General features: G+C 64.4%; 188 protein-coding genes, 2 pseudogenes and 2 riboswitches (1 of these 192 cut by a window edge). Of the genes and pseudogenes, 89 read left to right on the forward strand and 101 right to left on the reverse strand.

The genetic code is table 11. The features are described from left to right. Both K9B33_RS03525 and K9B33_RS03530 read right to left on the reverse strand, forming a co-directional pair. Positions 1-542, reverse strand: a 542-nt coding sequence (locus tag K9B33_RS03525) for a transposase (RefSeq protein WP_224546739.1), incomplete at its 3' end; no start/stop codon positions are given. A 224-nt stretch (positions 543-766) separates the two neighbouring features. Further along, positions 767-2,977, reverse strand: a complete 2,211-nt coding sequence (locus K9B33_RS03530; protein ID WP_224546741.1) for a TonB-dependent receptor — start codon at positions 2,975-2,977, stop codon at positions 767-769. Positions 2,978-3,341: 364 nt separating this feature from the next. On the opposite strand from K9B33_RS03530, the gene K9B33_RS03535 reads away from it, so the two are divergent. The 8 genes and pseudogenes from K9B33_RS03535 to K9B33_RS03570 all read left to right on the forward strand — a co-directional run bounded on the left by K9B33_RS03535 (position 3,342) and on the right by K9B33_RS03570 (position 10,534). Next, a complete protein-coding gene (locus K9B33_RS03535; RefSeq protein ID WP_224546743.1) occupies positions 3,342-4,487 on the forward strand; it encodes a sulfotransferase family protein in 1,146 nt (381 codons plus the stop codon). Between the two features lie 58 nt (positions 4,488-4,545). Beyond that, the gene (locus tag K9B33_RS03540; RefSeq protein WP_224546745.1) at positions 4,546-5,472 is read left to right on the forward strand and encodes a DUF6473 family protein; all 927 of its coding nucleotides are present in this window, start codon (positions 4,546-4,548) and stop codon (positions 5,470-5,472) included. Positions 5,473-5,509: 37 nt separating this feature from the next. Then, entirely contained in the window at positions 5,510-5,899 is a 390-nt protein-coding gene (locus tag K9B33_RS03545) for an EthD domain-containing protein (protein ID WP_224546747.1), read from the forward strand. Positions 5,900-5,951: 52 nt separating this feature from the next. Then, a complete protein-coding gene (locus K9B33_RS03550; RefSeq protein ID WP_411973983.1) occupies positions 5,952-6,548 on the forward strand; it encodes an IS66 family transposase in 597 nt (198 codons plus the stop codon). A gap of 340 nt (positions 6,549-6,888) precedes the next feature. Further along, a complete protein-coding gene (locus tag K9B33_RS03555; protein ID WP_224546749.1) occupies positions 6,889-7,035 on the forward strand; it encodes a hypothetical protein in 147 nt (48 codons plus the stop codon). Positions 7,036-7,059: 24 nt separating this feature from the next. Beyond that, positions 7,060-7,236 (forward strand): annotated as a pseudogene (locus K9B33_RS03560) (transposase); the annotation flags it as partial. Between the two features lie 78 nt (positions 7,237-7,314). Continuing rightward, a complete protein-coding gene (locus tag K9B33_RS03565) occupies positions 7,315-8,388 on the forward strand; it encodes an IS5 family transposase (RefSeq protein ID WP_224546751.1) in 1,074 nt (357 codons plus the stop codon). A gap of 262 nt (positions 8,389-8,650) precedes the next feature. Continuing rightward, positions 8,651-10,534, forward strand: a complete 1,884-nt coding sequence (locus tag K9B33_RS03570) for an ISL3 family transposase (RefSeq protein WP_224546753.1) — start codon at positions 8,651-8,653, stop codon at positions 10,532-10,534. 9 nt (positions 10,535-10,543) lie between these two features. Here K9B33_RS03570 and K9B33_RS03575 read toward each other — a convergent pair whose 3' ends face one another. The 3 genes from K9B33_RS03575 to K9B33_RS03585 all read right to left on the reverse strand — a co-directional run bounded on the left by K9B33_RS03575 (position 10,544) and on the right by K9B33_RS03585 (position 14,809). After that, entirely contained in the window at positions 10,544-11,419 is an 876-nt protein-coding gene (locus K9B33_RS03575) for an alpha/beta hydrolase (protein ID WP_224546755.1), read from the reverse strand. A 350-nt stretch (positions 11,420-11,769) separates the two neighbouring features. Continuing rightward, positions 11,770-13,221 carry an NAD(P)(+) transhydrogenase (Re/Si-specific) subunit beta gene (locus K9B33_RS03580; RefSeq protein WP_224546756.1) on the reverse strand — a complete coding sequence of 484 codons (1,452 nt, stop codon included), beginning with the start codon at positions 13,219-13,221 and terminating at the stop codon, positions 11,770-11,772. Between the two features lie 13 nt (positions 13,222-13,234). Beyond that, positions 13,235-14,809, reverse strand: coding sequence for a Re/Si-specific NAD(P)(+) transhydrogenase subunit alpha (locus K9B33_RS03585; protein ID WP_224546758.1), 1,575 nt, complete (start codon positions 14,807-14,809; stop codon positions 13,235-13,237). 367 nt (positions 14,810-15,176) lie between these two features. On the opposite strand from K9B33_RS03585, the gene K9B33_RS03590 reads away from it, so the two are divergent. The 5 genes from K9B33_RS03590 to K9B33_RS03610 all read left to right on the forward strand — a co-directional run bounded on the left by K9B33_RS03590 (position 15,177) and on the right by K9B33_RS03610 (position 19,374). Continuing rightward, positions 15,177-15,827: a hypothetical protein gene (locus tag K9B33_RS03590; protein WP_224547097.1), complete on the forward strand. Its 651-nt coding sequence runs from the start codon at positions 15,177-15,179 to the stop codon at positions 15,825-15,827. After that, a complete protein-coding gene (locus K9B33_RS03595; RefSeq protein ID WP_224547082.1) occupies positions 15,710-16,087 on the forward strand; it encodes a helix-turn-helix domain-containing protein in 378 nt (125 codons plus the stop codon). The genes K9B33_RS03590 and K9B33_RS03595 overlap by 118 nt, the downstream gene beginning before the upstream one ends. Positions 16,088-16,208: 121 nt before the next feature. Then, positions 16,209-17,354 (forward strand): sulfotransferase family protein, encoded by a 1,146-nt coding sequence (locus K9B33_RS03600; RefSeq protein WP_224546760.1) that lies wholly within the window; start codon positions 16,209-16,211, stop codon positions 17,352-17,354. Next, on the forward strand, positions 17,341-18,519 hold the full coding sequence (locus K9B33_RS03605; protein ID WP_224546762.1) for a hypothetical protein: 1,179 nt from the start codon (positions 17,341-17,343) through the stop codon (positions 18,517-18,519). Before K9B33_RS03600 ends, K9B33_RS03605 begins: the two co-directional genes overlap by 14 nt. Before the next feature lie 105 nt (positions 18,520-18,624). After that, positions 18,625-19,374 carry an SDR family NAD(P)-dependent oxidoreductase gene (locus tag K9B33_RS03610; RefSeq protein ID WP_224546764.1) on the forward strand — a complete coding sequence of 250 codons (750 nt, stop codon included), beginning with the start codon at positions 18,625-18,627 and terminating at the stop codon, positions 19,372-19,374. Between the two features lie 9 nt (positions 19,375-19,383). Here K9B33_RS03610 and K9B33_RS03615 read toward each other — a convergent pair whose 3' ends face one another. The 4 genes and pseudogenes from K9B33_RS03615 to K9B33_RS03630 all read right to left on the reverse strand — a co-directional run bounded on the left by K9B33_RS03615 (position 19,384) and on the right by K9B33_RS03630 (position 23,234). After that, the gene (locus K9B33_RS03615; protein ID WP_224546766.1) at positions 19,384-20,874 is read right to left on the reverse strand and encodes an aldehyde dehydrogenase family protein; all 1,491 of its coding nucleotides are present in this window, start codon (positions 20,872-20,874) and stop codon (positions 19,384-19,386) included. Further along, positions 20,871-22,190: a GMC family oxidoreductase gene (locus tag K9B33_RS03620; protein ID WP_224546767.1), complete on the reverse strand. Its 1,320-nt coding sequence runs from the start codon at positions 22,188-22,190 to the stop codon at positions 20,871-20,873. Before K9B33_RS03620 ends, K9B33_RS03615 begins: the two co-directional genes overlap by 4 nt. Before the next feature lie 64 nt (positions 22,191-22,254). Next, a pseudogene (locus K9B33_RS03625) lies at positions 22,255-22,665 on the reverse strand (cytochrome-c peroxidase); the annotation flags it as partial. Between the two features lie 125 nt (positions 22,666-22,790). After that, the gene (locus K9B33_RS03630; protein ID WP_224546768.1) at positions 22,791-23,234 is read right to left on the reverse strand and encodes a hypothetical protein; all 444 of its coding nucleotides are present in this window, start codon (positions 23,232-23,234) and stop codon (positions 22,791-22,793) included. Between the two features lie 163 nt (positions 23,235-23,397). On the opposite strand from K9B33_RS03630, the gene K9B33_RS03635 reads away from it, so the two are divergent. Beyond that, positions 23,398-25,554, forward strand: coding sequence for a TonB-dependent receptor plug domain-containing protein (locus tag K9B33_RS03635; protein WP_224546769.1), 2,157 nt, complete (start codon positions 23,398-23,400; stop codon positions 25,552-25,554). Between the two features lie 329 nt (positions 25,555-25,883). On the opposite strand, the gene K9B33_RS03640 is transcribed toward K9B33_RS03635, so the two are convergent. Further along, positions 25,884-26,969 (reverse strand): helix-turn-helix transcriptional regulator, encoded by a 1,086-nt coding sequence (locus K9B33_RS03640; protein WP_224546770.1) that lies wholly within the window; start codon positions 26,967-26,969, stop codon positions 25,884-25,886. 85 nt (positions 26,970-27,054) lie between these two features. Between K9B33_RS03640 and cysD the strand changes: the two genes are divergently transcribed. From cysD to K9B33_RS03655, 3 genes are all read left to right on the forward strand, one after another. Next, complete coding sequence (gene cysD / locus K9B33_RS03645) at positions 27,055-27,966, forward strand: sulfate adenylyltransferase subunit CysD (RefSeq protein ID WP_224546771.1); 912 nt, start codon at positions 27,055-27,057, stop codon at positions 27,964-27,966. A 121-nt stretch (positions 27,967-28,087) separates the two neighbouring features. Beyond that, a complete protein-coding gene (gene cysN / locus K9B33_RS03650; protein WP_224546772.1) occupies positions 28,088-30,001 on the forward strand; it encodes a sulfate adenylyltransferase subunit CysN in 1,914 nt (637 codons plus the stop codon). Next, positions 29,998-30,780, forward strand: coding sequence for a 3'(2'),5'-bisphosphate nucleotidase CysQ (locus K9B33_RS03655; RefSeq protein ID WP_224546773.1), 783 nt, complete (start codon positions 29,998-30,000; stop codon positions 30,778-30,780). The genes cysN and K9B33_RS03655 overlap by 4 nt, the downstream gene beginning before the upstream one ends. A 27-nt stretch (positions 30,781-30,807) precedes the next feature. On the opposite strand, the gene K9B33_RS03660 is transcribed toward K9B33_RS03655, so the two are convergent. Beyond that, complete coding sequence (locus tag K9B33_RS03660) at positions 30,808-31,692, reverse strand: LysR family transcriptional regulator (protein ID WP_224546774.1); 885 nt, start codon at positions 31,690-31,692, stop codon at positions 30,808-30,810. A gap of 100 nt (positions 31,693-31,792) precedes the next feature. Here K9B33_RS03660 and K9B33_RS03665 point away from each other — a divergent pair, with 100 nt between their 5' ends. Further along, positions 31,793-33,292 (forward strand): CoA-acylating methylmalonate-semialdehyde dehydrogenase, encoded by a 1,500-nt coding sequence (locus K9B33_RS03665; RefSeq protein WP_224546777.1) that lies wholly within the window; start codon positions 31,793-31,795, stop codon positions 33,290-33,292. A gap of 80 nt (positions 33,293-33,372) precedes the next feature. On the opposite strand, the gene K9B33_RS03670 is transcribed toward K9B33_RS03665, so the two are convergent. Then, positions 33,373-34,248 (reverse strand): alpha/beta fold hydrolase, encoded by an 876-nt coding sequence (locus K9B33_RS03670; protein WP_224546779.1) that lies wholly within the window; start codon positions 34,246-34,248, stop codon positions 33,373-33,375. 140 nt (positions 34,249-34,388) lie between these two features. Here K9B33_RS03670 and K9B33_RS03675 point away from each other — a divergent pair, with 140 nt between their 5' ends. Then, the gene (locus K9B33_RS03675; RefSeq protein WP_224546781.1) at positions 34,389-36,041 is read left to right on the forward strand and encodes a M28 family peptidase; all 1,653 of its coding nucleotides are present in this window, start codon (positions 34,389-34,391) and stop codon (positions 36,039-36,041) included. 94 nt (positions 36,042-36,135) lie between these two features. Further along, complete coding sequence (locus K9B33_RS03680) at positions 36,136-38,034, forward strand: bifunctional sugar phosphate isomerase/epimerase/4-hydroxyphenylpyruvate dioxygenase family protein (RefSeq protein ID WP_224546782.1); 1,899 nt, start codon at positions 36,136-36,138, stop codon at positions 38,032-38,034. A gap of 182 nt (positions 38,035-38,216) precedes the next feature. Here the strand turns inward: K9B33_RS03680 and K9B33_RS03685 are convergent, their stop codons facing one another. The 10 genes from K9B33_RS03685 to K9B33_RS03730 form a co-directional block, all read right to left on the reverse strand. Continuing rightward, the gene (locus K9B33_RS03685) at positions 38,217-39,521 is read right to left on the reverse strand and encodes a carbohydrate porin (RefSeq protein WP_224546784.1); all 1,305 of its coding nucleotides are present in this window, start codon (positions 39,519-39,521) and stop codon (positions 38,217-38,219) included. Then, on the reverse strand, positions 39,518-40,411 hold the full coding sequence (locus K9B33_RS03690; RefSeq protein ID WP_224546787.1) for a shikimate dehydrogenase: 894 nt from the start codon (positions 40,409-40,411) through the stop codon (positions 39,518-39,520). The genes K9B33_RS03685 and K9B33_RS03690 overlap by 4 nt, the downstream gene beginning before the upstream one ends. Positions 40,412-40,435: 24 nt before the next feature. Next, a complete protein-coding gene (locus tag K9B33_RS03695) occupies positions 40,436-41,800 on the reverse strand; it encodes an MFS transporter (protein ID WP_224546789.1) in 1,365 nt (454 codons plus the stop codon). Between the two features lie 156 nt (positions 41,801-41,956). Beyond that, positions 41,957-42,877 carry a LysR substrate-binding domain-containing protein gene (locus tag K9B33_RS03700; protein WP_224546791.1) on the reverse strand — a complete coding sequence of 307 codons (921 nt, stop codon included), beginning with the start codon at positions 42,875-42,877 and terminating at the stop codon, positions 41,957-41,959. A gap of 1 nt (position 42,878) precedes the next feature. Then, positions 42,879-43,940: a PepSY-associated TM helix domain-containing protein gene (locus tag K9B33_RS03705; RefSeq protein ID WP_224546793.1), complete on the reverse strand. Its 1,062-nt coding sequence runs from the start codon at positions 43,938-43,940 to the stop codon at positions 42,879-42,881. Further along, positions 43,940-46,111, reverse strand: coding sequence for a TonB-dependent receptor (locus tag K9B33_RS03710; protein ID WP_411973984.1), 2,172 nt, complete (start codon positions 46,109-46,111; stop codon positions 43,940-43,942). The genes K9B33_RS03705 and K9B33_RS03710 overlap by 1 nt, the downstream gene beginning before the upstream one ends. Positions 46,112-46,312: 201 nt before the next feature. Further along, the gene (locus K9B33_RS03715; protein WP_224546795.1) at positions 46,313-47,464 is read right to left on the reverse strand and encodes a hybrid sensor histidine kinase/response regulator; all 1,152 of its coding nucleotides are present in this window, start codon (positions 47,462-47,464) and stop codon (positions 46,313-46,315) included. Further along, positions 47,461-48,036: a chemotaxis protein CheB gene (locus K9B33_RS03720; protein ID WP_224546796.1), complete on the reverse strand. Its 576-nt coding sequence runs from the start codon at positions 48,034-48,036 to the stop codon at positions 47,461-47,463. The genes K9B33_RS03715 and K9B33_RS03720 overlap by 4 nt, the downstream gene beginning before the upstream one ends. After that, on the reverse strand, positions 48,033-48,884 hold the full coding sequence (locus K9B33_RS03725; RefSeq protein ID WP_411973985.1) for a CheR family methyltransferase: 852 nt from the start codon (positions 48,882-48,884) through the stop codon (positions 48,033-48,035). Before K9B33_RS03725 ends, K9B33_RS03720 begins: the two co-directional genes overlap by 4 nt. Beyond that, entirely contained in the window at positions 48,869-52,312 is a 3,444-nt protein-coding gene (locus tag K9B33_RS03730; protein ID WP_224546797.1) for a response regulator, read from the reverse strand. The genes K9B33_RS03725 and K9B33_RS03730 overlap by 16 nt, the downstream gene beginning before the upstream one ends. 212 nt (positions 52,313-52,524) lie before the next feature. Between K9B33_RS03730 and K9B33_RS03735 the strand changes: the two genes are divergently transcribed. Together K9B33_RS03735 and K9B33_RS03740 are read left to right on the forward strand one after the other, a co-directional pair. Then, positions 52,525-53,094 carry a GAF domain-containing protein gene (locus K9B33_RS03735; protein ID WP_224546798.1) on the forward strand — a complete coding sequence of 190 codons (570 nt, stop codon included), beginning with the start codon at positions 52,525-52,527 and terminating at the stop codon, positions 53,092-53,094. Next, the gene (locus tag K9B33_RS03740; protein ID WP_224546799.1) at positions 53,022-53,333 is read left to right on the forward strand and encodes a response regulator; all 312 of its coding nucleotides are present in this window, start codon (positions 53,022-53,024) and stop codon (positions 53,331-53,333) included. The genes K9B33_RS03735 and K9B33_RS03740 overlap by 73 nt, the downstream gene beginning before the upstream one ends. A 9-nt stretch (positions 53,334-53,342) precedes the next feature. On the opposite strand, the gene K9B33_RS03745 is transcribed toward K9B33_RS03740, so the two are convergent. From K9B33_RS03745 to K9B33_RS03755, 3 genes are read right to left on the reverse strand one after another with little or no spacing between them, the layout of a single operon-like run. After that, positions 53,343-54,110 (reverse strand): SDR family NAD(P)-dependent oxidoreductase, encoded by a 768-nt coding sequence (locus K9B33_RS03745; RefSeq protein ID WP_224546800.1) that lies wholly within the window; start codon positions 54,108-54,110, stop codon positions 53,343-53,345. Between the two features lie 2 nt (positions 54,111-54,112). Then, on the reverse strand, positions 54,113-55,444 hold the full coding sequence (gene hisD, locus K9B33_RS03750; protein ID WP_224546801.1) for a histidinol dehydrogenase: 1,332 nt from the start codon (positions 55,442-55,444) through the stop codon (positions 54,113-54,115). Between the two features lie 15 nt (positions 55,445-55,459). Further along, entirely contained in the window at positions 55,460-55,759 is a 300-nt protein-coding gene (locus K9B33_RS03755; RefSeq protein WP_224546802.1) for a putative quinol monooxygenase, read from the reverse strand. Between the two features lie 174 nt (positions 55,760-55,933). Here K9B33_RS03755 and K9B33_RS03760 point away from each other — a divergent pair, with 174 nt between their 5' ends. Then, on the forward strand, positions 55,934-56,953 hold the full coding sequence (locus tag K9B33_RS03760; protein WP_224546803.1) for a LacI family DNA-binding transcriptional regulator: 1,020 nt from the start codon (positions 55,934-55,936) through the stop codon (positions 56,951-56,953). Between the two features lie 56 nt (positions 56,954-57,009). Here the strand turns inward: K9B33_RS03760 and hutU are convergent, their stop codons facing one another. Genes hutU through hutI form a run of 4 tightly spaced genes read right to left on the reverse strand, consistent with a single transcriptional unit; the run spans position 57,010 to position 62,218 of the window. Continuing rightward, positions 57,010-58,677, reverse strand: a complete 1,668-nt coding sequence (gene hutU / locus K9B33_RS03765; RefSeq protein ID WP_224546804.1) for a urocanate hydratase — start codon at positions 58,675-58,677, stop codon at positions 57,010-57,012. 12 nt (positions 58,678-58,689) lie between these two features. Then, the gene (gene hutG, locus K9B33_RS03770) at positions 58,690-59,496 is read right to left on the reverse strand and encodes an N-formylglutamate deformylase (protein WP_224546805.1); all 807 of its coding nucleotides are present in this window, start codon (positions 59,494-59,496) and stop codon (positions 58,690-58,692) included. Then, positions 59,493-61,022 carry a histidine ammonia-lyase gene (hutH, locus tag K9B33_RS03775; protein WP_224546806.1) on the reverse strand — a complete coding sequence of 510 codons (1,530 nt, stop codon included), beginning with the start codon at positions 61,020-61,022 and terminating at the stop codon, positions 59,493-59,495. Before hutH ends, hutG begins: the two co-directional genes overlap by 4 nt. Further along, positions 61,019-62,218, reverse strand: a complete 1,200-nt coding sequence (gene hutI, locus K9B33_RS03780; protein ID WP_224546807.1) for an imidazolonepropionase — start codon at positions 62,216-62,218, stop codon at positions 61,019-61,021. Before hutI ends, hutH begins: the two co-directional genes overlap by 4 nt. A 73-nt stretch (positions 62,219-62,291) precedes the next feature. On the opposite strand from hutI, the gene K9B33_RS03785 reads away from it, so the two are divergent. The 5 genes from K9B33_RS03785 to K9B33_RS03805 all read left to right on the forward strand — a co-directional run bounded on the left by K9B33_RS03785 (position 62,292) and on the right by K9B33_RS03805 (position 65,337). Then, on the forward strand, positions 62,292-63,656 hold the full coding sequence (locus tag K9B33_RS03785) for a formimidoylglutamate deiminase (RefSeq protein WP_224546808.1): 1,365 nt from the start codon (positions 62,292-62,294) through the stop codon (positions 63,654-63,656). Next, positions 63,653-64,351 (forward strand): histidine utilization repressor, encoded by a 699-nt coding sequence (gene hutC, locus K9B33_RS03790; protein ID WP_224546809.1) that lies wholly within the window; start codon positions 63,653-63,655, stop codon positions 64,349-64,351. Before K9B33_RS03785 ends, hutC begins: the two co-directional genes overlap by 4 nt. 103 nt (positions 64,352-64,454) lie before the next feature. After that, positions 64,455-64,691, forward strand: a complete 237-nt coding sequence (locus K9B33_RS03795; RefSeq protein WP_224546810.1) for a hypothetical protein — start codon at positions 64,455-64,457, stop codon at positions 64,689-64,691. Beyond that, positions 64,691-64,969, forward strand: coding sequence for a hypothetical protein (locus K9B33_RS03800; protein WP_224546811.1), 279 nt, complete (start codon positions 64,691-64,693; stop codon positions 64,967-64,969). The genes K9B33_RS03795 and K9B33_RS03800 overlap by 1 nt, the downstream gene beginning before the upstream one ends. After that, entirely contained in the window at positions 64,966-65,337 is a 372-nt protein-coding gene (locus K9B33_RS03805) for a PilZ domain-containing protein (RefSeq protein WP_224546812.1), read from the forward strand. The genes K9B33_RS03800 and K9B33_RS03805 overlap by 4 nt, the downstream gene beginning before the upstream one ends. 58 nt (positions 65,338-65,395) lie before the next feature. Here the strand turns inward: K9B33_RS03805 and K9B33_RS03810 are convergent, their stop codons facing one another. Continuing rightward, positions 65,396-66,232, reverse strand: a complete 837-nt coding sequence (locus K9B33_RS03810) for a p-hydroxycinnamoyl CoA hydratase/lyase (protein ID WP_224546814.1) — start codon at positions 66,230-66,232, stop codon at positions 65,396-65,398. An 84-nt stretch (positions 66,233-66,316) separates the two neighbouring features. Here K9B33_RS03810 and K9B33_RS03815 point away from each other — a divergent pair, with 84 nt between their 5' ends. The 6 genes from K9B33_RS03815 to K9B33_RS03840 all read left to right on the forward strand — a co-directional run bounded on the left by K9B33_RS03815 (position 66,317) and on the right by K9B33_RS03840 (position 68,956). Continuing rightward, complete coding sequence (locus tag K9B33_RS03815) at positions 66,317-66,736, forward strand: MarR family winged helix-turn-helix transcriptional regulator (protein WP_224546816.1); 420 nt, start codon at positions 66,317-66,319, stop codon at positions 66,734-66,736. Positions 66,737-67,061: 325 nt separating this feature from the next. Beyond that, the gene (locus tag K9B33_RS03820; RefSeq protein ID WP_129927484.1) at positions 67,062-67,268 is read left to right on the forward strand and encodes a cold-shock protein; all 207 of its coding nucleotides are present in this window, start codon (positions 67,062-67,064) and stop codon (positions 67,266-67,268) included. Positions 67,269-67,355: 87 nt separating this feature from the next. Then, positions 67,356-67,685, forward strand: coding sequence for a DUF6481 family protein (locus tag K9B33_RS03825; protein WP_224546818.1), 330 nt, complete (start codon positions 67,356-67,358; stop codon positions 67,683-67,685). 134 nt (positions 67,686-67,819) lie between these two features. Further along, a complete protein-coding gene (locus K9B33_RS03830; protein WP_224546820.1) occupies positions 67,820-67,960 on the forward strand; it encodes a hypothetical protein in 141 nt (46 codons plus the stop codon). A 59-nt stretch (positions 67,961-68,019) separates the two neighbouring features. Further along, positions 68,020-68,229 (forward strand): hypothetical protein, encoded by a 210-nt coding sequence (locus K9B33_RS03835; RefSeq protein WP_082679199.1) that lies wholly within the window; start codon positions 68,020-68,022, stop codon positions 68,227-68,229. 31 nt (positions 68,230-68,260) lie between these two features. Continuing rightward, positions 68,261-68,956, forward strand: coding sequence for a spermidine synthase (locus K9B33_RS03840; protein WP_224546821.1), 696 nt, complete (start codon positions 68,261-68,263; stop codon positions 68,954-68,956). Positions 68,957-69,305: 349 nt separating this feature from the next. Here the strand turns inward: K9B33_RS03840 and K9B33_RS03845 are convergent, their stop codons facing one another. From K9B33_RS03845 to K9B33_RS03895, 11 genes are all read right to left on the reverse strand, one after another. Continuing rightward, positions 69,306-70,412, reverse strand: coding sequence for an NAD(P)-dependent alcohol dehydrogenase (locus tag K9B33_RS03845; protein ID WP_263499469.1), 1,107 nt, complete (start codon positions 70,410-70,412; stop codon positions 69,306-69,308). A 33-nt stretch (positions 70,413-70,445) separates the two neighbouring features. Continuing rightward, entirely contained in the window at positions 70,446-71,249 is an 804-nt protein-coding gene (locus K9B33_RS03850) for an SDR family NAD(P)-dependent oxidoreductase (RefSeq protein WP_224546825.1), read from the reverse strand. Beyond that, positions 71,246-71,668 (reverse strand): GFA family protein, encoded by a 423-nt coding sequence (locus K9B33_RS03855; RefSeq protein WP_224546827.1) that lies wholly within the window; start codon positions 71,666-71,668, stop codon positions 71,246-71,248. Before K9B33_RS03855 ends, K9B33_RS03850 begins: the two co-directional genes overlap by 4 nt. Continuing rightward, on the reverse strand, positions 71,665-73,146 hold the full coding sequence (locus K9B33_RS03860) for an aldehyde dehydrogenase family protein (RefSeq protein ID WP_224546829.1): 1,482 nt from the start codon (positions 73,144-73,146) through the stop codon (positions 71,665-71,667). The genes K9B33_RS03855 and K9B33_RS03860 overlap by 4 nt, the downstream gene beginning before the upstream one ends. Further along, positions 73,143-73,721, reverse strand: a complete 579-nt coding sequence (locus K9B33_RS23130; RefSeq protein ID WP_224546830.1) for a helix-turn-helix transcriptional regulator — start codon at positions 73,719-73,721, stop codon at positions 73,143-73,145. Before K9B33_RS23130 ends, K9B33_RS03860 begins: the two co-directional genes overlap by 4 nt. Then, the gene (locus tag K9B33_RS03870; protein ID WP_224546831.1) at positions 73,718-74,038 is read right to left on the reverse strand and encodes a hypothetical protein; all 321 of its coding nucleotides are present in this window, start codon (positions 74,036-74,038) and stop codon (positions 73,718-73,720) included. Before K9B33_RS03870 ends, K9B33_RS23130 begins: the two co-directional genes overlap by 4 nt. Continuing rightward, positions 74,035-75,264, reverse strand: coding sequence for a cytochrome P450 (locus K9B33_RS03875; protein WP_224546832.1), 1,230 nt, complete (start codon positions 75,262-75,264; stop codon positions 74,035-74,037). Before K9B33_RS03875 ends, K9B33_RS03870 begins: the two co-directional genes overlap by 4 nt. Positions 75,265-75,280: 16 nt before the next feature. Then, positions 75,281-77,539, reverse strand: coding sequence for a TonB-dependent receptor (locus tag K9B33_RS03880; RefSeq protein WP_224546833.1), 2,259 nt, complete (start codon positions 77,537-77,539; stop codon positions 75,281-75,283). 176 nt (positions 77,540-77,715) lie between these two features. Further along, positions 77,716-78,585 carry a helix-turn-helix transcriptional regulator gene (locus K9B33_RS03885; RefSeq protein WP_224546834.1) on the reverse strand — a complete coding sequence of 290 codons (870 nt, stop codon included), beginning with the start codon at positions 78,583-78,585 and terminating at the stop codon, positions 77,716-77,718. Positions 78,586-78,782: 197 nt separating this feature from the next. Then, on the reverse strand, positions 78,783-79,562 hold the full coding sequence (locus K9B33_RS03890) for an enoyl-CoA hydratase-related protein (protein ID WP_224546835.1): 780 nt from the start codon (positions 79,560-79,562) through the stop codon (positions 78,783-78,785). Continuing rightward, complete coding sequence (locus tag K9B33_RS03895) at positions 79,559-80,320, reverse strand: SDR family NAD(P)-dependent oxidoreductase (protein WP_224546836.1); 762 nt, start codon at positions 80,318-80,320, stop codon at positions 79,559-79,561. Before K9B33_RS03895 ends, K9B33_RS03890 begins: the two co-directional genes overlap by 4 nt. A 346-nt stretch (positions 80,321-80,666) precedes the next feature. Here K9B33_RS03895 and K9B33_RS03900 point away from each other — a divergent pair, with 346 nt between their 5' ends. After that, on the forward strand, positions 80,667-82,205 hold the full coding sequence (locus K9B33_RS03900) for an acyl-CoA synthetase (protein ID WP_224546837.1): 1,539 nt from the start codon (positions 80,667-80,669) through the stop codon (positions 82,203-82,205). Here K9B33_RS03900 and K9B33_RS03905 read toward each other — a convergent pair. Beyond that, a complete protein-coding gene (locus K9B33_RS03905; RefSeq protein ID WP_411973986.1) occupies positions 82,197-83,147 on the reverse strand; it encodes a FecCD family ABC transporter permease in 951 nt (316 codons plus the stop codon). The genes K9B33_RS03900 and K9B33_RS03905 overlap by 9 nt on opposite strands. Before the next feature lie 131 nt (positions 83,148-83,278). Between K9B33_RS03905 and K9B33_RS03910 the strand changes: the two genes are divergently transcribed. Next, on the forward strand, positions 83,279-84,142 hold the full coding sequence (locus tag K9B33_RS03910) for an ABC transporter substrate-binding protein (protein WP_224546839.1): 864 nt from the start codon (positions 83,279-83,281) through the stop codon (positions 84,140-84,142). On the opposite strand, the gene cobO is transcribed toward K9B33_RS03910, so the two are convergent. The 4 genes from cobO to K9B33_RS03930 form a co-directional block, all read right to left on the reverse strand. Next, entirely contained in the window at positions 84,139-84,747 is a 609-nt protein-coding gene (cobO, locus tag K9B33_RS03915) for a cob(I)yrinic acid a,c-diamide adenosyltransferase (RefSeq protein ID WP_224546840.1), read from the reverse strand. The genes K9B33_RS03910 and cobO overlap by 4 nt on opposite strands. 2 nt (positions 84,748-84,749) lie before the next feature. Then, on the reverse strand, positions 84,750-88,469 hold the full coding sequence (cobN, locus tag K9B33_RS03920) for a cobaltochelatase subunit CobN (protein WP_224546841.1): 3,720 nt from the start codon (positions 88,467-88,469) through the stop codon (positions 84,750-84,752). After that, positions 88,469-89,503: a cobalamin biosynthesis protein CobW gene (gene cobW / locus K9B33_RS03925; protein ID WP_224546842.1), complete on the reverse strand. Its 1,035-nt coding sequence runs from the start codon at positions 89,501-89,503 to the stop codon at positions 88,469-88,471. The genes cobN and cobW overlap by 1 nt, the downstream gene beginning before the upstream one ends. Positions 89,504-89,762: 259 nt before the next feature. Beyond that, a riboswitch (cobalamin riboswitch) is annotated at positions 89,763-90,016 on the reverse strand. A gap of 63 nt (positions 90,017-90,079) precedes the next feature. After that, a complete protein-coding gene (locus tag K9B33_RS03930; protein WP_224546843.1) occupies positions 90,080-90,676 on the reverse strand; it encodes a histidine phosphatase family protein in 597 nt (198 codons plus the stop codon). A gap of 2 nt (positions 90,677-90,678) precedes the next feature. Further along, a riboswitch (cobalamin riboswitch) is annotated at positions 90,679-90,793 on the forward strand. A gap of 40 nt (positions 90,794-90,833) precedes the next feature. On the opposite strand from K9B33_RS03930, the gene K9B33_RS03935 reads away from it, so the two are divergent. Together K9B33_RS03935 and K9B33_RS03940 are read left to right on the forward strand one after the other, a co-directional pair. Next, on the forward strand, positions 90,834-91,061 hold the full coding sequence (locus K9B33_RS03935) for a CbtB domain-containing protein (RefSeq protein ID WP_224546844.1): 228 nt from the start codon (positions 90,834-90,836) through the stop codon (positions 91,059-91,061). Between the two features lie 9 nt (positions 91,062-91,070). Further along, positions 91,071-91,793 carry a CbtA family protein gene (locus tag K9B33_RS03940; protein WP_224546845.1) on the forward strand — a complete coding sequence of 241 codons (723 nt, stop codon included), beginning with the start codon at positions 91,071-91,073 and terminating at the stop codon, positions 91,791-91,793. On the opposite strand, the gene K9B33_RS03945 is transcribed toward K9B33_RS03940, so the two are convergent. The 7 genes from K9B33_RS03945 to K9B33_RS03975 all read right to left on the reverse strand — a co-directional run bounded on the left by K9B33_RS03945 (position 91,794) and on the right by K9B33_RS03975 (position 100,733). Further along, positions 91,794-92,495 carry a FadR/GntR family transcriptional regulator gene (locus K9B33_RS03945; RefSeq protein WP_224546847.1) on the reverse strand — a complete coding sequence of 234 codons (702 nt, stop codon included), beginning with the start codon at positions 92,493-92,495 and terminating at the stop codon, positions 91,794-91,796. Further along, positions 92,492-93,259 carry a helix-turn-helix domain-containing protein gene (locus K9B33_RS03950; RefSeq protein WP_224546849.1) on the reverse strand — a complete coding sequence of 256 codons (768 nt, stop codon included), beginning with the start codon at positions 93,257-93,259 and terminating at the stop codon, positions 92,492-92,494. Before K9B33_RS03950 ends, K9B33_RS03945 begins: the two co-directional genes overlap by 4 nt. A 56-nt stretch (positions 93,260-93,315) precedes the next feature. Continuing rightward, positions 93,316-94,605, reverse strand: coding sequence for an MFS transporter (locus K9B33_RS03955; RefSeq protein WP_224546851.1), 1,290 nt, complete (start codon positions 94,603-94,605; stop codon positions 93,316-93,318). Between the two features lie 118 nt (positions 94,606-94,723). Next, a complete protein-coding gene (locus K9B33_RS03960; protein ID WP_224546854.1) occupies positions 94,724-96,124 on the reverse strand; it encodes an FAD-linked oxidase C-terminal domain-containing protein in 1,401 nt (466 codons plus the stop codon). 4 nt (positions 96,125-96,128) lie between these two features. Continuing rightward, on the reverse strand, positions 96,129-98,285 hold the full coding sequence (locus tag K9B33_RS03965) for a TonB-dependent receptor (protein ID WP_224546856.1): 2,157 nt from the start codon (positions 98,283-98,285) through the stop codon (positions 96,129-96,131). A 182-nt stretch (positions 98,286-98,467) separates the two neighbouring features. Then, entirely contained in the window at positions 98,468-99,229 is a 762-nt protein-coding gene (locus tag K9B33_RS03970) for an SDR family NAD(P)-dependent oxidoreductase (RefSeq protein WP_224546858.1), read from the reverse strand. A 10-nt stretch (positions 99,230-99,239) separates the two neighbouring features. Further along, positions 99,240-100,733, reverse strand: coding sequence for a carboxylesterase/lipase family protein (locus K9B33_RS03975; RefSeq protein ID WP_224546860.1), 1,494 nt, complete (start codon positions 100,731-100,733; stop codon positions 99,240-99,242). Positions 100,734-100,957: 224 nt separating this feature from the next. On the opposite strand from K9B33_RS03975, the gene K9B33_RS03980 reads away from it, so the two are divergent. Genes K9B33_RS03980 through K9B33_RS03995 form a run of 4 tightly spaced genes read left to right on the forward strand, consistent with a single transcriptional unit; the run spans position 100,958 to position 105,163 of the window. After that, the gene (locus K9B33_RS03980; protein ID WP_224546862.1) at positions 100,958-103,036 is read left to right on the forward strand and encodes a TonB-dependent siderophore receptor; all 2,079 of its coding nucleotides are present in this window, start codon (positions 100,958-100,960) and stop codon (positions 103,034-103,036) included. Then, positions 103,033-103,341, forward strand: coding sequence for a ketohydroxyglutarate aldolase (locus tag K9B33_RS03985; protein ID WP_224546863.1), 309 nt, complete (start codon positions 103,033-103,035; stop codon positions 103,339-103,341). Before K9B33_RS03980 ends, K9B33_RS03985 begins: the two co-directional genes overlap by 4 nt. Beyond that, complete coding sequence (locus K9B33_RS03990; RefSeq protein ID WP_224546864.1) at positions 103,338-104,846, forward strand: PepSY-associated TM helix domain-containing protein; 1,509 nt, start codon at positions 103,338-103,340, stop codon at positions 104,844-104,846. The genes K9B33_RS03985 and K9B33_RS03990 overlap by 4 nt, the downstream gene beginning before the upstream one ends. Further along, complete coding sequence (locus tag K9B33_RS03995) at positions 104,843-105,163, forward strand: DUF3325 family protein (protein ID WP_224546865.1); 321 nt, start codon at positions 104,843-104,845, stop codon at positions 105,161-105,163. The genes K9B33_RS03990 and K9B33_RS03995 overlap by 4 nt, the downstream gene beginning before the upstream one ends. Here the strand turns inward: K9B33_RS03995 and K9B33_RS04000 are convergent. Both K9B33_RS04000 and K9B33_RS04005 read right to left on the reverse strand, forming a co-directional pair. Next, entirely contained in the window at positions 105,160-106,527 is a 1,368-nt protein-coding gene (locus K9B33_RS04000; RefSeq protein ID WP_224546866.1) for an ATP-binding protein, read from the reverse strand. The genes K9B33_RS03995 and K9B33_RS04000 overlap by 4 nt on opposite strands. Beyond that, complete coding sequence (locus tag K9B33_RS04005) at positions 106,524-107,252, reverse strand: response regulator (RefSeq protein WP_224546867.1); 729 nt, start codon at positions 107,250-107,252, stop codon at positions 106,524-106,526. The genes K9B33_RS04000 and K9B33_RS04005 overlap by 4 nt, the downstream gene beginning before the upstream one ends. Positions 107,253-107,611: 359 nt before the next feature. Here K9B33_RS04005 and K9B33_RS04010 point away from each other — a divergent pair, with 359 nt between their 5' ends. Genes K9B33_RS04010 through K9B33_RS04020 form a run of 3 tightly spaced genes read left to right on the forward strand, consistent with a single transcriptional unit; the run spans position 107,612 to position 113,272 of the window. Next, on the forward strand, positions 107,612-108,745 hold the full coding sequence (locus tag K9B33_RS04010) for an efflux RND transporter periplasmic adaptor subunit (protein ID WP_318011077.1): 1,134 nt from the start codon (positions 107,612-107,614) through the stop codon (positions 108,743-108,745). 10 nt (positions 108,746-108,755) lie between these two features. Beyond that, positions 108,756-111,908 (forward strand): efflux RND transporter permease subunit, encoded by a 3,153-nt coding sequence (locus K9B33_RS04015; RefSeq protein ID WP_224546868.1) that lies wholly within the window; start codon positions 108,756-108,758, stop codon positions 111,906-111,908. Next, the gene (locus K9B33_RS04020) at positions 111,905-113,272 is read left to right on the forward strand and encodes an efflux transporter outer membrane subunit (protein WP_224546869.1); all 1,368 of its coding nucleotides are present in this window, start codon (positions 111,905-111,907) and stop codon (positions 113,270-113,272) included. The genes K9B33_RS04015 and K9B33_RS04020 overlap by 4 nt, the downstream gene beginning before the upstream one ends. 216 nt (positions 113,273-113,488) lie before the next feature. Here K9B33_RS04020 and K9B33_RS04025 read toward each other — a convergent pair whose 3' ends face one another. Next, a complete protein-coding gene (locus K9B33_RS04025) occupies positions 113,489-114,181 on the reverse strand; it encodes a CDP-alcohol phosphatidyltransferase family protein (protein WP_224546870.1) in 693 nt (230 codons plus the stop codon). A gap of 128 nt (positions 114,182-114,309) precedes the next feature. On the opposite strand from K9B33_RS04025, the gene K9B33_RS04030 reads away from it, so the two are divergent. Further along, positions 114,310-114,573: a hypothetical protein gene (locus K9B33_RS04030; protein WP_224546871.1), complete on the forward strand. Its 264-nt coding sequence runs from the start codon at positions 114,310-114,312 to the stop codon at positions 114,571-114,573. 201 nt (positions 114,574-114,774) lie between these two features. Here K9B33_RS04030 and K9B33_RS04035 read toward each other — a convergent pair whose 3' ends face one another. Both K9B33_RS04035 and K9B33_RS04040 read right to left on the reverse strand, forming a co-directional pair. Continuing rightward, positions 114,775-116,250 (reverse strand): MFS transporter, encoded by a 1,476-nt coding sequence (locus K9B33_RS04035; protein WP_224546873.1) that lies wholly within the window; start codon positions 116,248-116,250, stop codon positions 114,775-114,777. A gap of 357 nt (positions 116,251-116,607) precedes the next feature. Then, a complete protein-coding gene (locus tag K9B33_RS04040) occupies positions 116,608-117,519 on the reverse strand; it encodes a LysR family transcriptional regulator (RefSeq protein ID WP_315975824.1) in 912 nt (303 codons plus the stop codon). A gap of 104 nt (positions 117,520-117,623) precedes the next feature. Between K9B33_RS04040 and K9B33_RS04045 the strand changes: the two genes are divergently transcribed. The 8 genes from K9B33_RS04045 (at position 117,624) to K9B33_RS04080 (ending at position 126,228) form a co-directional block, all read left to right on the forward strand. Then, the gene (locus tag K9B33_RS04045; protein WP_224546877.1) at positions 117,624-119,915 is read left to right on the forward strand and encodes a TonB-dependent receptor; all 2,292 of its coding nucleotides are present in this window, start codon (positions 117,624-117,626) and stop codon (positions 119,913-119,915) included. Positions 119,916-119,920: 5 nt separating this feature from the next. Next, complete coding sequence (locus tag K9B33_RS04050; protein ID WP_224547089.1) at positions 119,921-120,889, forward strand: MBL fold metallo-hydrolase; 969 nt, start codon at positions 119,921-119,923, stop codon at positions 120,887-120,889. A 41-nt stretch (positions 120,890-120,930) separates the two neighbouring features. Continuing rightward, entirely contained in the window at positions 120,931-122,046 is a 1,116-nt protein-coding gene (locus K9B33_RS04055) for an FAD-dependent oxidoreductase (RefSeq protein ID WP_224546879.1), read from the forward strand. Between the two features lie 11 nt (positions 122,047-122,057). After that, positions 122,058-122,960, forward strand: a complete 903-nt coding sequence (locus K9B33_RS04060; protein WP_224546881.1) for a VOC family protein — start codon at positions 122,058-122,060, stop codon at positions 122,958-122,960. Between the two features lie 3 nt (positions 122,961-122,963). After that, positions 122,964-124,121, forward strand: coding sequence for an alpha/beta hydrolase family protein (locus tag K9B33_RS04065; protein WP_224546882.1), 1,158 nt, complete (start codon positions 122,964-122,966; stop codon positions 124,119-124,121). Between the two features lie 17 nt (positions 124,122-124,138). After that, positions 124,139-124,603, forward strand: a complete 465-nt coding sequence (locus tag K9B33_RS04070; RefSeq protein WP_224546883.1) for a hypothetical protein — start codon at positions 124,139-124,141, stop codon at positions 124,601-124,603. 11 nt (positions 124,604-124,614) lie between these two features. Continuing rightward, a complete protein-coding gene (locus K9B33_RS04075) occupies positions 124,615-125,184 on the forward strand; it encodes a cupin domain-containing protein (protein WP_224546884.1) in 570 nt (189 codons plus the stop codon). A 69-nt stretch (positions 125,185-125,253) separates the two neighbouring features. Further along, positions 125,254-126,228 carry a fumarylacetoacetate hydrolase family protein gene (locus tag K9B33_RS04080; RefSeq protein ID WP_224546885.1) on the forward strand — a complete coding sequence of 325 codons (975 nt, stop codon included), beginning with the start codon at positions 125,254-125,256 and terminating at the stop codon, positions 126,226-126,228. An 86-nt stretch (positions 126,229-126,314) separates the two neighbouring features. Here K9B33_RS04080 and K9B33_RS04085 read toward each other — a convergent pair whose 3' ends face one another. The 6 genes from K9B33_RS04085 to K9B33_RS04110 form a co-directional block, all read right to left on the reverse strand. Beyond that, the gene (locus tag K9B33_RS04085; RefSeq protein WP_224546886.1) at positions 126,315-127,610 is read right to left on the reverse strand and encodes a metal-dependent hydrolase family protein; all 1,296 of its coding nucleotides are present in this window, start codon (positions 127,608-127,610) and stop codon (positions 126,315-126,317) included. 26 nt (positions 127,611-127,636) lie between these two features. Beyond that, positions 127,637-129,271 carry an N-acyl-D-amino-acid deacylase family protein gene (locus tag K9B33_RS04090; RefSeq protein ID WP_224546887.1) on the reverse strand — a complete coding sequence of 545 codons (1,635 nt, stop codon included), beginning with the start codon at positions 129,269-129,271 and terminating at the stop codon, positions 127,637-127,639. Then, entirely contained in the window at positions 129,268-130,287 is a 1,020-nt protein-coding gene (locus tag K9B33_RS04095) for an alpha/beta fold hydrolase (RefSeq protein WP_224546888.1), read from the reverse strand. Before K9B33_RS04095 ends, K9B33_RS04090 begins: the two co-directional genes overlap by 4 nt. Before the next feature lie 59 nt (positions 130,288-130,346). Beyond that, positions 130,347-131,390 carry a DUF1611 domain-containing protein gene (locus K9B33_RS04100; RefSeq protein WP_224546889.1) on the reverse strand — a complete coding sequence of 348 codons (1,044 nt, stop codon included), beginning with the start codon at positions 131,388-131,390 and terminating at the stop codon, positions 130,347-130,349. 128 nt (positions 131,391-131,518) lie between these two features. Beyond that, positions 131,519-133,477 (reverse strand): serine hydrolase domain-containing protein, encoded by a 1,959-nt coding sequence (locus tag K9B33_RS04105; RefSeq protein WP_224546891.1) that lies wholly within the window; start codon positions 133,475-133,477, stop codon positions 131,519-131,521. Between the two features lie 184 nt (positions 133,478-133,661). Continuing rightward, on the reverse strand, positions 133,662-134,306 hold the full coding sequence (locus K9B33_RS04110; RefSeq protein WP_224546893.1) for a helix-turn-helix domain-containing protein: 645 nt from the start codon (positions 134,304-134,306) through the stop codon (positions 133,662-133,664). 371 nt (positions 134,307-134,677) lie between these two features. Between K9B33_RS04110 and K9B33_RS04115 the strand changes: the two genes are divergently transcribed. After that, positions 134,678-135,340: a helix-turn-helix domain-containing protein gene (locus K9B33_RS04115; RefSeq protein WP_224546894.1), complete on the forward strand. Its 663-nt coding sequence runs from the start codon at positions 134,678-134,680 to the stop codon at positions 135,338-135,340. A gap of 9 nt (positions 135,341-135,349) precedes the next feature. Here the strand turns inward: K9B33_RS04115 and K9B33_RS04120 are convergent, their stop codons facing one another. The 9 genes from K9B33_RS04120 to K9B33_RS04160 form a co-directional block, all read right to left on the reverse strand. Then, on the reverse strand, positions 135,350-136,909 hold the full coding sequence (locus tag K9B33_RS04120; RefSeq protein ID WP_224546896.1) for a serine hydrolase: 1,560 nt from the start codon (positions 136,907-136,909) through the stop codon (positions 135,350-135,352). Continuing rightward, complete coding sequence (locus K9B33_RS04125; protein WP_224546898.1) at positions 136,906-138,069, reverse strand: hypothetical protein; 1,164 nt, start codon at positions 138,067-138,069, stop codon at positions 136,906-136,908. The genes K9B33_RS04120 and K9B33_RS04125 overlap by 4 nt, the downstream gene beginning before the upstream one ends. Beyond that, entirely contained in the window at positions 138,066-139,082 is a 1,017-nt protein-coding gene (locus tag K9B33_RS04130) for a DUF1611 domain-containing protein (protein ID WP_224546900.1), read from the reverse strand. Before K9B33_RS04130 ends, K9B33_RS04125 begins: the two co-directional genes overlap by 4 nt. An 86-nt stretch (positions 139,083-139,168) precedes the next feature. After that, positions 139,169-140,452 carry a peptide MFS transporter gene (locus tag K9B33_RS04135; RefSeq protein ID WP_224546902.1) on the reverse strand — a complete coding sequence of 428 codons (1,284 nt, stop codon included), beginning with the start codon at positions 140,450-140,452 and terminating at the stop codon, positions 139,169-139,171. 22 nt (positions 140,453-140,474) lie between these two features. Then, a complete protein-coding gene (locus K9B33_RS04140; protein WP_224546904.1) occupies positions 140,475-141,488 on the reverse strand; it encodes a dipeptide epimerase in 1,014 nt (337 codons plus the stop codon). Positions 141,489-141,618: 130 nt separating this feature from the next. Then, on the reverse strand, positions 141,619-143,640 hold the full coding sequence (locus K9B33_RS04145; protein WP_224546906.1) for a serine hydrolase domain-containing protein: 2,022 nt from the start codon (positions 143,638-143,640) through the stop codon (positions 141,619-141,621). Then, positions 143,637-145,136, reverse strand: coding sequence for an amidohydrolase family protein (locus tag K9B33_RS04150; RefSeq protein WP_224546908.1), 1,500 nt, complete (start codon positions 145,134-145,136; stop codon positions 143,637-143,639). The genes K9B33_RS04145 and K9B33_RS04150 overlap by 4 nt, the downstream gene beginning before the upstream one ends. Positions 145,137-145,213: 77 nt before the next feature. After that, complete coding sequence (locus K9B33_RS04155) at positions 145,214-147,913, reverse strand: TonB-dependent receptor plug domain-containing protein (RefSeq protein WP_224546910.1); 2,700 nt, start codon at positions 147,911-147,913, stop codon at positions 145,214-145,216. A gap of 214 nt (positions 147,914-148,127) precedes the next feature. After that, positions 148,128-149,636, reverse strand: a complete 1,509-nt coding sequence (locus K9B33_RS04160) for a serine hydrolase domain-containing protein (protein WP_224546912.1) — start codon at positions 149,634-149,636, stop codon at positions 148,128-148,130. Positions 149,637-149,735: 99 nt separating this feature from the next. Between K9B33_RS04160 and K9B33_RS04165 the strand changes: the two genes are divergently transcribed. Then, positions 149,736-150,881 carry a dipeptidase gene (locus tag K9B33_RS04165; protein WP_224546913.1) on the forward strand — a complete coding sequence of 382 codons (1,146 nt, stop codon included), beginning with the start codon at positions 149,736-149,738 and terminating at the stop codon, positions 150,879-150,881. Positions 150,882-150,928: 47 nt separating this feature from the next. On the opposite strand, the gene K9B33_RS04170 is transcribed toward K9B33_RS04165, so the two are convergent. Beyond that, positions 150,929-151,390 (reverse strand): Lrp/AsnC family transcriptional regulator, encoded by a 462-nt coding sequence (locus K9B33_RS04170; RefSeq protein WP_224547090.1) that lies wholly within the window; start codon positions 151,388-151,390, stop codon positions 150,929-150,931. Between the two features lie 126 nt (positions 151,391-151,516). Here K9B33_RS04170 and K9B33_RS04175 point away from each other — a divergent pair, with 126 nt between their 5' ends. After that, complete coding sequence (locus tag K9B33_RS04175; protein WP_224546914.1) at positions 151,517-152,569, forward strand: Leu/Phe/Val dehydrogenase; 1,053 nt, start codon at positions 151,517-151,519, stop codon at positions 152,567-152,569. A gap of 7 nt (positions 152,570-152,576) precedes the next feature. On the opposite strand, the gene K9B33_RS04180 is transcribed toward K9B33_RS04175, so the two are convergent. The 3 genes from K9B33_RS04180 to K9B33_RS04190 all read right to left on the reverse strand — a co-directional run bounded on the left by K9B33_RS04180 (position 152,577) and on the right by K9B33_RS04190 (position 158,136). Further along, on the reverse strand, positions 152,577-155,033 hold the full coding sequence (locus tag K9B33_RS04180; protein ID WP_224546915.1) for a M20/M25/M40 family metallo-hydrolase: 2,457 nt from the start codon (positions 155,031-155,033) through the stop codon (positions 152,577-152,579). Positions 155,034-155,189: 156 nt separating this feature from the next. Beyond that, complete coding sequence (locus K9B33_RS04185; protein ID WP_224547092.1) at positions 155,190-156,746, reverse strand: long-chain-fatty-acid--CoA ligase; 1,557 nt, start codon at positions 156,744-156,746, stop codon at positions 155,190-155,192. 355 nt (positions 156,747-157,101) lie between these two features. Further along, positions 157,102-158,136: a LacI family DNA-binding transcriptional regulator gene (locus K9B33_RS04190; RefSeq protein WP_224546916.1), complete on the reverse strand. Its 1,035-nt coding sequence runs from the start codon at positions 158,134-158,136 to the stop codon at positions 157,102-157,104. Positions 158,137-158,411: 275 nt separating this feature from the next. Here K9B33_RS04190 and K9B33_RS04195 point away from each other — a divergent pair, with 275 nt between their 5' ends. From K9B33_RS04195 to K9B33_RS04210, 4 genes are all read left to right on the forward strand, one after another. Then, on the forward strand, positions 158,412-161,114 hold the full coding sequence (locus tag K9B33_RS04195) for a TonB-dependent receptor (RefSeq protein WP_224546917.1): 2,703 nt from the start codon (positions 158,412-158,414) through the stop codon (positions 161,112-161,114). Between the two features lie 71 nt (positions 161,115-161,185). Then, on the forward strand, positions 161,186-163,015 hold the full coding sequence (locus tag K9B33_RS04200) for an alpha-amylase family glycosyl hydrolase (RefSeq protein ID WP_224546918.1): 1,830 nt from the start codon (positions 161,186-161,188) through the stop codon (positions 163,013-163,015). A 16-nt stretch (positions 163,016-163,031) separates the two neighbouring features. Next, positions 163,032-164,639, forward strand: a complete 1,608-nt coding sequence (locus tag K9B33_RS04205) for an alpha-amylase family glycosyl hydrolase (RefSeq protein WP_224546919.1) — start codon at positions 163,032-163,034, stop codon at positions 164,637-164,639. A gap of 11 nt (positions 164,640-164,650) precedes the next feature. After that, positions 164,651-166,720, forward strand: a complete 2,070-nt coding sequence (locus tag K9B33_RS04210) for a glycoside hydrolase family 97 protein (RefSeq protein WP_224546920.1) — start codon at positions 164,651-164,653, stop codon at positions 166,718-166,720. 111 nt (positions 166,721-166,831) lie between these two features. Here the strand turns inward: K9B33_RS04210 and K9B33_RS04215 are convergent, their stop codons facing one another. The 3 genes from K9B33_RS04215 to K9B33_RS04225 are packed head-to-tail and all read right to left on the reverse strand — an operon-like array spanning position 166,832 to position 169,936. Continuing rightward, entirely contained in the window at positions 166,832-167,593 is a 762-nt protein-coding gene (locus tag K9B33_RS04215) for an SDR family NAD(P)-dependent oxidoreductase (RefSeq protein WP_224546922.1), read from the reverse strand. A 13-nt stretch (positions 167,594-167,606) separates the two neighbouring features. Continuing rightward, the gene (locus K9B33_RS04220) at positions 167,607-168,791 is read right to left on the reverse strand and encodes an acetyl-CoA C-acyltransferase (protein ID WP_224546924.1); all 1,185 of its coding nucleotides are present in this window, start codon (positions 168,789-168,791) and stop codon (positions 167,607-167,609) included. 20 nt (positions 168,792-168,811) lie between these two features. Next, the gene (locus tag K9B33_RS04225) at positions 168,812-169,936 is read right to left on the reverse strand and encodes an acyl-CoA dehydrogenase family protein (RefSeq protein WP_224546926.1); all 1,125 of its coding nucleotides are present in this window, start codon (positions 169,934-169,936) and stop codon (positions 168,812-168,814) included. A gap of 86 nt (positions 169,937-170,022) precedes the next feature. Between K9B33_RS04225 and K9B33_RS04230 the strand changes: the two genes are divergently transcribed. Beyond that, a complete protein-coding gene (locus tag K9B33_RS04230; protein ID WP_224546927.1) occupies positions 170,023-170,670 on the forward strand; it encodes a TetR/AcrR family transcriptional regulator in 648 nt (215 codons plus the stop codon). A 3-nt stretch (positions 170,671-170,673) separates the two neighbouring features. Here the strand turns inward: K9B33_RS04230 and ligD are convergent, their stop codons facing one another. Both ligD and K9B33_RS04240 read right to left on the reverse strand, forming a co-directional pair. Then, entirely contained in the window at positions 170,674-173,175 is a 2,502-nt protein-coding gene (gene ligD / locus K9B33_RS04235; protein WP_224546928.1) for a DNA ligase D, read from the reverse strand. Positions 173,176-173,178: 3 nt separating this feature from the next. Beyond that, the gene (locus K9B33_RS04240; protein WP_224546929.1) at positions 173,179-174,051 is read right to left on the reverse strand and encodes a Ku protein; all 873 of its coding nucleotides are present in this window, start codon (positions 174,049-174,051) and stop codon (positions 173,179-173,181) included. A 184-nt stretch (positions 174,052-174,235) separates the two neighbouring features. Between K9B33_RS04240 and katG the strand changes: the two genes are divergently transcribed. Together katG and K9B33_RS04250 are read left to right on the forward strand one after the other, a co-directional pair. Next, entirely contained in the window at positions 174,236-176,440 is a 2,205-nt protein-coding gene (gene katG, locus K9B33_RS04245) for a catalase/peroxidase HPI (RefSeq protein ID WP_224546930.1), read from the forward strand. Between the two features lie 174 nt (positions 176,441-176,614). Continuing rightward, positions 176,615-177,313, forward strand: a complete 699-nt coding sequence (locus tag K9B33_RS04250) for a pirin family protein (protein WP_224546931.1) — start codon at positions 176,615-176,617, stop codon at positions 177,311-177,313. 2 nt (positions 177,314-177,315) lie between these two features. Here the strand turns inward: K9B33_RS04250 and K9B33_RS04255 are convergent, their stop codons facing one another. Both K9B33_RS04255 and K9B33_RS04260 read right to left on the reverse strand, forming a co-directional pair. Then, positions 177,316-178,791: a mannitol dehydrogenase family protein gene (locus tag K9B33_RS04255; RefSeq protein WP_224546932.1), complete on the reverse strand. Its 1,476-nt coding sequence runs from the start codon at positions 178,789-178,791 to the stop codon at positions 177,316-177,318. Between the two features lie 20 nt (positions 178,792-178,811). Next, the gene (locus K9B33_RS04260) at positions 178,812-180,338 is read right to left on the reverse strand and encodes a UxaA family hydrolase (protein WP_224547094.1); all 1,527 of its coding nucleotides are present in this window, start codon (positions 180,336-180,338) and stop codon (positions 178,812-178,814) included. Between the two features lie 55 nt (positions 180,339-180,393). On the opposite strand from K9B33_RS04260, the gene uxaC reads away from it, so the two are divergent. Both uxaC and K9B33_RS04270 read left to right on the forward strand, forming a co-directional pair. Next, a complete protein-coding gene (gene uxaC / locus K9B33_RS04265; protein ID WP_224546933.1) occupies positions 180,394-181,839 on the forward strand; it encodes a glucuronate isomerase in 1,446 nt (481 codons plus the stop codon). 61 nt (positions 181,840-181,900) lie between these two features. Continuing rightward, on the forward strand, positions 181,901-182,962 hold the full coding sequence (locus K9B33_RS04270; protein ID WP_224546934.1) for a LacI family DNA-binding transcriptional regulator: 1,062 nt from the start codon (positions 181,901-181,903) through the stop codon (positions 182,960-182,962). On the opposite strand, the gene K9B33_RS04275 is transcribed toward K9B33_RS04270, so the two are convergent. The 7 genes from K9B33_RS04275 to K9B33_RS04305 form a co-directional block, all read right to left on the reverse strand. After that, positions 182,934-184,541 (reverse strand): DUF5597 domain-containing protein, encoded by a 1,608-nt coding sequence (locus K9B33_RS04275; RefSeq protein ID WP_224546936.1) that lies wholly within the window; start codon positions 184,539-184,541, stop codon positions 182,934-182,936. The two genes, K9B33_RS04270 and K9B33_RS04275, sit on opposite strands and share 29 nt — an antisense overlap. 11 nt (positions 184,542-184,552) lie before the next feature. Further along, complete coding sequence (locus tag K9B33_RS04280; protein WP_224546938.1) at positions 184,553-184,897, reverse strand: L-rhamnose mutarotase; 345 nt, start codon at positions 184,895-184,897, stop codon at positions 184,553-184,555. Then, entirely contained in the window at positions 184,897-185,628 is a 732-nt protein-coding gene (locus K9B33_RS04285; protein ID WP_224546940.1) for an SDR family oxidoreductase, read from the reverse strand. Before K9B33_RS04285 ends, K9B33_RS04280 begins: the two co-directional genes overlap by 1 nt. Next, a complete protein-coding gene (locus K9B33_RS04290) occupies positions 185,625-186,827 on the reverse strand; it encodes a UxaA family hydrolase (protein WP_224546942.1) in 1,203 nt (400 codons plus the stop codon). Before K9B33_RS04290 ends, K9B33_RS04285 begins: the two co-directional genes overlap by 4 nt. Beyond that, positions 186,824-188,083 (reverse strand): aldo/keto reductase, encoded by a 1,260-nt coding sequence (locus tag K9B33_RS04295; protein ID WP_224546944.1) that lies wholly within the window; start codon positions 188,081-188,083, stop codon positions 186,824-186,826. The genes K9B33_RS04290 and K9B33_RS04295 overlap by 4 nt, the downstream gene beginning before the upstream one ends. Beyond that, positions 188,080-189,258, reverse strand: a complete 1,179-nt coding sequence (gene fucP / locus K9B33_RS04300) for an L-fucose:H+ symporter permease (protein WP_224546945.1) — start codon at positions 189,256-189,258, stop codon at positions 188,080-188,082. The genes K9B33_RS04295 and fucP overlap by 4 nt, the downstream gene beginning before the upstream one ends. 153 nt (positions 189,259-189,411) lie before the next feature. Further along, complete coding sequence (locus tag K9B33_RS04305; protein WP_224546946.1) at positions 189,412-192,174, reverse strand: TonB-dependent receptor; 2,763 nt, start codon at positions 192,172-192,174, stop codon at positions 189,412-189,414. A 245-nt stretch (positions 192,175-192,419) separates the two neighbouring features. On the opposite strand from K9B33_RS04305, the gene K9B33_RS04310 reads away from it, so the two are divergent. From K9B33_RS04310 to K9B33_RS04340, 7 genes are read left to right on the forward strand one after another with little or no spacing between them, the layout of a single operon-like run. After that, complete coding sequence (locus K9B33_RS04310; protein WP_224546947.1) at positions 192,420-193,205, forward strand: IclR family transcriptional regulator; 786 nt, start codon at positions 192,420-192,422, stop codon at positions 193,203-193,205. Beyond that, on the forward strand, positions 193,202-194,170 hold the full coding sequence (locus K9B33_RS04315; RefSeq protein WP_224546948.1) for an alpha/beta hydrolase: 969 nt from the start codon (positions 193,202-193,204) through the stop codon (positions 194,168-194,170). The genes K9B33_RS04310 and K9B33_RS04315 overlap by 4 nt, the downstream gene beginning before the upstream one ends. Beyond that, positions 194,167-194,955 carry a GDSL-type esterase/lipase family protein gene (locus K9B33_RS04320; protein ID WP_224546949.1) on the forward strand — a complete coding sequence of 263 codons (789 nt, stop codon included), beginning with the start codon at positions 194,167-194,169 and terminating at the stop codon, positions 194,953-194,955. The genes K9B33_RS04315 and K9B33_RS04320 overlap by 4 nt, the downstream gene beginning before the upstream one ends. Positions 194,956-194,980: 25 nt before the next feature. Continuing rightward, a complete protein-coding gene (locus K9B33_RS04325) occupies positions 194,981-195,778 on the forward strand; it encodes an SGNH/GDSL hydrolase family protein (RefSeq protein ID WP_224546950.1) in 798 nt (265 codons plus the stop codon). Then, a complete protein-coding gene (locus tag K9B33_RS04330) occupies positions 195,775-197,400 on the forward strand; it encodes an alpha-L-fucosidase (protein ID WP_224546951.1) in 1,626 nt (541 codons plus the stop codon). Before K9B33_RS04325 ends, K9B33_RS04330 begins: the two co-directional genes overlap by 4 nt. A gap of 19 nt (positions 197,401-197,419) precedes the next feature. Further along, the gene (locus K9B33_RS04335) at positions 197,420-199,738 is read left to right on the forward strand and encodes a TIM-barrel domain-containing protein (RefSeq protein WP_224546953.1); all 2,319 of its coding nucleotides are present in this window, start codon (positions 197,420-197,422) and stop codon (positions 199,736-199,738) included. 14 nt (positions 199,739-199,752) lie between these two features. Continuing rightward, positions 199,753-201,207, forward strand: coding sequence for a GH1 family beta-glucosidase (locus tag K9B33_RS04340; RefSeq protein WP_224546955.1), 1,455 nt, complete (start codon positions 199,753-199,755; stop codon positions 201,205-201,207). 41 nt (positions 201,208-201,248) lie between these two features. Here the strand turns inward: K9B33_RS04340 and galB are convergent, their stop codons facing one another. After that, entirely contained in the window at positions 201,249-203,936 is a 2,688-nt protein-coding gene (galB, locus tag K9B33_RS04345) for a beta-galactosidase GalB (protein ID WP_224546958.1), read from the reverse strand. Between the two features lie 251 nt (positions 203,937-204,187). On the opposite strand from galB, the gene K9B33_RS04350 reads away from it, so the two are divergent. After that, the gene (locus tag K9B33_RS04350) at positions 204,188-205,243 is read left to right on the forward strand and encodes a ThuA domain-containing protein (RefSeq protein ID WP_224546960.1); all 1,056 of its coding nucleotides are present in this window, start codon (positions 204,188-204,190) and stop codon (positions 205,241-205,243) included. Here the strand turns inward: K9B33_RS04350 and K9B33_RS04355 are convergent. From K9B33_RS04355 to K9B33_RS04380, 6 genes are read right to left on the reverse strand one after another with little or no spacing between them, the layout of a single operon-like run. Continuing rightward, positions 205,224-206,258 carry a UDP-glucuronic acid decarboxylase family protein gene (locus tag K9B33_RS04355; protein ID WP_224546962.1) on the reverse strand — a complete coding sequence of 345 codons (1,035 nt, stop codon included), beginning with the start codon at positions 206,256-206,258 and terminating at the stop codon, positions 205,224-205,226. The genes K9B33_RS04350 and K9B33_RS04355 overlap by 20 nt on opposite strands. Continuing rightward, the gene (locus K9B33_RS04360; RefSeq protein ID WP_224546964.1) at positions 206,255-207,250 is read right to left on the reverse strand and encodes a glycosyltransferase family 2 protein; all 996 of its coding nucleotides are present in this window, start codon (positions 207,248-207,250) and stop codon (positions 206,255-206,257) included. Before K9B33_RS04360 ends, K9B33_RS04355 begins: the two co-directional genes overlap by 4 nt. Beyond that, positions 207,247-208,350 (reverse strand): glycosyltransferase family 4 protein, encoded by a 1,104-nt coding sequence (locus tag K9B33_RS04365; protein WP_224546965.1) that lies wholly within the window; start codon positions 208,348-208,350, stop codon positions 207,247-207,249. The genes K9B33_RS04360 and K9B33_RS04365 overlap by 4 nt, the downstream gene beginning before the upstream one ends. After that, positions 208,347-209,750, reverse strand: coding sequence for an oligosaccharide flippase family protein (locus K9B33_RS04370; protein ID WP_224546966.1), 1,404 nt, complete (start codon positions 209,748-209,750; stop codon positions 208,347-208,349). The genes K9B33_RS04365 and K9B33_RS04370 overlap by 4 nt, the downstream gene beginning before the upstream one ends. Further along, entirely contained in the window at positions 209,747-211,246 is a 1,500-nt protein-coding gene (locus K9B33_RS04375; protein WP_224546967.1) for an O-antigen ligase family protein, read from the reverse strand. Before K9B33_RS04375 ends, K9B33_RS04370 begins: the two co-directional genes overlap by 4 nt. After that, the gene (locus K9B33_RS04380) at positions 211,236-212,129 is read right to left on the reverse strand and encodes a hypothetical protein (protein WP_224546968.1); all 894 of its coding nucleotides are present in this window, start codon (positions 212,127-212,129) and stop codon (positions 211,236-211,238) included. The genes K9B33_RS04375 and K9B33_RS04380 overlap by 11 nt, the downstream gene beginning before the upstream one ends. Before the next feature lie 360 nt (positions 212,130-212,489). Between K9B33_RS04380 and K9B33_RS04385 the strand changes: the two genes are divergently transcribed. From K9B33_RS04385 to K9B33_RS04430, 10 genes are read left to right on the forward strand one after another with little or no spacing between them, the layout of a single operon-like run. Beyond that, a complete protein-coding gene (locus K9B33_RS04385) occupies positions 212,490-213,881 on the forward strand; it encodes an undecaprenyl-phosphate glucose phosphotransferase (RefSeq protein WP_224546969.1) in 1,392 nt (463 codons plus the stop codon). Next, on the forward strand, positions 213,881-214,978 hold the full coding sequence (locus K9B33_RS04390) for a hypothetical protein (RefSeq protein ID WP_224546970.1): 1,098 nt from the start codon (positions 213,881-213,883) through the stop codon (positions 214,976-214,978). The genes K9B33_RS04385 and K9B33_RS04390 overlap by 1 nt, the downstream gene beginning before the upstream one ends. Continuing rightward, entirely contained in the window at positions 214,975-215,697 is a 723-nt protein-coding gene (locus K9B33_RS04395; protein WP_224546971.1) for a sugar phosphate nucleotidyltransferase, read from the forward strand. The genes K9B33_RS04390 and K9B33_RS04395 overlap by 4 nt, the downstream gene beginning before the upstream one ends. Beyond that, positions 215,694-216,671 (forward strand): NAD-dependent epimerase/dehydratase family protein, encoded by a 978-nt coding sequence (locus K9B33_RS04400; RefSeq protein WP_224546972.1) that lies wholly within the window; start codon positions 215,694-215,696, stop codon positions 216,669-216,671. The genes K9B33_RS04395 and K9B33_RS04400 overlap by 4 nt, the downstream gene beginning before the upstream one ends. A gap of 10 nt (positions 216,672-216,681) precedes the next feature. Continuing rightward, the gene (locus K9B33_RS04405) at positions 216,682-217,608 is read left to right on the forward strand and encodes a glycosyltransferase family 2 protein (protein WP_224546974.1); all 927 of its coding nucleotides are present in this window, start codon (positions 216,682-216,684) and stop codon (positions 217,606-217,608) included. Then, positions 217,605-218,360 carry a polysaccharide biosynthesis/export family protein gene (locus K9B33_RS04410; RefSeq protein ID WP_224546975.1) on the forward strand — a complete coding sequence of 252 codons (756 nt, stop codon included), beginning with the start codon at positions 217,605-217,607 and terminating at the stop codon, positions 218,358-218,360. Before K9B33_RS04405 ends, K9B33_RS04410 begins: the two co-directional genes overlap by 4 nt. Further along, positions 218,357-219,988 (forward strand): GumC family protein, encoded by a 1,632-nt coding sequence (locus K9B33_RS04415; RefSeq protein ID WP_224546976.1) that lies wholly within the window; start codon positions 218,357-218,359, stop codon positions 219,986-219,988. Before K9B33_RS04410 ends, K9B33_RS04415 begins: the two co-directional genes overlap by 4 nt. Then, positions 219,985-220,800, forward strand: coding sequence for a class I SAM-dependent methyltransferase (locus K9B33_RS04420; RefSeq protein ID WP_224546977.1), 816 nt, complete (start codon positions 219,985-219,987; stop codon positions 220,798-220,800). Before K9B33_RS04415 ends, K9B33_RS04420 begins: the two co-directional genes overlap by 4 nt. After that, positions 220,793-222,004, forward strand: coding sequence for a DUF1972 domain-containing protein (locus K9B33_RS04425; protein ID WP_224546978.1), 1,212 nt, complete (start codon positions 220,793-220,795; stop codon positions 222,002-222,004). Before K9B33_RS04420 ends, K9B33_RS04425 begins: the two co-directional genes overlap by 8 nt. Continuing rightward, positions 222,001-223,161: a glycosyltransferase family 4 protein gene (locus tag K9B33_RS04430; protein WP_224546979.1), complete on the forward strand. Its 1,161-nt coding sequence runs from the start codon at positions 222,001-222,003 to the stop codon at positions 223,159-223,161. The genes K9B33_RS04425 and K9B33_RS04430 overlap by 4 nt, the downstream gene beginning before the upstream one ends. Positions 223,162-223,187: 26 nt before the next feature. Here K9B33_RS04430 and K9B33_RS04435 read toward each other — a convergent pair whose 3' ends face one another. Further along, complete coding sequence (locus K9B33_RS04435; RefSeq protein ID WP_224546980.1) at positions 223,188-224,240, reverse strand: LacI family DNA-binding transcriptional regulator; 1,053 nt, start codon at positions 224,238-224,240, stop codon at positions 223,188-223,190. Positions 224,241-224,342: 102 nt separating this feature from the next. Here K9B33_RS04435 and K9B33_RS04440 point away from each other — a divergent pair, with 102 nt between their 5' ends. Beyond that, entirely contained in the window at positions 224,343-225,143 is an 801-nt protein-coding gene (locus K9B33_RS04440) for a 2-keto-4-pentenoate hydratase (protein WP_224546981.1), read from the forward strand. A gap of 35 nt (positions 225,144-225,178) precedes the next feature. Beyond that, complete coding sequence (locus K9B33_RS04445) at positions 225,179-226,459, forward strand: MFS transporter (protein WP_224546982.1); 1,281 nt, start codon at positions 225,179-225,181, stop codon at positions 226,457-226,459. A 202-nt stretch (positions 226,460-226,661) separates the two neighbouring features. On the opposite strand, the gene K9B33_RS04450 is transcribed toward K9B33_RS04445, so the two are convergent. Both K9B33_RS04450 and K9B33_RS04455 read right to left on the reverse strand, forming a co-directional pair. Continuing rightward, entirely contained in the window at positions 226,662-227,672 is a 1,011-nt protein-coding gene (locus K9B33_RS04450) for an aldo/keto reductase (RefSeq protein WP_224546984.1), read from the reverse strand. 12 nt (positions 227,673-227,684) lie between these two features. Then, on the reverse strand, positions 227,685-228,524 hold the full coding sequence (locus tag K9B33_RS04455; RefSeq protein ID WP_224546986.1) for an amidohydrolase family protein: 840 nt from the start codon (positions 228,522-228,524) through the stop codon (positions 227,685-227,687). Between the two features lie 138 nt (positions 228,525-228,662). On the opposite strand from K9B33_RS04455, the gene K9B33_RS04460 reads away from it, so the two are divergent. The 3 genes in view from K9B33_RS04460 to K9B33_RS04470 are tightly spaced (at most 58 nt apart) and all read left to right on the forward strand, a layout consistent with a single transcriptional unit that may run on beyond the window. After that, positions 228,663-229,511: a fumarylacetoacetate hydrolase family protein gene (locus K9B33_RS04460; protein ID WP_224546988.1), complete on the forward strand. Its 849-nt coding sequence runs from the start codon at positions 228,663-228,665 to the stop codon at positions 229,509-229,511. A 58-nt stretch (positions 229,512-229,569) separates the two neighbouring features. Further along, positions 229,570-230,298 (forward strand): SDR family oxidoreductase, encoded by a 729-nt coding sequence (locus tag K9B33_RS04465; RefSeq protein ID WP_224546989.1) that lies wholly within the window; start codon positions 229,570-229,572, stop codon positions 230,296-230,298. Positions 230,299-230,341: 43 nt separating this feature from the next. Continuing rightward, positions 230,342-230,686: the 5' end (the start) of a right-handed parallel beta-helix repeat-containing protein gene (locus K9B33_RS04470; protein WP_224546990.1), read on the forward strand. 1,656 nt of this gene lie beyond the right edge of the window; the window shows 345 of its 2,001 coding nt (coding positions 1-345); it begins with the start codon at positions 230,342-230,344; the stop codon falls past the right edge of the window.

The raw sequence follows: 230,686 nt of genomic DNA on the forward strand, positions 1-230,686 counted from the left end.
ATTATCGTCGCGGTCGACACAATCCGGCCACCCTGGCGCGATTTGATGTAGGTCGCATCGAGCCACAGATAAGGAAATTCGCCCTCGATTGGCCTGTTGAGGAAAGCGTTAACCCGTTCGTCGATCTCTTGGATCAGTCGGCTGACGGCGCTCTTGGAGATGCCCGTAGCGCCCATGGCCTTCACGAGATTATCGACCGATCGCGTCGACATGTCCTGGACATAGGCTTCCTGGATCACCGCCGTCAGCGCCTTCTCGGCAGTCCGACGGGGTTCAAGGAAGGATGGGAAATACGATCCCTTGCGTAGCCGCGGGATCTCCAGTTCGATGTGGCCGGCCCTGGTCTCCCAGGAACGCTCTCGATAGCCGTTGCTCTGGACCTGTCGCCCGGCAGGGTCGCGAGCGCCATGCGCGGCGCCAGTCATCACCTGCACTTCAGCTTCCATCATTCGCTCAGCGGCAAATGCCAACATCTCGCGAACGAGATCCGCATCAGCGCCCTTTTCAACCAGCTCAATAAGGGCCATTCTGTCTGTGGTCATCGTCGTCTCCGATAGGTTCATTGGTTTCGCAACCCGAACTCTACCGAAGATTGGCGATGGCCGCCTAGACAGAAGCCATGCCACCGTTGGGGCATGAAGCTCCGGTCGCTACGCTCCCTCCGCTTCACGCCCCAACGGTGACGCTGTTACACCACGTAACGGGACACGGCCGGTGCCGTGGGTTTGAGGTCTACCGAGATATCAGATCCCGACAGTGTTGATGTCTAGAAAATATATTCCACGCGCAGGCCATAGGTACGCGGCCTCGCCACATTCTTGTAAACGCCATAAGGTTGACCGGTCTGAACATAAGAGGGGTATTTTTTGTCGAAAACGTTATTGGCGAAAAAGCCCACCCGCAGATTTTCACCGGGAGGGCTGATATAGCCCGACGCATTGACAACGATCAGCTTATTGTCTCGATCTGCTCGAAGTTCACCACCAGCGCCCGGCAGGAAGTCGATTGCTGAACGATAGGTAGCCAGGCCGGATAGTTGGGCGGTCCATGATCCGATCGCGAAATTATAGCTGGCATTGGCCGATCCCGACCAGGTCGGCGCGAATGGTGGTTTGGTTCCGGACAGATCGATCGCGCACGGGAAGATGGTGGCGGCAGGGGCAGCCGGGGTGTTCAGCGTCGGATCATAGCAAACGAGCGACGCGTTGGGGAAGGATTCGTAACGGGCATGCTGCCACGCACCCGTCAGACCCAGGTTGAACCCGTCGAGCGGGGTGAACTGCGCCTCGACCTCGACACCGTAATTCTCCATCGCGCCCGCATTGCCGGTGAGCGTGCCGCCTGAGTTCAGATCGAGCGTCTGGACCTGCTGGTTCTTGTTCTTGGCATAGAAGATCGCGGCGTTCACACGAATGCGGTTGTCAGCCATCGACTGCTTGATGCCGATCTCGTGGCTGAAGATCTTTTCGGGCTGAACGGGGGCGACGGGCGCGGCATAGGGTCCGGGGAAGCCGCCCGCCTTGAAGCCGCGCGTAAAGCTGTAATAAACATTGGTCGGCCCGTTATCCCATGCCAGCACGAACCGCGGAGTGAACGCGCGCTGTGACGTCCGCAGTTTGAAGCTGAACGCATTCGGAATGCCGAACGCGGCGGCGAGCGCGGCGTTGGTTTCGCCTGTCCCGCTGCGTTCCTCATAGGTGTAACGCCCGCCAACGGTAACCTTCAACTGGTCGGTCAGGTCGTAATAGCCTTCGAGGAAGGCGGCGTAGGATTGGGTGGTCGCTGTGTTCTTGAAACCAGCGGCCGTATCGGGATCGAAGCTGCCCCCGAAGAAGTTGCCGAGGAACGCGGGATTAAAATAGCCCTTGTCGTACAGATAGCTCAGGCCGAACAAATAGTTGAACCGGCCATCCAGCGTGGAGGACACCTGCAGGTCCTGCGTATAGGATTTGCCGCCGGACCTGGGCACTGAGAATTCGAACAAAGGCAGCGGCGTCAAATCCTGATCCGAGGCGCTGTCGGCGGTTTTTTGCTGACGGAAGGTCGTGATGCTCGACAGGGTGAAGCTGCCCATGTCGAATGCCATGTTCAGATTGGCACCGTAATATTTGGTTCTCAACGGCTGAATAGTGGTGATGCCCTCGGTATCATAATAGCCGACATTGGGCTTGAGTGCCCCAGGCGCGAGGTTGCAGGCGAGACAGGTATCGTCGCGGCGCTCCAGTGCCGCGATCGAACCCAGATAGGCCTTAGTGTCGTAGAACTGCGCGCCCAGGATGATGTCGGCGTTGCCGGGCTGCCAGCGCAGCTTGCCGCGAACATTATATGTGCGGGATCCGCCTGCATTCTTGTCACCGGTGTTGAGATTGCGGACGAAGCCGCCGTCATGCTTGTATCCGCCCGTGACACGCAGGGCGAGATCTTCACCGAGCGGCATGTTGAGCATGCCGGACAATGAGCGATGCTCCAGATTGCCCCACTCGCCGCGCACGCGGGCTTCGAACTTGTCTGTGGGATCGGCGCTGTTGATAATGATCACGCCGCCGGTGGCGTTCCGGCCATAGAGCGTACCCTGTGGCCCGCGCAACACCTGGATGCTGCCGATATCGAAATTGTCGACTATCTCATTCACGGACAGGGTTCGCGTAAGATAGGCGCCGTCTTCGTAAATGGCGACGGGCGTTTCGATGCCTACTGACACGAAATCAGAACCGATCCCGCGGATATGCGGTGCGAAAAAGCCTTGGGCCGTGGTGAAATTGGCACCGGGCGTGATCGAGGCGACATCGACGGCACGGGTCAGGCCAAGCGTCTGAACGGTATCGGCCGTCACCGCGGTCACGGCGATCGGCGTGTTTTGCAGGCTTTCAGACTTCCGCTGCGCCGTGACGATAATGTCGGTGGTCGATTCCGCCGTTGGGTCGGCGCGGTTCGCTGGCGTCTGTGCATGGGCAACCTGCACAAGCAGGGCGCTCAACGCAACTGATAATGGTCCAATTTTCCGCATCATACTCTCCCCTAAAATTATATGCCAACTTTGATGACGGCACTGATTTTATCTTCCGCTCACCCCTGTGCACCTTGGACGGCGCCTTCTGAGGTATCAAGGGCCTATATACTATTAAAGAATTGCGCGTGATTCAAGGCTCGCTTATGCTGTGGCGATCAATGCACGCTTATTGTGACAAAAATGCACGGAGTGAACATTTATGTGATGTTCACTCACTGAGCAGCCGAGCAAATAGTAACAACTTGACGAGGGCTTGTTGGTCAGTATCTAGTATGAACAAACTAAATTGCACGGCTGCGCGTGCCGTAGCAAGCTGCACGGGAAAGATGCCATGAAAGCGTCGGAATTGTTACAGATTGCGTCTGCGCGGACGGGATTGAGCGATTTTGGTCCTGATGATTTTCGCGACGGTTTTTGTTTGCTGGTCGAAGCAATCGATCGCGAATCCGCGATCCGGGAAGATTGCCGGGCGCAATTGCGCGAAAAATTCGTCGACCTGCTGACCCAGCGCCTCTGGTTTGCGGCAGACTTGGCCGCGCACCCCGAGATCGCGCGAGAGCAGATTCGCTCACCGCTGATCATATTATCCCTCCCGCGCACCGGCAGCACCAAGCTTCACCGCATGCTTGGCTCCACAGGCAACTTCCAGACGCTCAAATTCTGGCAGACGATGAAATTTGCCCGCGTGCCGGGTGTCAGCGATGGCGGTGTCAGTCAGCGCATCCAGAATGTCAGGGATTATGAGGCCTGGATGTATGAGCAATCGCCCGACATGCTCGTCGGGCATCCACTGCATGCCGAAGAACCGGAAGAGGAATGTTATTTGATGGAGGCGACCTATCGCCATCCGGCTATTTTCGGCATGTATGACGCGCCATCTTTCGCGGCCTGGATTGCGCAGGCTGACATGACCCCGGCCTATGACTATCTCGTTTCGGTCGTCAAATATCTGCAGTGGCAAAACGGGTCGCCACCAAAGCCATGGCTGTTCAAGGACCCGAACCACTTGGGCCAGGAAGATTTCCTGACCGAACGATATGATAATCCCCGCTTCATCGTCACGCATCGGGACCCTGTCAAATGTGTTCCTTCGGTGACCAGCACGGTGATGGCCTCACGGGGCATTTTTTCCGATCTCGACAACAGGCACATGTTCGCCTCAAAAATGCTTGGCCATCTTTCCGGCGCGATGGACAGGCACATGGATTGGCGGGCGCGCAATCCCCATATTCAGGTATTGGACCTGGCATTTCGCGACGTGGTCAAAGATGGCCTGTCGGTCGTGCGCACCGTATATGATTTTGCTGGTATCGATCTTTCGCCTGGCGCGCTGTCGGCCATCCGGGGGTGGGAAGCCGATAACCCCAAGGGCAAGCATGGCGAAGCCAAATATTCAGCGGAAGATGTTGGCAGCACCGATGTTGAGATCGCCAATATCTTTTCGCGCTACACGACCGCATTCAAGGACTATATTTGAACAGGCCTAAACATGCGAACATATGTCGCCGTCGCAAATATACTAATGGAGATATCTCATGGTAAATTATGCGTTCAATCCGGATGATCATCCTGCGGAATGGAGCCTGGACTATAGCAAGCGCGACCATGAGGTTGTCGATTATCAATATTATGAAATCGACGGCATTCCGGGCGTTAAGTTTCGCGGTCCCGCTCTCGCAGAAGATGTCATTGCCAGCGGCAATTATTTTACCTGCCTTGGCGGTGCGCAAGCCAACGGCATCTTCGTCGAGCGCACCTTTGGGGATATTCTGGCTGAACGGATCGGTATTCCGGTACTTAATCTGAGTGTCGGCGGCGGCGGCGCCGGCTTCTATCTTCAGGCTCGTGGCCTTCTCGATCTGGTTAATGCCGGTCGCTTCACTGTCGTTCAGGTCATGACCGCACGGACCGAACCTAATTCGCGCTACGGCCCTTATGGCTTCGTGGAGGCGCTGCTCGATCTTGAGACAGGGAGGCAGACGTCCACGATGGAAGCCTGGACGCATGTTTTCAACAAAGAGAGGACGGACGCGCCCAAATATGTTTCCGAGAGTCTGCGAAACTGGATTAAGCGCTATCAAGACTTGGCTGAAAAAATCACGGTGCCCAAGATCCTCTTCTATTTCTCCGACAAGGATCTGAACGTGCCGGTCGATTATACGGCATCCGATATGATGGCCATTCTTGGCAAATTCCCGCAGTTCGTCGATGCAAAGGCGATCGACGAAGTGCGTCCGCTGTTTGACGCCTATGTCGAGTGCCGGAGTATGCGGAATTATAATCATCCGCTCGTCAGCCGTTTCACCGGCGAACCTGTGGAAGTCGACGGCGGCAGCATGGCAGATTATGCCAAGGGGCTGAAATGGAGCACAAACCATTATTATCCCTCGCCCGAAATGCATGAGGATGCAGCCGATGCCTTGGCGGACGCTATGCCTGCCCTGAAGCTGCAAGAGCAATAGTCCGGCGTTTCCGACCAACTCTATAAAGGTATAGGCCATGCATAAGCTGATGATGTTCATGAAGCGGAAGGAAGGCGTTTCCTTCGAAGATTTCCGGTCGCATTACGAGAATGTCCATATTCCTACAGTAGCGAAATGGGTCGGGCATTTGTTCACCGAGTCAAAACGCTATTATCTGCAACATTCCGTCAACTTCTATGCTGGCCGCCCCGATGCCGACCAGGCGCCCACCGATGATGGCGGCGTCGATTATGATGCGGTCTCGGTCTACACTGTTAGGGATGAAGCAGCACTGGCCGAGGTGATGCGGATAGCAGTCGATCCCGAATTTACCCGGTGGGTGACCGAGGACGAAGCGAATTTTGTCGATCGGGCTCGTTCGCGACAAACGGTGACCGAGGAAATTACTCGAGCTGGCATGGGTTGAAAGGTCTAGTCTTGCACCCTGTGCAACCGCTTGCGCGCAGGATGACAGTTTTGTGCAGTCGCAGTCTCGGCACGCGCTGCTGATCCGCGTCTCCGTGATTTTCGACCTAGAACGCGCGATCAATGGGAGGTCCGCGCAGGGTCGTCTTGCCCTTCGCCAGGAACTCAGCTTCCCGCTGTTGGCCGAACTGGAAACATGGATGCGGGAGAACCGCACGAAGCTCTCGAAGAACAGCGATGTCGCCGAGGTCATGGATTATATGATCGAGGCATGGCCGGCCTTGACCGCCTTCCTTGATGACGGCTGCATCTGCCTCAGGAGCAATGCTGCGGAACGGGTCGAAATCATTGCCGGTGATCGCGCGAGTGCCTATGCGCGCGGAGCGCGAGAAGGCGCGCCGGCTGCCCGCCAAGCCGCCGATCGCTGGCATCTGCTTTGCAATTGCTCTGACGCATTACTCAATGTTGTGGAGCGTCGATACCGGGTGGTGCGAGAGGTCGGGAAATCCATAGCCTTGCAGGGGCCAGCGCCTGCTAACTGCATATCAGGGGCGCTTCATCTGGAAAAGGCGGTGCGGCATCGGCTAGAGCGGCGGCAGAGCCACAGGGCTGTATTCGAAAAGATTATCGAGCTGAGGCATCTAGGGTGAAGCCAGTTAGCGATCCAGCGCGAGTTGGATGTGGATCTGAAAACCACCCGAAAGTGGCTGAAAAACGAGGCACCGGGATCATGGCAACGCAAGGTATACAAGGCCAATGCAGCCGATGCGTTCGAAGCCTATCTTCGCGGCCGTGGCACGAAGGATGCCGGAATGCCACCCAACTTTACCGGAAGGTGTGCGAACAAGGCTATCATGGCAATGCCCGAAACTTCCGTCATTGGGTGAAGGTCAGGCTGCGCGGAGATATACCGGCCCCAAGCGCCAAAATTGTCAAATCAGTTCGTCCTGGCGACCGCCCTTGTCACGACAAACGGCCCGCCTGCTCACCATGGACGCGGGCATCCTGTCACGAAGAGAGCGAGCCTTTGTGGACGCGCTGTGCACGGCATCGCTGGACCTTGCCAAATCGGCAGATCTTGCACGCCGTTTCCAGGCCATGATCCAGGAACGCGACATTGATGCTTTGGCCGATTAGCTGGCTCAAGCCCTGACCAACCCGCTCGCTTCCCTCGCTCGTGGCCTCAAACGTGATATCGGCGCTGTTCAGGCCGCATTGACACTACCCTGGAGCACTGGGCCAGTAGAAGGGAAGATCAACAAGCTCAAGCTCATCAAACGGTCCATGTACGGCCGCGCCGGCCTCGAGTTGCTACGCGCCCGTGTCATGGCCACGTAGCTGGACACCCGCAAAAACTCTGGTGGATTCGGCGCATTGATGATTCATTGAGCGGGTAGCCACTGGAGGCGATCTGCGATGGATCCGAAGTCCCTTTTCAGTCTTAATGACCACCTTGAGATGCTGAGCCGTCACGGCGATCCGCTTGAGATGCTGGAACGGACCGTGGATTTTGAGTATTTTCGGGCCAGGCTTGTCGAAGGGCTGGGTTATGGCGATGGTGGCAAGGGCGGTCGTCCGCCGTTCGATCCCGTCGCGATGTTCAAGATCTTGATTTTGCAGGCCCAGCATAATCTGTCGGATGCGCGGATGGAGTATATGATCCGGGACCGGCTGAGCTGGATGCGGTTTCTGGGTTTTGCACTCGGCGATCGCACCCCCGACGAGAACACCATCCGACATTTCCGCAACCGGATGACGGAGACCGGGACGCTCAAGCGAGTGATGAAGGCATTCGACTGGCAACTTCACAAGAAGGGCTACATCCCCATGTCGGGCCAGATCATCGATGCCAGCCTGGTGCCAGCGCCCAAGCAGCGCAACACCGATGGCGAGCGGCAGGCTATCAAGGATGGCAAATCGGCGCAGGACATCTGGCCCGATGATCCGGCCAAAGCGGCACAGAAAGACACAGATGCGCGCTGGACGCTCAAGATCGGCGGGAAAGTGCGCTACAAGGATGGCAAGCCGCTGCCGATGATCGCCTTGCCGGTGTTCGGGTATAAAAGCCATATCAGCATAGACCGCCGCTATGGGTTCATTCGCGCCGGTGAGGTCACTTCGGCGGCCCATGCCGATGGGCGCATGTTGCGTCATGTGATCGCGGAAAATAGTAGCAGCGAGGTCTGGGCCGACACTGCATACCGCTCCAGGACCAACGAAACATGGCTGGCTGATCGTATGCTGACCAGTCGCATCCACCGCCGCAAGCCCAAGGGAAAGTCCATGCCCAGGGCCACCGCTCGCGCCAATGCGGCAAAGTCCACGATCCGGGCCAGGGTTGAGCATGTGTTTGCGCATCAGAAAAACCGGTTCGGGCTCTTCATTCGCACGATTGGCATCAAGCGGGCCGAGGCGAAACTCACCCTGGCCAATCTGGCCTACAACTTCGACCGCCTGATCTTCCACGAACGACGCGCCGCCACAGCATGAGTCTGCCCTGGACCCCGGGAAAGGTCATGAAATCACCCATCCGGCGACCGAAAAGCCGCCCGCCAAAGCGCCCCGTGCCCCGGTCATGCCGCCATCACCGCAACGGAAGCATCGACGTGCCAGTTTTTGCGGGTGCCCAGCTTGCACCGAAAGTGCGGGAGAGACCGCTTTTGGGCTCTCCCGCAATTTCGGTGCAGGCGTCGGGAACGAACCATGAATCTGGTAGATTCATTGAGGCTCCATAGAGGGAGCCTGTCGAGCCATGCCCAAGCGTATCTTGCCGCTTATTCCACGCCAGCTGATCGTGGAGGAGGTCATTGTCGAAACCGAGCGCATCGTGATCAATTGCCGGTCGTGGTTGTCTGCGCCTCGCTGTCCCAGCTGCCGACGCGTGTCGTCGCGGATGCACAGCAGATACAAGCGACGCATCGCCGATCTCCCATGGCAGGGGTGCCCGGTAGTACTCTGTGTTCACGTTCGTCGGTTGCGGTGTGCCAACCGGAGGTGTGAGCAGCGTATCTTCGCCGAACGCGCTGAGGACGTTGCCGCCCGTCACGCTCGTCGCACGCTGCGGGTGCGTGATGTCCAGCGTTCCGTCGGTCTAGCCCTTGGCGGCGAAGCGGGTGCTCGTCTCATTGAACCGCTGGGCATGCGCGTCAGTGCTGACACGATGCTTCGGATCGTTCGCGCTGATCGGCAGGTCCACCAGGGCGCGCCGCGTGTCCTGGGCGTTGACGATTGGGCATGGCGAAAGGGGGAGCGGTACGGCACCGTGCTGGTGGATCTCGAGGCCCACCAAGTCGTTGACTTGCTGCCGGATAGGGAGAGCGAGACCCTTGCCGACTGGCTGAAGTCCCACCCCGGCGCAGAGATTATCGCACGCGATCGGGCCGGCAGCTATGTCAAGGGCGCGCGCGAAGGTGCCCCTTTGGCTCGGCAGGTTGCTGATCGCTGGCACATACTGCGCAATTGTTCGGATGCAATGCTCTCGGTCGTGGAAAGGCGATATAAGCTCGTTCGCGAAGTTGGACGCTCGCTGGCGAATGATGATGCTCAGGATCCACCGCCAGAACGACCAGCAACCCAGGGAATGTCCGGCAACGCGCTCGATCATCAAAGGCGAAGCCGAGCGCGGCGGAACATGATGTTCGATGCGGTCGTCAGCCTGCGCGACAAAGGCTGGACCATTTCGGCAATCGCGCACGAAACCGGCCGAGATCGCAAGACAATCCGCCAGTGGCTTCTCGACAAACATCCTGGAACCTGGGAACGCGCATCGCGTCACCCCGCGAACGCCTTCGAAACATATCTCGTCTCGCGCTGGGAGGAAGGCTGCCGCAATGCCACTCAGCTTTGCCGCGAGGTGTGCGGGCTCGGCTATCGTGGCGAAGCGCGCAGCTTTCGTCGCTGGATCAAGGCTCGATTACGCGATGGCCTGTCGCCGCCTACAGCGCCATCCACCAAACACCCACGCTGGAAAGCACCATCCTCGCGACAGACGGTCAGGCTTCTCACCACATCCAGCGATACACTCTGCCAGGACGATGCGCGGTTCGTCGATGCCGTGCGCGCCGCCTCGCCCATAATCGCGGAATCTGCCGACCTCGCGCGGCGTTTCCACGCCATACTGGTCGGACGCGACCCCGTAGAGTTCGAGCCATGGCTCGCCCAGGCACTTGGAAGCGTCAGCGCGACGTCGGGCTATGCCGGGGGCGACGCGTCGACCGCTGATTATGAAAGCGTGTCCACCGGCACCACCGGCCACGCCGAATCCGTCAGGGTCGTGTTCGATCCGACGCAGGTAAATTATGCGGACCTACTGCGGATTTACTTTTCCGTCGTGACGGACCCGACCCTGCTCAACCGGCAGGGGCCAGACCGGGGAACCCAATATCGATCGGCCCTGTTTCCCGCTTCGCCCGCACAGGAGAAGGTTGCCCGCGCCTATATCGCGCAATTGTCGGCCGCTCATGTCTACGCCCGGCCGATCGTGACGCGGATCGAAGGCAATCTGCGCTTCTTCCCGGCCGAAGCCCATCACCAGGACTTCATGGCCCGCAACCCGACCTATCCTTATATCGTCATGAATGACCGCCCCAAGGTTGAGGCGTTGAAGCGGCTATTCCCCACGAGCTGGAAAGCATAAGCACCCCCATCAGCGGGCAGGCGTTACATCCTTCACGAAATGCGCGATGTCCGCGACGACGCTCGCGCGATAGCGGAATGGCCGGGCGATCGCCGTCACCATGCCGATATGACCTATGCCGGGATAATGTTTGATCCAAACCGGAACGCCTGCCGCGCCTAGTTTCGCGGCCAGGGCTTCGCTGTTGCGTGGGCGCACGGTTTCGTCTGCATCGCCGACCAACAACAGGGTCGGAGGGTCGCCCTTGCCGGCCCAGCGTACAGGCTGCGTCTCCGTCGGGTCTGGCCATGCGCCAAACGCGGCCTTGCTCGCTGCGACATCGAACGGCGCGAAATCATAGGGGCCGGCGATCCCGGCCAGTCCCTTGATCGCCCTCCGATCCGCGCCCAGCCATCGATCATCGACCGCCAGCATGGCGGCGATATAAGCGCCCGCTGAATGGCCGCATAGGATGATCGAATCCGGCGCGCCGCCATAATCCTGCCCATGCGCCATCACCCATCGGACTGCGCTTGCGCCGTCCTCGACAAAATCGGGATAAAGATTGTCTGGTCCGATTCGATAATCGGGAATGACGACCAGGAAACCCTGCGCAGCCAGGGCGCGGCCCACAAAGGCGTAGCCCGCCTTTGTGCCACTGGCCCATGAACCGCCGTAGAAGAACAGGACGACAGGAAGTCTGGCGTCGGCGCGCCTGTAGCGCGGCGCATAAATGTCCAGTTTTTGTCGAGGGCCTCGATCGTAGGGAATATCCCGTGCGATCCTGACGCCATCGTTATCCTTGGGCACCAGCGCGTCGAATGTCAGGAGCGGCGTACAGGCTGCACCGGCGAGGGCCGCCACTCCACATGCGCCCGCTGCCATCCATTTCCATCGTTTGCTCATCACCTTCCTTAACATGAAGAGCGACGATGCCCAGCGTCACCGGGACGATCCCGAACGCGCAAGTGCATGATTGGCAAAGGCACTGCTTGCGTAACCGGTGCAACTTCAGGAACCGGACTCGCCTTTGCAAGCGCGTAGACTCATAAGATCGCAACCACAGCCTTGATGATCTGGTTAAACCGAATGTCGATCCGCTCTGATAAATCAATCCGCCCTCGGTTGGGCCAGATCATGAGCATTGGATTACACCCACTGAAGCCACAATGAATCCGGCGTCAGTATGCGTAATCTTGGCCAGCAGGCGGTATGGGCCTCCTGCTGGCACTCCTTTTACATCATGCCGTTGGCGTTCAGCTCAATTTTCCCAACAAACTGTCCACCGCGACCTTTGCGTCGCCGTAGAACATACGGGTATTGTCCTTGTAGAAAAGCGGGTTTTCGATGCCGGAATAGCCGGTGCCCTGTCCGCGCTTCGAAACGAAGACCTGCTTGGCCTTCCACACTTCCAGCACCGGCATCCCGGCGATCGGCGAGTTGGGATCATCCTGCGCCGCCGGATTGACGATGTCGTTCGATCCGATGACGATCACCACGTCGGTCGAGGGGAAGTCGTCATTGATCTCGTCCATTTCCAGCACGATGTCATACGGCACCTTGGCTTCGGCCAGCAGCACGTTCATATGCCCCGGCAGGCGGCCTGCGACCGGGTGGATGGCGAAACGCACGGTCTTGCCGGCTGCCCGCAGCTTGCGAGTGAGTTCGCTCACGCTCTGCTGCGCCTGCGCCACCGCCATGCCATAGCCCGGCACGATGATGATGCTGTCCGCTTCGTTGAGCGCCGAGGCGACACCGTCGGCATCGATCGCGACCTGCTCGCCCTCGATCTCCGCCGCTGGTCCCGTCGTGCCGCCGAAGCCGCCCAGGATCACCGACACGAAGGAGCGGTTCATCGCCTTGCACATGATGTAGCTGAGGATCGCGCCCGAAGAGCCGACCAGCGCGCCGGTGACGATCAGCAGGTCGTTGCCCAGGGTGAAGCCGATCGCCGCCGCCGCCCAGCCCGAATAGCTGTTGAGCATAGAGACGACCACGGGCATGTCCGCGCCGCCGATGCCCATGACGAGGTGGAAGCCGATGAACAGCGCCAGCGCCGCCATGGCGAGCAGAACCGTCAGTTCGCGGCCTTCCACGCCGATATTGCCGACATACATCACCAGCAGCACGAGCGACGCCAGCAGCGCCGTGGCGTTGAGGACATGGCCGCCGGGCAGCTTCTTCGCCTTGCCGTCCAGCTTGCCCGCGAGTTTGCCGAACGCGACGATCGATCCGGTGAAGGTGACCGCACCGATGAAGATGCCGAGAAACTCCTCGACCTTGAGGATGTTGATTTCCACCGGCGTTTTATGTGCGAGCAGGCCTGCAAAGCCGGTGAGCGCTGCACGCGCGGCCGGATCGAGCGTGTTCACCGTTTCCAGTTCGAAATGTGCGTTGAAGCCGATGAAGACGGCCGCAAGCCCGACGAAGCTGTGCAGCGCCGCGACGAGCTGGGGCATTTCGGTCATCTGGACCCGCATCGCCACGATCCAGCCGATAACGGCTGCGACGGCGAAGGTGCCGGCCACGATCGGCAAATTGGCCGCCCCAGGGCCAAAGAGTGTGGCCAGCACGGCCAAAGCCATGCCGGCAATGCCGTACCATACGGCGCGCTTGGCGCTTTCCTGATTGGAAAGGCCGCCCAGCGACAGAATGAAAAGGACCGCAGCCGAGAGATAGGCTGCGGACACCACACCGGTATCGAACATGAAATCTACCCCCTTAGGACCGCTGGAACATGGCCAGCATACGGCGCGTGACCAGGAAGCCGCCAACGATGTTGATCGACGCGATCAGGATCGCGATCGTCGCCAGCGCGAGCACCACGTTATTGGATGCCACGACCTGGAGCATGGCCCCCACCACGATGATCCCGGAAATGGCGTTGGTCACCGCCATCAGTGGCGTATGCAGCGCATGGCTGACATTCCAGATCACCTGGAAGCCAACGAAACAGGCCAGCACGAACACCGTGAAATGCGCCATGAAGCTGGCGGGCGCTACGGCGCCGACCGCGATCAATAGAATCGCGGCGACGATCAAAGTCGTGACCTGCGACCGGGTCTGCGCCTTGAACGCGGCGACGTCCTTCGCCCGTTTCTGTTCGGGCGTCAGTTCCTCGGCCTTGGGCTTGGGCTTCTGGGCCGCGATCGCCTTGATCTTGGGTGGCGGCGGCGGGAAGCTGACCTCCCCTTCAAAGGCGACGGTCGCGCCGCGGATCACGTCATCCTCCATATTATGGACGATCACGCCATCCTTGCCCGGCGTCAGGTCAAAGAGCATGTGGCGGATATTGCTGGCATAGAGCGAACTGGACTGCGCTGCCATCCGGCTGGGAAAGTCGGTATAGCCGATGATCGTGACGCCGTTCGGGGACACGATCTTCTCGTCCGTGACGGTCAGTTCGCAATTGCCGCCGCGTTCCGCCGCCAGATCCACGATGACCGATCCGGGCCGCATGGCTTCGACCATGTCCTTCGTCCACAGGACCGGCGCATCACGCCCCGGAATAAGCGCGGTGGAAATGACGATGTCGACGGTCGGCGCCAGTTCACGGAACTTCTTGAGCTGGGCTTCGCGGAATTCGGGGCTGGACGGGGCGGCATAGCCACCGGTCGCCGCGCCGTCCTGCTGTTCCTCCGAAAAGTCGAGATAGACGAACTGCGCGCCCATCGATTCGATCTGTTCGGCGACTTCGGGCCGGACGTCGAAGGCCAGCGTGATCGCGCCGAGCGATGTGGCCGCGCCGATCGCGGCCAGGCCGGCGACGCCGGCGCCGATCACCAGCACCCTGGCCGGCGGCACCTTGCCCGCCGCCGTTACCTGCCCCGTGAAGAAGCGGCCGAAATTGGCGCCAGCCTCGATCACCGCGCGATAGCCGGCGATGTTCGCCATGGACGACAGTGCGTCCATCTTCTGCGCGCGCGAAATGCGCGGCACCATGTCCATCGCAATGACATTGGCGCCAGTCTTGCTGATGGCGCCCAATTCTTCGCTGCGCTGGCCGGGATAGAAGAAGGAGATCAGCGTCTTGCCTGCGGCGAGCCGGGCTGCCTCATCTGCTTCGGGCGGACGCACTTTGACGATGACATCCGACGCGGCCCACAATTCGCCAGCGGTTGGAACCACAGTCACGCCTGCGGCGCGATAATTGTCGTCGTCAAAGCCGGCCGCTTTGCCGGCTCCGCTCTCGACAAAACATTCATGGCCTAGCTTTTGCAGTTGCAGGGCGCTGTCAGGTGTCAGCGCAACACGCGCTTCCCCCTTCGCCACTTCTCTGGGTGCACCTATTCTCACTCTTCCTTCCTCCCCCTTTTTCTCGCGCGGATGCGACCTTGCAGATAGGCTAATGGTCGATCGATCCTCATTGGGCTATACTGAAAGACTTGAGGGCATAGAAGGTGAAGTTTAGTACTTCGATCGCTAAGTCTGCGTCATATCCGGCGGATGGGGCGCACGACCGGGCGTGGTACGCGCTTGGCAGTTTGTCGGTCAGGTCATGCAAATGCGTGATTGGCGGCTTTTCGGCCTGCTTTTTGAGGCGACGATGATGGGTACCCGTTGTCGGGCGGATAACGGATTTCTGCGCTCATGTCGTGGATCGGCATTTGCATGCCAAATCAGATTGATTGATGGCTCGCGAGCGGGATGATCGAGAATGCGAATGCAGGGGAAAGTCGAGATGCCGACACAATCGTTCGAGGCTTCCGGTCCTCCGGATCGCGCAAGCCTGGATTTCCTATTTCCGCAGGAGTTCGAGACGTCGCTCGATGCTGCCGTCGCGGCGATGGGTGCGCGCTTTGAAGTGCGCCGCTTTTTCTGGCGGGAGCGTAGGGAGATCGCCTTCACGCCGCCGTGCAGCTATTTCGAGGTGACGCGCTTTCCCTCCATGGGCCGTTATCTCGCTTCCGCGGCCGACTTTTGTGCCCAGGGAGAAGTGCGCTTCTATCCCTGGGCGCGGCCGTTCCAGATGCATTGGAAGGAGCGCGAGCAGAGATCGCTTTTTTGTCGGATAGATGTTCGCGCGCTTACCGGATTGTCGATGGAACTGTCCGACCGACAGTTGCGTGATACCATCGATATGCGCAATCCCCATATCAGGGCGCTCTTGCTGCGGGCACAGCAGGAAATAATGGCGCCAGGGCTGTGTTCGCAGATTATTCTGGATTCGATCAGCATGGATTGGCGGCCGAAATCGTGCAGCAATTCGGCCCGGAAACGCGACCGGACTTCTCCAGCGGCCCAGCGTTGGACCAGCGTTATCTGGCCAGACTTGTCGCCTATATCCGAGAACAGCCCGGCAAGGTCGAGATAGCGAAGCTGGCGGCAGAACGAGGGGTCGGTGTCCGGCATTATGAACGCCTGTTCCGCGCCGCGACGGGCGAAAGTCCCGCGGCCTTTTGCCGACGTCATATGCTGGCCCTGGCGAAGGATCTGCTGATGGACCGGTCGCTTCTGGTCAAGGAAATCGCCTATCGCTGCGGCTTCGCCAATACGGCAAGTTTCGGCGTGGCCTTCCGCCAGATGGAAGGCTGTTCGCCGCAGCAGTTCCGTAACCGGTTTCTGACTCACTGAGCCGCAATTTCCGACATCTGTTTTCGATAGGCGACATCGATGCCGCCTGCGCTTTTCAGCGGTGTCCGGACCAGTCATCCTGACCAAAATGGTCGTCAGACCGGCTTGAGAGAGGATGGCAATGACATTTGGATTTCCCGAGGCGGACGCGCTGCTGGCACGATATCCGCTGCCCGATTATCTGCGGGACAATGTGCGGCCCGGACTGGAGCAGCTGCTCGCCTCGATGGCGGAAGACCGGGCGCTCAACGCCAATGGCCATGCGCGGGCGCTGCACATCATCGCCGACGACCTGTCCCGGCTGAAGGCGATCGCCGACGACCGGGCACGCTATCCCGAGATTGCCGACGTCGAAATCCGGCAGCCGCTCTTCATCCTGGGCCTGCCCCGGTGCGGCACCAGTTTCCTGCACGCGCTGATGGAAGGCGACCCGCAGGTCCGTACGCCGCTGATGTGGGAAGTGGCCGAGCCATCGCCCCCGCCCGAAGCCGCAACCGCCGATACCGACCCGCGGATCGCCCGGTTCGACGAACATCTGCGCGCGCAACTGGGCGGTGACGCCGACGAATTGCTGAAGGCTCATCCGCTGGGCGCCAGAATTCCTCAGGAATGCGGGTCGTTCATGACGACCGCCTTTCAGAGCAGCAATCCGTGCATGTTCCAGCATCTCCCGCGCTTCTACGACTGGTTCAAGGGCATCGACGCGACCTTCCGCTACGAAGTCCACAAGATGTGGCTTCAGCATCTGGGCTGGCGCCATCCCGGCCGGCATTGGGTGCTCAAGATCCAGGAGCATATGTACAAGCTCCCGGCGCTGCGCAGGGTCTATCCCGATGCGCTCTTCATCCAGCCGCATCGCGACCCGACCACCGTCATCGCCTCCATTTCCCAACTGATTAGCGTCATCCGCGGGCCGTCCTACGACCAGCTCGACTTGCATGCGCTTGGCGCCGAGTTCCTGCAACTCTGGTGGGACGGGGTGAAATGCTGCATGGATTACCGCAAGGCGCACACGGATCTGCCGATCTACGACATGCGCTACAAGGATCTGGTCGCGGACCCGGTCTCGACCATTCGGGCCGCCTATGACCATTTCGGCTGGGATTTCACACCGGACTCGGAAGCCGGCATAGTGGGCTGGCTGCGGGAGAATCCGGCGGGCAAGCATGGACCGCGGAGCTATACGCTGGCCGATTATGGCCTGACTGCCGAAAAGGTCAGCGACAGGTTCGCCGACTATATCGAGACCTACCATGCCTATCTCTGAACCGTCGCAATGGCGTGCCTGGCTGGACCGGATGGCGGGGGCGGACGGCGTGCTGGACAGGCTGGCCGATCCGGGCGACCCGCAGGCCAGAGCCGAAGCGCATCGGCTGTTGTTCGCCATCCTCGCCACCGGCTATCAGACGGCCTTCGCCGATCCCGATCATCCCGATTTCGTGCCGTCGGTCAGCAACATCCTCAACACCGTCGGAGTCAATCCCGACTTCATCTATGGCGCGGCGCGGATCGACGGCAGCGGCGTCTACAGGCTGTCGGGCACGCGCGGGGACGGGGTGTTCGTGTTCCTCGATCTGGTCGCGGGCGGCTTGGGACCGATGGAGGATCTGGGGCCTTCTGTGGGCATGATCGATCTGGATGCCTGTACATTGGGCCCGGACGGCGCATTCGACATCCTGTTGGGCGGTGAGCGGCCCAAGGATGGTGCGGGCGACTGGTTCCCGCTAGACCCGCGCGCCGTCACCATCGGCCTGCGCCATGCTTATTATGACTGGGGCGCGGGGCGCGATCTGCGCATCGCGATCGAAAGGGTCGACCGGCGCGTGGGCGCCGGCCCGGTGCCAGCAGCCGAGATCGCCCACCGGCTCGACCGCCTGTCGGCCTTCGTCGAACGCTATGCCGCATTCGCCCTGGGCTATGGTCAGCGGCAGCGGGCGCGGGGCTTCGTCAACAGGCTGGAATATGACGACTGGGCCGGTCGTGGCGGCGTTGCCGGGCAGCATTATTATCAGGGCATCTTCCGGCTGGAACCCGGCGAGGCGATGATCATCGACACGGCGGTGCCCGATCAGGTGCGCTACTGGAATGTGCAGCTCAACGATCCGCTGTGGAATACGATCGACTGGATCAACCATCAGAGCAGCCTCAACGCAGCGCAGGCGCGGCTGGACAGGGACGGCCGCTTCCGAGCCGTCATCGCCCTGGACGATCCGGGCGTGCCCAACTGGCTCGATCCGGCCGGCCGCGACGAAGGGTCGCTGATGCTGCGCTGGACCGGGGCGAGTTCCGGGCCTGAGCCGACGCTCAGGATCGTGCCGGCGGCGGAGTTGCGCGCGCATCTTCCAGGCGACACCCCGCTGGTCACGCCGGCGCAGCGCGACGAGACGATCCGGCGTCGCCGGCGTGGTGCGCAATGGCGACGGCGCTGGTGACGGGATCGACCCCATCGGGCGAAAGGATGGTCGCTATGCACGCCCCGCTATGACGAAGACAGCGCCCGGCATTTTTCCGGCCGCGGTTTGGGAAGGGGGAGGCGCATGGACTTTGCGGGCAAGGTCGTACTGGTCACTGGCGCCGGATCGGGGCTGGGCCGGGCGGCGAGCCTTGCGTTCGCGCGGGAAGGCGCGGCGCTATGCCTGGTCGGGCGCAGGCGGGCCAAGCTGGAAGAGACCGGGCGTCTGATCCGCGAGGCAGGAGGCCGATCTGTCGAACTGGCGTGTGACCTTGGCGAGCCGCGTGGCTGCGTGAAGGTGGTCGAAGCGGCGATGACCGCCTTCGGCCGGCTGGATGTGCTGTGCAATATCGCCGCCGATGTCATGTTCCACCGCCTGGTGGACATTCAGGAGGAGGAATGGCACCGGACCATCGCCTCCAACCTGTCCGGTCCCTTCTTCCTCATGCAGGCGGCCATGCCGCACCTTATCGAGAGCAGGGGCAATATCGTCTGCGTCGCCTCGACCGCCGGTTTCATGGGACAGGCCTATCTGGCGCCCTATGCCGCCTCCAAATTCGGACTGGTCGGCCTGACGCTTTCGCTCGCGATGGAGATGATGGACAGTCCCGTGCGGATCAACATCCTCTCGCCCGGCCCGATGCGGACGGAAATGACGCAGGGCATGGCCTTCCCCGATTTCGCCGATCCTCGGTTGCTGGCCCGCTACACGGGCATGCGCCCGCCATGCCCGCCCGAGGACGTGGCCGAACCGCTGCTGTTCCTCGCTTCCGATCGCGCGCGCCATGTGCATGGGGCGTGCTGGGCGGTCGACGGCGGCATCACCGCCGGCTAGGTCGCCTCTCTATCGACCGACCGGGTAAAAGACCGACTTCTGATTTTGATATTCGTGCAGCCAGTCCGGACCATATTCCCGTCCGACGCCGGAGCGCTTGTAGCCCCCGATCGGCGCATAGGTCATGCGCCCGGTGCCGCCGTTGAGCATGACGCTGCCGGCGCGGATCTGCATCGCCATCACATAGCCTTTGGCGGCGTCGGCGGTTTCGATGCCGCCGTTCAGGCCATAGCGGCTGTCGTTGGCGATGCGGATCGCCTCTTCGTCGGTATCGAAACCGATGACGCAGCCGACCGGGCCGAACACTTCTTCCTGGGCGATCGTCATCTTGTTGTCGACATCGTCGAAGATCGTGATGTCGGTGAAGAAGCCCTTGTCGAGGCCGGCCGGACGTCCGCCGCCATGCGCGATCCGCGCGCCCTCGTCGCGGCCGATGGCGATCAGCCTTTCGACCTTTGCCCGCTGCGATTCGCGGATCAGCGGACCCATCGCCACGGTGGGATCGGCAGGATCGCCGATCCTGAACTGGCTGGCGATGGCGCAGGCGGTTTCGACGAAGGCCTTGCGGATGCTGTTATGGACGACGAGGCGCGTCAGCAGGGCGCAGCCCTGGCCCGCATTGACCGAAAGGACCGCGACCGCCATGCCGGCGGCGCGGGCGACGTCGGCGTCATGACGGACGATCAGCGCGGACTTGCCGCCCAGTTCCAGGTGCACGCGCTTCAGCGTGGGGGCGGCCTGCGCCATGATCGCGGCGCCCACGCCTTCGGACCCGGTGAAGGTGACGAGGTCGACGCGCGGATCGCTGGTCAGGGTCGTGCCGACCTCCGGTCCGCCGGTCACGACGTTCAGAACGCCCCTGGGCAGGTCGATCTCCTCGGCGATCTCCCCGAACAGCAGCGCGGAAAAGGGGGTGAAGGGCGACGGCTTCAAGACCATCGTATTGCCGGCGAGCAGCGCGGGCACGATCTTCGCCAGATTGATGAGAAAGGGAAAATTATAGCCGGTGATGGCCGCGACGACGCCCACCGGCTCGCGTACCACGGTCGTCCCGCCGATCTTCTTCGGCCCGGTGGGATTGAAGGGATCGGGGGTGATGTCGACAGGCAGGCGGACGCTGTCGTCGCGTGTCGAATGGTCGAGCGCGGCCAACAGATGATCGAGCGGATTGGCGACCTGCATGCCTTGGGTGATGCCCTGCGAACAGCCGACTTCCGCGACGATCAGCGCCGCGATCTGCTGCCTGCGGGCGTCCAGCGCGCCATGCATCCGGCGCAGGTACGTCGCGCGTTCGGACATGGCCATGCGCGGCCAGATGCCCGTGTCGAACGCATCGCGCGCGGCCCCGATCGCTGCCTCCACTGCGGCGGCATTGCCCACCGGCGCGTGGCCGATCACCGCTTCGGTCGCGGGATTGATGATAGCGTCGCGTTCGCTCCCGCCATCGACCCAGGCGCCATCGATATAGAGCTTGTCGAATGCGGTGAAAGGCACGGTCATATCACGGGTTCCTGATGGGGCTGCAGAATCATGTCCGCGGCGTTGAGTGCGATGGCCATGGCCGGCGCATTGGTATTGCCCGACACGATGGTCGGCATGATGGAGGTGTCGACCACGCGCAGACCGGTGACGCCGCGCACGCGAAGCTGGGGATCGACGACGGCGGCGTCATCCGCGCCCATGCGGCACGTCCCGCAAATGTGGAAGGATGTTCCGCCAAGGGCTATGGCGTTGGCTAGAATGTCCTCGTCTGCCTCTATGCCGACGGTCTTGCCCGTTTCCTCGACAATCCAGTCCTTGAGCGCGGGCTGTTGCGCAAGGCGGCGGAGCCAGCGGAAGAGGGCGACGAAATGGCGTCGGTCGGCATCCGTGGCCAGATGATTGGCGTCGATGACCGGCGGGACATCCGGATCGGCCGAGCTTATCCGGACATGGCCCTGGCTGTCCGGCCGCATATAATAGGCGATGACGGTCCTGCCGGGATAAGGGTCGAGAGCCACCGCCCCTTTGTCGTCCGTGTGGAAGGAATAGAGGCCCATGCCAACCTGTGCGTCCGGCCGGTCGAGGGTGGCATCGGTCTTGACGAAACCGCCCACTTCATGCGCCGCATGGGTCAGCGGGCCTTTCGATCCGAAAGCATAGCGCAAAGCCGACATGATGAGGCCCAGGCCGGACAGTTTTTGGTTCAGGCTGTTCCCCCGGACCCGGTAGTTGAAGCCCAGATAGCGATGTTCGCGAAGGTTGGCGCCGACGCCGGGCGCATCGACAACGATCGGAATGCCGAGCGATTCGAGCAGGGCGCGGGGACCGATGCCGGACAATTGCAGCAGCTTAGGACTCTGCACCGCGCCTGCGGACAGGATGATCTCCCGCCGGGCGGCGACCTCATGCTCGCCATCCTTGTTGCGCAGCAGGATGCCGCTCGCCCGCTGCCCGTCGAACAGGATGCGCAGGGCGTCGGTCTGCGGCAAAACATCCAGATTCGGTCGGCCTCGCACAGGCTTGAGAAAGGCGCGGGAGGCGGAGAAGCGTTTGCCGCGATAGGTGGATGTCGGCTGATAGCCCATGCCGCCCTCGGTCACGGCCGGCATGTCGTTCATGTCGTCCACCCGTTGCGTCCCGGCCTGTCCGGCGGCAATCAGGAAGGCTTCGCACAGCGGGTCGCCCGAAGGGTGGACGCTGATCTTGAGCGGGCCGCCCGCGCCCCGCCACGCCTTGGCGCCCAGCGCATGGTCCTCCAGCGCGACGAAATGCCGGCCCATGGTCTGGCGCAGCGAACTGGGCTGCGCCTTGTCGCGCCAGCGGCGACAGGGCATCCATCTCGCCCGCGCGATAGCGATCCCAGGGACTGTCGAGCGCAATCATCGTGCGCTGAAACGCAGCCAGGGCGGCGCTGACCGTGCCCGTATCGATCCGGCCCATTCGTCCGGGAAAGGCGCGGGCGAACATGCGGACATAGCAGGCATCCCTGCCCAATCGTCGCGGCAACTCGGCCTCCAGCGCCTTCATCCCCATTTCCACAGGCCGCTCGCCCAGCAGCGGGATGATCGCCTGCGCTTCGAGCGTCGTCACGCGCGGATCGCCCCATGTCAGCACCGGTCGCCAGGCGACATTGGCCAGCCCCGGCACGTTGCGTCGGCCGGGGTCGCCATGAACGCCGGGGCGGGTCGCATTGCCATCGGCAAAGCCGCGCTTCTGTTCATGGCAGGCCGCGCACGCCATCGTCCCATTGGCCGACAGGTCCGCGTCGTAGAACAGCCGTCGTCCCAGCTCGACCTTGATCGCGCTCATTGCGTTGTAGGCAGGCACTGGCGGCGCTTGGACATCCGGGGGCAGCCGCCAATGCCACCGCGCCGTGCCGGCGCCGAGCAGCAGCACCGCACTCGCCAGCAGCACTACGGCCTGAAACGCCGGCCTCACGGCAGGCGCGTCACCAGCAATGGCAGGCTGTCGGTGCCGTTCGCCGCCACCTGCAGTACATAGTCGCCGGGCTGAAGGTCATAATCGACCATCTTGCGGATGCCCGAACAGTCCGGTCCATGGCCGTGCGCGACCGATGTCATGGCCGCCTTGCCCTTGACCACATCGACCCAGGCGCCAGATCCCAGCGCTACCCGCCATGTCCCGGCCTTGTCCACCGTGAAGCGCGCCACGCCGCCATAGCTGACCGACCCGCCGGGTTTGGCCGGGCGGACAGGATATCGCACGTCGGGCGTCGGCAGCAATTCCATCGTCACCGCCTGCCCGGCCGCCAACGCAGGGCCACTCCCGGCGGCCGCACCGCTTCTGGCCGTCACGGGATTGCGCCAGGTGGCCATTGCGTCGGGCAGATCGGCCGGCGCGTCGCAACTCTGGGTCATGGGCGTATCTACCATTTGCGCTGCAGCAGGGACGGCTCCACTCAGCGCCAGCAACGATATGGTCCAAAAAATCGATGGCGTGCGCATGGGGGTTCCTTTCGCGAACCTTGTCTATATACGCCCGGATATAGCGAGTCGAACGACCGTGAACAGGGGAATGTCTATGCGCCGATACTATCTTGCCGCTTTGCTGGCCTCCGGCATGTTTGCGTCCGCTCTTTCCTGCGCGAGCGCCCAGACGGCGGCGCCCGACGCAGATGCGCCGGATACGCGCTTCTCGCTCGGTCAGATCATCGTCACGGCGCCCAGGACGACGGGCATCGAGATCGACGGCGCTACGCTTTCGTCCGAAGCAATCTACACGTTCGGTCGCAACGCGCTCGACGACGCGGTCAATCTGATGCCCGGCGTGTCGGCCGGCAATAGTGGGGGGACACGCAATGAACGTCTTGTCTTCGTGCGCGGTTTCGACCGGTTCCAGGTGCCGCTGTCGATCGACGGCATCCGCGTCTATCTGCCTGCCGACAACCGGCTCGACTATGGCCGCTTCCTGACGACCGACATTGCCGAGGTTCAGGTCGCCAAAGGCTATGCCTCCGTCCTTGACGGCCCCGGCGCGATGGGCGGCGCGATCAACCTCGTCACCCGCAAGCCGACCAAGGCGCTCGACATCGACGTGCGCGGGTCGGTCAATTTCGACAATGACACCGACTATGCCGGCTACACGACGTCGGCCATGATCGGCACGAAGCATGACAAATGGTACGCACAGGCCAGCTATGCGCGCAGTTTCACCGATCATTGGGATCTGCCCAATGATTTCACCCCGCGCGTCCCCGCGCTGGAGGATGGCGGCGCCCGCGACTTTTCCCGGACGGAGGATTGGCGCGTCAATGCAAAGGTCGGCTTCACCCCCAATGCGACCGACGAATATGCGCTGAGCTACACCTATCAGGAAGGGTCTAAGGGCGCGCCGCTTCACATCAGCGACACGATAACGACGCCGCGTTTCTGGGACTGGCCGCAATGGAATATCACCAGCGTCTATTTCCTTTCGACCACGGCGCTGGGCGATCGCGCGACGATAAAGACGCGCGGTTATTACAACCAGTTCGATTCGATCCTGCGGTCCTTCGACACGCGCGCCCAATCCAGCCAGACCCGGCCCTTCGCGTTCGACAGCCCCTATGCGGACAAGGCGTGGGGCGGATCGCTGCAACTGGATTTCCGCGCGACCGACGCGGATACGCTGCGGCTGGCCTACCATTATCGCCACGACAAGCATGTGGAGTTCCAGACCAGCTTCTCGACGGCCGGGGTGGGGACGACCGAACCGCGTCAGACGCAGACCGAAGACACCTATTCGGTTGCGCTGGAAAATGAACTCCGGCTATCGCCCGCGCTGACCTTCACGCTGGGCGGCAGCTTCGACTGGCGCAATCTGGAACAGGCGCAGGAATATGGCGCGCCCTTGGGCACGTCGGGCGGGCCATCGGTCATCTATCAATATCCCCGCCGCGACAGCGACGCCTGGAATGCGCAGGGCCGGCTGGACTGGCAGGCGGCCGATGCGATCCGGCTGCACGTCAGCCTGTCCTCACGCACGCGCTTCCCGACCATTTTCGAACGGTTCAGCCAGCGCTTCAATCAGGCGATCCCCAACCCGGACCTGAGGTCCGAACGCGCCACCAATGCGGAAATCGGCGGTAGCTGGACCGACGGCACGATCCGCGTCGAGGGCGCGGCCTTCTACAGTTGGGTGCGCAACGCCATTTTCGGCATTCTCACGCCGGCCTATCCCTGCACGGCATCGACCCTGCCGCCTGCCGTTCCCACGGCGGGGTGCGCGTTGCGCAACATGACCCAGAGCCGCAATGTCGGCAAAGGCGAATATTATGGCGTCGAACTGTCCGTATCGGCGACGATCACGTCCGGCCTCGACGCCGGTTTCAACTATACTGGTATCAAGCGCGACCTGACGGACCCCACAAACGCGCTCTTCCGGCCGACCGGCGTGCCGACGCACAAGGGGTTCGCCTATCTCGACTGGTCGCCGGTCGCCGCGCTGCACATTGTGCCCAGCGTCGACCTCGCGTCGAACCGCTGGACGATCTTCACCGCCACGCCAGCGACGCAGCCCGCGCGCTACTACCGTACCGGCGCTTACGTCAATGCAGCTATTCGGGTCGACTACGCCATCCGTCCCGGCATCGAGATCGGCGTCGGGGCACGCAACCTCTTCGACGACTATTATATGCTGACCGACGGTTTTCCCGAACCAGGTCGCAGCCTGTTCGCCAGTATCAGGGCGAAATATTGACGCGGATGTCCGGTGCGCTTGCCTGCAAAGACGCACACGGCAAGTCAAAGGTAAAGGCGCGATATGGCGGGGTATCTTCGTACCGGATCGCCGCACCACCCGGTCGCTGGGGGCAGGAGCGATCGACTTGGGCGCGTCCTCCCAACCTAGAGAGAACATGCCACCCGAAACCGCGAAGCACGCTGAGCTGCGACATCTCTAACTTGCGGGGAGCGCCATCTCTAAGTTGCGCCTACAACATAGAAATACGATAATATATATTATGTTAAGTATCATCGTCCGCTGCGTTCGGCGTACAACTGTCCAGCTCGCCGTCGCAGCGTCCCCCGTCAGGCGATCGCCAGTACGCTGCTCAGGATGATCCGCACCAGCTCGGCCTGACCGCGCGCACCCATCTTGGCGTAGATTTTCTTGGAATAGTTGCGCGCCGTCTCGACCGTCAGCCCCAGATTGGCGGCGGCCTGCATGATTGGAATGCCTTGGCCCATTTCCCAGGCGAGCCGCGCTTCGCTGGGCAGCAATCCGAACAGATCGACCAACTGCTCGCACCGATCCGCCTGCGACGATCGATCGCCGCTCAGATAGACGATCGCCACCGGAGCGCCGCCCGCCGCCATCGACTGTCCGCGGAACGGCGCGACCAGCATGTCCATCCATGGGTCGCGGCTCAGGTTGATCGCGCGCGGACGCGCCTCCGCATCCTGGGCGAAGGTCTTGACCAGCGCGGTCAGTTCGCGGTCCAGCCCCAGCGATGTCGGGGTCAGTCGGTCGTACCGCCCTCGCCGCAGGATGCTGTTGCGCTGGAACAGTTGCTCGACATGGGCGGTCATGTCGAGGATGCGGCACTGGGCGTCCAGCGTCAGCCAGCCGAAATTGAGTCGCCCGAAGGCTTCGGAGGTCAGGGTCGATCGCAATTTCTCGCGCTCAAGCGCCACGAAGCCGCGCAACGCCGCGCGCAGATGTGGTGCGAGCGCGGTCAGCAGTGCCGTCGCCGATGACGATATGCGTGGGCCCGCGCAACTCAGCCAGGCATCCACCCCGCTGCTTTCGGTCACCCGAACGGATCTTATATCCTCCACGCCCAGGCCACGTAGAAAATCGTTGCGATAGGATTGCAGCTCGACATTGTCTGGCGGGACCAGCTCGGACAGCGAATAGACCCGTCCTTCCCGCATGTCCCGATAAGGTAAGGGATCGCGCGCGAATTTCTCGGCAAATAGCCGGTCGAGATGCGGTGGAATCGCGGGGCCGGCGTAAAGCTCCACGATGCTCTTCTCATCAATCGGACGGAAAGCGAGGCTGGCGTAACGGACCTGCATCCGGCTGCGCAGCCGTTCGAGAAAATCATGCCAGAGAGGCTGCTGGAACATGCCCTCGTTCAGGCTCACCAGCAGGCCGGAATCATCCAATCGCATGGGTCGATCGTACACCCTCCCATATGGGAGGTCCAATGTTAGTTGCTTGCTGCCAAAGCTGCACGCAAGAAGATTGCGAGGATCTATGATGGACGCGAAGACACTGACCCATCTTGAGCGGCTGGAGGCCGAGAGCATCCACATCCTGCGTGAGGTTGTGGCGGAGGCCGAGAAGCCGGTGATGCTCTATTCCGTTGGCAAGGATAGCGCCGTGATGCTGCATCTGGCGCGCAAGGCGTTCTACCCTTCGCCACCGCCCTTCCCGCTGCTGCACGTCGATACGACGTGGAAATTCCAGGAAATGTACAAGCTACGCGACCGAATGGCGCAGGAAAGCGGCATGGAGTTGCTGGTCTATCGCAACCAGGAAGCGATGGACCGCGGTATCAACCCGTTCGATCATGGCGCGCTGCACACCGACATGTGGAAGACGGAAGGCTTGAAGCAGGCGCTCAACCTCTACGGTTTCGACGCGGCGTTCGGTGGCGCGCGACGCGATGAGGAAAAGAGCCGGGCCAAGGAGCGCATCTTCTCCTTCCGCACCGCGTCGCACGGCTGGGATCCCAAAAATCAGCGGCCCGAATTGTGGAACCTCTACAATGCGCGCAAGAACAAGGGCGAGAGCATCCGCATCTTCCCGATCAGCAACTGGACCGAGCTGGATATCTGGCAATATATTCATCTCAACGATGTGCCGATCGTGCCGCTCTATTTCGCGGACGAACGCCCGACGGTGGAGCGCGATGGCATGTTGCTGATGGTCGATGACGATCGCTTCCCGTTGCAACCGGGCGAGACGCCGGTGATGCGCTCGATCCGCTTCCGCACGCTGGGTTGCTATCCGCTGACCGGTGCGGTCGAAAGCACGGCCAAGACCTTGCCCGAAGTGATCCAGGAAACGCTGCTCACCACCACTTCGGAACGGCAGGGCCGCGCGATCGACAAGGATGCGGGCGGCGCCGGCATGGAGAAGAAGAAGCAGGAAGGCTACTTCTGAACCTTCACGCTCCCATCATTCGCCCTGAGCCCGTCGAGGGCTCGGCCGACCGACGGGGGAGCACTTCGCTTCGCTCAGTGGAGAGCTTCGACAAGCTCAGCCCGAACGGGGAATTTAGATTATGACCGACACCATCGCCGATCCCATCTACAAGACCGACGCCCTCATCGCGCAGGATATCGACCAGTATCTCAAGGTGCATGAGCATAAGACGATGCTGCGCTTCATCACCTGCGGATCGGTGGACGACGGCAAGTCGACACTGATCGGCCGCCTGCTCTACGACAGCAAAATGATCTTCGAGGATCAACTGGCCGCGCTGGAAGCGGACAGCAAGCGTGTGGGTACGCAAGGGCAGGAGATCGACTTCGCCCTCCTCGTAGACGGCCTCGCCGCCGAGCGTGAGCAGGGCATCACCATCGACGTCGCCTATCGCTTCTTCGCGACCGAAAAGCGCAAGTTCATCGTCGCCGACACGCCCGGCCACGAACAATATACCCGCAACATGGTGACGGGCGCATCGACCGCCGACCTTGCCGTCATCCTGATCGACGCGCGTAAGGGCATCCTGACCCAGACCCGCCGTCACAGCTATCTCGCGCACCTGATCGGCATTCGCAACATCGTGCTGGCGGTGAACAAGATGGATCTGGTCGGCTACGATCAGGCGGTATTCGACAAGATCGTGGCCGACTATGCCGAATTCGCCCGCTCGATCGGCATCACTGCGTTCACGCCGATGCCAATCTCCGGGTTCAAGGGCGACAATATCACCGGCCCGTCGGACAATACGCCCTGGTATCAGGGGCCTGCGCTGATCGAGCATCTGGAAACGGTGGAGGTCAACAGCGCGGCCGATGCCGACAAGCCGTTCCGCATGGCCGTGCAATGGGTCAACCGCCCCAATCTCGACTTCCGCGGCTTTTCCGGCCAGATCGCAACCGGATCGGTCCGGCCCGGCGACGCGGTCCGCGTCCTGCCCTCCGGCAAGACCAGCACGATCACGCGTATCGTGACGCTCGACGGCGACCTTGACGAAGCCGTGGCCGGTCAGTCGGTCACGCTCTGCTTCGCCGATGAGGTCGACTGCTCGCGCGGCGACGTGATCGCGACATCGGACAACCCGCCGCAGGCGGCCGACCAGTTCGAGGCGACGATCGTCTGGATGGCGGACGAGGAAATGCTGCCGGGCCGTTCCTATTGGCTCAAGATCGGCACCCAGATGGTGACCGCCACGCTGCAGCAGCCCAAATATCAGGTCAACGTCAACACGATGGAGCATCTGGCCGCCAAGACGCTGGAGCTGAACGCCATCGGCGTCGCCAACCTGTCGACCGACAAGCCGATCGTGTTCGAATCCTATGCGGCCAATCGCACGCTGGGCGGCTTCATCCTGATCGACAAGCTTACCAATGCCACGGTGGCGGCGGGTATGCTGCATTTCAGCCTGCGCCGGGCGCAGAATGTCCACTGGCAGGCGACCGATGTCAGCCGCGATTTCCACGCCAATCTGAAAAACCAGAAGCCGGCGGTGCTGTGGTTCACTGGCCTGTCTGGCGCGGGCAAGTCGACCATCGCCAACATTGTCGAAAAGAAGCTGGCGCGGATGAACCGTCACACCTTCCTGCTCGATGGCGACAATGTCCGTCACGGCCTGAACAAGGATCTGGGCTTTACCGATGCCGACCGGGTGGAAAATATCCGCCGCGTGGGCGAAGTGGCGAAGCTGATGACCGACGCCGGCCTCATCGTCATCACCGCCTTCATCTCGCCCTTCCGCGCCGAGCGCGACATGGTGCGCAGCATGATGCAGCCGGGCGAGTTCGTGGAAGTGCACATCGACACGTCACTGGCTGATGCGGAAGCGCGCGACGTCAAGGGGCTCTACAAGAAAGCGCGGTCGGGCCAGCTCAAGAATTTCACCGGCATCGACAGCCCCTATGAAGCACCCGAAGATCCTGAGATCAGGATCGACACGGCGGAGATGACCGCGGAAGAAGCGGCCGAGGCGATCGTCGCGAGGCTGATTCCATGAGCGTCGCTCTATCGGACGCCACGCTCGCCTCCTATCTCGCCGAGATCGCGGGCCGGCTGCTGCTCGACGTGCGCGCGTCGGGCCTGTTCAGCCCGAAGGCGCTGGGCAAGGCGGGGGATCAGACCGCCAACCAGTTTCTCTGCCACGCCCTGCGTGAGCAGAGGCCCGACGACGGGCTGCTGTCCGAAGAGGAAAAGGATAATGACGACCGCCTGGCCAAGAGCCGGGTGTGGATCGTCGATCCGGTCGACGGCACCCGCGAATATGGCGAGGAGCGGGCCGACTGGGCGGTGCATGTGGGCCTGGCGATCGACGGTCAGCCGGTGATCGGTGCGGTCGCACTGCCGGGGCTGGACCCTGAAGGCCGGGGTCGGGGCATGGTGCTGCGCTCCGACGAACCGCTACCGTTGCCACCCGCGCCCGAAAAGCTGCGCATGGTGGTCAGTCGCACCCGCCCCGCCGCCGAAGCGGTCGCGGTCGCGGCGGCGCTGGATGCCGAACTGGTGCCGATGGGATCGGCCGGCGCCAAGGCGATGGCGATCATTCTGGGGCAGGCCGACATCTACCTCCATAGCGGCGGCCAGTTCGAATGGGACAGCATGGCGCCAGTCGCCGTCGCACTCGCCCACGGCCTGCATTGCTCCCGCATCGACGGCTCGCCCCTCGTCTACAACCAGCAGGACGTCTATTTGCCTGACCTGCTGATCTGCCGGACGGAACATGCCGAAGCCGTGCTGGGCCATGTCGCCCGCCTCAAACAGGATGCGATTGACGCCTGACAAGGCAAGGCACAGGATTCTGCGCGGTCAGAACTGATCGCGCAGGGTTCGCATGACCTCGTCCAGGAAATCGACCACCGCCCGGACGCGGGGCAATCCCTCCAGATCGGCGTGCATCACCAGCCAGTAGCTGCGTTGCGCCGCCATGTCTTCCGGCATAATCCGGATCAGCCGCTCGTCCTGTGCGGAAGCGAAGACATGGAGCATCCCCAGTCCCATGCCGGCCGCGACCGCGGCATGTTGCGCTGCGCTCGAACTGGCGCGAAAGCGTATATCTGCGCCTGGCAGCAGTTCATCGAGTGCGATCATTTCGGGAAATCCGGCCAGATCGTCGATATAGGAAACAAAGCCGTGCCGGGCGAGGTCGGCGCGGCTTTCCGGCACCCCTTCCCGCTCCAGATAGTCGCGCGATCCATAAAGGGCGAGACGATAGTCCACCAGCTTGCGTGTCACCAGCCGTCCCCGAGGCGGCGGATTCAGCATCACCGCAATGTCCGCTTCGCGTTTCGAGAGGCTCGCGGCACGGCTTTCCGACGCCAGTTCCAGCGTCAGCCGGGGATGGCGCGCGCGTAACTTCGCGACATGGGGGGCCACCAGATGCGCCGCGCAGGCTTCGGGCGTCGCCAGCCGCACGGTGCCTTCGACATCGCGGTCGCGCCCCTCCACGCTGCTGATCGCCGCCAGCAACTCGCTTTCGATCCGTTCGGCATGACCGACCAGGGCGAAGGCGGCGGGCGTGGGCATCACGCCGCGTGGCGACCTATCGAACAGCCGTGCGCCCAGCGTGCGCTCCATATTGGTCATGCGCCGGGCGACCGTGCTATGATCCACGCCGATACGGCGCGCGGCGGCGAGCATATTGCCTTCGCGCATCACCGCCAGGAAGAGGCGTAGTTCGTCGGAATTCAGCATGGGCAAATCTGCACAATCATTGTGTCATTGCCCCTGTATATCTGCAAAGCCGGCGGGTCTATAGCGCTGGCATTGCATCGTCTGGAGAGGATCAAAAACCATGCGTTCCATCAGCCATTTCATTCACGGGAAAAGCGTGTCCTTCCCCGGCGCGCGCCTGTCGGACGTACTCGATCCATCGACCGGCGCGGTGCAGGCGCAGGTCGAACTCGCCACCCCGTCGCAATTGCAGAAGGCTATGGATTCGGCCCTGTCGGCGCAGCCGGATTGGGCCGCCACCAACCCGCAGCGCCGCGCCCGCGTGATGTTCCGCTTCAAGGAACTGATCGAGGCCAATCTGGACGAGATGGCGCGGATGCTGTCGTCCGAACATGGCAAGGTGATCGCCGATGCCAAGGGCGACATCCAGCGCGGTCTGGAAGTGGTGGAATTCGCCTGCGGTATCCCGCATCTGCTGAAGGGCGACTATACCGAGGGCGCAGGCCCCGGCATCGACGTCTATTCGGTGCGCCAGCCGCTGGGCATCGTCGCGGGCATCACGCCGTTCAATTTCCCCGCAATGATCCCGCTGTGGATGAGCGCGATGGCGATCGCCTGCGGTAACGCCTTCATTCTCAAGCCGTCCGAGCGCGACCCGTCGGTGCCGGTGCGTCTCGCGGAGTTGGCGCTGGAAGCGGGTCTGCCTGCAGGCATCCTCAACGTCGTCCATGGCGACAAGGAAATCGTCGACGCCATCCTCGACCATCCCGATATCAAGGCGGTCAGCTTCGTCGGATCGTCCGACATCGCCAATTATGTCTATCAGCGCGCCGCGGCGAACGGCAAGCGCGCCCAGTGCATGGGCGGCGCGAAGAATCACGGCATCATCCTGCCCGATGCGGACATGGACCAGGCGGTCGCCGACATCGTCGGCGCGGCCTATGGTTCGGCGGGCGAACGCTGCATGGCGTTGCCGGTCGTGACTCCGGTGGGCGAAGCTACGGCGGAAATCTTCCGCACCAAGCTGATCGCCGCGATCGAGACGCTGCGCCCCGGCATCCCGAGCGATCCGGATGCGCAATATGGCCCGCTCGTCACCGGCCAGCATAAGGCAAGGGTGGAAAGCTATATCCAGATGGCAGCGGATGAAGGCGCGGAAATCGTGGTCGACGGGCGCGGCTTCCAGCTTCAGGGCTATGAGGATGGCTTCTACCTCGCCCCCACGCTGATCGACCGGGTCACGCCGCAGATGAAGAGCTATCAGGACGAGATTTTCGGTCCGGTTCTCCAGATATTGCGCGCCGAGACGTTCGAGGAAGCGCTGAGCTATCCGAGCAAGCATCAATATGGCAATGGCGTCGCCATCTTCACCCGCAATGGCGATTACGCCCGCAAGTTTGCGGCGCAGGTCGAAGTCGGCATGGTCGGCATCAACGTGCCGATCCCGGTGCCGGTCGCCTATCACAGCTTCGGCGGTTGGAAGCGCTCGGGCTTCGGCGATCTCGATCAATATGGCGAGGACGGCGTGCGCTTCTACACCCGCACCAAGAAGATCACGCAGCGCTGGCCGACCGGCGGCGCAGTGGTGGACCAGAGCTTCGTCATTCCAACGATGAAATAAGGTTCGCGCGCACTATCGGGAAAAGGGGCCATGGTCGTTGCAGCAACGATCATGGCCCCTTGTTCATGCGGCCATCCTGGCTATTGCGCTCCAAAGCGGATGCGGCGCAGAAAATCCAGCACGCCGTCGCTGAAGGTGTCATTGCTGTCGCCTGCGACCATATGGCCGGCCTCCGGGACGCAATATATTTCGGTCTGTGGCACCAGCCGGACGAGTTCGGCCACGCCTTCGTCATCGACGATGTCGCTCTTGCCGCCGCGCACCAGCAAGGTCGGGATCGACACCCGCCCGCTCACCGCCAGCAACTCCTCGGTCCAGGTGGGCGGTTCGGCGCTGGGCCGTGCCGCCAGCATCCTTGGATCCCAATGCCAGTAGAGACGCCCGTCGTCGTGCAGGCGCAGATTTTTCATGATGCCGGATGCATCGCGCTGCGCCTTGCGTTGCGGATTATAGGCGATGACAGCCGCAAGCGCGTCATCGACGCTGGCGAAGCCGCCCGCATGGGCCTGCATGAATCTCTGGATTTTGGCCACGCCGGCCGGTGCCGGACGTAGCACGATATCGACCAGCACAAGCGCGGTCGCCTGTGGCGCCTGACCCACACCGACCGCGTAGAAACTGGTCATGCCGCCCATGGATGCGCCGACGAGCGCGACCGGGCGGCGATCGCCGATGGCCGCCTGCAAATCCGCGCCGCGCGCCGCGAGCGAATAATCCCCCTCTTCCGACCAACTGCTGTCGCCATGCCCTCGCGCATCGAAATTGATGACATGATAGCCCTCCCCGATCATCCGGCGCATCGCGCCCGACCAGCTATGGCGGGTCTGCCCGCCGCCGTGCAGCAACATGATCGTGGGAGCGTCGATCGGACCGCCGACATCGCCGACCAGCGTCAGTCCATCGCGGGTCGCAAATTCGCGGCGGGATATATCCATCGTCGAGGCATGTTCCGTCATGCGTCCTGCGCTACAATCTTTCCCGCGGATATGCCAGCACGCCAGGCCGGCGCCCCGGCCTGTTTACAAAGGCCGTCGACATTGGCCGTCCGATCGGCATGATCCGACTCATCGCGCAGCCCTGCGCCAAGGAGTTGATTATGCTGTTCTCTTTATCGTTCGCCCGCCCGTTGATGCTGGCCGGCCTGCTGTCCACATCGGCGATCGCGCTGGCTGCGCCACCCAGTTTCGACGTCGCCCGTGTCAGCGCGGACATCAAGACGCTGGCCAGCGACGCCTTTGAAGGGCGCGGTCCGGCGACCCGCGCCGAGGTGAAGACGATCGACTATATTTCCGCGCAAATGAAGGCGGCGGGGCTGAAGCCGGCCGGGCCCAAGGGCAGCTGGTTCCAGGATGTGCCGCTGCGCATGTCGGACATCACTGGCACGCCGGCCCTGTCGATGAATATCGGCGGCAGCGCTGAGGCGCTGACGCAAGGTAGCGAAATCGCGGTGCGCGCGGCCGAGACTGGCCAGTCATCGGTCCAGTTCGCCGACCTGCCGCTGGTCTTCGTCGGCTATGGCGTGAAGGCGCCGGAACGTGGCTGGGACGACTTCAAGGGCGTGGACCTGGAGGGCAAGATCATGGTCGTGCTGGTCAACGACCCGGATTTCGAGGGCGGTGAAGGCGATTTCGGCGGCAAGCTGATGACCTATTATGGCCGCTGGACCTATAAATATGAGGAAGCCGCGCGGCAGGGCGCGGCCGGCGTGCTGGTTGTGCATGAAAGCGAGCCGGCCTCCTATGACTGGGCCACGGTCAAGAACAGCAACACCAACACCATGTTCGACATCGTCCGCGCCGATCCCAAGGCCGCCCATACCCAGATGGAAGGGTGGATGCAGAAGGATCTGGCCGCCAAGCTGCTGGCGGCATCCGGCGTGGATTTCGAGGCGGCCAAGGCTGCGGCGCGCAAGAAGGATTTCAAACCCATCCCCTTGAAAGCCACGATGAGCGCCGACTATGCGGTGAAGTCGGAGATCATTACCTCGCATAATGTCGCGGGGCTGGTGCAGGGCGGCACATATCCCGACGAGACGGTGATCTATTCGGCGCATTGGGACCATCTGGGCATCGGCGCGCCCGATGCGAAGGGCGACACCATCTATAATGGCGCGAAGGACAATGCGTCGGGCACGGCTGCGCTGCTGGAGCTGGCCCGCGCCTATGCCAAGGGGCCGAAGCCCGAGCGCACCGTGCTGTTCCTGGCGGTGACGGCCGAGGAAAAGGGGCTGCTGGGGTCCGAATATTATGCCGACAATCCGCTGCGACCGTTGGCCACTACGGCGGGCGTCGTCAATATGGACGGGCCGTTCGGCATGGAGAAGACGACCAATTTCAGCATTTCCGGCGCGGCGAAGCTGGACCTGCTGACGACGCTGACGCAGGAAGGCGAAAAGCTGGGCCGCCATTACACGCCGGACGCGCGACCGGAAGCGGGCAGTTTCTACCGCTCCGACCATTTCCCGATGGCCAAGCGCGGCGTGCCTGCCATTTCCTTCAATCCGGGCCGCGAGCTGGTGAATGGCGGGGCCGAGCGGGGCAAGCTGTTGCAGGACGCTTATACCAAGGATCGCTATCACCAGCCGGCGGACGAATATGACGCCAATTGGGATACGAGCAGCTGGGTCGGCGACCTGACCCTGCTCTATAATGTCGGGCGGCGCGTGGCGGACAGTCATGACTGGCCCAACTGGTCGGCGGACAGCGAATTCCGCGCAACCCGCGATGCCACGGCGGCGCAGCGGAAGTAGGATAGTATAACCATAAGCTATGCCCCGGTCAGTTCGGCCCGATTGCCGATGCTGACCGGGGAGAGGATCATGGCGGCTCTGCCGAGGAGCCGCCATGACCATTGCCCGATCCCTGAACGCCATCGCCACCGTATCGCTGCGCGGGACGCTGGAGGAGAAACTGAAGGCGGCGGCTGCTGCGGGTTTTGCCGGGGTCGAGATTTTCGAAAATGATCTGGTCGGGTCATCCCTGTCGCCGAAAGAGGTGCGGGCGATGCTGGACGACCTCGGCCTCGCCTGCATGCTCTATCAGCCCTTCCGCGATTTCGAGGGGTTGCCGGGCGACCTTCGCCGTCGCGCCTTCGACCGGGCGCAGGCCAAGTTCGACCTGATGGAAGAGCTGGGGACCGACCGCATCCTCTTCTGTTCCAGTTGCCATCCCGCCGCATTGGGCGAACGTGACCGGATCGTCGATGATTTCCGCGAACTGGGCGGGATCGCGCAGAAACGCGGCATCATCGTCGGCTATGAGGCGCTGGCCTGGGGCCGGCATGTCAACGACCATCGCGACGCCTGGGCGATCGTGGAGGCGGTGGACCATCCGAATATCGGTATCATCCTCGACAGCTATCATTCGCTGTCGCGCCAGATTCCGAGCGAGAGCATTCAGGCGATACCGGGTAACAAGATCGCTTTCGTGCAACTGGCCGACGCGCCGCTGCTCGACATGGACCTGCTTTACTGGAGCCGTCATTTCCGCAACTTGCCGGGACAGGGCGGGCTGGATGTCGCGGGCTTCGTGGCGGAGATATTGCGCACCGGTTATGACGGGCCGCTGAGCCTGGAGATCTTCAACGATCGCTTCCGGTCCAACGCCGCGCGGCTGGTGGCGGAGGATGGGCATCGGTCGCTCGACTATATCCGCGATGCCGCGCAACGGCTGATCGCCCAGCCGACCGCCATGCCCGCACCGCAGCCCGTGCTGGGCTGCGAGTTTGTGGAGTTCACCGCCGATGGCAGCGATGCCGCGCGGCTGGGCAGCAGCTTCGCGTCGCTGGGCTTCACGCTGGTGGGCGAGCATCGCCACAAGAAGGTGACGCGGTGGCGGCAGGGCGGCGTCAACCTGATCGTCAATGCCGAGCCGAAGGGCTTTGCCAGCGCCTATCGCGCGACCCAGGGCACGGCGATCTGCGCCATCGGCGTGCGGGTGAAGGACAAGGCGGCCGTGCTGGCCCGCGCCGCCGCGCTGGGGATCAAGGCCTATAGCCCCGAAGGGCGACCGGGCCGGATGGCGATGCCGGCGCTGCGCGGGGTTGGCGGCAGCCTCATCTATCTGATCGACGATCATGAGGTGGAGGGGCTGTGGGCGCGCGAGTTCGACGCGGTGGAGATGGATGCAGATGCCATCGGCGCCGATGTGCGCGGCATCGACCATCTGGCCGCCGTCGTCCATAATGACGAATTCCTGTCCTGGCAGCTATACTGGCGTTCGCTGTTCGGGCTGGAGGCGCGCGGACCGCAGGATGTGATCGACCCATCGGGACTGGTCCATAGTCAGGCGTTGCAGTCGGCGGACGGCGCGTTCCGGGTGACGATCAATGCGTCCGATGCGCGGGAAACCCTGTCCTCCCGCTTCCTCGACCATGGCTTTGGCGGCGGGTATCAGCATGTCGCGCTGACCACCGACGACATCTTCGCGACGGCCAGGGGCTTGCGGGACCATGGCGCGGCGATGCTGGCGATACCGGCCAATTATCATGCCGACCTTGCCGCACGCTTCGACCTCGACGCGGCGATGGCAGCGCGGATGGCGGCGGACGGCGTCCTCTATGACGAGGATGGCGATGGGGCGAGCTTCTGGCAGATGTATAGCCGCGCCTTCGACAAGCTGTTCTTCTTCGAATTCGTCCAGCGGGCGAAGAGCTATGCGGGCTATGGCGCGCCCAATGCCGGGGTACGGCTGGCGGCGCAGAACCGGTTCCGGCCGGACGCGATCCCGGCGGCGACATTGTAGGAATATGGGCGCTTAACTTCGCATATTTCCCGCTGAATGCGACATTTCAGAATACATGTTGGAAATTATCGAACAATGTCCGTTCGTCCTGAGCCTGTCGAAGGACGGTCCTTCGACAGGCTCAGGACGAACGGCAAATAGCATATTACGGGTTACGGGCGCTGTAGGACAGCGCCCTGCCCTTACAGGATGAGCTTGATCGTCGCCCCCGCCACCACGGCATCGGGATAACGATCGGTCGCGCCGACGCGGTGGATATATTGGAGGTTGGGGCGCAGCAGCAATTGGCGGGTCGCCTGCCAGCCATAGAAGATTTCGCCGCTCATCTCATGCGTCTGGACCGCGACATCCTGCCCCAGCGAGAGCTGATCGCGCTGGCGATCGGTGACGCGCGGATTGACGCGGGCATAGACGAGGCCGAGGCCAAAATTATCCTTGGGCCGGCCGTCCCACAGGCCGCGTGCGACGAAGCCGCCGCTGATGAAGGTCGGCACCCGCGCGGTGTGGCGATCCGACAAAGTGAGCGTGCCGAACAGGCTGAGGCCGCGATCGCCCGGCCCGAAGCGGACGATCATCTGTTCGCCCATGACCCAGGCGCTCCACCGTTCCTGCCGCATGGCGGGCGACAGGCCGGACAGGACATAGGAATCGCCGTTGATATCGTCGCGTACATCGGCGCGGTCGGTGGTGTCGACCAGCCCGCCTACGCGAAACAGGCCCGGCAGGCCGCCCGGCTTCTGCCCTGTCTTCAGCCCCAGCTCGACCGGAAAGACGAAGCTGTCGAAGCGCGGCGCCAGTTTCCACCCTGCCCCGGTCTGGGCGCGGAAAGCGTTGACCTCGAAACCTGCGACAGTGACGCTGAGGTTGGGCGCGATCTCCTGTCGGACGCGCAGGCCCCAACGCGGGATCGGGAAGCCCGAAAAGCCGCTATTGTAGAAGAGCGTGGTCGGGCGCGGGCAGAAGGCGAAATTCTGGAACTGGCAACCGCTGGGCAAGGTCGCGAAATCGTCACCCGTATGATAAAGGCCGAATTTCAGCGCGGTCTTGCCGCCGTTCAACTTCTGTTCGTAGCTGAGTTCGGCCGGACGCAGATCCTGACCGCCGCCGAATAATTCCTGCACTTCGAACAGATTGCCGAGGCGGGTCGCGGTCAGATCCTCCCCCTTGCGGTGGATGATCGTGGCGATCAGCTTGCCGCCATTGAGGCCGAACGCCTTGCCCGTGTCGATCGAGGCGGAGGCGAGCAATTGCTGCGTGTAAGCCGCGCCGCCGTCCCGCCCGCCGGTGATGCTTGCTGCGCTTTCGGAGACATAGGAGAAGGTGAGATCGACGCCCTTGTCCTTCAGCCGTGAGCGCCAGCCGGGCTTGTCGGCCGGGGCGGCTGGCGGCGGTGTCTGGGGGCCGGCGGATGGTCCCTGCAACTGCGCGGCTTTTGCCAGCACGACCGGCGCAGGCACGACGATGGCAGGGGGCGTGTCGGCGATCATGCGGCGGCTCCTGCGCTGGCGCGGTCGAAATCGCGGAGCATCCGCGCGGAATCCGGTTCGGTTCCCGTGAACAGGGCGAAGGCGTGGGCCGCCTGCATCACCGCCATGCCGCCGCCGGTCAGCGTCGCGCAGCCTTTCGCCTGCGCGGCGGCGAGCAATGCGGTCTGGAGCGGGAAATAGATGATGTCCGACACCCATTGATCGGCGGTCAGCAAATCCGGATCGAAGGGCAGGCCGGGATGGCTGAGCATGCCGATCGGCGATGTCTGGACCACGCCGTCGGCGCCGCTGATGGCAGCCTGCGCCGTGGGGGCGGCCCTCACTTGCGCCGCGGGGAAGAGCGCGGCGAGACGATGAGCCAGCGCCTGCGCGCGGTCTTGTGCCGGATCGAACAGGGTCAGGCGGGTGGCGCCCAGGTCGAGATGGGCATAGCCGACCGCCGCCGCCGCGCCGCCTGCGCCGATCATCGCGACATGGGCGCGCTTGTGCTGGCCAAGGCCGGCGAGGAAGTGGGCGCGGTAGCCGGACCAGTCCGTATTGTCGCCATAGGTGCGGCCATGTTCGAACAGGATGGTGTTGACCGCGCCCAGCGCCTTGGCCGCAGGCGACAGGCTGTCGAGCAGTGGTGTCACATCCTGCTTGAAGGGATGGGTGACGTTGATGCCGTCGAAGCCCATGGCCCCCAGCAGGGGGATAAGGCGCGGCAGGCCCGCCGCGTCATAGCCCATCACTTCGCCGTCGAGGATGCGATAGACCATCGGCAGGCCGAGCGCGCGGGCTTCGTCTTCATGCATTTGCGGGCTGCGCGATCCGGCGATGCCGCTGCCGATCAGGCCGCAGAGGATGGACGCGACCGGTCGGCCCGTATCCGATACGGGGGTCTGGAACATGGGATTTGTCCTTGGTCGAGAGGTTCAGGCGGCCTTGGGCAGGCGGATGAGCGCGGCGCATAGGCCCGCCAGCACCACCGGCACCGCGAAAATGCCGAAGATCACCGGCAGCGACACCTTCGCCGCGAGCAGGAAGCCACCGAGCATCGGGCCGATCACCGCGCCAATCCGGCCGACGCCCATGGCCCAGCCGATGCCAGTGCCGCGCGCTTCGGGCGGATAGAGGCTGGCGGCGAGCGGATAGCAGCCGTTGAAGCCGCCCTGCACGAAGACGCCGACCAGGAAGGCGGTGCCCAGTGTCGCGGCGAGCGGCATGGCGACCGACCCGAAGACCGTGAGCGCGGCGGCGGCGAGCGTCATATAAAGCAGGATCAGGCGGCGCAGGTCGAAGCGCATGGCGACGAGGCCGATCGAGGAGGTGCCGATGAAGGCGCCGATATTGTAGATGGCGCCGGCATAGATGGCGTCCTTGGCCGGAAGGCCGGCCTCGACCGCCAGCTTGGGAATCCAGCTGATGACGAAATAGAGCGTCATGAAGCTGAAGGTGATGGCCAGCCAGAGCAGGATGGTGCTGGGCGCGCGGCCTTCGCTGAGCAGGCCGCGCACGCCGGCATGGCGGGTTTCGCTGGTCTGCTGCGCGGGCAGCGCGTCCAGTTGCGGCTGGCCGATCGAGGCGAGCAGCTTGTTCGCTTTCGCCAGCGCGCCCTTGGGCTGGCGGCTGAGCAGGAAGGCGATGGATTCGGGCAGCAGCAGCCAGACCAGCGGGATGGCGATGGCGCAGAGAGCCGCCGCGCCCAGCAGCATCGCCTGCCAGCCATGGGTGGTGACGTGGCTGGCGACGACGAAGCCGGTCAACGTCGCGCCGACGGGATAGCCGGCCTGCAAGAAACCGACCGCGAAGGTGCGATGCTTTTCGGGGGCATATTCGGCGGTGAGCGCGGCCATGCTGGCCAGCACCGTACCGATGCCGATGCCGACGACGAAGCGGCTGGCAATCAGTTCGGGGATGGAGGTGGCGATGCCCGATGCGAACATCGCGGCGGCCATCATGATGAGCGAGGCGAGGATCAGCTTGCGCCGGCCGAAGCGGTCGGCCAACGGCGCTATGAGCAGCCCGCCCGCCGCCATGCCGGCAAGGCCCGCGCTGAACACGACGCCCAGGCTTTCGGGGCTGACCTGCCAGTCGGACGACAGCGCAGGTGCGATATAGGAGAGGATCAGCACATCCATGCCGTCGAGCATGTTGAGGATGAAGCAGGTCGCGACGACGAGGATCTGGCGGGCGGTCCAGACGCTGTCGGACGCTGGGGCCGACGCGTGCGTGGACGGCGTATCCACGGTCACATAGGGCCGGACGGAAACGGTGCCGCTGGCGGAATAGCTGGCCATCGAAAAAACGCCTTTCATCCTCTCGCGGGGCGGACCATGCCCCATAGCTCTAACCAACCCGGTGCCGTATCTGGTTCTATTCTGCGGGTCTGGCTACCATGTTGCGATCGTTCCTTTCTTTCCAGCGTTTCAAACGCGCTTTGCCATGCCCTTATGTTATGGCTTTGGCCGAGGAACGCCCAGCAATATGGTGCGGGCGATCTCTTCGAACGTTTCGCCGATGATCGCGCGCGGCGATTCCAGATTGCGGTTGATATAGACCGGCAGCGTCCCCGGATCGTCGAACTCCAGGAAGCGCACGGTTTCGGCATGGGCCTGCATCGCGGTGAAGCTGTCCACCAGCGCCACGCCCATGCCGTTGGCGACGAAGGCGACTGCGGTTTCGGCGAAGCGGATATAGGTCTCTACCTCCAGCGCCTGCCCCGCCCGCGCGAACATGTCGGCGATGATGCGGCCGTGCGGCGTGTCCGGGCGAAAGGATTGCAGCTGTTCGTCGGCGATGTCGGCCACGCTGATCTGCGTCCGGTCGGCCAGTCGATGGCTTGCGGGCACCGCGCAGACCATCCGCCCGGCCCCGATCCGGCTGGACAGGATATTGGGATGGTCGATGGGGAAGACGCTCAGCGCATAATCGCCCCGCTGCAGCGCCAGATAATCGGACGCCTGTTCAACCGACAGGATGTCGAACTGGATGGTGAGGCCGGGATAGTTGGCGGTCAGCCGGGCCAGCATCCTGGGCACCACCGAATGACCGAGCGAAGGGGACGCGCCGACCCGGAAAGTCCGGTCCTCTCCCTTGGCCAGCCGTTTGATGACATGGTTGAGATCCTCGAACCCCTTGTAGACATGTTCGACTTCCTGGAACAGCACGCGCGCTTCATGGGTCGGCACCAGTCGGCCGCGCGTCCGGTCGAACAGCCGGAAATGCAGCTTGTCCTCCATATGGCCGAGCATCCGGCTGAGGCCCGGCTGCGACGTGCCGAGCATTTGCGCTGCGGCGCTGATCGTCTTGGCGATCATGATGGCGCGGAATATTTCGATCTGGCGCAGGGTGAGCATGTCGCCCTGTAGCATCATTTCAGCGCCTTGGCGCGGGCTTGCGCGGACGCTTGAACCAGAAGGACCAGACCGCAAGCGTGCCGAGCAATGCCATGGCGAGGCCCGAAAGGCTCATCACCAGTCGATAGGCGAGACCGCCGACCTTGGCGGCATGGAGCGGATAGAGCATATTGTAGCCCCTTACCGTACCAGGCAGTTGTGCCGCGTCGCGCGCATCGACGAGGGCGCCCGTGTCGGCAGCGAACCAGAGGGTGGTGCGGCCATTGGGCAGCCATTCCGGCGGCCGCTTCATGCGGATGGTGATGAGGCCGCTCTTCTTGCGCGGCAGCGACAGGCTGCGCAACTGGGCATCGGGGAAACGGACATGGGCGGTGCGGATCATCGCCGCCCAGTCCAGATGCTTGCCCAGTTCCGCCACGCGCGGCGGCGGCGCGGCGAGCGACCGGTCGATCTGCGCGGGTGCGCCCGGACCGAACAGGATCGCCGCCATCGGACGGAATATCAGGATCGCGCCTGTCATCAAAGATAGCAGCAAGAGCGGCGCGACGACGATGCCCAAATCGCGATGGTGACGCACGATGGAGGAACGGCTCATCCGCGCCGGCCACAGACGAAAGGCAAAGGTCTTGCGCGTCCGCCACCACAGCAGCACGCCGGTGACGACGAAGAACAGGCCGCACAGCGCCGCCAGCCCGATCACGGTGTCGCCGACCTCACCCATGAAGAGATGATGGTGCAGGTCGAACAGCCACAATTCGGGCCGCTGCCACTGGCTGTCCCATTGCATCACCAGCGCACCCGCCTGATCGGCATAGGCGCCCTTCCCGCCTTTATAGGCCAGGCGCAACAGGCCGAAATCGTCGGAGGCGTAGGTGATCGATTGCGGCATGGGACCGGTCGTCATCAGATGCTGCGTCGTTGCCGCCAGCGACCCCATGTCGGTCACCCGGACGTCGCCGGCATGGGGCGCAAAGGTCAAACTGTCGCGATGCACCAGAAACAGGCCGGTCAGGCCCAGCACCGCCAGCAGCAGGCCGACGATGCCACCGGTCCAGCGATGCAGGCTGTCGAGCAGTCTCATTAGAAGCGATAGTCCCAGGACAGGGTGACATTGCGCCCGCGTCCGGCGAAATAATGGGCATTGTCGTTGGGACGGACGGTCTGGCTGTAATAGTCGATATAGAAGGTGTCGAAGATATTCTGCGCCGCCAGCGTCAGCGCGCCGAAGCCGGTCTGATAGCGCAGCGACAGGTCGGTCACGTCATAGCCATCGAACCGGTAGAGCGGGTTGTAATTGCCCGGCGCGCGTTCGAACTGGCGGGCCAGGAAGAATTGCGTCTGGATGCGCGCCGACAGCGGGCCGTGCACATAGCTGGCGGCAACGTTGAGGCGATCGGGCGAGATGTTGGCGCCGTCCAGATCGCGATCGACCTTGTCCACGCCGTCCGTCGCATTTCCGTCGGTGCGGCCGATCAGATGGGCATAGCCGGTCGACAGGGTCAGGCCGGGCAGAGGCGTCTTGACGCTGAGATTGAGTTCGAGGCCCTGAATTTCCACGCGCTGGCGCTGGATTTCGAACGGTGAGCCGATCGCGGTCTGGACCAGTAGCGATCCATTCTTGCTGGTCGACCAGAAATAGGCGGCGCTGGCGTCAAGCGGGCCGCGCTTCACTTCCACGCCGACTTCGCGATTGTTGGATACGATCGGTTCGATATTCACATAATCGTCGATATCGACCCCGGCCTGCCCGACGGCGCGGGCAATGCGGCCGACGTCCGGCACGGTATAGCCTTCTGCATAGCTGGCATAAACGCGGATGCCGCTCCAAGGCTCCAGGATGACGCCGCCATTGACCAGCGTATCGCTGAAGCGCGGCGTGCCGCCCGATACCGCAAAGCCGCCATAGCTGGCGAGCGTGGTATAATCGTCGATGCCGATCTTCACATCTTCATGACGGATGCCGGCGGCGATGCGCAGCTTCTTGTCGAACAGGGCCAGGTTTGCCTGCGCGAAGGGCGCGATGCTGCGATAGTCTGTCGGCGGCACCCAACTGCGACCGGTGGCGATCAGCCTTTGTTCGGTGAGGTCGTAGAGCGCATCGACGCCGACGATCGCGGTCAGCGCCTCGAACCCCGGAATGCTGCGTTCATAGCTGAGCTTGCCGCCATATTTGCGGCTGCGATTCTGCGACTGGTCGAACAGCGCGCCGATCGGCGCGAGCGCCGCATCCTGGAAGGTCGCAATCGGCGCAATTTCACCGCCATAGGTGTCGCGCGAGCGGTTGAAGAAAATCTGGGCGATCAGATTGCCGCCGGCCAGGTCCGTGTCGGTCAGGGTCAGCGCCGCGCTTTCGGTGCGGCTGGTGGCCGGCACGCCCGGTGGCGTCCCGCGCACGGAGCTGGTCGGCCGATCGATGCGATAATCGCCGTTGGACGCGATATAATCGCCCTCCCCCTTCAACTGGAACCGGCTCATGGTCAGGTCGAGGCGCGCCGTGTCGCTCAACGCATAGCCGAAGCGGCCGAACAGCGACCAGCTGCGGCTGTCCTGGGTTTCGCCCTGGGTCAGGTCGGTGCCGATACGGTTGCCATGGCCATCATAGAAGACGCCCCGCTTTTCATAAGCCGCCCCGACCATCGCGTCCCAGCGCCCGCCGCGCCAGGCCAGCAGACCAGCGACCTTGCCGCCGACGCCGTCGCCGTGGAATCCGGTGTCGGCATTGCCCTGCATCAGCATACGTCCCGACAGGCCATCGCTCTTCGGCGGCGCGACCGTCACTTGGTTGACGATGCCACCGGTGCCGCCAATCCCCTGCAAGGCGTTGGAGCCATAAATCAGCTCGACCCGATCGACGAAGAAGGGGTCGATGGTGAAACCGTCACGCGCGCCGTCGCGCAGCGGCGCGGTCTGCGGAATGCCGTTGATCGCATAGAGCGGCGACCGGCCGCGCAGCGTTTCGCCGGCGCCCGACAATTTCTGCCGGGTAGGAGAGAAGGAGGGCGTCAGCGCCGACACTGCGTCCACGATGGAACCGCCAATGGCGACCTGCTGATTGAGGCTTTCCTGGTCGATCACGTCGATCGTCAGCGGCAGGGCGTTGGCCGGCAACACCGAGCGTGCGGCCGTCACCACGATCGGATCGCTATCCTCGGCACGCGCGGCGGTGGACGCCATCGCGGCGAGACCGGCGAGGGACCAGGCTGCGCGTGAAAGCGCGGTGCCGTTGAACAGGATTGCGGCGCGGATATTCATAATGTCCCCCAGAGTTACGCGCCGCTCCGCTAGACCAGTGGCGAGGCTGTTGCAAGTCATTAGCATCGCAAGCCGCCTGCGCTATACAGTCGATCGTTGAGGGGGGCACGCGGGGACTCAGGGATGTCAGCAGCCTAGAGCCTGATGACCTCAGGTCGCCCCATCTTGCCAACATATACACTCAATGGCGGCGCGTTTGTCTCAGGCCACCAGCGCCTCGACCGTCGGCAGGCGGACCTGGAAGATGCTGCCTTCGCCGGGCGCGCTATGCTTGAGCGAGAGCGCGCCGCCGTGCAGCGCTACCAGTTGGCGAACAAGGGCCAATCCGATGCCAAGGCCGTCCTGCGCATCGCCGGTCGACCGCTTGACCTGCGCGAACAGGTCGAAGATCCGGGCCTGCATGTCCGGCGCAATGCCGATGCCGGTGTCCGCCACCTCTATCTCCGCCCAGCCATCGACCGTCCGAACGGTCAGGCGCACTTCGCCGCCCGGCTGCGTATATTTCGCCGCATTGCTGAGCAGATTGCTGACGATCTGGACGACGCGCGCATAATCGGCGTCCAGTTTAATCGGATCATCGGCGATATCGATGACGAGCCGGTGCTGCGCCGCCTCGATCGTCGGCTGGCAGGTTTCCACGGCGAAGGCGAGGACATCCTGCAGCACGATGCGCTGGATCTTCAGCGAAATCTTGCCCTGGTCGATGCGGGCGATATCGAGGATATCCTCGATCAGGCGGGACAGATGATGGACATGCCGGTCCATCCGGCCGCGAATGTCGCGCGCGGCCTCCGTTCCTTCGCGCTTCTCCAGCAAATGCAATCCGGCCGCCAGCGCCGCGATCGGGTTGCGCAATTCATGTCCCAGGATTGCGAGAAATTCGTTCTTGCGCCGGTCCGCCGCCTGAAGCGCGCCGGCCAGCGTCGCCAGTTCGTCGCGCTGCGCGATGATCTGGCGACGCTGGTCGTGCAGATCGAAGAAGATGGCGGCCTTGGACCGCAATATGTCCGCTTCGATCGGCTTCTGGATGAAGTCCACCGCGCCCGCCTCATAGCCGCGGAAGCGGCGCTGCCGGTCGGCGCTGCCGGCGGTCACGAAGATGATCGGGACATGGCGCGCGCGTTCGTTGCCGCGCATATATTCGGCCAGTTCGAACCCGTCCATGCCGGGCATCTGGACGTCGAGCAAGGCGAGCGCGACATCGTGGACCAGCAGCAGTTCCAGCGCTTCCTCGCCCGAACGGGCCTTCAGACAGATCAGCCCATCGCGCTGGAGCAGCGCTTCGAGCGCCAGCAGATTTTCCTCAAGGTCGTCGACCAGCAGGCAATATAGGGGATGCGTGTCGCTGGTCATGTCGCCGCCAGTGTCAGAAGATAGGAAATGATGTCGTCCAGGGTCATGGCTTGCGCGGATGGACAGACTGCGAGCGCGGCCGCCGGCATGGTCGGCACCTGTGCATCGGCCGGTTCCTGCGCGATCGCGACGCCGCCGACATCGGCCACCGCCGCCAGGCCCGCCGCGCCGTCATGATTGGCGCCGGTCAGGACGATCCCCACAAGCGCGGGACCATAAGCGTCGGCCGCGCTTTGCAGCAGCACGTCGATCGCCGGGCGGCTGTGGTTCACCTGCTCGTCCCACGACAAGGCGAGCGATCGGTCGGCCTCCACCAGCAGATGATAATCGGATGGCGCGAAATAGATCGTTCCCGCCGCGATCGGTTCCTTATCTTCCGCTTCCCTGACCTGAAGCGGGCATTTGGATCGGAACAGGTCCACCAGCGCATTGTCGCGGTCGGGCGGCACATGGACGACGATCAGCACCGGCAGCGGGTAGTCGGCAGGCAGCGCCGGTAATATCCGCAGCAACGCCTGCACCGCGCCGGCCGACGCGCCGATCGCGATCGCCTGGATCTGCTGTGCCGTCATGGCTCCCGCCTCTGGTAGATTTTCTCCTCGCGCACGAAATCGGCGAAGGACGGCGCGTGATCGGAAAAGCGCAGGCTCTCCTTCGACCCCAGGCCCAGAAATCCCTTGCGCGCGAGGGAGTCGCGGAACAGGCCGAGCGCCCGATCCTGCAGGTCGCGGTCGAAATAGATAAGGACGTTACGGCACGAAATGAGATGCATTTCGGCGAACACCGCATCGGTCACCAAGCTGTGGTCGGAAAAGACGACCTGCGATCGCAGGCTCTTGTCGAACACGGCGCGGCCATAATCCGCCGTATAATAGTCGGACAGCGAAGACCGTGCGCCCGACTGCTGATGGTTTTCGGTGAACTTGCGGATCTGTTCTAGCGGATAGACGCCGGCTTCCGCGGCCTTGAGCGCGTCGGGGTTGATGTCGGTCGCGTAGAAGAGCGTCCGCTGGTCCAGCCCTTCCTCCCGGAACAGGATCGACAGCGAATAGAGTTCTTCACCGTTGCTGCAGCCCGCGACCCAGACCTTGAGCGATGGATAGGTGCGCAAATGCGGGATCACCTTTTCCCGCAGGGCGCGGAAATAGCCGGGATCGCGGAACATCTCGCTGACCTGCACGGTCAGATAGTTGAGCAGGCGCGGCAGCGTCGCGGGATCGTGGAGCAGATGGTCCTGCATGGCGGAGAAACTGGCAAAGCCCAATTGCCCGCGCGCCTGCACCAGGCGGCGCTTGATCGACGCGCGCGCATAATGACGAAAGTCATAATGATAGCGTTGATACAGCGCCTCCAGCAGCAACTGGATTTCGATATCCTCGACGCCCGCCTGCATGGGGCCTTGCACTAGCGCGGCATCCATACACGCACCAGCGAGAGCAGTTTGTCGACGTCGATCGGCTTTGCCATATAATCGTTGGCGCCCGCTTCCAGGCAGCGCTGCTGGTCGTCCGGCATCGCCTTGGCCGTCAACATCAGGATCGGCAACCCCGCCCAGCGCGGATCGCCGCGCAGCGCGCGCGTGGCGGTGAGTCCGTCCATCACCGGCATCATCACGTCCATGAGGACAAGGTCGATGCTCTTTGCTGGATCGTCCAGCGACTCCGCCAGCGCATCGATCGCCTCCTGCCCGTTGCGCGCGATCTGGACCGCCGCGCCGCGCGGCTCCAGCACGCTGGTCAGCGAGTAGACGTTGCGGACGTCATCCTCGACGATCAGGATGCGGCGCCCTTCCAGCGCGGCATCGCGATTGCGGGCCTTCTGGATCATCTTGCGCTGTTCGGGGGGCAGTTCCGACACGACCTGGTGCAGGAACAGCGACACTTCGTCCAGCAGCCGTTCGGGCGACTTGGCGCCCTTGATGATGATCGAGCTGGAATAGCGGCGCAGGCGCTGCTCGTCGTCGGGCGACAGGTCGTGGCCGGTATAGACGATGACCGGGGGGAAGCCATGATCCCCCTCCTCGCTCAGCGTCTCCAGCAAGGCGAAGCCCGATGTGTCGGGCAAGCTCAGGTCCAGCACCATGCAATCGAACGTCTGCTGGCGCAGTTGTTCGAGACATTCGGCGGCGGTGCCGACGCCGACCGTTTCGACATCGTCGGTCAGCAGCAGCCGCGCCACCGCATCGCGCTGGACCGGGTCATCCTCAACGATGAGGACGCGCCGTACCCGCGTCGCCAGCTTGGCGTGCAGGCTTTCCAGCACTTCGGCGAGCTGTTCGCGCTTCACCGGCTTCACCAGATAGCCGACCGCGCCGAGCGACAGCGCAGCCTGGCTGTGGTCGGACGCCGAGACGACATGGATCGGAATATGGCGCGTCGCCTCATCATGCTTGAGCCGATCGAGAACGGTCAGCCCCGACTGGTCGGGCAGGCCGAGGTCGAGCACAACGGCGCTGGGCATATAGTCGCGCGCCAGCCTGATCGCCTCTTCCGCGGTGCCGGCGATGATGCACTGGAAACCCATGTCGCGCGACAGGTCGCACACGACCGAGGCGAACACCTCGTCATCCTCAATGATCAGCAGCAGGCGGCGCCCTTCGGCGATCGAGGCGCGGTCGTCCTCCACTATCCATTGGGGCTGGACCGGGACGTGTCTGGGGGGCGCGGGCGTTGCCGGCGCGACCGGCGCAGGTTCGACGCGGGCTGGCGCCGCGACGGGGCGGGACCCGACCGCCGCCGGATCATAGGCCAGCGGCACGATCAGGGTGAAGCGGCTGCCCTCTCCCGGCTTGCTCTCCAGGCTGATGTGGCCGCCGAGCAGGCGGGCGAGCTGGCGCGAGATGGACAGGCCGAGGCCAGTGCCGCCATAGCGCCGGCTGATCGTACTGTCCGCCTGATGGAAGGCTTCGAAGATATGCCCCTGCTGTTCGGTCGACATGCCGATGCCGGTGTCGGTGACGGCGAGCGCGATCCGGTCCCCCTCCGCCGGCGACAGGGTCAGGCGCACGCTGCCTTGTTCTGTGAATTTGAAGGCGTTGGACAGAAGGTTCTTGAGGATCTGTTCGATCCGCATCCGGTCGGTTTCGATCGCGCGGGGGCAGTCGGGAGCGACCTCTATTTCGAACGCCAGATTGCGCGTTTCGGCGACAGGCTGGAACAACTGGCGGAGGTCGCCGACCAGCCGTTGCAGCGGCACGGTTTCGGGCTGGACCTGGATGTGCCCGGCCTCGATCTTCGACAGGTCGAGAATGTCGTTGATGAGGGTGAGGAGATCATTGCCCGACGATTCGATCGTCCGCGCGAACTTGACCTGATCGTGCGACAGATTGCCTTCGGAATTGTCGCCCAGCAGCTTGGACAGGATCAGCAGCGAATTGAGCGGCGTGCGCAGTTCATGCGACATATTGGCCAGGAAGTCCGATTTATACTGGCTCGCCTGTTCCAGTTCCCGCGCCTTGGACTGCAATGTGCCGGTCGCGCGCTCCAGTTCGTCGCGCTGGTTTTCCAGCGTCTGGGCCTGCTCTTCCAACTGGCTGTTGGTCTGTTCCAGTTCGACCTGCTGCTGTTCCAGACGAACCTGCGATTCCTTGAGCGCGCGGCCCTGCTCCTCCAGCTCCTCGTTGGAAACGCGCAGTTCCTCGCTCTGCGCCTGCAACTCGCCCGACTGGCGCTGGGTTTCCTCCAGCGCATCCTGTAGCCGCGCGCGAAAGCGGGCCGATCGCAGGGCGATGCCGATCGCCGGCGATGCATGGTCGAGAAGGTCAAGGACGGCGGGGCTGACCGGCTGGAAAAATCCCAGTTCCAGCACCGCGTTGACGACCTCGTCCGCCTTGGCCGGGATGATGACCAGATGCCGGGGCCGGTCCCTGCCCATCGCCGATCCGATCGTCAGATAGCCGTCTGGAATATCCTGCAGGACGAGCGGCGCGCCTTCCGCGGCGACCTGACCAAGCAGTCCTTCCTTGATCAGGAAACTGGCGGGCAGGTCCGCGTCTGCCGGTATGCCGAGCGTAGCGGCGCGCTGGAAGCGGCCCCCTTCGCCCTTGAACAAGGCGCCGCCCTGAAAGCCGAGATAGCGGGCCAGGAAGACAAGGATCGCTTCGCCCAGTTCCTCGACCGACTTTTCTCCCCCCATCGCCGTCGACAGGCCCAGCTGGCCGGCCTGCAACCATTGCTGACGGGCGCGGGCGCGGTTGCTTATCCGCATGAGAATGAAGATGACGAGGGTCAGGCCCGCGCCGATCAGGCTGGTGATAATCCCGGTGGTGATTGCCGTGCGCGACGCCGCCGCCATGTCGTCCATGCGAACTTGGCGCAGCCGCAACTCTTCCTGCGCCATGCCGTTCAACTGCGCCCGGATCGCGTCCATTTCGATCTTGCCACGGTCCGTGGCCACCACGGCCAGCGCGGCGCCAACCCCCTTGGTCCGGCGCAGATAGACCGTTTCGCGCAATTCCGCCACCTTGGCGTCGACATGCCGTTTCAACACGGCAGCATTGGCCTGCTGCGTCGGATTGTCGCGGGTCAGCAGAATGACCGCCTTCATGCGTTCGGCGAGATTCTGCACCGCGCTGTCATAGGGTTCCAGATAGGCCTGGGTGCCGGTCAGCAGATAGCCACGCTGCCCGGTTTCGGCATCCTGCGCCGTCGAGAGCAGATCGTCGAGCGCGATCAGCACGCTGTGGGTGTGGCGGATCGCTTCGTCGCTTTCGCGCAGGCTCTGGATATTGCGATAGGCGATCGTGCCGCTGACGAGGAAAAAGGCCAGGCCGACCGCCAACCCCAATGCTGCCCAGATCGACGCGCGCGACAGCGGGCTGCCCGCAAAAGCTGTTTTTCCGATTGCCATGGACGTTCGCGTAAAGGGGTCTCAGCCATCCGCCAAGCAATTGTTTTGCCGGATAAGCCGGGATTGCGCCTGCGCGCCCCGCAAAGCTGATCTGCATCAACATCGGCTGGCGACGGCCGCGCAATGCCCCCTGGAGATCCATGCCATGTCGGTCCTGGGTCGCCTTTCGCCGAGGATATTGTTAGAAGGCGCATGTGATTGTCGGAGCGGATATGACCCATGGCTCATCGTCGGCGGACCCGGATGCGTCGGGTGCCCAGTCCTTCCTGATCGAAGCGAGCGAGCAGCTGGCTGCCGCCCGGTCGATGGCGGAAGTCGTCGATGTCTTGCGCCGGACGGCGCGGTCCGCGATCGGTGCGGAAGGAATCGCCATCATCCTCAAGGATGGCGACCTGTGCCATTATGTCGCAGAGGATGCGATCGGCCCCTTGTGGAGCGGCAAGCGCTTCCCGGCCGATAGCTGCGTGTCGGGTTGGGCGATGCGCCATGCCCGGACCGTCGCCATCGCCGACATAGAGAGGGACGATCGGGTGCCGCAGGACGCCTATCGCCCGACCTTCGTCCGCAGTCTGGTGAGCGAACAGAGTCCCGTCGCCACCCTTGGCGCACCCGCCCGGCAGGGCGGCTTCAGCGGCACCGTCCTGCTGGTCGACGATGAAGATGTGGTGCGGGCCAGCACTGCGGACATGCTCGCGACCTCGGCTTCGACGTGCTGGAGGCGCGCTCCGGGGGCGAAGCGGTCGAGCATCTGCGACAGGCCGATCACATCGACCTTGTCGTGACCGACCATATCATGCCGCACATGACCGGCGTCGAACTGGCGCAGGAAATCGCGCTTATCAACCCCACCTTGTCGGTGCTGATCGTATCGGGTTATTCCGACGCGGTCGGGCTGGCCGCAGGCCTGCCCCGGCTGGGCAAGCCGTTCCGGCAAGCGGATCTGGCCGCCGCACTGGCGAGCATCCGGCACCATCCGCTGTTCGCACCGCTCAGCATAGCGACGGAGACTCGTGCGGACTGACCCGTCAGATCAGTCCGCGGTCCAGCCCCCATCCACCACCAGGCTGGTGCCGGTCATCAGCGCCGCCGCATCCGAGGCGAGAAACACCGCCACGCCCATCAGATCCTCCACTGTGCCCAGTCGGCCGAGCTTGATCTTGTCCAGCACGCTGGCGAGGAATGCCTTGTCCTCGAAAAAGGGTTTGGTCATCGGCGTTTCGATGAAGGTCGGGGCGATGGTGTTGGATCGGATGCCATGGGGTGCCAAATCGAGGGCCATCGCCTTGCTCAATCCCTCCAGCCCCCATTTGGATGCGCAATAAAGCGAACGGCGCGGACCGCCGACATGGCCCATCTGCGACCCCATATGGATGATCGACCCGCGCACCCCCGCATCGATCATCCGCCGCGCCACGCTCTGGGCGACGAAGAAGGCGGCGCGCAGATTGAGGCCCAGCACGGCGTCATAATCCTCTTCCGACACATCGGTAAAAGGCTTGGGCCGGTTGGTGCCGGCATTGTTGAGCAGTATGTCGAACGGCGCGACGCCGTCGAGCGCCTGCGCCGTGCCAGTCACGTCGTTGACGTCGAGCAGCAGTGCGTCGGCCTGGCCGCCCGCCGTGCGGATCGCCTGCGCGCCTGCCTCGACCTCGCCATGGCTGCGGGCGGCGAGGGTGACATGCGCGCCCGCCTGCCCCAGCGCCGCCGCGCAGGCGAGGCCGATGCCCCGCCCTGCCCCGGTCACCAGCGCCCGTTTGCCGTCCAGCCGGAAACTCGGCGTCGTCGGTAGTGTGTCCATGCTCAGGCGGCCGTCGCCGGGGTCGGTTCCGCCATGCCGGCATAGGGCACGTTGCGTCCGCCGTAACGGCGCACGCGGATATTCGCCTGTTCGCCATGGCCGGCGAAGCCCTCCAGCCCGCACAGGCGGCTGCAATATTCGCCGACCAGTGCAGATGCCGCATCGGTCAGCACTTTCTGATAGGTGCAGGTCTTGATGAACTTGCCGACCCACAGCCCGCCGGTATAGCGGGCCGACTTTCTGGTCGGCAGCGTATGATTGGTGCCGATCACCTTGTCGCCAAAGCTGACATTGGTGCGCGCGCCCAGGAACAGGGCGCCGTAATTGGTCATGTTCTGCAGGAAATAATCGGGGTCTGCGGTCATTACCTGAACATGCTCCGAAGCGATCGCATCCGCAATCCGAACCATTTCGGCATCATCTTCCGCCACGATCACTTCGCCATAGGTTTCCCACGCCTTGCGCGCATAATCGGCGGTCGGCAGGATCATCAGCAGGCGTTCGATTTCCCGCATCGTCTCGCGCGCCAGCTTTTCCGATGTGGTGAGCAGCACCGCCGGGCTGTCCGGCCCATGTTCCGCCTGCCCCAGCAGATCGGTCGCGGCCAGTTCCGCGTCGCAGCCAATCTCGTCGGCGATCACCAGCGTCTCGGTCGGGCCGGCGAACAGGTCGATGCCGACCCGGCCGAACAACTGGCGCTTGGCTTCTGCGACGAAGGCGTTGCCCGGTCCGACCAATATGTCGATCGGATCGATGCTCTGCGTCCCCAGCGCCATGGCGCCGATCGCCTGGATGCCGCCCAGCGCATAGATGGCGTCCGCTCCGGCCATGGCCTGCGCCGCCACGATGGCCCGCGCAGGCTGCCCCTGGAAGGGCGGCGCGCAGGTGATGACCCGCGGAACACCCGCCACCTTGGCGGTGATGACCGACATGTGCGCGGACGCGAGCAACGGATATTTGCCGCCGGGCACATAGCAGCCTGCGGCGTTCACCGGCAGATTCCTGTGTCCCAGAATCACGCCCGGCAGCGTTTCCACCTCGACATCGTGCATCGATGCGCGCTGAATCTGGGCGAAATTGCGCACCTGCGTCTGCGCGAATTCGATATCCTTGCGCTCCTGCGGCGTCAGGCTGTCGACGCAGGCGTCGATTTCCGCCTGGCTGAGCCGATAATCGTCGCGGTCCCAGCCGTCGAACTTGATCGACATCTCCCGCACGGCGGCGTCGCCGCGCATTTCGATGTCGGCCAGCGCCGCCTCGACGATGTCGCGCACCTTGCGGTCCGCATCCGCTTTCGCTTCGGCGGTTGCGCCACGCTTCAGATATTGAGCCATATTGCTGATCCTCGTTTAAAAGCCATTCACCGCCGTCTCGACATGATCCACGTCCGGCGGTGTGACGAAAAATGGGCCGACCAGCGCGCGCCACGCCTGATAACCGGGCGAATTGCGGAAGCCGTCGACATGCGCGGCGACGGTGTCCCAGCCCACGACCAGTCGATAATGACCCGGCCGATCCACCGACCGGTCGAGCCGAAAACTGCGGCACCCGTCCGCTGCGCGAAAATGCGGGGTCGCCAGCGCGACCGCGGTCTCGAAGCGCTCCGCATCCGCCGGATCAATCTCGATCCGCGCCACTTCCCTGATCATGCCGGTCTCTCCCCGAATCGCGATATTGATTGCATACTTATGCATCACTATTTTCGCAACGCTCTTCGCGGATAGAATGCTGAATCATAGGTAAAGGTCGAAATATGCTTGCAATCATATTCAACAAACATGATCGGCGGTTGCTCATTCCTGCAACTCTTGCGAAGAAGGGCCGTGACCATCAGCGACCGCTCCTTCATCACCGCCCATGACGTCGCCCGCGCGGCCGGGGTGTCCCAGTCCGCGGTGTCGCGCGCCTTTACGCCCGGCGCCAGCGTGGCCCCCGACACGCGCGCGCGCATCATGGACGCCGCAACGCGGCTCGGCTATCGCCCCAACCTGCTCGCGCGCTCGCTGATCAGCGGCCGCTCCAACATCGTGGGCGTGGGCGTCGGCGATCTGTCCAACCCCTTCTTCGTGGAGACGTTGCAGCTATTGTCGCGAACGCTCGATGAGGCCGGGCTTAGGCTGCTGCTCTTCCCGGCCGAGGCCCAAGGCGGCGGCGAGCCGTCCATCAACGAAATCCTGCATTATCGCCTCGATGCACTGGTGCTGCTGTCCGTCGGCCTGTCGTCTGGCCTGGCGGAAGAATGTCGCAAGGCGCAAGTGCCCGTGGTCCTCTACAATCGCACGACGCAGGACCATGCCGCCTCCAGCGTGATCGGCGACAATGGCATCGGCGCACGCACCATTGCGGCCCATTTGCTGGCGGGCGACCACCGCCGCATGGCCTTCATCGCCGGCGCGGATGGTTCATCCACCAACATGCAACGCGAAAAGGCCTTTTTCGGCTATCTTGCCGAACAGGGCGCAACTGCGCCCCTTCGCGCAGCCGGCGACTATCGGACCGAGGTCGCCACCGCTGCAACGCGGCAATTGCTGGCCGGCCAGGATCGGCCCGACGCCATCTTCTGCGCCAATGACAATATGGCGATCGCCGCGATCAATGTCGCGCGGCATGAATTTGGGCTGGATGTCGGCAGGGAAATCTCGATCGTAGGCTATGACGATGTGGCGATGGCCGCATGGCCGGCTTTTTCCCTCACCAGCTATGCCCAGCCTGCGCAGCGCATGGTCGACGAAGTGTTGCGGCTGATCCTGGCCCTCCGCGACGATCCCGATCGGCATGAGGATGTGGTGGTCGATGGTGGACTGGTGGTCCGCGGCAGCAGCCGGACGATCCGTCCGCGATGACCGCGATCATCGAGGGATAGAGGCCCGCTGCCTGCCCGTTGCGATCGCCGCCCGGTTCAGTCCAATATGCCCGGCAGGTCGAGGCCCTTTTCGCGCGCGCATCTCAGGGCGATGTCATAGCCCGCGTCGGCATGGCGCATGACGCCCGTCGCCGGGTCGTTCCACAGCACCCGCTCCAGCCGCCGCGCCGCCGCTTCGCTGCCGTCCGCGACGATCACCATGCCGCTATGTTGCGAATAGCCCATGCCGACCCCGCCGCCATGATGCAGGGACACCCATGTCGCGCCGCTGGCGGTGTTGAGCAGCGCATTGAGCAACGGCCAGTCGGATACCGCATCCGATCCGTCGCGCATGGCTTCCGTCTCGCGATTGGGGCTGGCGACCGATCCGCTATCCAGATGATCCCGGCCGATCACCACCGGGGCCTTCAGTTCGCCTGTCGCCACCATCTTGTTGAAGGCCAGTCCCAGCCGGTGGCGGTCGCCAAGGCCCACCCAACAGATGCGCGCCGGCAGGCCCTGGAACCGGATTTTCTCCCGCGCCATGTCGAGCCAGCGGTGGAGTGGCGCGTTGTCGGGCAGCAGTTCCTTCACCTTGGCGTCGGTGCGATAAATATCTTCGGGGTCGCCCGACAGCGCCGCCCAGCGGAACGGGCCGATTCCGCGGCAGAAGAGCGGGCGAATATAGGCGGGGACGAAGCCGGGAAAGTCGAAGGCGTTCGCTACGCCCTCATCCTTCGCCACCTGCCGGATGTTGTTGCCATAATCGACGGTCGGTACGCCTGCCGCCTGGAAATCGAGCATCGCCTGGACGTGGATGGCCATCGACGCCTTGGCTGCCGCCGCGACGGTTTCAGGCGCGCGTTCGCGCTGTTCGATCCATTGCGCGACTGTCCAGCCGGAGGGCAGATAGCCGTTGACCGGATCATGGGCCGACGTCTGGTCGGTCAGCAGATCGGGCCGGATGCCGCGGCGGTAGATTTCGGGCAGGAGGTCGGCGGCATTGCCGAGCAGGCCGACCGAAACGGGCGTGTTTGCGGCATTGGCTTGCTCGATGATCGCCATCGCCTCGTCGATCGTGTCCGCCGCACGATCAAGATAGCCGGTGCGCAGGCGCATCTCGATCCGGCTGGGCTGGCATTCGATCGCCAGGCAGGAGGCCCCCGCCATCACCGCGGCAAGGGGCTGTGCCCCGCCCATGCCGCCCAGGCCCGCCGTCAGCAGCCAGCGGCCCGACAGATCGCCGCCATAATGCTGGCGGCCCATCTCGACGAAGGTTTCATAGGTGCCCTGCACGATGCCCTGGGTGCCGATATAGATCCAGCTACCCGCCGTCATCTGGCCGTACATGGCCAGCCCCTTGCGATCCAGTTCGGCGAAATGCTCCCAATTCGCCCATTTTGGCACCAGATTGCTGTTGGCGATCAGCACACGGGGGGCATCGGCGTGCGTGCGAAAGACGCCGACCGGCTTGCCCGATTGCACCAGCAGGGTCTGGTCGTCGTCAAGTCCGCGCAGCGCTTCCACGATCTTGTCGTAACTCTCCCAGTCGCGCGCGGCACGGCCGATGCCGCCATAGACGACCAGTTCCTCCGGCCGTTCGGCGACGTCGGGGTGCAGGTTGTTCATCAACATGCGCAGCGGCGCTTCGGTCAGCCAGCTTTTGGCGGACAATGCGGTGCCGGTGGCGGGGTGGATGATGCGGCTGTTGTCGAGGCGGGTCATGGCGATACTCCTTCAGGCGCGGGCAAAGGCGATGCACGCCGCGATGATGGTTTTGAGGTCGGCGATCAGCGGGGTCGCAGGATCGAAAGGCGGTGGCCAGTTGCCGGGCGATGGCCGCGCCGGCTCGACCAGATAGCCGCCCATGGCGAGTTCCATCTGGATCGCATGATAGCCTTCCGCCGGTCGGCCATAGTGACGCGTCGTCCAGCCACCCCGGAAGCGCCCGTTGAGGACATGGTTGCGCCCGATCGCCCCGACCGTGCCGACCACGGCCTCCTCCAGAACGGGATCGCAGGTCGTGCCGCCATCCGTGCCGATATTATATTGCGGCAGTTGGCCGTCGAACAATCGGGGTACATGGCTGCGGATCGAATGGGCGTCGTACAGCACGACCTTCCCATGCAGAGCGTGAAGCCGATCGAGTTCCGCCGACAAGGCCGCATGATAGGGGTTGAAATAGGCGGTGCGCCGATGCGCAATCTCCATCTCGTCCGGCTCCTGGTCCACATGATAGAGCGGTTCGCCGTCGAATGTTTCGGTCGGGCACAGCCCTGTCGTCGTCTGTCCTGGATAGAGCGACTGGCCGGACGGATCGCGGTTGCAGTCGATCACGCTGCGCGACAGGCGGGTCCGCACCATAGTCGCCCCCATGTCGGCGGCGAAGGCGTAGAGCCGGTCGATCCACCAGTCGGCATCCTTGCGCGCCAGCCAGGGCGACACGAAACGATTCTCCAGCTCCGCCGGAATATCGGTCCCCGTATGCGGCAGGCCGATCACCAGCGGCGCATCGCCGGATATGATGTCGATCCAGTCGGTCATGACAGGCCCGGCAAGTCTATGCCCGCCGCTACGATCAAGGCGCCCGATCGAATGATGGCGTTGGCCGCCTCCATATCCGGGTGGAAATGGCGATCATCCTCCAGCATCGGAACGTCGCGGCGCAGGCGGGCACGGGCGCGCTCCAGCGCGGGACTGGACGCCAGCGGCGCATGGAAATCGCACCCCTGCACGGCCGCCAGCAATTCGATACCGATGACGGCTCCCGCATTGCGCGTCATGTCCAGCAAGCGTCGGCTGCCATGTGCGGCCATCGACACATGGTCTTCCTGATTGGCGGAGGTTGGCAGGGAATCGACGCTGGCCGGGGTCGCGCGCTGCTTGTTTTCGGACACCAGGGCCGCGGCGGTCACTTGCGGAATCATGAAACCGGAATTGAGTCCCGGCCGCGGCGTCAGGAAAGCGGGCAGACCGGACAGGGCCGGATCGACCAGCATCGCGATGCGCCGTTCGGTGATCGACCCGATTTCGCAAATGGCGAGCGCGAGCATGTCAGCGGCGAAGGCGACCGGTTCGGCATGGAAATTGCCGCCGGAGAGTGCCTCGTCCGTGTCGGGGAAGATCAACGGATTGTCGGATACGCCATTGGCCTCGATCGCCAATGTCGTCGCAGCCTGGCGCATCAGGTCCAGCACCGCCCCCATCACCTGCGGCTGGCAGCGCAGGCAATAGGGGTCCTGCACCCGCGCATCATTTTCCAGATGGCTCGCGCGGATCGCCGATCCCGCCGTCAGTTCCCGCAGCGCCCTGGCGGTTTCGATCTGGCCCGGCTGGCGGCGCAATGCATGAATGCGCGGATCGAAAGGCGTGTCCGATCCCTTCGCCGCTTCGGTCGCGAGTGCGCCGGTGATCAGCGCGGACTGGAACAGATTTTCCGTTTCGAACAGGCCCGCGAGGGCGTTGGCGGTCGAAAACTGAGTGCCGTTGAGCAGCGCCAGCCCCTCCTTCGGGCCAAGCGTCAGGGGAGACAGGCCGGCCCGCTCCAGCGCGGCGCCAGCGGGCAGGCGCTGGCCATTCATATCGATTTCGCCGACGCCGATCATCGCCGCGGCCATATGCGCCAGCGGCGCAAGATCGCCGCTCGCGCCCACCGACCCCTGCGACGGCACGACCGGCGTCAGGCCGTGCTGCAACAGGGCTTCGAGCATCGCCACCGTTTCCGGCTTCACGCCCGACGCGCCCTGAGCGAGGCTGACGAGCTTGAGCGCCATCATCAGTCGTATGATCGGGACCGGCGAGGGCTCTCCCGTGCCGGCCGCATGGCTGAGAACGATATTGCGCTGGAGCGTCGCCAGATCCGCGTCGCCAATCCGGACGCTCGCCAGTTTGCCGAAGCCGGTGTTGATGCCATAGACCGGCTGATGTCGCGCCAGGATGCGCTCGACCGCCAGCGCGCTCGCCACGATCGCCGGCGCGCTGGCAGGATCGATATAGGGCGTTGCGCCCCGGTAGATGGCGCGCCACTGGCTCAGACTGGTTTCGCCGGGGGTAAGAATGATCTGGCTCATAGGCCCTTCCAGATGCGGGCATGGAGCGGGTTATGCCCCATGCGATAAACGAGTTCGGCCGGACGTTCGATGTCCCAGATGGCAAGGTCGCAGCTCTTGCCCGCCTCGATCGTGCCGGTTTCGTCGCTCGATCCCAGCGCGCGGGCCGCGTGGCGCGTGACACCCAGCAGGCATTCCTCGACGGTCAGGCGGAACAGGGTCGCGCCCATGTTCATGACGAGAAGAATCGACGTCAGCGGCGACGTGCCGGGGTTGCAATCGGTCGCGAGCGCGATCGGCACGCCGGCGGCGCGCAGTCCCTCGATCGGCGGCAACCGGGTTTCGCGAGTGAAATAATAGGCGCCCGGCAACAAGGTCGCGACCGTTCCGGCCCGCGCCATGGCGGCGACGCCTTCCGTGTCGAGATGTTCGAGATGATCGGCCGACAGCGCGCCCGCTTCGGCCGCCAGCCTGGCGCCGTTAAGGTTGGAAAGCTGTTCGGCGTGCAGCTTGACCGGCAGCCCCAGCGTGCGCGCGGCGCCGAATACGCGGCCGGTCTGATCGGCCGAAAAGCCGATCCCTTCGCAAAACGCATCGACCGCGTCGACCAGGCCCAGACCGGCGGCCGCGGGCAGCATGTCCTCGCAGACCAGGTCTATATAGCCGTCGGAATCGCCTGCATATTCGGGTGGGACGGCATGCGCGCCCAGGAAGGTCGTGTGAATGGTGACGGGCCGTTCTTTGCCCAACGCGCGGGCGGCGCGCAGCATCTTGATCTCGTCGTCGCACGTCAGGCCGTAGCCGGACTTGATCTCGACCGTGGTCACCCCTTCGTCGATCAGCGCATCCAGCCGCCGCATGGCGCTTCCGACCAGTTGCGCTTCGCTGGCCGCTCGCGTCGCGCGCATCGTCGACAAAATGCCACCGCCCGCCCGTGCAATCGCCTCATAGGAGGCGCCGGCCAGCCGCAGTTCGAATTCCTGTGCGCGATTCCCGGCATGGACCAGATGGGTGTGGCAGTCGATCAGGCCGGGCGTTATCCAGCGCCCGTCGCAGCCGATCACCTCGTCCGCTTCGAAGGTAGGCGCGTCGGCGGCGGAGCCGACATGGATGATGCGCCCGTCGACAGCGGCGATCACGCCATCGTCGATGACGCCCAGGCCTTCGCCCGCCATCGTCGCCAACCGCGCATCCCTCCAAAGTCGATCGCATTGCATGTCGAATCTCCCTGCCCTCCGAGCATTGCACCGATGAATAATAATGTATAGACATAATATCGGAGGCCAGCCGATGAATGCGAACGCAAGCCATTTCGTGCATTTCGCCACGGCCCTGCTGCCAGAGGGCTGGGCGGATGATGTGCGGATCGCCATCAGCGATGGGGTGATCGCCTCGATCATATGTGGCGCCCACGCCCAGACCGGTGACGATCGGCACGGTATCGCCCTCCCCGGCCTGCCCAACCTGCACAGCCACGCCTTTCAGCGCGGCATGGCCGGTCTCGCGGAGGTTCGCGGATCGACGAACGACAGTTTCTGGACCTGGCGCGAAACCATGTATCGCTTCGTCGATCGCGTGACGCCCGACCAGCTTCAGGCGATCGCCGCTCTCGCCTATGTCGAGATGCTGGAGGGCGGCTTTACCCGCGTCGGGGAGTTTCACTATCTCCATCATGACCGTGACGGTCGCCGCTTTGCCGATCCCGCGGCCATGAGCGCCGCGATCGTCGCGGCGGCGCAGGACAGCGGCATTGCACTCACCCATCTGCCGGTCTTCTATGCCCATGCCGGCTTCGGCGGCCTGCCGCCCGGCGACGGACAGCGCCGCTTCCTGCATGACATGGACGGTTTTGCGGCGCTCCTCGACCGGCTGCGCACCGGCCTTTCCCTTTTACCGGATGCGATATTGGGCGTCGCTCCCCACAGCCTGCGCGCGGTGACGCCGCCACAACTGAGCGCGCTGGCCGCGCTGAGCGACGGGCCGATCCATATCCATGTCGCCGAGCAGGTGAAGGAGGTGGAGGATTGCGTCGCCTGGAGCGGCGCTCGCCCGGTCGAATGGCTGTTGGCCAATATGGCGGTCGACAGCCGCTGGTGCTTCGTCCATGCGACCCATATGACCGACACGGAAACGCAAGCGCTGGCGGCAAGCGGCGCCGTGGCGGGCCTCTGCCCGATTACCGAGGCCAATCTGGGCGACGGCCTGTTCCCGGCCGCCGGATTCATGGCGGCCGGCGGCGGTTATGGCATCGGGTCGGATTCCAACATATTGATCGACGCGACCGAAGAACTGCGTCTCCTGGAATATGGTCAGCGGTTGGGCGCGCGCGGTCGTAATGTCATGGCGTCGGCGGGCGGATCGACCGGCGGCGCGCTCTTTCGCGGCGCGTTGCAGGGCGGGGCGCGTGCGCTTGGCGCCCCGGCCGCCCTGGCTAAGGGGGCATCGGCGGATTTTCTTACGATCGACGGCGATCATCCTTCTCTGGCCGGGCGGCAGGGGGATGCGATCCTCGACGGGTTGATCTTCGCCGCAGGTCGGTCGGCGATTGACGGCGTCTGGCGGCGCGGTCGCCGCGTCGTCGAGCAAGGCCGGCATATCCATCGCGACCGTATTGCCGCGCGCTATCGGCGCGTGCTCGCAGATCTGCTCGCATGAAGCCGGCGACGCTGCACGATCGCATCCGCCAGGATATAGAAAATCGGATCATGGCGGGTGTGTGGGAGCCGGGGCACCGCATTCCGCCGGAGCATGAATTGATGGCCGAATATGCCTGTTCGCGGATGACCGTGAACAAGGCCATATCCGCCTTGACCGAACGCGGCCTGATCGACCGGCGCAAGCGCGCGGGCAGCTTTGTCGCTGCGCCGACGATGCATCGCGCGATGCTGGAGATTCCGGACGTGGCGGTGGAGGTCGAACGACGAGGGCGCAGGCATAGCATAGAAATATTGGAGCGAATCGAACGGGAGGGCGATAGCGATGATCGTCGCCTGCTGGCGATGACGGCGGGGCCGGTACTCGCCTTGCGTGGCATCCATCGCGCCGATGGAACGCCCTTCGCGCTGGAAGAGCGACTCATCAACCTTGTCATCGTCCCTGCCGCCGCGGATATAGACTTTACGCGCGAAAGCCCCGGCCGCTGGCTGCTCGGCCATGTTCCCTGGACGGACGCGCAGCATCGCATCACGGCGACGGCCGCGACCGCCGCCCAGGCGGCGCATCTGGACCTGCATCCAGGCGCGCCATGCCTGTCGATCGAACGCGCCACATGGCGCACCCAAGAACGCATCACGCATGTCAGACTGCTTTATCCGGGCGATCATGCATTGAGCGCGCGCTTCATCGCCTGATCGCCGCCGCGCCGGCCCTTCAAAGCATGGGAAACCGGCCGTATTCCGCCGGAAAGGGAACCTGCCATCTGGGGCGCGGGTTATCGCGCCAAAGGAGAAGGCGATGGATGAGACTGGGAACAAAGAGGAAAGCGTCACCCATGTGACGACGACCGACGCGCGAAGTGGCTCGCGGACGCGGGTTACCCGTAATATCCTTGCGGTCAGCCTGCTGCTGATCGTCATCCTTCTGGCGGTGGCAGTCGGGTTCGGCTTTTTCGAAACGGGTCAGTCCGGTGCCGACAATGTGAATGTCGACAACGGCGCGCAGCAAAGCGGTCATCCATCCAATGGCGGTTGATGCCGGGCGGCTTGTCGTTCGGAGGGGACGCAGAGATCGTCGACACAGGGGGCAATTCGATTGATCTTACTTCCTTGTCCACTCAGCCGACCGCCGACCGCCTTCCCGGGTTGCTGTTCGGCTTTTTCAAGCAAAATCAATGGCTAGGCAAAAATTGGCCGGTGGCCGCGTTAACCATTTTTTCACAAATATCGACAAGATTCGGGGATGCTCGACCTGATCGAGAACAACTGCGCCGAAAAATCGACGCTTTCGCTGCTAAAGGAATGTCGCGATGACAGTCGATAAATTGGCCTTCAGATTTGACCGGAGGCAACATCCGCGCTTCGTCACCGCTTTCGAAGCCGAATTGCTCGAAGGCGATGAAGCGCGCATGGTGATCGTCGGCGATATCTCGGCGGGCGGATGCCTGCTGGAAGAAGGTCGCGGATTAAAGGTCGGTAGTCGCGTGCAGCTCCGCGCCAAGGGGCTGGACATGGCATCGCGTATCAGCTGGGTTCGCGACGACCTGTGCGGCGTGCGCTTCACCCAGATGGTGGACCCGCTACAGGTCATTCAAGATAATATGACGAGCGTTCCAAGCCTGACGGATATGATCGCGAAATTCTCGCGGGACCGCCTGGACGGGGCCGAATTACGGCGTTGAAATTCCGTCCGGGATGCCGAAGCGGACCGGCCGGAACCGATCAGCTTCATAGGACAGATCAGCTTTTCGCCTTGTCCAGATCATAGCTGCCCAGCCCCGGCTTGAATGTCTTTTCGTCGATAAACTGCCGGGTCGCTTCCTTGCGGCCTTCGCTGTCGAAAAAGCCGGCCGCTTCCTGCGCGCGCACCAGATAATCCTCCGCATTATGGTAGGTCATTTCGCGCACGCGGCGGATGGCCCATTTCGTGGCGCGCAGAGCTTCCGCATTCTTGCCCAGCAACACGGTCGCGATTTCCGTCACGCGCGCTTCAAGCGCGGCGGCCGGCACGGCTTCGTTCACAAGGCCCCATTCCGCCGCCTGCGTGCCGGTCAGGTTCTCGCCCATCATGGCGTGATACATCGATCGCCGGAACCCCGTCAGTTCGGTGATGATCTTGCTCGCGCCGCCGCCGGGCAGGATGCCCCAGTTGATTTCGGAAAGGCCAAACTGCGCATCTTCCGCCGCGACAGCCAAGTCGCAGGCAAAAAGCGGGCCATAGGCACCGCCGAAGCACCAGCCGTTGATCATCGCGATCGTCGGCTTCTGATACCAGCGCAGCCGTTCCCACCAGCCATAGGCCTCTCTTTGCGCCTTGCGCGTCGCGTGCAGGCCTTGCTGCTCATTTTCCCGGAAATATTCTTTCAGGTCCATGCCGGCGGACCAGGACGTCCCTTCGCCCGTCAACACCAGCACTCCGACATCGTCCCGAAATTCCAGCTCTTCCAATATCCGCATCATCTGCCGGTTGAGCTTGGGGCTCATGCAGTTGCGCTTCTCCGGGCGATTGAACCACACAGTGGCGATGCGGTTTTCGACCTTGAAGCCGACAGTATCTTCTTCTGCGCGATCAGACATGGCATTCCTTCCCGGATTGACTAAAGCTTGCTATGATAGATAGCATAATTTAATTGCTATGTACAATAGCATAATGGAGCCTTGATGCACGATCCTCTTGCCCATCTGCCCGGCTACGCCCTGCGTCGGGCGGCGCATGTGATGATGGATGATCTTTCCACGCGTCTGCAGGCAATCGACCTGAAATTGTCCGAGGCGTCGGTTTTGCTGCTGATCGACGGGCGGGACGACATTACGTCGAGCGAGATCGGGCGCGTCCTCGACATTCAGCGCGCGAACATGGTGCCGCTGCTCAATCGTCTGGATGCGCAGAGGCTGATCCGGCGCAGGCCGCTGGATCGCAAGTCGATGGCGATCATGCTCACCGAGGAGGGGCAGGAACGGCTCGTGCGCGCAAAGGCCATCACCGAAGCGTTCGAGGCGGACCTGTTGGCGCGCATTCCCAGGCAGCATCGGGATCATTTCGTTCCGGCGCTCAATGCCCTTTGGATGACGGCGCCGTAGCCCGATTGCGGCGGGGCAACGGACAATGACCGGCGCCCCACGCGCCGCCCAAAGCCAAGCCCGGCGTCATCGCCTATCCGCCTGGTGACAAAAGAGACTCGTGCCAGCGCCGCTCATTTCTGCTTGCATATCGGATCGTCTCCACCCTTGCGCAGCGCCGGATTTTGAAATTGAAGCGACTTGTGCTAAAGCCACTTTGCTGAACGTCGCGTTTTGACGGATATCGGGCCGCTTCGGCTCTCCTTTGTCCCCATATTTGCCTCTAAAAGCCGGGATGCGCGAATTGTCGCGTATGCCCGTGGACTTGCGACAAGGAGACTTCGTTATGATCACCGGAACCGTCAAATTCTTCAATGCCGACAAGGGCTATGGCTTCATCGCTCCGGAAACCGGCGGCGACGATGCTTTCGTCCATATTTCCGCCGTCGAACGCGCCGGCCTGCGCACGCTCGATAAGGACCAGCGCGTGACCTACGAACTGGAAAAGGACCAGCGCGGCAAGATGTCGGCAGTCAATCTCCAGGCGGCCTGACAAGGCATTATCGGGGGGACTTGGCCGGGCGGCTCCATCGCCTGGCCCCTTCCCGCCTGCATTTGGAACAACAGGATATTTCTCTGCATGAAAAGATATAAGGAACCACAGTTTCAGGAGCGCATAGCTGCGGCGGCGCGCGCCCGAACGGCGGTTCTCGAGCAACTGCGTGACAAGCCTCCGGTCGATGAGGCCGCGGCGGCGGAACGCGCCGAACGGCGTCTCGCAAAGGAAGCGGCTGCGCGGGAAAAGCGTCAGAATGCGCTTCTGGCGGCCAAGGAAGAAAAGGCCGCCAAGCGGGCGCTGGCCCTGGAAGCCGCGGCGGCAAGCGCCGCACGCCAGAAGCCGGTGCTGACGGAAGCCGAACGCAAGGCCGCGCGCGACGCGCGCTATCTGGCCCGGAAGAACCGGGCCTGATTTTGAAGAGGCATGGCGCATTTCCACCGTCAGGCGGCAATCCGGGGATTAACGTCCCAACGGCGCGCCCTGCGGGAGGATCATGCGCCTTTCGCCTGCAAACAGAACGCGGCACAGGCCGCCAGGATTTTACAATGAATATCACTCCCGAAACCCGCGGCCGCCCGGCCCTCCGCCTGCCTTACGGCCGGTCGGCCGGACGACCGGCCACGCCGGCAGCAGCAATCCTGTCGAGCTGCGAATTGAAGCAGATCGTCGCGGCCGTGCTGGGCTGAACATCGCAGGCCGGGAGGACATATGTCCTGCCGGCCTCCCAATATTATAAGGAACACCCATGAGCCGAGAAAAAATCCGCCCCTTTTTGATTACCAAGGATGAGGAAGGGAATTTTCGGCTCACTGTTCGCGAAACCCGCTATAATTCCCAGGGCTATCCGCTCGTAACATCTCAGTTGCAGGATGAAGTGTTCAAGTCGGCAGCGGCCGTGCGCAATTTCGCGCGCGACACGTTCAAGGCTCAACCCGGACAATATGCCACGCAATAACAGCGCATCAAGCCAATGAAGGGGCATGTTTTTGGCCATAACTGCTGAAGTTGCGACAGTTCCGGTGGAACTGATCGACACGGCCGATCTTCCCGATGGCGGGACATTGCGCCTGTTGCGGCGCGGCGACGATTATTCGATCCGCTTTCGCGACACGGAATTGATGGGCAATCAGGTTCGGCAATCCGAAGAGGCACTGGCCATTTTGACATGCCAGCGGCTGGCGCATTCCGACAGCCGCATCCTCATCGGCGGGCTGGGCATGGGCTTTACGCTGGGGGCAGCGCTCAAAGCGCTCCCGGAGACTGCCGCCATCACGGTGTCCGAACTCCTCCCGGCGATCGTGGAATGGGCGAAAGGGCCGCTGGCCCACCTGTTCCACGACTATCTGACCGACGACCGCGTGTCGCTGAAGATGGGCGACGTCCATGATGTCATCGTGCAGGAGACGGTCGGATATGATGCGATCCTGCTGGATGTCGACAATGGACCCGATGGGTTGATCCACATCGCCAACGAACGGCTCTATTGCAACTGGGGGTTGCGTGCGGCCTATGCGGCGTTGCGACCCAGGGGCATTCTGGCCATATGGTCGGCATATCCCGACGACGATTTCGTCATAAGGCTGGAGCAGGCCCGTTTCGATGTCGAAGAGGTTGATGTGGCGGTGGTGATCGACGGCGAGCCCGCTACCCACACCATCTGGTTTGCGACCCGACGGGAATGATGCCACGACCGGGATGGTCGTTTATTCGTCTGGTCCATATCAGTCCCCATGATGGCGCGGCACCGCGCCACAGCAGCTTCTCGTCCCCTCCCCCTGTTTGTCCATTACATGGGCCGTCACTTCTGATCCTCGCATGACATCAATTCCACCGTCAGCCGGGAAGACGCCTGTCATCTCGCCCCGGACGCGACCACAATCAGCTGGAGATTGACTTTTTCACGATCACCTTTGGCGAGACGTCGGACGAATATTCGCAAGAATTGCAGCTCAACCTCAATATCGACGGAAACAAGCTGGTCATCGGTGCCTGAGCGCATCGAGGGTGGCGATGTGACGGGGCGTCTCCTGCTTAAGGCAGCAGGACGGCCTTGATGCAGCCGCCCTCATGTTGAGCAACGACAGCGGCGTTGATTTCGGCCAGCGGGAAGGTCGCGATCAGGCGGTCGAACGGGAAGCGACCCGCGCGATGCAGCGCCAGCAGTTCCGGGATGAAGCTGTCCAGGTCGCTGTCGCCCTCGACGATGCCGATGATCCTGTGGCCATAGGTAATGACCGACGCCAGGTTGATGGCGATGCTGCTTTCGGGCCGGGGCGGAACACCGACCAGTCCCAGCATGGCGTGGCTGGCGAGACTGGCGAGTGCCGCTTCGACCACCGTCTCGCGCCCGCTCGTTTCCAGCGCGAAGTCCACGCCATCGGGCAGGATGGCGCGGATCGCCGCGGACACGTCTTCAGATGCCGGGCCGCTGGCCGGGTCGATGACATGGGTCGCGCCCAGCTCCAGCGCCATGGCGCGGCGGCTCGCGATCGGCTCGACCAGAATGATGGTCGCGCACGCGCGAATGACGGCCGCCATCACCGCCGCCAGCCCGACCGGACCGCCGCCGAAGATCGCGATGCTGCTTCCCGGCGGGCAGGCCATGGATCGCATGACGGCGCCCGCGCCCGTCTGCAGGCCGCAGGCGAGCGGACCGAGGGTTTCGAGCGCGATCCCCTGTGCATCGACGCGCACGACATTGCGCTCATGGGCCAGGGCGTGGCTGGCGAAGGAAGATTGGCCAAAGAAGCTGGCGGACAGGCGTTGCTCGCCAAGGCTGAGGCCGGAACTGCCGTCAGGACGCGCGCCGGTGTAGTTGAGCATGGGGAAGTCGCGACAATAGGACGGCAGATGCTCGCCGCAGCGGGCGCAATGGCCGCAACTGCTGAAGCCGATGACGACGGCGTCGCCGACCTGCACCTTCGTTACGGCAGAACCGATCGCCTCAACGATGCCCGCGCCCTCGTGGCCAAGCACGGCGGGCAGCGGGATCGGAATGAACTGGTCGCGCGCGACGAGGTCGGTGTGGCACAAGCCGACCCCAGCGATCCGTACCCGTACCTCATTGGGCCGGGGCGTCTCGATCTGCACCGTTTCGACCGAGAAATCCCCGTGCGCTTCGCGCGCGATCGCCGCCATGATGTCCACCGGCCCTGTCCTTTCCGTGCGCGATCAGGCGGCCGTATAGCCGCCGTCGGCGATAAATTCCGATCCGGTGATGAAACCCGCCGCATCGCTGGCGAGAAAGGCGATCAACGGCGCGATGTCCTCGGCCGTGCCCAGCCGGCCCATCGGGATCAGCCGTGACCAGGCGGCCAGCGCCTGCTCCGGCGGGATGAGGATGCCGTCCGCATCGCGCGGCGGCTCCCAGTCGGCGCTGAGGTTGGTCGCGACCGGCCCCGGCAACACGGTATTGACGCGAATGCCGGTCGCCGCCAGCTCGGTTGCGACCGCCTTGGACAGCGCGCGCACCGCGCCCTTGGTCGCGCTATAGGCCGCATATTCCGCGCCGCCGACCTTGCCATAAATGGACGAAACATTGATGATCGCGGTCGTACTCGCGCCTTGCGTCAGGGCCGCGCGCATCAGCGGCAACACACCCTGCATGCCCGGATAGACGCTGTCGACATTGACCCGCTGCTGTTTGCGAAGCAGGTCGATTCCCGCTTCGGCAAAGGGCCGGGCGATCATGATGCCGGCATTGTTGACCAATATGTCGATCCGGCCATGTTTCGCCTCCACTGCCGCGAACACAGCCGCCCAGTCGGCCTCGCTCGACACGTCATGATGCAGCGTCACCACGTCGTCCCCCAGCATCGACGCCGTCTGCGCCAGGCTGGCGTCGTCGATATCGGTCAGGACGAGGGTGGCGCCCAGCGCATGGAGCAGCTGGGCGGTGCCCCGGCCTATGCCGGATGCGGCGCCGGTGACGAGGGCGATCTTGCCGTCCAGGCAAATAGGGGCTGGCTCACTCACTCTACTCCGATATTCGATCCGGGGAATTGCTGCGCGTCGGGCATTGTCGGCAACCATGGCACGCGACTGTCGCAATAGACTTCCATGACAGGGACATGCCGGTCGAAATCGTCCAGCGTGCCGGCCTTGATGAGCACCAGTCCCGGCAAGGCATCGGCGATCGAGGCGATCGGCGATCCGCATGTGGGGCAGAAATGCCGCGCGACGGCCTGACCGCTGTCGCCGGTGTCGGCGAAGACCTTCGTCTCGCCCTGTTGCGTGAAAGAATCGGCCGGCACCGCGACGACGACCGAAAAGGCGCTGGCGCCCTGCCGCTGGCAATGACGACAATGGCAGACCGCGGTCAGCAGTGGCGCGCCGGTGAAGCTGTAGCGAACCTGGCCGCACAGGCAGCGGCCATGGGACAGAGGCCCGCTCATAGCGCCACCACCACCGACTTGGGTTCCAGATAGGCGTCCAGCACTTCCATTCCATTCTCCCGGCCAAGGCCCGATTGCTTGAACCCGCCAAAGGGAAAGGCAGGGTCGGCGACCATGATGCAGTTGATGAAGACCGTCCCCGCCTCGATCCGCGCGGCGGCGCTATGGGCGGTCGCCAGGTCGCGGGTCCAGACATGCGCGGCGAGGCCATAGGCGCTGTCATTGGCCAGCGCGATCGCCTCATCCAGATCGTCGAACGGCGTTGCGGCCAGCACCGGGCCGAATATTTCCTCGCGGGCGGCCTCGGCATCGGGGGATACGTCGCGCAGGACGGTCGGCGCAAAATAATGCCCTTGCTCGGGAAGAGCGATGTCGCCCCCTACCCGTTCGATTCCGGCGCGGTGGGCGCGGTCGACGAAGCCGCTGACCTTGTCATGCTGCCGGGCGCTGATGAGCGGGCCAAGCTGGCTCGCGCGATCGCCGCTCGGCCCGATCCTCTGCGCCGCGCCGACCTGCGCGATCCCTTCGAGCGCCTGATCGTAAACGGAGCGATGAACGTAGAGCCGCGTGCCCGCATAGCAGACCTGTCCCGTGTTGAAGAAACAGCCCATCGCCGCCTGGGGGATGGCGAGCGACAGGTCGGCGTCGGCGCAGATGATCGAGGGCGACTTGCCGCCCAGCTCCAGCGTGACCCGCTTGATGGCGGGGACCGATGCGGCCAGGATCGCCTGCCCGGTGGCGGTGGAGCCGGTGAAGGCGACCTTCGCGACATCCGGGTGGCCGGCCAGCGCCGCGCCGGTGCGGCCGTCGCCCGTGGCGACCGAGAATACGCCGGGCGGAAATCCCACTTCGCGGGCGATCTCGGCCAGACGCAGCGCCGACAGCGGCGTTTCCGGCGCCGGTTTCAGGACCAGCGTGCATCCCGCCGCCAAAGCCGGCGCGATTTTCCACATGGCGAGCACGATCGGAAAATTCCATGGCGTGATCGCCGCTACGACGCCGATCGGTTCGCGTCGCGTATAGACATGATAGCCACCCGGTGTCGCGGCGAGCGTCCCGGCCCTGCCCGCAAGCTTGCTCGGCCATCCGGCATAGGTGCGCAGCCATGCCACGGCGGCGGGAATATCGACGGCTTCGGCAATCGCGACCGGCTTGCCCGTATCGAGCGATTCCAGAGCGGCAAGGCGCTGGATGTCGGCCTCGATCGCGTCGGCGAAGCGGTGTAGCAACCGCTCGCGCGCCAACGGAACCAGATCGCGCCAGGCCGGGTCGCGCAGCGCCGCCTTCGCCGCCGCGACGATTGCATCGACATCAGCGTCGCTGGCGACCGGAATATCGGCAAAGGCCTGACCGGTGCAGGGATCTTCATCCGCCGCCAGCCTCGTTACCGGCAGTATGTCGTCCCCGGCCCGCAGCTGCAGGTCGGGCAGGTTCAGCCCGGCAAAGCCCGCCTGCATCGTCCCCGCTTGCATCGTCATTGCATCATCTCCCGTCCGCGCTTGCGGAAGTCGCTGGGGGTTTCGCCGGCATATTGACGAAAGGCGCGCGTAAAATGGCTCTGGTTGGTGAAGCCGAGAAATTCGGCGATCGTCGCCAGCCCCATGTCCGACTGGGTCAGCATCTGCCGCGCCCGGTCGAGCCGGGTCTTCATCACATATTGATGGGGCGACATGCCCGCCGCTTTGCGAAACACGCGGCAGAAATGCGACGGGGTAATGCCGGCCTGCGCCGCCATTTCCTCCAGGCTGTGACTGGCCTGGGGCCGTTGCTGGACCGCGTTCATGACGTGATGCAGGCGATAGGCGGAGAAGGCGGCGGTCGGGATATCATCGCCGCTCGCCGAAATCGGTCCGCGCAGCATGTGCGCCTTCAACGCATTGACCATGGCGCCGACATAGATGTCGCGCGCGGGCGATGGCGGGGCGTAAAGTTCCGCCAGCACTTGCCGCGTCAGCGCTACCCCCAGCGGGTCGGTGAAGGCGAAGCGCAGCCGCCGGAACTGGTCTGCGGCGGGTGCGGCCTTGAGGATATGGGACGAGACGCTGAGCGTCACGCATCCAGTTCGCCATCGACCAGCCAACCGGTTTCCTGCCCCGAAGGAACGATCGTGGCACAGCCGGGCATGGAACTCAGTTCGCTCCACCCGTCGCGATCCCAGGTCTTCACCTGCGGCTTGCCGGCGATATGGACGGTGAAGACCGGATCGGGCAGCGCCGGTAGGGTATAGGTGCCCACGAACTGGCGCCAACGACATAATTGCCAGCCATCATCGTCCGAGCCAAGCTGGATGTCCGGCATCCGTCCGAGCGCATCGATGATGATGCTCTCGTTCGTGCCCACCTTGTTGCGGGGAGGCATCCACGCGGTCATGCGGATACCAGCCGGGTATCGAGATTCTTGAGGCCATTGATGAAATTGGAGCGGAAACGGCGCGGTGGGCCGGTCACCTCGAAGCGGCGGACTCGTCCCGCCAGCAGTCCGAACGCCACCCGCAACTGCATTTCAGCCAGGCGCGATCCGACGCACACATGCTGGCCGCTGCCGAACGCCAGATGCTGGATATTACCCCGGCCGATGTCGAAGCGGTCGGGATCGGCGAACACCGCCTCGTCGCGATTGGCGGCGATATACCACATCACGACCTTCTGCCCCCGGCGGATCGCCTGCCCGCCAATCTCCACATCAGCCATGGCCGTGCGCCGCATGTGCATGACGGGACTGGCATAGCGGACCATCTCGCGCACGCCGTTCTTCAACAGCTCACGGTCCTCGCGGATGCGATCCCACTGGTCGGGATTGTCGGAAAAGGCGACGATCGAGTGACTGAGCGAATTGCGCGTCGTTTCATTGGCCCCGACCAGCGTCAGGATGAGGTTGCCCAGAAATTCGTTGAAGGTCACCGGCACGCCATTGACCTGCATCGTGGCCAGCAGGGTGGCGATGTCGGTCCCCGGCGTCGCGCGCCGATCGGTGAAGAGCTGCTGGGCAAAGGCCATGAACTCGCCCATCACCGCCGCCATGGCCTCCGGCGACTGGCGGAACTCGGGATCATCCTCGCCGACGAAAGCATTGGTCCAGTGATACAGCTTGATCCACATGTCCGGCGGCAGGTCGAGCAACTCGGTCAGCGTCAGCAGCGGCAGCGGCGCCGACAGCAGCGGGACGAGATCGACCGGCTCATCCAGTGCGATCTTGTCCAGCAGCGCCTCGCATCGCGCCGTGATCCGTTCCTCTATGCCCGCCAGCCGCCCCGGCGCGACGGCGGGCATGATGAATTTGCGATATTGGGTGTGCACCGGCGGATCGAGCGAGATGAACGGCACACCGATCGCAGTCTCTCCCGCGCCGGTCAGGCCGACCTCATTCTCGTTGAAGATCCGGTGCCCGCCATTGTCATGGGCCGACGAAAAGAGATCGGGCCGCTTCGACACCTCGACGATATCGGCATAGCGGGTCAGCGCCCAGAAACCGCTGCTGTCCGCCTCCGGGTTCCAATAGACCGGCTGGTCCCGCCGGAGCCGGGCGAACACCTCGTGCGGCGCCCGGTCGAGATAGAGGTCGGGGTTCTTGAGATCGGGACCAGTGGTGGCGGTCATGGCGCTGCGCTCCCTCTTAGAAGCTCACCCGCGCGGTCACGCCATAGGTACGCGGCGTGGACGGAACGAGGAAATTATAGGGGAAGCCGGCGCCGCGCAGGTCCAGCCCATAGGCATAGACCTTTCGATTGAAGGCGTTGTTGATCCAGCCGCGGAGCTGGAGATTGTCATGCACCCAGATCAGGCTGGCGTTGACCTTGGCATAGCCGTCCTGTTGCAGTTCGGAATTGATCTGGCCGGTGCCTGGCGCATTCTCGCTGTTGAAGGGCGAGAAATATTGGCGGCTGAAATAATTGATCGTCGGCGAGAAGGTGACGGTATCGCTGCCGGCATCGATGATCTTCCAGTCGATGCCCGCCTGCGCCGTCCAGTGTGGCGCGAACGGCAGGTCGTTGCCCGCGAGATTGACGCCCTGCAGCGCCAGTTCCTTGTACCGGGCATGGAGATAGCCGGCCGACGCGTTGAGCGTCAGCGCGGATATGATCCGCAGGCTCGCTTCGACCTCGCCGCCATATACTTCCGCTTTGGGCGCATTGACCAGAATGTTGACCGGCCCGGCGCGCAGGTCCTGCACCTGCTGGTTCGTATAGTCATAATAGAAGCCCGCGGCCGAGAAGGTCATGCGATTGTTCAGCGCGCGCCCTTTCAGGCCCAGTTCATAGGCGTTGACCCGTTCGGGATCGACATAGTTGATCCCCGACGAGGAGGTATAGCTGCCGCCGTTGAAGGCGCCCGAACGATAGCCGCGATTATAGCTGGCATAGACAAGCAGGCCATTGTCGAACGTGTAGCTGAGCGCCACGCGGCCGGTCAGCGCATTGTTGCGCCCCTTGAGGTTGAAGATCGCGGCAGGATCATAGGCGCAACTGCCCGGCGCGCCGGCGCAGGGAACCGTCGTCGCGATCGGCGTTTGCGGATCGGTGACGCTGCCCGCGAACAGATAGGCATAGCCGTCGTCATAGCGACCACGATCGGCGGTATAGCGCGCGCCCAGCGTCAGGATCAGCTTGTCGGTCAGATTATAGTCGCCCTGAAGGAAGGCGGCATAGGAACGGCGGGTCTGGCGGTAATGCTGGAAGAAGCCGCCATCGACGCCCGGCGCCAGAGCGCTGCCGATATAGAAGCTGTTGTCGGTGACGATCCGGTCCCAGCCGTAGAACACGCCGCCGACCAGCTTGAGCTTGTCCGATTCATAGTTGAGCCGGGCTTCCTCGCTGAACTGGCGGAACGTCGACCGCCAGTTGATGTTGAGCACGTCTATCGGGGCGCCATCCGAGGATTGCTGGAGGTTCTGCTTGCCGCCATCATAGGAAGTGATCGAGGTCAACGTCACGGTGTCGCTCAGTTCCAGGCTGATATTCGCCGCGACGCCCCAGGCGTCGGTCTGGTTTTCACCGACACGGCTTTCATTCACTTCGAAGAAGCCAAGGCCCGTGCGGAATGGCTCGAGCCCGTGGATACCCGCTTCGGTGCCGCGATTCTGGCCGGCATAGGCGCGGATTTTGATGTCCAGCGGGCCGTTGCCGGGCCGGATGCGCAGCGATGCCCGCCCCTGCCAGGTGTCCACGCCGCCGGGATCGCGCCCGCCCGGCGCCACATTGTGGAACTGGCCGTCGCCCTTTTCATAATTGCCCGCGATGCGGATGCCCAGTTCGTCCTCGACCATCGTGGTTTCGACCGCACCCTGCACCTTGAAGGTGGCGAAATTGCCGTAGCCGGCCTCCAGATAGCCTTCCGTCCCTTTGAGCTTCGGCCCCTTGGTGATGAAGTTGATCGCGCCGCCGGTGGTATTGCGACCGAACAGCGTCCCCTGTGGCCCGCGCAGCACTTCGACGCGGTCGAGATCGAACAGGCCCATGCCGTGACTGGTGCGCGCGGCGATATAGACGTCATCGATGTAAACGCCGACTGGCGACGCCTGATTGGCGTTGAATTCATTGGCTACGCTGATGCCGCGCAGCGAGAAATTGGGCTGGGTGCTGCCATAGGGGCTGCTGACCTGCAAATTGGGTACCGCGGTCGCCAGCGCCGCGGAATTACTGATCCCCTTGGTGGCCAGCGTTTCGTCGCTCAGTGCGGAGATGGCGAGCGGGACCGACAGCAATGATTGCGACCGGCGCTGCGCGGTGACGACAATGTCGGCAATTCCGCCGCCATCGGCCTGCGATGCGGCTGTCGCCGCACCCGACGTGTTCGCTTCCTGTGCCAGAGCCGGGGCCGCAGCGCCGCACATCAACGCGCCGACGAACATGTGCCTCGCAAATCGAAATTCCATAACCTCTCCCTTATCTGTCGGCCTTTTTTGCCGCCGAAGTTGTGCATTCGGTCTAGGGGATTGGAGGTCGGAAGGCTTTACACGGACCTGCTCTCGTTTTTTACATTTCTTGCGCAACGGCGCGCGCAACAATGCGCAAGCCAACGGATCATGTGGTGGCCGCCCCGCAATATCGCTCAGTCGAGCCGGCGCTTGCGGAAGCTTGAGGGCGTTTCCCCGGCAAAATTGCGAAAAGCGCGGTTGAAATGGCTCTGACTGGTAAAGCCGAGCATGTCGGCGATCTGGCTCATCGGCGTCTCCGACTGGCTCAGCATCTGCTGCGCCCGCTCCAGCCGGGCCTTGAGCACATATTGATGCGGGCTCATGCCCGTCGCGCGTTTGAAGACGCGACAGAAATGGGACGGCGTGATGCCCGCCTGCGCCGCCATGTCCTCCAGGCTATGCTCCGCTTCGGGACGTTCGGCCACCGCATTCATCACATGATGGATGCGATAGGAGGAAAAGGCCGAGGTCGGAAACCCACTGCTCGCGGTGGTGGCCGGACCGCGCAGCATATGCGCCTTGAGCGCGTCGATCATCGCCGACACATATATGTCGCGCGCGCCCGATGCGGGGCGATAGAGTTCGGCCAGTATCTGCCGCGCCAGGGCAGCCCCCAACGGATCGGAAAAGGCGAAGCGCATCCGGGAAAACTGGTCGAACACCGACGCAGCCCGCAAATCCCCGGAATCGATGCTGAGCGTCACGACGTCCAGTTCGCCATCGACCAGCCAGCGCGTCGCCATGGTCGCGGGCACGATCGTCGCGGCGCCGGGATAGGAAGCGGTCTCGCTCCACCCGTCCCGCTCCCAGGTTCGTACATTGGTCTTGCCCGCCAACTGGACGACGAACATCGGATCGGGCAGCGCCGGCAGGGTATAGCTGCCCACAAACTGGCGCCAGCGGCTGAACCGCCAGGCGCCGTCGCTGGACGCAAGCTTGACCTCCGGTTCCCGCTTCAGCGTATCGGCGATGATCGCCTCGGCGTGCCACTTCTGCTGGTGCACGATCCCTGTTCCTCTCACCATGCGATCGATATCTGCCGATGGAGGCGGCCGGTCGCCATCAAAGGATGGAGAGCATGACGGCCGCGCACAAGAGGCGAAGGGAGGAAACCGCGAAAATCGGCGCATCGGCACGAGAGGCGCGCGCCATGCAGGCCGCCCCTGCCACGCGCGGCCGACGCGTCGCTCTTCCCGTCACGCTATCGCCCGGTCCAGCGCGGCGCGCGCTTTTCGGCGAAGGCCAGCGGTCCCTCGACATGGTCCTGCGACGCCAGCATCCGCCGCATGGCGGGATAATCCCACTGCGCGACGATCGCCTTGTCCACCGGCTCGGTCAGACCCTTGCGCACCGCCTCCTTGGTCGCCTGCACCGACAGCGGGCTGCAGGCCAGTATCTCGGCCGCCCAGCGCCGGGCCACGTCCATGACGTCGCCTTCCGCGACCTCGTTGACGAAACCCAGCGCCGCGCCTTCTCGCGCACTTACCCGGCGGCCCGTTAAAACCATGCCCATCGCATGGTGCAGCCCGATCGCGCGCGGCAGGCGATGCAGCCCGCCCGCCAGCGCCGCAATCCCCACCCGCGTTTCGGGCAGCGCGAACATGGCATGGGTGGACGCGACGACAATGTCGCAGGCCAGCGCGATTTCGAACCCGCCGCCCATCGCCACGCCGTTGACCGCCGCGATCACCGGCTTGTTCAGGTCGAACCGGGCGGTCAGCCCGGCAAAGCCGCTCGGCGGCGTTGCCATGCCGCCACCCGACGCCTGCTGCTTCAGGTCGTGCCCGGCGCAAAAGGCCTTTTCCCCGGCGCCGGTGATGATGGCCACCCATTGGTCGTCATCGGCGGCGAAATCGTCGAATGCCGCGGCCAATTCTTCATGGGCTGCCGTATTGAGCGCATTGTGTGATGCTGGGCGGTTGATCGTGATGATCGTCAGCGGGCCTTCCCGCTCCACGCGGATATAGTCCATCCGGGTCATTTCGCCGCCATCCGGATCGCGCCGTCCAGCCGGATCACTTCCCCGTTGAGCATCGGGTTGCCGATGATATGCTCGACGAGCGCGGCAAATTCTTCCGGCTGCCCCAGGCGATTGGGAAAGGGCACCTGGCGTCCCAGTGAATCCAGCGTTTCTTGCGGCAACGTCGCGAGTTGCGGGGTCCAGAATATACCCGGCGCGATCGTCATCACGCGAATGCCGTGGCGGGCGAATTCGCGCGCGATCGGCAATGTCATGCCGACGATGCCGCCTTTCGATGCGGCATAGGCCGCCTGACCGATCTGGCCATCATAGGCCGCGACGCTGGCGGTGTTGACGATCACGCCGCGTTCCTCCCCCAACGCATCGGCATCATGGATGCGCGCGGCGAATTTGGACAGGACGTTGAAACTGCCCGCCAGGTTGACCGTCAATATCTTACTGAAATGGGCGAGCGACATCGCCTTGCCGTTGCGATCGATGATCTTTTCCGGCGCGCCGATACCCGCGCAATTCACAAGGATACGGGCCTTGCCATGCCAGGATTCGGCCTGGTCCAGCGCTGCTTCGACAGCAGGCTCGTCGGCAACATCCAGGGCAATGCTCCGCCCGCCGATCGCCTTGGCATGGGCTTGGCCCAAGTCGGCGTTGAGATCGAAGATGGTGACCCTGGCGCCGGCGCGTGCGAGCATTGCGGCGGCGCCGCCGCCCAGCCCGGAAGCACCGCCGGTCACGATCGCTGCCAGCCCTTCAATCAGCATGGGACATCTCTCTTCCGGCCTTATGGAGCGGGGATGCTGCATATGTAATGACGTATCTAGCGGTGGGGGCGACGGTCGCGCCTGGCTGTGCCGGATATCGCAAAATCTCTCCTCCTTCGGACCTTGATGGTCGCTGGCTTGTCTGGCGGTTTAGTCGAAGCGCGCTCTGCAGGCTTTACACAGAGATGTTCTGCTTTTTGACATTTCTTGCGCATCGCTTGCCTCCCGCGGCACGATACGGCTTTTCACGTTCGACAGACGCACGGAAGGCGACAGCTCGACGGCGCCATAGCGAGGCAGCGGACTCCCGAAGGGCGGTCGCGCCCGACAGGAGAGGCCGACATCCATGCACCCCATGCACCATGCCCTTGCATATCCCGACAAGCCTGCCTGCATCATGGCCGAAACGGGCAAGGTGCTGCGCTATCGGGCGCTCGACGCGGCATCGAACCGCTGCGCGCATATGTTGCGGCGACTCGGCTTGCAGCGGGGCGATGTGATCGCGGTGATGCTGAACAATGAAATGGCGGTGTTTCCCATTGCCTGGGCCGCGCAGCGCGCAGGTCTCTATCTCACCAGCATCTCGACCAAGCTCAGCGCCGACGATCTCGACTATATCATCACGGATTCCGACGCCCGGCTGCTGATCGTTTCCGATTCACTCGCGCCGCTCGCGCAGCAGGCGCTTGCGGCCAGGCCTGCGCTTGCGGCCTACAGCGTCCATGGCGAGGCGGGCGGCCTTCCCGGCTGGATCGCGGCCTGCGCCGCTTGCCCCGCCACGGCGATCGCCGACGAAAGCGCAGGCACGGAGATGCTCTATTCTTCCGGCACGACCGGCCGTCCCAAAGGCGTGAAACCGACCCTGCCCGACGGGCCGCTGGACGCGGAAATTCCGCTCGTCGCCATGGGGCGCACCCTTTACGCCATGGATGAGGACATGATCTATCTGTCCACTTCCCCCCTTTATCATGCGGCGCCCCTGCGCTGGGCGATGACGGTGCAGCGCTTCGGCGGCACCGTGGTCCTGATGGACCGCTTCGATGCGGAGGCTGCGCTTGCCCATATCCAGGACTATCGCATCACCCATGCGACTTGGGTGCCCACCCACCTGATCCGCTTGCTCAAACTGCCGGAGGCGGTGCGGGGGCGCTATGACAGCGGCTCGCTGGTGGCGGTCATCCACGCCGCAGCCCCCTGCCCGGTGCCGGTGAAACAGGCGATGATCGATTGGTGGGGACCGATCGTGCATGAATATTATTCCGGCACGGAAACCTGCGGTATCACCGCCCTGTCGTCCGCCGAATGGCTGGAACGCCCGGGATCGGTCGGGCGAGCGATATTGGGGACGGTCAAGATCCTCGATGCCGCGGGTCGGGAACTGCCTCCCGGCGAAACGGGCGACGTCTATTTCGCCGACGGCCCGCGCTTCGAATATCATAATGACCCGGACAAGACCGCCAAGGCCTATAATAGCCGGGGTTGGGCAACGCTGGGGGACATCGGCCATGTCGATGCGGACGGCTATCTCTATCTGACCGACCGCAGGAATTTCATGATCATATCGGGTGGTGTTAACATCTATCCGCAGGAAATCGAAAATTCCCTGATCACCCACCCCAAGGTCGCGGACGTGGCGGTCATCGGCGAACCGAACGAGGATCTGGGCGAGATGGTGATCGCGGTCGTCCAGCCCGCGCCGGGCGTGACCGGCGATAACAGCCTGTCCAGCGAGTTGACGACCTATGTCCGCAAGGCGCTGGGTGGCGTGAAGACACCGCGGCGATTCGATTTCCGCGATCAGCTTCCTCGCGAACCCACGGGCAAATTGCTCAAGGCCAAACTGGTTGCCGAATATCGGCGACAGGCCAGGACGGCGTCACCATAGCCGCCGTGCCCGCACCAGATGCAGGAGGAAAACGGGGACGCCGAGGAAGGCGGTGAGGACACCGAGCTTAAGTTCATTATAGGTCGGGATCAGGCGCACCGCGATGTCCGCCAGCGTCAGCAGTGCCGCCCCCGCCAGCAATGAGGGCAGCAGGATCGACGAGGGGCTGCGATCGGTCAGCGGCCGCACCAGATGAGGCACGATCAGCCCGACAAAGCCGATCGAGCCGGCGACCGCCACTGCGCCGCCGACACCGATGCCGACGCCCAGCAACAGGCGCAACCGGGTGCGCTGCAGGTTGACGCCGAGCGCCTGCGCACCCTCCTCCCCCAGTGTCAGGGCATCAAGTGCGCGGGAGTCGAGCAGGAGCAGCACCGCGCCGCAGGCGATGCAGGGCAGCGCGATCCAGACGTGCTCGACCGATCGGTTCTCGATCGATCCGAGCAGCCAGGCGGTGATCTCCATGGCGGCGAAGGGATTTTCAGACAGGTTGAGGGCGAGGCTGATGCCCGCGCTCGCCAGCGCAGAGATCGCGATGCCGGCGAGAATGAGGCTGAGCGGGCTTTCGGCGCGCCCCGCCAAGGCGAACAGCAGCAGCAGGGCGAGCAGGCCGGACCCGATCGCCAGCAATGGCAGAAGCAGGATATGCAGTTCGGACAGCCCGAAATAGAGGGCGCCGACCGCCCCCAGCGCCGCGGCGTTGGATGCGCCCAGCACCGACGGTTCGGCCAGCGGGTTGCGCAAATAACCCTGCAACGCTGCGCCTGCGAGGCCGAGCATCCCGCCCACGGCCAGGCTGAGCAAGACGCGTGGCAGCCGCAGGGTGAACAGGATCGCGGTCGCGATCCGGTCGCCATGGCCGGTCGCTGCCGCCAGCAGCCGCGCCGGATCGATGGCCGCCGATCCCACGCCCAGCGAGGCGATGCCGGCCAGGATCGTCAAGACCAGGAGAATGAGCAGTAGCACGCGCCGCCGCGCGTCGAACGGGTGGAAGTTGGACAATGGCACCTCGCAGTGGATCGGTGGTCCCCGTCACGCTTGTGTCCCGGGGTCGTGTAAGTCATGGGGCGGCTATGATACTGGGACTAAGGAAATCCTCGTCCGCCGCACTGGCGGCGATTTTGTTCGCGCTGGCGGCGGGCAGTCTTCTGGCTGGTTCGGCGCCCGCATCGCGAACCGGGGACACCGCCGCACCGCAGCGGATCGTGTCGCTGAACCTGTGTGCAGACCAATATCTGATCGCGCTGGCCGATCGCGCGCAGATTGCGGGTCTGACCCGGAACGCTAACAATGCGGCCATGTCCGCAGCCGCGGCGCAAACGCGCGGCCTGCCCATCCTGACAGGTTCCGCGGAAGAAGTTCTGGCCATCGATCCCGATCTGGTGATCGGCGCGCCGGCCAGGCGCGGCGGGATGATGGCGGCGCTGTCGGGCGCACATTATCATACCCTCGATCTGAAGCCCGCCGGCAGCTACACCGGCATCGTCACGCAAATCCGCGCCGTCGCAAAGGCGGTCGGCCATGTCGATCGCGGCGAGGCGCTGATCGCGGGGATGGACCGGGATCTCGCCGCCATCGCCCGTCCCCGCCGGTCCGGCGTCGCGGCCTATTATCAGCGGCGCGGTTTCCTGACCGGGACGGGCACGCTGATCGACGACCTGATGACCCGCGCCGGGCTGGTCAATCTGGCCGGCAAGCTCGGCAAGCCGGTCCTGTCGCAACTCACGCTCGAAGAGTTGATGGTCGCCCAGCCCGACTATCTGCTGATCGAAAGCGGCTCCGAACATGTGGTCGATCTGGGTACGGAGATGTTGCGCCACCCGCTGTTGAAGGACATCAAGCGGCTGCGCCTGCCCCAGGCCTGGACCGTCTGTGGCGGGCCGGCCTATGTCGATGCCGTTCGCAGCCTGGTGAACCAGATCGACCATCGGCTTTAAAATTCGATGCCGGGCTGCGCCTTGACGCCCTGTTCGCGGAACGGATGTTTCACCAGCGTCATCTCCGTCACCAGATCGGCGGCTTCGACCAGCGCTTCGGGCGCGTTGCGGCCGGTGACGATGACATGCTTCATCTCCGACCTGGCCTTGAGAACCGCCAGCACCTCGTCGAGGGGGAGATAATCGTAGCGCAGGACGATATTGAGTTCGTCGGCCAGCACCAGATGATAGGCCGGGTCGGCGATCATGCGCTTGACCTGATCCCAGGCTTTGCCTGCCGAAACAATGTCTTGCGCCCGGTTCTGCGTATCCCAGGTGAAGCCGTCGCCCATAGCCATGAATTCGACCTGATCGGGAAAACGATCGAACACGGCCTTCTCGCCCGTCTCCATCGCCCCCTTCACGAACTGGACCACGCCGACCTTCTTGCCATGGCCGATGGCGCGCACCACCATGCCCAGCGCCGCGGTCGTCTTGCCCTTCCCCTTGCCGGTGTGAACGATCAGCAGGCCCTTTTCGACCGTCTTGCCCGCCACGATCCGGTCGTGCGCGGCCTGCTTCTTCTTCATCTTCTGCGCATGTTGTTCGTCTGTCCGTTCGGCCATCGTCATCCTCCTGCAAGCTGGGCGAGCAACAGGCCCGCGCTGTTCGATCTGGGTTTCCACATGCCGCGCTCCAGCGCTTCGGCCAGGCGCGCCGCGGTTTCGCGCAGCGCGGCCGGATTGGCCTCCGCCAGGAAGGCACGCACGGCTTCATCCTCGATGAAGGCGGCATGGACTGCGTCGAAATGATGATCGCGCACGGCATGGGTCGTGGCGGCGAAGGCGAACAGATAGTCGACCGACGCGGCGATCTCGAACGCGCCCTTGTACCCGTGGCGCATCACGCCCGCGATCCATTTGGGATTGGTGACGCGGGCGCGGACCACCCGGCCGATCTCGTCCTCCAGCGTGCGGACGACAGGGCGTTCGGGGCGGCTATGGTCGTTATGATAGGCGCGCGGCCGCTTGCCCGACAGATGCTCGACGGCGGACGCGACGCCGCCCTCGAACTGGTAATAATCGTCGCTGTCGAGCAGGTCATGCTCGCGATTGTCCTGGTTCTGCACCACGGCGTCGGCCTGGGCCAGCCGCGTGGCGAACAGGTCGCGCGCAACGTCGCCCTCCGCCCCTGCCCCATAGGCATAGCCGCCCCAGTCGAGATAGACGTTGGCGAGATCGGCGCGGTCGTGCCAGATTTTCTCGTCGATCATCGCCTGAAGGCCCGCGCCATAGGCGCCCGGCTTCGATCCGAACACGCGAAAGCCCGCGCGCCGGGCGGCCGCCTTCGCGTCATGGCCGGCGTCGATCAGTTGCGCGGTCTCACGGCGGTGGCGGGCGGCGGCGGGATTGTCCTCGTCCGGCTCGTCCAGCGCCATTACGGCGCGCGCTGCGGAATCGAGCAGGTCGATCTGTTCGGGGAAAGCATCGCGGAAGAAGCCGGAGACGCGGAAGGTGACATCGACGCGCGGGCGGTTGAGTTCGGCGATCTTCATCACCTCGAAACCGATCACGCGGCCCGACGTCCAGTCCCAGCGCGGCCGCACGCCCATCAGCGCCAGGGCCTGGGCGATGTCGTCGCCGCCGGTGCGCATATTGGCCGTGCCCCAGGCGGACAACGCCATGGCCCTTGGATATTCGCCTTCGCGCTGGAGATAATCGTCCACCAGCAGTTGCGCCGAGCGGCGGCCAAGCTCCCATGCCGTGGCGGTCGGCACGGACCGGGTGTCGACCGAATAGAAGTTGCGGCCGGTCGGCAGCACGTCGGGGCGCCCGCGCGTGGGCGCGCCGGAGGGACCGGGCAATAGGAAACGCCCGTCCAGGCCAGCCAGCAACGCAGCCTTTTCGGCGGGGCCGCAACGGTCCACGCGGCTGGCGAGATCGTGCCGCAGCGACCGCATGACGGCCTGCGACGCTGGGCCGGGCGCTGTCGCACCCTCGACCAGCGCGACGGCCAGCAGTTCGAGCCGTTCGATCGTGTCGCCATGGCTGCGCCAGGGCGCATCGCCCACCGCTGCCAGCACGGCCGGTCGGGGACCGGTCCAGCCGTCGCCCATCCGGCAATCGAGCGGATCGAAGCCAAGGCCCAGATCGTCGGCCAAGGCGCGGAGCAGCGACGCCTGGCCCGCCTCGTCATAGCCGCGCGGGGTGCGGGACAGGGCGATGAGCAAGTCCGTGCGCAACCGGCCGGTCGGCGATCGCATGAAGATGTGCAGCCCGTCGCGTATCTGCATCTCCTTCAATTCGCATAAATAATTGTCGAGAGCCGCGAGCGCGTCATCGCCATCCCCGACGGCCCCGGCATCGGCGTCCAGTCCCTGCGACCGGGCAAGATCGAGAATCTCGGCTTTCAGATGCTGGATGCGGCGCGGGTCCATGCCGGCGGCGAGATAATATTCGTCGACCAGCGCTTCGAGCGCCTTCAACGGGCCATAGCTTTCCGCGCGCGTCAGCGGCGGGGTGAGATGATCGATGATCGCCGCGCCGATGCGGCGCTTCGCCTGCGTTCCTTCGCCCGGATCGTTGACGATGAAAGGATAGAGTTGCGGCACCGGCCCGGCGCAGATTTCCGGGAAGCAGGTGTCGGACAGGGCCAGCGCCTTGCCCGGCAGCCATTCCAGATTGCCATGCTTGCCGACATGGACGACCGCCTGCGCGCCGAAATCCTGGTTCAGCCAGAAATGAAAGGCCAGATAGCCATGCGGCGGGACCAGCGCCGGGTCATGATAGCTGGTCTTGGGATCGATATTATACCCGCGCGCGGGCTGCACTGCGACGACGATATGGCCGAAGCGATGGGCGGGCAGATGAAAGGCGTCGTCGCGCACGAAGGGATCGTCGGCAGGCGCGCCCCATCGCGCCGTCACCGCGCCACGTATCGACGCGGGCAGCGCGTCGAACCATAGGCTATAATCGCCGACCGGCAGGCGGACTTCGGGCAGGCGATCCAGCGACGCGCGGGCGTTGGTGACGCCGCCGAGCAGGATCGCCATCAGCCCCGCGCCGTCCAGGGGCGCATCGCCGACATGATAGCCCGCTTCGCGCAGGGCGGCGAGAATGGCGGCCGCGCTGGCCGGCGTGTCGAGGCCGACGCCATTGCCCAGCCGACCGTCGCGATTGGGATAATTGGCGAGAATGAGCGCAACACGCCGATTCGATGCGGGCGTGCGCCGCAATGCCGCCCAATTGGCGGCAAGATCGGCGACGAAAGCGACGCGATCGGGGGCAACGCGCGGCACCACGATGCCGCATTGGGTCCGGGCATCGAAACGCTCGGCCGCCTTGAAGGCGACAGCGCGGGTGAACAGGCGGCCGTCAATCTCGGGCAGGGCGACGTTCATCGCCAGGTCGCGGGGGCCAAGGCCGCGCGGACTGTCGGCCCAGTTCGCCTGTTCGACCCCCGCAAACACGGTCTGGAGAATCGGACAATCCGCGGTTTCGAGGACCGACGGCGTCCGCCGGTCGCCCGGCGAGGAAGCGGCGAAGGCGGTGGCGTTCAGGATGATGTCGGGCCGGATTTCAGCGATCAGGCCGCGCAGCCAGTCGATCGCGAACGGCTCGCGCAGCGCCCGCACATGGACGGTGACGACGTTCAGCCCGCGTCCCTTCAGCGCGGCGACGAGCGCATCGACGGCATCGAGCGTACCGGCGATCATCAGCGCGCGATAGAAGCAGAGGAGCGCGACGGGCTGTCCCGCGCGCCATCCTGTCCGCACATCGTCCAGCGTAGGCCGTTCCATACCCGCCAGATAGAGACCGGCGTCGGCGACCGGCACCGGATCGTCCGGCACGCCGATATCCGCGCCGATCAGCCGCGCGGCATGGCGCAGGAAGCCGACCGCATTGGCGACGCCGCCCTGCCGCAGATAGTCGCGGAGCCGTTCGCTGACCGCCACCGGCAGCGTCGCGGCGGCATCGAGCGACGGATCGGGTTCGCGCCCGTCAGCGATCGCGGCGAAGGCAATCCCCTTTTCGCGCGCCACCCGTGCGATCTCGTCGACGCCATAGGACCAATAGGCCTTGCCCCCCAGCAGCACCACGCACACGAAACGCGCATGGGCGATCACCTTTTCGACGTAGAGATCGACCGAATAGGGATGTTTGAGCTGGAGCAGGTTGACCAGCCGGATCGACGGCGCATCCTCACCCAGCAGGGCCGCCGCCTGGGCGAAACAGGCCAGCTCGCTGTCCGCCACGGTCAGGAACACGATCTCGCCCGGCGATTGATCGAGGTCGATCGCCTCCTCGCCATTGGAGACGGTTCCCGGCGTAGCGGCCAGCAAATGCATCAGGCGAAGGCCGCGCGAAGGGCGCTGTCGATGGCGGCCTGATTCAGCCCCTTCTGCCCGATCACCACCAGTTGTGACAGGCGCGACTCCTCCGCTTTCCAGGCGCGGTCGAAATAATGCTGGATGCGGGGACCGACCGCCTGGACGACCAACCGTGCCGGGCGCCCGGCGACGGCGACCATGCCCTTGATGCGCAGGATATCATGCGCCTCGATCAACGGGGCCATGGCCTGCACCAGCGCATCCACGCCCGCAATCTCGCCGCCGGTGACGACGAAGCTGTCGAAATCGTCATGGTCATGATCGGGGTCGCCGTCATGGTGCGATGGCCGCGCGTCGATATCCTCTTCCGCTTCGGCGAACAGGCCGAGCAGGACGCCGGCATCGATCGCGCCATGATCGGTCCGCACGATCTTCACCCCACTACGGATATCCTTGCCTATGTCGCCCTCGATCCGGGTCAGCGCGTCAGCATCGACCATGTCGGCCTTGTTGAGGATGACGAGGTCCGCGCAGGCGAGCTGGTCTTCGTATAGTTCCTCCAGCGGACTGTCATGGTCGAGCGAGGGGTCGGCCGCCCGCGCCAGCGCCAGCGCGGCTTCGTCGGCGGCGAAGCGCCCGGCGGCGACCGCATCGGCGTCGATCAGCGCCACGACGCCATCCACGGTCGCGCGGGTGCGGATTTCGGGCCACTGGAACGCCTTCACCAGCGGCTTGGGCAGCGCCAGGCCGGACGTTTCGATGATGATATGGTCTGGCGGATTGGCGCGGTCGAGCAGCTTGAGCATGGTCGGCAGGAAATCGTCGGCCACGGTGCAGCAGATGCAGCCATTGGCCAGTTCGACGATATCGTCCTCCGGGCACGCCTCGTCATTGCATCCGCGCAGCAGCGCGCCGTCCACGCCGACATCGCCGAACTCGTTGACGATCAGCGCCAGCCTGCGGCCCTTGGCATTGTGCAGCAGGTGCCGGATCAACGTCGTCTTGCCCGCCCCCAGAAAGCCTGTGATGACGGTGGTCGGGATCTTGCTCACGCTTCTTCTCCTTCAAGCGCCATGGGATTCATGCGCGCGAAGGGGCGATCGGCATCGCCGAGCCTGATAATGGCCATGTCTACCCCCGCTGCACCTGAGCGATATCTCGGGCGGGGGCGTGCCGGACGCGAACGAACGGTCGATGCGCGGCGACGAGCAGGCGCATGGAGCCCGTCAGCGCGCACCGATGCGGCCCCAGCCACATGGGTTCGTCGCTCAGACGGCGTTCACCGTGCCCCGGCCATCCCCTGGACCAAAGCAAGAGCGACCAGACGCCGGCAGGTCTCCTGGCTCGCGGGTCATCGCTTAATGCACGCCTTCCCAGGCCTCGCAGGATTTAGCGTCCGGCCCAGTGGCTGCTCCCCTGGAAAGGGAGCGATGTGCATCGCGCTCGCCGCTTACAGTTGCAGGGACAGCTGCGGATTTGGATGAGCGCCCTCGTCGAGGGACTGCCACCCGCACCGCCTTCCCATTTTAATCCCCTTGCGGGGAACCGGCGCGATCAGTCATCGAAGGGGGCTTGCGGCTCCCCGGATGCGGTCGGCGATACCGGCTGCCGGGGCCGTCCGCAAGCCCTCAGTGCGGTGCGATCGCCTGAAGCCGCCAGATGCGGTTGAAGGACAGGCGAACGGCGGATAGCGGCGCAATGTCGATGGCAGGCGTCGTCACGAGCGGAAAGCCCAGCGCGTGCGCCAAGGCGGCGCGGATCGTCATGGCATGGCTGATGGCGCAGACGCATCCGGGCGACTGCGCCATTCCGTCCAGCCAGCCGCCTACCCGCTGTCGCACCGATTCCATGGTCTCACCATCCGCGGTGCCCTGCGTCGGATCGGCGATCCAGTCGGACAGGGCGGCCGGTTCGGCGGCAGAAAGGTCCGCAAACGACCGGCCCGTCCAGCGCCCGGCATCCATGTCCACCAGCGCCACCTCGACCGAGGCGTCCAGCCCCATCGCCTGGGCAGTCTGCGCGGCGGCGCGGGACGGGCTGCAAAGGACATGGTTGTCGAAACCCGGCGGCAGGCGGCAGGCGGCGGCATCATGCGCGCCGCGTGCGTCCAGGCCCTCGTCCAGCGCCGGAAAGCCGCCGATCCGGCTGGACGGCGTGGACGCCGCGCATAGGAGAAGGAGGGATGTAGCCAGCGGAACCTCCGGGAGATGTTGACGTCGCGCCATCGCGCACCCTAAACAGCGCGGGCATCAGGAAGAAGAAGCCGGTGAGATTCCGGCGCGGTCGCGCCACTGTTATCGACGTACAAGGTCGAGAGCCAGACCTTCTTCTTGGACATATTATCTCTCGCGGGACGCGCAATCCCCTATAGGAGTACGGATCATGGCAACCACTGCCGCACTGCTCGACGACCATTTCATTCCTGTCCAGGGTGGCTCCGCCATCCCGATCGAGGACATCGCGCCCTGGGCCGTATTCGGGACGCTGATCGCGCTCATCTTCCTCTATTTCGTCAGCACCGAACAGGGCGCCTTCGCCTTGTTCGACGGCATGTATGTGCATGAATTCGTCCATGACGGGCGCCATCTGCTCGGCTTCCCCTGCCACTGATCGCCGGCGATGACCAAAAGTCTTTTGTGGCGCGGAATGCTGGCCGGCATTCTCGCGGCCCTCGTCGCGACGATGTTCGCGCGCGTGATCGCGGAGCCCCAGATCGATCTCGCCATTGGCTATGAGCATGTCCATGCGGCGCATCATGCGGACACACCTGCGAATGGGCAGGAAGAGGAGCTGGTAAGCCGGGCGACGCAGAAGGGCGCGGGCCTCCTGACCGCGCTGGCGCTTTACGGCGCGGCGGTCGGCGGCATTTTCGCACTCATATTCGCCTATGGTTATGGACGCTTCGGCCGCATTGGCCCGCGCAGCTTCGCCCTGTTGCTCGCCGGGATCGCCATTCTGCTGATCGTGATCGTGCCGGGGATCAAATATCCCCAGACGCCGCCGGCCGTGGGCCAGCATGACACTGTGGGCCTGCGCACCGCCGCCTATTTCGCCATGATCGCCCTGTCGGTGGGCGGCGCGGTGATCGCCGCGAAGATCCGAAGCGCGCTCGCTCGATCCTGTCGTGGCATCGACGCGATGTTGCTCGCAATGGCGGCTTATGTCGCGATGGTCGTGCTGGGCCAGTTTCTGCTGCCCAGCGTCGATGAAGTACCAGCCGATTTCCCGGCGACCTTGCTCTGGCATTTCCGCCTCGCCTCGATCGCGACCCAACTGGTCCTGTGGGCCACGATCGGGATCGTCTTCGGCCTGTCGGCGGAACGGGTCATGATTCGCCGATAATCATGTCGCCAGCATCTGGCCGATAGACGTATCGAAATGGCGGTCGATCGCCGCGGCGGCGGCGGCGGGGTCGCGGTCGACGATCGCCTGCGCCAGGTCGAGGTGACAGGCGATGATGTCCTGCCGCTGGGTATCGGTCCGGCGGGTTTCCCAGGCGCGCGGCACCGCCGTTTCCATCAGCGGCGCGAAGGACCGCATGATCTGCGCGAAGAGCAGGTTCGACGCCGCTTCGGCAATCGCATTGTGGAGCGCGATATCGAGCCGGGTCACCTGCGCCATGTCGTCGCACTCCTGCGCCATCGCCTGCGCTATGGCCAAAATCTCGGCAGCCTGCGCGTCGGTGCGGCGCTGCGCGGCAAGCGCGGCGATCCGCAGTTCGAGCGTGCGCCGCACGTCCCACACATCGGCGACGCTGACCTGCTCGGTCGATACCGCATGGTCGAGCGAAGCCCCCATCACCGATCCATCGATGGCCCCGACCCGCGCGCGGCGGCCATTGCCAACGTCGATCAGGTGCAAGGCGGCAAGCGCTCCAAAGGCTTCCCGCATCACCGCGCGGCTAACCCCCAGGCTGGTGGCGAAGGCGCCTTCCCCCGGCAGCGTGTCGCCGACCCGCAGGCTATGGGCGCGGATATGGTCGCGCACGGCCTGGATGGCGCGTTCGACCAGCGACCCGCCGTCGTCGATCGCCCGGCTCGTCATGCCGCCAGTCGCTCCGCGCGATACAGCGTCGGCGCGACGCCGAAATGGCGGGCGAAGGCGCGGGTGAAGCTGGCATTGTTGAGATAGCCGCAACGATAGCCGATCGACGACACCGGCAATTCGGTCGCCACCAGCATTTCCCCCGCCCGGTCGAGCCGCTGCGCCGTGATGGCGTCGGCGACCGAACTGCCGAACATGTCGCGGAAGCCGCGGGTCAGCTTGGCGCGGTTGAGGCCGCAGGCGCGGGCGATGCCGTCCAGCGTCAGCTTTTCCGCCCAGCGATCCTCGATCATGCGCCGCGCCGTCAGCAATCTTTCGCTGTCGGCCCGCGACAACAGCGCATCCTGCCCGATCGGCACGAACCCGTCTTCGCGCCCGGCGCGCAGAAGCTCGCAGAACAGTTCGATGCTCTTGGCCAGCCGATAGGGCGCGGCCGCCGCGTCGTGAAGGCGGCAATCGCGGATGGCGAGCGCGATCGCGCGGAGCGGCGCGGGGAGATAATAAGCAACGCCCGGCGCCAGCGGCACCGCGCCGTCGGCCACCCGCGCGCAGGCGTCCGGCGCGACCAGCAGGATCAGGCGGCTGCCCGGATCGTCGTTGAGGTCGGCAAGCGTGGGATGCTCGACCAGCCGGACCGAAGCCGAGTGCCCCACCGCGCCGAAACCGAGCAGGAAAGCTACGGAGAGGCCCGCATCATTGGCGAGCGTGGCGATGCCTGGTCCGACCAGCGCGATCATCTCGGGCGACACACTGATTCGATCCATGGCCATCTTCTCCTTGCTCACATACTGACCTATCAGACAGCTTTTGGCAATAGCTATCAGATAGGTCTGTCCGGCGCGCGACGCATAGCCCGCCAGAAGGCGGCGACCGAGACGATGCTGACCGACACGCCGACCGTCGCAAGGCCTCCGCCCAAATGCGCTTCGCCGCCGAGCAAGCCGCTGATCGCCGTCACCAAGGTCGGCGCGACGCCGAAGCCGATCAGGCCGGCGATGGCGATGAAGGCGCCGATGCACAGGCCGCGCAATTCGTTGGGCAGCAATACCGTGAGCGCGACGGATGTGATCAGGCCGGTGACGGTGCCGCACAGCATCAGCGCACCCAGCGCCACGGCGAAGGAGGGGATGCCGGGCATGATCGGGAAAAGCGCGGCCGGGATGCCCAGCGCCGCCGCGATCACCGCGCCGATCAGCAGGCCGCCGCGCCGCCCGCTCTTCTGCCCGATGTCGGCCGCCACGCCACCCAGCACCGATCCTGCGACTCCGGTCAGGAATATGAGGCTGCCCATCCAGCCGGCAAAGTCGGGCGGCGCCAGGCCATAGCTGCGCGACAAGACGGGCGACGCCCAGATCGCGGCCGCCGCATCGGCCATCACCACGCTGACCTGCCCCACGAACAGCGGGCCAAGAAAGGCGCGGCGCGACCAGAGTTCCTGCAGAACCACGCGCCAGGGGGCATGGATGCCAGCCGCCACTTCCTGTCGCGCGGGTTCGCGCAGCAGCAACATGGGCAGGATCAGCGCAGCGCTGATCGCCGCAAGCGCGAAATGGGTGGCGCGCCAGGGGGCGACGCCGGCGAAGAGGGTGTCTGCGGCTGGACGCAGGAACAGGCTGAGCAGCCAGCCCGCCAGCGCGAACGCCCCCGCCTGCCCCAGCGCCTTGCCCAGGGTCACGACCAGCAGCCCCCTGCCCCGCTGGTGCGGCGGGCACAGGTCGGCGCAGAGCGACAGCGCTGCCGTCAAAGCGCCGGTAGTGCCGATCCCGGCTAGCATTCGCGCCATGAACAGGGTGGAGACGCTCTGCGCCACCGCGGTCAAAAGGGTGCCCATCGTCCAGATCAGCGCCAGACAGATGAGCAGGCGCAGGCGATTGGTGCGATCGACCAATAACCCGATCGGCATGGAAAAGAACAGCAGTGGCACCGCGGCGGCCACGCCCTGCACGAGCGACAATTGGAAATCGCTCAGGCCCATTTCCGCCTTGGCGCCTTCCTGCACCATGCTGAACGATCCCATCATGGTAAAGCCCGCCGCCATCGCCAGCGCCAGGATCAGCAGCGGCGGCAACAGGCGCAGAAACGATGAGGATTGGGCGGATGGGGCGGTCATCGGGACGAGCCTTTCTGCGGCATGGCCGGTCATGGCCAAGCACCTGTCATGATGCCCGGCCGCGCCAAAGGGGATCGACGCGGCCGGACAGTTTAGCCCCCGGCTAAACGGCGTGATGTCAAAGGGTGAAAATCTTGCCCGGATTGAACAGGTTTTTCGGATCGATCGCGCGCTTGATGACGCGCATCAGGTCGACCGCGTCGCCCAACTCTTCCACCAGGCAATGTTGCTTCCCGAGGCCGATGCCATGTTCGCCGGTGCAGGTGCCGTCCATCGCCAGCGCCCGGTCGACCAGTCGCTGGTTGAGTGCCTCCACTTCCGCCATTTCCGCCGGTGCGTTGGGGTCGATGGAGAAGATGACGTGAAAATTGCCGTCCCCGACATGGCCTAATATCGTGCCCGGCACGCTGGCGTTCGCCAGGTCCGCCTTGGTCCGGGTGATGCATTCGGCGAGCCGGCTGATTGGCACGCAAACGTCGGTCGCCCACCCGATCGCGCCGGGGCGCTGGTTGACCGCGGCATAATAGGCCTCGTGCCGCGCCTTCCACAGTCTGGAGCGTTCCTCCGGCAGGTTCGACCAGCAAAATTGCCCGCCGCCGTGCATCGCGGCGATCTCCTCCACCGTGCGCACCTGTTCCTCGACATAGGATGGCGAACCATGGAATTCGAAGAAGAGCGTGGTCTGTTCGGGATAGTCGAGCTTCGACCAGCGATTGACCGCGCGCATCTGCGCATCGTCCAATATCTCGACCCTCGCCAGCGGCACGCCGATCTGGATCGACTGCACCACCGTATCCACCGCCCCTTCCAGACTCTCGAAGCTGCACACGGCCGACGAGATCGCCTCCGGTATGGCGTGGAGACGCAGCGTCACTTCGGTGATGATGCCCAGCGTGCCTTCGCTGCCGATCATCAACCGGGTGAGGTCATAGCCCGCCGCCGACTTGCGCGCGCGCCGGGCGGTGCGGATGTCGCGACCGTCGGGGGTCACGACGCGCAGCGACAGGATCGCCTCGCGCATCGTGCCGTAGCGTACGGCATTGGTGCCCGATGCGCGGGTGGAGGCCATGCCGCCCAGCGTGGCATTGGCGCCGGGGTCGATGGGGAAGAACAGGCCCTGGTCGCGCAGATGCTCGTTCAGTTGCTCGCGCCGCACGCCGGCCTGCACGGTGCAGTCGAAATCCTCGACATTCACCTGAAGGATGGCGTCCATCCGGCTGAGATCGACCGTCACCCCGCCCTGCACCGGCAGGGTGTTGCCCTCGATCGAGGTGCCAGCGCCGAAGGGGATGATCGGCACGTCGGCGGCGACGCAGAGCTTGACCAGTGCGACGACATCCTCCGTCGAACGGGCGAAGACCACAGCGTCGGGCAGGACGGGTGCGAAATGCGTCTCGCTCTGCCCATGCTGGCTGCGCACGGCCTCCCCCAGCGCCAGATTGTCGCCAAAGGCGGCGGCAAGCTGGTCGAGAAAGCCGTCCGGCAGGGCCTTGCGGAGTGAGAAGGCGGGCGCGCGCATCGGATCAGAACCGGAAGCTGGCGCGCACGCCATAGCGGCGCAGGTCGCCGATGATACCCAGATCCGATGCGGGCAGGCCGGCCAGTGCCAGCGTCGTCTTCTCGATATAGGAGTCGAAATATTTCTTGTTGAACAGGTTGGTGCCGAACAGCGCCAGTTCGATGCCGCCGGTGCGGTAGGTGATCGACCCGTTGGTCAGGACATAGGATTTCAGGATCGTCGGCGTCGTCTGGTTCAGCGTCGCGGCCAGCCGCTTGCCCTTGCCGGTGAGGCCGGCGTTGAGGGTCAGGCTGCTGTCATCGCCGAGCGGCACGACATAGTCGCTCGACAGGCTGACCATCCAGTCGGGCTGGAAGGTCAGCCGATCGCTCGACAGGGTGCGGCCGGTGACGGCGGTATAGGCCGAACTGTCGGTCAGGCGGGCGTGCATGTAGGTCAGGCCGCCCGATAGCGTCCATTGCTCGACCGGCTTGAAGGCAAATTCGATTTCGGCGCCATAGCTTTCGACGTCGCCGCTGTTGAGATCGACCGTGACGAGGCCGCCGGTGGAGGCCGGGGCGATCGAGTTGAGGCCGATATAATCCTTGTAATCGCTGTAGAATATGTCGCCCGACAGGGTCACCCGGCGATCGGCCGACGCATATTTGGTGCCGATTTCATAGGTCCAGGCGGAATCGCCCTTATAGACGCGGATCGGCGCGGTCACGGCGTTGAAGCCGCCGCCGCGATAGCCGCGCGCGACCGAGGCATAGGTCATGAGTTCGCGGTTCCAGTGGCGGGTGACCGACAGGCGCGGTTCGACCTCGTTGGACTTGAGGCCCACCCGCGACGGCGCGCCGCCATTGACGATGCCGACGGATTGCCGGTCCTCATGGTCGTAGCGCAGGCCGAGCGCCACTTCCCAGTCCGCATTGGGTTTCCAGAAAGCGGTGCCGAAGGCCGCATAAGTGTCCGCCTTGGTCGCGTTTTGCGCGCGATTGTTGATCGCAACCGGAAACGGCCCGGTCGGCAGCGGCAAGGTGAGCTGGATGTTGGTGAGGTGGTTCGCTCGCGTCGTCTCCCGGCTGTAGAACAGGCCGACGAGCGTTGAGAACTTGTCGCTATATTTGGTGTCGAAACGCAGTTCGAGCGTCTTGGTGCGCAGGCGGTCGGTGCTGCTCTGGCGCACGGCGGGGACGGCGGTGGTCGCGTCGCTGGGGCCGAAATCGCCGTCGGTGTCGGGCGCGCTGGTGTCGCGCGCGTCGTAGGCGGCCTGTAGCGACAGCTTGGTGTTGATCGCGTCGATCGGGGTTTCGATGCGGGCGTTGACGCCGCGATATTTATAGGTGGTGGTGCCCAGCGTATCGAACTGGTTGTCGCGCGAATAGTCGGTCGGGCCGGTGACGCGGGCATAGGGGACGTTGGCGCCCTTCACCCAGTCATAATAGCCGTTCACGACGATCGTCAGGTCTTCGCTGGGCGTGGCGCGGATGGTGCTGCTGAGCGAGTCGGTGTTGAACCGGTTCGCCTTGCCGCCGATATTGCTGTTGTTGATGAAGCCGTCCTGCTCGCGATGCGACCCGCCGACGCGGATCGCCAGCTTGTCCTGCACGATCGGGGCGGACACCGAACCAGACACCAACCAGCTATTGTCCGGCCCGGCATAGCTGGCCGCGCCGCGGGCCTCGAAAGCATTGCCCGGCTGGCGGGTGATGACATTGATCGCCCCGCCCAGCGTGTTCTTGCCATAGAGCGTGCCCTGCGGCCCGCGCAGCACCTCGATCCGCTCGACGTCGAGCAGCGGGTTGTTGAGATAGGCGGTGTTGGGACGATAGATGCCGTCAACGAACAGGCCGACGCCGGGCTGCACCGACTGGACCAGGGTGACGCCCACGCCACGGATCGAGACGAAGGCGCGGCCCGCACCGTCGCTGGAAATGTTGAGGCCGGGGGCGAGTGCGGCGGCTTCGCGCACCGAATTGATGTTGCGCCGGGCGAGCGTGTCGCCGCTCACTGCGGTCACCGCGACGGGTACATCGAGCAGCGTTTCCTGCCGCTTGCGCGCGGTGACGATGATGTCGGATGATCCCGCGTCGGCGGCGGGCGCCTGCTGCGCCTGTGCTGCGCAGGGCAGAGGCGCCGCGATCGCGACACCGGCAAATAAGAGGGCCTTCAACGTCATCCTGTCTCTCCTCCCGGCGTCCGGTGGAATCATGTCCTGCGGATCGCCCATGGGCCTATCTGATAGGTACAGCTTTCAGATAGGTTTGAGGAGATAGACCACTATGCCGTCCGGGTCGATCGCTTCGCCGATCGGATTGGCCATAGCGCAGAAACTGTCTGACTCGCCGTCTCCTCCATGCCTTACCAGCAGCTATAGCCGCCGTCGGCCAGCACGATGCTGCCGGTCATCAGGCTCGCTGCTTCGGATGCCAGGAAGGCGACGACCGACGCCACTTCCTCCACTTCGCCCAGCCGCGCCATTGGCGTCGAATCGATCCAGCGCCGAACCATCGGCCCTTCCTTGTCGGCGAAAGCATTCAGCGGCGTGCGGATATAGGTAGGCGCGACCGCGTTGACCCGCACGCCGCGGTCCGCCCATTCCGCCGCCAGGCTCTTCGTCAATTGATGCACCGCCGCCTTGGACGCGTTGTAATAGCTTTGCGGCTGCGGCCGGTTGACGATGACGCCGCTCATCGATCCGACATTGACGATGCTGCCCCGGCCCCGCTCCAGCATCAAACGGCCAAAGGCGCGCGCACACCAGAAAGTGCCGTTCAGATTGACGTCGATGACATTACGCCAATGCTCGTCCGCCACCGCCTCCGCCGGCGTATCGCTGCGCGCGACGCCGGCATTGTTGACGAGGATGTCGACCGCGCCGATCCGATCGGCGGTCGCCGTCACCGCATCACTGTCGGTCACGTCCATCACCACGCCGTCGACCGACAGCCCCTTCGCCGTCATCGCCGCGACAGCCACGTCGATCGCGGCAGAATCGAGGTCCGCGATCGTCACCGCCGCGCCCATTTCGCCCAGCGCCTCTACACAGGCCAGGCCGATGCCGCTCGCGCCACCGGTGACGAGCGCGCGGCGGCCGTCCAGTTTCAGTCGTTCCAGATACATGGGCAATCCTTCAGGGCAGATAAGGCGCGCAGGGCATGGGTGGTTCATAAGCTGCCTCCCCTTCCGCAAGTCGATAGACCAGCCGATTGTCGCGCGTAAACGCATCCCAGGGCAGGCGGCCGTCGGTGGCGAAATCGACCCAGATGCGATGGACCCGGTCGGCCAGCGCTTGCGGCGGCGCTTCGCCGCACAGCCCATGGGGACCGGTAACGCTGGCGAGCATGTCGAAGACGAAAGGCAGTTCCATCGCATGCGCCGCGCCCAAACCGTCGGATCGGGGGCCGCCGAACAGCGGCGACCGCCATGCGAACTCATACATATGCGTGCGCCCGCGATGTTCCTCGGCGAAACGACGGGCGGGCCAGCGGAACACCAGATCGTGCAGGGCATTGGTGAAGGCGTGGCCGGGCTTCACGCCCTCCGCGCCCATGCCATAGGCCTTGAGCAGCTTGCGCGCCTGCGGCTGATGCTTGTGGACGAACCAGGTCGCGAGCAGGCGGCCCAGCTTCTCCCGCACGCCGGTCGGCACGAAATAGAGGTTCATTTCCTCCGCATTGGTGCCGATCAGCAGGTCGACCTGCGCCCCTGCCCCGGCCTTGAGCGCGTCGAGCGGTTTTTGCGGCAGGACATCGTCGCCATGGACCGGGACGAAGCGGCTGATGCCGAACACCGGCTCCCGCCCGTCGGCGTCGCGCAGGTCGAGCCGCGCGGTCGGCAGGCTGACCTTCTCCATCGCGTCCAGCATGTCGCCCGGTGCGACCGACCGGAATCCGGCGGCGTCGGGTGCGATCTTCACCCGCTTCGCCAGCGCCTTCACCAGGCGTTGCGCAACGCCGATGTCGCGGGTCATCGCGCCATGGCCGCTTTGCGCGATGGCGCGGCGGAACAGCCCTTTGGCTAGCGGCGAGGCGATCAGGTTCGCGACCGACATGGCCCCGGCGGACTCGCCGAAGACGGTGACGTTGGCGGGATCACCACCAAAAGCCGCGATATTTTCCCGCACCCATTGCAACGCGAAAATCTGGTCGCGCAGGCCCAGATTTGTCGGGATCCCGGGAATAGGCAGGAAACCTTCGATCCCGAGCCGATAATTGATCGCCACCAGCAGCACGCCGTCGCGGGCGAAGGCGCTGCCGTCCTGCACCGCTGCGTCCTTGCTGCCCAAAACGAAACCGCCGCCATGGATGAAGACCATGACCGGCAACGCGGTCCGATCGTCAGCCGGTTTCCATATGTTGAGGGTCAGATAATCCTCGCCGGGAAGCCAGCCCTTGCCCACCAGCGCCTCGACATCGACGCCCGGCACGCCGCGCACCCGCTGCGGCGCGCTGGCGCCGGGTGCCTGCGCATCGCGCACGCCGTCCCAACATTCGGGCGGTTGCGGCAGGGCGAAGCGGCGGTCGCCGATCGGCGCGGCGGCATAGGGGACGCCCAGAAAGCGGGCGACGCCACCGACCATCGCGCCGCGCACCAGGCCGGCCCCCGTCGGCACGATCATCTCCATTGCATCCGCTCCTCTCACTCTTGCGCGGCAGCATAGGGTGCGGATGATGCGGCATGGAGCGAAAAGCCTTTGCCGCACCGCACGCCCATGGTGCCGAACGGCTGGACACAGAAGCCGGAGAGGCGCCGCAACATCGCGAGATAAATGAGCAATAATTGCTAATGCGATTGACTCGCATTCTACATTTCGGATAACGGCCCGGTCATACCGTCAAGGACCATGCCATGCCCGTTCCCGCTCGATCCGCCCTTTTCGCCAGCGCCATGTTGCTGCTGCCTCTCCACACCGCCAAAGCGGCCGAAGCGGATGCTTCGGTAACGGAGAAGAGCGAGATCATCGTCACCGGCATCGCCGACCATCAGACCAGCAGCGCAACGGGCCTGGCCCTGACGCCGCGCGAAACGCCGCAGTCGATCACCATCATCAATCGCGAGCGGATCGAGGATTATGCCCTCACCAATGTCAACGATCTGCTGGCGCAGGCGGTCGGCATCAATGTGGAGCGGGTGGAAACGGATCGCACGCAATATAACAGCCGCGGTTTCGACGTGACCAATTTCCAGATCGACGGCATCGGCCTGCCGCTGATTTCGGGCATCCAGTTCGGCGACATGGACACCGCCCTCTTCGAAAATGTGGAAACGATCCGCGGCGCCAATGCGATCATGACCGGGATCGGCAATCCGTCCGCAACGATCAATTATGTGCGCAAGCGGCCGCTGGACGAATTCCGGGCGACAGTCTCCGCGCAGGCGGGATCGTGGAACCAGTGGCGGCTGGAAGGCGATGTGTCGATGCCGCTGACCGACACCATGTCTGCCCGGCTGATCTACGCCCATGAGGAGAAGGACAGCTATCTCGACTATAATCACGTCAACCGCGATGTGATGGGCGGTATCGTCAGTTGGCAGGTGACGCCACAGCTCAAAGCGACCATCGGTTATGCGCGGCAGGAAAATGACGCCGATGGCGTACTGTGGGGGGCGTTGCCTCTGGTCTATAGCGACCTTACCCAGATCAGCTATCCGCGCTCCACCTCCACCAGCGCCGACTGGACCTATTGGAACACGACCGACCAGAACGCCTTTGCCGAACTGGCCTATGGCTTCGACAATGGCTGGTCGGTCAAAGGCGTCTTCACCTACAAGCAGTTCGACGAGCAGGCAAAGCTGCTCTACGCCTTTGGCACGCCGGACAAGCAGACGGGCCTGGGCGTCTATGGCATGACCGGCATTTATCCGTCGGCCTTCAAACAATATCTGGGCGATTTCTATGCCTCCGGCCCCGTCACCCTGTTGGGCCGCGAACATAGCGTCGCTTTCGGCGTCTCGACCGCCTCCGCCCATAGCAAGGAGTGGGAAGGCTTTTCCGCCGATCTGCTGGAATATCCAGCCATCGGCCAATGGGACGAGGGCCTGTTGGCCGAGCCGGCCTATCCCGATCCCTATCTGGCGTCCGACTATAAGGACCGCCTGACCCGCGTCTATGGCGCGGCGCACCTCAAGCTGACGGACAAGCTCAAGGCCGTGGTGGGCGGCAGCCTCATGTGGCTCAAGACAACCGGCACCGCCTATACGGTCGATCAATATCGCAAGGATAGCAAGTTCAGCCCCTATGCCGGCCTGATCTTCGATTTCGACAAGCATGTCTCGCTCTATGCGAGCTATACCGACATCTACAATCCGCAGCCCGAAGTGGATGTGGACAACCATCGTCTCGCTCCGGCCAAGGGCACCAGCCTTGAGGCGGGAATCAAGAGCCAGTGGTTCGACGGTCGCCTCTACGCCACCGCCGCCGTATTCCGCGCCAAGCAAAGCGGCCTGGCCGACTATGCCGGCACGTTCGAGGACAGCGTGCGCAGCTATTATATCGGCGTCGATACGACCTCGACCGGGTTCGAACTGGAGGTTGCCGGCAACATCACCGACCAGTGGAGCCTGAGCGGGGGCTATACCCATCTCGACATAGAGGATGACGACGGCGAGAACACCCGCACCTGGCTGCCGACGCGCACCCTGAAATTGTCGACGACCTATATGATTCCCCAACTCAGCGACCTCAAGCTGGGTGGACAGCTACGATGGCAGAATGCAATCAGCACGGAAGCGGACGGGGCGACCGTCCGGCAGAAGGGATATGCCGTGTTGGACCTGATGACGAGCGTGAAGCTGGCCGCGCATGTCAGCGCCAGCGTCAATGTGCGCAACGTCACCAACTCGCGCTATCTCAACAGCCTGATGTGGGGCCAGGCCTATTATGCCGCGCCGCGTAGCGCGCTGGCGACCATGAGGCTCGATTTTTGAGCAAGGTTTCCGCTCGCCCGCTGCGCAGTGGTTGGCGTTATCGCGCCAATGTGGCTTTGCGCACGATCGCCGGGACGGTCGGCGCCTATGGCGTAGCGGCGCTCGCGGCGGCGGCGCTGGCGCGCACTTTGCCGATGGCACGGGTTGAGGCGGTGACGATCGCGACCCTGATGGCCTATATGGTGGCGCCCGCCGTTACGATCTGGGCCTTTCTGGCGCGCGGGCCGTGGCGCGCGATCGCTGCTGTCGCGCTGGCGGCGGCGGCGCTGGGCGGCATCGCCTGGATCGCGGGGCAACCGGCATGAGCGGGACGAGCGCGATGGTGCGTGACGGCGCCCGTCAGGCAATGGCCTGGCTGCATGGCTGGACCGGGCTGCTGTTCGGACACATCCTCTTCATCATGTGTCTGGCGGGCACGTTGAGCGTATTCAAGCCGGAGATCAGCCGCTGGATGCGTCCGGAGGTCAGCGGGCAGGCCGATCCTGTCCGGGCGATCACTGCGGCTACCGACTGGCTGTCGGCCAACACGACCGGATCGACCGGCTGGTATCTGGCTGCGCCGGACGGCCGCTCCAATGTCGTCGAAGCGTCCTACGACAGTGGCGGCGCCTATCTCAGTCGCGCGCTCGATCCGGTGAGCGGCGCGCCGGTGGCGCGCGACACGCTGGGCGGGGAATTTTTCTATCGCCTGCATTTCGAACTGGAACTGCCCTATCCCTGGGGCCGGTTGCTGGCATCGCTGGCGGCCATGCTGATGCTGGTGGCGATCGTCACCGGCGTCATCGCGCACAAGCGCTTCTTCAAGGACATCTTCACCTTCCGCCCGGCCAAGGGGCAAAGATCGTGGCTGGACGGGCATAATGCGCTGGGTGTGCTGTCCCTGCCCTTCCACGTCATGATCACTTTCACCGGCCTGCTGACGCTGGCGTCGCTCAACATGCCCTGGGGCATGACGGCGGCCTATGGCGACGATCTGATGGCGCTTTACAGCGACCTGACCCCCGGTGCGGTGACGAAGGCGCCGACCGGAACCAAGGCAACGCTCGCGCCGATTGGGCCGATGCTGGCGCGGGCCCAGCGCCATTTCGCAGGTGCCCCGGTAAGTCGGGTCTACATCTTCAATCCGCTAGATTCCGGCGCTGTGGTCACCGTCTACCCGGTCGAGACGGCATCGATCGGCTATCTGCCCGCAGAGATCAGCTTCGACGGCGCGACGGGCAAGGTGCTGAAGGCCTGGACCGAAAAACGCGCGGGCATCCGGACCTACCAGACCATCTATGGCCTCCATATGGCGCATTTCGCGCCGCTCTTGACGCGCTGGCTCTATTTTCTGGGCGGCGCGATGCTGACCCTGGCGATCGCCAGCGGCATGGTTCTCTGGATCGTCAAGCGACGCGAACGCGCGCCGCTGTCGATCGGCAACCGGCTACTGGAACGGCTGAATGTCGGCGGGCTGGCGGGCATACCGATCGGTATGGCGGCGTTCCTGGTCGCCAATCGTCTGCTGCCGCTCGGCCTGGCGGCGCGCGCGCAGCAGGAAGTGTCGGTGGCGCTATGGAGCGCAGGCGCGGCGCTGCTGCTCGGGCTGGTCCTGCCGCCTGCGCTTGGCTGGCCGCTGTTGCTCGGCTTGCTGGCGGCGCTGTGCGCCCTTGCCGCTGCCATGGGACCGATCTGGGCGGGGGACGTGACGGTCATGGCCGGCAATATGCTGCTGACCGCAATGGCGGTTGCGCTGGCCCTGCTGGTCTGGAAGCAGTTGCGCCGCCGCAGCGCCCCGACGCCGGTGCGTCGCCGGATGGCGCCGGCATGATGCTCACCATCGGCCTCCTCTATCTCGCCCTGTTCGCGCTGGCGGGACGGATGCAGCGGCATCGGCCGGTTTTGCTGGATATATGGCAACGTCGTTCCTGGGTCGCCCATCTGGAGCTGGCGGGCTGGACGCTGCTGGGTCTGTCGCTGCTCAGCCTGTGGTCGTGGACGGATGTTGGAATGGCTCTGGTCGCCTGGATCGGCCTGGTGCCGCTGCTGGGCAGCGTTCTGGTGCTGGGCATGACCTATCGCCCGGCGGTGCCGCGCGCGGGCGTAGCGGTGGCGGCTGTGCTGACGATCGCCGGGTTGCTGATCTAGGCCTTCATGTCGATGGTGGCGATCAGGCCGCCATCCTCGGCGTTGCGCAGCCGCACCGAAGCCTCGAAACTCATCGCCAGCGACCGGCTGATGGTGAGGCCGATGCCGGTGCCGTGGCGCCCGCCCGGCTGGCTGCTGGCCCCGCGGGTAAAGGGTTCGAACATCTGGTCGAGCTGATCGGCGGGAATGCCGGGGCCATGATCGCGCACATGGATCAGCAACCTGCCGCCCGATCGCGCGCAGCTAATTTCCGCGCTGCCGCCATAGCGCACGGCATTGTCGACCAGATTGGCGATGCAGCGGGTCAGCGCATTGGGCTTGACGCGCACCGTGCCGCCGCACCCGCGCAGGAAACGAACAGGCGCGCCCAGTTCCTCGGCATCCTCCGCCATGCTCGTCAGCAGCGAATCGATGTCGAGCGCCGACCATTCCTCGCGCGCCTCGATACTGCTGGCGAGATCCAGCCCCTCGCGCACCAGCGTCTGCATCGCCTGATGATCCTGCAACAGGCGCGCGCGCAGTTCTTCATTCTCGACCAGTTCCAGCCGCAGCCGCAGACGGGTCAGCGGCGTCTGGAGATCATGGCTGATCGCAGCGAGCAGTTGGGTCCGTTCGGCAAAGCCCGCGCGCGCGCGGCGCTGCATGAGATTGAAGGTGGACAGGGCGGCGCGCACTTCCTCCGGTCCGCGTTCGGGTATCTCCTCCGGGTCGAGCGAGACGGAAAAGGCCTCCGCCGCCTGTTCCAGCCGCCGCAGCGGTTTCGACACGATGCGCGCAACCAGAATCGCCAAGCCAGCCGAAGAGGCGATGATGACGATCAGGTAGAGCGGGTTGAAGATGGTGCTGGGCGGCTTGGCGAGACGCGGGAAGCTGAGGGCGATCGCACGGCGCTGGCCGATACCGTCGGTATAGCGCACCACCCAGCAATCCGGGCGCGGCGCATCGACAAGCCCCGCCACGAATTCCTTGGATTTGTAGCGATCGGGGAAGCAGAGGCCGGCAGGCACCTGGCCCGCTTCCGGCTGGGATTGCGGGCCAAAGCGCGCACGCAGAAGGGATTCGAGGTCGGAATCCGGCTCGTTCAGGCTTATGCCTTCAGGCGCGGGCGCTACGCCGATGATGCTGTGCGTCGCCATCATCTTTTCGATGCGCTTTGGATCTCTGCGGAAACGATCGGCGACATCGACCGCGCTGGCGATGACACGCTGGCGGCGCACCCGTTCGAAGTCATGCCGGCGCGTCTGTTCCGCCACCAGCAGCGCGATGATCGCGGCGACCGACATGCCCAGCGTCAGGATCAGAAAAATCTGTCCCGCCATCGACCGGAAGAAAGCGCGCGCGCGTCCGAACGCCTTGCCGATCATGAATGCTCCACCGAACAGGCGAGGACATAGCCTTCGCCCCGGACCGTCAGGATCAGATCCTCGCCACCAGGCAGCGTCGACAGCTTGTGCCGCAACCGGCTGATCTGCAGGTCGATCGACCGGTCGAACGCGGCGGTGGCGCGCCGTTCGGGCAGCAATGTCTCGCGGTCCAGCACGACATTGGGTTCGTCGATGAAACGGCTGAGCAGTCGAAATTCGGCCGAGGACAGCATCACCAGCCGGTCGTCGGGGGCGACCAGCCGGCGCTGCACCATATCCACCCGCCACGGGCCGATATGGGCGTAGCGCGTGGTGCCGGCGCGTGCCGCGACCCCGCTGCGCCCGCGCCGCAGCAAATTGCGGATGCGCACCAGCAGTTCGCGCGGCTCGAACGGCTTGGTCAGATAATCGTCGGCGCCCAGTTCCAGCCCCAGCACCCGGTCGATCGCGCTGCCGCGCGCGGTCACCATGATGATCTGCACGTCCGATCCCTCCGCCCGCAATTCGCGGCACAGCGACAGGCCATCGCCGTCGGGCAGGTTGAGATCGAGGACAATGAGGTCGACCGCCTCGTCGCGCAGCGTCTGGCGCAGGTCGCCGAGACTGGCGGCGGCCAGCAGGCGATAATTTTCCTGCCGCAACTGCCCGACGATCAGGTCGCGAATATCGGCGTCGTCATCGACCACCAGCACCGTGGCGGGACGGAAGGATGCAGTATCGACCATGGCCTGTCCTAGCGCGCGACGGGTTAAAAGTCTGCGCTTCTTCGCGCCTGATACAGGCCGATACAAAGCGATACGAAGTTGCGCGCTCATGCAACGCGTCGTCGCATTCCGAAAAACAGTCGCTCTACCATGAGACGGGCAAAGCCGCGAAGAGGGCCTTGTCGGCTCCCCTGCCGACGCCAACGGAGTCCTTGCGATGCCTAACCCTGCCATCCTGGCTGGAAACCCGGTGCAACGGCCCGAATCGGTCGCGCACGTCCCTCCCCCCTCCCCCTCGTGCGCCCGGTCCGGTCTCCTCCATGCATCGGCAGGCATCGCAGGGATCTGTCCGGCACGCCTTCGAGGATAAGCGTCAGACCATGCTCATTTCCGCCACCCTGCGCAGCCTTCGGGTCGCACCGATCGCTCTTGGCCTGTCGCTTGCGGCATGTGGCCAGCAAAAGCCGCCGCAAAAAGGGCCGGTGGAAGTGGGCGTGGTCACGCTGAGCACGCAGGACGCCACCGTATCCAGCGAGCTGCCCGGCCGCACCGTATCGACCATGATGTCGGAAGTGCGGCCGCAAGTGGCGGGGCTGATCCAGAAGCGGCTGTTCACCGAAGGATCGATGGTCAGCGCCGGCCAGCCGCTCTACCAGATTGACGCACGTCTCTATCGCGCGTCGCGCGACGAGGCGCAGGCTAGCCTGGCGAGTGCGCAGGCGACCGCCGCAGCGGCGCAGGCCAAGGCGCAGCGCTATCGCAGCCTGGGCGATACCGAAGCGGTGAGTGCGCAGGACCGCGACGATGTAATCGCAACCGCGCGCCAGGCGAGCGCCGCGGTGCAGCAGGCGCGCGCCAGCCTCCAGACCAGCAGCGTCAACCTGGACTTCACATTGGTCCGGGCGCCGATCAGCGGGCGTATCGGCCGTACCCTGTTCACCCCCGGCGCGCTGGTGACGACCAGCCAGACCGACCCGTTGACCACGATCCAGCAGCTCGACCCCATCTATGTCGATGTGACGCAATCCAGCTCGCAGCTTCTGGCGCTGCGCCGGTCGCTGGCGGCGGGCAAGACGCTGGCGGCCAGCGCGACCATCCGCCTGAAACTGGAAGATGGCGCCGACTATCCCCAGGAAGGCCGGATCGAATTCGCCGAGCCGATCGTCGACGTCAACAGCGGCACGGTGACGTTGCGCGCGCGCTTTCCCAATCCTGACGGGCTGCTGATGCCCGGCATGTTCGTCCGCGTGATCGCGCCGCAATCGGTGGTGCCCGGCGCGATTCTGGCGCCGCAACAGGGCATCAACCGCGATCCCAAGGGCAACGCCACGGCGCTGGTCGTGAACAAGGCGAACAAGGTCGAACGCCGTATCGTCACCGCCGCTCAGGCGATCGGCGACAAATGGCTGATCACCGCGGGTCTCAAGGCCGGCGACCGCCTGATCGTCGAGGGCACCGACAAGGTGAAGGTCGACGACGTCGTAAAGCCTGTCGCCATCAAGACAGCGCAATAGGAGCCGGCCCTTGCTCAGCCGCTATTTCATCGAACGGCCGATTTTCGCCTGGGTCATCGCCATCGGCATCATGCTGGCGGGTCTGGGCGCGATGCTGTCGCTCCCCATCGCCCAATATCCCGACATCGCCCCGCCCGGCGTCGGCATCAGCGCCACCTATCCCGGTGCCTCGGCCGAAACCGTGGAAACCAGCGTCACGCAGGTGCTGGAACAGCAGCTCACCGGCATCGATGGCCTGATGTATTTCTCCTCCTCCTCGACCGCTACGGGGCAGGCGCGGATCACCGTCACCTTCCAGAAGGGGACCGATCCCGACACCGCGCAGGTGCAGGTGCAGAACCGGGTGCAGCAGGCGCTCAGTCGCCTGCCCAATGCGGTGCAACAGCAGGGCCTTTCCGTCACCAAGCAGCAGACCGACTTCCTGATGCTGGTCGGCCTCTACGACGAGACGGACACGGCGACGCAGGCGGACATCGCCGATTATCTGGTCAATAATTTTCAAGACCCGATCGCGCGCATCGACGGCATCGGCGCAACCCAGATTTTCGGCTCACAATATGCGATGCGGGTGTGGCTGGACCCCTATAAGCTGGCCGCCGTCAAACTGATGCCGTCGGACGTGCAGAGCGCAATTTCGGCGCAGAATGTCGAAGTGTCGGCGGGCCAGATCGGCGCCGACCCGGCGCCCGCCGGGCAGCAGATCAACGCAACCGTGACGGCGCGCGCGCGCCTGCAGACACCCGAACAGTTCCGCAACATCATCGTCAAGACCCAGACCGACGGATCGATCGTCCATCTGTCCGACGTGGCGCGTGTCGAATTGGGCAATGAAAGCTACACCACGGCGGCGCGACTGAACGGCCACCCGGCGTCCGGCGTCGCTTTGCAACTGGCGCCGGGCGCGGACGCGCTCAAGACCGCGGAACTGGTCAAGGCCAAGGTCGCGGAACTCTCGTCCAGCCTGCCGCACGGTTACAAGGTCGTCTTTCCGCGCGACACGACACCCTTCATCAAGCTGTCGGTCGAGGAGGTCATCAAGACGCTGCTCGAAGCGGTCGCGCTGGTCGTGGTGGTGATGTTCGTTTTCCTGCAAAGCTGGCGCGCGACGCTGATCCCGGCGATCGCGGTGCCGGTGGTGCTGCTGGGCACGTTCGGCATTCTCGCCTTGTTCGGCTATTCGATCAACACGCTGACCCTGTTCGGCATGGTCCTGTCCATCGGCCTGCTGGTCGACGACGCGATCGTCGTGGTGGAAAATGTCGAGCGCATCATGGAGGAGGAAGGTCTCTCCCCGCGTGAGGCGACGATCAAGTCGATGGAGGAGATCGGCAGCGCGCTGGTCGGCATCGCACTCGTCCTCTCCGCCGTATTGCTGCCCATGGCCTTTTTCGGCGGATCGACCGGCGTCATCTACCGCCAGTTTTCCATAACCATCGTGTCGTCGATGCTGTTGTCGGTGGTCGTCGCGCTGATCCTGTCGCCGGCGCTGTGCGCGACCATCCTCAAATCCGCGAGCGAGGAACATCGCGACAGGGGCTGGGCCGGCAAGTTCAACCGCTGGTTCGAGCGACTGACCGGCGGTTATGTTCGCCGCACGGAGCAGGTGCTGGGCCGCCGCAAGCTGTTCTGGGGCCTGTATGTCGTCGTGCTGGCGCTGCTGGTGCTGCTCTTCGTGCGCCTGCCATCCAGCTTCCTGCCGGTCGAGGATCAGGGACAGGTGATGGTGCAGGTCACGCTGCCCGCCGGCGCCAAGTCCAGCCGGACCGCCGCCGTCATCGACCAGGTGCAGAATTATTTCCTGAACGACGAAAAGGACAATGTCGCCTACGCCTTCATCATGACCGGATTCAGCTTCCAGGGTCAGGGCGAGAATGTCGGCCAGGGCTTCATCAACCTGGCGCCATGGGACGATCGCAAGGGAACGGCCAACACGGCCGGGTCTATCGCCGGGCGCGCCACCAAGCAACTTGCCGCGATCCGCGACGCCAGGGTGCTGGGCATGACGCCGCCGGCCATCCGCGGCCTGGGCCAGTCGAACGGCTTCACCTTCGAACTGCTCAACAATGGCAGCCTCAGCCGCGCGCGTTTTCTGGAGCTGCGCAACCAGTTGATCGACGCGGCGTCGAAGGATCCCTTGCTGGCCGGCGTACGCGCCGCTTCGCTGGAGGATACGCCGCAGCTCAAGGTGGATATCGACAATGAGAAGCTGGCCGTTCTGGGCCTGACCCAGAGCAGTGTCGACAACGTGCTCAGTTCCGCCTGGGGCAGCACCTATGTCAACGACTTCGTCGATCGCGGCCGGGTGAAGCGCGTCTATATGCAGGCGGATGCGGCCTATCGCGCGCTGCCGACCGATATCGACAACTGGATGGTGCGGTCGAGCAGTACCGGCGAAATGGTGCCCTTTTCCGCTTTCGCGACCACCCATTGGACGATGGGACCGAGCACGATGGCGCGCTTCAATGGCCTGTCCTCCTTCGAGATTCAGGGCCAGGCTGGCGCGGGCGCCAGTTCGGGCGAAGCCATGGACCGGATGGTCGAACTGCAGAAGCAACTCCCCGCCGGCACCAGCTATGCGTGGAGCGGCCTGTCCTATCAGGAGCAACTGTCCGGCGGTCAGGCGCCGCTGCTCTATGGCCTGTCGGTGCTGGTCGTATTCCTGTGCCTCGCCGCGCTTTATGAAAGCTGGTCGATCCCGCTGGCGGTGCTGCTGGTGATCCCGCTCGGCCTGGTCGGCGCGGTCATCGCGGTGTGGGCGCGCGGGCTGGAGAATAATATCTTCTTCCAGGTCGGTTTGCTCACGACCATGGGCCTGGCGGCGAAGAATGCGATCCTGATCGTCGAGTTCGCCGAACTGGCGCACAAACAGGGCAAGGACGCGCTGTCCGCAGCGCTGGAAGCGGCACGACTGCGCTTCCGCCCGATCCTGATGACCAGCCTCGCCTTCATCGCCGGCGTCATCCCGTTGGCGATCGCGACGGGCGCAGGCGCACAGAGCCGTGTTGCGATCGGTACGGCGGTGGTCGGCGGCATGACGACCGCGACGGTGCTGGCCATCTTCTACGTACCGCTCTTCTTCGTCACCATCGCCAGCCTGTTTGGCGCTAGCGAAGGGAAGGCCGCGCCGCCTGCCCCGGCGCCCGATGCAGGAGTTCCGGCATGATCCGCCTTCGCTTGTCGGCCGTCTCGCTATTGGCGCTCGCCGGATGCAACATGGCGCCGACTTATGTGCGGCCGGCGGCGCCCGTGCCGCCAACGCTGCCCAGCGGCGAAGCCTATGCGCCAGGCCAGGCGGGACAACAGGCCGGGCTGGCCTGGACCGAGCTGATCGGCGACGCAAAGCTCCGCACCGTCATCGACCGCGCGCTCGCGAACAATCGCGATCTGCGCGTCGCGCTTGCGAACATCCAGTCGGCGCGGGCGCAATATAGGGTGCAGCGCGCCGCCCAGTTGCCCACCATCACCGCCGACGCCGGCGCCAGCTTCACGCGCCAGAATGACAGCAGGCAGAATAATTACAGCGCCGATGTCGGTTTCAGCGCGTTCGAGATCGATCTGTTCGGCCGCGTCCGCAACATGGCCCAATCGGCGCTGGAAACCTATCTGGCGACCGAGGAAGGCGCGCGATCGACCCGGATCACGCTGATCGCCGAGACGGCAACCGCCTATGCGACGCTGGCGGCTGACCGGGAACTGCTGGCGGTTTCTCGCCAGACGCAGGCGAGCGCCCAGCGCACGCTGGACATCACCCGCAAGCTCAATGGCGCCGGCCTTACCGGCAAGCTGGACGTCCATCAGGCCGAGACGACGGTAGAGCAGGCGGCGTCGGACGTCGCCGCCAACATCACCCAGGTCGCCCAGGATCGTAACGCGCTCGACCTGCTGGTGGGCGCCCCGGTCGAAGAGGCATTGCTGCCCGGATCGCTCGACAGCCTGATTGCCGGCATCGCCAAGGTGCCGGCCGGCCTGTCGTCGGATGTGCTGCTTCGGCGGCCCGACGTGCTGCAGGCGGAGCATCAGCTCAAGGCCGCCAATGCCGATATCGGCGCGGCGCGCGCTGCGATGTTCCCGACGATCAGCCTGACGTCGGCGATCGGCGTGGCGAGTTCCGCCCTCTCGTCGCTGTTCACCGGCAGCGGTTTCGCCTGGTCCGCCAGTCCGTCGGCCAGACTGCCGATCTTCGGCGGCGCGAACCGCGGGAATCTGGACTATAGCAAGGCGCAGCGCGATCTCTATGTCGCCCAATATGAAAAGGCGGTCCAGACAGCCTTTCGCGAAGTCGCCGACGGGCTGGCGCGCGAAGGCACGATCGACGCGCAACAGGCGGCGCAGCGGCGGCTGGTGGCGGCCAGCCAACGGGCCTATGATCTGGCGGACCAGCGCTATCGCTCGGGGATCGACACGTTCCTGACCGCGCTGACCAGCCAGCGCGCGCTCTACAGCGCTCGGCAATCGTCTATTTCTACCGACCTTGCCCTGGTGAGCAACCGGGTGCTGCTCTATCGGGTGGTCGGCGCAGATCAGTAAGCCGCCATGTCCCTTTCTTTCCCCTTCTCCCGCGCCACGAATCTGTTATCATGCGCGGATAATAAGGGAGAGGAACCATGCTGCTACTGGCACGGTGTCTGGATTGGCTCTGCAAGTTATTTGCGTCGGGCGCGCAGGATGAAGTGCGCCTCAACGAATTGATATCGCGCTGCGGCGCGCGCGACCACATGCCGCGCCGCCCCTGACGGCGTCAGGCTAGCGCGGCAGGCCAGTGCGCTCGGACGACGCCAGCCGCTTGGCCGTCGTCAGCGTCTGACCGATGAACAGCAGCACTAGAATCGCGCCAATTATTCCCACGAACAGGTCGAACCCCGACACCGCGCCGAACCAGCCGGGGGCATAGCCCAGCAACATCATCGCGATCGTCAGCCCGATCAGCAGCAATCGCAATTCGGTCGGGCCGGCCGCCAGATAGGATAGTTTGAATTCGCCCAGCACCCGCGCCGACAAATAGGCGTGGATCGACAGCAGCAGATAGCCCGCCAGCGCGACCAGCGCGACGTCCATGCGGATATAGGGGCTGGCCCCCATGCCCGCGAGGATCAGCAAGGTGGCCAGGCCATCGCAGCTATGATCGATGAAATAGCCGTAGGACGGCCGCTCGATATGGCGGAACCGCGCCAGGCTGCCGTCCAGGGAGTCGCCGAACCATTGCAGCGCATAGCCTGCGATCGCGAGCCATAGCCAGTCGACGCCCCAGTTGCTGGCGGCATAACCGGCGAAAATGGCGAATGCGCCGACCATGCCCAGTGCGGTCAGCATGTCGGGCGTAACCCAGCGCGGCATATGGGCGCACAGCCAGTTGAGCAGGCGCCTTTCCGCCACGGCGAGAACATTCTGCTGGATACGGGCGATGGGCGGGGCCGACTGGCCGGATGGCAATGACATGGGGCTTTATGACGGAAGGATGACGAATAGACAATATTCGTTGCGCCGCACCGATTAAGCCCATTGCCTGTTCCTTGGCTTCCGGGCCAAAGGCGCATGATCGGGCGGGACGCCCCGTGGAGAAGCATATGAGTAAGGACCGGCCCCAGGATGTGCGCGATATCGTGGTAAGGATGGAACAGAGGCCATCCAATCCGGTCCGCCGTGCGCGGCTGATGGTGGAGCAGGAAGTGCCCCCCGCTCGCCGTGGTCCGGGATGGGACCGGCATTGGCGCGAACTGGAGGCCTATCTGGACGAGGGCGTCGCCTGGAAGATGCCGCAGGGTCTGGACGACACGCTATCCGAATCCGACGAAGACAAAAAAAGAGCCGATCCGAAGACCAGCTCGTAAAGTTTTAGGAGAGGATGCCTGAAAGGCAGCTTCTTTGTGTACCAAATGGTGAGTTTTCGCAAGTGCGAACTGCGCGCTCGCAGTTGCAAAAACTGCATCCCTGGCGCGGTACAGCCATTTCCGTAGCGGAATCGCGCAGGATGGCGTGGCGGAATTTCTCTGATATCCGTCGTCATGTGCCGCTCGAATCGCTGCGCCGGCTCACGCTCTGATCCGTAATGTCGCCAGCGCCGCCAGCAGCAGCGTCCCAGCGGCGAAGGCCATGGTCCAGATCGGGTCGCCGGGGAAGAAGGCCTTCATGACCGATCCCATCGCCGTCGCCACCAGCAACTGCGGCAGCACCACGAAGATGTTGAACACGCCCATATAGACGCCGAGCTTGGCCTGCGGCAGGCTGGAGGCGAGCATGGCATAAGGCATGGCCAGGATCGAGGCCCAGGCGATGCCGACCCCCACTTCGCTCAGCAACAGCAGGTCTGGATCGCGCACGACCAGAAAGCTGGCGAAGCCAGCCGCGCCCGCGACCAGGCACAGCGCATGGGTCGGCGCCTTGCCGATCCGCCCCGCAAGCCAGGGCAGCAAGGTCAGGGCCGCAATCGCGGCGACGCCGTTATATACCGAAAAAAGCAGCCCCACCCAATTGCCACCGGCCTGATAGGCGGCGCTGGCGGGATCGGCCGACCCGAACATATATTGGGCGACGACCGGCGTGGTGTGAATCCACATGATGAAGAGCGCCGACCAGCTGAAGAACTGGATCAAGGCCAGTCGTCGCATGATCGGCGGCATACCCCCGATATCGCCCACGATATGCGCCAACATATGCGCGCTTCGTCCCGTGCGCGCCAAGTGGATCGCGATCAGGCTGGCCAAGCCATAGCCCGCCAGCAGCGCGGCGAGCAGATAGACTTCCTTTTCCATCGCCCACAGAGCGACCAGCAGCGCGACGACCGCGCCCGCGCCGATCCAGGCAAAGCATGGACCGATGGCGCGGCTTGCCAGATCGGGCGCTGGGGTGGCTGTTTCGTCGGCATCGGCAAAGGCGCGCATCTGGTCCGGCGCATATTCTCGCGTCGTCGACACCGTCCAGAGCACAGCGGCCAGCAACGCGGCGGCGCCCGCCCAAAAACTGTAGCGAACGGTGTCGGGCACCTGCCCCGCCGCCGCGACATTGGCGACCCCCAGATGGTCGAGCAGATAAGGGAAGAGCGACCCCACCACCGCGCCGGCGCCGATGCAGGCGGTCTGCACCGCATAGCCGATCGTGTGCTGATCCTTGCGCAACATGTCGCCGACAAAGGCGCGGAACGGCTCCATCGAGATATTGAGGCTGGCGTCGAGCATCCACAGCAGCAACGCCGCCATCAACAGCCCGTCACTCTGCGGCATTCCCAGCAACGCCAGTGCAGAGAGGATCGCGCCGGCCAAAAAATAGGGACGGCGACGGCCGAGCCGACCGAGCCAGGTGCGGTCGGAAAGATGCCCGACGATGGGCTGAACCAGCAATCCGGTCAGCGGTGCGGCCACCCACAGGGCGGACAGGTCGTCGATGCTGGAGCCCAGCGACTGGAAGACCCTGCTCATATTGGCGTTTTGCAGCGCGAAGCCGATCTGGATGCCGAAAAAGCCGAAACTGATGTTCCACAATCCGGCAAGGCCCTGTCTCGGCTTGTCCATAGCTACCCCTCCCGTCGCCGCGGCCGGCTCGCCACCCGCCTGCATCAAACCGCGAGCGGTCGCATGGCATGATGGACAGGACAAGCTGCGTATACGAATTCATTCCGGATCGCCATTTCGCCCCGAAGCCAAGCTGCGAAATCGCTTGTCAGTTCCCATCGTCGGCCCCCTGCCCAACGGCGCATCCGGGGTCTTCGCCTGTAAACTGCATCTAAATTCCGCATATGCGACATGAACGAAGTTCCGGCAGTTCCGGATTCACCCCCACGCCCTCATGTGAAACAAAATGTCGAATCCAGGACATTTAATATCAAGCCGGCGGAAGATATGCGACGTTAAGCGCCAAGCATCCCTCCCTCACCCTATCCGATCGGCGGTGGCATTGCGCAGTTGTTCGCGAAACCATGTAAGGCCGGTGTCTGCCGCCCGCGCATGATGATATTGCAGCATTTCGCGCATGATCGGTAAATCAACGGGCGCATCCACGATGCGCAACGGCAATCTTGACGCCATTACCTGAGCCAGCCTTTCGTGCATCAGCGCCAATCTGGTCGTTCCGGGCAACATCCAGGCAGCCTGGCTGAAGGCCGCGCAAATAATCTCTATCCGGCGGCGATCGCCATTCTCCCGCAGGTGATTTTCGATGAACGTGCCATCGCGTGAAACGCTCACCGCGACGTGGCCGGCGCTGTAATAGAGTTCTTCGGTGAGAGGCTGGTCCAGCAACGGATTGCCCGACCATCCTACAACCACATGCCGTTCTTCAAACAGAAGTTCGCGCGGATGCGGCCCTTCCAGAAAGCGCTCGGGCGCGACAATGAAATCGAGTTCGCCATCCTCCAGCCGTTCGTGAATATCGTTGCGCGGCAGCGTGATCTCGATCCTGATGCCCGGCGCCGACTTCTGCAATCGCTCGAGCATCGGGCCGATCAGAACCGTCGTGACATAATCGGACGCGACGATCCGAAAAATGCGCTGGCTCTGTGATGGATCGAAGCTGAGGCCACGCGCGATTAGGCTGCGCAGATCCGCCACTACCGCGGAAATTTCCGGTGCAAGAGACAGAGCCGCCGCGGTTGGAATCATCTTCTTGCCATGCTGCACCAGAATCTCGTCGGCAAAGGCTTCCCGCAGGCGGCGTAGCGCGGCGCTCATTGCCGATTGCGTCAGGTTCAGGCGCCTGGCCGCACGAGTGACGTTCCTCTCCTCCACCAATATGTCGAATGCCACCAGCAGGTTGAGGTCAAACCGGTCCAGCCTCATAATCATCAATCCTATTGATCGTTTTCAACATATATCATCCATTTTACTGCTTTTTTAAATCATGTCACCTCGCGTCCATCCCGCACAGATCGGGCTTAAAGGGAGGAAGCATGAAAAGCATTTTTTGGAGCGCGACGATGTTGGCCGGCGTGATCGCGCCACAGGTCGCGATCGCGCAGGATGCGGATACGCAATCCTCCGACGGTGGACTGGAAGAAATCGTCGTGACCGCCCAAAGGCGCGAGGAAAGCCTGCAAAAAGCCGCCATCGCCGTCACCGCCGTCACCGGCGATGATCTGACCCGGTCGGGCATCACCGAAACGTCGAACCTGGGCAAGCTGGTGCCGGCCCTCGTCGTGCAACCCACGGGCGGAACGACCAGCTTCTTCCTGCGCGGCGTCGGCACCAATTCGCAGAACAGCTTCTCCGAAAACGCGATCGCCTTCAATTTCAACGGCGTCTATGTCGGCCGCCCGACCGCACCCGCCGGCGTCTTCTACGATCTGGAGCGGGTCGAGGTGGTCAAGGGACCGCAGGGCACGCTGTATGGCCGCAACGCCACCGGCGGTGCGATCAACGTCCTGCCCAAAAAGCCGATCCTGGGTAAGTTCGGCGTCGAAGGGCTGGCCGAATATGGCAATTATGACAGCAAGAAGGGCTTTCTAGCGGTCAACGTGCCCATTGGCGACATCGCCGCGCTGCGTGTCGCGGGCCAGGTGGTAGATCGCGACGGCTATATTTCCGACGGCTATGACGATGACAAGGGCGAGGCGGTGCGCGCATCCTTCCTGCTCAAGCCGTCGGACATCTGGTCGATCAACATCGTCGGCGACTATTATCATCAGGATGGAAAAGGCGGCGGTGCGGTACTGCTGCCCAGCAAGGCCTTTGCGGTGCCGTCGGTCGACGACCGGGTCAGTATTTCCGATCCCCGCGCGATCGCGGCGATCAACGGCTATGCCTCCACGCTGTTCGCCCCGCCCTTCTGCGCAGGTGGTTTCATCGCCAGCGGCTGCATCGAAAATGCCGGCAGCGACGGCTATCTCGACAATCATTTCTATGGGCTGAGCGCGCAGGTCGATGGCGACATGGGCTTTGCGACGCTGTCCGTCATCCCCGCCTGGCGCAAGTCGGAAGCGAAGTTTCGCACCTATCTGCCCGGTTTCCGGGGCGAGATCGAGGATAATGCCGAACAGATGTCGCTGGAAGCACGGCTGACGTCTGCTGCCGACCAGCGGCTGCGCTATGTTCTGGGCGCTTTCTTCTTCAACGAACAGCAGGATACGCTCAACTATTTCCGCCAGGGCCGGATTTCCACCACCCGCTTCACCCCGCGCCTCAAGACGCAGAGCCTGGCCGCCTTCGGCCAGTTGACCTTCGACATCAGCGACGATCTGCGCCTGATCGGTGGCGGGCGCTATACGCGGGAAGACAAGTCGCAGTTGACCGCGTCGGTTGGCGGCGGATTGCCCGGCCCTGTCGATCCGCCGCTGGGCGCACCGATCACCGGCGACCTTACCTTTACCAAATTCACCTGGAAGGCCGGAGTCGAATATGACGCCGGTCCCGCGTCGCTGGTCTATGCCAATGTCGCGACCGGCTTCAAATCGGGTGGCTTCTTCGTCGCGGCCCCGCCGAGCAACAGCTTCGCGCCTGAAAGCCTGACCGCCTATACGGTCGGGGCGAAAAACCGCTTCTTCGGCAACAAGCTCCAGCTCAATATCGAAGCCTTTTACTGGGTCTATAAGGACCAGCAGGTGACCTTCGTGGGCGGCGTGCGGACCGGCAACGGCCTGTTCGCGCAAGGATCGCTCACCGCCAATGCGGGCAAGTCGCGTATCTTCGGTACGGAAGTGGAGGCGCGCTTCGCCCCCACGCGCGACGATCTGTTCAACGTCACCGTCCAATATCTGAACGGCAAATATAAGAGCCTCCAGACCGCTAATTTCTCGCCCACCGGCGCGCCCGTCACGACTGGCTGCACGATCACGGGAACGCGGCTCGCCAATCCCGGCATCAATAACGCGCGCTTCTACGACATCGATTGTTCGGGCAAGCCGACCGTCAATTCGCCCAAATGGGCGATCAACCTGGGCTATCAGCACAGTTTCCGCATCGGCGGGGACATGGCGCTGGTCGCGGGCGCCCGGTCCAGCATCGAATCCAGCCGCTTCCTGAACTCCAACTTCCGGCAAGAGGAAAAGCAGGGCAGCTTCATGATGTCCGACGCGTTCCTGACGCTGGAAGGGCCGCAGGACAAATGGAGCGTCACCGCCTTCATCAACAATATCGAGGACAAGGAAGTGCTGGCCCGCGCGGGCACGCGCCCGATCCTCGACTTCCCCGTGGGTACGCTGCGTCCGCCGCGCACCTATGGCGTGCGCCTGGGCTTCAACCTGTGAGGACCATGTCCGCCCGGATCACCTGTGCGGCGCTATCCGGCGTGCTCGCCCTGCTGGCCACAGCGGCGGCGGCCGCGCCGCCGCGCACCGCCTTCGTCACATTGGGGACGATGGGCGGTCCGGTGCCGGACGGGCATCGGTCGCAACCCGCCAACGCCATTGTCCGCGATGGGAAAACCTACCTGGTCGATACCGGAGACGGCACGGTGGAGCAGATGGCGCGGGCGGGCCTCCCTCTGCCGACGGTGCGCGCCATTTTCCTCAGCCACCTGCATGTCGATCATATCGGCGGACTGGCGGCTATATTGGGATTGCGCAACCAGACCGACGCGCGCGACGTGCTGGCCATCTATGGCCCGCCCGGCACGCGCGAACTGGTGGCCGGGCTGATCGCCGGTCTCCAGCCGTCGGCCAAGGCGGGCTATGGCATTCCCGGCAAATCCTGGACCCCGCCCGAAAACACCGTGTCGGTGATCGAATTGCGGGACGGCGAAACCATCGGCGTGGATGACATGAAAGTCGGCGTCGCGCAAAATACCCATTATGATTTCGCGCCCGGCAGCGTGGAGGATCGCAACTATAAATCCTTCGCACTGCGGTTCGACCTGCCGGACCGGTCCATCGCCTATACCGGCGACACCGGACCCAGTACCGCCGTCGAACGGCTGGCATCGGGCGCCGACCTGCTGGTCAGCGAAATGATCGACATGGGCACCACTATGGATCGCGTCGCACGCACCAGCCCCAACATGCCCGCCAGCGTCAAGGCGACGATGGTCCAGCATCTGACCACCCATCACCTGACGCCGGAAGAAGTCGGCGCTTTGGCCGCACGGGCCAAAGTGAAGGCAGTGACGGTCACCCATATGGCCGGTGGAACGCCCGATGCCGCACGGACCCGCGCCTATGTCGCCACCATCGGCAAAAGTTTCACCGGACCGGTCGCGATCGCCAACGATCTCGACCGCTTTTGATTGCCCTTCCGTCCCCTTCTCCATGAGGCACTGAACCGACTATGGCCCACTATAATATCCTCATCATCGGCGGGGGCATAGGTGGTCTCACCTCCGCGATCGCCTTGCGCGGGAAGGGGTTTGACGTCACCGTCATCGAACGCGATCCCGACTGGTCGGTTTATGGCGTCGGCATCATCCAGCAGTCCAACGTGCTGCGCGCCATGGCGCATCTGAACCTGCTGGACGAATATGTCGCGGCTGGCGCAGGCTTCGACACGGTCGAAATATTCGCGCCCGACGGTACGATGGTCGCGCGCGTCCCCTCCCCGCGTCTGGTCGAAGGCTATCCCGCCAATCTGGGCGTCGGTCGACCGGCTTTGCACAAGGTGCTGGGCGATCGCACGATCGCATCGGGGGCCACGGTGCGGCTGGGCGTCACCGCGACCAGCATCGATGATCAGGGCGATCGGGTGGTCGTGCAGTTTTCCGACGGCACGCAGGACAGCTTCGATCTGGTCGTGGGCGCGGACGGCGTCTATTCGCAGACCCGCACGCTGCTGTTCCCCGACGCGCCGTCGCCGCACTATACCGGCCAGGCGGTCTGGCGCTACAACCTGCCCCGCACCGAAGGCATGGACTCGCTTCAGGCCTATAATGGCCCGACCGGCGTCGGACTGGTGCCGATTTCGCCCAGCCTGATGTATATGTTCGTGACCACCGCCGAACCGGACAACCCTCGTTATCCGCGCGAAGGACTGGCCGCCGCCATGCGCGCAAAGATCGCCCGTTGCTCGCCCGCCATCCAGGCGCTGGGCGACCAGATCACCGACGATGACGGCGTGGTCTATCGGCCGCTCGAAGCGTTCATGCTGGACGGTCCCTGGCATAAGGGCCGCGTCGTCCTGCTGGGCGATGCCGTCCACGCCACGACACCCCATCTGGGTCAGGGCGCGGGCATGGCGATCGAGGACAGCATCGTGCTGGCGGAAGAACTGACGAGCCATGCCGATCTGGACGGCGCGCTGACCGCCTATCGCGACCGGCGCCACGATCGCTGCCGCTATATCGTCGAAAAATCGCTCGAAATCTGCATGGGCCAGCTCGGTAAAGGCGCGCCCGTCGACAATCATAAAGCCACCGCAGAGATGTTCGCGATGGTATCCCAGCCGATCTGAAGGAAGTCATAATGAGCCGCGTTACAGAAATTCGCTACGTGGGTTACGCCCTGCCCGATCTGGAGGCCGAACGCGCCTTCTACGCCGACCAGTGGAAGCTGGTCGAGGCTGGGGAAAAGGATGGCATGGTCTATTTCGCTGCCGATGGTGGCGATGAACATCATGTCGTGCGCCTGCGTCAGGCCGAAGAACAGCGTATCGACGTGATCGCGCTGGCCGCCGACAGCCGCGCCGATGTCGATGCCCTGCATGACAAGGTCGTCGCCTCGGGCTGCCGCATCATCTTTGCGCCCAAGGATCTGGATTCGCTGGGTGGTGGCTACGGCTTCCGCTTCTTCTCACCGGACGGCCTGACCTTCGAAATATCGAGCGACGTCGCCCGCCGCACTGCGCGCGACCTGGTCCGTTGGGAAGGCGTGCCGCAGAAGATCAGCCATATCGTCCTCCACTCGCCCGATCATAAGGCGATGGTCGAATGGTTCTGCGACGTGCTGGGCTTCAGGGTCAGCGACTGGCTGGGCGATTTCATGTGCTTCCTGCGCTGCAACAGCGCGCATCACCGCATCGCCTTCCTGCCCGGACCGCCCTGCCTCAACCATGTCGCCTATGACATGCTGACCGTCGATGACATGATGGTCGGCATCAACCGGTTGCGCCTGAAGGGCACCGATATCCGCTGGGGGCCGGGGCGCCATACGGCGGGCAACAACACGTTCAGCTATTTCACCACGCCCGCCGGCTTCGCGGTCGAATATAGCTCCGAACTGGAGGATGTGGACTTCAATGCCCATGAGGCGAAGGTCCATGCCCCGGCTCCCGGTATCATGGACCAGTGGGGCATCGGCGTCGGTGGTCCCCAGACCATGCCGCATGCCGCGCCCGACAAGGGCCTGTTCCAGGCTGTGGAGGTCTGAGCTATGGCTTTGTTCGAATATTTCCCCAACTATATCTGGAACCTGTCGGTCGCGATCGCGATGGAGAGCGGCGGGCGCATCGGCGAGATCGTCGACATGTGCCAGCCGATCAAGGATGCAGCCGCCTCCGGCGCGGACGCGGGCACGCCCATGTTCATGGCGCAGTGGGTCGCGATGGCCGACAAGCTGATCGACCTGGCGGCGGAGGATGAGGCGCAGGGCCGCGCCTTCTCCGCCTCCGACAAGCTGGAGCGCGCGTCGCTCTATCTGTTCAATGCAGAGCGGATGCAGGGCCACGGCCATCCCGGTCGCCAGGCCACCTATGCCAAGGCGCGCGACACGTTCGACCGCTCGACCGCGCTCGGCCAGATCAACCGGCGGCGCGTGGACATTCCCCTCGCCACCGGCACCATGCCCGCGCTCTACACAAGCGCCCCCGGCGACGGCCCGCATCCAGTCGTGGTCTATTGCAACGGCCTCGATAGCTGCAAGGAACTGCTCTACTGGTCGCGTCTGCCCGAAGCGCTGGCGCGTCGCGGCATCTCGACCCTCTGCGTCGATCAGCCCGGATCGGGCGAGGCGCTGCGCCTCCAGAATCTCCCTGTCGATCCGCACAGCGAAAACTGGGCGAGCAAGGCGGTCGACTGGCTGGAGCAGCAGGATGATGTCGATCCCAAGCGGATCGGCATGACCGGCATTTCGCTGGGCGGCCATTTCGCGCCGCGCGCCGTCGCCTACGAACCGCGCTTCGCATCGGGCGCGGTCTGGGGCGCGAACCATAATTGGGCTGAGGTGCAGCAGAAGCGCATGAAGCGCGAAGGCGAAAACCCCGTCCCCCATTATTGGGCGCATGTCATGTGGGCGTTCGGCGCGAGCGACATGGACGACTTCCTGGCCAAGGCGGAGGACATGAACCTCAACGGCCATATGGACGGGATCAAGGTGCCGTTCCTGGTCACGCACGGGGCCAAGGATCGGCAGATCAGCGTCGATTATGCGCATGACTGCTACGACCAGCTCGTCAACAGTCCCCGCCGCGCGCTCAAGCTGTTCACCGAACGCGAAGGCGGCGTCGAACATGTCGGCGCGGACAATATGTCCTACGGCCGCGACTATATCGCCGACTGGTTCGCCGATACGCTGGGCGGCAAGACCGCGTGAGGACTGTGGAAGAACAGATGGGCCGCATCACCCCCTATATCGCGTGGGAGACGATCGTCAGCGCGGTGATCAACGGGGCGATCGGCGCGCTGTTCTTCTTCATCATCTTCGGCTCGGCGGACCATATTGCGGTGGGAGAATGGCACTATGCCGTCGATTTCCTGTGGCAAAGCGTCGCCGTGGCGCTCATGGCCTGTCTCGTACCCGGCCTGATCGCGCGGCGCGCTCAACTGACGGGGCGGCTGGGCATCCGGAGTGGCAGCCCCGCTACAATCCAATGGCTGTTGAGGGCCGCCTTCCTCTCGATCCTGTCGGCCCTGATGCTGGGCGCCGCAATCGCATTTCTCTGGCTGGTCAGCGACGTCGCCACGCTGCACTGGCGATACGCCCTTGGCATCAAGATCATCTACGGCGCCGCCCTTGGCGCATGGGTCACCTGGCGCGTGCTGCGACGCATGGTCGGCGGCGCGCCCCTCATCTAGGAAATATGCTCATGGAATTTGCATCCGTTCGCCGCATCGTCACCGGTCATGACGCCGCCGGTCGCGCCATCATCCAGGACGATGGTCCGGTCCAGCGCGTCCAGCGTGTCGGTGGCGACATCGGCCCCATATTCCACGAAGTCTGGAACACGCAGGCCACCCCCGCCCCGCTCGACGCCGCTTCGGGCGAACCGGCCGAAACCGGCATCATCCTGGCCCCGCCCAGGAACGGCACCCGCATCCGCGTGCTCGACATCCCGCCCGAAGGCGACGGCATCCGCACCATGTCGCCCGATGAGGCCCGCGCCCATTTCGCCGAAGTCGGTGCGCATGACGCGTCCGCCCATCATGGCGAAGGATCGCGCCACGCGCTGATGCACCGCACCGAAACGATCGACTATGGCATCGTCGTGGAAGGCGAACTGGTCCTGATTATGGACGAAGGCGAAACCACCGTGCGCGCAGGCGACATCGTCATCCAGCGCGGCACCAACCATGGCTGGTCCAACCGATCGGACCGCAACTGCCGGATCGTCTTCATCCTGATCGACGGCGCATTTGACGACGATCTGAAGCGCTAAGCCTTGGCCCGGCGCGCGGCGTGACCCGCGCGCCGGCATCCTACGATATTATTGGAAGGAGGCGGACCCATGCGTTTCGCAACACGCGCCAACGGCACGGCCGACGGAGAATTGATACTCATTTCGCGCGATGGCGCGCGCTGCCTCCCGCTGGGCGCGCGCTGGCCCAACCTGTTGCATGCGATCACCGATTGGGACGCGCTGCTGGATGACGCCGCCGCCCTCTCGACCACGCTGGAGGAAGGCAGCGGCGAAAGCCTCGATCACGCTAGGCTTCTCGCCCCGCTGCCGCGCACCTGGCAGTGGCTGGACGGGTCGGCCTTCGCCAATCACGGCGTCCTGATGGAGCGGGCATTCAACCACCCGCCCATCGAAACCGACCTCCCCCTCATGTATCAGGGCATGAGCCATCGCTTCCTGGCCCCGCGCGAAGATGTCGCCTTCCCCACCGAAGCGGACTGCATCGATTTCGAAGGGGAATTCGGCATCGTCACCGACGATGTGCCGATGGGCTGTTCGGCGGACGAGGCGATGGGCCATATTCGCCTCATCCTGCTCATCAACGACTGGTCGTTGCGCGCCGTGGCTCCGAAGGAAATGAAGACCGGCTTCGGTTGGATACAGGCCAAGCCTGCCTGCAGCGCCGCGCCGATCGCGATAACGCCGGACGAACTGGGCGACCGTTGGCGCGATGGCCGGGTCTGCCTGCCGCTTCGCGTCGAAATCAATGGCGACTGGTTCGGCCATCCTTCGGGCGAAGCTATGGAATATGGTTTCCACGAATTGATAGCCCATGCCGCCCGGACGCGGCACCTGTGCGCTGGAACGATCATCGGCTCGGGGACGGTTTCTGATGTCGATTTCAACAGGGTGGGATCGACCTGCATTTCGGAGCGTCGGGCGATCGAAATGATCGCACAGGGCCAGCCCGTCACACCCTTTCTTCGTTTTGGCGACAGAGTAAGGATGTGCGCGGGGACAGACGAAAATATATTCGGCGAACTTCATCAGACGGTCACGGCATATGTCAACATCGACCTGTAATCCGATGTCGATACAGAATTGGACCGCAGCGACCTGCGGGTGACCGGCGCCACCTCACCATTGTTCAGATCGGCCCTGGAAGAGGATTAGTCGTCGAGCGCACGAACGACATCGCCCCCCTTCATCACGAAGGCCATGGTTTCGAGCGCACGGATGTCACGCAGCGGATCGGCCTTTACCGCGATTATGTCGGCCGCCTTGCCGGTGCTGATCGAACCGATCTCCTGGTCCAGGCCGACATGGGCGGCCGCCCATATGGTGGCGGCACGGATCGCATCGATCGGCGGCAGGCCCGCCTGCACCATCAGCGCGAATTCGCGACCATTGTCGCCATGGGCAGACACGCCGGAATCGGTGCCGAAAGCCATGTTCACGCCCGCTGCCCGCGCGCGGCGCACGGCATCGATCATCAGCGGACCGACGATGCGCGCTTTGGCGCGGACGGTGGCGGGCATCCAGTCGGCCGTTTCGGCCTGCCGCGTCACCGTGTCGCCGGCGAGCAGGGTCGGCACCAGATAGCTGCCCTTCGCCTTGAACAGCCAGATGGATTCGGCGTCGAGATAAGTGCCATGCTCGACCGAGTCCACGCCCGCGCGCAAGGCGGCATTAACGCCGTCCGTCCCGTGTGCATGAGCAGCGACCTTGCGGCCCAGCCGGTGCGCCGTCTCTACGATAGAGACGAGTTCGGCGTCGCTCATCTGCTGACCGAGTCCTGCTGCCGTGTCAGACATGACGCCGCCGGTCGAGGCGGTCTTGATGACATCCGCGCCCTGCTGCACTGCCTGCCGCACCGCGCGGGCGCAATCGTCGGCGCCTGAACACAGGCTCGTCGGACGGAACAGGTCCAGTATCTCCTGCCGATAGCCATGGACGTCGCCATGGCCTCCATGCGCCGCGACAACGCCTGCGGCAAGAATGCGCGGGCCGACAACTTTCTTCTGCGCGATCGCATCGCGCAGGGCGTTGATCGCTTCGGGATCGGAACCGAGATCCGCAACGGTGGTGAAGCCTGCGCGGACAGTGCGCTTTGCATAGACGATGCCGTCGAATGCCTGCGCTGTGGTCGACTTCGTCACACCGTCCAGCCGGCTGTCAGGGCCGGACTGCGACGTCAGATGGACATGGCTGTCGATGAAGCCGGGCAGCACGAAGCCGTCGCGCAGGTCGATCACCTTGCCTTCACCAACGAAGCCGTCTCGGATTTCCAAGACCTTGCCGCCTTCCACCACGATCGTCTTGTTCGTGTCGACGCGGCCGCTGGCCGGATCGGCAAGCAGGCGACCGGCCTGAATATAGGTGCGAACGCCGGACGCCCCGCTCTGCGCCACTGCGGGGGACGCCAGCATACTGGTCGCCATCGCCATCAGGATTATCGTCTTCATCGCTTCAATCCTCCGCAATCGCCGTTTCAGCCGTTGCAGCCATGGCGCAATATGACGCCGGCCTTCGCGCCATTATGCTGGCCACCCTCCACCGTGACGACGCCATTGACCAGCACGGTATCGATGCCGGTCGGCAACGCTGTTGGCTTGTCCCAACTCGCCACATCGTCCAGTTTGTCGAGATCGAAGATGACGATGTCGGCGCGCATCCCGTCGCGGATCAGCCCGCGATCCGTGAGGCCCATGCGCTGCGCTGGCCAGCCGGTCATCTTGCGCACCGCATCCTCGAGCGAAATCACCGGGCGGCGCTTGGAATATTCGGCAATGACTCGCGGAAAGGTGCCGTAGGCGCGCGGATGCGGCAGGCCGAGCGCATCCATCTGGCCCAGTTTCTCCGACGCAGCGGCATCGCTGCCGATGCTGACCCAGGGCTGGTGCAGCGCGGTTTCGATATCGCCCTCGTTCATCATGAAATAGAGCGCGACGGAACGGTTCGGCAGGCCTTCCAGCAATATATCCCATGCCACGTCGGCCGGATCACGCTTCAACGCGGCGCCGATCTTCTCCAGGCTCTGGCCGTGATAGGGGGCGTATTTCTTACTGAAGCCATTGGCGAGGATGACGTTGCCAAAGCCACCCGACGCCTGGACCAGGTTCGACCAGCCGGGCATGGAGCCGGCAGCGACTTCCTTCTTCATCCGTTCGCGTAGCTTGGGATCGCGCAGGCGCTCGATGCCCTTCTGCACGCCGTCGGCCCAGACCCAGCTGGGCGCGATGATCTCCAGCCCGGTGCCGCCAGCCGTGTAGGGATACAGGTCAGCGGCCACGTCGACGCCGCGCGCGCGCGCCGCATTTATCGCGGCGATGGCCTGTGGCATAAGCGCGCCCCAACCGGGGGCGAAGGCGGCCTTGAGGTGAAAAATTTCGACCTTCGCGCCCGATTTTTCGCCGATCTCGATCGCTTCATTGACCGCCTTGACCAGATCGGCGCTCTCATCGCGCATATGGGTGGCGTAGAAACCGCCGCACTGTGCCGACACCTTCGCCATCGAAATGAGGTCCGCCGTGGTGGCGAAGCTGCTGGGCGGGTAGATGAGAGCACTGGTCACGCCGAACACGCCTGCCTCCATCGCGGTGCGCACTTCCTTGCGCATGATGTCCATCTGCGCGTCGGTCGGATTGCCGGCGCCATCGCCCATCGCCTTCACCCTGGCCTGGGTAGTGGAATAGTAAGAGCCGAAATTGACGGAAATGCCCTGCTTTTCCAACTGGGTGAAATAGGTCGGGATTTGCGACGCCTCGACGGGCGTCCCGCCCTCGCCCGCGATGACGGTGGTGACGCCCATCTTCAGCTTGTTCTCGGCCGCGCCATTTTTGAGCAGGACACCGCCGGACTGGTCCATCATGTCGATGAAGCCGGGGGAGACATAGCGGCCTTTGGCGTCGATCTCCTTCGCGCCATGGCCGCCGACCTGCCCGATCCGCACCACGCGTCCGTCCTTGACCGCGACATCGGCCCGGACCCAGGGATTGCCCGCCCCGTCCAGCACGCGACCGCCGCGGATCACGATGTCATAATCCGAAACCGAGGGGTCCGGAGAAGGCGCGTTCGCAACGAGCAGCAACGACATGGCGCTGCATAATAGGACATGCTTGATCATGGTTTTTCCCCTTGCTGAAGGCCCTGCCTGTGCGCCTCATCGGCGCGAACGGCGTCTACGACCTGATCGACCGCGGCGATCACCATATCGGGCCGGTCGATCTGGATATAATGGCCGGCATCCGGCACGATCAATTGGTGTCCCCGGCTCGACATGGCGGTCATCTCGTTATGGAGCGCCTTCCATATCTGCTTCATCCGCGCGCCATCCTGCGACGTCAGATCCAGCCCTTTCAATTGCGCAGGCGTAAGGGGCGCCATAGCGGTCATCACGACGAGCGGCCGGTCGCCGAAACTGCGGACGCTGCGAGCCTGGTCCATCGTCCGGTTGAAACCTTCCAGTTCCGACCGCGCGCCCCTGATCGAAACGCTGGTATAGGCTGCGATCTTCGCCCCCGCTTCGCGGGGCAGGTTCGGCACATCTTTGCCGGTGAGCAGGCGGACGACACCGGTCCAGGACAAGCCGGTCGCGATGCGCATCACGCCCAGCATCCTGGTCGGATCGACATTGGCCTTTATGACCTGAGCGAAGCGCGCCACCTGATCGGGATGCGATGCATCGACCATGACCAACCCGGCCACCTGACCGCCATAGCGAGCGGTATAGACGCGCGCATAGGGGCCGCCGATCGAATGGCCCGCCAGGACCAGCGACCCGCGAATACCCGCCGCCGCAAGGGTGGCGTGGAGATCCTCCGCGACGGCGGCGGCATTTTGCGGACCGGGCTTGGGATCGCTCCACATGATGCCGGCGCGGTCATAGGCACAGGTGCGGGTATGGCGGGCAAGCGCATCATGGACGCGCGCCCAGTCCACCGATCCACCCGAACCGAGACCGGATTCCAGGATCACGGTCGGAGAGCCGGTGCCACGGCAATCGATATGGATGCGGCGGCCGCCGATATCGACCAGCTTGCCCGGCGGTGGATAAAGCCGCGCGGCGCTGTACCGCCCCCAGGCTTCGTAGAGCGCGCCCGCGATGAGAAGGCAGAGCAGCAGCGCCGCAAGGCCCAGCATGATCCGCAGCGTCCATCGCTGAGTGCGCGCCCATCCGCCAGGCCTGGGGGGGCTGGCGGTCATGACAGGCAGTTGTCGATCAACTGGTCGAAGGCTGCGCCGCGACGGATGGGATCGGCGACGGGCAAACCCAGTCGGCGGCTTTCTTCCGCCATCAGCGCAACAGCCTCGCCCTCATCGAGGTAAGCGGTGTTGAAGGCGATGCCGGCGCACCGGATGGCGGGATTGGTCCGTCCTCCGACCCGCAGGTTGAGATCGATCGCCTCTTCGACGCTCGGCAGCGCATAGCCCGGTGTGCCCAGCATCTCGGTGCGGCCGGGATGATGACACACGATGATGCAATCAGGCTGGCTGCCATGGAGCAGGCCCATGGAGACGGCGGCATAGACGGGATGGAACAGCGATCCCTGCCCTTCGATCACATCCCAATGATCAGGCGCGGAGTCGGGACTGAGCATTTCGGCGGCGCCGGCTTCGAAATCGGAAACCACCGCATCCATCGGGATGCCCCCGCCCGCGATCATGATGCCGGTCTGGCCGGTTGCGCGAAAATCACTGTCGACGCCACGGTCCGCAAAGCCGCGGGCGACGGCCAAAGCCGTATATTTCTTGCCCAGTGCGCAGTCCGTACCGACCGTCAGCAGGCGCTTGCCGCTGCGCTTGCGCCCGGTTCCGATCTTTATGTCATGGGGCGGATGGCGCACGTCGATCAGTCGTCGGCCAAGACGCGCCGCGGTGTCCGCGAGGATGGGCGATTCCGCGAGCCGCATATGGAGGCCGCTGACGATATCCAGGCCCGCTTCGAGCGCCTCCACCAATGCCGGCAACCAATTGTCGGGCAACACGCCGCCGCTGTTGGCGACGCCGATCAACAGCGCGCGGGCACCCGCCTGATGCGCCTGCGCAGGACTCATGGCCGGCAGGCCGGTCGTGACGGTCGCGCCCGGCAGCGCATATTCCGCCGTGCATTTTTCAGGCGCCCAGTCGCGCAGGCCATAGGCAGTTTTGGCGAAGCCCGGCTCGACCGTATCGCCCAGGAAGAGCAGATAGGGCTGGGGCAGGGCAGTGGCCCCGGCGGCATCGGATATGGTCTGAAGAAACACCTGTCTCACCTGTCAGTGGATGCCGGCATGAGGCGCGCCCGCATCGCGACTCTGCATCATGGCCGGCATCGTTCATCTTTCACTACCATATTTTCTATTATGAGAATTTCAATCGATAAATTCTCTAATTAGAAATTCACGCTGAAGCCGATCAGGTGGAAGCCGATCGCGATCCACAACAAGATGACCGCGTTGACGATCAGCACCAGACTCCAGCCTTTCGCAAATCGGCCGCCGCCACGCCGCCAGGTCAACCCGGCATTCCAGAGGGCCGCGCCGAACAATCCCGTCAGGACCAGCGGCGTCGCCACCTGCAGCGCGATCAACGCCCAATCCAGTTCACCGTTCATCGACGAAAAATCGCCAAGCAGGACGCTGCTGAACCAAAGCCAGCAGACCAGAAGCGCGATGGCGAGTCCGGCAAAGCAGCGCGTTGACCGATAGGCGCGCCATTGAGCGATAGTGAGCATTGGCTGAACCCCGTAACGCCGCCGCACCAGCGCGACGATCGGCCAGGACAAGGCCGTGAGGAACAGGGTGACAAGGCTGATCAGCAACGCCGGCGTCAGCCACGCCGACGACAGATACCAGGGTGCTGGCTCGAACAGCAGATAGGGCGACGAACTGTCCAGGCCGAAGCGCACGACCTTGCCATTTTCGACCTGCGCGGCGAGCCGAGTTTTGCTCATGCTATCGCGCCAGACGAAGGGAGCGATCTCGATCCAGGTGCGGGGCTGCCCGGCCAGTCCTGGCGCGGCCTTCACGAGCAGGCCGCCCTGCGCATCCAGCCCCACCTTGATCTGACTGCTCAACTCCATCGCTTTAAGAAAACTGTTCTCCAGTCGACGCGTCTTATTGTAGGTGCCCACCATCATGCGCGCATGGGCTTTGGCGGTTGCGGCATCGACGCGACCGTCCTTCTGATCGAACGGAAAATATCGGTCGGCGAAGGCGTCGAACAAGTAGCTGCGGATCGGCCCCGAAACCTTGTCCGTACCCGCCGCATTCATCGACATGTAGATGCCGACATTGTCGTCCGGCAAAAGCCACAACTGGCTGTGGAAGGTCAATGTGTCCCCGGCATGAGAGAGCGCGCGGCGGCCGTTGATATTCTGTTCGTAAAAGCCGAGCGCCATGCCGTTGAGGGGCGGAATGGCTTTCAGGATCGTGTCGTGCATGTGCCGCGCCGTTTCCGGCCGCAGCAGCACGCCGCCATGATCCAGATGGGCGATCATGAAACGGCCCATGTCGACGCCGGATGCACTCATGCCGCCGGCCGGCCAGAAACTGTTCAGTTCCAGACGGGTAGGCTTGCCCGATCCGCGACCATAGCCGTTCGCCACCAGCGACTGTAGGTCGATGGGCAGACGCTGGCTGAGGCTGGAGCGCACCATGCCCGCCGGTGTGAAGATGTGCCGTTGCGCATAGGCATCGAACGGTTCGCCCGATACGCGCTGCACAATATAAGCCGCCAGCGTCGTGCCATAGTTGGAATAGGCCGGCGTCGTACCTGGCGGGAAGATGCGTATCGGGATCTGTCGCTTCAATGCGATGTCGAGCGGAGGTACATCTTTGATGTCATAGCTGTTGAGGCCGCGCTGGACTTCCTCGAAGCCACCACGATGGGTCATGAGGTTACGCATCGTCACGGGCTTGCCGAAACGGTCGGGGATCTTGAAATCCAGATAGGCGTTCACGTCCCGGTCGAGGTCGATCTTGCCCCGCTCCACCATCTGCATCACGGCGGTCCAGGTGATCAGTTTGGAGATCGATGCCTGACGGAATAGGGTCATGTCCGGATCGACGGGCCGACGCGTCGCGACATCGGCATAGCCGAAGCCGCGCTTGGTCAGTATCTTGCCGTCCTTGACCACCACGACGACCGCCCCGGCGGCATCGCCACGCTGCAACGCATAGGGCATATAGCCGTCCAGCCAGGCATCGACATCGGATTTGTCCAATATATGCGCGACGGGGCGCGACGACTGCGGCGTTACCCGTGATGCATCGACTGCGTCGGGCTGCGCCATCGCCTGTCCCGCCCATGCCAGCATCGCCATACCGATCCACCCGCATAGTCCGCGCATGTCATCCCCTCTCGCCGCCCACCTGCGCCGGATACGGCGCGATAATTTCCATTATGGAAAATTTTTCCAATCTGACAATATCAGTGCAATATTGTCAATAGGCCGGATATGACGGCTCGCCCGGCTCACACATGCGGCGGGGGAAGTGACGACGGGGATGAAGCCTGGCGTGCGACCGACCGTCCTACGGCCTGTCGCTCCCGGTCGGGTGCAGATTCGACTTAAGTTCGCTATCCTTTGCCGAACAGATGCACAGCACGCGGCAGGGCTCTTGCCCTACCGCGACATAGGCATGTCCCATGGAGGCGTCGAAATAGATGGAATCCCCTACCTTCAACACAGAGGGCGCGTAGATGTCGCTGTGAAATTCGCACTGCCCCTGGATGACGAAGGCATATTCTTCGCCAGGATGTCGCATCAGGTCGCCGAATTCCTCAATCGACCGGGCCGCCACGTTCAGGATCATCGGGTTCAACCGCTTGTTCAACAGATCCGCCGACGGATAGGTGTAGGTATAGGCGGCAGTCTTGATCGTCGGCCCCGCCCCCGCCAGCGTAATGCTGCGACGACCCGATGGCACATGGGTTACCGGCGCCACGGATGCGGCGGCCGAGAAAAGCTGGGCGATATCGATACCCAGCCCGGCGCTGACCTTCACCAACTTCTCGTAGCTAAGCGACATCTTCCCGGTTTCCACCTTGGACAATGTCGAGACTGGAAGGCCGGTCTTGCGGCTCGCCTCTGCCAGCGTAAGACCGTTGGCGATCCGGAATTCCCGCAGAAAAGCGCCAGGATTATTGTCGACACCAGGCTTGGGAATGCGTTTCATCCGTATCCGCTTAATTCCGATCCGACCCGAGATATGGGCGCGATTTTCTCGATTAGCATAAATTTTCCATCCTGTCTCGTAAGCGGTTATGGCGTCATGGATTGCAAAGGAAATGCCTGTTGATCGCTACAGCATGATTGTCCTGTCAGGACTTATTTTTCGATGGGCGAATGGATCTCGCCCATGTTCGCCGCGTTCGGTGTACGATGGTCCCGCCATCGAAGATTAGCATGCCTGGCAGGAAGTAACGCAGCGCTGTGACAAGCGCTGCGCATTGCACATTGCGGCGCGACGATGCTATTACGGGTGCAGTTTTTCCGAATAGGACATGAAAGTCCATTCGTGCAGGGTGAGATACAGGAGCGATTTGAATGGCAGGCGGTCGACGGACCCTGGGCGCGGTGATTACGGATCTGCGTACCCGCAATGGCTGGACTTTGAAGGAAATGAGCCAGCGGTCCGGGATCCCCGTATCCACCCTGTCCAAGGTGGAGCATGACCGGCTGTCGCTGACCTATGACAAGCTGCTGCAATTGAGCGAGCGGCTGAACATCAGCATCGCCGATCTGTTCGTGGAGGCGGACGCGACCCTGCCGGCCGCCATCATGGGTCGCCGAAGCGTCGGGACGCTCGACAATGCGGTGCGCGTCGATACGTCCAACTACGAATATTATTATCTCTGCACCGAATTGCGGCAGAAGCGGATGGTGCCGGTCGTCACGCGCATCCACGCCCAGACGATCGAAGAGTTCGGCCAACTTGTCCGTCATTCGGGTGAGGAATTCATTTATGTGGTGGAGGGCGCGATCATCGTCCACACGGAATTTTACGACCCGATCGAGCTAAAAGCCGGCGAATCCATCTATATCGATTCCGGCATGGGTCATGCCTATGTGTGTGCGCCGGGCTTTAAGGAGACACTGACCATCGGCGTGATGTCGAGCGCGGAAGAAGATCTGTCGAACCTGATGCATGACGCGCATCATCATGTGACCAAGGGTGAGGTCAAGAAACGCGCGCCGCGCAAAAGCTGATGCCGGCGATCACGGCTGGACAGGCGTAAAGAGCAAATCCTGATAGTCATAGCTGAAGTCGGCAATGGGCGAGGCCGGTTTCATCGTCACCCGCTCCACCTTGCCATCCGCATCCAGCCCGAAGCTGACATAGGCCGGCTCAATCGTCTTGTCGTCGAAGCGGGTCAGGAAGCTGTCATATTGGAAATGGGTGAGTCGCCCGCCCATACGCGGCGTGGAGCGGAAGTCGATGGTCAGCCCTTGCTTGTCCTGCCCGACGATGATGTCGCCATACCAGGCGTCGCGATACGTGCCTGCATAGCGGGCGAGCGGCAATGAGGGGCCGGATTGAGCCGGTGCGGCACCCTTGGCCTTGAACGCGGCGAGGCCGTCGGCGACTTTCCTGGCTTTGAAGGCACGGAATTTCGCAGGCCAGTCCTGCGATGGATAGCCGAGATAATGGTCGAGCAGTTCATACACCAGCCCCTGGACGAGTTCGCCATCCTCGCTGTTGATCTCGACCGCAAATCCGACATCCTGTTCAGGCATCAGCACGACCATGGTCTGGAAACCGAAGACCGCGCCGCCATGCTGGAGAATCTTCGCACCGCGATAATCCTGCACCATCCAGCCCAGCGCATAGCTGTAGAATTTAGGCTGGGTCAGCGCCAGTTCGGGCGGCTTGGGCGCGATCGGCATCAACGTGGTCGGCCGCCACATCTCCTGCGCCTGGGCAGGGCTGTAAAGCTGGCCACCATCCGGCAGCTTGCCCTGGGCCAGTTGCAGCGCCAGCCATTTCCCCATGTCCACCGGACTGACCGCCAGCCCGCCCGCCGGCGCGGCGTTGCGGGCGAGACCGTCGCGCTCGTCCAGCACTTCCTGATCGCCCGCGCCGCGCAGCCCGCTGTTCATGCGGGCATGGGGCTGGGCGCGATCGGGACTGGCGAAACGGTCAGGATCGTCGCTGACCGAATCCGTCATGGCCGCAGCCTTGAAGACATGGTCCTTGACATAGGCTTCCCACGTCTTGCCCGTAACCGTCTCGATCAGCCGGCCTGCGACCATATAGAGGATATTGTCATAGGCATAACCGCTGCGGAAACTGGTAGCCGGCTTGATATAGCGCAGTCGTCGCACGGCCTCTGCGCGCGACAGGTTGCTGCGCGGCACGAACAGCAGGTCGCCCGCACCCAGTCCCAGGCCGGAGCGGTGGACCAGCAGGTCGCGGATCGTCATTTCGCGCGTGACCCAGCTATCCCACATCTGAAAGCCGGGCAGATGGTCGATCACCTTGTCGTCCCAGCCGATCCGGCCCTGATCCACCAGGGTCGCCAGAGCCGCCGCCGTCACAGCCTTGCCAGTCGATCCGGTCGCAAAGAGCGTGTGCGGCGTCACCGCATCGGACGATCCCAGCCGTTTGACGCCATAGCCCTTGGCCAGGACCGTCTTTCCCTTCTCCACGATGGCGATGCCCAGGCCGGGAACGCCGGTCGCCTGGCGCAGCGCCTCGACGCGGGCGTCGAAATCGGCCGGCGGAGCGGCATGGGCTGACGTGGATGCAAGGGCGAAGGCGATCAACAGGCGCTTCATGCGACTTCCTCTTGAGCAACGAACGGCGGGACGGCGCGCCGCCGGCGCGCCAGTCGGACAAGGCCGATGGTCAGTAGCGGCAGGACGTAGACGGTAAGGAAGATATAGGCGAGGGCGCGGTAGCCGGTAGCGATGAGCGCCACCAGGCCGACCCGGTCGGCCACCAACATGCAGCCGGTCAGGATGACGAGCGCGATGCCCAGCCGCGCCGGACTGCCCAGCACTGCGCCGCGCCGAATATGCCAGGCCTTGGCGATGCGTTCATTGACGGCATGGACCGCGCCGGTGCCGCTTTCCAGCAGTGCGGCGAAGATCATCAACTGGAAGAGCAGGTGGAAGGTCGGGCTGCCGAGCTGGCCCAGCAGGAAATCGGACGGCAGCACTTCCTGTGCGATACCGGGGTAGAAGGCGATCATGCAGATGAAGAAGGCGATCGCCGGCGCCATGGCGAGCGGCCCGGCGATCAGGCCGGCCACCACTGCGTCGCGGTCTGAGCGCATGTGTCGGAGTACCGGCAGGATCACGACCGCGCCGATGATATTATAGCCGGCATAGGTGAGTCCACCCAGAGCCCAGCCATCTGCCGGGGCCGGCACTGCAAAGCCTGCTCCGATCCGGTCGCCGAAGCCGGACAGTGCCAGGATCAGGAACAGCGCATAGACGCCGTAGAGCAGGAAGGAGACCCATTTGAACAACTGCTCTACCGAGGCGTTGCCGAAGGTCGCGAACAGGCCGATGCCCGCCATCAAGGCCAACGTGCCGACGATCGGCGCGGCGCCGAACGCCACCTCTGCAATCGCCCCGGCGGCCGCGCCGAAGACCGCCAGAATCAGGATGATGAAGAGCAGATAGCCAATCTCGAAGATGAACCAGGCCCGGCCCAGCAGAGCCTCGAAAAAGCTCCGATAGTCGCGCGCGCCGACCATACGGGCGAAGAGGAAGGTCACGGCGGCGACGATGCTCCAGATCAGCATCGCCAGGATCATCCCGGCCAGCCCGCCCCAGGGGCCGCTTGGCAGGAAGAATTCCGCCAGTTCCCGCCCGGTCGCATAGCCGCCACCGATAATGACCGCCTTCAGCGCGAAGCCGGGCAGGAGGAAGCGCTGGAACCAGCTTGCGCCCCGTGCCCCCTGCGCCTGCGCTTCTCCCGCGCCGCTCATGCGAGGCAGGCATCCAGCAGCTGCTCGAAGGCCGCACCGCGCCGGATCGGGTCTGCGACCGGATAGCCAAGCTCGGTCGATAGCCGATCGATTTCGGCTGCAGCGCCGACGGCATCGAGCGACGAGGTATTGAGGCTGATCCCCGCGCAACGGATCGCCGGATTGGTAAGTCGGCCCATGACCACGGTCTGCTCGATCACTTGAGGAATGGAGGGCAGGCTATATCCGCTGACACCCAATATTCCGGTGCGGCCGACCTCATGACAGACAATGAAGACGTCCGGCTGGCTACCATGCAGCAAGCCCAGAGATACGGTAGCATAGGCGGGGTGGAACAAAGACCCCTGACCTTCGATCACGTCCCAATGTTCCTGTGGTGCATCGGGACTCAGTATCTCGGCTGCGCCGGCAAGGAAATCCGAAACCACCGAATCCATCGGCATGCCCGATCCCGCAATCATGATGCCGGTCTGGCCGCTGGCGCGAAAATCGGCATTGACGCCGCGCGCCTTGAAGCCATCGGCGATGGCAAGGGCCGTATATTTCTTGCCCAGCGCGCAGTCGGTGCCGACCGTCAGCAGCCGCTTGCCGCTACGCTTGCGCCCGGTCGCGATCGGAATACCGGACGGAGGCGTGCGCACGTCGATCAATTGCCGTCCAGCCTTTGCGGCCGCATCGGCAAGGCGCGGGAAGCTGGCGAGTTTGGCGTGCATACCGCTGACCAGATCGAAACCGGCGTCCAGCGCTTCGACCAGTGCGTCCATCCATTGATCGGGGATGACCCCACCCACATTGGCCACGCCGATCACCAGCGCGCGAGCGCCCTTGCTCCTCGCTTCGGCCGGCGTCAGCGGCGGCAGGCCGGCAGTCACGGTGCAGCCTGGCAGACCATATTCCCCTAAGCACAGATTGGGCGCCCAGTCCGCCAGACCCAGCGCGGTCTTCGCGAAACCACGTTCAGTCGCATCGCCTAAGAACAGCAGATAGGGGCGGGGCAGAACCAGCGTTCCCATATCAAACCCGCCTTGCCGCATCGTCATATCAAATATCCAACTTTTGCTATTCAGGACATTATGATCCTGATTGGAGAATAATCAACTTATTTATCGGTCCAGTTGCGGTCGATGCGACGAATGGCCGGATCGAGCAGCCGGAGCAGAATGGCGGCCAGGCAAGCGAGGGCGGCCAGCAGGACGAAATAGCTGCCATGGGCCATATGGCTCCACAGCGTGCCGACCAGCCCGGCGCTCAGGCTGCCGGCAAAGATGGTGAGATACCAGGCCGCTACCGTGGTCGCGCCGAGGCGCGGCGGTGCGAGGCGCGCGAACAGACCCAGACCCGATGGCAGGATGAACAGTTCGCCTACGGTGAAGATGAGGAAGAAGAGCGCCAGCCACAACCAGGCCGCCTGTCTTTCCCCTGCCTGCCAGGCGACGAGCGCCAGCAGAACATAAGCGAGCCCGACCAGAAGAGCGCCCTGCGCCATGCGGCGCGCTGGCGCGCCATCTCGCCCCGCCGCCGCCTGCCGCCGCCACAGCGCCAGCAACGGCGGCGTCAGGAGCATGACCAGCAGGGGATTGAGCGACTGGAACCAGGTCATGGGGATGGCGACATCGCCAACGCTACGGTCCACCCCATTGCCGGCCCAAAGCGCCACGGTGTTGCCCACCTGCTCATAAGCGCCACGAAAGATGGTGACGCACAGGCCCACCGCCGCCAGCACCAACCAGAGTTGACGATTATTCCCGGCTGATACGGTCATGCCATCCTGCACCACAATCGGCGCAACCTGCTCGGACGGCAGATGCTTCTGCCCCAGCAGATAGATGGCAAGACCCGCGAACATGCCGATCCCGGCCGCGCCGAAGCCATAATGCCAGCCGTAAATTTCACCCAGCGTCCCGCAGATCAGAGGCGCCAGGAAACCGCCGATATTGATGCCGACATAATAGACATTATAGGCCCAGCCTCGCCGCGGATCGCCCGGCGCATAAAGATCGTTGATCTGGCTCGGCAGGCTGGGCAGGAACAGTCCGTTGCCCAGCGCGATGGTGGCAAGCGCGAGGTAGAAGAGCGGTTCGAACGCCATCATGAAATGACCCGCTGCCATGACGGATGCGCCGATCGTGACCGCGCGACGCCTGCCCAGCCAGCGATCCGCAACCACCCCGCCGACGATCGGCGTGAAATAGGCGCAGGCGGTATAAGCGCCATAGACAAAGGACGCCTGCCCCTGCCCCAGCATCAGTTGCCGGGTCATATAATAGACCAGCAACGCCCGCATGCCGAAATAGGAAAACTGTTCCCACATGTTCGTCAGGAACAGGATGGTGAGCCCTGGCGGCTGGCCGAACCAGCTGCGCTCCGCCTGCGCACCCGTCACTGGTCGAAAATCCCGGCGAAGGTCATACCGCGTCCGGGCTTTCCCTGCCCCACATGCGTTCGTCGCACCAGGCCATGCCCTCGTCATAGCTTATGGCGGGATCGCGGTCGGCGCTCAGAAAGATCGGGCCGTCCAGATCGCAAATGTCGCACAATTGTCCCAGCAGGAAGCTGGGCGCCATGCTGAGCGTGGAGCCGCCCATATTGCCCACCATCACGCCCAGCCCGGCGGCCTTCGCAGCCTTGGCGATCATCAACCCTTCGGTCAGGCCGCCGCATTTGTCGAGCTTGATATTGACCACGTCGAAGCGGCCAACCAGTCCCGGCACATCCTCCAGTGTCAGCGCGCTTTCGTCCGCCGCCAGCGGAATGGGCGAGCGATAGCCGTCCAGATCGGCCTCCCGCCCACGCGCCAGCGGCTGTTCGATCAGGGAGACATTGGCCGTCACCATCGCGGCCACCAAGCTGTCCAGCTCGTTGATCGCGAACCCCTGATTGGCATCGACCCCCAACCAGACATCGGGCCGCGCGGCGCGGATCGCGGCGACGCGGGCAATGTCCAAATCCAGCTCGCCGGTCAGCTTGATCTTGATGGCGCGCACCGGACCGAAGGCAACCGCGGCCTGCGCCATCTTCGCCGGATCGTCCGCACCCAGGGTGAAGGTGGTGACGACGGGCTTCGGCGCGTCCAGTCCGGCCAGTGCCCAGATCGGCGTGCCGTCGCGTTTCGCTTCCAATTCCCATAGAGCAGCATCGACAGCATTGCGCGCGCCGCCGGCCGGAAGGATCGTGCGCAACTCCTGGCGGGTCGGCCCGGCCTCGATCGCCGTCCGCGCCCGCGCCAGTTCAGCCAGCATATGGGGCTGTCGATCGTCCAGATAATAGACGCCATCGCCTTCGCCGCGCCCGCTATGCCTGCCATCCGACAGGGTTGCGATCACGCAGTCCAGCCCTTCGAAAACATAACCCGAAATGCGAAAGGGTGCTTTGAAATCGAGCCGCTGGGCTTGCACGTCGAGTGTCAGAGCGGTGGTCACAGTAAGAACTCCTGAAGCGTTCGGGCGCAAGTCGCCCGGCACCCGCGCATTGCTCGCGGGTGAAAAGAGGGATTGTCGGGAAGTTTGGCCGAGGCCGGGCGACGCGGCGTCGCCCGGCCTCGGCCCGCCATTACCAGTTGGCGCCGAAGCTGATGAGATGGAAGGCGAGCGCCACCCACAGCATGACGACGGCGGCGCCGAGCAACAGCACGCTCCATAGCCTGCCGAACCAGCCACGCTTGTTCCTGAAGGCCAAACAGGCGTTCCAGCCGGCGACGCCGACGAAGCCGAAGAAGAGCAGCAGTCCGGCGATCTGGTTGAACCAGATGAGACCGGCCGACGTCACATAATCGCTCGCTATGACCACCACAGCGACCCAGCTGCCGAGTAGCCCCAGCATAGCCCAGGCGCAGGCGGGCACGACGCGATGCAGCGCCAGGTCACGACCCGTCAGTTCCAGCTTCGCGCCATAGCGCTTGCGGTTGATGGCGCCGACGGGCCAGGCGAGCGCAGTCAGAACCAGAATGGCCAGCGCCCCGATCGCCAACGGCTTAAGCCAGGCGCTATTCTTGTACCAGGGTACCGGATCCCACACCATGATCGGTGCGACCGGGCCGTAGAAGACCCGCGTGACCTTTCCATTTTCGACACGTGCCGCGAATTGGTCGCCATCCTCGGTCGATTGCCAGACATAGGGCGAGACCTCGACCCATTTGCGCGGCGCACCGCCGATGGTCTTGAATGCGGGTACCGACAGCTTGCCGTCCTTGTCCGTGCCAACGTCCATCTGGCTGAGAAAACCCATCATCGCCGCCCAGTTCTCGACCGGCGCACGGCTGGTGCCATAGGTGCCGGCAACCTGCGCCGCATGGGCCTTGGCCGTCGCCAGTTCCTTGGGCGCGGGCTTAGGCGCGGGAAAATAGCGGTCGGCGAACTGCTTGAAGAAACTGTTGCGGATCGGACCGACCGCGCCGTCTTTCCCCATGCTGTTCAGCGAGATGTAGATGCCGACATTCTTGCTGGGAAAGAGCGACAGATCGGAATGGAACCAGCGCGTATCGCCGCCATGGGCGATAGCGCTGATGCCGTTGATCTTTTCCTCATAGAAGCCGAGCATCATGTGGTTGAGGCCCGGTAGCGGCTCGTTGGCGGGCGAATGCATCAGCTTGGTCGTTTCAGGCTTCAACAGCGGACCGCCATCATTAAGGTGCGCGATCATGAATTTCGCCATGTCGGCGCCGCTGATGGACGAACTGCCGGCCGGGGCGACCGAGACGATCTCGAACGGCTTGCCCTCGCCCGATCCCAACTGATAGCCTGTGGCCATGTGCGGCTGGAGCGCGGCCGGCAGAGGCTGGCGGAAGCTCGCATATTTCATGCCGAGACGCTGGAAGATATTGCGTTCGATATAGTCGTCGAACGGCATACCGCTGACCCGTTGCACGATATAGCCGGCCAGCGCGGTCGCGTAGTTGGAATAGGCCGGCGTCGATCCGGGCGCATAGACACGGTGCGGCGTCCAGCGCTTCAAGGCGACTTCCAGCGTCGGAATATTATCGCTCGTGCCGATCAGGTCGCGGCCCGCTTCCTCGAACCCGGCCGTGTGCGTCATGATGTTGCGCAGCGTGATCGGCTTGCCATCGAAAGGCGGAATCTTGAAGTCGAGATATTGATTGATGTCGGCGTCGAGGTTCAGCTTGCCTGCCTCCACCTGCTGCATCACCGCCGTCCAGGTGTAGAGCTTCGACACCGAACCGGGGCGGAAAAGCGTGGTGGCCGGATCGACCGGGCTGCGCTTGGCGACATCGGCATAGCCGAAGCCGCGCTGTGTCAGCACCTGCCCGTCCTTGACGATGACGACCACGGCGCCGGCAACATCCCCCCGTGCCAGGGCATAAGGCAGGAACCCGTCGAGCCAGGCGTCGGCATCCTGTTTGGTAAGCATATGCTGCCCATCGACCACGGGCGCAATCGGCACGACCGCGCCGGGCCTCGCGGCGGGCTGCGGCAGCAGCGAGGGCGCATCGAGGGGCGCCTGTTGCGCCACGGTAACGCCGCCGGCCAGCGCCAGCGCGCCGGCGGCCAGATATTTCATCCATCGCATGATGCTGCGCCCTTCCCTGTTGAAGCTGTGTGAAGATTGTCCCGTCATGGTTGTGCCAGCCCGCTGCGGATGGCCTGTCCGGGGAACTGGCCGTCGATTACCTGCCCGTCGCGCGCCATCAGTGTGCCGCCGACCAGGACGTAGCGGATGCCGACCGACGCCTGCATCGGCTTTTCGAATGTCGCACTGTCCTTGATCTTCGCCGGGTCGAAGACGGTGATGTCCGCATCGGCGCCCACAGCGAGGCGTCCCTTGCGCGCCATCTGGGGCGATATCTTTTCCAGCCTGCGGGCCGGCATGATCGTCATCTTGGCGATCGCGGTCTTGAGGTCGAGCAGCTTGCGATCGCGGACATAGACGCCCAGCACTCGCGCGAAAGTGCCCGCACCGCGCGGATGCTCGCCCGATGTGGTCCAGGGTACACCGTCCGATGCGATGCTAACCACAGGATCGGTGACGGCCAGATCGACGATGTCGCTGGGGATGACGTGGATGATGACGGCGGCGTCGGGCTGTTCCTTGCGGTAGCGCTCGAACGTCGCCTGCGTCAGCCGCTCGCCGGTGGCGGGCCACTGAACCGCTTCATAACTCACGCCGTTGCGCTGCTCCCATCCGTCCGAAAAGAAGCTGGAGCCGATGGCGGTGCTGCCGGCGGTATAGGGATAAGCCTCGGTCGTAATGTCGATGCCATGGGCCTGCGCGCCCTTCACCAGTTCGAGCAGCGTCGGCACGTCGCCAAGGCCGGTCGAGGCGATATGCACGATCTGAAGCGACGCCCCGGTGGTCGCCGCGTCAGCAATCACTTCCTGCACGACCGCGATCGGCACGCCGCTCGCCTTGTCGAGCGGACGACTGCGGACATGCGTGAAGACCGGCGCCCCAGTCTTGCCCGCCGCCTGGAAAATGCGGAAAATCTCGCGCCGTCCGGCGCCCGGCACATATTCTATGCCAAGGCCATAGCCGAGCGCGCCGGCCTTCACGTCCCGGTCCATCAGGTCGGCGATCTGCCTCTCCTGCGTGAGGTCGGCGCTCTTGGCCAGCATCGCCGGGTCGGCCGCAACCTGATGTGGACCACTTTGCGCGCAGGACTTGGCCGACAGGACCTGCAACCGCGCACAGATGTGGGAGGCAGACGCGCCAAAATTGATGAGAGCCTTGCCCCGCATCCGGGCGTGGAGATCGGCGACCGGCAACGTGCCGATCTCCATGTCGATCGCCGTGGTCACGCCGTCCAGCAGTTGCAGTCGCTCCGCCACGGGATCCTGTCCATGGGCGTGCAGGTCGATGAAACCAGGCGCAACCACCATGTTCCTGGCATCGAGCCGCCTCCCCCCGCCGAGCGATGCCGTCGAGATGGCCGCAATACGTCCATCCTTGATAGCGATATCGGCGATTTCGTCCCGGCCGCTATCCGGATCGATCACCCGTCCGCCGGCCAGGATCAGGTCATAGCCTGGGGCAGGAACAGCAAGCGCTTCTCCCGCCAGCAGCAGTCCTGCAACTACCGCCGCTCCATGCCGGAAGGAAGAATAGGCAGCGCGCATCTTCAGATCCTTTCATCAAGAATGCCGGACGACGACGGGCAAGGACCCCCATCGCCGTCCGTATCGCTGTCGGGCGATCAGAAGTTCAGCTTCACGCCGCCGGAGAAGTAGCGGCCGATCACATCGTAATTCGCGTTGGTATATTGCGACAGCGGCGGATCGCGATCGAACAGGTTGTTGACGTTGCCGTAGAGGGTGAAGGCGCCCACCTTGAAGCGGACGGCAAGATCGACATAGGTGCGTCCGCCAATGTCGTTGTTGAGCGGCAACTGGCCGTTCGGACCGGGCACATAGGTATATTTTCCGCCGCTGACATGCCGGACGCGCAGGTCCGCGCCGAAATGTGGGTCATCATAGCCGACCGACGTCGTCACTCGCCATTTTGGCGTGGAGAAGGCCGTGTCGCCTCCGACGATACCCGCGCGGTCGGTGGTGGTGACGCCGTCGTCGATCAGCAGTTCCATGACATGGGTCGCCAGCGACCGGACGGTGACACGCCCCGCCCCTACCGGCACCTGATAGGCGGCTTCAATATCCAGCCCTTTGGTCTTATACTGGGCGAGGTTGCGATAGGTGCGCAGAACCGAGACGAGGCCGCCATTGGCGTCACGCTCGATCAGGCCACCGCACAGATTGTCGTTCGGATTCTGCGCAGCGCAGAGGTTCAGCACGTCCTGTGGTGCAAGCGTAACGATTACGCCATCAATCTTGATCTTGTAGAAGTCGACCGACAGGCGCAGTCCCGGCACGAAGTGCGGCGAATAGGAACCGCCCAAAGTCAAAGTGTGCGAGATTTCCGGGTCGAGCGCCGGATTGCCGCCCGTATAGCTGAATACGTTCAGCGCTACCGAATTATTGCGGAACGGATCCTGCATATTGCCGATGTTGGTGGCACGACCCAAATAATATTCGTTGATGCTGGGCGAACGGATGTCACGTGAATAGACGGCACGCAACAGCAGATCGTTGACCAGTCGAAGAGTACCACCAGTCTTCCACGACCAGATGCCACCGCTTGTGCTGTAATCGGAATAGCGGGCCGCGCCGTTCACTTCCAGTTTGGCCGTGTCCGCTACGTCGAGCAGCGGTATCGCGACTTCAGCAAAGAATTCCTTGACGTTGAAGCCGCCATTGGTGGGCGCATAGTTGAGCGTAGCGAAAGCGCGGGTCGCCGACAGCGCGTCGATCGAGTTGGTAACGAATTCTTCCCAGCGGAAATCGCCGCCCACTGCAATGTCGACCGGACCGGCCCAGGTGGAGAAAGGCTGGCCACTCACGCTGAAGCCTGCCGCGTCCAGCTTGGTGGTGCTGGTCGAGGAGGCATCGCCAAAGGCATAGGCCCGGCCAGCATCGCTGATCTTGCCATTGCCAAGAATGTCGATCGGCACGCAGGCGGCGTCGTCATTGGCCGTGCTGGCATCCGCATTGACACGGCAGACCGGGCTGCCATTGACCAGCACTGCGTCGATCGCTTTGTTGAAGCGCGCCGCGATACGCTGATTGCCCAGCGTCTGGCGGTTTCGCAATTCGCCATGGTCATAATAGAGCTTGTAACTCCAGCCATTGCCGAAGCTGCCGTCCAGCCCGATCGCCCCTTCCAGATTGCGGCGCGCATAGTTGAATCGCAACATGCCGTCCGGCCCGACATCGTCCAGGATACGGCCGAGGATGAAGGGGCCGGTGACGCCTGCCGCCGCCAGTTGCGACCTGGCGGTTGCGGTCAGGAATGCGTTATCTTGCTGGATGACGGAAATCGGCGTTTCCGGAAAGAAGCTGAAGTCGCCCGCCATCCGGTTATAGCTGCCTTCGGCCCAGATCTTCAGATTGTCGGTCAGGTCGTAGCTGATACGGGCGAAAAGATTGGTTCGTTCATAGGGGGTACTGACCGACAGATAATCATAGATGCTCTGTCCGCCGCCGCCGATGGTCTGCTGGCCAAAGGTTTCGCTGCCCAACGGTAGCGGGCCGACCGATCCGTCCGGGTTGAACACAAGATTATAGGGAACCGCGGAGGTGCTGAGGATCGATCCACCACGATTGAGAATGGTATAGTTGACGTCATCCGTCAGCACGAGCTGGCCGTCGGCGCGCTGGAACAGCCCGCCGTTCAGGTTCGGCCGGGAATCGCGATCGAACGCGCCCTTGCTCTTGAGATATTCGCCGCCGACCATGATATGGCCGCGATCACCCGCGAATTTCGTACCCCAGGCCATGTCGCCGCCGAAACGGTAGCCATCACCCCGCGACGAGATGCCGGTGTTGGCGCCCATTTTCCAGCCGGCCAGATCATCGTCCAGAATGACGTTGACGACACCCGCGACCGCGCCGGAACCCCAGGCGGCCGATGCGCCGCCCGTCACCACATCGACCCGCTTGATCAGATTCTGCGGCACGCTGTTCAGATCGGCGCTGCCGGTAAAGCGATGTCCGTTAAGGAGCGTCAGCGTGCGCACCGCGGTCAAGCCGCGCAAATCGGCGGGTGAAGCAGCGGCAGTGGTGTTGCCGGTGGTGGTTTCCGGGGTCGATGTCGGCCGGAATTGCGGGATGTCGTTCAGCGCCTGGGCCAGGCTGGGCCGATCGCCCTGCTGTAATTGTTCTACCCCCAATATGGTGGTGGGCGTGGGCGCGTCGAACCCCTGCCGCTGGATGCGCGATCCGGTTACGATGATTTCGGATTCTGCGACCTGTTCCGCCGGCTGCTGCGCCATGGCGGGCGACATGCCTGCGATCCCCGCCAACGCGGTGCCCGCAAGCCACAACAAATGGTTGGACTTCATGCTCATACCCCTTTGCACCCATCGAAGGGGCGCAGCACGCCAAGGCCGTCCGCTTATACTTCGCCTATTTCTCGCCTGACGTAACCGCTTCCTCCGATTCAAGTGAGAAGGATAAGAACATTAATATGAGGACAACTCAATCCTAAATGAGATAAAATTGTCATATCAGAAAAATAAAGCCGCCGATCGAGTTGATCGGCGGCGTGGGATCGAGTCATTTCCCGGTGGACGGGACCAGATGATAGGTAACGTGCGGCTGGGAACCGAAGGAAAGGCGCAGATCGTCCGGCGCGCCGTAGAACAGCAGCCGGTCATAGGGGCCACCCGCTCGTGCGCCGGTCACTTGTTCATAGAGCGTCGGCCCGATCTGCTCCCAATAGCTTTTGCGTCCCTGCGCCTCGACCAGCAGGCCATGTTCGCCCTGAATTGAAAGCTTGAGATCGCCCGCCGGATCGGCCGGCTTGGCATAATCGCGACGATTGACGCGGTAAGCGCCGACCGGTGGCGTCGCGCCAGCCTGCGTCCAGCGCGTTGCAGGGGCCTGTGGGAAGAGGCGCCCGACGATCGCGTCGCTCAGTTCGGTGCGAGCCCCATAGCTCCCTTGCCCGCCCGTCATCGACACGAAGAAACCAAAATCCGCTTCGGGCGCAAGCAGCAGATAGCTGTGAAAATCCATGGTGTTGCCGCCATGACCAACCAGGCGAGGCCCCGCTTCGCGCGCGACCATGAAGCCATGGGCCATGCCCGGTAGCCCCGGCGCGTTAGCGATCGAGTCGCTTTCGAGGAAATGAACCGATTCCGGCTTCAGGATGCGCGCCGCACCCAGCGCGCCATTGCCCAACATCGCCAGCATGAAGCGCGCCATGTCAGGCGCCGTCGCCGCGGCCGATCCGGCGGGCATGATCTTGTCATAGCGCTCATAAGGCTTCGCCTTGTAACGCCCGTCCGCAAAGGCATATCCCAGCGCCATATGGGCGGCATTGGCACCCGTCAGCGGTTCGCGGAATGTGCTGGTCGTCATGCCAAGCGGCTTGAAAATATGGCGTTCCACATAATCCGGGAAGGGTTCGCCGGACACGCGCTCGACGATATAGCCGGCCAGCGCCGCACCATAGTTGGAATAGGAAATCTCTCCGCCGGGCGCCCAGAGCCGCTGGGGAATATGAGTCTTGAGGAAGGATTGATAGGCCTCTTCCTTTTCCCACTCTCCTTCGGCGTAAGACAGGTCGCTCATCCCCACAGCGTGGGCGAAGAGATCGCGAACCTTGATCGGCTTGCCTTCAAACGGCGGAATTGCATAATCGAGATAGCGATTGACGTCGACATCCAGGTCGACTTTGCCGGCCTCCACCTGCTGCATCAGCGCCGCCCAGGTGAAGAGCTTCGACACCGAACCGGGCCGGAACAGCGTATGCTGCCCATCTACGGGAATGCCGCGATCGACATCGGCGAAGCCATAGCCGCGCGTCATCACTACCTTGCCACGATAGACGACGGTAATGACAGCCCCCGCCACTTCGCGCTGCGCGATCTGCTGCGCCATAATGCCGTCGATGAAATCCGGCAGCCCCACGACGCGACTCCTGTCGAGGGAGACGGGCGCCGATGCCTGCGGCACCTTCGCCAACGCCATATTGCCGGACGGCGCCAGCAGCAGAAGGGCCGCGGCGCCGCCCAAGGCGAGCCTCCACCCGCGCCTGTCATGATGGTCGAGATGCATCATTTCCGCCCCTCATATATTCTCGTATCAGGAATTATTTCTCTATACAGGATGAAGGATAATCGGCAAACTCTTTTCCAATTCGACAAAAGGGGATTGGACATGGACAAGATAAACAGCGTTTCGCGGCGGCAATTGCTGGCCGGCACGGTCACAGCCGCGGCACTGGCTTTTCCGATGATCAATGGCGGCCTCTATCAGGCCCATGCGGCTTCACCGCGCCGTTATTCGAAGCGAGTGACCGATCTGGTGAAAGGGTCGCTCATCATCGACATGCTGGGGCCGTTGACGCTCGACTTCCGCCCGGACGTCTATGCCGAGCCGGTGAGCGAAAAATGGGCGGCGGATTTCCGCGCGAGCGGCATTACCGCCTTCCACAACAGTATCGGCATTGGCGGGCCGAACGCGCGCTCTGAAACGCTGCAATGGCTACTGGCCTGGACCGGCTTCGTCGCGCGCAATCCGCATCTGTTCCAGGGCATAGGGTTGGGTGCCGACCTCGATCGAGCAAAGGCGGACGGCCGGATGGGAGTCATCATGGGCCTTCAGAATAGCGACCATTTCGAAACATTGGCGGATGTGAAGACATTCTATCAACTGGGACAGCGCGTGTCGCAGTTGACCTATAACAGCCAGAACAGAATAGGATCGGGCTGCACCGATCGTATCGACGGCGGCCTGTCCGACTATGGCGTCGCGATCGTCGCGGAGATGAACAAGGTCGGCATGGTGGTCGACGTGTCCCATTGCGGCGACAAGACAACGCTGGACGCCATCGCCATGGCCAGCGGCCCCATCGCGATCACCCACAGCAATTGCCGGGCGCTCAACAACCATCCCCGCACCAAGACGGACGAGGCGATCAAGGCACTGGGCGCCAAGGGCGGCGTGATGGGCATTACAGGGGTGCGCAACTTCCTCACCGCGCAGGAGCCGACGACCATCGCCAATCTGGTCGACCAGGTCGATCATGTCGCCAAGCTGATCGGCATCGACAAGGTCGGCATCGGGTCGGACGCTGACATCTACGGTTATGACGATATGGAACCGACCGCCTATGCCAAGCTGAAGGCCGGCTACAAGGGCAGTTACGCCTTTCGCGACAAGATCGACACGGATGGATTCGACGACCCGCTGAAGATGTATAATCTGGTAGAGGAAATGGTGCGCCGCAATTATTCCGACGATAATGTCCGGGCGGTGCTGGGTGGCAATTTCCGCCGGTTGCTGGGCACGACCTGGAAATAATATCGACGGAATATGGCGGCGGGGCGATCAAAATGCCGCCGCCGCCATCAGATCGGCAGTTCGTTCGTCGATTTGATTTCCGACAGGGCCACCGTCGAATTGATTTCCTGCACGCCCGACAATTTGCTCAGGCGCTCAAAGAAGAAACGCTCATAGGCGTCGATGTCCTTCGCCACGATCCGCAACATGAAGTCCATCGTGCCCATTAGCACATAGGCATCCAGCACCTCCGGAAAGCCCCGGATGGCTTCGCTGAACTCATCGAGATTGGCGCGACCATGCGCATTGAGCTTCACCTGTGCGAAGACATGGGCATTCAGCCCGACCTTGCGTCGGTCGATCACCGCCACGCGCTTGCGGATAAGACCTTCCCGTTCCAGCCGGTCGATGCGACGCCAGCAAGGCGATGGCGTCAGTCCGACCTTCTCAGCGATTTGCGCCGTCGTCTGACTCGCGTCACGCTGCAATTCGCGGAGAATCTTCCGCTCGAAATTATCGAGATCGATCATATTATCCACATTATAGCACAGTGTCGGATAAATCATCCCGCCATCCTCGGATTGACCGGAAAATGAGGCAAGTTTCTTCTCGCGCGACGGTGGATAAGCCGGGCGGCAATCCCAGAGGAGAAAATCATGGTCGTCCGCCCTGCCCGCCTGAACCCGCCGATGCAATCAGTGCGTCTGCTCGATCCCGAAAACGGCCTGGACGGGGTCATCGCCATCCATTCAACGGCCATCGGTCCGGGGGCGGGCGGGTGCCGTTTCTGGCACTATCCCGATCTGGAATCGGCCTTTGACGACGCCTGTCGCTTGGCCGAAGGCATGAGCTACAAGAATGCGCTGGCCGGCCTTCCCTTTGGCGGCGCCAAGGCGGTGTTGCGCCGCCCCGAAGGGGCGTTCGATCGTACCGCGCTGTTCCGTGCCTTCGGCCGCGCGGTCGAGGCACTGGATGGCCTGTACGTCACCGCCGAAGATGTCGGCACGACCGTCGCCGACATGCGCGACGTATCGTCCGCGACGCGTCATGTCGCCGGCCTGGATTCATCGGACGATCAGGCTGGTGGCGATCCTTCGCCCTGGACGGCGCTGGGGGTGTTCGAGGCGATGCGGGCCGCCGCCCGCATGACATTGGGCGCCGAACTGTCGGACCTGACCGTGGCGGTCCAGGGAACCGGCAATGTCGGGGCCAGCCTGTGCCGCCGCCTGGCCGATGCGGGCGCACGGCTGATCATCGCCGACATCGACCCGCGTCGTCGCAATGCATTGAGCGCCGTCCTCGACGCCCATATCGTCGATGTCGACGAGATCGCATCGGTTGAGGCGGACATTTTCGCGCCCTGCGCTCTGGGTGGCGCGCTGACGGTGCAAAGCGTGACGGCGATGCAGGCCAGGCTCGTCTGCGGCGCCGCGAACAACCAGCTCGCCTCGTCCGAAGTCGCCGACCTGCTGCTGGAACGCGGTATCGCCTATGCGCCCGACTATGTCGTCAATGCCGGCGGCATCATCAGCGTGTCGGCCGAATATCTGGGCGAGGATCGCGCGAGCGTCGCTGCTCGCGTCGACCAGATCGGTCCCCGCGCCGGCGAGATACTGGATCTCGCCCGCCGCGAAGGCCATTCCCCCGCATGGGTGGCGGACGAGATGGCCGAACGGATCATCACCGCCGCCAGCCGTCAGGCTGCCTGAACCGACCTCACCATCTAAGCGCCGCGCGGGCCAGGATCAGGCTGTTGCCTGCGCGGCGATACGGGATACTGTGCGGCGGCAACGGGATCGTTTTCGCGCCTTCGGGCCACTGGTCCCGGACTTCGATCAACTGGATGTCCATCTGGCCCGGTCCGGCCGCATCCATGCTGACATGCACCGGATCAGCTCCGCTGGCGTGGAAGGTCATAGACGACCAATCGCCCGCCTTGATCGGCCCTGACACCGGCTGATCCATCAGCCGCAGGTTCCGCAATTCCACCGAAGGCTTGAAGAATAGGCGCATGAACCGCCCGCCATTGCGATTGGCCGCGACGAGGTTGATGCGATGCCCATTACCGGCAGAGGTAGCAGTCAATCGCAGCACCGGCCGGGCGAAGGCGGCGGGCTTTGCCGGCGCGATCCAATGATCGTCCTTGGCGATTGGCGCGATCGACCCCAGCCGAGGCACACCGCCATCCTGCGACAGCGTGCGCCGGACCCAGCCGGCGCGATCCAGCCTGGCGCTCACCCAATTGGCGCGCGCGCTGTCGATGTCGGCGATGTAGAAGGCTTCGACCATGTCCGGATTGTCCGCCGTCGGCGTTCGCGCATCAATGGCCGCGGCAACGAAAAGGCCCAAGCCGGCGACCGAGCCGATCGAGGCGACGCGCAGGAGATTGCGCGACGACCAGAGCAGTGGCGCCAGCGCAAGCAGTGTCAGCAGGATGAAGGGCGTTACGATGGCCGGGAGCGACACCCCGATCATCAGGAAGAAGTCATAGCCCGCACGAGCCATCAACCCCGCGATCAGGATGGCCGGCGCCGTCATCGCCAACAGTCCCAGCGGCTGAAGGGAGCTAATGGGCGCGAACAGGAGCATCGCCAGCGGCAATGCGAACAACAGCAGCGGCCATAGGAGAATATGAGCGCCATTGGGCAACATGATCTGGAACGCGAGCGCCAGCAGCCCGACCAACGTCATGGCTCCCGCAAACCAGCCGTTCAACGATACAGGTCGTCGCATATTGGCGAAAACCAGGAGAGCCGCGCCGCCGCCTACAATCAGCGGAATCGCGCTGAAGCTGCCGAGAAAGCCTGTCGCCAGACCCGCTATCCCCAGCCCCAGGGCCGCGACCTTGGGCCTTGCCGTCATGGCGACGCCGAGCAACAGCAGACCGAAGCTGATGCCCAGCAGGGCCGTGGCCGCCAGCAGCGCGCCAAACTGGCCGATCAGCGCATAGGGGGTCGACAGGTCGCGCACGATCAGGGCGGCCAGGCGCAGCGCGAGCATCAGCATCGTCGCGATGCCCAGCAGCAGAGCCAGCAGACCGCCCGCGCCAGCCAGCATATCGCGCCAGTCGATGGTGCGCCGGGCCAAAGCGACACCCGTCATGGCGAAAGTCGCGCCGATCGTCGCAATCGCCAGCACCCACCCCAGCCATGACGGGTAGGCGATCAGGAACAGGCCGAACAGGTCGGAAAAGATGCTGTCATCCTGCGCCCGGTCGAGGCTGTCCGCCTGAGCGAACAGGCGGACAGCCGGCAACACCTGATCCCCCATATGCTGAATGCTGCCGGCATTCAGCCGGTCGGGCGTGGACAGCGCCGTGTGATAGGCCATCTGATGCCCGACAAAGGCGAAATTCAGGCCAGCAAGCCCCTTGTCGAGCGCCGCCGTGAGGTCGGTGTCGTTGGGCATATGTTTGTAGATAGTGACGAGCAGCGAGTCGGCCGCAGGCGACGGGACGGCCTGTCGATAGACATCGATCAGGCGACTGTTTCCGGCGCTGGTCTGGAACATCAGCGCCCTGCCGCTGTCGCCCCGCGCTTCCAGATTGATGACCAGCCCGATGCGTCGGCGCAGAGGATCGCTTGCGAAAAAGGCGGTCGATCCCAGCAGGCCGGCTTCTTCGCCATCGGCGAAGAGGAAGATCACCGATCGCCGCAACGCACCCGCCGCTTTGAGCGCGCGCGCCACTTCCAGCGCAACCGCCACGCCCGACGTATCGTCCCCCGCCCCCGGCGACAGCGCCGCGGTGTCATAATGCGCCATCAGCAGCACGGCAGGCAATGTGGGATCGATTCCCCGATATTCCGCCACGATATTCTGCATCCGGCCGGCCGGGGCGACATCGTTGAAATAGCGTCGCGCCGAAATGGCGGTTTGCGTGCGGAGCAGCGGATTTAGGCCAAGCGCCTGGGTCTGTTTCATCAGGTAACGCCTGGTGTCGTCTATCTCCGGCGATCCGGTCGGATGCGGGCGGGTGGCGATGGCGCGGACATGTTGCATGGCGCGATCGGCGGAAAAGTCGGTCGTCGGCGCGGTGGCGGATTTAGGCGCGGGCAAGCGGTTGGCCATGATCCCAAGCGCGACCCCGCAGGCAATGACGAGCAGGGCGAGCGCCCAACGCGACAGCGAGTTGGACAGTTGATCGGCGGCTTCGTCAGCATAAATTTTCTTCATGGACATTTATTGTCTTATTTGTAGAAAATAATCAAATTACGAAAATAATCCCGTCCGTTTTCCTGCCTCAACGCAAAAGGGCTTGCGGGGGATGGGGCATATGAACGCACGCCAGCGGAGGCATTTGCAGAAAAGATCAGGGGAAGCCCCGCCGCGTCATGCCAGCATTGCTCTCAGCGCTTTTTTGTCGATCTTGCCGACGCTGGTGCGCGGCAGCGCTTCGACCAGCAAAAGCCTCTCCGGAATGGCGTAGCGGCTGATGCGACCCGATGCGACATGCTGCTGGAGCTGCACGCATAGCAGATCCATATCGGACGGCGTTGCCCCCCGGGCCGCGACGATGAAGGCGACAGGCCGCTCGCCCCATTTTGCGTCCGGCATGGCGATGACGCCCGCCTCCGCCACCCCAGGCAGCGCAACCAGCAAATCTTCAAGATCCACCGAGGACACCCATTCCCCTCCAGACTTGATGACGTCCTTCAGCCGATCGACAATGCGCAGCGCGCCATCGCCATCCAACGCCGCGACGTCACCCGTATGCATCCATCCGTCTGCCCACAATGTGTCGGAATCCGGCTGCGTGGCATAGCCCTGCGTCAACCATGGCGCGCGCAGCAGCAGTTCGCCACCCTTGTCCACGTCGATCCGGGCCTGGACCAGGATAGCGGGGAAGCCGGCACGGCAACATTTTGCCACATCCTGTTGTGGTCCCCGCGCCAGCGCCACCACCGGACCGGTTTCGGACATGCCATAACCGGCCAATATCGTGATGCCAGCCATTTCGGCCTCCTGCGCCAAAGCAGCCGGCAGTGCCGATCCGCCGATGACGAAGGTCCAGGGCGCCAGACTGTCTCCGCCGGCTGCATTGGCGTCCAGCAGCATACGCAGGATGGTCGGCACGCAATGGGAAAAATCCACGCCCTCCCGACGCTTGAGCGCCAGCAAGGTCGCGGGATCATAGCGACCGGGATAGACTTGTTTGACACCCAGCATCGTCGCGACATAGGGCATTCCCCAGGCGTGGACGTGAAACATCGGCGTCATCGGCATGTAGACATTCGTCCGCCGCATTCCCTGCCCGTCGGGCTGGTTCGCCAGCGTCGCCGCCAGCGCGATCGTGTGCAGGACCAACTGCCGGTGGCTGAAGAAGACCTGTTTGGGATCGCCCGTCGTCCCGGTGGTGTGAAAGGTGGTGGCGATCGCATTCTCGTCGAAATCGCCGAAGATGAAATCGGGGCTGGCGGCGGCGATCAGCGCTTCATAATCATTGTCTTCGTCCGCCCCGTCCATGACGATCAGGCCCCCAATCTGCGGCAGCGCCAGCAATAGTTGGGCGCAGAGGGGCGCGAAATCGGCATGATGGAGGAGGAAGGACGCGCCCGACTGGCGCAGCGTGAAGTCGATCTGGGCGGGCGACAACCGGACATTCACCGTTTGGAGGATCGCGCCCATCATCGGAATGGCGAAATAGCATTCGAGATAGCGGTGGCTGTCCCAGTCCATCACCGCCACCGTATCGCCGGCTCGCACGCCGCGCGCCGTCAGCAAGGCCGCCAGCCGCGCTACGCGATCAACGAACGCACGATAGCCGAAGCGGAGCTCGCCACTGACGATTTCCGCATCCGTCTGGTTCGCGACATTGGCGAGCAGATGGCGGATCAGCAGCGGATAGGCATAGGCGTTCGCGCCAGGCGTCGACAGAATTCTGGGCATGTTCACCCGATCGCCTCCGGCATGCCGGGGACAGGACGACAAAGTGGAACGACGACGCACATCCTCGACCGCGACATCATGATGGGAGGTTAAGGCTTTGGACGGGTGAAGAGCGCCGCCCCAACGCGACGCCGGCCATGCGGCTGCACATGACGGGCCACGCAGATAAAGGGATCATATGCCACCTTTTCAGCTGGGCCTATGGCTGCTGCCATCGCCCTTCCTTCTCCAGGCGCCGAGTGTCTTCGCTTCCCGAACGCAATTCAAGTATTTTTCAAAAAAAGAAATATTTTTTCACTATCGATCATCCCGATGATGTTTTCCTATCCCGAACTTTTGCAGTCGGCGTAATCCGCTATGCACCCGCGCTTCGGCGCACCACCAGCCGCGCGGGCAACATGCTGGCCGGCCGATCCTTTCCTTCTATCTGCGCGACCAGCGTGTCGATCAGCAATTGCCCGGCCCCCTTCATGTCCTGCATGATGGTGGTGAGCGGCGGGGTGGTCAGGCTGGCGGCGGGGATATCGTCGAAGCCGACGATGGCGACGTCGTCCGGAACCGACAGGCCCGCCTCGGCTAATGCGCGCATCGCGCCGATTGCGATCAGGTCGCTCGCGGCGAAGATCGCGTCGAAAGGCCTGGCCCGCGCGATCAGCGTCCGGGCGGCGGCGTGCCCGGCATCCTCTGCGGTCAGCGCATCGACCTGCAGCGCCGGGTCGGGCGCAATGCCTGATATCGCCATCGCGTCGCACAGCCCCCGGTAGCGGTCGGCAAATTCGGGATAATGTTCGTCCGCCTGCCCCAGAAAGGCGATGCGCCGCCGACCGATCCCCAGCAGATGCTCACCCGCCAGTCGCCCTGCACCGATATTGTCCGACCCCACGGTCGGGCCGATCGTCGCCTCTCCGACCGATCCCCAGCGGACGAAATGCGTGCCGTGATCGACCAGTTCGGTCAATCGCCGGGCATAGAGCGTATAGTCGCCATAGCCGAGCAGGATCAGGCCGTCGGCGCGATGGCTGTCCTGATAGCGGACATGCCAGTCATCCTCCATCTTCTGGAACGAGATGAGCAGATCCAGTCCGCGCGCGCCGCATTGCCGCGTGATCGATCCCAGCATGGCGAGGAAGAAGGGGTTGATGTTCGATTCGTCGGGGGTCGGATCTTCGAAGAACAGCAGTGCGATCGTGTTCGACCGCTGCGACCGGAGCGACGAGGCGTTCTTGTCCACCGAATAATTGAGTTCGCGGGCGATCGCCTCGATCCGCTGACGCGTGGCGAGGCTGACCGATCGCGATCCGCGCAGCGCCCGGCTGACCGTGGGCTGCGACACGCCGGCCAGATAGGCGATGTCGAAGCTGGTCGGCTTGCTGCTGGGCTGGCGCCCCATATCCTTCTCCCGGCGCGGTCGATACGCCACAGCCATGGTAGGGCGAGCTGCAAAGCAAGGCAATCGTGGCCCTGGCGACCATGGCCCAGTGGCATCACGGCCACAGTCGGGCGGCGCGCATATTATGCGTATACGTATGCCTTATGGCCGGGCTGCGCGAACGGGGCGTATGACCGGCCTACCCGCAGGAACGTGGCGCTGCACAGCCACGCCTGCGGCCAGGGTTCCAACATCGGCCAATAGTCTGTCCGATGTTCATGGGGGAGAGGATAATAGTGGCTCAACATCATCATCGCGTCCGTTTGTTCGGCGCATCGCTTCTGGCCATCATGGCGACGACCGCCATCCCCGCCTTCGCCCAGGACGCCCCGCAAGCCGACGCCGCGCCGCAGGATGCAGCCAACGACACGATCATCGTCACCGGCTTCCGCGCCGCGCTGCAGAGCGCCGTCAATGTGAAGAAGAACGCCGCGCAGATCGTGGAATCGGTGTCGGCCGAGGATATCGGCAAGCTGCCCGACGCATCGATCGGCGAATCCATCGCCCGTCTGCCGGGCCTGACATCCCAGCGCCTGTTCGGCCGCGCCAATTCGATCGCGATCCGCGGCGCCAGCGCCGACCTGTCTTCGACCACGCTCAACGGCCGTCCGCAAACCTCGACCGGCGAACAGCGCAATGTCGAATTCGACCAATATCCGTCTGAAGTCGTCAGCCGCGTCGATGTGTTCAAGTCGCCCCAGGCTAACCTCATCAACCAGGGTCTGGCCGGTACCGTCGACATCCGCACTATCCGTCCGCTCGACTATGGCAAGGAATTATTCTCGGTCGGCGCGCGCGGCGTCTATACCGATCTTGGCAAGGTAAATGCCGACAGCAAGGACAAGGGCTATCGCCTGACCGGCACCTATGTCGGTCAGTTTGCCGGCGACCGGATCGGCGTGTCACTGTCCGCAGCCTATAATGACGAACCCTATCAGTCGAAGGAGTTCGAGGCCTGGGGCTATGCCGACGGGCCGAATGGCGACAAGGTGATCGGCGGCATCAAGCCGTTCGGGGTATCCACCCAACTGAAGCGCCTGGGCATCCAGGGTGCGGTGCAGGTGCAGGCGACCGACACGCTGCTGCTGACCTTCGATGGCTTTTATGGCGACTTCAAGGAAAAGCAGATCAAGCGCGGCGTCGAATTCCCGCTCTACTGGAGCGGCGCGACATTGGTGCCGGCCAGCATCGGCACCGACGGCGACTTCATCAACAAGGGCACGTTCACCGGTGTCGAGGCCGTGGTCAACAACCATGGCTATGAGCGCAAGTCGAAGATCTTCTCGGGCGGCTTCAACGCCAAATATACCGGCGACGATGGCTGGTCGGCCAGCTTCGACTTCGGCTATTCGCGCACCGATCGCAACGAACTGTCACTCGAATCCAATGCCGGCACCGGCTATGGTCCCGGCAATGGCGCGACCGACACGCTGGACTTCGTCAGCGACGGCAAGGGCACCCATTTCACCAGCCACCAGCTCGACTATAGCGATTCCAATCTGATGGTGCTGACCGATCCGCTCGGCTGGGGCGGCGGCGCGCCGCTCGGCCATCAGGAAGGCTATTATAACAACCGCATCATCGACGACGAGATCAAAAGCTATCAGGTCGAGTTCGGCAAGGAGATTGAGGGCAGCTTCCTGTCGAAGATCACGGCGGGCCTGGGCTATGTCGACCGCACCAAGTCGAAGACGCCGGAAGAATATGTGCTGAACCTTGCGAACGGCGCAACGTCGCTGGTGCTGCCTGAGCAATATCGTCTGGCGGCGACCGACCTGAGCTTCATCGGCGTCGGCCCGATCCTGTCCTACGATCCGTTCAAGCTGCTGGCGGACGGCGTCTATATCAAGACGCTGAACCCCAGCAAGGATGTGCCGGCCAAGGCCTATTCGGTGACGGAGCGGGTAATGTCGGCCTATCTGATGGCCAATATAAAATCCGACATGGGATCGGCGGAGCTGAGCGGCAATTTCGGCGTGCTGGCGCAGAATACCGAACAGAAGTCGCGCGGTTTCGTGAATCTGGCGGCGGCTTCGCTCGTGCCGACGACGCGGGGCGATAATTATTGGGACATCCTTCCCAGCATGAACATGTCGCTGCGCTTCCCCAGCGACTTCGTCATCCGTCTGGCCGCCGCGCGTGAAATCCAGCGTCCCCGGTTCGAGGATATGAAAGTCAGCCTGGATTATGGCTATAACACCGCCAGCGGCGTCATCACCGGCACCGGCGGCAACCCCTATCTTCGTCCCTATCGCGCCTGGGCGGCGGACCTCAATTTCGAGAAATATTTCGGCACCAAGGGCTATGTCAGCCTGCAACTCTTCGCGAAAAAGCTGCAAAGCTATGTCTATCGCGAGACGGCGGCGTTCGACTATACCGGCCTGCCGGTGGTTCTGCCGCCCGGCGTCACCGATCCCGACGGCACGCTGACCCGTCCCGTCAACGGCAAGGGCGGCAAGCTTTACGGCTTCGAAGTCGCGGGCACCGTACCATTGGACATCGTCACCCCGGCGCTCGACGGATTCGGCCTGACCGGCGGTGTGGGTTATACCAAGACCAGCATCAAACCAGGCGTCGGCGCAGCGTCGGAAGACCTTCCCGATTATTCGCGCTGGGTCGCCAACGGCACGCTCTTCTTCGAAAAATGGGGTTTCAACGCCCGCGGTTCGGTGCGCTACCGTTCCTCCTTCGTCGGCCAGTTCGTCGGCTTTGGCGGCGAGCGGGAGTTGCGCCGGGCGCTCGCGGAAACCATCGTCGACGCGCAGGTCGGCTATGATTTCCAGAAGGGCAGCGCGCTCGAAGGCCTGTCGGTGTTCGTGCAGGGCCAGAACCTGACCGACGAACCCTTCGTGTCGGTCGATACCGGCGCATCGATCCAGATCCGCAACTATCAAAGCTACGGCCGCCGCTTCATGGCGGGCTTCAACTACCGCTTCTGATGTGTAGAGTGGCCCGGCGGCCTTATCGTCGCCGGGCCTTTTTCCAAGGTTCAAACAAAGGGGTGCCCGTGATGGGTCGAACGGCCACGAAATTGTTCGTGACAGCCGCCGGGATCGGCGCGGCTCTCCTGGGCGCGCCGCTGGCGTTCGCCGACACGCTCAGCGCGCTGCGGGCGCGCACGCCGGAACAGGAGATCGTCTATTTCGTCCTGCCGGATCGCTTCGCCAATGGCGACCCGAAGAACGACACCGGCGGCCTGAAGGGTGGTCCGCTCCAGACCGGCTACGACCCGACCTCGCGGGCCTTCTATCATGGCGGCGACCTCAAGGGGCTGACGGCCAAGCTCGACTATATTCAGGGCCTTGGCGCGACCGCGATCTGGCTGGCGCCGATCTTCAAGAACAAGCCGGTGCAGGGCGCCAATGGGCAGGAAAGCGCGGGCTATCATGGCTATTGGGTGACGGACTTCACCACCGTCGATCCGCATTTGGGCACGGACAAGGACTTCAGGACGCTGGTCGATGCCGCCCACGCGCGCGGCATGAAAGTCTATATGGACATTATCGCCAACCATACGGCCGATGTGATCCAGTATAAGGAAAGCCCCGCCAGCGCGGCCCCCTATCGCAGCAAGGCCGATTATCCCTGGTCGCACCGGGGCGGCGCGGCAGGCCAGTCGATCAATCCAGGGTTCGCCGGCGACCGCGACGGCAGCCCGGCCAATTGGGCGAAACTGACCGATCCCGCCTTCGCCTATACGCCGGTCGTGCCGACAGGCGAGGCGAGGGTCAAAGTCCCCGCCTGGCTCAACGACCCCATCTATTATCATAATCGCGGCGACACCGACTGGAAGGGCGAGAGTTCCCAATATGGCGATTTCGTCGGCCTTGATGATCTCGCCACCGAAGACCCGCGCGTGGTCGAAGGATTCATCGCCATCTACAGGGGCTGGATCGACCGGTTTGGCATCGACGGCTATCGCATCGATACGGCGCGTCATGTGAATGCGGAATTCTGGCGCGCCTTCATCCCCGCCATCCGCGCGTATGCGGCGGCGAAAGGCATTCCCAACTTCCATGTCTTCGGCGAAGTCGCCACCGACGCTTACGACCCTGCCTTGCTGGCAAGCTGGACCCGCAACGCCGCCTTCCCCGCCGTGCTCGACTTCGCCTTCATGCGCGCCGCGGTCGATGCCGCCAGTGGCAAGACCGGCACCGACATGCTCGGCCGTCTCGGCGAGGATGATGCACTCTATGAAGGCGGCAAGTCGGCGGCGCTGCAATTGCCGACCTTCCTCGGCAACCATGATGCCGGCCGCTTCGCCTTCTTCCTGCGTCAGGCCAATCCCGGCATGAGCGCGGAAGAGGAACTGGCCCGTGACATATTGGGCCATGCGATGCTGCTGACGCTGCGCGGCGTGCCGACCCTCTATTATGGCGACGAACAGGGCTTTGCCGGCACCGGCAACGACCAGCAGGCGCGGCAGGACATGTTCGCCTCGCATGTCGCGGAATATAATGCGGACAGGCTGGTCGGCACGGCATCGACCACGGCGACGGACAATTTTCGCACGGATCACCCGCTCTATCGCGCCATCGCGCACCTGGCGAAGATCCGCCGCGACACGCCGGCCCTGTCGCGCGGCGCGACTCTGCTGCGCGCCAGTTCGGACAAGCCCGGCATTTTCGCCGTGTCCCGCATCGATCCCGATACGGGCCGCGAGATAGTGGTCGCCTTCAACACATCGGCCGCGCCGCTGTCGGGCCATATCGCGGTCGATCCGGCCAGCGGCGGCTTCACGTCGCTGGCCGGCGCCTGCCCGGCCGCCGCCCAGGCGCCGGGCAGCCTTGCCCTCTCCCTCCCCGCCTTCGGCTATGCCGTCTGCGCCGCTCACCCCTAACCGCCGGAACGCCTTCATGACGCTAGCGACGACATCGACCGATCAGCCCTGGTGGAAGGGGGCGGTGATCTACCAAATCTATCCGCGCAGCTTCCAGGACAGCAATGGCGACGGCGTCGGCGACCTCAATGGCATCACCGCGCGCCTGGCGCATGTCGCGAAACTGGGCGTGGACGCCATCTGGATATCCCCCTTTTTCACCTCGCCCATGCGCGATTTCGGCTATGACATCGCCGATTATTGCGATGTCGATCCGATTTTCGGCACGCTCGCCGACTTCGACGCGCTGGTCGCCCGCGCCCATGACCTTGGCCTCAAGGTCACGATCGATCAGGTCTACGCCCATACGTCCGATCTGCACGACTGGTTCGCGCAGAGCCGGGCCGGCCGGACGGGCGGCAAGGCTGACTGGTTCGTTTGGGTCGACCCCAGGGAAGACGGCACCCCGCCCAACAACTGGCAGTCGGTCTTCGGCGGCCCGGCCTGGACCTGGGACGGGCGGCGTGGCCAATATTATATGCACCAGTTTCTGAGCAGCCAGCCGCAGCTCAACCTCCACAACCCGGCAGTGCAGGATGCGCTGCTCGACGCGATGCGTTTCTGGCTCGACCGCGGGGTGGACGGCTTCCGGCTCGACGCGCTCAACCATTCGATGCACGACCCGCTGCTGCGCGACAATCCGGCCGCGCCCGATACGGGCAAGCCGCGGACCCGATCCTTCGATTTCCAGATCAAACGTTACAGTCAATCGCATCCCGGCGTCGTCGATTTCATCGAACGCATCCGCACGCTCTGCGACGAATATGGCGCGATCTTCACCGTGGCGGAGGTGGGCGGCGACCTGTCCGAGACGGAGATGAAGGCCTATACGGCGGGCGAAACCCACCTCAACAGCGCCTATGGCTTCAACTTCCTCTATGCCGACGCGCTAACGCCCGCGCTGGTCGCCGAAACGGTCGATCGCTGGCCCGACGAGCCGGGCATGGGATGGCCGAGCTGGGCGTTCGAAAATCATGACGCGCCGCGCGCCCTGTCCCGATGGTGCACGCCCGACGATCGCCCTGCCTTCGGCCGGCTGAAGGCGATGCTGCTGGTCGCGCTGCGTGGCAATGCCATCCTCTATCAGGGCGAGGAACTGGGCATCACCCAGGTCGATATACCGTTCGAGCGGCTGCAAGACCCCGAAGCCATCGCCAACTGGCCGCTGACCCTGTCACGCGACGGCGCCCGCACGCCGCTGCCCTGGTCGGCGGAAGCGCCGCAGGCTGGTTTTAGCGATGCCGAATCCTGGTTGCCGGTGGGGGACGAGAATCTCCCGCGCGCGGTGGACGCGCAAGAGGCGGACGCCCATTCGCTGCTCAACCACACCCGCGCCATGCTGGCGCTGCGCAAAGCGAACCCCGCGCTGCGCCATGGCAGTCTGGAGATCGTGATCGCCGACGAGCAGCGGCTGCTGTTCCGTCGTGCGGCGGATGGCCAGTCCCTGCTCTGCCTGTTCAACCTGTCGGCCGAACCGGCGGCTTGGCCCGAAGAGATCGCACCGACCAACAAGCTGCTGTGCGCCGTCAATGGCGCCACGCCTGGCGCCCTGCCGCCCTTCGGCGCGCTGATGATCGAAGAATAAGGAGAAGCCCCATGCTGAACACGACGCTGCGCGCCTACGCGCTGGCCCTTCCGTTCGTCCTGACGACTCCGGCTTTGACTCCGGCCTTCGCGCAGGAAGTCCGGACCGCCGTCACCGCCGCATCGCCCGATGGCTCGATCGTTCTCACCGTCTCGACCGACAATGACAGCCGCCCGACCTGGTCGCTCTCGCGCAAGGGCAAGCTCCTGATCGCGCCGTCGAAGCTGGGCTTCATCCTGACCGACGGCCTCAACATGGTGCGGGGCTTCTCGATCACCGGGTCGGACAAGGGGCAGGGCAACGACCGCTGGGAACAGCCCTGGGGTGAGCGCCGCTTCGTCACCGACCGCTATAATGAAGTGACGGTCCGCTTCCGCCAGTCGGACGTGCAGGGCGCGCGCCTGATGAACGTGCATTTCCGCCTGTTCGATGACGGTGTCGGCTTCCGCTACGAACTGCCGGAGCAGCCCAATCTGAGCCGCATGAAGATCGCCGACGAGACGACCGAGTTCGACATCGCGCCCAAGGGCACGGCTTGGTGGATTCCGGGCGGCGAATGGAACCGGTACGAACAGGTCTATCAGAAGACACCGATCGACGCCGTGTCGACCGCCCATACGCCGATCACCATGCGGCTGGACGACGGCACGCATCTCAGCTTCCACGAAGCCGCGCTGGTCGATTATGCGGCCTATTGGCTGAAGCGCGCGTCTGGCCAGACCTTCCGCACGACGCTGTCGCCCTCGTCGCAGGGCGCGCGGGTGATCCGCGACCTGCCATTCAACACGCCCTGGCGAACCATCCGCATCGCCGACGACGCGGCGGGGCTGGTCGAAAATGATCTGGAACTCAACCTCAACGAACCCAACAAGCTGGGCGACGTCAGCTGGTTCCAACCCGCCAAATATATCGGCATCTGGTGGGGCATGATCCGGGGCGACTGGAGCTGGGCCGAAGGGCCGAAACATGGCGCCACCACCACCCGCACGAAGCAATATATCGATTTCGCCGCCAAACATGGCTTCCGCGGCGTGCTGGTCGAAGGCTGGGACAAGGGCTGGAATGGCGACTGGTTCGGCCATGGCGACGATTTCAGCTACACGCAATCGACCCCCGATTTCGACCTGCCGGGCCTTGCCGCCTATGCGAAGAAGAAGGGCGTCCACTTGATCGGGCATCACGAAACCGGCGGCAATATCGCCAATTATGAAGCGCAGTTGGACGACGCGATGAAGCTTTATGGCGGTCTTGGCGTCGATGTCGTCAAGACCGGCTATGTCGCCGACGCGGGCGGCATCATCGCGCCGGGGGACAAGCCTGGCGAAACGCATATGGAATATCATGACGGCCAGCGCATGGCCCAGCATCATCTGCGCGTCGTGGAGACGGCCGCCAGATATCATGTCGCGGTCAACGCGCATGAGCCGATCAAGGACACCGGCCTGCGCCGCACCTACCCCAATTGGGTCGGGCGCGAAGGCGCGCGCGGCATGGAATATAATGCCTGGGGCGCCTTCGCCAACGGCCCGGATCATGAGCCGACCTTGGTCTACACCCGAATGCTGTCCGGCCCGATGGACTTCACGCCGGGTGTGCTGAGCCTGGAGGGCGCGGACCATGCCCCGCTGGCATCCACATTGGCCAAGCAGCTCGGCCTCTATCTCGCCCTCTATTCGCCGATCCAGATGGCGGCGGACTTTGTCGAGACCCTCGCCAAATATCCCAGCGAGCTGGACTTCATTGCCAAGGTGCCGGCCGACTGGAGCGAAAGCCACCTGATCGCGGGCGAAGTGGGCGATTATGCCATGTTCGCGCGCAAGGATCGCAACAGCGAGAATTGGTATGTCGGCGGCGTCAACGACGCGACCGCGCGGACGGTGACGTTGAACTTCGACTATCTGGAACCGGGCAAGACCTACAACGCCACCATCTACAAGGATGGCGAGGGCGCGACCTATCTTAGCGACGCCCGCCACAGGATCGCCTATGAGACGCGGACGTTCCGCAAGGGCGACCGCTACGACCTGTGGCTGGCGCCGGGCGGCGGCGCGGCGATGCGACTGGTAGCGGCCAAAAAATAACCCTCCGTCCGCGTGACGCGAACGGAGGGCAAGGGCCTTCCGAATCCGGCCTTGGAGGCCGGTCTCCCCCGCCCCCGGACCGGACTGCACGCCGGGCCGGGGGCTTTTTTCCTAGCGCGGCGCCATACGGATCGCACCGTCGAGGCGGATCACTTCACCGTTCAGCATCGGATTGCGGACGATGCTTTCCACAAGCTGCGCATATTCGGCGGGTTTTCCCAGACGGCTGGGGTGCGGGACCTGCGCGCCCAATGCATCCTGCACATTTTGCGGAAAGGCTTCCAGCATCGGCGTCAGGAAGATGCCGGGCGCAATCGTCATCACGCGGATCTTGTGCTGGGCCAGATCGCGGGCGATCGGCAGGGTCATGCCGACGACGCCACCCTTGGACGCGCTATAGGCGGCCTGACCGATCTGCCCGTCATAGGCCGCGACCGAGGCGGTGTTGACGATGACGCCGCGTTCGCCGTCCACCTCTTCCGCCGCCGCAAGCCGGGCTGCAAATTTGGAAATGACGTTGAAGCTGCCGATCAGGTTGACCGTCACCGTCTTGGCGAAGGTATCGAGCGGATGTGGCACATTCTCCTTGCCCACGGTCTTCACAGCAGGCGCGATGCCGGCGCAATTGACCAGGATACGGGCGACGCCATGCGCCGCTTCGGCCGCGTCCAGACCCGCCGAGACGCTGGCGTCGTCGGCCACGTTGACAGCGACATAGACACCTCCCAGCGCCTCCGCCGTCGCCCGACCGGCGTCCTCATTCAGGTCGAAGATCGCGACCTTCGCCCCCTGCTGCGCCAGCATCGTCGCTGTTGCCTTGCCCAGCCCCGACGCGCCGCCGGTCACGATCGCCGCTACGCCTTTGATGTCCATCTCGCTGTCCCCTTCAGATTAATTCGACGGCCATCGCCGTGGCTTCACCACCGCCAATGCACAGGCTGGCCACACCACGCTTCAGGCCGCGCGTCTCCAGCGCGGCAATCAAAGTCGCCAGGATGCGCGCGCCCGATGCGCCGATCGGATGACCGAGCGCGGTCGCGCCGCCATTCACGTTGATCCGGTCGTCCGGGATGCCCAGTTCCTTCGCGGCGATCATGGCGACCACGGCAAAGGCTTCGTTGACCTCGAACAGATCGACGTCCGCGACAGACCATCCGGCCTTTTCCAGCGCCTTGCGCATCGCGGGCACCGGCGCGGTGGTGAATTTGGACGGCTCATGCGCATGGCCGGCGGTCGCGATGACCTTCGCCACCGTCTTGAGGCCCAGCCTTGCCGCCACGCTGGCGCGAGTCATGACCAGCGCCGCCGCGCCGTCTGAAATGGACGAGGCATTGGCCGCAGTGATGGTGCCGTCCTTGACGAAAGCGGGCTTGAGCGACGGGATCTTGTCGGGCTTGGCCTTGCCCGGCTGCTCGTCGGTATCGACGATCGTGTCGCCGCCCCGGCCCTTGACCATCACCGGCGTGATCTCACGCGCGAAGGCGCCGCTGCCGATCGCGGCATTGGCGCGTTCGAGCGAGCGGATGGCATAGGCGTCCTGATCCTCGCGCGTGAACTGATAGTCGCGCACCGCTTCCTCGGCGAAGACGCCCATCGCCTTGCCGGGTTCATAGGCGTCCTCCAGGCCATCCATCATCATCGTATCGATGATGCGGTCATGGCCGATGCGCGCACCGCCGCGATGCTTGGGCAGGGCGTAGGGCGCATTGGTCATGCTTTCCATACCGCCCGCGATCACGATATCGGCCGCGCCGCAGCTGAGCGCTTCATGCGCCATGATCGCGGCCTGCATGCCCGAACCGCACATCTTGTTGACGGTCGTAGCCTCCGTATTGAGGCCAAGACCCGCGCCCAGCGCCGCCTGTCGCGCAGGCGCCTGGCCCAGGCCAGCCGGCAGGACGCAGCCCATATAGATGCGGTCCACGGCATCGGCCGCCACGCCCGCGCGCTCGACCGCGGCCCTGACCGCCGCCGCGCCCAGATCGGTGGCCTTGACCGACGACAGTGCGCCCTGGAACCCGCCCATCGGCGTGCGGGCATAGCTGGCGATTACGACAGGATCATCCTGCATGTTCACTCTCCATCCTGACCTTAAAGACTGCGCGCGATGACCATGCGCTGGATATCCGACGTACCTTCGTAAATCTGGCAGACGCGGACATCCCGGTATATTTTGGCGACGCCATATTCCTCCAGATAGCCATAGCCGCCCAGAGTCTGCAGCGCACCGGACACGATCGCCTCGGCCGCTTCGGACGCGAACAGCTTGGCCATGGATGCTTCGGCAAGACAGGGCAGGCCCGCATCCTTGGTCCGTGCGGCATGCAGGACGAGTTGCCGCGCCGCCTCCAGCCGGGTGGCAAGGTCGGCGAGGCGGAAGCCCACCGCCTGATGATCGATGATCGCCTTGCCGAAGCTCTTGCGATCCTTGGCATAGGCGACCGCGATCTCCAGCGCGGCCTGCGCCATACCGACACATTGGGCGGCGATGCCGATGCGGCCCGTCTCCAGATTGGCGAGCGCGATGCGATAGCCCTGTCCGGGCCGGCCGATCAGCAGCTCATCCTCGACGAACATGTCGTCGAAACGCAGCGCGCAGGTGTCCGACGCGCCCTGCCCCAGCTTATGCTCGACCTTGTCCACGCCATAGCCGGGCCGGTCGGTCGGCACGAGGAAGACCGACAGGCCCTTCTTGCCGGCGTCGGGATCGGTCACTGCGACGATCATGACCAGGCCGGCGATCTTGCCCGATGTGATGAACTGCTTGGAGCCGGTGATGCGCCAGCCGCCGTCCACCTTGGTCGCGCGGGTGCGCACCGCCGAGGCGTCGGACCCTGCATCGGCTTCGGTCAGCGCGAAGGCGCCGATCATGCGCCCGCCGATCAGGTCCGGCAGGAAGCGCGCCTTCTGCGCATCGCTGCCGTCCTTGAGCAGGCCGGACACAAGGATCGAATTCTGGATCGAAACGATGGTGGAGAGCGCGCCGTCGGCCGCCGCGATCTCCATCAGCGCCAGCGCATAGGATACGGCGTCGGCTTCCGCCCCGCCAAAGGCTTCGGGCGCCGTCATGCCCCACAGGCCCAAGCCCGCCATCTCCCGGAACAGTTCGGGCGGATAGCCGCCTTCCGATTCGAAGCGGGCGCTGTGGGGGCGGATCGTCTCCTGCGCGAAGTCGCGCACCGTGTCGCGGATGGCGGCCTGAATCTCGGTCAGCATAAACTCACTCGTATTTTCTATACTCATGGGTATATTGATTGTCCGGCAGTTTCTTGTCAATGCTCCCGGCTTGCAAGGAGATGCTGTTGCCCAAATCTGCCGTTCCCGTTTCAGCCGCCGCCGTTCCTTCCCCCTTCCGCAGCAAGGCGGAACGCGAGCATGACCGGGCGGAAAAGCGCGAAGCCGTGCTGCTGGCGGCAGTGCGGATGTTCAATGCGCGGGGCTATCACGCCACGTCGCTGGACGATGTCGCGGCGAGCCTGGGCGTCAGCAAGCCGACCATCTATCATTATCTGGGCAATAAGGAGCAGGTGCTGGTCGAATGCGTCAATCGCGGCCTGTCGATGCTGCGCGAGGCCGCGGATGCGGCGGCCGGCGCGCCGGGGAGCGGCCATGACCGGCTACGCGCCTTCCTGCTGCGTTATGCCTGCATCAATATGGACGATTTCGGCCGCTGCGTGATCCGCACCAATGAGGAGGTGCTGTCGATGGACAGCGCCATCCGCTTTCGCGCGCGCAAGCGGGAGATTGACGATGCGGTGCGGGGGCTGATCGCAGAGGGAGTCGCCGATGGGTCAATCGCGCCGGTCGATGTCCGCTTTGCCTCCTTCGCGCTGGCGGGTGCGCTCAACTGGCCGGCGCGCTGGCATGATCCCGATGGGCCGCTCAGCCCGGAAGAGGTCGCGGAGAAGCTGGTCGATATCGCGCTGGGCGGCCTCACCCCGCGCCGCTGAGGATCAGATGTCGGGCAATGCCTGCGCAGCGAAGCCCCAGCCCTTGAGGCTGGCCGCGCGTTCGACCAGCCTCGCCGCGTCGCCGATCGAAAAAGGATGCGCGTCCTTCATTCCGTCCAGCTCGTCCCAGTCGATCGGGATCGCCACCGGCGCGCCAGCGCGGGCGCGGGCCGAATAGGGCAGCACGGCGGTGCTGCCGCGCTGGTTACGCAGCCAGTCGATGAAGATCTTGTCCTTGCGCCTGGCCTTGCTCATGGTCGCGACGAAGCGATCCGGCTCGGCCGCACTCAGCGCCTGGGCGAAGCGAGACGCGAAATCCTTGTGCGTCTCCCAATCATGGCCCGGCGTCAGCGGCACCACGACATGCACGCCCTTGCCCCCCGACAGCATGGCGAAGGAGACGAGGCCGATATCGGACAAACGTGCGCGAATGTCCTGCGCCGCGCCTTTCACCCGATCGAAATCCATACCCTCATCGGGATCGAGGTCGAAGATCATCCGGTCGGGCCGCTCCACCGCATCGGTGCGGCTGGCCCAGCCGTGAAATTCGATCGTGCCCATTTGAACGCAGGCGAGCAGCCCTTCGGCATCCTCGACATAGATATAATCCTCGCTGCCACCGTCCTTCTCGCGGATCGGCACCTGCCGCACCGCCTGGCCGAAAGCGCCGCTGTCATGTTTCTGGAAGAAGCATTTCTTCGCCCGCCCTTGCGGACAGCGGACCAGGCTGATCGGCCGGTGCGCGGCGAAGGGCAGCATCAGCGGCGCGACCGTGACATAATAATCCGCCAGTTCGCCCTTGGTCTGGTCGCTTTCGGGGAAGATGACGCGGTCGGGGTTGGTGATGCGGACAGCGGGAGCCGCTTTGGGCGCTGCGGCGGGCTTTTCGGGTGTGACCGCCTTCGCCGGCTTGTCGCTACGCAGGCCGAGGAAGCTGGCATGGCGCACCCGACCGTCGGCGGTAAATTCGGCAAAGGCGATTTCGGCGACCAGCCTGGGTTTCAGCCAGGTCGCGCCGCGCGTTTCGGTCCGCGGCACGTCGACCGGCGCCTTGTCCGTTTCCAGCGGGGTCATCGCCTTGTCGAGCATGGCCATCAGGTCCGCGTCGAAGCCGGTGCCGACCTTCCCCTTATAAACAAGCGCCTTGCCCTCATGCTGCGCCAGCAGCAGCGAGGCGAAGGGGCGCCCGCGCGCAGTGCTGGCGCTGCGGCCGATGATAACGAACTCCTGCCGGCGGGTGCATTTCACCTTCACCCAGTTACGCGTGCGGTCGCCGCGATAGGGCGCGTCGATGCGCTTGGAGATGATCCCTTCCTGTCCGGCGTCACAGAGGGAGCGATATAAGGCTTCTCCCGCGCCGATCACATGGTCGGCAACCTGGACGGGTGGCTTCGCCGCTTTCAACAGGGCTTCCAGCCGTTCCTTCCGCTCGATCTGCGGCAGCGCCTTCATGTCCTGCCCCTCCAGCGCAAGCAGGTCGAAGGCGAAGAAATGAAAGGGCGTATCGTCCCGCTGCGCGCCATGGCCGCGCTTGAGCACAGACTGGAGCGCGGAGAAGCTGGGATTGCCGTCTGATCCCAAGGCGACGATCTCCCCGTCGATCAGGGCGGGGGGAAGGTCCAGCGCCGCGATCGCCTTCACAAGCGGCTGGAACTTGGCGGTCCAGTCGAGCGCGTTGCGGGTGAAGATGCGCACCTGCTCCCCCGCCACCGCGACCAGCGCGCGATAGCCGTCAAATTTGATCTCGTGCAGCCAGTCATTGCCCGCCGGCACATCATCCACAAGGGTTGCGAGCTGGGGCCTGGCGAAGGCGGGCGGCTTGGCTGCGGTCTTGCGCGGCTTGGTCACAACTTTTGCATTATGATCGCGCGCCGCCTGCATCTTGCCGGCAAAGACCTTGCCCTTGACCCCGGCGAGCGACTGGGCGCCCGCCTTGTCCGCCGCGATCTCCGCCATCGAACGTCCGGTCAGCACGCTGGTCAACGCCCGTTCGACCAGTTGGTCGCCTTCGCCGGCATCCGCATCATCGATCTTGCGGAGCAGCCAGTTTTCGCGCTTTTCCTTTGGACGCCCTTTCATGCGGACGAGCAGCCACTCGCCCTTCATCCGCTCGCCATCCAGGGTGAAGTGCAAATGGCCTTTTTCCAGATCCTTGGCGCTCTTCCCTTCCACCGGCTGCCAGGTGCCGCGATCCCATAGCATCACCGTGCCGCCGCCATATTCGCCTTCGGGTATCAATCCCTCGAAATCGCCATAGCTTAACGGATGATCCTCGGTCCGCACCGCCAGGCGCTTGTCCGCCGGGTCGATGCTCGGCCCCTTGGTCACGGCCCAGCTTTTGAGCACCCCGTCAATCTCCAGCCGGAAGTCCCAGTGCAGCCGGGTCGCATCATGTTTCTGCACGACGAAGCTGTTGCCGCCCGTGCTGGCCATTTCGCCCTTCGGCTCGCGAGTGCGGGCGAAGTCCCGCTTGGCGTTGTAGGCGTCGAGCGGATTGCGAGCCATGGGTCAGGCGCTTTTGCGCTTCGCGGTCGTGCGGCTCTTGCTCGCGGCCGCTTTCGCCGGCGCTTTTTTCGCGGGCGCCGCCTTGCCGCCGTCCCCGACCGATTTCTTGAGCGCGGCCATCAGATCGATGACATTGCCGCCCTTTGCACTGGCCGGTTCCTCGACATCCTCGATGACGCGCTTGCCCTTGGCCTTCTTCTTTTTCTCGATCAGCCGCTGGAGCGCATCGACATAGCGGTCGTGAAACTCCTCCGGCTTGAACGGCGCGGTCTTCTTTTCGATGATGGTGGTGGCGAGGTCGAGCAGGTCGGCGTCGGCCTTGTCATCGGGCAGGTTGCGGAAATAGGTCTGGGCGCGCGTCACCTCGTCGGCATAGCGCAAGACTTCGAGCACGAGACCGCGTCCGCAGGGCTTCAAGGAGACAAGCTGTTCGCGTCCGCGCACCGACAATTGGCCCAGCCCCACCTTCTTGGTCTGGCGCAGCGCGTCGCGCAGCACCGCATAGGCTTCTTCGGCCAGATCGTCGGCCGGGACGACGAAATAGGGTTTTTCATAATAGAGGACGTCGATCGCGTCGGATTCGACGAACTGGACCAGCTCCAGCGTCTTGCGGCTCTCGATCTTGACCGCCTCGATCTCGTCCTCTTCCAGCAGGACATAATTGCCCTTGGAGATTTCGAAGCCCTTGAAAATTTCGTCCCGGTCCACCGGCCCCACGCCCTGCACCACCTTCTCATAGCTGATCGGCTTGCCGGACGGCTCATGAATCTGGCGAAAGCTGATCGCCGCGCCGGACCGGGTGGCGGGGTAGATTTCGACCGGGATCGACACCAGGGCGAGCCGGATCTGGCCCTGCCAATATGCGCGTGCTGCCATGTGACCACCTCCGTCCGCATCAGCGCCCGGTCGAGGCGGAAGTTCCTTAAGACGCTGTGGCGATCGGCGTCATCACCCCGCCTTCCACTGATATTATCGATCAGACAGAGCGATATTCCCGGCTTTGTTCGACTGGGCTATGCTCCTACAAAATGCCGCAGGGACTTGAAGCAGGAGAGAAGACATGGATGCCAAAACCTCTGATCCGCTAGGCTGCCCGATGAAGGAGCCCGCGGCGCGGCGCACTTTGCTCGGCCGCACCAATCGCGACTGGTGGCCCAACCAGCTATCGCTCGAAATCCTCCAGCAGAACGGCCTGTCAGGCGATCCTCTGGGCCATGATTTCGATTATGCCGCGGCGTTCAAGTCGCTCGACTATGATGCGGTCAAGGCGGACCTGACCGCGCTGATGACGGACAGTCAGCCCTGGTGGCCGGCCGATTATGGCCATTATGGCCCCTTCTTCATCCGCATGGCCTGGCATAGCGCCGGCACCTATCGGACCGGCGACGGGCGCGGCGGCGCGTCCTCCGGGTCGCAGCGTTTCGCCCCGCTCAATAGCTGGCCGGACAATGGCAATCTGGACAAGGCGCGCCGGTTGCTGTGGCCGATCAAGCAGAAATATGGCCAGAAGCTAAGCTGGGCCGACCTGATGATCCTGGCCGGCAATGTCGCGATCGAATCGATGGGCGGCCCCGTCTTCGGCTTCGGCGGCGGTCGCGCCGATGTGTTCGAGCCCGAGAAGGACATCTACTGGGGCACCGAGGAACAATGGGTAGGCCAGGACGGTAACGAAACGCGCATCCAGCCCGACAAGGAGATGGTGCTGGAAAGCCCGCTGGCTGCGATGCAGATGGGCCTGATCTACGTCAATCCCGAAGGACCGGGCGGCAATCCCGACGCGCTTCAATCGGGCCGCGACATTCGCGAAACCTTTGCGCGGATGGGCATGAATGATGAAGAAACTGCGGCGCTGACCGCCGGGGGCCATACGTTCGGCAAGGCGCATGGCGCAGGCGACGCGTCGCTGGTCGGCGCGGAACCCGAAGGCGCGGACATCGCGCAGCAGGGGCTGGGCTGGCAGAGTGGGCATGAAAGCGGCATGGGCGACCATACCATCACCAGCGGAATCGAAGGCGCGTGGACGCCGACGCCGATCACATGGGACATGACCTATTTCGACATGCTGCTGGACCATGACTATGAGCTGGTGCGCAGCCCGGCGGGCGCCAAGCAATGGCAGCCGGTCGGCAATCCGGAAGAGACGCTGGCGCCCAAGGCGCATACGCCCGGCGTCAAGGTGCCCACGATGATGACCACCGCCGACATGGCGATGAAGATGGACCCGGCCTATCGCGCGGTGATGGAGAAATTCCGGGCGGACCCCGCCTATTTCGCCGACGCCTTCGCCCGCGCCTGGTTCAAGCTGTGCCATCGCGACATGGGGCCGAAGGCTCGCTATCTCGGCCCCGAAGTCCCGGCCGAAGACCTGATCTGGCAAGACCCGATTCCCGCCGCCACCGGACCGGCGCTGGGCGAAGCGGATGTCGCCGCGCTCAAGGCGAAGATCGCCGCTTCCGGCCTATCGGTGCAGGATCTGGTCAAGACCGCCTGGGCCTCCGCCGTCACCTATCGCCGGTCGGACCATCGTGGCGGCGCCAATGGCGGTCGGCTGCGCCTGGCTCCGCAGAAGGACTGGGAGGTCAACGAACCGGCCGCATTGGCGCGAGTGCTGGCGGTCTATGAAGGCATCGCCAGCGATAGCGGCGCGTCGGTCGCCGACCTGATCGTGCTGGGCGGCAGCATCGGTATCGAGCAGGCGGCGAAGGCGGCGGGGCATGAGTTGACCGTTCCCTTCACGCCCGGTCGTACCGATGCGAGCGCCGAGCAGACCGATGCCGACGGCTTCGACGTGCTGGAGCCCAAGGCGGACGGCTTCCGCAACTATCTCCAGACGCGCTATAATGTGCCGACGGAGGAGCTGCTGGTCGACCGGGCGCAACTGCTGGGCCTGTCGGCGCCGGAGATGACCGTGCTGGTCGGCGGGCTGCGCGTGCTGGGCGCTAATCATGGCGGGTCGAAACATGGCGTCCTGACCGACCGCGTCGGGCAACTGACGAACGACTATTTCGTCAACCTGCTCGATATGGGCACCGCCTGGAAACAAGTGGACGATACCAGCGACGAGACGTTCGTCGGGACCGACCGCGCCAACAACGTCGAGAAATGGACGGCGACGCGCACCGACCTGGCCTTCGGCGCCAATTCTCAGCTACGCGCCCTGGCTGAAGTCTATGCCTCCTCCGACGCGGGCGACAAGTTCGTGAAGGACTTTGTGGCCGCCTGGACCAAGGTGATGAATGCAGACCGGTTCGATCTGAAGGCCTGATTGAGACAGGGAGTTGGACAGTTCGCAGCGCTTTTACGGCGCTGCGAACTGTTCCATTTTATCGAACATTTTGATTGATTTTATCTGCCTGAACAGGAAAGCCGGCAAGCGCTAGACAGGTCTTCAACAGGGCGACGCCATCCCGGCGACCTCCGCCCCATGAGGAGACAGACAATGATCGAACTACGCCCCTTCGACAGCCTCGGCGGCGACAATCATGGGTGGCTGAACGCCAAGCATCATTTTTCCTTCGCCGGCTATCATGATCCCGCCCGGATGCACTGGGGCAATCTGCGCGTCTGGAACGATGACACGATCCAGCCCCACACCGGCTTCCCGCCGCATCCGCATCGCGACATGGAAATCATCACCTATGTCCGCGAAGGCGCGATCACCCATGAGGACAGCCTGGGCAACAAGGGCCGCACCGAGGCCGGTGACGTCCAGGTGATGAGCGCGGGCACCGGCATCCGCCATTCGGAATATAATCGCGAAGATGTGACGACGACGATCTTCCAGATCTGGATCGTCCCGACCCGCCAGGGCGACGCGCCCAGTTGGGGCGCCCGCCCTTTTCCCAAGGGCGAACGGTCCGGCCAGTTCGTGACGCTGGCGTCAGGCTACGACAATGACGACGACGCGCTGCCGATCCGCACCGATGCGCGGGTGGTCGCCGCGACGCTGAAGGCCGGCGAAAGCGCCGACTATCCGATCGGCGCCGACCGCAAGGCCTATCTGGTCCCGGCGACCGGTGCGATCGAGATTGACGGGCAGCGGGTCAACGCCCGCGACGGCGCGGCGATCAGCGACCTGGCCGTCATCCGCGTGACCGCGATCGAGGATAGCGAGATCGTGCTGGTCGACGCCGCCTGATATCAGGCCGGCAGGGGCGCCATGGCCATGACGGTGGCCATGGCGCCCTTGTCTTCGAGACTCGACAGATGCGCGGTCAGCAGGTCGGCGAACACGGCATCCCTCCGCAGCGCCGGGGGCATCACGGCGTCGAGCGACAGCATCGCACGCACCCGGCCTGCCGCGTCGCCCTGCCCGGCCAACAACGCTGCGATCCGGTCGGCAAGCGGATCGTCCACGACATGGGGCTGGCCCAGATCGTTCACCCCAGCCTGCCATCTGATCCAGGCGGCGACGCCCAGCGCCAGAGCGCCGACCCCCTGCCCCACCGCGCGGCGGTCCGCGATCGTCGCCAGCAGCCGCTGGGGGAGTTTCTGCGACCCGTCCATCGCGATCTGCCGGGTGCGATGCATCAAATCCCCATTGTCGAAGCGCGCCATCAGGTCGCGGCGATAGGCGGAGACATCCAGTTCAGCCGGCGGCGACAACGTGGTTTCGGCTTCGTCCCACAGCCGCTCGACATAGGCGCGCATCGCCGGCTGTTCGAGCGCTTCATGGACATGGGCGATCCCCGCCAGGCCGCCCAGATAGGCGATCGCGCTATGCGCGCCGTTGAGCAAACGCAGCTTCGCTTCCTCCCATGGCGCGACCGCCGTGGTGATCTGGACCCGCGCGCCGAAATCGGGGCGCGGGCCGCAAAACTTGTCCTCGATCACCCATTGGGTGAAGGGCTCTGTCTTGACCAGCGCCTGGTCGACCAAGCCGCAATCGCGGGCGAAGGCGGCGATATCCTCCGCCGTCGTGGCGGGGACGATGCGGTCGACCATGGTTTCGGGGAAAGCGCACTCCGTCGCGATCCAGTCCGCCAGAGCGGGATCGTGCCGCTGCGCCAGGGCGATCACCGCGCCGCGCAGCCTGTGGCCGTTGCGCGGCAGATTGTCGCAGGAAATGGCGGTGAAGGGCCCCAATCCCCTGGCCCTTCGCTGCGCCAGCGCCGCCACCAGGAAACCCGGCGCAGTGACCGGCGCGGCGAGGCTGGCGAGATCGGCCGCCAGATCGGCATCGTCCGCCAGCAGCGCGCCAGTTGCGGGATCGAGCTTATAGCCCTTCTCGGTCACGGTCAGCGTCACGATATGGGTGTCAGCAGCGGCCAGCATCGCAACCACGGCCGCGGGGTCTTCGCGCGCGACCGAGACATCCAGCACGGCACCGATCAGGCGCGTTGCGACATCGGCGCCGTCGCGCACCAGCAGATGATAGAGGCCGTCCTGCGGCGCCATCTGGTCGCGCACGCCCGGCGAGCGAAGCGATACCGCGCGGATGCCCCAGCGCAGGTCGCCCGCGCCCAGCACATCGTCGAACATCACCGCCTGATGCGCGCGGTGGAAGGCGCCGATGCCCAGATGGACGACGCCGGCTTTCACCTGCGCGCGGTCATAAGCGGGGCGGACGATGATATCGGGCACAGCGGCCAACGTGCCGGACGATAGGCGGGTCATGGCATGATCCTGAAATTAGGTCAGAGGGTGACGCCGCGCTTCCAGATAGCGATGTCGCGTTCGTCGTTTAGTTCGTTACGCGCAGGTTCGCCCGACGCGATGGCGCAGATGCGCGCCATCAGGACATCGGTCGTGGCATCCAGGCCATCATCGAGCACCTGCGCCGCGTCGAAATCGATCCAGCCGGGCTTGCGCCGGGCGAGATCGTGGTTGGTAGCGAGTTTCAGCGTCGGGATCGGGCTGCCCAGTGGCGTGCCGCGCCCGGTGGAAAAGAGCGTCATCGTCGCCCCGGCCGCCGCCAGCGCGGTGGTCGATACCGCGTCATTGCCCGGCGCCTCCAGCAAGGTCAGGCCCGGACGGCGCAAGGTTTCGCCATAGGCCAGCACGTCGGTGACGGTCGCATGGCCGCCCTTCTGCACCGCGCCCAGCGATTTTTCCTCCAGCGTGGTGATGCCGCCCGCGACATTGCCGGGGCTGGGATTTTCGGAGATCGGCTCGCCATGGTCGATGAAATAGCGTTTGAAGCGGTTGACCAGCGCCACCAGTGCATCGAACACCGGCTCGTCCGCTGCGCGCTGCATCAACAGGCGTTCCGCGCCGAAAATCTCCGGTATCTCGGTCAGGATCGCCTGCCCGCCCGCCGCCGTGACGACATCGGCGGCGCGGCCGATCAGCGGGTTGGCGGTAATGCCGCTCAGCCCATCGGAGCCACCGCATTTGAGGCCGAGGCGCAGCGCGCCGATATCCACGGTTTCGCGCCGGTCCTGCGCCGCGATGGCCACCAGTGCATCGATCGCGCTTTCCGCCGCCGCATATTCGTCGGCACTGATCTGCGCGCTGACGCTGCGGACGCGGTCGCGCCGTTCGGACGGAATGCGCTCCAGCAGCGCCGCAAGCTGGTTCTCTTCGCAGCCCAGGCCGATCAGCAGCACGCCCCCGGCATTGGGATTGGACGCCAGCGCGGCCAGCAGCCGCGCCGTGCCGTCCAGATCGTCGCCGAGCTGCGAACAACCCAGCGGATGCGGGAAGGCCAGTACGGCGTCGACCCGCCCGGCATGGCGATCTCCCGCCTGTTTGGCGATCCGTTCCGCGGTACGCGCGACGCAGCCGACGGTAGGGATGACCCATATCTCGTTGCGGGTGCCAACGCTGCCATCGGCACGGCGATAGCCGTCGAATCGCCAGCGCGTCTCGGAAGGCGCCCAGTCGCCCGTGGACAGAGGAACGAAGCTGTACGGCTCCTCGACCTTCAAATTGGTGCGTAGATTATGGCTGTGGACGTGGTTCCCCGCCGCAATCGCCTGAGTCGCGCTGCCGACAGGCCAGCCATAGCGGCGGACCGGTTCGCCCGCCGCGATCGGGCGCAGGGCGAATTTGTGCCCCCGGCCGACCGAGTCGATCAGGGTGACGACCTGTCCCGCTACGGCGATCGTTTCGCCTGCGTCCAACGCGCGCAGCGCGATGGCGACATCATCCTGCGGGGCGATGCGGACGGCATCGGGCAGGGTGTCGACAGGCGGATCAAGGGTAGGTGCGATCGTCTCCATTGCACCGTGATAGCATTTGTGCCAACGCTGGCACAAGTCCCAAGGAGATGCTGTCATGACCCATCTTTCGCTCGATCCGAACCGCCTCTTCCCGGCGGACCCCGGCACGCGCGCGATCGCTCGTTCGCTCTATGACAGTGTCGCCGCGCTGCCGATCGTCAGCCCGCATGGCCATACCGATCCCGCCTGGTTCGCGACCAACGATGCATGGGATAATGCGACCGCGCTGCTGCTGGCGCCGGACCATTATCTCTACCGAATGCTCTACAGCCAGGGGGTGAAGCTGGAGGATCTGGGCGTGCCGGCCCATGGCGTGCCGGGCGACGCCGATCCGCGCGCGGCCTGGCGTATCTTTGCGCGCAACCAGCATCTGTTCCGCGGCACGCCTTCCCGGATGTGGCTCGACCATGTCTTTGCCGAGGTTTTCGGTTTCGACACGATTCTGTCCGAAGCGACCGCCGATCATTATTATGACCGGATCGGCGAACTGCTCGCCACCCCGGCCTTTCGCCCGCGTGCGCTGTTCGACCGCTTCCATATCGAGTTGCTCGCCACCACCGAAGGCGCGCATGAGCGGCTGGACCATCATCGGGCGATCCGCGAGTCGGGCTGGGACGGGCAGGTCGTGACCGCCTATCGCCCCGACGCTGTGGTCGATCCGGAACATGAGGATTTCCACGCCAGCCTGGCCGCCTTCGCCGAGCTGACCGGCGAGGATGTGCTGACATGGCGCGGCTATCTACGCGCCCATGCGCGGCGGCGGCAGGATTTCATCGCCATGGGCGCGACCTCCACCGACCATGGCCATCAGAGCGCGCGGACCGCGAACCTGTCCGATGCGGACGCCGCCGCCCTGTTCGACCGCATCGTCGGCAAGGACTGGACCGCGCAGGATGCCGAACTGTTCCGCGCCCAGATGCTGACCGAAATGGCGCGGCTCAGTCTGGATGACGGGCTGGTGATGCAAATCCATCCGGGCGCCTGCCGCAACCATAATGCGTGGCTGCACCGCGTCTATGGCCGCGACAAGGGCGCGGACATCCCGGCGCGCACCGATTATGTGGGAGGATTGAAGCCGCTGCTCGACCGCTTCGGCAATGAAGCCGCGCTGTCGATCATCCTCTTCACCCTGGACGAAAGCACCTATGCCCGCGAACTGGCGCCGCTGGCGGGCCATTATCCTTGCCTGAAGCTGGGGCCGGCCTGGTGGTTCCATGACAGCCCGGAAGGCATGATGCGTTTCCGCGAGATGACGACGGAGACGGCGGGCTTCTACAATATGGTCGGATTCAACGACGATACCCGCGCCTTCCTGTCGATCCCGGCGCGGCACGATGTCGCGCGACGGGTCGATTGCGCCTTTCTCGCGCGGCTGGTCGCCGAAGGGCGGCTGCGCGATTGGGAGGCGCAGGAACTGGCGGTGGACCTGACCTATAATCTGGTACGCAAGGCCTATCGCCTGCCCGAAGCGCCGCCGCGACCATTGGCCAGCGCGGCATGATTGTCAGGGCGCGCGCGCTCGCATAGAGCGGGAGCGTCCAGACATCGCCAGGAAAGCCGTCATGCCCGATAATGACCCCAGCACTGGCGGCAACGAACCGACGATCGTCGATGTGGCGGCGCTGGCGGGCGTATCGATCCGCACCGTGTCGCGCGTGCTCAACCAGTCGCCCAAGGTCAACAAGGAGACGCGCGCGCGCATCCAGGACGCGATCGATGCGCTCAATTTCCGACCCAGCCTGCGCGCCCGCGCGCTGGCCAAGGGGCGCTCCTTCCTGATCGGCATGGTGCATAATGATCGCAACGCGCTGGTTCTGGACAGCGTGCAGCGCGGCGTGGGGCGCGAGGCGACCCGGCGTGGCTATGAAGTGATCTGCCATAGCGTGCCGGTCGGCGACCCGGGTGCGGGACAGGATGTGCTGGGATTTTGCCGGCGCGCGCGGGTCGACGGGCTGGTGGTGATGCCGCCGGTGTCCGACATGGCCGGGCTGCCGGCCGCGCTACAGGCCGACCATATCCCCGCGGTGGCGATTTCGGCGGTGCCGATCGAGGGTTATGGCGCGGTGCTGCTGTCGCAGGAGCGGCAGGCGGCGGGCGATGCCGCGCGGCATCTGCTGGCGCTGGGGCATCGGCGCATCGCGATGATTACCGGGCCGCATGACATGATCTCGGCGATCGAACGCCGCGCGGGCTTTGTCGAGGCGCTGGAGGAGGCGGGCGTCGGGCCGCCGGTCGAGGTGGAGGGCGACTATAGCCTGGCCGCGGGCATGACGGCGGCTGGCCGGCTGCTCGCCATCTCCCCTACCCCGACCGCCATTTTCGCGGCGAACGACATCATGGCGGCGGGCGTACTGAAGATCGCCGCGGCGCGCGGGATCGCGGTGCCGGACGGGCTGTCGGTGGTGGGCTTCGACGGCAGCATCGTGGCGGAGATGCTCACGCCTTCGCTCACCACCGTCGCCCGGCCCTTCGGCGAGATGGCGGAAATGGCGACACGCCACCTGATCGATCTGATCGAGGGGCAAACGCCTTGCGATCTGGACAGCCCCGTTCTGTCGCTGGTGCCGGCCCAATCCAGCGGGCCTTCGACCGATCCTAGCGATAGCGGCCCATCGTCACCTTGATCCACACCGGATGGTCGATCAGGTTCAGCCCATAATCGGTCTGGTCGCCATTCCAGATGCGGTCCATGACCCAAGCGCCCTTGTCGAAATGCCCCTCCTCGACCTTGACGATCATGCCGCCCGGCGCGCTGCCGTCCCTGGGGGCGAAGTTCAGGCGGACATGGTCGCCGGTCAAGAGAAATTCATCGGCTGACAATTGGGCGACGACGGTGCCGCCGGTCGGCTCGCTCGCCCAGGCGGGCAGGTCGGCCTTGGGGAACCATTCGCGCTGGCCGAACTGCCACTGGCCGAAGCTGGCGGTGATCGTCCAGTCGCCCATCGTCGTGCCGACGGCCGCGCCGTCATCGGGCCTGGCCGCGCCCCAGACCGGATGCTCGAACGCGATCCTGGCCCAGGGCGCCGACGCCACGACCCGATATTTGGCGGCGAAGACGTCCAGCGTCCTGTCGTCGAAGCCTTTGGCGCCCAGCGGATAGTTGAAATAGCCGGTATCATCCATGCCGAAGGGCGCGAAACCGATCGCCCCGCGCCCCAGCGCCGCCCAGAAATAACGGGCATATTCGGCGGCATTGCCGATTTCCGGCACCATCAACGCATTGTCGGGCCTTGTGTAGAGGTCGAGATGCCGGAAGACGTTGCGGCTGGCGCGATCGTAAATGTCTGGCGCGGCGAAATCGATCGAGGGCGCCGCCACCTTCCAGATGTCGATCACATCGCCCTGCGGCCCACCGCTCGACAGCGCCATCGGATCGGGCTTGGCGAAGGGGTCGCCCAGCGCCGCGTTCACATACATGGGCAGCGGCTTGATCGCCTTGCCGGCCTTTGCCAGTTCCTCGATATAGCGGGCGGTGTGCCAAGTGTTGAAGGCGCGATCGGCCTGGTCGCCGAAGACGGTCGCCCAGTTGCCGGCCGATTTCTTCAGCATCTTGGTTAGTGCCGCCGGCACCGGGCCGTCGAACAATTTCTGCGCGGCGGGGCTGTAGTCGCGCGGATTGCGGTAGCTGCCGACTTCATTTTCCGGCTGGACCAGAATGACCGTGTTCTGCGTGTCATGGTCGCGAATATAGGCCATCAGCGCCAGGAATGCGCGCTTGTCCGCCGCCAGTGTCGCCACGCCATGCGGCGACAGGACGCCATGATCCGCACCATCCTTCGTCTTCATGCGCGGAAAACGGCGATTGTCGAGCTTCACCCAGTCGGGCGTATAGGCGAGGCCGGTATTCTTCCACGCACCGAACCACAGCAGCACGATGCGCTTGTCATGCTTGCGTGCTTCATCCAGCAGCGTCTGGACGAAGCTGTAGTCGAACTGGCCCTCCCGCGGCTCCAGTTGCTCCCAGGCGATCGGCGCCTCGACCGTGTTCGCGCCGATCCGGTCGAGCGTCGCCCAGACCTTTTCCAGCGGCGCGGCATAATTGCTGCTGTTGTTGATCTGCCCGCCCAGCATCAGGAAGGGCGCGCCATCCACGATCAGCGCATGGCGACCGGCCTTGGTTTCGATATGCGGCGTGTCGCCCTGCGCCAGCGCGGGGCGCGCGATCAGCAGGGAAGCGGCGATCAGGGTCCGGGTGAGGATCATGGAATGGCCTTTCATGGCTGTTCGTCGAGGGAGAAGATGCGGGTCGTTTCGGTCCATTTCGCGCCGGGCACGGCCCAGGGAAGCGGGCGCTGGACGCCGTCCATCTGCGCTTCCCAGGCCTGCACCGCCGGATCGGCCGCATCCGCCGCCGCCTTGGCCGCCGGGTCGAAACCGGGGCCGGTTTCCATCAGCATGACCAGCCGGTTGCCGCTGCGATAGATGTCTATCGCGATCACGTCCGCCGTCCGGATGCTCGCCCCGATCGCGGGCGGCAGCGCGCCGGCGGCGTGCCATGCTTCATAGCTGGCGATGGCGTCGGCCTCGTCGGCCAGGTCGATCAGCAGGACATGCCGCATCAGTTGACCCAGCCGCCGTCGATCACATGCACCGCGCCGGTTGTGAAGGACGCTTCGTCGCTCGCGAGATACAGCACCAGCGCCGCGATCTCCTCTGCCCGGCCGAGACGGCCCATCGGCTGGCGCGCTGCGAACGCGGCCTGCGCAGCGGCATAGTCGCCCGTATCGTGCAGGCGTTGTTGCAGCGAGGGCGTATCGATCGTGCCGGGGCAGATGCAGTTGCAGCGCACCCCCTGCCCCACGAAATCGGCGGCCACCGCCTTGGTCAGGCCGATCACCCCCGCCTTGCTCGCGCCATAGGCGAAACGGTTTGGGATCCCCTTCACCGAACTGGCGATGGAGGCCATGTTGACGATCGATCCCGCGCCCTTTTCGACCATGCCGGGCAGGAAGGCCCGGATCGTGTGATACATGGCGGTCATGTTGAGCGAGAGGGCGAAGTCCCAATCCTCCTGCGGACATTCCAGGATGTTCCCGGCATGGACCACCCCCGCGACATTGGCGAGGATGTCGATCGGGCCGACCTCCGCCGCCAGCGCCCGCACCGCAGCCCCGTCGGTCGCGTCGAGCCTGCGCAATTCGCAGCCGTCCAGCCCCTCCAGCGCATCACGGTCCCGGTCGGTCGCGATCACGCGCGCGCCCTCCGCCACAAAGCGCTGCGCACTCGCCCGGCCGATGCCGCGCGCCGCCGCCGTGATCAGCGCGACCTTGCCTTCCAGACGCCCGCTCATGCGCGCGCCTTCGTGGGGAGACAGTCGGGGCCGATGGGATCGAACGCCTTGTACGTCAAAATAAACTCCTGATGGCCAAGGGATTCGGAAACACTGCGCTCACCCGCCGCGACGGCCAATAGCTTGTCGTAGATTTCCGTGCCGACCTGCTCCAGCGTCGCTTCGCCTTCCAGGATGCGCCCGGCATTGACGTCCATGTCGGCCGCCAGCCGGCGGCCGGTATCCGGGTTCGCGCAAATCTTGATGACCGGCGAAATGGCCGATCCGACCACCGATCCGCGCCCGGTCGTAAACAAAGTCAAATGCGCGCCGCAGGCAATCAGTTCGACGATCTCCGCATTGTCGGAGATATTGGGGAAGCCGAAGCGCGGTTCGCCGTCAGGCACCACGTCGAGCAGATAGAGGCCGCCCGTCGGCGGCACATCGCCCGGCTTCAATATACCGTCGATGGTCGAGGAGCCGGATTTGGAATAGGCGCCCATCGACTTTTCCTCCTGCGTCGTCAGGCCGCCCTCCGCGTTGCCGGGCGCGAAGCTGCCGAAACCCATGATGGTGTAATAGCGTTCGGCCTTGTGCACGCACTCTTCGATCGCGGCCGCCAGTTCGGGCGTGCGGGCGCGGTCTGCCATGATCTTTTCGCATCCGACCAGTTCGCCCGTCTCCTCGAAGATGCAGGCCGCGCCGTCCGCCACCAACCGGTCGAAAGCGCGGCCGACCGCCGGATTGGCAGTGATGCCGCTGGTCCCGTCCGACCCGCCGCAGATGGTGCCGACGATCAGTTCCTCGACGCCCATCGGCCCGCGCGGGACGTCGGCGATGGCGGCGCGCACGCGCGCCACCGCCTCGACGCCCGCCGCGATCGTCGCCGCCGTGCCGCCCGTCTCCTGGATCACCAGCAGTTCGGCGGGCCGTCCACTCGCCCGCGCCACCGCCAGCAGCCGCTCGCGATTGAAACTCTCGCACCCCAGCGACACGATCACGAGGCCGCCGACATTGGGATGGGTGGCGATCGCCTCCATCACCTTGGCGGCATAGGCGTTGGGATAGCAGCCGGGAAAGCCGATCAGTTGCACATCGGGATCGTCCGCCCTGTCCACGATCCGCCGCGCGACATGATGCGCGCATTCCACCAGATAGGCGACCGCGACGACATTGCGGATGCCCTTGCGCCCATCCTGCCGGAGCCAGGCCTGGATCATGCCCCCTGCTCCAGCGCGGTGCGCGTATGGCTGCTGATATAGTCGCTCTTCATATTGTGCATATGTATCCAGTCGCCGGTCGCGGCATCGGCGGTCATCGACCCGATCGGCGCACCATATTTGATGATCTTGTTCCCGGCGCGGAGCGGCGCGCGGGCGATCTTGTGCCCGATGGATATCCCCTCGCGCGCGGGGATCGTGCCGCCCGAAACGGGGAGAATGTCACCTGCGTCGATCGGACGGACACAGATCAGGACATTGTCGTCGGGGTGCAACAGGATCAGGCGCGCATCGTCCTGCAACATGGAAGCATCTTTCAGGGCGGCATCGAGCGCAGGCCAGAGCGCGTGGGGCAGGGGCGCCGAGCGGCGGGTCATGCTGTCGGCGACTTGATCCGGCCCGACCAGGCCGGGGATGACGCTGACGACCGCAGGATGGCGGAGCGGAAATTGCAGGGCGGCAGCGGGCAGCGCGACGTCGAAGGCGACGCAGGCGTCCGACAGGCGCTGCGCCCTGCCGACGATGTCGGCGCTGGGAGCAGTATAGTCGAAATGCAACGGGCCGCCGAGGTCGCGCGCCAATATGCCGCTATTATAGGGGCCACCGACGATCACTTGCACGCCCAGTTCGGCGCAGCGCGCCAGCAACCGTTCCGCGCTGCGGTCCAGCAGCGTGTAGCGCCCGGCGAGCAGGATCATGTCCAGCGCGACATGGTCGAGCAGTTCGTCGCAGATCGCGACTTCATTGACGCCGATGCCGATCGCGCCGATCGCGCCCGCTTCGCGCAGGTCGCACATCGCCCGATAACCGCCGTCGAGAAAGGCGCGCAGGTGGCGGCCATGATCGGCGCCATGGGTCGCCCGGCCGAGATCATGGGCGAGCAGCAGGTCGATCCGATCGCGGCGCAGGCGCGCGCAACTCCCTGCGAAGGATCGGAGCACGGCGTCACGACCATAGTCGAAGACCGGCTCGAACGGATCGGCATCGACGAAACCGTGGCGTTCGCCCCGCGCGGCGGTCGGTATGAGCAGGCGCCCGACTTTGGTCGACACGGCCGCTTCGTCCGCCGGGTCGCGTTCCGCCAGCATCGCGCCCAGCCGCCGTTCGGCCAGGCCGAAACCATAATGGGGCGCCGTGTCATAATAGCGGATGCCCGCATCCCAGGCGGCGTCGAGCGTGGCCCGCGCCTCCGCCTCGCTCACGGCGCGATAGAGATTGCCGATCGGCGCGGTGCCCATGCCCAAATCGGGGATCATGCCGATCCCCCCCGCCGCGTCGCCCACGCATAGAGCCCGACGACCGCGAAGCAGAGCGCGGGCACGAGCATCGCCGTGCGGATCGTCCCGGTCAGGTCAGACAGCAGGCCCATCGCCATCGTCAGCACCGCGCCGCCGATGATCGCCATCACGATCATCGACGCGCCCGCCTTGGTCAGCGGTCCGAGGCCGCGCAGCGACAGGACGAAGATGGTGGGGTAGAGGATCGACATGAAGAAGCTGGTCGCCACCAGAGCGGCAAGACCGACCACGCCCCCCGTCACCGCCACCAGCGACAGGACGATATTGATCCCCGCGAACAATGCCATCAGCCGCGCGCCATTGAACCGGGACAGCAGCGCCGCACCGATGAAACGGCCGACCATGAACAGCGCCAGCGACAGGGTCAGCAGCCAGGCCGCCTTTTGTGCGCCGATGCCCGGCACGACGCTTTCCGCATAGCGGATCAGGTAGCTCCAGATGCCGACCTGCGCGCCGACATAGAAGAATTGCGCTGCCACCCCCGCCAGATAGCGCGGCCGCCGCAACAGCGCGCCATAGCCCGCGAAGATCGGGCCGGTCGTCGCTTCCGCCTGCGTGGCGGCACGGGGAAAGCGCGTGAAGGCGAGCGCCGCCGCCCAGCCCAGCACCACCAGCGCGATGCCGAGATAGGGTAGCTGCACCGCCGCGGCGCCTGCAGCGCCCTGCCGGGGGGCGTCGGACAGGATCAGGGTCGCGCCCAGCGCCACGCCGGTGATCGATCCCAGCGGATTGAAGGCCTGCGCCAGATTGAGCCGCTGCGCCGCCCCCTCCGCCGGCCCCATCACCGCGACCATCGGATTGGCGGCGGTTTCGAGGAAGGCCAGGCCACTCGCAATCACGAACAGCGCGAAGAGGAAGAAGCCGTAGCTGAGCTGTGTCGACGCCGGCAGGAACAGCAGCGCGCCGCCGCCGAACAGCAGCAGCCCCAGAATGACCGTCGCCTTGTAACCCAGCCGTTCGGCCGCCAGCGCGGCGGGAATCGCGAAACAGAAATAGCCCAGATAGAAAGCCGACTGGACCAGCCCCGACTGAAAATCCGACAGCGAAAAGACATGCCGGAAATGGGCGATCAGCACATCGTTGAGGTTGTTCGCCACCCCCCACAGGAAGAAGAGGCCCGTGGTCAGCACCATCGCAGTCCGGCTGCTCCGTCCGGACCTGCTCCGTTCAGTGCCGGCTCCCTGCCTATGCATCAGGCCATCCTCTCTCTTGTCCAAAATGGCAGACCGGCCGCATCGCGATCCGGTCTGCCAGGGGAGGGACGCTAGAAACGCCCGTAAGCCGGATCAATAGGTGATGCGGGCGGTGATGCTGACTCGGCGGTCGTTGAGCACAGAGGACTGCGGACGGCTGGGGATGCCGTAATAGGTCTTGTTCTCGGTGTCGGTCAGGTTCACGCCATCGACGGTCAGCGCGAAATTCTCGTTGACCGTATAGGTGAGCGACGCATCGACCTGACCGCGCGCGGCGTTGAAGATCGGCAGGTTGCCGCTGCCGTTGCCGCGCGTCGTCACGACATATTTGCTGCGCCAATTATAGGCGACGCGCGCCGAGAGCGGTCCCTTGTCGTAGAAGCCGACCAGATTATAGCTATATTTGGACAGCTGCTCCAACGGCACGAATAGCTGGTTGCCTTCATTGTCGAACGCATTGGGACTGGGCGCCTTGCTGTCGACATAGGTGAAGTTGGCCTGCACGCCGAAGCCCGACCAGAAGCCCGGCAGGAAGTCGAAGAAGGTATTGCCGCCGATTTCAGCGCCCTTGATCTTGCCATTGTCGCCATTGACAGGACGCGTCACATCGACGTTGAAATTGCCATGGCCCAGGTCGAACGTCTCGGTGTTGGTCACATTGGCGATGAACCCGTCCACCTTCTTGTAAAAGAGCGCGCCATAGAGCGAACCCGTTCGCGAGAAATACCATTCGAGCGAAGCGTCGAACTGCTTGGCTTCCAGCGGCCGCAGATCGGCATTGCCCGACGATGCCGTGCGCAGGCCCGATCCCGCATTGAACTCCACGATATTGATGTTCGGATTGAGTTGCGAGAAATCGGGCCGCGTCAGCCCCTTCGACGCGGCCAGGCGCAGTTGCAGCTGGTCGCTCAGGTGGAAACGCAGGTTCAGGCTGGGCAGCGCGCGGGTATATTCGGAATCGCGGCCGATCGGCACGAAGCTGATTGGGCCGTTGCCCGGAATGACGTTGCCATTGGCGTCCTCGGCCTGCGGCGTCTGGACGGAAAAGCCGCTCGTCGACACCTTGGTCTTGACCACGCGAACGCCGATATTGCCATCGATCCGCACCGGCAGATCGTCAAAGCCGAACTTGACCAGACCATAAGCGGTATAGGTCTTCTCGCCCTGCGTATTGCGGTCGCTCGGCTGATAGCCGACGCCCTTGAGCAGCGCCGCCGGATCGCCGGTATAAGGTGCAAGCGCCGCGCGGGTGGCGTCATAGTCCAGCACGAGGTCACGATTGACGAACACTGCGCCATCGGGAACGCCCTGAAAGCCGCGATACAGGTCGCCGCGGAACTTACGCACTTCCAGCAGGCTCGACGGCAGGCTGCTCAGACCATAATAATTATAGGTGCTGCTGTCGGTGACGGCGGAACGATCCGTATAACGCAGGCCGAATTTGAGCGACCGCAGAACGCTGTTGTCGAACCTATATTCTGCGTCCACGCGACCGGCATATTCGGTACCGACCGAATGCTCGATATGATCGAGATAGCCCGCGCCGCTGGCATAGTTGGCCGGGTCGGTGACGAGGCCGTTGCCGTTGGTCGGGTCGTTGTCGGGCGAGATGATCATCGTCGGCACGCCATTGCCGACTTCCTGATAGAGGCGTTCGGCCGTCGAAGAGAGGATGACGATCGAGCGCTGGCCGTCGGTCACGCCCTTGATATATTGGAAGTCGCCCGTGACGCTCAGCCGGTCGGTCGGCTTCCATTTGGCGTTGAAGGAATAGTCACTGGTCACCGAATGGCGGGTTTCCAGGCTGGTATTCGCATTGATCGGCAGGTTAACGAAGGTGCCGCTGCGGAAATTGCCCTGATCGTCGAAGGTGAAGGGCGCACTATAGTCCGGCGTAATATCGCTGTCGCCGGTATAGGCGAAGAAGCTGTAGTCGCCATAGCGGAACTTATAGTCCGACCGAACATATTCGGCGGTCAGTTCCAGCGTGTCGCTGGGGCGCCACTGGACGGCGGCGTCGATGCCCAGGCGGCGGCGGTCGCCCAGATACTGGCCGATGCCCACGCCATGGGGCAGATAGGTTTCCTTGCCGGTGCGGCCCAGACCTGCGAGGGTTGCCGCATCGGCGGTGTCGGCGGGATCGAGGCGATAGAAGGGCTGACTGCTGATCTGGTCCTGACGGAAGGCGGTCTTCTGATAGCCGACATCGACCATCACGCCGATTTCGCCAAGGCTTGTGTCCCAGCGATCCGACAGGAGCAGGTTCGCCTGCGGCTTCGACTTGCCGTACAGGTCGTAATAATTGACGCTCGCGCTGGCCGAGGCCTTGAAGCCATCGAAATCGAACGGCTTGCGGGTCCGCAGGTTAATGAGGCCGCCGATGCCGCCCTCGATCAGGTCGGCCGACGGGTTCTTGTAGACGTCGATGCCGGACAACAGTTCGGAGGGCACATCCTCCAGGCTGAGCGTGCGACCGCCATTGGCGGTGAACACGTCGCGGCCGTTGATCTCGGTCCGGACCTGACTGAGGCCGCGGATCGCGACCGATGTGCCTTCGCCATAGCTGCGCTGGATCTGGATGCCGGTGATGCGCTGCAGCGCTTCGGCGACGTTGCGGTCGGGCAGCTTGCCGATGTCTTCGGCCACGATCGAATCGACGATGACATCGCTGTTGCGCTTGAGCGCCTGGGCGCTGGACAGGCTGGCGCGCACGCCGGTGACGACGATGTCGCCCTCGCTCGCGGCGGGCTGCTGCTGGGCCTCCTGCGCGTGGACGCTGCTCCCCAGCGCGATGCTGGCGATCGAAATGCCGGCCAGCAACGCGGCGCGACGCGGCATATGCGTGATCTTGGTCATGAAACCCCTTCCTCTCCCTTGGCCCCTGAACGGAGCGCTCACCTGATTCGCGGCTGAAAACGGCCGGAACATTTCCCTTTCATGTCTCCGTCCCCTCCTGGGAGCGTTAACAAGGCAAGGCTCCATTACTCCCACATTTAGAATTATGAAATATAAAAATTGATTTCATATGTGGACGGTGCTTAGAAGGAGACACCTGCAAGGCGGCGCCAATAACCGGCAGCATGGGCGAGGGGAGGACTGGAATGACCGGGAAGTCGCGCTATCAGGCGCCCGCCCTGACCAAGGGGCTGGAAATATTGGAACTGCTCGCCGCCGCCAGCGATCCGCTCATCATGTCTGACATATCTACCGCGCTGGGCCGCTCGGTCAGCGAGATATTCCGGATGCTGCAGGTTCTCGAAGAACATGGCTATATCGCCCGTGCCGAGGAAGGTTATCGCCTGACCAACCGGCTGTTCGCGCTGGGCATGAGCCAGCCGCCGATTCGCGACCTCGCTTCCACCGCCCTGCCGGTGATGCAGGATCTGGCGCGCAAGGCGGGGCAGAGCTGCCATCTGGCAGTCGCATCGGGCGCGGAAATGGTCGTCATCATTGCGATCGAGGCGCCTGGCCTGTCGGGCTTTGCCGTGCGCGTCGGCTATCGCCGGCCAATGCATCGCTCCAATTCCGGGCGTATCCTGCTCGCCTTCCAGCCGCCCGAAGCGCGAGCGGCGATGCTGGACGATATTCGCGCCGCCGGCGAGGCGTTGGACGAGGCCGAGCTGACCGAACGACTGGACGCGGCGGTGGCCAATGGCGGCGCGATTGCGCCCAGCCCGATGCTGACCGGCATCACCGACCTGTCCTCACCGATTCTGGCCGGCGGGGTCGCGCGCGCCGCGCTGACCATGCCGTTCGTCGACGGCGCGGCCAACCGGGCGACCGTGGAGGCGTGCAGCCAGCTAGTGCGCGATGCCGCCGCCGCGATCGGCAGCGCGATGTCGCCGATCATGCTGGTGCCGCCGCGCGCGGCGGACGGCGAACAATGACCGGGATGGACCGGCGTGCCGCCTTGCTGGCGGCGGCGGGACTGGCGGCGCTGCCAGGCCTGGCCAACGCCCAGACCAGCGCCAGCGACGAGGTGATCGACCTGTGGCCCGGCACGCCGCCGGGCGGGACCGGCGCGCGCATCGTCCGCAAGATCGAAGATCAGGCCAGGCCCGGTGGCGAACCGGACCGCTGGGTGACGGGCATGGATCGGCCGATGCTGGTCGTACGCCGCCCCGCCCGCCCCAATGGCGCGGCGATGCTGGTGCTGCCCGGCGGCGGCTATGGCTTCCTGTCCTACGACAATGAAGGCACCAGCCAGGCCAACTGGCTGAACGCGCGCGGCATCACCGCCTTCATCCTGCTCTATCGCCTGCCCGGCGAAGGTTGGGCGCGGCGTCAGGATGTGCCGTTGCAGGATGCGCAGCGGGCGATGCGGCTGATCCGCGCTGGAGCTGTCCAGCTCGGCGTCGCAAAGGACCGGATCGGCGTGCTTGGTTTTTCCGCCGGCGGGCATCTGGCCGGATCGCTGGCGACGCGTCATGGCGAGACGGTCTATGATCCCGTCGATGCGGCCGACCGGCAGGACGCCCGCCCCGACCTTGCCGCCCTGCTCTATCCCGTGGTGCGCCTCGCCGCGCCCTTCGCCCACGGCGGATCGCGGGACAATCTGCTGGGGCCGGACGCGTCGGCAGCAATGCGCCGCGCCCGATCGGTAGAATTGCGCGTCGACGCCGCGACCCCGCCGCTCTTCCTGGTCCATGCGACCGATGACGGTTTGGTGCCCCCCGCCAACAGCATCGCCCTGTTCCAGGCGATGGAAGCCGCCAAGCGTCCGGTCGCGCTGCATATCTTCGAGGATGGCGGCCATGGCTTCGGCACCCGTCTGCCCCAGACGATGCAGGCGTCAGCCTGGCCCGCCTTGTTCGCGACCTTTGCCGCGAAGCACGGATTGATCCCGGCATGAAACGCCTGATCGCCCTGATGCTGGCGCTCAGCGCCGGCACCGCGCTGGCCATGCCCGTCGAGTATCACAGCGCGCCCGAACGGCGCATCGTGACGGAAAAGGATTGGGGGCCATGGCTCGGCCCGTTCCGCGCCACCCTGATGCCCAGCCTGATGCAGGATTTCGGCGAGCGCTATCTCTACGCGCCCGCCAATGCCGCCTTGCCCGCGCCTAAACCTGGCGAGCAGCGCGTGGTGTTTCTGGGCGATTCCATCACCGACCGCTGGAACCTTGCCGCGAGCTTCCCCGGCAAACCCTATGTCAACCGCGGCATCGGCAGCCAGGTGACGGCGCAGATGCTGCTGCGCTTCCATCAGGACGTCGTCGCGCTGAAGCCGGAGGTCGTCGTGATCCTCGCCGGCATCAATGACGTGCAGGGCTTCCTGCAACAGGAAACGTCCGAACAGATCGAAGCGAACTGGGAAGCCATGGCCGACCTGGCGCGCGCGCATGACATCAAGGTCGTGTTCGGATCGCTGCTGCCAGTGAATGATTATAGCGACGCTGCGAAAGATGTCGTCAGGGAGCGCAAGCCCGAAGAATTGCGCGCGCTCAACGCCTGGCTGCGCGGCTTCTGCACCCGGCGTGGACATGTCTATGCCGATTATGCGGCCGCCATGGTCGACGCCAAGGGCCTGATGGCCGCCGCCTTCACGCGGGACGGCGTCCATCCGCTCAACAATGGCTATGCCGTGATGACGCCGATCGCGCAGCGCGCCATCGACCGGGCATTGGCCGGACAATGAAAACGACACGATGAAAGGGAAGAGGATGCGGCATCTTATCGCCTTCTGCTGCGCGCTGGCGCTGACCGGCCCGGCCCTTGCCGTCAGCAAGGTGCCGGGCGATCCCCATGTCGATGATCCGGTCGGCATCGTCGCCAACCCCTGCCCGGCCCATCCCAAACCGACCAGCGAGGCGGAATGGAAGATGTGGAACCTTCACATGCTGACCCGCGATTTCGGGCAGCTATGCCGTTATGCCGCCGACAACAAGGCGCTGGAAGGCAAGACGGTTCGCGCGGTGTTCATGGGCGATTCGATCACCGACAACTGGATCAACCTCGATCCGGAGATGTTCGCGGACGGGCTGGTCGATCGCGGCATCAGTGGCCAGACCACGGCGCAAATGCTGGTGCGCTTCCGCAACGATGTGATCGCGCTGAAACCGCAGGTCGTCCACATCATGGCGATGACCAACGACATTGCCGGCAATACGGGCGCAGCGACGATGGACACGGTGCTGGGCAATATCCAGACCATGGCCGAACTGGCCGATGCCCATGGGATCAAGGTCGTCCTCGCCTCCGTACCGCCCGCCGGCGCCTTCCCCTGGAGCCCGGGTCTGCAACCCGCGCCGCAGATCGCCGCGATCAACAGGTGGCTGGCCGACTATGCCCGTAGCCGGGGTTTCACCTATGTCGATTATCATGCCGCCATGGCGCAGCCCGACGGCGCGATGAAGCCGGGCCTGTCCACCGACGGTGTGCATCCGACAGCGGAAGGCTATGCTATCATGCGCCCGCTGGCGCGGCAGGCGATCGACAAGGCGTTGAGGGCAATCCAATGACGATGCTGGGACGCCGGTCCTTCCTGGCGGGCACCGCTGCGCTTGGCCTTGCCCGCGCGGCGCGCGCTGCCAGCCCCATGGGCACGATGGGCGGGCCGGTGCAGGCCAGCTGGTCTTCGCTCGTTGCCCATTACCGCTATCCCGACTGGTTCCGCGACGCGAAGCTCGGCATGTGGTCGCACTGGGGGCCGCAATCGGTGCCGGCGCAGGGCGACTGGTATGGCCGCTTCATGTATATGCAGGGCCACCCGATGTATGAGCATCACCGCAAGACCTACGGCCATCCGTCGGTCGCGGGGATGAAGGACATCCAGAATCTCTGGACCGCCGACAAGTGGGAACCCGACGTACTGATGGCCCGCTATCAGAAGGCCGGCGCCAAATATTTCATGGCGCTCGCCTGCCATCACGACAATCTGGACTGCTACGACAGCCGCTATCACGCATGGAACAGCCTGCGCGTCGGGCCGAAGAAGGACATCGTCGGCATCTGGGAAAAGGCCGCGCGCAAGGCCGGCATGAAGTTCGGCGTGTCCAACCATGCCGCCCATGCCTGGCACTGGTATCAGCCCGCTTATGGTTATGACCCCGTCGGCCCGAAAAAGGGTGTGCGCTACGATGCTTATACGCTGCGCAAGGCCGATGGCGTCGACAAATGGTGGGACGGCCTAGACCCGCGCGAACTCTATACCGGCGGCCATGCCGTGTTGCCCGACGGCATCGACACGATCGAGGCGATGGACAAGTGGCACGATGTCCATAACGGCCAGTGGATCGAGACCGGGCCGAAGGACGATCCGGCCTATGTCACTCGCTGGCTGCTGCGCCAGACCGATCTGGTCGCGCAATATAAGCCTGACATGGTCTATATGGACGATCATGAACTGCCCTTCGGCCCGGTCGGGCTGGAGGCGGCGGCGGACTATTATAACCGGTCGATCGAATGGCACGGCAACATCGATGTGGTGCTGACCGGCAAGCAGCTCAAGCCCTATGCCCGTTTCGGCATGGTGCAGGATGTGGAGCGCGGCTTCACCGACCATCTATGGGACGAACCCTGGCAGACCGACACCTGCATCGGCGACTGGTTCTATAATGAAGCGCGCCTGCACGACAAAAGCTACAAGAGCGCGGAGGAGATCATCCAGCGCCTCGCCGATGTCGTGTCGAAGAACGGCAATCTCATGCTTTCCATCCCGCAGCCCGGCGACGGCTCCATCGACAGCGAGACGGAGAAGGTGCTGGACGGCATGGCGGGGTGGATGACGCATGGCGGCGAGGCGATCTTCGGGTCGCGGCCGTGGCGTGTCTATGGCGAAGGGCCGACGCAACTGATCGCAGGGATGCAGAATGAGGAGAAGGCCAAGCCCTTCACCGCGCAGGACATCCGCTTCACCACCAACAAGGGGGCGCTCTATGCGCTGTTCCTGGGCCGGGCGCAGGGATCTACGACCATCCGCTCACTGGCGCGGGGTCGCGTGGACGGCACAATCAGCCAAGTGACACTGCTCGGCGGTGGTCCGGTGGCCTTCCGTCAGGATGGCGCGGGCCTCCATCTCACCATGCCGCATGGCGTCCATTTCGTGCCGGTCGTCCGCATCGACGGCCATGGCCTCGTTTGAAATACAGGGATTTACAGGGATGATCGCAAAGAGCTTCAAATGGATCGCGCTGGGCGCATCCTGCCTCACCGCGCCGGCGCTGGCCGATCCGATGGCGCTGCTCGACCGCCATGGCAGCCGGGTGGCGGTCGAACCCTATGCGCCCAATATCGTGCGCGTGACGATCGCGATGGACCCCGACCTTGCATCGGCCGCGCCGGGCGAAGGCCCCAATGCGAAGGCGGATGCTACAGGCTGGACCCATCGCACCGATTCGAACGGCGATGTCTTCGCCTCTGCCGCCCTGACGTTGACGATTGATGCCAAGCCATGGCCCAAGGCGCCCACGCAGATGGAGCGCTATTTCGCGCCTGCCCTGCCCCCGGTCAGCCTGTCGGTGAAGGATGCCAGCGGCACGGTCCTTACCAAGATGACCGGCTGGGAAATGGCGCCGGTGACGGTCAATGGCGAGAAGACCTTCAAGGTCGGCGCCAGCTTCGATTCCCCCGCCGACGAGCATTATTATGGTCTGGGCCAGAATCAGGAAGGCCATATGGATTTGCGCGGCAAGCAGATCGACTGTTCGCACAGCTATGACGCGCCGGCCGGCGAGACCGTCTGCGTGCCTTTCCTCGTCACCAACAAGGGCTATGGCATCGTCTGGGACAATCCGGCCCGCACGCTCGTCTGGCCGGGCCTGCACAGTTCGACCCGCTTCCAGAGCCAGGTCGGCGAGCGCGTCTCCTTCTTCGTCATCACCGGCAAGACCAGCGATGAACTTTATGCCGGCTATGCCAAGCTGACCGGCGCGACGCCGCTGCCGCCCAAAGCCGGCTTCGGCCTGATCCAGAGCAAGGCGCGCTATGAGAGCCAGAAGGAACTGCTCGACATCGCCAATGGCTATCGTCAACGCAATCTGCCGCTCGACGTCATGGTGCTCGACTGGTTCTACTGGACCCGCATGGGCCAGCTCGACATCGACCGCAGCTATTTCCCCGATCCCAATGGGATGAACGACCAGCTCAACGCCATGGGGATGCGGTCGATCATCAGTGTCTGGCCCCGCTTCGAGCGCGAGGGCCGCTATTTCGAATATTTGAAGGCCAAGGGCTGGTTCCTGCATGACAAGGACGGCAATCCCATCGACGGCCTACCCTCCCGCTCCGACCGGGCCGGTGCGCTGATCGACAGCACCAATCCGCAGGCACGCGAATGGTTCTGGGGCAAGATCCGCGACAATATCGCGTCGCAGGGCTTCGACTGGTTCTGGCTGGACGAAACGGAACCGGATCTGGTGCCGGACGGCTATGAATATTCGATCGGGTCGGGCGACCGCTATCACAATCTGTTCCCGCTGGTGCACACCACCGGTGTCGCCGAAGGATCGGAGCGCGACCGCCCCAATTTCCGCAACATGATCCTGGCGCGCGCCGCCTATCTGGGGTCGCAGCGCAATGGCGGCCTGTTCTGGTCGTCGGACGTCAAGTCGACCTGGGAAGCGCTGGAGCGGCAGGTGCCCGCCGGCCTCAACTTCACCGCGTCGGGCCTGGCCTATTGGGGCAGCGATATCGGCGGCTGGCAGTGGCCGAGCGGCCCGAAGGCGGAAAATCCCATTCTGGTCGATCCCGCCGGGGCTACCGCGATGGGCGCGGATTATCCCGACTATCCCGAACTGTTCGTGCGCTGGTTCGAATATAGCGTCTTCACCCCCACGCTGCGCATCCATGGCCAGCGCCCCGGCACCGCGCTGTGGGAATATGGCAAGGCAGCCGAGCCGATCCTGGCCGACTGGCTACGCCTGCGCTACACACTGATGCCCTATATCTATGCGCTGGGGCGCCACACCTATGACACCGGCGCGCCCTTCATGCGCGGCCTGTTCATGGACTTCCCCAACGATCCCAAGGTGTCGGATATCGGCGACCAATATATGTTCGGTCCTGCCTTCCTCGTCGCCCCGGTAACGAAGCAGGGCCAGACGAAGCGGTCGGTCTATCTGCCCGCCGGCACCGCCTGGTATGATTATTGGACCAACCAGAAATATGAAGGCGGCCAGACGATCGAGGTCGACGCCCCGATCAATCGCATACCGCTGTTCGTGAAGGCCGGGTCGATCGTGCCGATGGGCGTGCAGGTGAAGAGCACCGCCGAACGCCAAGCGCTGGAAAGCATCCGCGTCTATCCGGGTGCCGACGCGCGCTTCACCCTCTATGACGATGACGGCACGACCAACGCCTATCGCAAGGGCGGCATGAAAGCGGACCTCATCTGGGACGACAAGACAAAGACGCTGACGAGCAAGACGAAGCTGCCCACCGGTCAGGCCATCGCCGGTCTGGTGCAGATCGTCGGTCAATAAGGAGACAAGAAGACATGACGGGTATCAACCGCCGCGAACTGGGCATGGGCCTCACCGCCGCCGCGCTGGGTGCGGGCCTTGCCGCCTCGACGGGCGTCAACGCGCAGACGGCCGCCGCCGCGCCGCAGGGCAATCTCGCTTTCCCTTCCGACTTCCTGTGGGGCTGCGCCACCGCCGCCTATCAGATCGAGGGCGGCGTCAAGGAGGATGGCCGGGGCCAGACCAACTGGGACGTGTTTTCCCACACGCCCGGCAAGGTCGCCAATGGCGACACCGGCGACGTCGCCTGCGACAGCTATAACCGCTATCAGGACGATATCGGCCTGTTGAAGGCGCTGGGCGTCAAAGCCTATCGCTTCTCGATCGCCTGGTCGCGCATCTTCCCCAATGGCCGGGGCAAGCCCAATGCCAAGGGGCTGGACTATTATAACCGTCTGGTCGACGGGCTGCTGGCGGCGGGCATTACCCCGCATGTCACCATGTTCCACTGGGATCTGCCCCATGCCCTGCCGGGCGGCTGGCAGAATCGCGACACCAGCTACGCCTTTGCCGACTATGCCGGCTACACTGCCGGCAAGCTGGGCGATCGCGTCAATCACTTCATGACGCTCAACGAGTTGCGCTGCTTCACCGACCTCAGCTACATGACCGGCGGCAAGGCGCCGGGCCTGAAGCTGCCGATGAAGGAGGTCAATCAGGTACGCCACCATGGCGTGCTGGCCCATGGCCTGGGGCTACAGGCGATCCGCGCGGCGACCAAATCCGGCACGCAGGTCGGCATTGCCGACAATCCCAACATCTACGTCCCCGCGATCGAGACGCCCGAGCATATCGAGGCGGTGAAGAAGGCCGTGCGCGAAGAGAACGCCATGTTCCTCACCGCGATCATGGAAGGCCGCTATATCGACAGCTATCTGACCGCGCAGGGCAAGGATGCGCCGCTGGTCAAGGAAGGCGACATGAAGCTGATCGGCGCGCCGCTCGATTTCCTGTCGGTCAATGTCTATACCGGCAACACCGTCCGCGCCGACGAGACCGCGCCGTCGGGCTACAAGATATTGCCCCATCCGGGTCAGGCGCCGCGCATGCCCTCCCCCTGGCTCTATGTCACGCCCGAGGTCATCTATTGGGGGATGCGCGCCATCAGCGAAAACTGGAAGCCCAAGGGCCTCTATATCTCGGAAAATGGCTGCTCGGCCGACGACAAGGTGGCCGAAGACGGCAAGGTCTATGACACCGATCGCGTCATGTATCTGCGCAATTACCTCACCCACCTCCAGCGCGCGACCCGCGAGGGCATTCCGGTGAAGGGCTATTTCGTCTGGAGCCTGATGGACAATTTCGAGTGGGAGGATGGCTATACCAAGCTGTTCGGCATCCACCATGTCGACTTCAAGACCCAGAAGCGCACGCCCAAGCTGTCCGCCGACTGGTATCGCGAACTGGTCCGCACCAACAGGCTGGTGTGACGGGACACGGGGCGGTCCCGATGGGCCGCCCCATTCCCAATTCAGCGTTTCGCGCCGATCTCCACCTGCGTTTCGCCCAAGCCTTCGGCGCGGGCGCGCAGGATGATCCGGCCGGGCCGATCCGCCTTCACGATCGCCAGCGCCAGGCCGTTAAAGGCGGCGCGATTCGCCGACGGGAAAGCGGTCAGGTCGGTCGGGTCGCCATTGTCGGTCGCGACGATCTCCCCCGGCCCCTCGATCGAGAAGGCGATCTTCTGCCTGGCCGCGGGGACGACATGGCCGTCCTTGTCCAGGACCTTCAGCGTCACGAAGCTGAGGTCGCGGCCATCATCGGCGATGGTCGACCGGTCGGCGGTCAGCGACAGTTTCGCCGCCTCCCCCACGGTGCGGACGATCTCGGTCGCCCAGGGCTTGCCGTCCTTCCAGGTGACGACCTTCACTTCGCCCGGTGCATAGACGACATAGTCCCAGCGGAAGCGATATTCATAGTCGCGCTTCTTGATCTTGCCCTGCGACTGGCCGTTAACGAACAGTTCCGCCTCGTCCGCGGAAGAGAAGACATGGACCGGCGTGATCTGACCCACGCGGTCCGGCCCAATCCTGTCAGGCCACGTCCAGTGCGGCAGGATATGGGCGAATTTCAGGTCCGGCCGCCAGCGTGCCTGATAGAGCCAGAAGCGGTCCTTGGGGAAACCGGCGAGGTCGACGATGCCCGAATAGCTGCTGCGCGATGTGTAATAGGGCGTGGGTTCGCCCAGATAGTCAAAGCCCGTCCAGACGAACTCACCCGCGACATAGGGATTCTGGTCGTCCGCCGCCCAGACGCGGTCGGGCGAAGAGCCGAAATCGGCCGCGTGCAGTTCATAGGCCGACACCTGATGCGTGTCGGGATTGCCGCCAGACCATGGCCGTACCGGACCGCTGATCGCGCCCGCAACCGGGAACATATATTCGCCCCGGCTGGACAGCGCCGACGCGCTTTCGGTGGACAGGATGACCTTGTCGGGGAATTTGGCGCGGAAGGCGGGATATTGGCCGATGATGCCGCGAATACCTGCACCCTGATAGTTGAGGCTGATGACGTCGACCGTGGTGGGCAGCAGCATATCCGCCTTGGCGAAGTTCATCGCTCCTGTCGCCAGCCGCGTCGGGTCTTCCTCATGCGCGATGGCGACCAGTTCGCGCCCGATTTTCGCGCCCGCTTCGCCATCATATTGTTCGCCGACCTCGTTGCCGACGCTCCACAGGATGATCGAGGGATGGTTGCGGTCGCGCCGCAGCATCGACCGCAGGTCCGCCTCATGCCAGTCGGGGAAGATCAGGTGGAAGTCGTGTGGGGTTTTCTTCTTTTCCCAGCTGTCGAATATTTCGTCCATGACGAGGAAGCCCATCTGGTCGGTGAGTTCCAGCAGTTCGGGCGCGGGCGGATTATGGCTCATGCGCACGGCGTTGGCGCCCATGTCGCGCAGGATTTCAAGCTGACGCTGGGCCGCGCGACGATTGAAGGCCGCGCCGATCGCGCCCAGATCATGATGATTGTTGACGCCGCGCAGCGGAATGTGCTCGCCGTTGACGATCACGCCCCTGTCGGGATCGAACCGGATGTCGCGCACGCCGAAGCGGGTTTCGTATCTGTCGATCGCTTTGCCGCCCTGTGTCACGGTGGACACCGCGACATAGCGGTTTGGCTGTTGTGTCGGCGGCGGTCCCCAGAGGCGGGGGTTGGTCAGGATCGTGCTGCCGTTCAGCACCGCCTTTGCGCCGGGCGCGATGCTGGTGGACTGGCGCGGGATGCTGGCGACGGGGCGGCCGGTGCGCTTGCCGTGGGTGTCGAGCGCGTAGAGCGCGGTCGCGACTTCGACCTGCGCTACCTTGTCGCCGTCATTGTCGAGGGTCAGGCTGAGGTCGATGGTCGCCTGTGCCTTGCTCACCTGCGGGGTGCGGACCGTGCCGCCCCACTGGCCGACATGGATCTTGTTCGCGGTGGTCAGGTAGATGTCGCGATAGAGGCCGCCCCCCGGATACCAGCGCGCCGAAGCCTGCGGATTGTCGAGCCGGATGGCGAGCTGGTTCCTGCTCCCCGGCACCGCATAGGGGGTCAGGTCGAGGCGGAAGCTGTTATAGCCATAAGGCCAGCCGCCGACGAGCTTCCCGTTCAGCCAGACGGTGGCGTAGGACATCGCCCCTTCGACATCCAGGAAGATCGACTGGCCCCTGTCGCTCGCCGGAATGTCGAGCGTCTTGCGATACCAGCCGATGCCCCAGCTCGGCAGGCGGCCCATGCCGCCATAGGGGCCGTCCTTGATGAAGGGACCGGCGATCGCCCAGTCGTGCGGCAGATCCACCTTGGTCCATGCGCTGTCGTCGAAACCAGCCTGCACATAGGGCAGGTCGCCACCGGGATTGCCCGCCGGGCGGACATGATGTTTGGCCTGGTCCTTGATGAAGGGATTGGCGCTGGGAAGTATCCATGGCTTCAATATCTGCGCGCCGCCGCCGTCCACCTTCACGGCTTCGTCAGGACGGGTATCGGCCAGCTTGCCGTCGCCCACATCGTCGATCGGCGGGCGCACGTCATAGCGCAGGTCGGTGGTGATGCCGACAGGGTCGCCCTTGATAAAGCGCCAGTCGCGGCTGATCGATACGCTGTCCGCGGCCAACGCGGAGGAGGCGCCGCCCCCCACGGTTAGCGCGGCCAGCGCCGTCATGGCCAGCGCCCGTCCCTTCACGGAACGTCCTCGCGACAACGAGATGGACAGTTGCACCATTTTCTCCTCTCCCGACCTTCCGCAATCTGGTAGCGTTATCATTACTCTGAGCGATAGAATGACCCTTGGCAAGAGTGGAAGTCGTGATCGCCACGGCTTCCCAGTCGCCGATCGCCGTTCTAGGGTTGGTGTAACGATATGGGAGAGGGACGATGCAAAGGGTATTGGCTGCGACCGCGGCATGTGTGCTGGGGGTCTTGGCGACCGGGGCCATGGCAAAAGCGCCGACCGACTGTCCGCTGCGCGATGCGCCCTTTTCCACCCAGTCGCCGATTGTCGACCTTTTGCTGAGCCCGCCCGCCAAGGCCGCGATCGAAGCGGGCGCACCGCAAGTCTTCGCGGCGCTGCCGCCGCGCTTCTTTTCCACGCAGGCGCCGACCTTCGCATCGATCCTGACGTTGCAGGCGCTCAGCAAGATGAAGGATATTCCTGCCGACCGGATGGCCGCGCTCGACGCGACGCTACGCGCCATCCCGGTGACGCCCGCCGACAAGATCGCGCGGTGCGCCCGCTATGACGATGATCGTCCCGGCGTCACCCTGCCCAAGGGCAAGCCGCGCCTGCTGATCTTCGAAAAGATAACCGGCTTTCGCGACAGCCCCTCGGTCGATGCCGCCCGCACCGCGTTCCAGGCGATGGCGCAGCGCAAGGGCTGGTCCGTGGTCGTCAGCGACAAGGGCGGGGCGATGACGCCGTCGATCCTGCGCCGGTTCGACGCCGTCATTTGGAACAATGTCAGCGGCGACGTGCTGACCCTGTCGCAGCGCGCCGCGTTCAAATCCTATGTCGAACAGGGCGGCGGCTTCGTCGCGGTGCATGGGTCGGCGGGCGATCCGGCCACCTTCTGGGACTGGTATGTCGATATGCTGGTCGGCGCGCGCTTTGCCGGCCATCCGATGAACCCGCAATTCCAGGATGCGAAAGTCGTGGTCGAAGGGCGCGGGCAGGACATTGCGGCGGGCCTGCCGGGCGAGTGGGTGATGAAAGACGAATGGTACAGCTTCACCGGCAATCCGCGCGCCAGCGGCTCCGCCATCATCGCCACGCTGGACGAGGGCAGCTACAAGCCGGGCGCGCTGGCGATGGGCGATCATCCGATCGCCTGGACCCGCTGCGTGGGCAAGGGCCGGGCCTTCTATTCGGCGATCGGCCATCGCCCCGAAACCTATGCCGATCCCCATTATGTGAGGATGCTGGAAAATGCCGTGGCCTGGGCCGCTTCGCGCCGTTCCCCCTGCCCTACCCCGGTCACGCGCCCAGCCGATTGACCGGCAGGGGCGCGACGGGCAGCACTATGTCGCCGGGCATGGCCGGGGGCAGGCTGGGCCCGCCAGCACAGCGCAGCAGCCCATCGAAATAGGCGATGGTGTGGACCAGCCCCTCGCGCAGCCGCACCGTCGGTTCCCAGTGCAGCGCGGCGCGGGCGCGGCCGATGTCCGGGCGACGCTGGCGCGGATCGTCGGCGGGCAGCGGCCGCATCACGATGGGGGAGGATGATCCGGTCAGCGCGACGATCATTTCGGCCAGTTCGACCATCGTGAATTCGTCGGGATTGCCGATGTTGATCGGCCCGGTGTTGCTGTCGTCGCTGGCCATCAGGCGCAACAGCCCCTCGATCAGATCGTCCACATAGCAGAAGGACCGGGTCTGCGCGCCGTCGCCGTAAAGGGTGATGGGCTGGCCGAGCAGCGCCTGGCAGATGAAGTTGGACACGACGCGCCCGTCCGCCGGGTCCATGCGCGGGCCGTAGGTGTTGAAGATGCGCGCGACCTTGATCCGCACCCGCCCTTCGCGATGATAGTCGAAGAACAGGGTTTCGGCGCAGCGTTTCCCCTCATCATAGCAGGCGCGCGGGCCGATCGGGTTCACATGGCCCCAATATTCCTCCGTCTGGGGATGGACTTCGGGATCGCCATAGACTTCGCTGGTCGACGCCTGCAGGATCTTCGCGCCGGTGCGCTTGGCCAGGCCCAGCATGTTGATCGCGCCATGGACGCTGGTCTTGGTCGTCTGCACCGGATTGATGCGATATTGCAGCGGCGAGGCTGGACAGGCCAGATTGTAGATTTCGTCCACTTCCACATAGAGCGGGAAGGTCACGTCGTGGCGCATATATTCGAAATTAGGCCGCCCCATCAACTGGACGAGATTGCTCTTCGATCCGGTGAAGAGATTGTCGACGCACAACACGTCATGACCCTGCGCCACCAGCCGGTCGCATAGATGCGATCCCAGGAAGCCGGCCCCGCCGGTCACCAATATGCGTTTGACGCCCTTGTTCATGGTTGCTGCCCCCTTGCTGGACGGTGCGGATGTCGGGTGAAGATGGTCGCTGCCATGACGCCGAGATAGCGGCGGCTGAAGCGCGCCATGGCGTGATAGTCACGATTGGGGCGCAGCAGCCCGAGCAGGCTGAAGCCCAGCCAGCGGCTGGCGTAGCCGGTGAAGAGGATCGCGTCATAGGCCGCCCGCGCAAGCGGGCCGCGGCCCTGGCGGAAGAAGAAACGCGGCCCCTTATAGACGCTGGCCAGCACCTCCATCGACGATTGGCGGGCGAAACTGGCGCCGTGATGATGGGTGATGCTTTGCCGCGCGGAATAGAGGACGCGCCAGCCCGCCTGCGCGACGCGGTGGCACAGCTCCATATCCTCGCCGAACATGAAATAGGCGGGGTGGAAGATGCGCGCGCCGACGGCGGCGCGGCGGAAGGTCAGCGATGCGCCCGATACCCAGTCGATCGGCCGGACGCCGGGCGGGTCGCCGTCCAGATAGACGGCCGGAGGCGCCCAATCGCGCGGCAATATCTTGTTTAGAAACAGATAGTTCCATGCCAAATTGCGCAATGTGGGGAAAGCGCCGCCCGACGCGCGCTGGAAACTGCCGTCGCTGTTGCGCAGGCGGGAACCGAGGATGCCGATGCGGCCATCACCCTCCATCTGCGCGAGCATCGCAGCGATCGCGTCGGGGTCGACCAGCGTGTCGGGATTGAGCAGCATGACGAAGGGCGCGTCGGTTGCTTCATAACCGAGCTGGCACCCTTTGGCGAAACCCAGGTTCGCGCCGCTTTCGATCAGCCGGACCCAAGGGAATTGGGCGCGGACCATGGCGGCACTGCCGTCGGCCGAGGCGTTGTCGATCACGATCGTATCGACACTGAGCGGGCGCAGGCCGGTGCTGGCGGACACCGCCGCCAGACAATCGCGCAGCAGGTCGCACACGTTCCAGTTGACGATGATGATGGCGAGCGTCGGCCCGAATTGTGTAGACGGGGTCATCGGGTCATGCTCCGGTAAAGGTCGGCATAGGCGGGCCGCAGCGCCGCCCAGTCATAGGTGGCGCGGGCATGATCGCGCAGGATGCGGCGCGTCCGTTCGGCCGGGTCGGCGGCCATGCGCGCCAGCAGCGCCGCCAGCGCGCCGGGCGCTTCCATGTCTATCCAGTTATCGATATTGGGCAGCAGCCAGCGGAAATGCGGTGCATCATGGGTGATGACGGGCAGGCCCGCCGCCGTCGCCTCCACGATGGCGAGGCCGAAGGCTTCGAAAGTGGCGGCATGGGGCATGACGTCGGCCAGCGCGAACAGGTCGGCCACCTCGCCGGTCGGCACATGGGTCACGCGCACCCGCCCGCCCAGCCGGGCGCGGGCATAAGAGGGCAGATCCGGGTCGCCATGGTCCAGGCTGCCGTCAAGCCAGAGCAGCGGATCGCCGTCCATGCGCGCGACCTCATCGATCAGATGATGGGTGCGCTTGTGCCCGCGATTGAGCGCGGCGACCGCGAGGATGACGAAGCGATCGGGCGCGATGCCGTGCCGCGCGCGCAGCGTGGCGCGGTCTGCGCCGGGGGTGAAGCGATCCGCGCGGTAGCCGCAGGGAATGAGCGTCATATGGGCCGGGTCGTGGCCCTGCGCGACGGCATCGGCCAGCGTCGCCGCCGATATCTGGTGCAGCCGGTCGCAGGGCGGATAGTCGCGCGGCGGCATCGCCGTCCCCTCGGTGTAGAGGAGGCGGAAGTTCAGGCGCAGTATGCGGCGCAGATGGAACAGCAGGCGCGCCAGCGGCGGGTCGATCACATGGACGATGTCGTAGCGGCCGCCGATGAGGTGCGGCAGCAGCGCCAGCACGAAGGTCAGGCATTCGGCGTGCATCGGCGTGCGGCCCATCAGCCGATGGAGCGGCAGATAGCGGATCGTCCGGCCGCCCCGCGCCAGGAAGGGCAGGACGATCTCGTCCGCGTGTCTGTCCCCGCCGCCCTTGAACAGGGTCATGGGGAAATCGCCGCGCATCTCATCGAACAGGTCGCGAAACAGCCGTTCGAACCCGCGCTGGACCAGGCCGATGCCGGGGCAGGCGATGGCTATGCGGGGGCCGCTCATGCCGCGCCTCCCGCTTGGCTACGCCAGAGAGGCGTGTCCTGGCGTCCGATCAGCAGCAGCGCGCCGAGCAGGATCAGCCCGGCCGCAAGTCCGCCGGCAAAGCTGCCGGCGATCGGGCTTGCCGCGACCAGCAGCGCCGTGGCGATAGCGCTGCCCAATAGCGCGGCGATCGGTCGCCAGTCGATCGCGATGCCCGTCACCCGCTGGGCGATCGCGCTGACCGCCACCGTGCCGAGCAGCAGTTCGACCAGCAAGCAACCGAGCGCTGCGCCGGTGACGCCCATATGCGGGACCAGCAGGAACAGCGCGGCGCATTGGCCTGTCAGCGAGAGGAGGGTGAGCAGCATCGCTCGCCCCTGTCGCCCGGCGATGACGATCAGCGGCGCCATGGCGGTGGTGATCGCGCGCGCCAGCAGGGTCCAGGCCATCAGTTGCAGCAAAGGCGCGCCGGCCACGAAATCCGGCCCCATCAGCCCCATCAGGAACAGCGCGCCACCATGGATGCCCGCGAACACTAGCACCGCCAGCGCGGTCGACAACAGCAGCGCGCCTTGCTGCGTCCGGGCGAAGGCGGCGGGATCGCGCCGCCAGTCGCGCGCGATAAGCGGGAATGCGGCGCTGTTGATAGCCTGCACGGCGACTAGCACCGGCATGATGAAGCGCGCCGCCGCGGCATAGAGCGCCACCGCCCGCATATCCAGCAGCCGGGCGAGCAGCAGTGGCGCCAGCGCATCATAGAGCAGCACGAGAAGGCCCGCGCAGCCCAGCGGCAGCGCCTGCGTGGCGAGGCGCGCGGGCGTGAGGCGGGCGCTCCTCTGCATTGCCACCAGTCCGGCCCAGTGCGCCGTCAGCGCGGCCTGCACCAGCCGGGCGATGGCGAAGCTCGCCACCAGCAACGGCAGCGGCGCGCGATGGAGGCAGGCCAGCGCCAGCAGCGGCAGCATCACCAGCACGCCGGCCAGCTCCGCGCCGACATCCCGGTCCATCCGCAACGCCAGCCGCAGCGCTGCGCGCGCCGGTTGCAGCCAGGCGGTCGCCAGCACCGCGACGCCGCCCGCGCAACCCGCCAGCACGACCGCGCGATCCTGCCCGGCGACCAGCAACAGCAGCGGCAACGCCATAGCGACCGACGGTCCCTGCACCCTTTTTACCCGCGCCAGCGCGTCCAGCACCGCCGCCCGGCGTCGCGGCCGCCGCGCCGCATCGCGTACGCCGATGTCGGTCTGGCCGAAATCGGCCAGCCATTCGGCCAAGCCCGTCAGGCTCAGCAGCAACACATAGGCGCCGAATTGATCCGCCCCCGCCAGCCGCGCGACGATCAGCGCCGCCCCCATGCGCAAGCCCGACAGCGCAACCCGCCCGACGACCAGGCGCGCGCCACTGTGCAGCAGGCCGTTCATGCCGGTCGCTCCGCGCTGTTGCGCCGTTGCCAGACGTCGATCGCGACGATGATCGCGGCGATGATCCAGAACAGCCGCGCGCCGGGCATCTGGCGCAGGAAGAAGCTGCCGAAGCCGTCGAGCAGATTGGCGCACAATCCGGCCAGCGCGCCGACATTGAGGGCATGGAGCCAGGGATCGGCGCACCGTGTCGCGTTGCGCCAGCCCGTCCGCAGCAGGCCGATCAGCAGCAGCAGGAAACAGGCGAAGCCGATCGTCCCCTGCTCCGCCCAGATCAGCAGGTATATGTCATGCACCACCGGCCAGTTCGCGCCGAAGGTGCGGGTCAGCGCCTCCGTCCCGCCATAGGCGGTGCGGCCGGGCAGATGCTGGACGAAGCTGTTGAGGCCAACGCCCAGCAGCGGGTGATCGCGCACCATGTCCCAGGCGACGCCCATCCACTCCCAGCGGAAATCGACTGCGCCCGGATCGCTCTGGGTGAAGCGGCGCAGGATCGCCGGGGCGGCGGCGAGCGCGGCGATCAAACCAAACGCCAGCGCGACCAGGGAACCCGCCAGCGCCCGCCGCCGCGACCGCCGGTCGCGCAGCATCAGCCCGATAACGACCGGCGCGGCGAGCGCGAAGGCCAGCCAGCCCGATCGCGACAGCGTCAGCAGCAGGGCCAGCAGCGCCGTCGCCAGCACCGCACCGATCGCCGCCTTCCGGCTGAAGGGCAGGCGCGTCATCAGCAGCGCCAGCAGCATCGGCGCGAGCATGGCGATGAAGCCGGCGAGGATATTGGGATGGCCCAGAAGCCCTCCGATGCGGAAGGTCGCGCCGCCGTCCATATAGGTGGCGCGATTGGCATATTCGAGCGTGGTCATCGTCGCCTCGCCCAGAAATTGCAGGCCGATATCGCCCTTCTTCGCATATTGGGCGATGCCGACCGCCGCCTGGAGCAGCAGGCCGCAGCAAAGCGATGCGAAGAGGTGCATGAAGCGCCGCATCCGCGTCAGTTCGCCCAGCAGCAGCAGGAACAGCGCCAGCGACTTGGCCATCTGGACCGCCTCCACCAGCGCAAGCTGGCGATAGGGGCCGGTGATGGCGTCGAGCAGGCCGAGCAGGATCATCGCGATCCAACAATAAGCGAGGCCGGGGATGCGATGGCGCGTCCCGCCGTGCAGGGTGTCGCGCCACTGGAACAGGAACAGTGCCAGCAGGAACAGGTCGACGACCTCGATCGTATAGGCCCCCGCCCCGCCCATATGCGGCATGGGATGGAACCGCTTGGCGATGCCGAGCGGCGCCGTCAGGCCGACGCCCCAGAGGCAGGCGAGCCGGGGATTGCCGCTGGCCCAGATCAGGCCACCCAGCCCCAGCGCGGCGACCGCTGCCAGCGCCGCGCCGCGCCCGGACGACAGGCCCGCCGCGACGATCAGCGCCGCGCCGGCGGCTGCGCTAGTCGCCAGCAGCAGGCGACCGTGGAATGCTGTGGGGAGACGGGCCTCAGCCGCCATGCGCCCAAGCCTGCATCGAATTTTGCGCCGGCACCGTCAGGATCAGGCCGACATCGGCGATGCCATTGGCGTGGAACGCGTCGCGCGCGGCGGCCAGACGCGCCATCGGCGATCGCCCCTCCTCCGCCAGCGCCCAGATCAGGTCGGCGCGCGTCGCCAGCGCCAGATTGCGGCTGTCCGCCATGATCGCGCGCTGCTGGATCAGGATTTGGTCGAACCGTTCGGCCAGAAAGGGCAGCATGGCGGCGACAAGGTCGGGCCGACCGGCGGCGGGGCGCTGCCCCGCGCCCAGCAGGATCATATCCGGTCGCGCCAGCATCTGCATCATTTCCACCGCCGACCAGGGATCGTCGGTCCGTATGTCCGACAGGCCCGGCTTGCCACCCGCGCCGAGCGGGACGCTCACGCCATCCGCGCCCAGCGTCGCGTCGATCAGCAGCAGCCTTCCGCCCCGCTCCGCCTGCAGCATCGCCGCCAGCAGCAGCAGCGTGTCGTTGGCCGCATCGGCATCGCACAAGGCGCTCAGCAATATGGTGCGTGCGCTGCCGATCCGCTGCGCCAGATAGCGATAGCTGCGGGAGGCGTGATCCGGCGGAGCGTGGAAGCGGTCCAATGTTCGCCCCGCCGCTGCACCCACTCGTCGCGCGCCGTCCGCAAGCCGGGCAAGCGGAAAGCCCGTCGTCCTGGCAGGCGCATGGCCCGCCAGCGCTGGCCGCTCCGCCGTGGGGCGCCAGACTACCGCATAGCCGCGCGGCACCGGGCTCCAGCCTGCGCGGGGCCGTTGCACCAGTTCCACGCCACAGCCCAGGCAGCGGGAAAAGCCGATGCCGTCATTCCAGGCGGCCGCCGGATCGGCGCGATGATAGCCCAATATGCAGAACATCCGTCCGATCGCTCCTTTCCCGGCTGGCATCTTGCCGCCGCTCGATCCCATCGACCGAATCAAAATAAACGAAACATGTAAAATAATAGACACCGCAATCTTCACGACAATATGATCAAATGACTATGTCACAAATTGGCACATGAAATATTAACGTGGTTAACGACACTATGACTCGTCTTGTTGTTTTGGTTTCATCGAAGAGTGATTCGACGATGAAATCCAATTTTCGCATGAAATATGATTTTCATAACTTCAATATTACGTAATTTACGCATTGTTCAGGATTTTTTTACTTAAAGCGGGAGCGCCGAGGTGATGCAAACCCCTCCATGGCATGCGGATTTCAGGACGAACGGGATGTTCCAGCAATTCGGTGCGCTATTCGTGCGCCTCTGCCGGCTGGTTGATACCGCGCTGATCCTGCTGTGCATGGCGCTGACCGCCGCTACGCTTTCGCCTCGGTCGGCGACGGTCGACGCGCTGCTGTGCGTCGCCGTGCTGGAACTGGTGGCGTCCTTCTTCCATCTCAGCCGGTCCTGGCGGATCGTGCGGTTGCGGCATGAACTGGCGGACCTGACCACCCATTGGACGATCAGTTTTACCGGCGTCATGACGCTGTTCTGGCTGTTGGGCGACCTGCCACTGACGCGCGCCGCATTGTGGGCGCCGGCCGCCGCGCTCTGGTACGGGACGTCGCTGGGCGCGATCATCCTGTTCCGCATCGCGGTGCGACTGGCCCTGCGCTTCTGGCGCAGCTTCGGCCACGACCATCGCAGCGCCGCCTTCATCGGTGCCACGGAAACGGCGCAGCGACTGGGCGACGTGTTCGCGCGGCAGCGCTGGATGGGCATAAGGTCGCTCGGCGTGTTCGACGATCGCCGCCCGTCGGACGATCGCACCGTCGCCCTGCCCGATCAGGCTTTTGGCGGGCCGGTGGACCGGCTGTACGACCTAGCGCGGTCGGGCACGGTCAGCCGCATTTATGTGACGCTGCCGATGGCGGCCGAACAGCGGATCAAGGCGATCCTCGACCGGTTCGGCGACACCACCGCTTCGCTTTATTATTGCCCGCCTTTATTCCGGCTGGATCTGGTCGGCGCGCGCTGGGACGATGTCTATGGCCAGCCGGTCGTCAGCATCGTGGAATCTCCGTTCGAAGGCTATTCGCGGCTGGTGAAGCGGGCGGAGGATGTCGCCCTCACCCTGATCGCCCTGCCCTTGATCCTGCCGATCGCTTTGCTGACGGCGATCGCGATCAAGATCGATACGCGCGGGCCGGTCCTCTTTTGCCAGACCCGTTATGGGCTGGACGGTCGACCATTCCGCATCTGGAAATTCCGGTCGATGCGGGTGACCGATGATGACGGCTTCGTCCAGGCGCGGCGCGGCGACAGCCGGGTCACGCGTGTCGGTGCGTTCCTGCGCCGCACCTCGGTCGACGAACTGCCGCAATTCATCAACGTCGCGCTGGGCAGTATGTCGGTGGTCGGGCCGCGCCCCCATCCGGTCGCGCTGGACGACAATTTCCGGCCGCTGATCCATCGCTATGCCGTGCGGCACAAGATCAAGCCGGGCATCACCGGGCTGGCGCAGGTCAGCGGCTGGCGCGGCGAGACGGATACGCATGACAAGATGGCGCAGCGCGTCGTCCACGATATCGACTATCTGCGCCGCTGGTCGATCTGGCTGGACCTGCAGATATTGGCGCGCACTTTGCTGGTGCCGTTCGTCCAGCGAAATGCCTTCTGATGCGGGGGATAGCCGCCTCCCTCACGTTGGCGCTGCTGGCGGCATGTGCCAATCCCGCGCCGCCGCCGGACCTGCCGCGCGCGATGCCGGGCTGGACCGTCAGCCGCGCCGCGCCGGTGATCCCGGCGGGATCGCTGCGCCGGCAGGGGTTGTGGAACGATCCCAGCCCGCTGCGTACCGCGGACGGCTATGTCCTCTACATGACAAGCAGCACCAGCGCGCCGTTCAAGCCGCCGGTCCTGCCCTTCCGCGCGGTGTCGCGCGACGGCGAACATTGGACATTGTCGCCCGCCGCGCCTTTGCTCTCGCCTGCCGACGGCCCCTATGCCAGCATCGAGACGCCCAGCGTCGTGCAGTTCGCGGGACGCTACTGGATGGCGTTCACCGGCGTCTATGCCAGCCCCGATCCGTCGCCCATGGCGATCGGCCTGGCCGTTTCGCCCGATGGCGTGGCGTGGCACGTCGCCAACTGGACGCTGTTGCGGGCGACCGGCGGCGCGACCGACTGGAACGGCTATCTGGTCGGCGAGCCGGGCGCGGTGGTGCGGGGCGGCGAATTGCTGATCTATTTCTCCGCCCTCGGCGCACGCCCGGAAGGCGGGCCGCCGCGCCAGTCGATCGGCCTGATCCGGTCACGCGATGGCGTCAGCTTTACGCCGCCGGTGCCGGTGCTGGGCCAGGGGCCGCTCTATCCGGCACGCCAAGGCTATGCCGGCTATTCCTCGCCCGCTGCATTGGCCGATGGTCAGGATATCGACCTCTTTTATTCGGTCGCGCATGTGCAGAAGAGCGCCGACCCCGAATGGCAGCAGGTGGCCATCCACCACGCCCGATCCGCCGATGGCGTCCATTTTCGCGAAGATGCCGCGCCGCTGCTGACCCGTGCGAGCACCAACTGGACCGATGGTGAAATCCTCGCGCCCGGTCCGCTGCGCGACGGCGACCATATCAGCCTCTGGTTCGGCGGCCATGTCGCCCATCCCCGACTTGCCCCGCTGATCCAGCGCGGCGTCGCCGGGCCGGAATTGGGCATCGGCCTCGCCACCCTGCCCCTCGACCAGTTCACCCGACCCAAGACGAAAGGAACCGACCGATGAAAGTCGTGATATTGTGCGGCGGGCAGGGCATCCGCGCCTTTCCCTTCACCACCTACCTGCCCAAGCCCATGCTGCCGCTGGGCGGTACGCCGGTGCTGGTCCATGTCATCAAGAATTTCATCCGCCAGGGATATCGTGAATTCATTCTGGCGGCGGGCTATCGGCAGGATGTCCTGCACGATTATTTCGAGGGGAAGGATATCGGCGCCAGCGTCCAGATCGTGGATACCGGCGAGGATGCCGACACCGGCCGCCGCATCTGGAACTGCCGCCACCTGATCGATGGTCCGTTCATCGCCACCTATGGCGACGGCCTGTCGGACGTGCCGCTGGACGCGGTCGTCGCCTTCCACCGCGCCCATGGCGCCCGGCTGACGATCACATCGGTGCCGATGGTTTCGCAATATGGCGTGTTGTCGGTGGAAGAGGATGGCGCGATCGCCCGCTTCGCCGAAAAGCCGCTGATCGCCGATTACTGGATCAACGCCGGCTTCATGGTGATGGACCCGGCGATCTTCGCCGACTGGCAGGGGGAGAATCTGGAGCGCGACATCATCCCGCCGCTGATCGCGCGCGGCGACGCCTTCACCTACCGCCATGACGGCTTTTTCAAGTCGTTCGATTTCTACAAGGATGTGGTCGAGATGGACGAGACGCTCGCCGCCGGCGGGCCGCCGCCCTGGATCGCGCCCGCGCTGCCAGAGGAGCGCGCGGCATGAGCGGGCAATGGAAAGGCCGGACCTGCCTCGTCACCGGCGCCACCGGCTTCCTGGGCGGCAGTCTGGTCGCGGAACTGCTGGCGCAGGGCGCCGAGGTCGTGGCGCTGGTCCGCGACATGGTGCCGCAATCGCGCTTCCAGGCCGACGGCCTCGCCACCCGCGCCAAGGTGGTGCGCGGCGCGCTGGAGGAGTATGACGTCATCGAGCGCGCACTCAACGAATATGCGGTCGACACCGTCTTCCATCTGGGCGCGCAGGCGATCGTCGGCGTCGCCAACCGCAATCCGTTGTCCACCTTCGAAGCGAATATCAAGGGGACTTGGGTGCTGCTGGAGGCATGCCGCCGCGTCGCCACGGTCGAGCGGATCGTCATCGCCTCCTCCGACAAGGCCTATGGCGAGCATGACACCCTGCCCTATCAGGAGGATTTCGCGTTGCAGGGCCGCCACCCCTATGACGTATCGAAAAGCTGCGCAGACCTGATCGCGCTCAGCTACGCCCAGACCTACCGCCTGCCCGTCGCCATCACGCGGTGCGGCAATCTGTTCGGGCCGGGCGATCTCAACAGCAACCGCATCGTGCCGGGCACCTGCCTCGCCGCGATCGACGGGGAGCGGCCGGTGATCCGGTCGGATGGCTCCCCGGTGCGCGACTATGTCTATGTCGAGGATATCGTGTGCGGTTACCTGTTGCTCGCCGAACATATGGGCGACGACGATGTGGTCGGTCGTGCCTTCAATTTTGGTACGGGAGAGCCGGTGAGCGTGCTGGACCTGACCCGCCGCACGCTGGCGGCTGCCGGGCGCGCCGATCTGGAGCCAGACGTGCGCAACAACGCCCATGGGGAGATACAGGCGCAATATCTCTCTTCCACGCTGGCGGCGCGCAAACTGGGCTGGACGCCGGGCGCGGGGCTGGACGAGCGGCTGCGCCAAACCTTCCTCTGGTACAAGGCGCATCGCCATTTCTTCTGAGCGCATCTTCGTGGGGCTGCCCACCTATGACCGCCCCGATTATGTGCGGGAGGCGGTGGCGAGCCTGCGCGCCCAGAGCTGGCGCGATTTCCGCGCCGTGGTGAGCGACAACGCCTCGCCCGGCGGTGGCGGCGATATGGTGCGCACCTTTGTCGAAAGCCTGGGCGACTCCCGCATCACCTTCGTGCAACAGGCGGAAAATGGCGGCGAATATGGGCAGGGCCGCTATTTCTTCGAACAGGCGGGCGATGCCGAATATTTCTGCATCCTGCATGACGACGACCTGTTGTCGCCCGCCTATTTCAAGCGCGCGGTCGCTGCGCTCGACGCCGCGCCGGACGCCGCTGTGTTCGTCGCCAATCCGTGGCTGTTCGACGCGGAGGGCCGGCCCTCCGACGCGCAAAGCCGCGCCTATCGTCGCACGCATCGGCGGGCCCGGCGGCGCGGCCGCTTCCCGATCCTCGACACCCATATGGGCAGCGGCTTTACTCCCATTTCCGGCACGCTGTTCCGCACCGACGCGCTGCGCCGGTCGGGCTTCGTCGATGCCGATTGCCACGGAAATTTCCCGTTCGAGCTGAACATCTTCACCCGGCTGGGCGATATCGGCGCGGTCGGCTGGTTCGATCCCGACATATTGCTGGGCTTTCGCTATCATCCCGGCCAGTTGCGCAACACGCTCGGCCTGATGGCCAACCCGCAGGTGGTCGCCACCATGCTGCGGATATTGGAGCGCCGTCGCTACGGCGGCGCGCCCGAACGCCGCCGCCGCGCCATCGTCGCCCGGCTGCACCGCGCGCAGGCGCAGATGGCGCTGGCGCAGGGCGATCCCGTCGCCGCCCGCGCGGCGCTGGCGCAGGCCTGCGCCGCCAACCCGCTCTCCCCCAGCGTCTGGGCGATGCGCGCGCACCTCCGCCTGGCAGGAGCAATGACATGATCGTCCCGCCCCGCACCAGCCTGCTCACCGCGCTGCTGCTGCTCATCCCCATCCTGCTCGGCGCCTGCTCGGCCAGCCTGACCGCGCCCCTCAGCATCGACGCCGCGCCGGACGTCATCCGATCGGCCGCCCGCTATGAAAGCGCCTATCTGCTCGGTCCCGGCGACCAGTTGGAGATAGCGGTCGACCGGATGCCCGAACTGTCGCGCAGCGCGACTGTCCGCCCCGACGGCATGGTGACCCTGCCCCGATCGGGCGACATCGCCGTCGCGGGCCTCACCCCGATGGCGGCGGCGGCGGCGGTGCGGCAAAGGCTGCTGGCGCGGGTGCGCGATCCGCAGGTCAGCGTGGCCGTCGCCAACCCACGCGAGAACAAGGTCTTCGTCGCAGGCGAGGTGAACCGACCCGGCGCGATGCCGCTGCGCGATGCGCCCACCGCCGCGCAGGCGCTCATCCTGGCGGGCGATGTGGGCAAGGCCGCCGCGCTATCCAATGTCGCGCTGATCCGGCTGGACGATGACGGCCACCTCAATGCGCATATCCTGCGCAGCGGTGCGCGCGGCCATGCGGGGATGCTGCTGGCGCTCCAGAATGTGCCGCTGCGTCCCGGCGACATCATCGTTGTGCAGGAAAGCGGCGGCGCGCGCTTCGCCCGCTTCCTGCAAAATTACGTCAATGCGCCGCTGGGCGGCCTCAGCGCGCTGATGGCCCCCTACGTTCAGCTCCGCCTGTTGCAGGAGATCGACCGATGAGCGAGGCGGTGCCCTATCGCCCGGAGGCGGACAGTTTCGATTTCCGCCGCGCGGGCAGGATCGTCGGCTTCGCCATCGCCGGCCATCGCCGCCTGATCCTGACGGTGACGGCGCTGACGCTGGCGCTGGTGGGCCTCTACATCCTCGTCTGGCCGCCGGTCTATTCGGCCAGCGTCACCCTGTCCGCCGTGGCGGACGATGATCGGCAGCGGGAGAATTTCTACGACGACTGGGCGGTGTTCCGCCGATCGGCGCTGAAGGACGAGATGATCCTCGCCACGTCCGGCCCGGTGCTGAAACAGGTGATCGCCGACCTGAACCTTGGCTATCGCGATGTCTATCATCCGCCGCTGCGCTACCTGACCTGGCTCTGGACGCAAAGCTGGCCCGGCCGCGCTTGGCGGGGGACGAAGGATGCGCTGTTTCCGCGCGCACCTTCCCCCTATGTGGCGACGGTCGGCCAGATCGAGCGCGCCCGCACGCTGGACGATTTCCGCACCGGGGTCGCCATGACCCAGTTGCCCGACAGCCACATCGCCCTGCTGAGCGTGCGCGGCCCCACCCCCCGCGTCGCGGAGATCGCCGATGCGGTCGCCGCCACCTATATCGCCCAGCGCCGCGCCCGCTTCGCTACCGAAGCGCGGCAGGCCTATGCTTCGCTCCAGATCGAGGCGGATCGCGCCCGCACCGACTTGCGCGCGCTCGAAGCCCGGATGGAACGCTATTATACCCAGAACGACATGCTGCTGATGTTCGAGAAGGACAAGGTCGAGATCGGCCAATTTCTGGGGCAGCAGGGCGAACTGGACGCCAAGCGCACCGCCATCGCCGCCGCGCAGAGCGAACTGGCCGCCGTCACCGCCCAACTGGCGCGCGAGCCGCGCGACATCCTCGCGAGCCGTCTGGTGCAGGATAATCCGGTCGCGGCGCAACTGAAGCAGGAACAGGCGAAGCTGGTCGCCGCGCGCGACGCCCTGCTCGTCCGCTATCGCCCGGATTCGCCTGACGTGCGCGACATGGACGATCAGATCGCGGCGATCGGCCGGCAACTGGCCGCGCAGCCGCAGCGCGGGGTGCAGCAGAGCAGCATCGCGCGCAATGGCGGCTATGACGCGCTGCGCGCGCGCCGGGCTTCGCTGGAGGCGCAACTGGCGGGCGATCGCGCGGGGCTGGCCACGCTGTCGGCCGAAGTCGGGGCGCGGCGCGCGACGATCGACCGCATTCCGCAGAAGATGAAGGACAGCCATGATCTGGGCCGCAGCCACGACATGCTGGAAAAAACCTATCTGGCGTTGCAGGACAAGCTGATGACGGCCGCGGTCACCGCCGCCACCGCCCAGTCCGCGCCGTCGGCGATCCAACTGGTCGAAAGCGCGGCGCTGCCCGACAAGCCCGATGCGCCGCAGACCAAATTACTGCTGATGGCCGCGCTGATCGGCGGCCTGTGCGCCGGGGTGGCCGCCGCGCTACTGCTCGACATCCTCCAGAACCGCGCCAACCGCTTCCGCCTGACCCAGCCGGACGCGCCCTTTCCTTTGATCGCCATCGTCGGACAGGACCGGGCCTATGCCCTGCGCCTGTTCGACCGCGCCCCGCCCAATGCACCTGAAGAAAGGCACCGGCCATGAAATATCACATCCTCAGCGCCACCCGATCGCTCGGCCTGCTGCCCATGTTCGATCGCATGGCCTTTCTGCGGAAACGGGCGCGGGCGGCGCGCAGCAACCGCGCCTTCCTCGCCCGCCATCCCGGATTTGCGGTGCCGCCGGAGGACCTGGCCTTCGACGCCTATAACAAGGTCGACTGGGCCGACTATCATGACGTCGGGCTGGCCCATGCGGCGCTGTTCGCGCGGCTGATCCGCACCCACCTGCCCGATGCGCAGCCCTTGCGCGTGCTGGAATGGGGCTGTGGGCCGGGCCGGCTGATCCGCCATATGCCGGCACTGCTGGCCGGTCGATCGCCGCAGATCAGCGGCACCGATTATAATCCGGCGACGATCGACTGGTGCCGCGCGCATCTGCCGGGCATCGATTTTGCGTTGAATGGCCTCGCGCCGCCCTTGCCCTTTCCCGACAATAGTTTCGACGCGGTCTATAATTTCTCGGTCTTCACCCATTTGTCGGCAGCCATGCATCGCGACTGGACCGCCGAACTGCACCGGATTTTGCGACCCGGCGGACTGATGATCGCAACCACCCATGGCGACCATTACCGCTATCTGCTGACCCAGAAGCGCGAAATCGACGCCTATGATCGCGGCGAGCTGGTGACGCAGAAACGGTTCGAGGAGGGGAAGAAATGGTATTTCGCCGTCCATCCCCCGGTCTGGGTGCGCAACCATCTGCTCGCCGCCTTCGAACGGGTCAGGCAGGTCGCGCCCGGCCCCGACGCGGGCATGACGCAGGATGTGTGGACCGGGTTCAAACCCCATGGCTGACGCGGCCAGCCCTTTGCGTCCCTTGCGCATCGCCATTATCGGCGATCGCGGCATCCCCGCGCGCTATAGCGGCTTTTCGACGCTGGTGGAGGAACTGGCGGTCGGGCTGGTGCGCGGCCATGGCATGGACGTCACCGTCTATTGCCGGAACCAATATTATGAGGCGCGCCAGCCGGCCTGGCAGGGGGTGCGGTGTCGTTACCTCCCCGCGCCGGGCGGCAAGAGTTTCGAGAGCATCATCCATAGCAACCTGGCCCTATGGGACGCCGCCTTCCGCCGCTTCGATTTGGTCTTCGTCGTCGATCCGGGCAATGGCCCCTTCATCCTGCCGCTCCGCGCGCTGGGCGTGCCGGTGGTGATCCATACCGATGGCCTGGGCTGGCAACGCCGCAAATGGAATGACTTGCAGCGAACTTATTATAAATGGTCCGAATGGGTCAGCGCGCGGCTTGCCACCTGGCTGGTCACGGATTCGCGTGCGATGCAGGCCTATTATGACCGCGAATATGGCGCGGACTCTACCTACATCCCCTATGGCGGTGCGGTCGGGGAGGCGCCCGACATCGACGCCCTGGCCCATTATGGCGTCACGCCCGGCGCCTATTATCTGGTCGTCGCGCGGATGGAGCCGGAAAATAATGTCGACCATATCATCCGCGAATATCGCGCATCCGGCGTCACGAAGCCGCTGATCGTCGTCGGATCGGTCCCCTATGATAGCGCCTATGCCCGCGCCGTCGCGGCCGAGCATGACGGGCAGGTGCGCTGCGTCGGGGGCGTGTTCGACTCTGCCGCGCTCAACGCGCTCTATCGCCATTGCGCCGCCTATCTGCATGGGCATGAGGTCGGCGGCACCAACCCGAGCCTGTTGCGCGCGATGCATTGGGGCGCGCCCTGCGTGCCGATCGACGTGATCTTCCACCGGGAAAATGTCGGCCCCGACAATGTCTATTTCAGCAAGGATGACGGCGCGCTGGCGACCATCCTGCGCGATCTCGATCCCGATCCCCCCCGCCGCGCCGCGCTGGGCCGGGCGGCGCAGGCTCACGCCGCCGCCCATTTCCGCTGGGACGCGGTGATCGACGGCTATGCCGGCCTGTTCCGTCAACTGGTGGCGCTGAAGGCATCCGGGCGGCGACCGACCGGGGCGCTGATCGGCGAAACTTACCGCCCGGAACTTCTCACGCCTGCGCAGGTCGCATGAAGATCCTGCATGTCTTCAACCGCCATCGGGGCGGCGGCGGGGCCGACAACGCCTGGGACGCGACCATCGCCCTGTCGCGGCGACGGGGCCTGGATATCGATATATTCGAAAGGGATAGCCGCGATCTTTCAACAGGCATGGCAGGCAAGCTCAGCGCCTTCGCCAACGGCCTCTACGCGCCCGATACGCTGCGCGCCTTCGCCGCCCGGCTGGAACGGGACCGACCCGATATCGTTCACACGCATGAACTTTATCCACTTCTGACCCCATGGCTGTTCGAACAGTGCACCCGCGCCGGCATCCCGATCGTCCATAGCTGCTATGATTTTCGCATCACCTGCCCGATCGCCACCCATCATGACGGGGCCGGGGTCTGCACCCGTTGCGCCGATCACGGCGCGCATCACGCCCTTTTGCGCAACTGCCGCGAGAACTTGCCCGAAAGCGCCGCCTTCGCGTTGCGCCATGCGGTGGCGGGCTGGCGCGACTTCTACCGCCGCCATGTCAGCCGCTTCATCGTCCTGACCGACTTCAGCCGCGACTGGCTCCATACCAAAGCCGGCATCCCGCTCGAGCGCATCAGCGTCAATGAATGCGCGATCCCCGCCGCGGCCGATCCGGTCGATCCGGCACAGGGCGCCTATTTCGCCTTCGCCGGCCGCTTCGTGCCGGAAAAGGGCCTGGACGTGTTGATCGAGGCAAGCCGCATCACGGGCCTGCCGATCCATGTCGCCGGCCAGCACGGCAGCGACCCCGCGCCGCTCCTGGCGCAGGGCGTGCCGGTGACGATCACCGATGGTCCGCAATCTCTGGCGGCCATCTATCGCGGCGCGCGGGCGCTGGTGGTGCCCAGCCTCTGGTTCGAAACCTTCGCCATCGTCGCGGCCGAAGCGATGGCCCACGGCGTCCCGGTCATCGCATCCCATATCGGCGCGCTGAAGGATACAGTGCGCGAGGACCGTACCGGGCTCCATTTCGGGCCCGGCGATGCTGTCGATCTGGCCCGGCAGATGCGGCGTCTGTGGGACGATCCGGCGCTATGCCGTAGCCTCGGCGCGACAGCCCATGCCGATGTCCGCACGCGCTTCAACGAAGACATTCATTTTCAAAGACTTATGGATGCCTATGAACAAGTACTGTTCAGCTTGCGCCGATAAGACACCGGTATCATAGCGGTCACCCATCAACCGGCCGCAGGCGGTGCCACCGACCCCCGACGGATCAGCATCGAACTGAACATCGAAGGCGCACTGACCTCCGCGTCCTCGCCGGTCGCGGCACCGATCAGCTTCAGTCCGGCGGCGCGGCCCATGGCCACGGTCGGCCAGCGCACGGTAGTCAGTGGCGGCCAGACCCGCGTCGTGATCGGCGTGTCGTCGAAGCCGATGATCGACAATTGTTCCGGCACGGCGATGCCCCGCAGGCGCGCGGCATAGAGCACGCCCGCCGCCATCTCGTCATTGGCGGCGAAAATCGCGGTCGGTCGCGGCGACAGGTCGAGCAGGCTTTCACACGCCGCCAGACCCGATTCGAACGTATAATGGCCATCCGCTACCAGACTGCGCGGCAGGGCGATGCCGGCTTCGGCCAGCGCCAGTTCGAAACCGTCGCGCCGTTCCTGCGCCGACCGGAAGCCATGCGGCCCGGCGATCAGGCCGATCCGTCGATGCCCTTGTGCAATCAGATAACGCGTCGCATCGGCCACCGCGTCGCGATCGTTTGACGCCACCATATGGTCGGCATCGTCCCAGGTCGCCGATCCTATGCGGACATAGCGACAGCCTTCTTCATCCAGCATCCGGGCCAGGGCATCATTTTCAGACAAAGGCGGCACGATGACGACGCCGAACAGGCGCTGGCGCGTAACGAAGCGGCGGATATCGTCCATCACCATAGGCGAACCGCGGTCGACCGGCCGGATCACCAGTTCGAATTCGGTGCCGTGCAGCGCCTCCAGCACACCGCGCTGCATACTCAGGATCGTCTGGAGATTGGGATTGTCGTAGACAAGGCCGATCAGGAAATTGCGCCCCAGCGCGAGCGCCCGCGCCTGCGGGTTGGGAACATAGCCGGTCTCCCGGATGATCGCCTCCACCTTGGCGCGCGTCTGGCGGTTGAGCAAGGGCGACCGGTTGATGACGCGACTGACCGTTTTCTTCGACACGCCAGCCATGCGGGCAATGTCGTTAATGGTCAGTTTGGGCGCCGGTCCCTCTTCCTGCTGCTGCTTCGCCATTGCCGCCTTATAGCGCACAAGCGAGGCCGCGCCAGACGCATCGGCTTGTAAATGACACCGGTTTCCAATAATGCGGAAACCGATCCCGGAAAAGGATGTTCGATGAGAGGAAATGACCAGGCAGGGCTGATAGCGGATCGCTTTCTCGCGGCGCGACGCGGCGCGACCGGCCTGGCCGATTATCCCGCCCCCCCACCCGCGACGCTGGAGGACGGCTATGCCATTCAGGCCGCCGCGATGGCGCGGAGTACCGATCCGGTGGCGGGATGGAAGGTCGGACGCATCTTGCCGCCGCTGGCCAAACGCTATGGCTGCGACCGTCTGGCAGGACCGATTTTCGCGGCCTCACCGGGCGCGGCGGACGGGGATGCGACCGGCTTCGTCTTCGACCACGGCTTCGGCGCGGCGGAGGCTGAGTTTCTGTTGCGCATCGGCCATGCGCCAGTAGCCGGCCAACGGCATTTCACGCTGGAGGAGGCCGCGGCGCATATCGACGCCGTGCATATCGGCATCGAGATCGCCAGTTCGCCGTTCGAGGGCATCAACGACCATGGCCCGGCCGTGACGATTTCCGACTTCGGCAACAATAATGGCTTGCTGGTCGGGCCAGCCGTGCCGGACTGGCGCAGCGGCGCCTATATCGAGCAGGCCGTTGTCACCCGGATCGACGGGGTCGCGGTCGGCACGGGCACGGCGGCGGCCTTTACCGATGGCGCGATCGGATCGGTGCGCTTCCTGCTGGAACATCTCGCAGCGCGCGGGATGGCGCTCGAACCGGGCTGGTGGATATCGACCGGGGCCATCACCGGCGTCCATCCCGTCAGGCCGGGACAGGATGTGGAAGCCGATTTCGGACCGTTCGGCACTCTAAGATGCAGGATCGAAGCCCAAAAGCCGCGATGAACAGCGGACGCACGGGCCGCAACAGGAGCAGGAAGATGAAGGACATGGCCATCGGGGATCGCCCGCCGACCCGCTATCGCTGGGTCGTGGTCGGGCTGTTGTTCGCGGCGACCGCGATCAACTATGTCGATCGCCAGATGATCGGCGTGCTCAAACCCACGCTGTCGGCGGAAATGGCCTGGTCGGAAACCGATTATGCCAATGTCGTCTTCTGGTTCCAGGCGGCCTATGCCGTGGGCTATCTGGGCTTTGGCCGGATCGTCGACCTGGTGGGCGCGCGCTTCGGCTACGCCATAGCGGTCGTCATCTGGACCATCGCCCATATGGCGCATGGCGGCGTCCATAGCGTCACCCAGTTCGCCATGGCGCGGTTCGGCCTGGGCGTCGGCGAGTCGGGCAATTTCCCGGCAGGTATCAAGGCCGTCACCGAATGGTTCCCGCAGAAGGAGCGCGCCTTCGCCATCGGCCTGTTCAACGCGGGCGCCAATATCGGCGCGATCGTGACGCCGCTGCTGGTCCCATGGCTGACCGTCGCTTACGGCTGGCGCGTCGCCTTCTACGCCACCGGACTTTTCGGCATAATCTGGCTGATCGCCTGGCTGGTCTTCTACCGCAAGCCGGAGGATCATGCCAAGATTTCGCCGGAGGAGCTGGCCTATATCCGCCAAGACCCGGCCGATCCGGTTCAGTCGATCGGCTGGGGTCGACTGATCACCGTCCGCGAAACCTGGGCCTATGCGATCGGCAAATTCTGCATCGACCCGATCTGGTGGTTCTTCCTCTTCTGGCTGCCCGGCTATCTGGGCACCCGCTACGGCCTAGACCTGCTCAGCTTCGGGCCGCCGCTGGTCGCCATCTATCTACTGTCGGACTTGGGCAGCGTCGCGGGCGGCTGGATGTCGGGCCGGCTGATGAAGGCGGGCAGGAGCGTCAACGCCGCGCGCAAACTCACCATGTTGTTGTGCGCCTGCGCGGTGCTGCCGGTCTTCTTCGCCCAGTCGATTGACAATCTGTGGGTTGCGGTGCTCGTCATCGGCGTGGCGACGGCGGCACATCAGGCGTTTTCAGCGAATCTCTACACCTTGCCATCGGACCTGTTCCCGCGCGGGGCGGTAGGATCGGTCGTCGGCATCGGCGGAACATTGGGCGCGGTGGGCGGCATGGCGATGGCCAAATATGCCGGTTATATCCTCGACGGCATCGGCAGCTACACGCCGCTGTTCGCCGTGGCGGGGAGCGCCTATTTCGTGGCGCTGGCGGCGGTCCACATCCTCTCGCCGCGGCTGGAGAGGGTCAATGTGCCGATCGCCGACTGAGGAGAAGAGGAAGCCCGCCATGTCGTCCGGCAGGCTCCCCCGGCGGTCCGCAAAATAGGAAATGGCCGTCCTAACTTCGCATATTTCCAGCACGTCCCGCAATTTTGGTGCCGCGATAGGATAGTATATTGCGAGCACCGACCCGGCCCGCCCTGTCCGACAGATCGGACTATAGCCCGCTCCGGCGGCTGTAGGACAGGGTCTAAGCCGCCATTCCCGCAGGGACCGGCGCGCGGGCGTCGATGAGCCCTTCGTCCCGCAACGCCAGCCAGAAGCCCGCAGGAACAGGCTGCGCCATTTGCGCGATGGCGCTGCGCAGATGGGCGGTCGTTCCGATGCCGGGGATGACGCTCGCGACGACAGGATGCGCCAGCGGAAATTGCAGCGCCGCCGCGCCCAGCGTCACGCCGAATCTGTCGCATTGTTCCTCGATCCGGCGGACCCGGTCCACGATCGACGCGGGGGGATCGCCATAATCATAATGGACCGGCCCGCCATGCCGCACGCCTTGCGCCAGGATGCCCGAATTGAAGGGACCGCCCAAGATTATGCGTACCCCCCGTGCTGCGCAGAGCGGCAGGAGGCTGTCGAGCGGCGCCTGCTCCAGCAGCGTATAGCGCCCGGCCAGAAGGATCAGGTCGATATCGGCATGGGCCAATATCTCTTCGCAGACCGCCGTTTCGTTGACGCCCAGGCCGATCGCCCGAACCGCGCCGGTGCGGCGCAATTCCTCCATCGCGCGAAATCCGCCATCCAGGAATTCGCGCATCCGCGCTTCATGCGCGTCGCCATGCGCAAACCGACCGATATCATGGACATAGAGGATGTCGATGCAATCCCGTCTAAGCCTGCCCCGGCTCGCCTCATAAGAGCGCATGACGGCGTCATAACTATAGTCGAAACGGCTTTCATAGGGTTCGGGGGACACGAAACCCTGCCGCACCTGCGACAGATCCGCGTCGAGCGTCGGATCGAGCCGCCGCCCGACCTTGGTCGAGATGATCGCGCGCCGGTGCGGATCAATCTCCGCCAGCGCCGCACCCAGACGCTTTTCGCTCAGCCCGAAGCCATAATGGGGGGCGGTGTCGAAATAGCGTAGCCCGGCTGCCCAGGCCTGATCGATTACCGCCCGCGCATCGGCGTCAGGGATCGCGCGATAGAGGTTGCCGATCGCAGCGGCCCCGAAACCCAGTCTGCCGAAATCCAGCGCCACATTCTTCTCCTGTTATGCAAGGCCGTAGAAGGCGCGCGCGGCGCCCTCGAACAGGCGGGCGCTTCGCTTCGCGTCCAGATCGCCCGCCAACCGGACCGCATCGTCGACCCAGTCGTGATAGGCGTCCCCCATGTGCAGCAGCACCGGCCAGTCGCTGCCCCACATCGTCCGGTCGCCGAAGCAGGCGAGTATATGCGCGGCATAGGGCGCCAGCACGTCGGCCGATTGCCCCGACGCCTGTTCGGTACGAAGCCCCGACAGCTTGCACCAGATATTGGGATAGCGCGCGAGCGCGGCCAGATCGTCCCGCCAGGGATCGATAATATGGTCCGCCACAGGCGGCTTTGCGCCATGGTCGATCACGATCGGCAGGTCGGGCCAGCGTTCGGCGAAACGGGCGAGAACGGGCAGGTGGCGCGGCTGGACCAGCGCGTCGAAGCGCAGGCCATGCGCCAGCATCGCCTGGATCGCCGGTGCAAGATCGGCCCGCAATATCCAGTCGCTCGCCTCGATGCTCTGGAGCATGGGGCGCAGCCCGACGCTTTTGGGCCGGGCGGCCAATTGGGCGATCCGCGCGGGCGCGTCGTCCGCCTCCAGCGCGACCCAGCCGACCACGCCCAACACAAGCGGATCATCCGCCACCAGATCGAGCATCCAGTCGGTATCGCGATCGTCCGGTTGCGACTGGACCAATATGGTGCCCGCCAGATCAAGCCCCGCGGTCGCCGCACGCAGATCGTCGGCCAGGAAATCGCGATGGATCAGCGGCCAGCCGGCGTCCGGCCACGCCTGACCCGGCCCGCCGATCCGCCAGAAATGCTGGTGCGAATCCAGGATGCGGGGTCGCGTCACGCCTTTACCTCGTGCATGTCGGTTCCCGCCTCTCCCATATCCTCGCACCTTGTTTTCCCAAAAACATAAGACATCATACAACATGATGCGCGGCTGTCCATGCCGCTTCATGCCATGCCATAAGAAAGGACGTTCATCATGAAATTATGCCGCATCGGGGAAGTGGGCCAGGAGAGCCCAGCGCTGGTCGATGCCGACGGCCGACTGCGCGATCTGTCGGCCCATGTCGCCGATCTGGACGGCACGGCGATCGGACCCGACGATCTGGCGCGCCTGGCGGCGATCGACACGGCCACGCTGCCGCTGGTCGAAGGGCCGGTTCGTTATGGCCCGCCCGTCGCCGGCACGCGCCAGTTCGTCGCGATTGGCCTCAACTATGCCGATCATGCCGCCGAATCCAACCTGCCGATCCCGGAGGAACCGGTCGTTTTCAACAAATGGGTCAGTTGCATCCAGGGGCCGAATGATCCCGTCATCATTCCCTTCGACTCGCGCAAGACCGATTGGGAAGTCGAACTGGGCGTCGTCATCGGCACCACCGCGCATCGTGTCAGCGAAGCCGACGCGCTGGCCCATGTCGCGGGCTATTGCGTCATCAACGACGTGTCCGAACGCGAATGGCAGACCGAACGCGGCGCGACCTGGGACAAGGGCAAGGGCTTTCCGACCTTCGGCCCTGTCGGCCCGTGGCTGGTGACGGCCGATGAAGTGGGCGATCCGCAGGCGCTGTCCATGTGGCTGGACGTCAATGGCGTGCGCAAGCGGGACGGCAGCACGCAGACGATGATCTTCACCGTCGCGCAGATCGTCGCCTATCTCAGCCAGTTCATGACGCTGCTGCCCGGCGACATCATCACCACCGGCACCCCGCCCGGCGTCGGCCTGGGGCAGAAGCCGGAGCCTTGGTATCTCAAGCCCGGCGATGTGGTCGCGCTGGGCATCGACAAGCTGGGTGAGCAGCGACAGTCCTTCGTCGCCGCCAATTGACAGCCCTCCATCATCCTGCTTAGACATCATACATATTATCTAAATATGGAGCAGGAAGATGGGACGTCTGGCAGGCAAGACTGCGCTGGTGACGGCGGCGGGTCAGGGGATCGGCCGCGCCACGGTAGAGGCTTTCGTCCGGGAAGGCGCGCGCGTCATTGCAACCGACGTGCGCGCCGAGGCGCTGGCCGATATCGACGGGGTGGAGGCGCAGGCGCTGGACGTCACCGATCCGGCAGCGGTGCAGGCGATCGCGGCGGCGCATCCGGATATCGATATCCTCTATAATTGTGCGGGCCGGGTCCATGCCGGGACGATATTGGACTGCGACGAGGCGGAATGGCACTTTTCCAACAGCCTGAACGTCACCGCCCAATATCGCATGATCCGCGCCATGCTGCCGGGCATGATCGCGCGCGGCGGCGGATCGATCATCAACATGTCGTCCATCTGCTCCAGCATCAAGGCCGTGCCCAACCGCTTCGCCTATGGCGCGACCAAGGCGGCGGTGATCGGCCTGACCAAGTCCGTCGCCATCGATTTCGTGACCAAGGGGATACGTTGCAACGCCATCTGCCCCGGCACGGTGGAGACCCCCTCGCTGATCCAGCGGTTGCACGACACCGGCGATTTCGAAAAAGCCTATGCCGAGTTCACCGCGCGCCAGGCGATGGGCCGCTTCGGCCGGGTCGAGGAACTGGCGGCACTGGCCGTCTATCTCGCCTCGGACGAGTCCGCCTTCACCACCGGCACGGTCAATGTGATCGACGGCGGCTGGGTCAACTGACACGCATAAGCGCCGGCACAAGAGCGCGAACCATGGAGAGACGATGATGAAGCGCAGCCTGATAATCGGCGTGGCTTTGACGGCGACAATGCCGCTGGCCGCCGCCGCGCAGGAGGGACCGCTGCTGGTCCATGTCTCCCCCGCCGGCGACGATCGCGCGCCCGGCACGCAGGCGCGCCCGGTGCGGTCGCTGACCCGCGCGCAGGCGCTGGTGCGGCAGAGCAATGCCCAGCGCGACGTCGCCGTCATCCTGGCCGACGGCACTTACACACTCGAAGCGCCCTTGCTCTTCCGCCGCGCCGACGGGGGGCAGAACGGCCATAGCGTGATCTGGCGCGCGGCCGATGGCGCCCATCCGATGCTGTCGGGCGGGCAGGTGGTGAGCGGC

Origin of the sequence: Sphingobium sp. 3R8, assembly GCF_020166615.1 — a bacterium.
Classification (GTDB): Bacteria; Pseudomonadota; Alphaproteobacteria; order Sphingomonadales; family Sphingomonadaceae; genus Sphingobium; species Sphingobium bisphenolicum.

What these genes read in the sequence shown, in the direction of transcription:
- K9B33_RS03910 (WP_224546839.1), top strand. Translation starts at nt 83,279, where the DNA reads ATGATACTGGGACTAAGGAAATCCTCGTCCGCCGCACTGGCGGCGATT.
- K9B33_RS04350 (WP_224546960.1), top strand. Translation starts at nt 204,188, where the DNA reads ATGGCAAAAGCGCCGACCGACTGTCCGCTGCGCGATGCGCCCTTTTCC.
- K9B33_RS03615 (WP_224546766.1), bottom strand. Translation starts at nt 20,874, where the DNA reads ATGACCGTGCCTTTCACCGCATTCGACAAGCTCTATATCGATGGCGCC.
- K9B33_RS04355 (WP_224546962.1), bottom strand. Translation starts at nt 206,258, where the DNA reads ATGAACAAGGGCGTCAAACGCATATTGGTGACCGGCGGGGCCGGCTTC.
- K9B33_RS03665 (WP_224546777.1), top strand. Translation starts at nt 31,793, where the DNA reads ATGCGTTCCATCAGCCATTTCATTCACGGGAAAAGCGTGTCCTTCCCC.
- K9B33_RS04280 (WP_224546938.1), bottom strand. Translation starts at nt 184,897, where the DNA reads ATGCGGCATGTCCTGCTGATCGACCTGGCCGACGAGGCCGACGCCATC.
- K9B33_RS04270 (WP_224546934.1), top strand. Translation starts at nt 181,901, where the DNA reads ATGCCCGATAATGACCCCAGCACTGGCGGCAACGAACCGACGATCGTC.
- K9B33_RS04010 (WP_318011077.1), top strand. Translation starts at nt 107,612, where the DNA reads ATGCTCATTTCCGCCACCCTGCGCAGCCTTCGGGTCGCACCGATCGCT.
- K9B33_RS04180 (WP_224546915.1), bottom strand. Translation starts at nt 155,033, where the DNA reads ATGAAGAAAATTTATGCTGACGAAGCCGCCGATCAACTGTCCAACTCG.
- K9B33_RS03555 (WP_224546749.1), top strand. Translation starts at nt 6,889, where the DNA reads ATGGACGCGGGCATCCTGTCACGAAGAGAGCGAGCCTTTGTGGACGCG.
- K9B33_RS04155 (WP_224546910.1), bottom strand. Translation starts at nt 147,913, where the DNA reads ATGAAGTCCAACCATTTGTTGTGGCTTGCGGGCACCGCGTTGGCGGGG.
- K9B33_RS04125 (WP_224546898.1), bottom strand. Translation starts at nt 138,069, where the DNA reads ATGAGCGGCGCGGGAGAAGCGCAGGCGCAGGGGGCACGGGGCGCAAGC.
- K9B33_RS03960 (WP_224546854.1), bottom strand. Translation starts at nt 96,124, where the DNA reads ATGCGCGCGCCCGCCTTCTCACTCCGCAAGGCCCTGCCGGACGGCTTT.
- K9B33_RS04030 (WP_224546871.1), top strand. Translation starts at nt 114,310, where the DNA reads ATGAGTAAGGACCGGCCCCAGGATGTGCGCGATATCGTGGTAAGGATG.
- cysD (WP_224546771.1), top strand. Translation starts at nt 27,055, where the DNA reads ATGATGGACGCGAAGACACTGACCCATCTTGAGCGGCTGGAGGCCGAG.
- K9B33_RS04320 (WP_224546949.1), top strand. Translation starts at nt 194,167, where the DNA reads ATGAAACGCCTGATCGCCCTGATGCTGGCGCTCAGCGCCGGCACCGCG.
- K9B33_RS04360 (WP_224546964.1), bottom strand. Translation starts at nt 207,250, where the DNA reads ATGACCCCGTCTACACAATTCGGGCCGACGCTCGCCATCATCATCGTC.
- K9B33_RS03880 (WP_224546833.1), bottom strand. Translation starts at nt 77,539, where the DNA reads ATGGAATTTCGATTTGCGAGGCACATGTTCGTCGGCGCGTTGATGTGC.
- K9B33_RS04165 (WP_224546913.1), top strand. Translation starts at nt 149,736, where the DNA reads ATGGACAAGATAAACAGCGTTTCGCGGCGGCAATTGCTGGCCGGCACG.
- K9B33_RS04130 (WP_224546900.1), bottom strand. Translation starts at nt 139,082, where the DNA reads ATGGGAACGCTGGTTCTGCCCCGCCCCTATCTGCTGTTCTTAGGCGAT.
- K9B33_RS04070 (WP_224546883.1), top strand. Translation starts at nt 124,139, where the DNA reads ATGGGCCGCATCACCCCCTATATCGCGTGGGAGACGATCGTCAGCGCG.
- K9B33_RS04340 (WP_224546955.1), top strand. Translation starts at nt 199,753, where the DNA reads ATGACGGGTATCAACCGCCGCGAACTGGGCATGGGCCTCACCGCCGCC.
- K9B33_RS03785 (WP_224546808.1), top strand. Translation starts at nt 62,292, where the DNA reads ATGAATGCGAACGCAAGCCATTTCGTGCATTTCGCCACGGCCCTGCTG.
- K9B33_RS04295 (WP_224546944.1), bottom strand. Translation starts at nt 188,083, where the DNA reads ATGATCCCCGATTTGGGCATGGGCACCGCGCCGATCGGCAATCTCTAT.
- K9B33_RS03830 (WP_224546820.1), top strand. Translation starts at nt 67,820, where the DNA reads ATGAATATCACTCCCGAAACCCGCGGCCGCCCGGCCCTCCGCCTGCCT.
- K9B33_RS03700 (WP_224546791.1), bottom strand. Translation starts at nt 42,877, where the DNA reads ATGATGCTACAGGGCGACATGCTCACCCTGCGCCAGATCGAAATATTC.
- K9B33_RS03845 (WP_263499469.1), bottom strand. Translation starts at nt 70,412, where the DNA reads ATGGCGGCGATCGCGCGCGAAGCGCACGGGGATTTCTCGGTCGAAACG.
- K9B33_RS04210 (WP_224546920.1), top strand. Translation starts at nt 164,651, where the DNA reads ATGCTGAACACGACGCTGCGCGCCTACGCGCTGGCCCTTCCGTTCGTC.
- K9B33_RS04040 (WP_315975824.1), bottom strand. Translation starts at nt 117,519, where the DNA reads ATGATTATGAGGCTGGACCGGTTTGACCTCAACCTGCTGGTGGCATTC.
- K9B33_RS03965 (WP_224546856.1), bottom strand. Translation starts at nt 98,285, where the DNA reads ATGACGTTGAAGGCCCTCTTATTTGCCGGTGTCGCGATCGCGGCGCCT.
- K9B33_RS04025 (WP_224546870.1), bottom strand. Translation starts at nt 114,181, where the DNA reads ATGTCATTGCCATCCGGCCAGTCGGCCCCGCCCATCGCCCGTATCCAG.
- K9B33_RS03955 (WP_224546851.1), bottom strand. Translation starts at nt 94,605, where the DNA reads ATGACCGCCCCATCCGCCCAATCCTCATCGTTTCTGCGCCTGTTGCCG.
- K9B33_RS03575 (WP_224546755.1), bottom strand. Translation starts at nt 11,419, where the DNA reads ATGAGCAAACGATGGAAATGGATGGCAGCGGGCGCATGTGGAGTGGCG.
- K9B33_RS03735 (WP_224546798.1), top strand. Translation starts at nt 52,525, where the DNA reads ATGACCCATGGCTCATCGTCGGCGGACCCGGATGCGTCGGGTGCCCAG.
- K9B33_RS03630 (WP_224546768.1), bottom strand. Translation starts at nt 23,234, where the DNA reads ATGACCCAGAGTTGCGACGCGCCGGCCGATCTGCCCGACGCAATGGCC.
- K9B33_RS04310 (WP_224546947.1), top strand. Translation starts at nt 192,420, where the DNA reads ATGACCGGGAAGTCGCGCTATCAGGCGCCCGCCCTGACCAAGGGGCTG.
- K9B33_RS04060 (WP_224546881.1), top strand. Translation starts at nt 122,058, where the DNA reads ATGAGCCGCGTTACAGAAATTCGCTACGTGGGTTACGCCCTGCCCGAT.
- K9B33_RS04430 (WP_224546979.1), top strand. Translation starts at nt 222,001, where the DNA reads ATGAAGATCCTGCATGTCTTCAACCGCCATCGGGGCGGCGGCGGGGCC.
- K9B33_RS04385 (WP_224546969.1), top strand. Translation starts at nt 212,490, where the DNA reads ATGTTCCAGCAATTCGGTGCGCTATTCGTGCGCCTCTGCCGGCTGGTT.
- K9B33_RS03745 (WP_224546800.1), bottom strand. Translation starts at nt 54,110, where the DNA reads ATGGACACACTACCGACGACGCCGAGTTTCCGGCTGGACGGCAAACGG.
- K9B33_RS04225 (WP_224546926.1), bottom strand. Translation starts at nt 169,936, where the DNA reads ATGCTGACCGAGATTCAGGCCGCCATCCGCGACACGGTGCGCGACTTC.
- K9B33_RS04410 (WP_224546975.1), top strand. Translation starts at nt 217,605, where the DNA reads ATGATCGTCCCGCCCCGCACCAGCCTGCTCACCGCGCTGCTGCTGCTC.
- cysN (WP_224546772.1), top strand. Translation starts at nt 28,088, where the DNA reads ATGACCGACACCATCGCCGATCCCATCTACAAGACCGACGCCCTCATC.
- K9B33_RS03715 (WP_224546795.1), bottom strand. Translation starts at nt 47,464, where the DNA reads ATGACCAGCGACACGCATCCCCTATATTGCCTGCTGGTCGACGACCTT.
- K9B33_RS04090 (WP_224546887.1), bottom strand. Translation starts at nt 129,271, where the DNA reads ATGATCAAGCATGTCCTATTATGCAGCGCCATGTCGTTGCTGCTCGTT.
- K9B33_RS04105 (WP_224546891.1), bottom strand. Translation starts at nt 133,477, where the DNA reads ATGCGCGGACTATGCGGGTGGATCGGTATGGCGATGCTGGCATGGGCG.
- K9B33_RS03635 (WP_224546769.1), top strand. Translation starts at nt 23,398, where the DNA reads ATGCGCCGATACTATCTTGCCGCTTTGCTGGCCTCCGGCATGTTTGCG.
- K9B33_RS04400 (WP_224546972.1), top strand. Translation starts at nt 215,694, where the DNA reads ATGAGCGGGCAATGGAAAGGCCGGACCTGCCTCGTCACCGGCGCCACC.
- K9B33_RS04415 (WP_224546976.1), top strand. Translation starts at nt 218,357, where the DNA reads ATGAGCGAGGCGGTGCCCTATCGCCCGGAGGCGGACAGTTTCGATTTC.
- hutC (WP_224546809.1), top strand. Translation starts at nt 63,653, where the DNA reads ATGAAGCCGGCGACGCTGCACGATCGCATCCGCCAGGATATAGAAAAT.
- hisD (WP_224546801.1), bottom strand. Translation starts at nt 55,444, where the DNA reads ATGGCTCAATATCTGAAGCGTGGCGCAACCGCCGAAGCGAAAGCGGAT.
- K9B33_RS04315 (WP_224546948.1), top strand. Translation starts at nt 193,202, where the DNA reads ATGACCGGGATGGACCGGCGTGCCGCCTTGCTGGCGGCGGCGGGACTG.
- K9B33_RS03730 (WP_224546797.1), bottom strand. Translation starts at nt 52,312, where the DNA reads ATGGCAATCGGAAAAACAGCTTTTGCGGGCAGCCCGCTGTCGCGCGCG.
- K9B33_RS04305 (WP_224546946.1), bottom strand. Translation starts at nt 192,174, where the DNA reads ATGACCAAGATCACGCATATGCCGCGTCGCGCCGCGTTGCTGGCCGGC.
- K9B33_RS03660 (WP_224546774.1), bottom strand. Translation starts at nt 31,692, where the DNA reads ATGCTGAATTCCGACGAACTACGCCTCTTCCTGGCGGTGATGCGCGAA.
- K9B33_RS03675 (WP_224546781.1), top strand. Translation starts at nt 34,389, where the DNA reads ATGCTGTTCTCTTTATCGTTCGCCCGCCCGTTGATGCTGGCCGGCCTG.
- K9B33_RS04325 (WP_224546950.1), top strand. Translation starts at nt 194,981, where the DNA reads ATGCGGCATCTTATCGCCTTCTGCTGCGCGCTGGCGCTGACCGGCCCG.
- K9B33_RS03935 (WP_224546844.1), top strand. Translation starts at nt 90,834, where the DNA reads ATGGCAACCACTGCCGCACTGCTCGACGACCATTTCATTCCTGTCCAG.
- K9B33_RS03540 (WP_224546745.1), top strand. Translation starts at nt 4,546, where the DNA reads ATGGTAAATTATGCGTTCAATCCGGATGATCATCCTGCGGAATGGAGC.
- K9B33_RS03825 (WP_224546818.1), top strand. Translation starts at nt 67,356, where the DNA reads ATGAAAAGATATAAGGAACCACAGTTTCAGGAGCGCATAGCTGCGGCG.
- K9B33_RS04220 (WP_224546924.1), bottom strand. Translation starts at nt 168,791, where the DNA reads ATGCAGGATGATCCTGTCGTAATCGCCAGCTATGCCCGCACGCCGATG.
- K9B33_RS04215 (WP_224546922.1), bottom strand. Translation starts at nt 167,593, where the DNA reads ATGGACATCAAAGGCGTAGCGGCGATCGTGACCGGCGGCGCGTCGGGG.
- cobO (WP_224546840.1), bottom strand. Translation starts at nt 84,747, where the DNA reads ATGGCCGAACGGACAGACGAACAACATGCGCAGAAGATGAAGAAGAAG.
- K9B33_RS04390 (WP_224546970.1), top strand. Translation starts at nt 213,881, where the DNA reads ATGCGGGGGATAGCCGCCTCCCTCACGTTGGCGCTGCTGGCGGCATGT.
- K9B33_RS04420 (WP_224546977.1), top strand. Translation starts at nt 219,985, where the DNA reads ATGAAATATCACATCCTCAGCGCCACCCGATCGCTCGGCCTGCTGCCC.
- K9B33_RS04110 (WP_224546893.1), bottom strand. Translation starts at nt 134,306, where the DNA reads ATGAAACGCATTCCCAAGCCTGGTGTCGACAATAATCCTGGCGCTTTT.
- K9B33_RS03930 (WP_224546843.1), bottom strand. Translation starts at nt 90,676, where the DNA reads ATGGCGCGACGTCAACATCTCCCGGAGGTTCCGCTGGCTACATCCCTC.
- K9B33_RS03835 (WP_082679199.1), top strand. Translation starts at nt 68,020, where the DNA reads ATGAGCCGAGAAAAAATCCGCCCCTTTTTGATTACCAAGGATGAGGAA.
- K9B33_RS03995 (WP_224546865.1), top strand. Translation starts at nt 104,843, where the DNA reads ATGATGCTCACCATCGGCCTCCTCTATCTCGCCCTGTTCGCGCTGGCG.
- K9B33_RS04085 (WP_224546886.1), bottom strand. Translation starts at nt 127,610, where the DNA reads ATGAAGACGATAATCCTGATGGCGATGGCGACCAGTATGCTGGCGTCC.
- K9B33_RS04440 (WP_224546981.1), top strand. Translation starts at nt 224,343, where the DNA reads ATGAGAGGAAATGACCAGGCAGGGCTGATAGCGGATCGCTTTCTCGCG.
- K9B33_RS04185 (WP_224547092.1), bottom strand. Translation starts at nt 156,746, where the DNA reads ATGCCCAGAATTCTGTCGACGCCTGGCGCGAACGCCTATGCCTATCCG.
- K9B33_RS04465 (WP_224546989.1), top strand. Translation starts at nt 229,570, where the DNA reads ATGGGACGTCTGGCAGGCAAGACTGCGCTGGTGACGGCGGCGGGTCAG.
- K9B33_RS03680 (WP_224546782.1), top strand. Translation starts at nt 36,136, where the DNA reads ATGACCATTGCCCGATCCCTGAACGCCATCGCCACCGTATCGCTGCGC.
- K9B33_RS04200 (WP_224546918.1), top strand. Translation starts at nt 161,186, where the DNA reads ATGGGTCGAACGGCCACGAAATTGTTCGTGACAGCCGCCGGGATCGGC.
- K9B33_RS04425 (WP_224546978.1), top strand. Translation starts at nt 220,793, where the DNA reads ATGGCTGACGCGGCCAGCCCTTTGCGTCCCTTGCGCATCGCCATTATC.
- hutU (WP_224546804.1), bottom strand. Translation starts at nt 58,677, where the DNA reads ATGACCCGCCTCGACAACAGCCGCATCATCCACCCCGCCACCGGCACC.
- K9B33_RS03975 (WP_224546860.1), bottom strand. Translation starts at nt 100,733, where the DNA reads ATGGAGATGATCGTGCCGACGGGGGCCGGCCTGGTGCGCGGCGCGATG.
- K9B33_RS04285 (WP_224546940.1), bottom strand. Translation starts at nt 185,628, where the DNA reads ATGAGCGGGCGTCTGGAAGGCAAGGTCGCGCTGATCACGGCGGCGGCG.
- K9B33_RS03890 (WP_224546835.1), bottom strand. Translation starts at nt 79,562, where the DNA reads ATGACCCGGATGGACTATATCCGCGTGGAGCGGGAAGGCCCGCTGACG.
- K9B33_RS03755 (WP_224546802.1), bottom strand. Translation starts at nt 55,759, where the DNA reads ATGATCAGGGAAGTGGCGCGGATCGAGATTGATCCGGCGGATGCGGAG.
- K9B33_RS04020 (WP_224546869.1), top strand. Translation starts at nt 111,905, where the DNA reads ATGATCCGCCTTCGCTTGTCGGCCGTCTCGCTATTGGCGCTCGCCGGA.
- K9B33_RS03795 (WP_224546810.1), top strand. Translation starts at nt 64,455, where the DNA reads ATGGATGAGACTGGGAACAAAGAGGAAAGCGTCACCCATGTGACGACG.
- K9B33_RS03580 (WP_224546756.1), bottom strand. Translation starts at nt 13,221, where the DNA reads ATGTTCGATACCGGTGTGGTGTCCGCAGCCTATCTCTCGGCTGCGGTC.
- fucP (WP_224546945.1), bottom strand. Translation starts at nt 189,258, where the DNA reads ATGGTGCTGACCACGGGCCTCTTCTTCCTGTGGGGGGTGGCGAACAAC.
- K9B33_RS03535 (WP_224546743.1), top strand. Translation starts at nt 3,342, where the DNA reads ATGAAAGCGTCGGAATTGTTACAGATTGCGTCTGCGCGGACGGGATTG.
- K9B33_RS04445 (WP_224546982.1), top strand. Translation starts at nt 225,179, where the DNA reads ATGAAGGACATGGCCATCGGGGATCGCCCGCCGACCCGCTATCGCTGG.
- ligD (WP_224546928.1), bottom strand. Translation starts at nt 173,175, where the DNA reads ATGGCTCGCAATCCGCTCGACGCCTACAACGCCAAGCGGGACTTCGCC.
- K9B33_RS04255 (WP_224546932.1), bottom strand. Translation starts at nt 178,791, where the DNA reads ATGACCCGCCTATCGTCCGGCACGTTGGCCGCTGTGCCCGATATCATC.
- K9B33_RS03640 (WP_224546770.1), bottom strand. Translation starts at nt 26,969, where the DNA reads ATGCGATTGGATGATTCCGGCCTGCTGGTGAGCCTGAACGAGGGCATG.
- K9B33_RS04050 (WP_224547089.1), top strand. Translation starts at nt 119,921, where the DNA reads ATGTCCGCCCGGATCACCTGTGCGGCGCTATCCGGCGTGCTCGCCCTG.
- K9B33_RS04170 (WP_224547090.1), bottom strand. Translation starts at nt 151,390, where the DNA reads ATGATCGATCTCGATAATTTCGAGCGGAAGATTCTCCGCGAATTGCAG.
- K9B33_RS04190 (WP_224546916.1), bottom strand. Translation starts at nt 158,136, where the DNA reads ATGGGGCGCCAGCCCAGCAGCAAGCCGACCAGCTTCGACATCGCCTAT.
- K9B33_RS03970 (WP_224546858.1), bottom strand. Translation starts at nt 99,229, where the DNA reads ATGTATCTGGAACGACTGAAACTGGACGGCCGCCGCGCGCTCGTCACC.
- K9B33_RS04375 (WP_224546967.1), bottom strand. Translation starts at nt 211,246, where the DNA reads ATGGCGGCTGAGGCCCGTCTCCCCACAGCATTCCACGGTCGCCTGCTG.
- K9B33_RS03655 (WP_224546773.1), top strand. Translation starts at nt 29,998, where the DNA reads ATGAGCGTCGCTCTATCGGACGCCACGCTCGCCTCCTATCTCGCCGAG.
- K9B33_RS03800 (WP_224546811.1), top strand. Translation starts at nt 64,691, where the DNA reads ATGCCGGGCGGCTTGTCGTTCGGAGGGGACGCAGAGATCGTCGACACA.
- K9B33_RS04005 (WP_224546867.1), bottom strand. Translation starts at nt 107,252, where the DNA reads ATGGTCGATACTGCATCCTTCCGTCCCGCCACGGTGCTGGTGGTCGAT.
- K9B33_RS03940 (WP_224546845.1), top strand. Translation starts at nt 91,071, where the DNA reads ATGACCAAAAGTCTTTTGTGGCGCGGAATGCTGGCCGGCATTCTCGCG.
- K9B33_RS04175 (WP_224546914.1), top strand. Translation starts at nt 151,517, where the DNA reads ATGGTCGTCCGCCCTGCCCGCCTGAACCCGCCGATGCAATCAGTGCGT.
- K9B33_RS03685 (WP_224546784.1), bottom strand. Translation starts at nt 39,521, where the DNA reads ATGATCGCCGACACGCCCCCTGCCATCGTCGTGCCTGCGCCGGTCGTG.
- K9B33_RS03815 (WP_224546816.1), top strand. Translation starts at nt 66,317, where the DNA reads ATGCACGATCCTCTTGCCCATCTGCCCGGCTACGCCCTGCGTCGGGCG.
- K9B33_RS03590 (WP_224547097.1), top strand. Translation starts at nt 15,177, where the DNA reads ATGCAGGGGAAAGTCGAGATGCCGACACAATCGTTCGAGGCTTCCGGT.
- K9B33_RS03820 (WP_129927484.1), top strand. Translation starts at nt 67,062, where the DNA reads ATGATCACCGGAACCGTCAAATTCTTCAATGCCGACAAGGGCTATGGC.
- K9B33_RS04380 (WP_224546968.1), bottom strand. Translation starts at nt 212,129, where the DNA reads ATGTTCTGCATATTGGGCTATCATCGCGCCGATCCGGCGGCCGCCTGG.
- K9B33_RS04205 (WP_224546919.1), top strand. Translation starts at nt 163,032, where the DNA reads ATGACGCTAGCGACGACATCGACCGATCAGCCCTGGTGGAAGGGGGCG.
- K9B33_RS03570 (WP_224546753.1), top strand. Translation starts at nt 8,651, where the DNA reads ATGCCCAAGCGTATCTTGCCGCTTATTCCACGCCAGCTGATCGTGGAG.
- K9B33_RS03895 (WP_224546836.1), bottom strand. Translation starts at nt 80,320, where the DNA reads ATGCTGATTGAAGGGCTGGCAGCGATCGTGACCGGCGGTGCTTCCGGG.
- K9B33_RS04260 (WP_224547094.1), bottom strand. Translation starts at nt 180,338, where the DNA reads ATGGAGACGATCGCACCTACCCTTGATCCGCCTGTCGACACCCTGCCC.
- K9B33_RS03565 (WP_224546751.1), top strand. Translation starts at nt 7,315, where the DNA reads ATGGATCCGAAGTCCCTTTTCAGTCTTAATGACCACCTTGAGATGCTG.
- K9B33_RS04095 (WP_224546888.1), bottom strand. Translation starts at nt 130,287, where the DNA reads ATGCTGGGCCTTGCGGCGCTGCTGCTCTGCCTTCTCATCGCGGGCGCG.
- K9B33_RS03720 (WP_224546796.1), bottom strand. Translation starts at nt 48,036, where the DNA reads ATGACGGCACAGCAGATCCAGGCGATCGCGATCGGCGCGTCGGCCGGC.
- K9B33_RS03670 (WP_224546779.1), bottom strand. Translation starts at nt 34,248, where the DNA reads ATGACGGAACATGCCTCGACGATGGATATATCCCGCCGCGAATTTGCG.
- K9B33_RS04330 (WP_224546951.1), top strand. Translation starts at nt 195,775, where the DNA reads ATGACGATGCTGGGACGCCGGTCCTTCCTGGCGGGCACCGCTGCGCTT.
- K9B33_RS03875 (WP_224546832.1), bottom strand. Translation starts at nt 75,264, where the DNA reads ATGACCGCCACCACTGGTCCCGATCTCAAGAACCCCGACCTCTATCTC.
- K9B33_RS03620 (WP_224546767.1), bottom strand. Translation starts at nt 22,190, where the DNA reads ATGCCCTGTCGCCGCTGGCGCGACAAGGCGCAGCCCAGTTCGCTGCGC.
- K9B33_RS04075 (WP_224546884.1), top strand. Translation starts at nt 124,615, where the DNA reads ATGGAATTTGCATCCGTTCGCCGCATCGTCACCGGTCATGACGCCGCC.
- K9B33_RS04080 (WP_224546885.1), top strand. Translation starts at nt 125,254, where the DNA reads ATGCGTTTCGCAACACGCGCCAACGGCACGGCCGACGGAGAATTGATA.
- K9B33_RS03945 (WP_224546847.1), bottom strand. Translation starts at nt 92,495, where the DNA reads ATGACGAGCCGGGCGATCGACGACGGCGGGTCGCTGGTCGAACGCGCC.
- hutI (WP_224546807.1), bottom strand. Translation starts at nt 62,218, where the DNA reads ATGCAATGCGATCGACTTTGGAGGGATGCGCGGTTGGCGACGATGGCG.
- K9B33_RS03855 (WP_224546827.1), bottom strand. Translation starts at nt 71,668, where the DNA reads ATGAGCGGGCCTCTGTCCCATGGCCGCTGCCTGTGCGGCCAGGTTCGC.
- K9B33_RS04335 (WP_224546953.1), top strand. Translation starts at nt 197,420, where the DNA reads ATGATCGCAAAGAGCTTCAAATGGATCGCGCTGGGCGCATCCTGCCTC.
- K9B33_RS04460 (WP_224546988.1), top strand. Translation starts at nt 228,663, where the DNA reads ATGAAATTATGCCGCATCGGGGAAGTGGGCCAGGAGAGCCCAGCGCTG.
- K9B33_RS04395 (WP_224546971.1), top strand. Translation starts at nt 214,975, where the DNA reads ATGAAAGTCGTGATATTGTGCGGCGGGCAGGGCATCCGCGCCTTTCCC.
- K9B33_RS04065 (WP_224546882.1), top strand. Translation starts at nt 122,964, where the DNA reads ATGGCTTTGTTCGAATATTTCCCCAACTATATCTGGAACCTGTCGGTC.
- K9B33_RS04250 (WP_224546931.1), top strand. Translation starts at nt 176,615, where the DNA reads ATGATCGAACTACGCCCCTTCGACAGCCTCGGCGGCGACAATCATGGG.
- K9B33_RS03695 (WP_224546789.1), bottom strand. Translation starts at nt 41,800, where the DNA reads ATGGCCAGCTATTCCGCCAGCGGCACCGTTTCCGTCCGGCCCTATGTG.
- K9B33_RS03600 (WP_224546760.1), top strand. Translation starts at nt 16,209, where the DNA reads ATGACATTTGGATTTCCCGAGGCGGACGCGCTGCTGGCACGATATCCG.
- K9B33_RS04370 (WP_224546966.1), bottom strand. Translation starts at nt 209,750, where the DNA reads ATGAACGGCCTGCTGCACAGTGGCGCGCGCCTGGTCGTCGGGCGGGTT.
- hutG (WP_224546805.1), bottom strand. Translation starts at nt 59,496, where the DNA reads ATGACCGACTGGATCGACATCATATCCGGCGATGCGCCGCTGGTGATC.
- K9B33_RS04435 (WP_224546980.1), bottom strand. Translation starts at nt 224,240, where the DNA reads ATGGCGAAGCAGCAGCAGGAAGAGGGACCGGCGCCCAAACTGACCATT.
- uxaC (WP_224546933.1), top strand. Translation starts at nt 180,394, where the DNA reads ATGACCCATCTTTCGCTCGATCCGAACCGCCTCTTCCCGGCGGACCCC.
- K9B33_RS03870 (WP_224546831.1), bottom strand. Translation starts at nt 74,038, where the DNA reads ATGACCGCGTGGATGCCTCCCCGCAACAAGGTGGGCACGAACGAGAGC.
- K9B33_RS04055 (WP_224546879.1), top strand. Translation starts at nt 120,931, where the DNA reads ATGGCCCACTATAATATCCTCATCATCGGCGGGGGCATAGGTGGTCTC.
- K9B33_RS04000 (WP_224546866.1), bottom strand. Translation starts at nt 106,527, where the DNA reads ATGATCGGCAAGGCGTTCGGACGCGCGCGCGCTTTCTTCCGGTCGATG.
- K9B33_RS03810 (WP_224546814.1), bottom strand. Translation starts at nt 66,232, where the DNA reads ATGTCTGATCGCGCAGAAGAAGATACTGTCGGCTTCAAGGTCGAAAAC.
- K9B33_RS04160 (WP_224546912.1), bottom strand. Translation starts at nt 149,636, where the DNA reads ATGATGCATCTCGACCATCATGACAGGCGCGGGTGGAGGCTCGCCTTG.
- K9B33_RS04240 (WP_224546929.1), bottom strand. Translation starts at nt 174,051, where the DNA reads ATGGCAGCACGCGCATATTGGCAGGGCCAGATCCGGCTCGCCCTGGTG.
- hutH (WP_224546806.1), bottom strand. Translation starts at nt 61,022, where the DNA reads ATGAGCCAGATCATTCTTACCCCCGGCGAAACCAGTCTGAGCCAGTGG.
- K9B33_RS04035 (WP_224546873.1), bottom strand. Translation starts at nt 116,250, where the DNA reads ATGGACAAGCCGAGACAGGGCCTTGCCGGATTGTGGAACATCAGTTTC.
- K9B33_RS03710 (WP_411973984.1), bottom strand. Translation starts at nt 46,111, where the DNA reads ATGAATATCCGCGCCGCAATCCTGTTCAACGGCACCGCGCTTTCACGC.
- K9B33_RS03705 (WP_224546793.1), bottom strand. Translation starts at nt 43,940, where the DNA reads ATGAGACTGCTCGACAGCCTGCATCGCTGGACCGGTGGCATCGTCGGC.
- K9B33_RS03950 (WP_224546849.1), bottom strand. Translation starts at nt 93,259, where the DNA reads ATGGATCGAATCAGTGTGTCGCCCGAGATGATCGCGCTGGTCGGACCA.
- K9B33_RS04145 (WP_224546906.1), bottom strand. Translation starts at nt 143,640, where the DNA reads ATGACGGGACAATCTTCACACAGCTTCAACAGGGAAGGGCGCAGCATC.
- K9B33_RS04115 (WP_224546894.1), top strand. Translation starts at nt 134,678, where the DNA reads ATGGCAGGCGGTCGACGGACCCTGGGCGCGGTGATTACGGATCTGCGT.
- K9B33_RS03990 (WP_224546864.1), top strand. Translation starts at nt 103,338, where the DNA reads ATGAGCGGGACGAGCGCGATGGTGCGTGACGGCGCCCGTCAGGCAATG.
- cobN (WP_224546841.1), bottom strand. Translation starts at nt 88,469, where the DNA reads ATGCATTTGCTGGCCGCTACGCCGGGAACCGTCTCCAATGGCGAGGAG.
- K9B33_RS03900 (WP_224546837.1), top strand. Translation starts at nt 80,667, where the DNA reads ATGCACCCCATGCACCATGCCCTTGCATATCCCGACAAGCCTGCCTGC.
- K9B33_RS04045 (WP_224546877.1), top strand. Translation starts at nt 117,624, where the DNA reads ATGAAAAGCATTTTTTGGAGCGCGACGATGTTGGCCGGCGTGATCGCG.
- K9B33_RS03725 (WP_411973985.1), bottom strand. Translation starts at nt 48,884, where the DNA reads ATGGATGCCGCGCTAGTGCAAGGCCCCATGCAGGCGGGCGTCGAGGAT.
- K9B33_RS04290 (WP_224546942.1), bottom strand. Translation starts at nt 186,827, where the DNA reads ATGATCCAGGCCTGGCTCCGGCAGGATGGGCGCAAGGGCATCCGCAAT.
- K9B33_RS03545 (WP_224546747.1), top strand. Translation starts at nt 5,510, where the DNA reads ATGCATAAGCTGATGATGTTCATGAAGCGGAAGGAAGGCGTTTCCTTC.
- K9B33_RS03860 (WP_224546829.1), bottom strand. Translation starts at nt 73,146, where the DNA reads ATGACGATGCAAGCGGGGACGATGCAGGCGGGCTTTGCCGGGCTGAAC.
- K9B33_RS03805 (WP_224546812.1), top strand. Translation starts at nt 64,966, where the DNA reads ATGACAGTCGATAAATTGGCCTTCAGATTTGACCGGAGGCAACATCCG.
- K9B33_RS03605 (WP_224546762.1), top strand. Translation starts at nt 17,341, where the DNA reads ATGCCTATCTCTGAACCGTCGCAATGGCGTGCCTGGCTGGACCGGATG.
- K9B33_RS03610 (WP_224546764.1), top strand. Translation starts at nt 18,625, where the DNA reads ATGGACTTTGCGGGCAAGGTCGTACTGGTCACTGGCGCCGGATCGGGG.
- K9B33_RS03980 (WP_224546862.1), top strand. Translation starts at nt 100,958, where the DNA reads ATGCCCGTTCCCGCTCGATCCGCCCTTTTCGCCAGCGCCATGTTGCTG.
- K9B33_RS04365 (WP_224546965.1), bottom strand. Translation starts at nt 208,350, where the DNA reads ATGAGCGGCCCCCGCATAGCCATCGCCTGCCCCGGCATCGGCCTGGTC.
- K9B33_RS04120 (WP_224546896.1), bottom strand. Translation starts at nt 136,909, where the DNA reads ATGAAGCGCCTGTTGATCGCCTTCGCCCTTGCATCCACGTCAGCCCAT.
- K9B33_RS04275 (WP_224546936.1), bottom strand. Translation starts at nt 184,541, where the DNA reads ATGATCCTCACCCGGACCCTGATCGCCGCTTCCCTGCTGATCGCGCGC.
- katG (WP_224546930.1), top strand. Translation starts at nt 174,236, where the DNA reads ATGGATGCCAAAACCTCTGATCCGCTAGGCTGCCCGATGAAGGAGCCC.
- K9B33_RS04150 (WP_224546908.1), bottom strand. Translation starts at nt 145,136, where the DNA reads ATGCGCGCTGCCTATTCTTCCTTCCGGCATGGAGCGGCGGTAGTTGCA.
- K9B33_RS03690 (WP_224546787.1), bottom strand. Translation starts at nt 40,411, where the DNA reads ATGTTCCAGACCCCCGTATCGGATACGGGCCGACCGGTCGCGTCCATC.